Below are 227,250 nucleotides of genomic sequence, written 5' to 3'. Positions count from 1 at the left end.
ACCGGCGAAGATCCACTTGCTGAGGACGACCTTCTGCTGGTTGCCGCCGGACAGCTTGCCGACCGGCTCGAAGACCGTCGGTGCCTTGATGTTCATGGACGTGCGGAAGCCCTCGGAGACCTGACGCTCCTCGTGTTCGTCGACGATCCCCCGCCTGGCGACCTTGCTGAGCGCGGTCAGCGAGATGTTGCGGTTGATGGTGTCGATGAGGTTGAGGCCGTAGTGCTTGCGGTCCTCGGTGACGTACGCGATGCCGTGGTCGACCGCCTCGGCGACGGTCTTCGTGCGGATCTCCTTGCCGTCCTTGAGGACCGTGCCGCCCGCGTACCGGCCGTAGGCGCGCCCGAAGACGTTCATCGCCAGCTCGGTGCGGCCGGCGCCCATCAGCCCCGCGATGCCGACGATCTCCCCGCGCCGCACCTTGATCGACACATCGTCGACGACCTTGCGCTGCTGGTCGATCGGGTGGAGCACGGTCCAGTCGCGGATCTCCAGGGCCGGGGCCGCGTCCGCCTCTCCCTCGTACGACGTGCGCTCGGGGAAGCGGTGGTCGAGGTCGCGGCCGACCATGCCGCTGATGATCCGGTCCTCGGTGGTCTCCGGCGCCTTCACGTCGAGCGTCTCGATGGACTGCCCGTCGCGGATGATCGTCACCGAGTCGGCGACCCGGCGGATCTCGTTCAGCTTGTGGGAGATGATGATCGAGGTGATGCCCTGCTTCTTCAACTCCAGGATGAGATCGAGGAGTTTGCCGCTGTCCTCGTCGTTCAGAGCCGCCGTCGGTTCATCGAGGATGAGCAGCTTCACCTGCTTCGACAGGGCCTTGGCGATCTCCACGAGCTGCTGCTTGCCCACGCCGATGTCGGCGATCCGGGTCTCCGGGTGCTCGTCGAGGCCGACGCGGCGCAGCAGTTCGGTGGCGTGCCTGAGCGTGTCGTTCCAGTTGATGAACCCGCGGGTGGCGTGTTCGTTGCCGAGGAAGATGTTCTCGGCGATGGAGAGATACGGCACCAGTGCCAGTTCCTGGTGGATGATGACGATGCCGTGGTGCTCGCTCGCCCGGATGTCCTTGAAGCGGCAGACCTCTCCCTCGAAGAGGATGTCCCCCTCGTAACTGCCGTGCGGGTGGACGCCGGAGAGGACCTTCATCAGGGTCGACTTGCCGGCGCCGTTCTCCCCGCAGATGGCGTGGACCTCGCCCGGCCGGACGGTCAGATTGACGTCCGACAGCGCCTTGACGCCGGGAAAGGTCTTGACGATCGAGCGCATTTCCAGGACGGGTCCCGCCATGGTCGTGCCTTCCAGTCGTTGCGGTCGGTGGGGGATGCGTCGGCTACTTCAGCTGGGCGTCGGTGTAGTAGCCGCCCTTGACCAGGACGTCCTCGTAGTTGGTCTTGTCGACGCTCACCGGCTGGAGCAGGTAGGCGGGGACGACCTTGGTGCCGTTGTCGTAGGTCTTGGTGTCGTTGGTCTGCGGCGTCTTGCCGTCGAGGGCGTCGTCGACCATGGTCGCGGCGACCTTGGCGAGCTGGCGGGTGTCCTTGTAGACGGTCTGCGTCTGCTCACCGGCGATGATCGACTTCACCGAGGCGAGCTCGGCGTCCTGGCCGGTGATGACCGGCAGCGGCTTGCTCCCCGAGCCGTAGCCGTCCGACTTCAGCGCGGACAGGATGCCGATCGAGATGCCGTCGTAGGGCGAGAGCACCGCGTCGACCCTGCCGCTCTTGTAGGCGGAGGTGAGGACGTCCTCCATGCGCTTCTGCGCGGTGGTGCCGTCCCAGCGCAGGGTGGTGACCTGGTTGAGCTTGGTCTGGCCGGACTTGACCACCAGCTCCTTCTTGTCGATGTACGGCTGCAGCACGCTCATCGCACCGCCGAAGAAGTACTTGGTGTTGTTGTCGTCGTTCGACCCGGCGAACAGCTCGATGTTGAACGGGCCCTTCTTGCCGCTGTCCAGACCGAGCTTGTGCACGATGTACGTGCCCTGGAGCACGCCGACCTTCTCGTTGTCGAACGAGGCGTAGTAGTCGACGTCCTTGGTGCCGAGGATCAGCCGGTCGTAGGCGATGACCGGGATCTTCGCCTGGGCGGCCTGCTGAAGCACGTTGTTCAGCGACTTGTTGTCGATGGCCGCGATGATCAGGCCCTTGACGCCCTGGGTGATCAGGTTCTCGATCTGCGAGACCTGGGTGTCCGGGTCGTCCTCGCCGTAGACCAGCTTGGCCTTGTACCCCTTGGCCTCCAGGTCCTTGACGACGTTGTTGCCGTCGTTGATCCAGCGCTCGGAGGACTTGGTCGGCATCGCGATGCCGATGGTTCCGCCCTTGGCGCTTCCCTTGTCCTCCTTGCTGCCGCCCGAGCTGTTCTGGCCGCAGGCGGTCAGGGTGAGGGCCAGGGAGACGGCGCCGGCTATCGCGGTGAGAGCGGCTCTGCGAGTGCGCATGCTGATCAGTCCTTGTTCTACTCGTCGTTGACAGGGGTGCGGCCGGCGGTTCAGGCGCCGGTGGGGAAGCGGTTGAGCGCACCGGGCAGCCGGGAGCCGAGCGGCGCCATGTCGCCGTCCGCGCCGTGCCGGGCGAGCAGGTCGAGAGCGAGCCGGCCGCGCCGCACCCGCTCCCGGGCGGTGTCCAGGGTCACGTCCCGCAGATGCGTCCCGTACGGGTAGATCCCGGGCGCCTTGGACAGACCGAACTTCAGATACAGCGGTGCGCCGCGCCGGATCAGCTCGGCGACCTCGTACATCCGCACATAGCCGCCGAGGTCGTCGGGGGCCTCGATGTACATGTCCATGGGGGCGGCGGAGACCCGCCGGATCTCCGTCAGGTGGTGCAGCGTCAGATCGCTGGGGACGTTGAGCGAGTCGGCGCCGAGCCGCTCGTACACGGCGTACGAGGCCGGATTGACCGGGCCGACCAGGGCCGAGACCTTCAGGGTGGTGTCGGCCGGGATGATCCCCTGCTGCCGGGCGCGGTGCAGTGTCCACAGCACGCCCTCGTCGGCGACGAGCAGGCACGTGACGCCCAGCTCGGTGGCCCGTACGGCGTCCTCGACGCATCCGGCCACCGCGTCGTGGCCCCGCGCCCGCAGGCCGGCGCCGCGCGAGTCTGAACGGACCGAGCCGCCGATGTCCCAGGTGCCGCGCGGGCCGGTGAACAGGCAGAGCTCGATGTCGCGTTCGCGGGTGGCCTCGACCATCTCGGTGATCTCGGCGTCGGTCAGCATCCATACGCCGCTGCCCTGGCTGATCCGGTGGATCGGCACGTCGAGCCGCGAGGACTCCTTGAGGACCACCGCCAGCGCCTCGGGCCCCTCGCACGAGGGGATCTCGGTGCGCCAGCGGCCGCCTCCCGGGAAGGTGTGCGGCGAGGCGTCGGCGGAAGAGAGGGCGGGCCCGGCCAGGCCGAGCGTGGCGAGGGCCTGCTCACCGGGCCTGCGGGCGGCGGTAGCGGAGTCGGTCACGGGGGTGTCCTTCATGTTCGGGGCATGTTCGGTATTTCGGACAAGGTTCGAGACTTGGGGTGCGGGAGGGGCCGGACCTACGCCGGTACGGAGCCGTCAGGTCACTCCGTACCGGCGTACGCCTCCGGAAGGCGTCAAGGCCGCAGCAGGACCTTGCCGACCTTCGGATCCCCGGCCCCCACCAGCTCGATGGCCGCCGGGAACTCGGTGAGCGGCAGCTCGTGCGTGACCAGCGGCAGCGGATCGAGCAGCCCCGCGCCGAAGACCCGCACCGTGTGCGCCCAGGCGTCCGGCGGCGCCCCGAACACGGTGTGCACCTCCAGTTGCCGTACGACGAGATCGGTGGGGTCGAGCCCCTCGGCGCCCGGCGCCGGGATACCCGTCAGGACGAGGCGTCCGCCGCGCCTGAGCAGACCGGCGGCGGTGCGCGCGGCGGACGCGGACCCGGCGGTCTCGATGACGACGTCGATGTCGTCGGGGAGCTCCTGGTCCCGGGTGCGGAAGTCGGTGGCGCCGAACTGCCGGGACAGGGCCTCGCGGTCCCGTCCGGTGCCGACCACCAGCAGCCGGGCCGGAGAGACGGCCGTCAGGAACTGCACGGCGAACATGCCGAGCGTGCCGGTGCCGACCACCGCGACGCGCTCACCGGGCCGGGCGTTCGCCTTCAGGGCGGCGGCCGCGATGCAGGCGGCGGGCTCCAGAAGAGCGGCGGCCGTGAGATCGGCGTCGTCCGGCAGCATGTGCAGCAGCCGGGCGGGCAGGGTCAGCGTGGCGGCCATCGCGCCGGGCTGGGTGAAGCCGGTCTCCTCGTACCCCGAGGTGCACAGCGTCGTCTCGCCCGCGTGACAGCGGTCGCAGACCTGGCAGTTGCGAAAGCCCTCCCCGACGACCTTGCGGCCGGCCAGCGACCCCGGCACCCCGGCGCCGACCGACCGGACCGTGCCGGACCACTCATGGCCGGGCGTGAGCGGATAACGGACATACCCCTCGGGCCGGTTGCCCTGGTACACCTCGCGGTCGCTGCCGCAGATGCCGACCGCGTGCACGTCGACCAGCGCCTCGCCTGGACCGGGATCGCGCGGCGCGTGCGCCACGAGCCGGTGCTCGCCCGGCGCCTCGACGACGACCGCGGTGCTCACTGGGTGCCCTTCGGCCGGCGCTGCTCCCAGCCGTCGGCCCACAGGTCGAACCGGGCCTGCTGCTGCGGGAACTCGGCCGCCGCGTCGGTGTCCAGCTCGACCCCGAGACCGGGGGCGTCGGAGAGGTGGAAGTAGCCGTCGACGACCTCCGGCGCGCCCTTGACCACCTTCTTGATCTCCGCGTCGGCGAAGTCGTTGAAGTGCTCCAGGATCTTGAAGTTCGGCGAGGTGAAGCCGACCTGGAGGGAGGCCGCGGTGAGCACGGAGCCGCCCACGTTGTGCGGGGCGACCAGCATGTAGTGGGTCTCGGCGGTGGCGGCCAGCTTCCGGGTCTCCCAGATGCCGCCGATATGGCCGACGTCGGGCTGGAGGATGTCGGCGGCCTGGTTCTCGAACAGCTCCCGGAACTCGATCCGGTCGTGGATGCGCTCACCGGTGGCGACCGGCAGGTCCACCTTCTCGGCGACCTTCTTCAGCGCCTTGAGGTTCTCCGGCGGCACCGGCTCCTCCAGCCAGGCCGGCCGGAAGGGCGCCATCTCCTTGGCCAGCCGGACGGCGGTGGCGGGGGAGAAGCGCCCGTGCATCTCCAGCATCAGCTCGGCGTCGGGCCCGATCGCGTCCCGCACCGCCTCGATGAGGGAGACGGAATAGCGGGTCTGCTCGTGGTCCAGTTCGAAGTGCCCGGTGCCGAAGGGGTCGATCTTCAGAGCCCGGTACCCGCGGGCGACGACCTCCGCGGCGGCCTTGTGATACGCCTCCGGGGTCCGCTCGGTGGTGTACCAGCCGTTGGCGTAGGCCTTGACCCGGTCGGTGACCTTGCCGCCGAGGAGCTGCCAGACGGGGACGCCGAGGGCCTTGCCCTTGATGTCCCAGCAGGCCATCTCGACGACCGCGACGCCGGACATCACGATCTCGCCCGCGCGGCCGTAGTCGCCGTACTTCATGCGGCGGACGAGGTCCTCCACGGCGAACGGGTCCGAGCCGAGCAGGTGATTGTCCTCCGCCTCCCGCAGATAGCCGATCAGCGCGTCGGTACGGCCCAGCATCCGGGTCTCGCCGACTCCGGTGAGGCCCTCGTCGGTGTGCACCTGAACGTAGGTCAGGTTGCGCCACGGCGTCCCGACCACGTGTGTGCTGATTCCGGTGATGCGCACGGCAGTTGCCCCTCAGATGTTCGATATTTCGTCACCCGTTCGAAATGCTGGCGTGACAGTAAGGAGGGGGTGTGGGGGGTGTCAATGGGGCGCGCTGGTAACGGTTTCGGCAAGACTTTCGAGAGTTTTTTCGGTTCGCCACAGAACCTTCACCGTGGGGCCTAGGAACGCGACGTCTGCGGAACTTAGTCTTCCGGCGTCATGGACTACTGCCACCCGTGCCGAAGGCACCTCAACGGCGCCCTCGCCTGCCCGGGGTGCGGCACTCCGGTCGAGGAACTGCGTGCGTACGCCGACGACGGTGCCGCGCGCCCCCTTGAGCACACCCCCCACGGTGACGACGGCCCGAGCGGGTCCGACGACGAGGCGTCCGCCGAGGACCGGGCCGCGCGACCCGGGCGGGCCCAGAACCGCAGGCGCGCCCAGGGGCGCGGCGCGGCCGGTGACCGTGACGACGGCCGCGGTACGCGGTCCGGTCGTCGCGACCGCAAGGCCGCCGCGCACCGGCGGCGCCGGCGGCGGGTGCTGTTCGTGGGTGCCGGGCTGCTGCTGGCGGCGGGCGGGCTGAGCCTGGCCGAACTCGGTGTCGAGGCGCCGGGATCCACCCCGAAGACCGCGACCGCCGGGGACGAGACCGTGGACGGCGGGGCCTCCCCGGGGGAGACGACCGGGCCGTCCCGGGGCACCGCGGGCGCGGGGACCGGCGGTGCGGCCTCCGCGTCGGCCTCGCGCTCCGCGTCCCCGTCGGCGTCCGCGTCCGCGAAGGACAAGAAGTCCGACAAGGACAAGGGGAAGGACGGGGTCACCCCGTCGGCGACCCCGACCGGGCTGCCGGGCCGCCCGGACCCGCAGCCCACCGCGACGGCGACCACGGCCCCGAGCGCGACTCCGACGGCGCATCCGACGCCGACGAACCCGCACCCCACCCCGTCGCCGACGAAAACGTGCAACCGGTTCCTCTGGTGGTGCGCCTAGTGCTGCGACCGGAAGGGTTCACCGGCTCGCGACTCCCCCAGCCTGGCGGCTGGGAGGTGCCGTGCCAGGCGTCGCGGGCCAGACGGGGCTTTCGAAACACGCCCTAGTTCCTGGCGCTCGCGCTCGGCGGGCCGACGGCGGTCGTCGGGACGGTCGTCACCGGTCGTTCTCGGTGGTGTCCCCCAGCATCCGGCGCAGGAGATCCCGCAGGGCCAGCTGTTCCTCGTGGGACAGCCCGGCGAGGGGTTCGCGGGCGAAGTCGAGGGACTCCCGCAGGCCGCGGGCCACGCGGAGGCCCTCCTCCGTCACCGCCGCGAGCTTCACCCGGCGGTCCGCCGGGTCCGGGCGCCGCTCCACCAGCCCCCGCGCCTCCAGCCGGTCCACGATGCCGGTGACGTTGGACGGCTCGCACTTCAGCTTCTGCGCCACCCGTCGCATCGGCAGCGGCTCCAGCGACAGCAGGCCCAGCAGCCGCGCCTGCGACCCGGTCAGGGCATGCTCGGCCGCCGCCTCCTCGTACTCCTCGTGGAAGCGGGCCACCACCGATCCGATGAGGTCCAGGACCTCCAGCGTCAGGGGGTCCATCCGGGGTGTCTTCTGCGTGGCCATACCTTCCAGGTTACCTCCTTACTTGACACGCTGAAATATTTAGGAGCATGGTTGTTTCAGGTTCTGAAGTATTCGTGCCGACGTGATCGAGCCGCACCGCGGCACACCGCGCCCGGCACGCGGCGCCCAGGGCGCCGCACATCGCACGTGAGGAAAGGCCCCCATGCCCGAGACCCCCGCCCTCCCCGCCGTCAGCCGTGAATGGCACCTGCGCAGCCGCCCCGTCGGCTGGCCCAAGCCCGAGGACTTCGCCCTCGTCGAGGCGGAGGTGGCACAGCCGGGCGAGGGACAGCTGCTCGTGCGGAACAAGTACGTCTCCGTCGACCCGTACATGCGCGGCCGGATGAGCGCCGCCAAGTCCTACGCCGCCCCGTACGGGCTGAACGAGCCCATGCAGGGCGGTGCGGTCGGCGAGGTCGTCGTCTCCCACGTCGAGGGCATCGAGCCCGGCGACCACGTCCTGCACTTCCTCGGCTGGCGCGAGTACGCGGTCGTGGACGCCAAGGCCGCCGTCAAGGTGGACCCGGAGGCCGCGCCGCTGTCGACGTACCTCGGCGTGCTCGGCATGACCGGCCTCACGGCCTACGCCGGCCTGCTGCGCACCGCCGCCTTCAAGGAGGGCGACTCCGTCTTCGTGTCGGGTGCCGCGGGCGCCGTCGGCAGCCAGGTCGGGCAGATCGCGAAGCTGAAGGGCGCCTCCCGGGTCATCGGCTCCGCGGGTTCGGACGAGAAGGTCAAGCTCCTGATCGAGGAGTACGGCTTCGATGCGGCCTTCAACTACAAGAACGGGCCGGTGAGCGAGCAGCTGCGCGAGGCCGCCCCGGACGGCGTCGACGTCTACTTCGACAACGTCGGCGGCGACCACCTCGAGGCCGCCATCGGCTCCCTCAACCAGGGCGGACGCATCGCGGTCTGCGGCATGATCTCGGTCTACAACAACACCGAGCCCGCGCCCGGCCCGAAGAACCTGTCCCGGCTCATCCAGACCCGCGGCCGTATCGAGGGCTTCCTCGTCGGCGACCACTACGACCTGCAGCCGCAGTTCGTCCAGGAGGTCGGCCCCTGGATCCGCTCCGGCGAGCTGAAGTACCGCGAGACCGTCGTCGAGGGCATCGAGAACAACGTGGAGGCGTTCTTCGGGGTCCTGCGCGGCGACAACATCGGAAAGATGATCGTCAAGCTCTGACCGAGCCCGTGACGTGCGCCGACCAGGGTCGTTGCGTACGACGGAGGCCGCGCCCTTGGACGTGGGGTGCGGCCTCCGCCCCTGTCTCGGGCAGCGGGACGCGGCTCGGTAAAGTCTCCGCCATGCGTGATCTCGGGGCGGGGTTCGGTCATCTTCTCGCGGGCCAGCGATGGGCGGCCCGAAACGGCAGACAGTACGGCTTCGGCCTGCTCCCCGGGCTGATAACCCTGGTGCTCTACGCGGGCGCGCTCATCGCCCTGGCCGTCTGGGGCGAGGACGCCGTCACCTGGGCCACCCCGTTCGCCGACGGCTGGCCGAGCCCCTGGCTCGGCCTCTTCCGCGGTCTGCTCACCGTCGTCCTGTTCGCCCTGGCCCTGCTTCTCGCCGTCCTCACCTTCACCGCCGTCACCCTCCTGGTCGGCCAGCCCTTCTACGAGAGCCTCTCGGAGCGGGTCGACCGTGACGTCTCCCCGGACGGCACCGCCCCCCAGTCGGGTCTGCCCCTCCACCGCGAACTGTGGATATCGGCCCGCGACAGTCTGCGCATCCTCGTCCGCGCCTCGCTCTGGGGCCTGCTGCTCTTCGCCCTAGGTCTGCTGCCGTTCGTCGGCCAGACCGTCGTCCCGGTGATCGGCTTCTTCGTCACCGGCTTCTTCCTCGCCGAGGAACTCACCGCCGTCGCCCTCCAGCGCCGGGGCGTCGAACTCCGCGCCCGCCTGAGGCTGCTGCGCTCCCGCAAGCTGCTCGTGTGGGGCTTCGGCACCCCCCTCGGAATCGCCTTCCTCGTGCCCTTCGTCGCCGTCTTCCTGATGCCGGGCGCGGTCGCGGGCGCCACCCTGCTGGCCCGCGACCTGCTGGGCGAGGAGACGGCCGGGGACGCCGAGGACGCCGACGCCCCCGAGGGCGAGCGGATCAGCGGCTCCTGAGCCCGCCGGACGTCGCGTTCGCCGCCACCGTCACGATCGCCCGCACCTGCGCGATGATGTCGAGCCGGTTCCGTACGAACGCGGGGTCGGTGACGGTCCCGGTCGCCGGGTCCGTGTTCCCCGCCCCGAACTCCAGGACCGGTGTGTGGAGATGCCCGCCCGGCAGCCGGTCGTGCAGCCCGAGCCGGTCCCGCAGCAGCGTCGCCCGGTACGCGATCTCGTTGGAGAGGTAGTCGCCGCCGCCCCCGGCCCGCGCCGACGACCCCGGGGTGGGTCCGTCCGGCCGTACCACGGGATCGCCGCCGCCCGCCGGGACCTCGGTGACCTCCGTGTGGTCGTAGACCGGGAATCGCCCGGTGCCGGCCGGCGTGATCGCCCGGTACGGGAGGGTCGTCGACGTCCACTGCGGCTGGGTGGCCGGGTCGGCCACCGGGATCGTCCCCGTCCGGCCGATGCCGTCGTTGTCGGGGAACCCGCCCCGCCACGCCCCGTTGGTCCGCTCCACGTCGAAGCGGCCCACCCGCCCCTGGCTCACCGTCGTGAAGAGGTCCACCCGCGGCAGCCACCGCCGCAGGGCGCGCTCCACGGTCCGGTCGGCGAAGTCCTGCCAGCGCACGGGGAAGACGACGGTCTCGATGCGCGCCGGCCCGTCCGCCGTACGGATCGTGGTGCCCTCGAGCGCCAGCGCGGTGGCCCCGGACGGGTTGGAGATACGGATGTCCCGGTCCAGTGTGAACGGGTCGAATCCGGTGACCAGGATCCGCCTCACGGCCCGGTCGTGCGGATAGCGGACGGCGTCCTGCCCGCGTGAGGTCACCTCCAACTCGGACAGCAGCCGGGCCCGTTGGGCGTCGGAGAGCCCGAAGCCGGGCTGCCAGGTCCGCACCTCCCGGGTCATCCCGAGGCGGGCCCAGTACAGCGGCCGGTCGTCGTCACGGCTCAGGTCACCGCCGGCGGGGCCCCGCCCCTGCGCCCGGTCCACCGCCCGCCGCCACAGAAGGGACCCCTGGCCCACGACGGCCCGCTCGGCCTGCGCGTACGAGTGGGTCCCCGCGAGCGCCCGCGCCAGCCGCGGTGCCGCCGCGTCGAAGCCGGAGCGTCTGAGGATCTCCTGGGGAACGGCCCCGTCGAGGCGCTGTTCCTCGACGGTCGCCGCGGGGGCCGCCTCCGCCGTCGCGGTGCTCGGGGCCGCGAGGCCCGCCAGCAGGGCCAGTCCGAGGATGCCGATCCGAACGCGTATCGCATGCACGGGAGTTGTCGTCCTTCCGTCGCCGTGGGGAGCGTGGTGCCGGACGCCTCGCAGTATCGCGTGCCGGAAGTGACCCGGGCCATGGTGCGTGGCCTGGGGAAGCGTGCCCCCGCCCCGTCCCGCCCGGCGGCACCGCGTGCCGTTTGTGAAGGGTTCGTACGAGGTCGCGGCCGGACGCCCGATCGACGGCCGTCGCGTCATCACGACGATTAACGTCTGACCTGGGAGGGGCCTCCCATGAGCAGCCCCGGTCCGGGACCTGACCCTGGACCGGGGCTCGCGGCCCCCCGCCGCGCTAGCGCGCCGAGAACCGGTACACCGTCTCCGACCTGTACACCCCGCCCGGCCTGAGTTCCGTGCTCGGGAAGTCCGGGCGGTTCGGGGAGTCCGGGAAGGCCTGGGTCTCCAGGGCGATCCCGGCGCCGGGGGAGAGCGGGGCGCCGAGGTGGTCCGCGGTGTAGAGCTGGAGGCCGGGCTCGGTGGTGGCCACCGTGAGCACCCGCCCGGACGCCGGATCACTGAGCTCGGCGACCTCGACCGGGGCCTCGGTCACGCCCTTGTCGAGGGCGAAGTTGTGGTCGTAGCCCGAGCCGACCGTGCGTGCCGCCCGGAAGTCCAGGCGGGTGCCGTCCACGTCCGCCGGCGGCCCGGCCGGGATCAGCTGCCTGTCCACCGGGGTGTACCGGGACGCGACGATCCGCAGCTCGTGCCCGCCCGCGTGCCCCGCACCGGCCAGGTTCCAGTACGAGTGGTTGGTCAGGTTCACCACCGTCGGCGCGTCCGTGACGGCCTCGTAGGCGATCCGCAGCGCGCCCCGTGCGTCGAGGGTGTAGGTCGCCGAGACCTCCAGCCGGCCGGGGAAGCCCCCCTCGCCGTCCGGGCTCGTGCGGGACAGCCGTACCCCGTGCTCGACCGGGTCCGTGTGCCACACCCGCTTGTCGAAGCCCTCGCGGCCGCCGTGCAGCGTGTTCGGCCCGTCGTTCGCCTCCAAGGTGTGGGTCCGCCCGTCCAGCGTGAAGCGGGCCCCCGCGATGCGGTTGGCGTACCGGCCGACCAACGCCCCCAGATACGGCTGGGGATGGCGCAGATAGCCCTCCAGGTCCGCGAAGCCCAGCACCACGTCAGTCCGGTGCCCGTCACGGTCCGGAACCTCGGCCGACTGCACGATCCCGCCGTACGACAGCACCCGCACCCGCACCCCGCCCCGCTCCAGCGTCCAGCGATGGACCGGGGTGCCGTCGGAAAGTGTGCCGAAAGGTTCGCTCATGGGGAAACCCTAGGTCACAGGATTCTTCGCGGTGATGGCACGGTAGGCGATCTCGGCCAGGCGGGCCTGACCGTCCCGGCTCGGATGGAACCAGTCCCACTGGCTCAACTGCCCCGTCCCGAAGCGGTAGTCGAAGACCGCGTTGCCGTCGAAACGGCACCGCCGGTCCTTCGCGCACACCTCCCGCAGGACCCGGTTGTACGCCTCCACCCGCTCCTGCACCGCGTCGCGCCGCCTGGACGCCCGCGCGTCCAGCGCGTCCGCGTCGCCCAGCATCGACGGGCAGATGCCCAGCTTCCACACCTGCTTGCCGAGCTGGCTGGTGCGGCCCTGCGACCACAGCCGCTTCAGGTTCGGCACGCTGGACACATACACCTGCGTCTTCGGCAGCGACACGCGCAGGGAGTCCATCGCCGTCTGGAACTGCCTGCGGAAGCCGGCCACCGGGGTCATCGCGGAGACGGTGGAACGGCACGCGTCATTGGCGCCCACCATCACCGTCACCAGCTCCGGCCGCTGCGGCACGGCCTGGGCGATCTGCGTGGGCAGATCCGCCATCCGGGCCCCGGTCACCGCGTAGTTCCAGCTGTGCTCCGCGGCCCCGGTCGCCCCGAGCAGCCGTACGGCCAGACTGTCCACGGTGGTGTCGCTGCCCGTCGCCCAGGACACCTCGGGGCAGTCGGACAGCACCGTGCAGGCGTCGAAGCCGCGCGTGATGGAGTCGCCCACGGCGGCGATCGAGCCGGGGGAGCGGTTCCAGACCGGGGTGGGCCTCGGCGAGGGATGCGCCTGTGCGGTGCTGCCCTGCGGAGTGGCCCCGCCGCCCCCGGAGGCGTCGCAGCCGGCGAGCCCCACGACGGCCGCCGCCGCCATCGCGACGACGGCCCGAGAGCCGCGGCCCCGTTTCCGCATCCCCTGGTCCCCTCGTTCGTCGTACCCGGCGGTCGGTCCGTGCACGGTTCCTCCGCGGTCGTTCGGCAGTGCTTCGAACACGCTGGGTCAGTCCCGCGTCCCCTTGGGTGAAACCTTGGAGTTTGGGAGCACCTGGACCGACGGTACGTCACACTCCTTGCGCCGCCGCACGGTAGCCTCGCCCCGTGGCCGCCCTGCCACGCCCGTTCCGTAAAGTTACAAGATGTCGCGGTCTGCCCGGAGGTTCAGGTGACGACACGTGGAGTCCTGTACGTGCACTCCGCGCCACGCGCACTGTGCCCGCACGTCGAGTGGGCAGTCGCGGGCGTGCTGGGCACGCGCGTCAACCTCGACTGGATCCGGCAGCCCGCCGCGCCCGGCACCTGGAGATCCGAGTTCTCCTGGCAGGGGGAGGCCGGTACGGCCTCCAAGCTCGCCTCCGCGCTGCGCGGCTGGCACCTGCTGCGTTTCGAGGTCACCGCGGAACCGTGCCCGACCGCCGAGGGCGAGCGCTACAGCTGCACCCCCGACCTCGGGATCTTCCACGCGGTCACCGGCATCCACGGCGACATCCTGATCCCCGAGGACCGGCTGCGCGCCGCCCTGGTGCGCTCCCAGCGCGGCGAGAGCGAGCTGGAGGCCGAACTCGCCAAGCTGCTCGGCAAGCCCTGGGACGACGAACTGGAGCCCTTCCGCTACGCGGGCGAGGGCGCGCCGGTGCGATGGCTGCACCAGGTCGTCTGACCGCCCGTCACCCGGCCGTGGACCGTGGTGTGTCCTGTCCCTGTCCCCCGTTCGTACGAAAGGGCCCCCACCGGCTGGTGGGGGCCCTTTCGCATGACTGGCCGGGGCGGCCCGGATCAGACCGAGCGGAACGCCAGGACGACGTTGTGGCCGCCGAAGCCGAACGAGTCGTTCAGCGCGGCGATACGGCCCTCGACCGGAAGCTTGCGGGCCTCGCCGCGGACGACATCCGCGTTGGCCTCGGCCTCCGGGTCGATGTTCTCGATGTTGATCGTCGGCGGGGCGATCCGGTGGTACAGCGCGAGGACGGTCGCCACCGACTCGACACCGCCCGCACCGCCGAGCAGATGACCGGTCATCGACTTGGTCGCGGAGACCGCCATGTGGTCGGCGTCGTCGCCGAAGACCTTGCGCAGTGCCTTCAGCTCGGCGACGTCACCGGCCGGCGTGGAGGTGGCGTGCGCGTTCACGTGCACGATCTCCGCCGGGTCCAGGTCGCTGTGGTCCAGCAGGTTCTGCAGGGCGTGCGAGATGCCGCGGCCCTCCGGCTCCGGCTGCACGATGTCGTGGGCGTCGGCGGAGATGCCCTGGCCGACCGCCTCCGCGTAGACGCGGGCGCCGCGCTTGGCGGCGTGCTCGGCCGACTCCAGGACCAGCACGCCCGCGCCCTCGCCGAGGACGAAGCCGTCGCGGGCGACGTCGTAGGGACGCGAGGCGCCCTGCGGGTCGTCGTTGTTCTTGGACATCGCCATCATGTTGCCGAACGCGGCGATCGGCAGCGGGTGGATGGCCGCCTCCGTGCCGCCGGCGACGACGACGTCGGCGCGGCCGGTGCGGATCATCTCGATGGCATAGCCGATGGCCTCGGCGCCCGACGCGCAGGCGGAGACCGGGGTGTGCACACCGGCGCGGGCGCCGACGAGCAGGCCCACGTTGGCCGACGGGCCGTTCGGCATCAGCATCGGGACCGTGTGCGGGGAGACACGGCGGACGCCCTTCTCCTTCAGCACGTCGTACTGGTCCAGCAGGGTCGTCACACCGCCGATGCCGGAGGCGATGACCGCCCCGAGACGGTCGGCGTCGACGTCCGCGCCCTCGCCCGCCTTTTCGGTGAAACCGGCGTCAGCCCAGGCCTCCTTGGCCGCGATCAGCGCGAACTGCGCCGAGCGGTCCAGACGGCGGGCCTGCGGCCGCGGGATGACCTCCGACGGCTCCACGGCGATCTGCGCGGCGATGCGGACCGCCTGCTCGGCGGCCCAGTCCTGCTCGAGAGGACGGACTCCGGACCTGCCGGCGACCAGACCCTCCCAGGTGGAGGCCACGTCGCCACCCAGCGGTGTGGTTGCGCCGATACCGGTGACGACCACGGTGCGATTGGTCGAGCTCACGGGAATTCTTTCTCCAACGGATGCGAGGATGAAGCGGCGCCACCGCCGGGTGGCGGGGCAACGGCCCGAGTCACCGGGCCGACGGCCCGGTGCTGGGCTGTCAGCCCAGGTGATCGGTCGATCAGGCCTGGTGCTTGAGGATGTACTCGGCGGCGTCGCCGACGGTCTTGAGGTTCTTCACGTCGTCGTCGGGGATCTTGACGTCGAAGCGCTCCTCGGCGGCGACGACGACCTCGACCATGGACAGCGAGTCGACGTCCAGGTCGTCGGTGAAGGACTTGTCCAGCTGGACGTCCTCGGTGGGGATCCCGGCGATCTCGTTCACGATCTCGGCGAGACCGGCGACGATCTCTTCCTGAGTGGCGGCCATGTCAGGCGCTCCTTCGTAGATTTTCCAGAGGGTGTGGCGCCCACCGCGTCAGCGGCAGGTGTGTGTTGCTCCCGTGCCGGACCGGATGATCCGGCACGGAGTGCCTAGGGGAGGGTAACGACCGTCGCGGCGTACACGAGACCCGCCCCGAAGCCGATGACGAGCGCGGTGTCGCCGCTCTTCGCCTCGCCGGTCGCCAGGAGCCGCTCCATCGCGAGCGGGATCGAGGCGGCCGAGGTGTTTCCGGTGGTGCGCACGTCACGCGCGACCGTCACGTGCTCCGGCAGCTTGAGAGTCTTCACCATCGAGTCGATGATCCGCACATTGGCCTGGTGCGGGATGAAGACGTCCAGGTCGTCCGCGGTGATCCCGGCCGCGTCCAGCGCCTGCTGGGCGACCTTCGCCATCTCGAACACGGCCCAGCGGAACACCGCCTGGCCCTCCTGCGTGATGGCGGGGAACTTGACGTTGCCCTCGCTGTCCACCGGGAGCTGGGAGACGTCGCCGAGCCGGAACGCGTTCCACGGCACGGTCTGCTTGATGGTCTCGGACTTGTCGCCCTCCGAGCCCCAGACGGTCGGGCCGATGTGCGGCTCCTCGGACGGGCCCACCACGACCGCGCCCGCACCGTCACCGAACAGGAAGGCGGTGGCCCGGTCCTCGAGGTCCGTCAGGTCCGACAGCCGCTCCACGCCGATGACGAGGACGTACTCGGCGGACCCCTCGACGATCATGCCCTTGGCGAGCGTGAGACCGTAGCCGAAGCCCGCGCAGCCGGCCGAGATGTCGAAGGCGGCGGCCTTGTCGGTGCCGAGCTTGTCGGCGATCTCGGTGGCGACGGCCGGGGTCTGGCTGAAGTGAGAGACGGTGGAGACGACGACCGCGCCGATCCGCTCGGCGGTGATCCCGGCGTCGGCGATGGCCTTGCCCGCGGCCTCGACGGACATCGCGGCGACGGTCTCGTCGTCGTTCGCCCAGTGCCGGGTCTCGATGCCGGAGCGGGAGCGGATCCACTCGTCGGAGGAGTCGATCTTCTCCAGGATCACCTCGTTGGGCACCACCCGGACCGGACGGTAGCCGCCGACCCCGAGAATGCGCGCGTACGGAGCACCCTTCCGTGCCTTGATCTTCGACATGCTCTCGGGCTCCTAATCAGGCACTGTGCTCGGCGACGAGGTCGCGAGCGGCATCGAGGTCGTCAGGGGTCTTCAGGGCCAGGGTCTGGACACCCGGCAGCGCGCGCTTGGCGATGCCCGTGAGGGTGCCGCCGGGGCACACCTCGATCAGCGCCGTGACGCCCAGCTTCTCGAAGGTCTCCATGCACAGGTCCCAGCGGACCGGGTTGGCGACCTGGCCGATCAGCCGTTGAAGGACCTCGGTACCGGTGGCGACGGCCTGACCGTCCTTGTTCGAGACGTAGGTGACGCGCGGGTCGGCGGGCGTGAGCGCCTCGGCCGCCTCCGCGAGCCGGTCCACCGCGGGCGCCATGTGGTGGGTGTGGAACGCGCCGGCCACCTTCAGCGGCACCACGCGGCGCACCCCCTCGGGCTTGTCCTCCGCGAGTGCGGCGAGCTGCTCCAGGGTGCCGGCGGCGACGATCTGCCCGGCACCGTTCACGTTCGCCGGGGTCAGGCCCAGCTTCTCCAGGTGCGGGAGCGTCGTCGCGGGCTCGCCGCCGAGCAGTGCCGACATGCCCGTGGGCGTGATGGCGGCGGCCTCGGCCATGGCCAGGCCCCGCTTGCGGACGAGCATCAGCGCGGCCGTGTCGTCGAGGATGCCCGCGAAGGAGGCGGCAGTGATCTCGCCGACGCTGTGGCCGGCGACGGCACCGGGGGTGATGTCACCCAGTGCCGCGGCGGACAGCAGACCCGCGGCGACCAGCAGCGGCTGGGCCACGGCGGTGTCACGGATGGCGTCGGCGTCGGCCTGCGTGCCGTAGTGGGCGAGGTCGAGCCCGATGGCGTCCGACCATGCCGCGACACGGTCGGCGGCGCCGGGGAGGTCGAGCCAGGGAGTCAGGAAGCCGGGCGTCTGGGCGCCCTGGCCGGGAGCGACGAGTACGAGCACTCTCACACTCTCTCTTGGGGACGGCCGCGGCCGCCCGTGGGGACAAGGACGAAGAACAGCAGGGGGTTTTGTGGGCCCTCGACAAAAGGCTAGGTCTGGGGATCTCCGTCGGCCAGACGCCCCAGGATCAGTGCGATCCGCAACGTGAACGCGGAGCGTACATCAGAAGGCGACCATCCGGTGACGTCAGTCACACGTCGGAGCCGGTAGCGCACGGTGTTCGGGTGAACGAAGAGCATTCGGGCGGCACCTTCCAGACTGGACGCCTGTTCCAGATACACGCTGAGGGTCTCCAGGAGTGCGGATCCAGCCTCCTCCAGTGGTCTGTAGATCTCCTCCACCAGTTGCTCGCGTGCGCTCGGATCACCGGCGATCGCGCGTTCCGGCAGCAGATCGTCCGCCAGTACCGGGCGCGGTGCGTCCTGCCAGGCGGAACACGCCTTGAGGCCCGCCGCCGCGGCCTGCGCGGACCGGGTCGCGGCCTGCAGATCGGGCACGATCGGCCCGGCGACGACGGGCCCTGCGGCGAACGGGCCGATCAGCGACTTGGCGACGGCGAGCGGATTGTCGCTGCCGCCCGCGACCACGACGAGCCGGTTGCCGAGCACGCCCGTGAGCACCTGGAGCTTGGCGTGGCGGGCGGCCCGCCGGATGGCCTCGACCGTCAGCTCGCTGTCGCCGTCGGGTGCCGTGCCCAGGACCACGCACACATGCTCGGGCGAGTTCCAGCCGAGCGCGGCGGCCCGGCTGACGGCCCCCTCGTCGGCCTCCCCGCTGAGTACGGCGTTGACCACCAGCGACTCCAGCCGGGCGTCCCAGGCACCGCGTGCCTCGGCGGCCTGGGCGTAGACCTGGGCGGTGGCGAAGGCGATCTCCCGGGCGTAGACGAGGAGCGCCTCGCGCAGCACGGACTCGTCGCCGGGAGCGGCCACCTCGTCGATGGCGGACTCCATGACCTCGATGGTCGTCCGCACCATCTCCACGGTCTGCCGCAGCGTGATGGCCCGGGTCAGCTCGCGCGGCGCGGTGCCGAAGACATCGGTGGAGATGGCCTGCGGGGCGTCCGGGTGCCGGAACCACTCGGTGAACGCGGCGATGCCCGCCTGCGCCACCAGGCCGATCCACGAACGGTTCTCCGGGGGCATCGCCCGGTACCACGGGAGCGTCTCGTCCATGCGCGCGATGGCCTGCGCGGCGAGGCTTCCGGAGGATTTCTCCAGCCGCTTCAGGGTCGCGGCATGCGGATGGACGGAGTGCGCTGCGGGCTCGGGGTGGGTGGCTTCGGGTTCGGGCACGGGGACAAGACTGCCTTATCGGGACGGGGCAGTGCGGCGCCGGGTCCCGGAGGGTGAGACGGGCGGGGCTACGGTGGTGGCTGTGATGGACGTACGGCGCGCCGGTGAGCGCTACCGCGGAGGGGATGCGGCCGCGGGGATCGAGTCCCTGCACGCCTTCAGCTTCGGCCCGCACTACGACCCGGACAACCTCCGGTTCGGTGCGGTGATCGCGTGCAACGAGGAGCGGCTGGCGCCGGGCGCGGGCTTCGACGAGCATCCGCACAGCCACACCGAGATCGTCACATGGGTGGTGGAGGGGGAGCTGACCCACCGCGACTCGACGGGCCACCGGTCGGTGGTCCGCCCCGGCGACGTCCAGCGGCTGAGCGCGGCCGGCGGGGTCCGGCATGTGGAGCGCAACGACGGCGACGGACCCCTGGTCTTCGTCCAGATGTGGCTGGCTCCCGGACAACCGGGCGGCGACCCCTGCTACGAGGTGGTCCACGGCATCGCGGACTCCACGCCCTACGCGGTCCCCGAGGCGGGCGCGATGCTGCATGTCCGCCGGCTGGCACCGGGGGAGCGCACGGCGGTGCCGGACGCGGCGTTCGTGTACGTGCACCTGGTGCGCGGCGGCGTACGGCTGGGCGAGCAGGAGCTGGGCCCGGGGGACTCGGCCCGGATCACGGACACGAAGGACCTGGAGGCGGTGGGGGCACCGGCGGGGGCGGAGCTGCTGCTGTGGGAGATGGCCGGATGACCACGGGAGCGGCCGGACGGCTCAGCCCCGTACCTCCGCCAGCACCGCGTCCGTGAACGGTGTCCACGCCTCGATCGCCCACGGCCCGAACGCCCGGTCCGTCAGTGCGACGCACGCCACACCCGCGTCCGGGTCGACCCACAGGAACGTGCCCGACTGCCCGAAGTGGCCGAAGGTCCTCGGCGAGGACGAACGCCCCGTCCAGTGCGGCGACTTGGCGCCGCGGATCTCGAAGCCGAGACCCCAGTCGTTGGGGTTCTGGTGCCCGTAGCCCGGCAGGACGCCCTTGGTGCCCGGGTACTGCACGGTCATCGCCTCGGCGACCGTGCGGGGGTCCAGCAGCCGGGGCGCCTGGACCTCGGCGACGAAGCGCACGAGATCGGCGACCGTCGAGACGCCGTCCTTGGCCGGGGAGCCGTCGAGGCTCGTGGAGTCCATGCCGAGCGGCTCCGTGACCGCCTGCCGCGCGTACTCGAAGAACCTGATGTCCGTCGCCTTCGCCACATGGTCGCCCAGCACCTCGAACCCGGCGTTCGAGTACAGCCGCCGCTCCCCGGGCGCCGACGTGATCCGGTGCTCGTCGAACGCGAGCCCGGAGGTGTGCGCGAGCAGATGGCGCACCGTCGAGCCGGGCGGCCCGGCGGGCTCGTCCAGTTCGACGGCCCCCTCCTCGTAGGCCACGAGCACCGCGTAGGCGGCAAGCGGCTTGGTGACCGAGGCCAGCCGGAAGCGGTGGTCGACCGGCCCGTGCGTGCCGAGCACGGTGCCGTCCGCGCGGACGACCGCCGCCGCGACGGTGGGGACGGGCCAGTTCTCGATCAGCGCCAGGCTCTGCAGGGACATGTGAACGAGCCTATGCGGCTCACAGCTGAAGTCGCATCGAGGGGTCCGGCTTGCGGACGAAGCCCAGCGCCGCGTACAGCGGCTCGGCCTGCGCGGACGCGTTCAGATCGACCTGCCGGACGTCCCGCTCGCGGAACCAGTCCAGCAGTGTCTCCATGCAGGCGCGGGCGTAGCCCCGGCGGCGGGTGTCCGGATCGGTGGCGACGCTGAAGACATGGCCCACCCGGCCGTGCGGGTTGCCCGCCCGCCCGATCCGGTACTCGACCGTGCCCACCACGACCGCGGCGAGCGCCCCGGACCGCTCGGGATGGTCGATCACGAACGCCGCGAAGCCGTCGTCCGGTCCGCCGAGCCGGCGGCGCAGGGTCGGCAGGGACTTCGTGTGCCACTCGGTGGAGGAAGAATGGGCGGCGAACACGGAATTCAGCATCACCTGGCGCAGGCGCAGCAGTTCTTCGGCATCCTCGGGCACGGCCCGGCGTACGAGACTCATGATGTGCACGCTAATCACGTGAGCCCACGCGGGTCTGGGCGTTTTCACGGGTTCCGCTTGCTTGGAGTGCACTCCAACGTTTTAGCGTGGTGCTCATGACGGTGATGGAGACCATGGCCGAGGCGGCCGACCACGTGACCGACGTCTGCTCCGTACCGCCCGAACGGCATCCCCGTCCCGACGGACAGGACAGCTACACCATCAGTGAGGTCGTGGCCTTCACCGGGCTGACCGCGCACACCCTGCGCTGGTACGAGCGGATCGGGCTGATGCCCCACATCGACCGCTCCCACACCGGACAGCGCCGTTACTGCAACACCGACCTCGACTGGCTCGATCTGGTCGGCAAGCTCAGGCTCACCGGCATGCCCGTCGCCGACATGGTGCGCTACGCCGAGCTGGTGCGTGCCGGGGATCACACCTACGGCGAACGCTACGACCTGTTGGAGACGACCCGCCGGGACGTGCTCGCCCGGATCACGGAACTCCAGGACACGCTCGCGGTGCTCAACCGCAAGATCGATTTCTATGCGGACGCCGGGCGCGCCCTGGCGTCGGAGAGGCCCCGATGACGGACGGCAGGATCGCGAAGGCGCACCTCGGCGGCGACGGCCCCGAGGTGGGTGTGCAGGGTCTCGGCTGCATGGGGATGACCTGGGCGTACGGCCCCTCGGACGCCGGGGAGTCGCGCGCCGCCCTGGAGCGGGCACTCGAACTGGGCGTCACGCTCTACGACACCGCGGACGCCTACGGCGGCGGGGAGAACGAGAAGTTCCTGTCGCCGTTCTTCAAGGCGCACCGGGACGAGGTCGTCATCGCCACCAAGTTCGCGATCTCGACTTCGCCGGACGACCCCATGAAGCGGATCATCCGCAACGACGCGCCCTACATCCGCAGTTGTGTCGAGGCCAGCCTGAAGCGGCTGGACGTCGACGTGATCGACCTCTATTACATGCACCGCCGCGATGTGCGGGTGCCGATCGAGGAGACCGTCGCCACCATGGCGGAGCTGGTGCGCGAGGGCAAGGTGAAGCACCTCGGGCTGAGCGAGGTCACCGCCGGTGAGCTGCGCGCGGCCCGGGCCGTCCACCCGATCGCCGCCGTGCAGTCGGAGTGGTCCCTGTTCAGCCGGGACATCGAGGCGAACGTGGTGCCGGCCGCCAAGGAACTGGGTGTGGCCCTGGTGCCGTACTCGCCGCTGGGCCGGGGATTCCTCACCGGCTCGTTCTCCGACGCCGGCACGGACCTCACCGACCAGGACTTCCGCCGTACGATGCCCCGCTTCACCGGCGAGAACGCGGCCGCCAACGTCAGGCTCCTGGAGCCGGTCCGCACGGTCGCCGAGGCGCACGGGGTCTCCCTGGCCCAGATCGCCCTGGCCTGGGTGCAGCAGCAGACCGCGGTGCACGGCTTCCCGGTGGTCCCGATCCCGGGCACGACCCGGCGCTCGCGTGTCGAGGAGAACGCGGCGGCGACCCGGATCGTCCTGACGGACGAGGAACTGGCGCTCCTGGAGCCGATCGCGGCCCAGGTGGCGGGCGACCGCTACCCGGACATGACGTTCGCGTCGGCGGGTCGGGAGTAGCCGGCGGGGAGTTGAGGGGTGCGGAGCTCTAGAGCTCCGCCAGCAGCTCCGCCTTCTTCGTGGAGAACTCCTCGTCCGTGACGAGCCCCGCCTCGTGCAGCTCCCCGAGGTGGCGGATCCGCTCGGCGATGTCCGCCGGGTCCCGGCGCGCCGCCGGTATCGCGGCGGCCAGGCCGGCCGAGGGCCCGGCGGTCCGCACCGCGGCCAGCACCGCGGCGGCGAACGGCAGCGACTCGTGCACCGGGCCGTAGCCGAGCCCGAAGACGACGGTGCCCGGGTCCTGGTCCGGCTGCACCTGCCGCGCGGCGTCGTCGGCACCGGCATCCCGCCGCAGCAGCCGCAGATGGCCGTCCAGGGCCTCGGGGGAGCGCCACTCGACCCCGCTGAGGGCGCTGACCGGGAAGCTCTGGTCGCCGGCCTTCCACTTGGCGGAGGACGCGCCCGTCCAGGACCACCGGAAGGACACCTTTCGGCCGTCGAAGGACGCCTTCCCGTCGTACGCCTTGAAGTGCAGCGGTGTCTCGGGCGGCGCCACCAGGAACCGCTCGGCCGGGGTGTCGTCCTCGGTGATCAGGGCGCGCAGCTCGTCGGCGTAGTACTCGGCGAGGGTGTGGCGGTCGGCGGGCAGCACCAGCCGGTAGGGGTCCACGGCCTCCTTGAGCTGTCCGGCCGCCGCCTCCATCAGCGGATCCGCACCGGGCCGGGGCACCACGCGCAGGACGACGGTTCCGCGTCTGCCCTGAGTGAGCGTCACCCCCGCGATCGCCTCCAGGGGGACTCGGCGTTCGCCGAGCGCCTGGAACAGCTTCGGTGAACGAATCCCCCGTTCGAAGCGGATGAGCACCGAGTCGGACTCGAACTCCCAGACGGCATGAAATCCGGCCAGTACGTCACCCATGCGGCTCATCGTATGCGGCACGCGCTCCTCCGTCGCCTCCCCGGGCAGACCGCAATTCCTGTTTTTCTACGCGCGTCCGGCCGCCACCGCGCCGGACAAACCCGCCCGGCAGGTGTCGGTGTCGTGGGCGCAGTGCACCGTGTCGTACGCGCCGACGCCGATCTCGGCGAAGTTGCGCAGGCTCTCGGTGCCCGGCTCGAAATAACCGGCATGCCCCTTCGCTCCCTGTGCGGACAGCACTCGCGCCCCGAAGCCGCCCGAGACCGGATCGGCGCCGTGGCCGAGGCCTCCGAGCTCCATGTACGGCACGTCCTGGATCCAGTCGTCGGCGTCGCGCATCGCCCACACCCGGGCCGTGGTGTGCAGCCCGGCGGCCGACTCGGCGCGCATGCCGGGGCTGCCCGCCACGGTGATGTCGGACACCCGCGACGGCAGGGTGTGCGCGGCCACACCGCAGAGCACCGAGCCGTAGCTGTGGCAGTACAGCTGGACGGACGACCGGCCGGGCAGGGCGCGGACCAGGGCGTCGAGCCGTACGGCACCCTCCTCGGCGCGCATCGCGGTGGCCGCCTCCACGCCGATGCCCCCCGGCGAGGTGTAGTCGGCCCAGGCGATCACGGCGGTGGGAGTGCGGGGGCTCGCCGCGCGCTCCGCCGCGTAGAGCGACTGGGCCATGCCGACGGGTGCCGAGTACATGCGGTAGGTGCGCTGGAAGGTGAGCAGGTCGGTGTCCACGCCGGGGACGACGACCGAGACCCGCCGGGCGGTGTCCAGGTCGCCGAAGACCTCGGCGATCCGGCCCGAGCCCTCAGGGTCGAAGGCGAGGATCTGCCGGCCTCGGGCCGTCAGAGCCTCGAAGCGGTGCATGAGACGGCCCGCCTCCTGCTGCCCGACCGACGACAGCCGGTCGTCGTGCATCCGGGCGCGCTCGACCTTGCGCTGCTGGTCCAGGGCGATGCGGTTGGCCTCGTAGCGCAGCTGTACCGGCGCCCCGTTCATGTTGCCGACCGCGAGCGGATAGCGGTGGGCGAGCCGGGAACGCTGGTGGGCGCTGAGCGAGGCGAAGAAGCGGGTCAGCAGCGCGGGGGACCCCTCGGGGTCCGGCAGCTCGTGCCCGGCGATCCTGCCGTGCTCCCACGCCGAGCGCGAGGCCGCGAGGGGCGTGGCGCCGGGGTGGCTGCGCACGGCGGTCCAGCCGGTCGTCGCGAGCATCACGAAGACCACGGCCAGCGCGAGCAGCGCGCGCCAGACGTTGAGTTGCGGGGAGGTATCGAAGGAAGTCACTGGAAGGACACACTAGGAGAACGAGAGTGTCTCGCGTTAACCGAGTGACGCGTCTCACGTTTCGCACCCTTCAATTCCGGCAAAACGGACGCGTATTAAGGTCGATCGTCACACTGCGTCGATGAGATGCACGCCACTTGGTACGCCGTGTCACCATTCCTTCACTCCATCGGCCGTGCCGGCGTCCGGCCTGACGGGAATTCACTTGACGCGTACGGGATCAGCGCGGTGTGAACGGCTCAGTTCGTGTGCCACTTCTCGGCCAATGCCGGACCCACGGCGTCGAGATGCCAGGCGGTCAGCTCGCGGAGCGCGTCCACGGTGATGTCCTGGCCCGCGCACCACAGCCGTTCCGTGACGCGCATCACTCCGCCGAACACCGCCACCGCGACGCGCGGGCGCGGGTCCGCGTCCACGTCGAGGCCCTCGCGCTCGGCGATGATGCGGGCGATGTCCTCCTCCAACTCCGCCGAACGGCGCAGATGGGTGGCGAACAGGGCCGGTGTCGACTCGATCAACCGATAGGCACGCAGGTGGAGTTCGGTGGGGATGATTTCCTCGACGGCCTCGCCGATGCTGTCCCAGCCCTCCAGGATCGCCTGCCGCAGTGCCTTCAGCGGGGCCTCGTGGGCCGGTCGCGCGCGTACCGCCTCGACGAAGTGCGACTCCGCCAGGGACTGGACGAAGAAGACGGCGTCCTCCTTGCCGGCGAAGTAGCGGAAGAAGGTGCGCTGCGACACGTCCGCGGCCTCGGCGATCTCGTCGACGGTCGTGGCCTCGTAGCCCTTGGTGGTGAACAGTTCCAGGGCGGCCCGCAGCAGTGCGTCCCGGGTGCGCTGTTTCTTGCGTTCTCGCAGTCCCGGCCGCGACGCCGTCTCCATCGGTCCTCTTTCCGTTCATCTGCCCTGTTCGGGCTATCGGTACATGACGTGACAGTTACTGACTTGTGAATTGGTTTGTCAACTGTCAGTGGCTGTCACTAGCCTCGAAAACATGACTAGTCAGACCACCGTCGACGCGACGGAACCGGGGGACAGGACAGCCGGTCCGTCGACAGCACCGCAGGAGCGGGCCCCGGACCGCGGCCTGCGCGGACATCCGTGGCTCACCCTCGTCTCGGTCGCCATCGGCGTGATGATGGTCGCGCTGGACGGCACCATCGTGGCCATCGCCAACCCGGCCATCGCCAAGGACCTCGGCGCCAGCTTCTCCGACGTCCAGTGGATCACCAACGCCTACTTCCTCGCCCTCGCGGTCACCCTGATCACCGCGGGCAAGCTCGGAGACCGCTTCGGCCACCGGCAGACGTTCCTGATCGGCGTGGTCGGCTTCGCCAGTGCCTCCGGCGCCATCGGCCTGTCCGACAGCATCGCCCTCGTCGTGACGTTCCGCGTCTTCCAGGGCCTGTTCGGCGCGCTGCTGATGCCGGCCGCGCTCGGCCTGCTGCGGGCCACCTTCCCGGCCGAGAAGCTGAACATGGCGATCGGCATCTGGGGCATGGTCATCGGCGCCTCCACCGCGGGCGGCCCGATCCTCGGCGGCCTGCTCGTCCAGCATGTCAGCTGGCAGTCCGTCTTCTTCATCAACGTGCCGGTCGGCGTGCTCGCACTCGTCCTCGGTCTGTTCATCCTCAGGGACCACCGGGCCGAGAACGCGCCGCGCTCCTTCGACCTGCTCGGCATCGCGCTGCTGTCGGGCGCGATGTTCTGTCTGGTCTGGGCGCTCATCAAGGCGCCGGCCTGGGGTTGGGGCGACGGCAAGACCTGGCTCTTCATCGGCGCGTCCGTGCTGGGCTTCGTCCTCTTCTCCGTCTGGGAGGCGAAGGTCCGGGAGCCGCTGATCCCGCTCGGGCTGTTCCGTTCGGTGCCGCTGTCGGCGGGCGTCGTCCTGATGGTCCTCATGGCGATCGCGTTCATGGGCGGCCTGTTCTTCGTCACCTTCTATCTCCAGAACGTGCACGGGATGAGCCCGGTCGACGCGGGCCTGCACCTGCTGCCCCTGACCGGCATGATGATCGTCGGCTCCCCGATCGCGGGCCTTCTGATCACCAAGGCCGGCCCGCGCATCCCGCTGGCCGGCGGCATGCTCCTCACCGCGATCGCCATGTTCGGCATGTCGAAGCTCGAGGCGGGCACGGGCAGCGGCGTCATGTCCGTCTGGTTCGCGCTGCTGGGGCTCGGTCTCGCCCCCGTGATGGTCGGCGCCACCGAGGTGATCGTCGGCAACGCGCCGATGGAGCTGTCCGGCGTCGCCGGCGGTCTCCAGCAGGCCGCGATGCAGATCGGCGGAAGCCTCGGCACGGCGGTCCTGGGCGCGGTGATGGCCTCCCGTGTGGACAGCGACCTCCCGGGCAACTGGGCCGCGGCCAAGCTGCCGCCGCTCGCCCCCGCCCAGCTCGACCAGGTCTCGCAGCTGGTCCAGCAGGGTGTCGCTCCGGTGCAGAAGGGCACACCGGCCCCGATCGCCGCGAGGATCGCGGGCGTCGCGCACGACACGTTCATCTCCGGCATGAGCCTGGCCTGCCTGGTCGCCGCGGGTGTCGCCGCCGTCGCGGTGCTGGTCGCGCTGCTCACCAAGCGGGGCGACAACGCGGAGACGGGCGCGGGGGCCGCGCACATCTGACACGCCGTTCCGCGGGCGCTTTCGCTCATCAGGGTGAACGCGCTAAAGATCCCTCCACCCGGATGCGCGCCGCAGGTCACAGTGGATCACGTCCTCCGTACGACTGGGGCGTACGGACTGAGGACGGCCGGACTGCGGCGCGCTGCTGGAGGGGGGCAGCGCGCAGGCAGGAATCGGTGGGGGAGACGGGGGTACCCGCACATCAGGCCCGAACGAACCGATGAGTTCAGGGAGTTGATGATGGCGGGCTTCGGACACGGCACGCGCAGGTATCCCCGCTCACGCAGCCGGATGGGGTCCCGGTGGGGGTCCCCCCTGTTCGAGCGAAGCCGAGAAATCGGGGGAGGGCCGGATCGCGCGACGCTCGGAATCGTCGGAGTCGTCTGCGCGATCGCGGGCTTCTTCGCCCTCGGCATCATCCTCGGACCCGTCGCGGTGGTCTGCGGCTGGCTGGCCATGGGCCGCAGCTGGGCGGGCAGCCGCCCGCTGCCGGCCGTGGTCGCCCTGGTCCTGGGCGCGATCGACACGCTTCTGGCGATCGTCTGGCTGGCCGGCCCCGGGAACGGACTGCTCTGACCCGCGGGGAGGATCCGGACGGTCCTCGGCTACGGGCGGGAGCCGAGCCGGACGGGTCCTCGGCTACGGTCGGGGGCCCGTCCCCTGATGCGTCTGTGAGGGCGGCACGGACGCCCCCGACAGCGCGGCGACCTCGGCCCGCAGGGCCCGTACCTCCTCGGTCAGCGCCTCGATCGCCGCCGTCTGCCGCCGCTCCTCCACGCCGTCCTTCTCGAACCGTGCGATGAACCACGCGGCGATATTGGCGGTCACCACACCGAGCAGGGCTATCCCGGACAGCATCAGCCCCACGGCGAGGATCCGCCCGAGCCCGGTGGTCGGCGCGTGATCCCCGTAGCCCACGGTCGTCATCGTCGTGAACGACCACCACACGGCGTCGCCCAGCGTCCTGATGTTCCCGTTCGGCGACTCCCGCTCCACCGACAGCACGGCCAGCGACCCGAACATCAGCAGCCCGGTCACCGCCCCGACGACATACGTCGTCAGCCGGATCTGCGAGGCCATCCGCGCCCGCCGGCCCACGAGTATCAGCGTGGCCACCATCCGCAGCAGCCGCAGCGGCTGGAGCATCGGCATGATCACCGCGCACAGATCGAGCCAGTGGGTCCGGACGAACTCCCGGCGGCGCCGGCTGAGCCCGAGCCGCATCAGATAGTCGACGGCGAACGTGGCCCACACCACCCACTCCACCACCGTGCACCCGGTCGTCAGCGCGGGACTCGCGTCACTGTCCACGATCGGTACGGCATAGGCGGCGGCGAAGGCCACGGCGAGCGCCAGCAGCGGACGCTGGGTGTGACTCTCCCAGCGGACCTGCGCCGATTGCTGCTCCATGCCCGCATCGTAGAAAACGAGCAGGGGCGGCGGGACAGTCGTCCCCGCCGCCCCTGATCCACTCGGGCGCACATGCCTCCCGTGGCGCCTAGGCGTCGCCGCCCGGCGTCCCGGGGCCGGCCGCCGTCACGTCGAGCAGCCGGTACCGGTCGATGGCCTGCTTGAGCACCGAGCGGTCCAGCTTGCCCGCCCCGGCCAGCTCGGTGAGCACCGCGACCACGATCGACTCGGCGTCGATGTGGAAGTAGCGGCGGGCCGCACCGCGCGTGTCCGCGAAACCGAAGCCGTCCGCACCCAGGGACTGGTAGGCGCCCGGCACCCAGCGCGCGATCTGGTCCGGAACCGACCGCATCCAGTCGGACACCGCCACGAACGGGCCCTCCGCGCCGCTCAGCTTCCGCGTCACGTACGGCACCTGCTGCTCCTCCTCCGGATGCAGCAGATTGTGCTCCTCGCACGCCACGGCCTCGCGCCGCAGTTCGTTCCAGGAGGTCGCCGACCAGACGTCCGCCCGGACGTTCCAGTCCTCGGCGAGGATGCGCTGCGCCTCAAGGGCCCACGGCACCGCCACACCCGACGCCATGATCTGCGCCGGCACCGTGCCCGAGGTGCCCTCGCTGATCCGGTGGACGCCCTTGAGGATGCCCTCCACGTCCACGTCCGCGGGCTCGGCCGGCTGCTGGATCGGCTCGTTGTAGACGGTGAGGTAGTAGAAGACGTCCTCGCCGTGCGGGTGCTCCGCCGAGCTGCCGTACATCCGGCGCAGACCGTCCTGCACGATATGGGCGATCTCGTACCCGTACGCCGGGTCGTAGGCCACGCATGCCGGATTGGTCGAGGAGAGCAGCTGGGAGTGCCCGTCCGCGTGCTGCAGGCCCTCGCCGGTCAGGGTCGTACGACCGGCGGTCGCACCCAGGGCGAAACCGCGCGACAGCTGGTCGGCCATCTGCCAGAACTGGTCGCCGGTCCGCTGGAAACCGAACATCGAGTAGAAGACGTACACCGGGATCAGCGGTTCGCCGTGCGTCGCGTACGCCGAACCCGCCGCGATCAGCGAGGCCGTGCAGCCCGCCTCCGAGATGCCGTCGTGCAGCATCTGCCCGGTCGGCGACTCCTTGTAGGCGAGCAGCAGATCGCGGTCCACCGACTCGTACTGCTGGCCGAGCGGGTTGTAGATCTTCGCGGTCGGGAAGAACGAGTCCATGCCGAATGTGCGGTACTCGTCCGGCGCGATCAGCACGAACCGCCTGCCGATCTCCTTGTCCCGCATCAGGTCCTTGAGGAGACGGACAAAGGCCATGGTCGTCGCGATCGACTGCTGGCCCGAGCCCTTCTTCACGGATGCGTACGCGGCGTCGCCCGGCAGCTGCAGCGGCTTGGAGCGCACGACGCGTGTCGGTACATACCCGCCGAGCGACCTGCGCCGGTCGTGCATGTACTGGATCTCCTCCGTGTCCCGCCCCGGGTGGTAGTACGGCGGCAGGCCGGACTCCAGGTCCTTGTCGGAGATCGGCAGGTGCAGACGGTCGCGGAAGTGCTTCAGGTCGTCGACCGTCAGCTTCTTCATCTGGTGCGTCGCGTTGCGGCCCTCGAAGTTCGGGCCGAGCGTCCAGCCCTTGATCGTCTTGGCCAGGATCACCGTCGGCTGGCCCTTGTGCTCCTTGGCCGCCTTGAACGCCGCGTAGATCTTGCGGTGGTCGTGACCGCCACGGCCCAGGTGCAGGATCTGGTCGTCGGTCATGTTCTCGACCATTGCGCGCAGCCGGTGGTCGTCGCCGAAGAAGTGGTCGCGGATGTAGGCGCCGGACTCGGTGGCATACGTCTGGAACTGGCCGTCCGGCGTCGTGTTCATCTTGTTGACCAGGATCCCGTCCCGGTCCTGCGCCAGCAGCGGGTCCCAGGTGCGGTCCCAGATCAGCTTGATCACGTTCCAGCCGGCGCCCCGGAAGACCGACTCCAGCTCCTGGATGATCTTGCCGTTGCCGCGCACCGGGCCGTCCAGGCGCTGCAGATTGCAGTTGACGACGAAGGTCAGGTTGTCCAGGCCCTCACGGGCGGCGATCGACAGCTGGCCGAGCGACTCCGGCTCGTCCATCTCGCCGTCGCCGAGGAACGCCCACACCTGCGACCTGGAGGTGTCCGCGATGCCGCGCGCCTCCATGTAGCGGTTCATCCGGGCCTGGTAGATCGCCGAGATCGGGCCGAGGCCCATGGAGACCGTCGGGAACTCCCAGAAGCCCGGCATCGACCGCGGGTGGGGGTAGCTGGACAGACCGTACGGCGCCTTGGACTTCTCCTGGCGGAACCCGTCCAGGTGCTTCTCGCTCAGCCGGTCCAGCAGATACGCGCGGGCGTAGATGCCCGGCGAGGCATGCCCCTGGAAGAAGACCTGGTCACCGCCGTCGCCCTCGTCCTTGCCGCGGAAGAAGTGATTGAAGCCCACGTCGTACAGCGAGGCGGAGGAGGCGAAGGTCGCGATGTGGCCGCCGACCCCGATGCCGGGCCGCTGGGCACGGGAGACCATCACGGCGGCGTTCCACCGCGTGGCGTTGAGGATCTTGCGCTCGATCTCCTCGTTGCCGGGGAAGAACGGCTCGCTCTTGGTGGGGATGGTGTTGACGTAGTCCGTGCTGCGCATCTCGGGCACGGCCACGCGCTTCTCGCGGGCGCGCTCGATCAGACGGAGCATCAGATAGCGGGCCCGCTCACGGCCGCGCTCGTCCACGGCGGCGTCGAGGGAGTCGAGCCACTCCTGGGTTTCCTCGGGGTCGAAGTCAGGAACCTGACTCGGAAGGCCGCCAATGATGATCGGATTGCGATCGGATCCGGAAGCCACGCTGTTCCTTACCTGTCAGAGGGCCACTTCTGGCATGTGCCTGCGCCGCTCCCCATCGTGTACCTGGGGCGAGTGAAACGTCATCTCTACCACGAGGTAACCACGACGGAGAACGGGGCTTCAGGGGCGGTCCCCACCAAATCGCGACGATACGCTCGGGTCGTGATCTGTACCGCAAAGCCATTCGAGTCTCGTACCCATGGAGGATTCCGGAATGCACAAACCGGGCAGAACGGTGTGGTGTAGATCACCGTCGGGCGCGATACGGTGCCTGGAGTTGCGGCGACACGGCCAGGATCGTCACCGTTTCGGCGGTCTGAACGGCCGGGTACTTGCGCGATCCGTCCCGCCCGTGTGGACTACGGCCAATGCTTCGCGTACGCGCGTGGCTGAGATACTCACCAAGACATGATCAGGAGGCAACCCGTGAGCGCGACCGCGGACCACGCGGAGGAGCGGACGAACCCTGCCGCGAGGCTGGGGTTCCAGCCCGAGCAGGTGGTCCAGGAGATCGGCTACGACGACGACGTCGACCAGGAGCTCCGCGAGTCCATTGAGGAAGTCATCGGCACCCCGCTCGTGGACGAGGAGTACGACGACGTCGCCGACGCCGTGGTGCTGTGGTTCCGCGACGAGGACGGGGACCTGACCGATGTGCTGGTGGACGCCACCACGTACATCGAAGAGGGTGGCTCGATCCTGCTTCTCACGCCGAAGACCGGCCGTACGGGCTACGTGGAGCCGAGCGACATCTCCGAAGCCGCGACGACGGCGGGCCTGTCGGCGTCCAAGAGCGTCAGCGTGGGCAAGGACTGGAGCGGGTCGCGTCTGGTGACGCCGAAGGCGGCCAAGTCCAAGCGCTGACACTCCGCCGGTGACCCACACCGTGGGCGGCCGCGTCCGGGGGCCGTGCCCCCGATCCGTACCGGCCGCCCGAACGGCCTCGTCCGTGCACAACCGGACGGGCTGACATCGCTCAGCCCGTCCGTGGGCCTGCGGTGATCGCTGCGTAGGGTGGTTCCCACCCGAACAGCCCCACCGAAGGGAAGCAGGACCATGGCGATCCAGGTCGGCGACAAGGCCCCCGACTTCGAGCTCAGGGACAACCACGGCGCGACCGTGCGGCTCTCGGACTACCGCGGTCACAAGAACGTGGTGCTGCTCTTCTACCCGTTCGCCTTCACCGGCGTGTGCACCGGCGAGCTGTGCGCGCTGCGCGACAACCTGCCGCAGTTCGTCAACGACGACACCCAGCTGCTCGCCGTCTCCAACGACTCCATCCACACCCTGCGCGTCTTCGGCGAGCAGGAGGGTCTGGAGTACCCCCTGCTGTCCGACTTCTGGCCGCATGGCAACACTTCGCGGGCCTACGGCGTCTTCGACGAGGAGAAGGGTTGCGCGGTGCGAGGGACCTTCATCATCGACAAGGAGGGCGTGGTGCGGTGGACCGTCGTCAACGATCTGCCGGACGCCCGTGACCTGAACGAGTACGTGAAGGCGCTCGACACCCTGTGATTCTTCGGTTCCAAGGCCTGCAGGGCGTGGGAACCCGTCACTAGGATCGACACGTTGATCCGACACCAACGCACGACGGGGCTCCCCGCCCCTGGACACCAATGGGAGGACTCGTGGGAGTCAGCCTCAGCAAGGGCGGCAACGTATCGCTGACCAAGGAGGCCCCCGGCCTGACCGCGGTCCTCGTCGGTCTGGGGTGGGACGTCCGCACCACGACCGGCACCGACTTCGACCTGGACGCCAGCGCGCTGCTGCTGAACCCGTCCGGCAAGGTCGGCAGCGACCAGCACTTCGTGTTCTTCAACAACCTCAAGAGCCCCGACGGCTCGGTGGAGCACACCGGCGACAACCTCACCGGTGAGGGCGAGGGCGACGACGAGGTGATCAAGGTCAACCTCGCCACCGTCCCGGCCGATGTGGAAAAGATCGTCTTCCCGGTCTCGATCTACGACGCCGAGAACCGCCAGCAGTCCTTCGGGCAGGTGCGCAACGCGTTCATCCGCGTCGTCAACCAGGCCAACCAGCAGGAGATCGCACGGTACGACCTGAGCGAGGACGCCTCCACCGAGACTGCCATGGTCTTCGGTGAGCTGTACCGCCACGGCGCGGAGTGGAAGTTCCGCGCCATCGGCCAGGGCTACGCCTCGGGGCTGCGCGGCATCGCGCAGGACTTCGGCGTGAACGTCTGATCCAGGCCGACGACGGACTCGGATCCGGTCCGGGACTCACCCGGTCCGGGACTCGCCGACCTCGACCTCCGACGTCCGGCGCCGTCCCGTCAGGGGCGCGGCGCCGGACGTAGGGGGAGCGCCGTTTCTCCTCCGCCGGGCGGTGCCGCCCGTCTCCGTCGGCGGGAGGCGGCCGTCTCCGCCCCTCCACGGGGCATCGGCCGTCTCGGCGGGCAGGGCCGGGCACCCGGTCCGGCGACAGGACGGGGACGGCTGCTTTCCCACCGACATACGAGAACGACTGCCTCGCCATCGACCGGGACGGCTGCCACCCCGCCGGAGACGGGACACCGCCCGGCGGACGGCGCCCGCGCTCAGCGGAAGGCGTCGGCTCCGCCCCATCGGGCGGTTTGCGTCACCGAGCGTCGTAGGAGAGCCGTCCTGGCTCGTCGGGGGGTTTCCGCCCCCGCTCGTGGGGGGAGCCACCCCCCGACCGCCGAGGGTTTCGCCCTCATGGCGCAGGATGACCACTGGGGGGGACCGGCCCCCGACCGCCGGGGGTCTCCGCCCCCGGGGATGACGCAGTATCTCGGGGAGGACCAGCAACATGGGCGTCACGCTCGCCAAGGGAGGCAATGTCTCCCTCTCCAAGGCCGCGCCGAACCTCACACATGTGATGATCGGGCTCGGCTGGGACGCGCGCTCCACCACCGGAGCCCCCTTCGACCTCGACGCCAGCGCGCTCCTGTGCAGCGGCGGCCGGGTCCTCGGCGACGAATGGTTCGTCTTCTACAACCAGCTCAAGAGCCCCGACGGCTCCGTGGAGCACACCGGCGACAACCTCACGGGCGACGGCGACGGCGACGACGAGACCATCCTGATCGATCTCGCCAAGGTGCCGGCCCAGTGCGACAAGATCGTCTTCCCGGTCTCCATTCATCTGGCGGACGAGCGTGGCCAGACCTTCGGCCAGGTCAGCAATGCCTTCATCCGGGTCGTCAACCAGGCCGACGGCCAGGAACTCGCCCGCTACGACCTGAGCGAGGACGCTTCCTCGGAGACCGCCATGATCTTCGGCGAGGTCTACCGCTACGGCGGCGAATGGAAGTTCCGGGCTGTGGGACAGGGGTACGCGTCCGGTCTTCGCGGGATCGCTCTAGACTTCGGAGTCAACGTTTCGTAAAGCCGGGTACGGCGACGGGGGAGCCCCCTACACATACGGATTGGGTAGCCAGTGCTTCTGAAAACCTTCGGCTGGTCGTTCGTGGTCACCGCGGTCGGCCTCGCCGCAGCGGTCCTCTACGGGGGGTGGACCGCCTTTGGCATTGTGGCGATCCTGTCCATCCTCGAGATCTCGCTGTCCTTCGACAACGCTGTGGTCAACGCCGGAATCCTGAAGAAGATGAATGCCTTCTGGCAGAAGATCTTCCTCACGGTGGGCGTGCTGATCGCGGTCTTCGGCATGCGACTGGTCTTCCCGGTCGTGATCGTCGCCATCACCGCGAAGAAGAGCCCGATAGACGCGGTGAATCTGGCACTGACCGACAAGGACCAGTACCAGCAGCTCGTGACCGACGCGCACCCCGCGATCGCCGCGTTCGGCGGGATGTTCCTTCTGATGATCTTCCTGGACTTCATCTTCGAGGAGCGGGACATCCAGTGGCTGCGCTGGATCGAGCGCCCGCTCGCCAAGCTCGGCAAGGTCGACATGCTGTCGGTCTGCATCTCGCTGATCGTCCTGCTGATCACCTCCTTCACCTTCGCCACCCACGCCCACCAGCACGGCGGCGCGCACGTAGACAAGGCGCAGACGGTCCTGATCTCCGGTATCGCCGGTCTGATCACGTATCTGATCGTCGGTGGCCTGTCCGGCTTCTTCGAGGACCGGCTGGAGGATGAGGAGGAGCGCGAGCATGCGGAGGAGGAAGAGGCCCGGCGCACCGGCAAGGACCGCTCGGCGGTGGTGCTCGCGGGCAAGGCCGCGTTCTTCATGTTCCTCTACCTGGAGGTCCTGGACGCGTCCTTCTCCTTCGACGGTGTGATCGGCGCCTTCGCCATCACCAACGACATCATCCTGATGGCGCTCGGCCTCGGTATCGGCGCGATGTACGTCCGGTCGCTGACCGTCTACCTCGTCCGCCAGGGCACCCTCGACGACTATGTCTACCTGGAGCACGGCGCGCACTACGCGATCGGCGCGCTGGCCGTGATCCTCATGGTCACCATCCAGTACGAGATCAACGAGGTGATCACCGGTCTCGTCGGCGTCGTCCTAATCGGCTGGTCCTTCTGGTCCTCGGTGCGCCGCAACCAGGCGCTCGCCGCGGCCGAGGGAAAAGGCGCGACCTCGGACGAGCGGACTGAGGTCTCGTCCGGGGTGTAGTGCCCCCGGAGCTCGGTCCGCCTCCCCGCGCCCTGTCGGCTCATCCGCCGATCGCGGCTGCCGCGTGGTGTGGACCGGGCCCCGATGAGGAACGCTCTGTTCGGGGCGGCCGTGAGGACTCGTCCTCGGCGGCCGCCCCGCGGCTGTTGGACCATAGGCACTGGGGGGCGGACATGAGCTTCTGGGACGGCGTGTGGCGCGGGCGCGCGAACGACTTCGACTCGGGCAGCGCGGCGACCAACGCGATCGAACTGACCAAACGGCATCACCGGGTCTCGCTCACCAAGCAGGGGGCGGCGACCGGCAATCTGCGCATCAACCTGTCGTGGCGGATGCGGACCTCCGACATCGGCGGCCCCGAGCGGGGCGGTCTGCTGCGCCACCCGCTGCGGCTGTTCACCCCGGAGGTGGTGCAGGCCCACACCCAGAGCATGGTCAACGTGGACCTCGACCTGGGCTGCATGTACGAGATGAGCGACGGCTCCAAGGGCGTGGTGCAGCCGCTGGGCAGCTTCTTCGGGGAACTGAACGAGCCGCCCTACATCAAGCTCAGCGGCGACGACCGGTTCGGCTCCGGCACCGGTGAGACGATCTTCGTCAATCTGGACCACCGGGACGACTTCAAGCGGCTGCTGATCTTCGTCTACATCTACGACCAGACGCCGGCGTTCGACCGTACGCACGCCGTCGTCACGCTCTACCCCAGCAGCGGCCCGCGCATCGAGATCGGCCTCGACGAACGCCACCCGCAGGCCCGCTCCTGCGCTGTCGTCCTGATAGAGAACATCAAGGGCGAGCTGATCGTCCGCCGCGAGGTGAAGTTCGTGTACGGCTTCCAGGCGGAACTGGACCGGCTGTACGGGTGGGGCCTGCAGTGGGGGCGGGGCTACAAGGCCAAGGCGTGACCGGCGGCCGCCCGCCGTCCCGCCTCCGCCGGCGCTACCGCCCGATGAACTGCGGCCCCTGCGGCGGCAGCTCGAAGTCCGGGTCGGGCACGGGCGCCGCCGTGGGGGGATAGCCATAGGCCGGTGCGGACACCGCGGCGGTCTCCGGCTGCGGGTAGCCGTACGCCGGCTGAGCGGTCGGCTGGGGGTAGCCGTAGGCCGGCTGTGTCGCCGGCTCCAGCGGATACCCGTACGAGGGCTGCCGCACCACCGGCTGCTCCGGCGGCAGCGGCATTGAGACCTCGGGCGGCGCGGGGACGGACGCCGTGGCCGCCGCGACGACCGAGGCCGTGGCCGCCGTCGGTAGCTGCCCGGTGACGGCGGGCGGGGTCTCCGACTCGTCGACCGAGATGCCGAAGTCGTTCGCGAGGCCCTTGAGCCCGTTGGAGTAGCCCTCGCCGAGCGCCCGGAACTTCCAGCCGTCGCCCCGCCGGTACAGCTCCCCGCAGATCAGCGCCGTCTCCGCACCCGTCTCGGGCTTGATGTCGAAGTACGCGATCGGTTCGGCGTCGGCGCCGGACGCGTCGTACAGCAGGACGCACAGGGAGCGCACCCGGTCGAAGGGGACGTCGTCCGCGGAGGCGACCAGCAGGATCTGGCCCACCCCGGGCTCGACCCCCGTCAGATCCGTCTGGATCGTGTCGGTCAGCCCCTCCGCCGCCCGCTTCTTGCCCAGCAGCCGGACCGCGCCCGAGGGGTGCCGGGGCTGGTTGTAGAACACGAAGTCCTCGTCGGACCGCACCCGTCCGTCAGGCCCGAGGAGCAGCGCCGAGGCGTCGACGTCCGGAGCGTCCTGTCCCGGCGCCCACCGCAGTACCGCCCGTACCGCGGAGGGCTTGAGCGGTACGTTCGACCCCTTCAGCATCGCGTGCGTCATGGCGTCATCCTGCCTTCTCGGTCCTGGTCACGACAACGCGGGGGTGGTGCCCCGCGGCGTGGCGCCGCACACCCACCCGCATACCACCGACCGGTCCCCGACACAGCCGAGTTACCTGAACTTCATGCCCGACGGGAACCCAGGACATGGAGTTCTACGTACTATTACCGGCCACCTCTTTTCGGGTCGTCCAGCCGCCATTGTCCGGGTCGTCCAGCACCACGGGGGAGTCTCATGCGTCATTTCGGGCATATCGCCCCTGAGGAGCGGCAGCGTCTCTTCCATCGGGAGCCCGCCGTCTTCACCGCCGACTCGCCCGCCCCCGTGCTCGCGGCGGCCCTCGGTGCCACCCTGTACAGCCCGGCGACCCGGCCGCACCTGGCCGACGACGTGCTCAAGCAGGCCGGCCGCGGGGTGGTCTCCATGGTGCTGTGCCTGGAGGACTCCATCGACGACGCGGACGTCGTGGACGCCGAGGAGAACCTGGTCCGCCAGTTCACCCGCCTTGCCGCGCTCCCCGACGCGGAACTGCCGCTGCTGTTCATCCGCGTCCGCGTCCCCGCGCAGATCCCGGATCTGGTGGCCCGGCTCGGTCCGGCCGTGCGGCTGCTCTCCGGCTTCGTCCTCCCGAAGTTCAACGAGGAGCGGGGCGTGCTGTTCCTGGAGGCCCTGACCGCGGCGGAGACGGCGAGCGGGCGCAGGCTGTTCGCCATGCCCGTCCTGGAGTCCCCCGACCTGCTCTACCTGGAGACCCGCCGGGAGGCGCTGAACGGCATCTTCCGCACCGTCGACAAGTGGCGCGACCGGGTCCTCGCGCTGCGCCTCGGCGTCACCGACTTCTGCTCCGCCTACGGTCTGCGCAGAGCGCCCGACATGACGGCGTACGACGTCCAGACCGTGGCCTCCGTGATCGCCGACGTCGTCAATGTGCTCGGGCGCGCCGACGGTACCGGGTTCACGGTGACCGGGCCGGTGTGGGAGTACTTCCGGGTCCAGGAGCGGATGTTCAAACCGCAGCTGCGCCGCAGCCCGTTCCTGGAGGGCGAGGTCGAGGAACTGCGCGAGGCGCTGATCGAGCACGACATGGACGGACTGCTGCGCGAGATCGCCCTCGATCGCGCCAACGGCCTGCTCGGCAAGACCTGCATCCATCCCTCGCATGTGATGCCCGTGCACGCGCTGTCCGTGGTCAGCCACGAGGAGTACAGCGACGCGCAGGACATCCTGCGGCCCGAGCGCCTCGGCGGGGGCGTGCTGCGCTCCGCGTACACGAACAAGATGAACGAGGTGAAGCCGCACCGGGCCTGGGCCGAGCGCACTCTCCAGCGCGCCGAGGTGTTCGGCGTCGCGAACGAGGACATCGGCTTCGTGGAGCTGCTGGCCGCCGGGGTGCCGCGCTGAATGCCGAAGCCGCCGTCCAACCGTCGTACTGACAAGGAACCGAGGAAGAACGTGGTCTGGTCCGGGACCTGGGTCGCCGAGCGGCTCGGGGTGGAACTCGTCGGTGACGAGCAGTTGACCGAGCTGCTGGGGCTCGCGCTCCGGCGCAACCCCAAGCGGGCGCATCTGCTCGTCTCCAACGTGCTGGGCAAGCACGTCCCGCAGTCCCCGTCCCTCGTCCACGGCCATGGGCTGACGCTGGGCCGCCGGGTGCTGGACCTGCTGGGCACCGACGAGGCCGGGCGCGCGATCGTGCTGGGGTACGCGGAGACGGCCACCGGCCTCGGCCACTGTGTGGCGGACGGCCTCGGCCTCGCGCCCTATCTGCACTCCACCCGCCGCCCCGTCGAGGGCGTCGCGCGCGCGGGCGGCTTCGAGGAGTCCCATTCCCATGCCACCTCCCACCTGCTGCTCCCGGAGGATCCGGAGCTGCTGGCGGGCGACGGCCCGCTGGTCCTGGTCGACGACGAGTTCTCCACCGGCAACACCGTCATGAACACGATCCGCGACCTGCACGCGCGCTACCCGAGGAAGCGGTACGTCGTCGTCGCCCTCGTGGACATGCGCTCGCCCGCCGACCTGGGACGGCTCGATGAGCTCGCCCGGGAGATCGGCGCCCGGGTGGACCTGGTCACGGCCGCTGCCGGGACCGTACGAATGCCCGGGGACGTGCTGGAGAGGGGCCGGGAGCTGGTGGCCCGGCACGAGTCGGCCGTGCCCGACCGGCCCGCGCACGGCACGGTCACCCGGGTCGCGCTCGACTGGCCCCGCGGGCTGCCCGACGGCGGACGGCACGGGTTCACCCCCGGGCACCGGGCGCGTCTGGAGAGCGCCCTGCCCGGTATGGCCGCGCGGCTCGCCGCGGCACTGCCCGCCGGAGCCCGCCGGGTGCTCGTGCTCGGCTCCGAGGAGCTGATGTACGCGCCGCTCCGGCTCGCCCACGGACTGGAGCAGCTCCAGACGGCCGAGGTGCGCTACTCCACGACCACCCGCTCGCCCGTCCTCGCGGTCGATGACCCCGGCTACGCGATACGCACCCGGATCGTCTTCCCCGCCCACGACGACCCGGCCGACGGCCCCGGCGAGCGCTACGCCTACAACGTCGCGGACGCCGGCTTCGATGCCGTCGTCGCCGTCGTGGACTCGGCGGCCGACACCCCCGCACTGCACGCGCCCGGCGGCCTCCTCGACCGGCTCGCCGCCCACACCCCGCATGTCCTGCTCGCGGTCGTCCCGAGTTACCTCCCCGCGCCCTCGTACGACCCCGAAAGGACCGCCATGCTGTCCGAGCCCCTCCGCGGCCCCGCCTTCTCCTCGTATGCGCCCGACGAGGTCGGCTGGCTGCTGCAGGACCTCTCGGACGTCACTCTGGAGGCGCCCACCGAGGAGCGCGAGGAGGCCGTCCAGAGCGGCGGCGCGCACTACGCCGAGTCGCTGCCGGTGGAGTACCAGCCGAGCGAGCAGTACCAGGAGCTGTTCCGCACGGCCCTCGACGCCTCGGCCGCACGGCTCGCGCAGGCCGTCGGAGTGGTCACCGAGACCGTGCTCGCCGAGCGGTCCCCGCGGCCGGTCCTCGTCTCGCTCGCCCGGGCCGGCACGCCCGTCGGCGTGCTGATGCGCCGGTGGGCGCAAGCCCGGCACGGCCTCGACCTGCCGCACTACGCCGTGTCGATCGTCCGCGGCCGGGGCATCGACGCCAACGCGCTGCGCTATCTGGCCCGGCACCACGACCCCGGTGACGTCGTGTTCGTCGACGGCTGGACCGGCAAGGGCGCCATCACCCGGGAACTCGCCGAAGCCATACGCCAGTTCGAGGAGTCGGAAGGCGTCACCGGCTTCGACCCGGAGATAGCGGTGCTCGCCGACCCGGGCTCGTGCGTGCGGACCTACGGCACCCGAGAGGACTTCCTCATCCCGTCCGCCTGCCTCAACTCGACGGTGTCCGGCCTGATATCGCGCACCGTGCTGCGCGCCGACCTGGTCGGACCGCACGACTACCACGGCGCCAAGTTCTACCGCGAACTCGCCGCGTCGGACGTCTCCGTCGCCTTCCTGGACGCCGTCTCCGCCCGCTTCGCCGAAGTCGAGGACGCCGTCGACGCACAGGCGAAGGAACTGCTCGCCGCCGACCGCACCCCGGCCTGGGAGGGCTGGGCGGCGGTGGAGCGCATCAGCGAGGAGTACGGCATCCACGATGTGAACCTCGTGAAGCCGGGCGTCGGCGAGACCACGCGCGTACTGCTCCGCCGGGTGCCCTGGAAGATCCTGGCCCGGTCCGGGGCAGGGGCGGACCTGGACCATGTGCGCCTGCTGGCCGAGCAGCGGGGCGTACCTGTGGAGGAGGTCGACGGGCTCGCGTACACCTGTGTGGGCCTGATCCACCCCCGGTACACGCGGGGCGCCACCGGTGCCGACGGCCGGGCGGTGACCGCATGAGCCCCGTGCTGGTCGCCAGCGACCTCGACCGTACGCTGATCTACTCGTCGGCGGCGCTCGCGCTCACCATGCCGGACGCGAGGGCGCCCCGGCTGCTGTGTGTCGAGGTGCACGAGAGCAAGCCGCTGTCGTACATGACCGAGACCGCGGCGCAGCTGCTCACCGAACTCGGTGACCGGGCGGCGTTCGTGCCGACCACGACCCGCACCCGCAAGCAGTACCAGCGCATCAACCTGCCCGGCCCCACCCCGCCGTACGCGATCTGCGCCAACGGCGGGCATCTGCTGGTCGACGGCGTCTCCGATGCCGACTGGCACACGGCGGTGCTCGCCCGGCTCGCGGAGGAGTGCGCGCCGCTGGCCGAGGTGCGGGACCATCTGGCGGCCACCGCGGACCCGGCCTGGGTGCGCAAGCACCGGGTCGCCGAGGACCTGTTCGTCTATCTCGTGGTGGAGCGTGAGCTGCTGCCCGAGGAGTGGGTCAAGGAGCTGGCGGTCTGGGCGGAGAACCGCGGCTGGACGGTGTCGCTCCAGGGCCGGAAGATCTACGCCGTGCCGAAGCCGCTCACCAAGAGCGCGGCGATGCGCGAGGTCGCCCGCCGCACCGGTGCCACGCTGACGCTGGCCGCCGGGGACTCCCTGCTGGACGCGGACCTGCTGCTCGCGGCGGACCTCGGCTGGCGTCCGGGACACGGTGAACTCGCCGACGCCGACTGGACGGCACCGGGGATCAGCGCTCTGCCCGAGCGGGGTGTGGCGGCCGGGGAGCGGATCCTGCGGGAGTTCTTGAAGGCGGCGCGTCAGGAGTAGGGGGCCGCCCGCCGCGGACCGGTTGCCGGGGCGGGCGGAGGCCTATCCACAGTCAGCCGCAGGCGGGGCGTGTTTCGGACAAAGCCCTACGGCTCAGCCGCAGCAGCCTCCGCCGCAGCATCCGCCACCCGAGCCGCCTGCCCGGGGGGCCGGTGCGGGGGTGGCGGCCGTGCCGCCGACCGCCACCGTGGACAGCAGCTTCACCGTGTCGTCGTGGCCCGAGGGGCAGGCCGCGGGGGCCGAGGACTCCGCCATGGGACGGCTGAGTTCGAACGTGTCGCCGCAGGAACGGCAGCGGTACTCGTAGCGAGGCATGCGCACAGACTAACCGGCGGTTCCCGAAGGTCACAGGACGGCGAAGGAGCGAGGCCGCCTGCGTGGCGACGGGAGAATCTCCTTAAGATCTCCTCAATATTTGCGACATGGCCACTTCAGTGCCTCTCCTGACCCGAGACATCACATAGGTCGCTGATAATTTATATGAGCCGCGATGAGCCGCAAGGTCGTGAGGGGGGCTCGCTGCCACATGCGTGGCCGCCGTTTCTACCCGCGCGCGCAACATCGAGTGCGGAGGGAGACGCAGTCGTGACCGAGGCATGGCAGCGAATAGGGGGCCGGTGTCACCGGGCCCGTGTGTACACCGGGGGGCGTCGTGGCTAACGAGGGCGGTGACCGTCCGCACGACCGTCGGGCGACGCCGCGTCAGTCCGGACAGCGCCCCGACCAGGGCGAGTCCCGGGCCGAAGGGTCCTTCGATCCGGACGTCACCATGCAGCTCAAGGCCGGGGTGGACCTGCCGCCGGGCGCGACCGGGCAGTTGAAGGCGGGGGCGGCCCTGCCTCCCGACACCACCATGCAGTTGAAGGCCGGAGCGGCTCTGCCCCCGGACGCCACCATGCAGCTGAAGGCCGTGACGCCACCGGACCGTGACGCCGCGGCGCGCGGGAAGGCGGACGCGGCCACGCCGCCGCCGGACGCCACCATGCAACTGCGCGTCCTCAAGCCGGAGCCGGCCGGCCGGCGCGCCGCCCGCAAAAAGGCCGCACCGCCGCCGGTCCTCACTCGTGTCACCACCGCCCTCGCGCCGATCGCCGCGAAGCTCGCGCCCTACGCCGAGAAGGCCGCACCCTACGCCCGCAAGCTCAAGCCGGTGTATCCGCGGCCGGGCCGCGCCGGCTGGCGGCGCTGGATGCCCTCCTGGCGCCAGTGGCTCGGGGCCGTACTGGCGTCGATCGGACTGAGCAGCGCGTTCCTGGTCATCGCCTACGCCGCCACGGACATACCGAACAACCTCAACTCGTACGCCACACAGCAGGACAACGTCTACTTCTGGTCCGACGGCACTCCCATGGCCCGTACCGGCTGGGTGCAGCGGCAGGCGATGCCGCTGAAGGACATACCGGTGCAGGTCCGTTGGGCGGTGCTCGCGGCGGAGAACGAGAGTTTCTACACCGACCCGGGCATTTCCGTCAAAGGCATCACCCGCGCTCTGTACCGCACGGTCGGCGAGGGTGACACCCAGGGCGGCTCCACCATCACCCAGCAGTACGTCAAGAACGTCTATCTGACCCAGAACCAGACGGTCAGCCGCAAGTTCACCGAGGCGATGATCGCCCTCAAGCTCGACAACCGGATGAGCAAGGACAAGATCCTGGAGGGCTATCTCAACACCAGCTGGTTCGGCCGCGGCACCTACGGCATCCAGCGCGCCTCCCAGGCCTACTACGGCAAGGACGTCAGCCAGCTCAACGCGAGCGAGGCCGCCTTCCTCGCCTCCCTGCTGAAGGGCGCCGGCCTCTACGACCCCACGCTGAACCAGGCGAACCACCACCGGGCCGTGGAGCGCTGGTCCTGGATCCTCGACCGCATGGTCAAGATCGGCCAGCTGTCGCCGGCCGAGCGGGCGAAGTACAAGACGTTCCCCGAGCCGCTCAAGCAGAACCCGCTCTACGACACCGGCAAGCAGAGCGACTATCTGGTGGAACTGGCCTCGCAGTACGCGAAGAAGGCCGCGGGCATCTCGGACCAGCAGTTCGACCTGGGCGGCTACCAGATCTACACGACCTTCGACCGCAAGCGGGAGGACGCGCTCACGGACTCCGTGACCAAGGCCCGCAAGCAGGCCCGGCAGAGCCATGCCGCCCTGGCGAAGAGCGCCCACTACGGCGCCGCCTCGGTGGCCGACGACGGACGGATCCTCGCCGTCTACGGCGGACCCGATCACCGTACACAGGGCTACAACGAGTCCAACGCGGCGACGGTACCGGCCGGTTCGGCGTTCCTGCCGTTCGTCTACGCCGCCGGCCTGGAGCACGGGGTCCACAAGACCCGTGGCGGCCCCGCGACCCCGGTGAGTCCGGAGTCGGTGTACGACGGCAACGACGGCATCCCCGTCACCACGCCCGAGGGACCGTACTGGGACCGCAGCGGCAAGAAGGTCACCTCCCACAACGACGGCAACAAGTCCTATGGGCCGATCACTCTGGGCCAGGCGCTCGCCCGGTCCGTGAACACACCGTTCATGCAGCTCGGGATGGACACCGGGCTGACCCAGGTGCGCGAGACCGCGGAGGCGTCCGGGCTGCTTTCCTCCAGCTTCGGCTCACAGGTGCCCGCGCTGTCCCTCGGCAACTCCACGCCCAGCGCCATCCGTATGGCGAGCGGGTACGCCACCTTCGCCGCGGACGGTCTGCACACCGAGCCCTATTCGGTGCGCCGCGTCACCCGCAACGGTGCCACGGTCGCCATGAAGACGTCGAAGGCCCAGCGGGCGGTCGGCGCCACGGTGGCCCGCCAGGTCACCGAGGCGCTCGACGAGTCCTTCCGGCTGGCCCACCCGGCCGGGGCACCCGCCTCGGTCCAGGTGGCCGGGAAGGCCGGCACGACACAGGACGACACCGCCTCCTGGTACGTCGGAACGACCGCATCCGTGTCCACCGCGGTCGTCCTCTACCGCATGGACCTGTCCAAGAGCCTTGAACCGCTGCCGCTCAAGGGACTCGACGGCATCGCCGCCGCCGTCCCCTACGGCATCTGGTCGAACGCCCTGAGACCGCTCGGCTGACGTCGCCGGCCGACACACCGCACGCGCCCACCCCCCTCCTCGCAGAACGAGCCGCCCATGACCACGAGAAACGCTCGTCGCCGCCGAGCACGCCCGTCCCGCTTCTCCCGGATCAACGACCGGATCAACGGCCGTGTGACCCTGGCGGTCCTCCTCGCCGTCGCCTCCGTCACGATCACCTTCCTCGCGGTGTCCCGGCCGGACAGCACCGCCGCGACCGCCTCGGCCGGTTCCGGGAAGGGTGAGGGCAAGGGTGCCGGTGTCAAGGCCGCCGAGCCCAAATGGGACGGCAAGACGAAGATCATGGGAGACGGCTCCACCTCGTACACCGGCCCGCAGAAGGGCGAGTTGAAGGCGGTGCCGCTCAAGCCCGGTGAGAAACCGCCCCAGTTCGTCGTGTTCTCCTGGGACGGTGCGCTGCAGGGCGACGACCATCTCTTCTCCCACTACCGCGAGATGGCGAAGCAGTACAACGCCCATATGACGTTCTTTCTCACGGGCATCTACCTGCTGCCCAAGGACAAGAAGGACCTCTACCACCCGCCGCAGCACCCGGTGGGCGCCGCCGCGATCGACTACGCCACCGACGAGCACATCCGCACCACGCTGGAGCAGCTCCGCGAGGCGTACAACGAGGGCAACGAGATCGGCACCCACTTCAACGGCCACTTCTGCGGCGCCAAGGGCGGCGGCGACTGGAGCGTCGACGAGTGGAAGAGCGAGATCGACCAGTTCTACTCCTTCGTCGAGAACTGGAAGACCAACACCGGCTACAAGGACATCCCGGCCCTGCCCTTCGACTTCAAGAAGGAGGTCACCGGCGGGCGCGCGCCCTGCCTGGAGGGCCAGCCGAACCTGCTGAAGGCCATCAAGAGCTACGGCTGGCGCTATGACGCCAGCTCCCCGGGCGACTTCCAGATATGGCCGACGAAGAAGAACGGCATCTGGGACTTCCCGCTCCAGTTGCTCCCGTACTCCGACAACGTCCAGGCGCTGTCGATGGACTTCAACTTCCTCTACAACCAGTCCAACGGCGAGGTCCACGGCGACCCCTCGAAGTACTCCCAGTGGGAGCAGATGGCCGTCAACTCGTACATGAACGGCTTCAATCGCGTCTACTACGGCAGCCGCGCGCCGCTGTTCGTCGGCAACCACTTCGAGGACTGGAACGGCGGCATCTATATGAAGGCCGTCGACCAGGTTGTGAAGAACGTGTGTACGAAGAAGGGCGTCAAGTGCGTGTCCTTCAAGGAGCTGGCGGACTGGCTCGACGTACAGAAGCCCGAGACCCTGCAGCGCCTGCGTGCCTTGGATCCGGCGCAGTCGCCGGACTGGTCGACGGTGGTCAAGTGACGCCCGTAACCCCTTGGTTCCACTTGTGCATCCCTCTTCACAACCGACACACACACCATGCGAAGATGCCGTCGTCCGGTAGGTGTACCGGCGTAGAGGGGAAACACCATTGAAATCAAGAAGATTGAGCCGTAAGCGGCGTCGTGCTTCCATAGTCACCGCAGCAGCCGCCTCGGTGGTCGCAGGAGTGGCCCTCCTCCCCAACTGGAGCGCGGGCGCGGCCGTGACCGACGACCCGACGGTGGATCCGGCGACCAAGGCCACCTTCCAGCGACTGGCCGACGCGGTCTTCACCGACCGCACCAACGCTCTGGTGGACGCCAAGAGCGGGCAGGAGAAGGGCCGGCACCAGCTGACGTCCGGCTTCTCCGGCAAGGTGCGCCTGTCCGGTACGCAGTCGCACGAGGAGAACTCCGCGCTGTCCGAGCTGCGCGGTCGCCAGTCCCGCCTCGCAAAGCTGGGCGAGAAGTACAGCGCGGCCAGCACCAGCGTCAAGCTGGACGCGACGCAGGTCAAGGGCCGGCGCGCCACGGTCGACGTCACCGAGACCACGACGCTGACGTACGCGAAGACCAAGGGCAACGAGCCGAAGACCACCGGCTTCCAGGCCCACCACGAGCTGACCTTCAAGGCCGACCGGGGCGGCGACTGGCAGCTGACCGGTATCCGCGACACCGACGACGGCTACCTCGCGGTCAACCAGGTGGCCAAGCCGGCCGTCGCGAAGCCGCAGACCGGCACCGACGACGGTCCGCCGGACGCGCCCCGCGCGGCCGTCACGCTGCCCGCGCCCGCCAAGCCGAAGAGCTTCTCCGGCACCGGCTACGACTACAAGGCCATGGCGGCGTACGCGCAGAAGTACTGGAACCACTACAACCCGGACTACCCCGACTTCAACGGGGAGGCCGACGGCGGCGACTGCACCAACTTCGTCAGCCAGTCCCTGAAGGCGGGCGGCTGGAAGCACGTTCCCGGCGACGGGACGGACTTCCACAAGTGGTTCGGCAACTCCGAGATCCAGTCCGACTCGTTCGTCGGCGTCAACGAGTTCTCGTGGTTCGCCCTGTCCTCCAAGCGAGTCACCAGCCTCGCCAACGTCTACCAGCTGGACGTCGGTGACGTGCTGCAGATGGACTTCAACAAGGACGGGTCGAAGGACCACTCCATGATCGTCACCTACCGCAGCCCGCAGGGCGTGCCCTACGTGACGTATCACTCCACCAACACCTACAACAGGTCGGTGGCGAGCATCATCGCGTCGTACCCGAACGCGGCGTACTACGCCTACCGGACCTGACCGGTGCCCTTCGGAGCGGGGGCCGGACCTGAGCAGTGACGGCCCCCCGCTCCCCCCGGCGGGACGGGCTCAGTGACCGGCTCCCCGCTCCTCCCGGATCCGGGTGACCACCCGGGCCACCGTCTGCCGCACCGCCTCGGTCTCCGTCAGGAAGTGCCAGTAGTCGGGGTGACGGCCCTCCAGCGTGGCGACCGCCTGCTCCAGCCGGGCCACGGAGTCGTCCAGCGGGCGGGCATGGCGCGGATCGGGCGTCGACCGGCCCGCCATGGCCAGCCGCTGCGCGTCCCGGATCGCGAACCGGGTCCGCTCGATCTCCCCCTGCGGATCCTTCTGCACGGCGTTCAGCCTCGTGAGGCGGTCCCCGGCGGCGGACACGGCCTCGTCCGTCGTGTTCAGCAGGGCCCGTACGGTCGACAGCAGCGATGCCGCGTCCGCCCAGCGCTGGGCGTCCCGCGCCGCCTGCGCGTCCTTCAGCTTCTGCTCCGCCTGCCGCACGGCCTCGGTGGCCTGCTCCGGCACCTGCTGGAGGTCCTGCCAGCACGCGGCCGAGAACCGCCGCCGCAACTCGCTCAGCACGGGCTCCACCTGTCCGGCGCGCGTGGTGAGCGCCTGCGCCCGGGTGCGCAGGGACACCAGCCGGTGATCGATCTCGGCGGCCCGCTCCGGCAGCCGCGAGGCCTCCACCCGTACCGCCTCGGCCTCCCGCGTGACCCGCTCGGCGCGCTCCAGGGTCCCCGCCACGCCGTGCTGTCCCGCGCCCTGGTTGAGCTTGGTCAGCTCCGGGGCGAGGGCGGCCAGCCGCGCCGCGAGGTCGTCGGCCCTGAGCCCGGAGGCCCGGGTGCCGTCCAGCGCGTTGCTGGCGGCGAGCAGCGCCTGGCGGGCGCGCTCCACGGCCGGCGCGATCCGGGCGAGCTGGGTCTCGGCCTTGCCGAGCAGCGGCCCGAGGCTCTCGCCGAAACGATCCAGCTCCTGCTTGACCCGGCCGAGTTCGTCCTTGGCGGCGATGAGATCGGCCCGAGCACGGGAGGCCACGGAGGCTTCGAGATCGACCCGGTCGAGATCGTGCGCGTCGACGGCCTCGATGTACCGGTGACTGACCTCGTCGATGCGTCGCCCGAGCGCCTCGAAGTCGGCGAGGACGCGGCGGGCGGCGGGGGAGTCGTCGACGGCGGTGATGGTCTCGATCGAGATCCTCAGATCCCGCTGGGCGGTGTCGAGCTCGTAGAACGCGGCCGCCGCGGCGTCCTTGGCGGCCTGCGCCTCGGCCCGCAGCCCCTCGGCCCGCCCCCCGAACCACCGCCGCGTCCCGCCCCCGGCGAACGCGGAGGGAAGCACCAGGGCGGCGACGAGGGGGAGGGCGAGAAGGGCGAGGACGTCACGGACCGCGGTGGGCGCGGCGACAGGGACAGAGCGGCCGGTGCGTGCCGTGGCCGTGCGGCCGGCGGACGACGAGACGGGGTGCGGCGAGGTGCGCGACGACGAGGCGGTCGACGACGCGGTGTGCTCCGGCGAGGCGCCCGGCGGTGAGGTGTGCTGCGGCGAGGCGCCCGGCGGTGAGGTACCGGGGACGGGACGGCGATGCCCGCCTGGCGCAAAAGGCGTGCACGGCTGCGGTGGTGTGGCCCGTGATGGTGTGGCCGTCACATCCCTCTCCCGTGCTGTCATCCGCCCTGCCCGGAGTCATTCTCCCACCGGATGAGGACGAACACACGGGCCGGTCGGTTCACGGTGTGCCCGAATGCCTGCTCTCTCCCGCCCCGGCTACCCCGCCTCCCGTACGGTGACGGACCCGTCCGACGTCCGCGCCTCGATCACATGCGAGCTGGCCGGATCTCGCGGTACGGAGACACGGACGGAACCGTCCCGGGAGCCGGTGGTCACGCGGTATCTGTCGCGCGGCAGCCCGATGGTGACCGAGCCGTCCTGGCTGCTCGACCGCACCAGGTCGGGCACGGTGCCCAGTTCCAGGTGGACCGAGCCGTCTTGTGTCGTGGCGTACACGCGTCGCGAGCCCACCCCCGTCGCGCTGACCGACCCGTCGCCGCTCTGCAGCGTGAGCGGCCCGGAGGAGTCGGTCACCCGCACCGAACCGTCCCGCGTCCGGATGCTCAGTGCCTCCCGGAAACCCTGCGCCCGCACGCTGCCGTCGCCGTCCTCGACATGGACGGTGACCCTGCGCGGCACCTGTATCCGGTGTCTGGCGGAGCAGTCCGCGATCAGGCCGGAGCACTTCAGCCGCAGAACGAGCCGGTCGTCCCGCATGGCCCAGGTCACCCGGGGGTCTCCACCGGCCACGACGGTGCCCCGGAACCACCGAGTGACCTCGACCTTGTCCACGTCGGCCGGAACGATCTCCAGCGACGAGTCGTCGGAGTCCACCGTGAGCGTACGACCGCGCAGCGCGAAGGAGCGGTGGTCCGGGTGCGGGTCGTCCCCGGCGTTGTTCCCGCACGCGCCCACCGTCGCGACGAGCGTCACCACGAGACCGGTGAGAGCGACCGCCCGAGCACGCCGCGTACGTCCCCTGTGCATCACCGCACGAGCCATGGCACTGTCCCCCTGAGAGCCGAAAACCGAATGCCCTACGACCGTACGTATCCGCGATCGCCGTGAGGATGCGGCAGACCACCGGATCGTTGCTGGGGCTATCCCCCCCGTCGTACCCGGCATTCGGGTTTGCGGGGGATCCCCCAAGGCAAGGTAGGCTGTCGACTCGTCCCGGGCGCGTAGCTCAGCGGTAGAGCGCCGCCCTTACAAGGCGGATGTCGGCGGTTCGAAACCGTCCGCGCCCACCAGTCCCAGGACATGTCGAAGGCCCAGGTCAGCGGGGGAGAACCCGGAGATCTGGGCCTTGATCTTTCCCGGCCGCTCGGGGCCGTCGTGCCACTTGCGTGCCGGATGGGCCACGGAGAACCCCGTCATCGCGCCCGACGGCTCCCCCTCGGTGCGGGCCACCGTGCCGCCGATCTGCACGAGGCAGTGCGCCGTCACGGGAATCGGCATCGCGGACGGCACCGGCGAACCGGCGGCATACGGCACGGCCTTCCACGGCACTCAGCGGGCTGTTGGCGTGTGCCGATTCCGCCATGCGTTGCGAGGAGTCTCCAGTATGCCCACGGCTTCGGCGATCGCTCGGGCGGCGGAGGTGAATACGGCCGCTTCGAAGAATGCCCCGATCGCGAAATGCGAGTAGTGCTCCATTCCGAAGAACACTGCTGTGGCGCAACAGTAGAGGGCTGCCCAGAAGCCACGCCGTCGGTTCAGCGGGTAGACGACCAGTGGAATCACCGGCCATGCGTAGGCTGCACACAAGAATGCTACGGACAGTGCGATGACGAGGATTTTCACCTGTTTCCCCGGCCCCTAGAAGGCACCGGCTTCGTACATTCCGCCGATGGTGAGGATCCCGGCCGGCAGGAAGATGAGAGCCGTCGCGAACAGCAATCCCATTTTCCAAGACGTGTTGTCTGCGATTTTCACGCACAGCAGCACGACCAGTGTCACGTAGAGGAACAGGGGGATGAATATGAATGAGAAGCCGGATCCCATGGAGTCTCTCCGTTGCTGTGACCCAGGGGCCGCACCTGGTCAGGCGCGGCCCCTGGGAATTAAAGCACCCGCCGTCAGGGCGTCAGGTTATCAGTGAAATTCGTGCCCGGGTCGTCGCAGTGAACGACGCTTGTGGGGCGGTTTCCGGGGCCGTCTCCGTACAAGGGGACAGGTGCCTGGACGCCCCAGGGATTCCCGCCGCTTCCTCGGCCCGAGGCGCTACAGGAACCGTAGGCGTTGCCATCTTCGCCCGGTATGGGGGTGTTCGAGAAGTCCTTCCAGTCCCCTCCTCTGATTTTGGTGCTCGAGGACTGGCCGAGATTGTCGGTCATCTTGTCGTCGATATAGAGGTAGAGATCGGGCATGTAGCTCTGGTAGACGATTCCGTTGGAAGGGGTGGCGTCACGGTCGTCCTGCATATGTGTCGGCTTGACGGTGCCGTCGGCGCAGAACGCGGCAGCGATGTCCTGCCAGATCGGCGGGGCGTTGCCGATCATGCTGCCCCACATGTTGTTGTTCCAGTCGCCGGAGTTCTTGAAGAACATCGAGTAGATGTCTCCGGCGAAGTGGCGCACGGCGTAGTTCGTGTCAGGGCTGGAGTTGATCTTGTCGACCCAGGCCTTGACGTTGTCATTGATGTTCTGGTGGCCGATCATCGCCCGGTAGCCGTGCACGCCGCCGCCGACCGCCCGGAAGTCCACGCAGGTGTGATCCGCGTTCAGGCGCGCGCCCCGGAAGTTCGGGAAGTACGCCTGCCCGGGGGTGTCGCCGTCTTCGTACGGGTGCGAGACGATCACATTCCCGTACTCGAGGGCGTCCTGAGTGGTGTAGTCGATGTCCGGTTTCGGGATGCCGTAGTCGGCCTCGATGCCCTTCATGATGTTCGTGACGAAGTAGGGCAGGTGGGCGTTGCCGACCCGGACCTTGTAGTTCGCCCCTTCGCTGCCCGGGATGATCTTCCCGCTGCCGTCGGTGACGAACGTGACGACGACATCACTCTTGATCTTGTAGCTGTCGTCGGTCTTGTACGCCTGGCTCGCGGGCAGCGACGCATCGGGCCGTTGATTGGACATGCCCATCCACACCGGGATCGACATCGATGGTGCCGAGCCGTCGGCATTGGGCGTGTAGCCGCCGGCCTTGATGTCGTCCCCCCACTGCTTGGCCGAGGCCCAGGTCTGCCGGCCGGTGCAGTTCTCGTCCACCCGGTCCGTGCATTGCGGCCAGTAGGTCAGGCCCTGCGTTCGCACCGACGGGTCGTCGTTGTCCCACAGGTGGCCTTCGTCGGCGAGACCGAGGCCCCACTCGTAGAGCGACTTCATGGACCGCACCGGGGTGTCGAACTCGGTGGACACAGGCCAGTTCGAGTTCAGCTCCTGGTTGGGGTCGAAGACCGCGGCCGCGGTCAGGGTGCGGCGGACGAACGTGCCGCTGACGGGCTGGAAGGCGACGGCGCCGAAGGCGATGTCCTGGTCGGCGCTGCCGTCGGGCGTGTAGTTCGTCAGGGTCACGCTCGGGGTCCCGGTGAACTTGTAGGCGCCCAGGGACACCCAGTTGCCGCTGCTGCCGTTCTGGTCGACATAGCGGTCGTAGGGGCCGCCGGACGCGCCGTTGACAACGTAGTGCGCCCGCTTGGTCTGCGCCCCGGTGTCGGGTATGTGCACCCAGACCTGGGCCAGGTCCATGCTCTCGCCGAGCGTCCACGTACCGTCGATGTCCATCAGGCCGCCCTCGCCGCCGAGATGGTCCTCGTCGCGGGTGTGGGTGTACCAGAAGTGGCCGCCGTAGCCGCCGCCGATCTGGTGCAGGTCGGCCTTCGCCCAGTAGTGGGTGCCGAGTGTGTCCGCGTAGAACGCGAACTGGAAGTTGCCCGAGGAGGCGATCTGCCCGCAGTCGCTCCATGTCTCGGTGCCGTTGGGCACGGAGGCGACGACGTGAGAGCCGGCAGGTGCCCCGGAGCAGACCGGCGTACCGTTCTTCAGGCGGTAACCACGCCCCGGCTCCGGGATCAGGGTCTGATATTTGATCAGCTCGTGCCCGCAGTCATTGTCACAGTTCGTCTTCCACGTGGCGTTGGGCTTGTTCCACCAGAACTGCGCATAGCACTCCTCGGTCCCGCAGTCGGGCGGCGAGGCCGGGTCGCAGTTGTTGTCGCTGTTGCAGAAGGCGCTCAACGGCGGCGAGACCTGGCTGCGCTGACCGGTGCTGGTCCACCAGGCGGGCCGGAAGCCGGCCGAGGAGAAACCGGACTCTCCGGGCCAGTCCTGGCGGCCGGAGGTGGCGTAGGAGTAGCCGGTGTCGATGGACCAGGCGGCCCAGCCCATTACCTTCTCCTCGTACGGCCAGTCCTGCGGGTGGGCGGCGTCGTGGTTGGCCGCGGTGCCGTCCACGTCCGTGTCCATGAAGGGGTGTCCCCAGCTCTTCGCGTACAGCGGGTTGGCCGGGTTGTTGTACCAGCCGAGGCCCCAGTGCCCGCCGTGCTGGGATGCGGCAGAGGGCGGGTTGAAGCCGAGGTTGTAGTTCCACACGGCGGTGAACCAGTTCTCGACGCGAGAGGGGTCGTCGTTGTTGACGGTGACCTTCTGGCCGTCGGTGTGGACCTCGTTCCACTTGTCGGCGAGGATCTTCATCGAGGCGGCGACGTTCGTCGCGTAGTCGGTGGCGACGGCCTTCTGCAGGGCCGGCGACAGGCTCGTCTCTCCCGGCTTCTCGTGACCGGGCAGGCGCATGCCGTCGGTGACCTGTCCGACGCCGTATCCGCAGTCCGACTTGTTCCAGTTGATGTTCCAGTAGGAGTCGGGATCGCCCGGGTCGATCTGGTGACCGTAGTAGCCGTCCACCGCGGCGAGGGGGCTGCCCATCTGGCCCGGGATGGAACCGGACTCGGCCTGCCACATGTTGGATTCCTGGGCCATGATGCCGAGCATCACGTTGGCGGGAATCCGCCCGCCGCCGGTCAGCGTGGGGGGCGGGAACAACCCCTGTGGGTCGATGGTGCCGAGGCCCGTCTGGTTGCGGTAGCCGCCCTGGGTGAGGTAGCTGGAGCGCAGATCACCACGTACGGCCATGTCGACGGCCCACTCGACCTGGTTCGGAGTGGGCTGCAGGGCCTGCGCGCCGACGTCGTTGCGGGAGACCGAGCACCAGCGGTCGGGGTCCGTCGGGTCGTGCGACACGATCGACGTCACTGCCGCGGACCGGGTCGGCTGCGCGTGCTGACCAGAGCCTGCGGCCGAGCGCGCCTTGGCGCTGGTGGCCAGGGCGGGCGTGAGCCGGTCCGTTCCCGTGGACGGGCTGGTGCTGGTGCCGGTGATCGTCTGGCTGATCTTCTTACCGGTGCCGGTCGCGGTGGAGGTGACCGTCAGCGACGCGGTGTCCACCGCGCCGGGGGCCTGCGTCCTGCCGCTCTGCGGAGAGGGCTCGGTCGTGGTGAAGCCCTTGCCCGCGTTCTTCACGTGGTCCACGCCCGCCCGCATATCGGGGGTGAGGACCGGGTCGACCGCCAGCCGTCCCTGGCTGGAGACCGTCGTGTCGACCCCCGTCTTGACACGGGTGATCCCGGTGCCCTGGGTGCGGGGGGTGCCCGCCGGGTGCCCCGTGAGGAACACCTTCGCGGACCCGCCGCGCGCGAGGCCGAGGTCGCCGAGCTCGCCGGTGGCGACCGTGGTCGCCTTGCCGCTTCCGGTCCAGACCCGGGCGCGTGCCTTCCGGCTGCCGTTGCGCTCCACGAAGGCGACGTGACCGCCGTTGACCGGGTGGATGTCGAACGGCACCCCGCCCGCCGTGAGCAGGTCCTTGGTCTTGCCGGAGCGGTCGAGGTGGACCAGGTGACGGCCCATGGCGGCGATCGCGCCGTCCTTGACGGGCACGGCGCTGGTCGCCTCGCCCCTGGTCGCCGTCTTGCCGGCAATCTTCCCGGAGGCGTCGACCGTCACGACCCGGGTCCGCGTCTTGGCCGGGTCGTTCATGTCGCGGAAGGCGGTGAAGGCGGCCGTGTGCGTGTCCGGGTTGCACGACGGGTCGAAGTACGCCAGCGACGCCGTGAACGGCAGCTTCGTCACCTTGCCGGTGGTCAGGTCGACGATCGCGGCGAACGCGCCGCCCTGCATCAGGTCCGGCTTGTTCGTGAAGCTGCGCGGCGCGTACACGGCCGCCGCGTGGTCGTGATCGATGGCGCACTCGTTGCCGATCCACGAGTCCGCGGGCAGGCCCGGTTCACTCAGGACGGCGGCGACCTTCCAGGTGTACGCCTGGGCACTGTCGGCGACCAGGATCTTCAGGCCGTCGGTGTCGGCGGCGGAGGTGACGGCCCGGTCCTTGCTGGACTTCCAGTCCTTGCCGAGCCGCAGGTCGGGATTCGGGACCCCGCCGGCCTCTGTCTTCCCGCTGTGGCCGGGTGCGGGCCGGGTGTCGGGTGCGGCGAGGGCGGGACCGGCTTGTAGGAGGCCGCCGGCAAGCGCCGTACAGACCACCACCACGGCCAGTTGCGTGCGTGTTCGTTTCCTGGGTCTCAACAGAGATCTTCCTGTCTCCCGTTGACGTTCCCCGTGCCCTTGTGGGCACGACTGGACCCGCCTGTCTCGATCTCAAGGAGTCGTGGACGCGCGGGAGTTGATGGTGCGTGTCAGCCGACGGTGTCCACGGCCTCGCGCACGCCGGAGCTGGGGATCCGCGACGAGTACGCCTGCCCGGAGCATGACAAATGGAATCGGAAGGCGTCGGGGCGGTGCGTCAACGCCGCCGAAACCGGGGAGGGTTCCCTGGGAGCGCGCGTGGCTGTTGTCGAGGCGGCCGGCGGCGGGACGGGGCTGGGGTCGTCACCTCGCGGTGTCGCGGGCGATGTCTCATGAGACCCGGCCGGCCCGTACGGGCCGGCCCGGCGCATGGAACTGCTCCGTCCTGCCGCGTCCAGGCAGGGCACAGTGACAGACATAATGCGGCACCCCCCCCGTTCATCCGCCGTGGTCGAGGGTGGACGAGGATTGATTTCGGCCCACCCGTTCGACGCAAGATCATGCTAGGCACAACATCCACACGACATGCAAGAGCTGACGCCGACGCACATTACCGAGCCCGGCTTTCCCATAACTTTACGGGTCAGTCTGTTTTGAAGCCGGGGTGTGAATGCAAGGGGCGTCTTCAGCGAAACCCGCCACTCTCGATCAACTTGACGGAATTCTGGACAGGGTGACGCACTCGGCCCGTTGGGCCCACTGTCGCCCACTTGTCCCCAAGCCCGTTTCTTGTCGAGAAGCAGGCTCACTGTCATGGTTCGTCGGTCCGTCGTCATCCCAACGCGTAGGGCGGAGAGCAGACATGAACTTCTGGTTACGCCCTTTTGAATACTCACCCGGAAGTCATGTCCGATGTGCGTCGTCCGGCAGGTATTTGGCCGCGATTGATGCCCGGGCCGAGATTTCACCTCCCCTCGAAGGCCGGTCAATTGCCTGTTGACGCGCCATCAATGCCTGATGCAGTGTCGTGCCGCGCTGCCGTCGGCTTGACGTGTTGCAGCGCGAAGGGGGAGGCGAGCACGATGACGGTTTTCTGCAGCGGCAGGCGATCCATGGCCGCTGGGACTTCGACGGTGCCCGCCGTGCCGCTGGTGCTCGAGTTCGCCGTGTGAGCGAGCCGGAGTTACTGAACGCGACCGCTCAACACTCTCAAGCGAACGCCAGGCCTCAACTCCGAGTGCATGTTTTCCGGATGCGTCTGAAATGTGTACTCGCTCGGATGTTCAGGCCGGACCTCCTCTGTGCCCGGCACGCCTTGCCGACGGAAGAGCGCAAAACGTCCCTCAATGGAGGCACCGTGAAGAAGAGCATTCCTGTAAAAGTGTCCCTACTTGTCAGCGCGGCCATGGCCGCCGTGCTGCTGCCGCTGGCCGGCACCTCGTACGCCGCGGGCTGCTCCGAAGAGGGCTGTGACGGCAAGGGGCCCGTCTCCTACGGCTGCGACGGCGACGGCGCGACCAAGACGTCGGTCACGGACGGGATCATGACGGCGGAACTGCGCTGGTCGGGCACCTGCCATGCCGGCTGGGTCCGCGGCACCGACCCGTACCCCAACGACAACTTCTGGAACCACTATGCCGTGATCGAGAAGCACAGCAGAGCAAGCGGCAATCCGCTGCTCAAGTCGGAGACGGTCACCATTCCTGACGGCGGCTCGGACTGGTCCAACATGGTCGGCGGCATCGGCTATGCCTACCGTGTCTGCCTGCGGGACGGCGGCACGGGCGACGTGGTGTGCAGCGGCTACTGGTAGAAAGCCCTCAGCGGACAGCATCGGGCCCCCGGAACCGATCCGAGGCCCGATGCCCGTCGGTTCCTCTCCGGCCCCGGTCCGGTGGCCTGCTCTTCGGTGCCTGTGAAGAGCAGGCCGCTACCGTTGCCGACCGGGACATTCAGCACGGCAGCCCGCCGACCGTGACCGTGAACCGGCGATCCTCATATGCCCGGCCGCGTGTTGATCTTTCCTGGCCGCTCGCAGCCGACCGCGCCATGCCACCGGCCTCCGATTGGCTCTCGCCCCGGAGCGGCGTGCCGAGGGACACTGTGCGTCCGATGCCGTCCTGGGAGGAGTCGTGATGCAGGTCGCCGTGGTCACCTTCGACGGGTTCAACGAGCTCGACAGTTTCATCGCTTCCGCGCTGATCAACCGGTGCCGCAAGAACGGCCTGGAAGCCTTTGTCACGACACCGACGCCGGTGGTCACGTCGATGAACGGCGTCGAGGTGACCGGGCAGCGCCCGATGGAGTTCGTCACCGAAGCCGATGTCGTGCTGATCGGCAGCGGCGTGAAGGCACGAGACGTGGTCGCCGACGACCGACTGATCTCCAGGCTGCGGCTCGACCCCTCGCGACAGCTGATCGGTGCGCAGTGCTCCGGCGCGCTGGTGCTCGCCCGACTGGGGCTGCTGGACGGCATGCCGGTGTGCACGGACATGAAGAGCCGGCCCTTTGTCGAAGCCTGCGACGTCACCGTGCTGGACGCGCCGTTCCACGCGGAGGGGAACATCGCCACGGCGGGCGGTTGTCTGGCGTCCCAGTATCTCGCCACGTGGGTGATCACCCGCATGCTCGGGGAGGACGCTGCTCGCGATGTCATCGGCTACGTGGCTCCGGTCGGCGAGAACGAGGAGACAGTCGAGCGCGCCCTGCGCGCCGTCCACGCGGGCGAGGCCGTACTGCGCTGACACCACCCGACGCCGAGCGTGATCAGCGGGCGCCCTTCAGCACTTCACCGGGTCCTGACATCACCCAGTGAGCACGGGCTGATGGACGGTGCGCGCGCGAGTCGCGCCGACCATCGGCTCGTCGTGGTCGATGCCGATCACCGTGCCCGTCGCGCCGGGTGCCGGACGCAGTGCGTCTAAGCGAGCGGGTCACGGGTGGGCCGTCGCCTGATGCGGGCATTGGGGATGTTCGCCCAGAGGGTGAGCACCAGTGAGAAAATTCCGATCACGCCAGGGACTACGGAAAAGAGCCGTCCGAACGAGATGGCGAACCCCGCGCTCATCCCTACGGCTCCGACGAATGAGACGACCAGGCCAAGAGTTCGCGCCCTGGCGTCCCGTCGGACTTCTCCAGGAGGGCGTACCACGCTTGGTGTGCCCCGGGAGAATTCTCCCGGGGAGTGAAATGCCAACGTGAGGAATTCCTCGTTCTCTTCCTCTTCCTCGTCGTCTCTCCGTAGTGGCGGGTTCGGGACAACTCCCAGGATTCGCGGGCGTCGCGGGACCGGCGTACTCACGTGGCGATCTCCTCACCTTATCCGATCCGCTGGCCAGCAGATCGGCCAGAACCAGGAGGTGGCGAACGTCAGGGTCGGAAATACCTTGTGCGGTGGGAGGCGGAGATTCCCATGTCGTCATTTTAGCATCCACTGCAAGTACACCCAGTTGATCCTGACCGGCGCGAACGGGAATCAGAACTATCGCGTTGTCCCATTCCGTCGCAAGAGTCGGGGGCCGTCGAGGTAGGATCTGACGTTCTCGGCCTTGAACACGCCTCCCACTCTCAGAGCATGCCGCAGGACGGGGAAGCCGAAGTCTCCTGGGGAAATCTTGGTGGTCATCTTGGGGGCTCCTGCCCACATTCCGACGCACTCAAATCTGCCGGACCTCCAGGCGTAGAAGGCGGCACGTGATCCAGGGTGGATGCGTGCGGCAGCGACGCAGACGGATTGCTCAAGCCGTCCGCGTGCGCCCGTCAAGTCGGCGCTGTGGCCCGTACGAAGGCCCCCGATGCGAGCGAGATGGACGGCTGCGGCGGATACGGCTGCGACGACTTCTTCCTGCGCTCGCGCTTCCCCGACCGCCAGTCTTTCCCGCGCCTGGAGAGAACGCCGGGAGATGCCGGACTCGATATAGGCGATGGCTGTCGTGACGCCCAGGCAGACAACGCCATAGGTTATGTAGGCGGGGCGGCGTGAGTTCTCGTCTTCTCCTCATATCGAGAAAACGAATGCGCCGGCACCGAAGAGGAAGGCGAACACTTTCAGGGCTGCGTCTGCAACTGCTTCCCGTGCCTCGGCAGTCATCCGTCTACCCCTCGTGCCCCCGTGATCTCAGAGAGGCATGTTATCGACTGTTCCGGGGTGCATGCAGGGGAATGCGATGTCGCGCACCATCGCACGGATCCGGCCTCAGCCCTGCTCCTTCAGCAGTCTGCGCAGCCGGTCCGGCGGCCCCGCCCCGGTCTCCGCCCGCAGTCGCCGGGCGTACCGTTCGAACTCCCGGCGGGCCCGGGACGCGTTGCCCTCCTCCAAGTGGGCCCGGATCAGCGCGAGTCGGCTGCTCTCCCGCAGGGGCTCCGCCCGTACGGCCGCGTGCGCGGCAAGGATCGCCTCCGGGTGGCGCCGCGCCCCGAGGAAGTCGGCGGCCAGCCGCTCCAGGGCATGCGTCCGCATCTGCCGCCATGCTTCGGCCTCGTGCAGCGTCCAGTCCTCGTACCAGCCCGGAAGCAGGTCGGCGGAGAGCTGGAGCACGGTGTGCGCGCCGAACCTCGGCCGGTGGCGGGCATGGGCGTGGGAGTCGAGCACACGAGCCGCCAGCGCCCGGCAGCGGTGGAAGTCGACGCTCACCCCGGCGGCCAGGCGAACGGTGGAGGGGCTGATCTCCAGGGCCGCACGGCCGGTGCCGCGCAGCCGGGCGAGGACGGAGCGGAGGTTGGCGTAGGCGCAATGCTCGGGTGCCTCGGGCCAGAGACTGCCGGCGATCAGACCGCGGGGAACGGCGCCCCGGCAGGAGACCGCCACGAAGGCCAGCAGACGCTCCGAGGCCGGCGGCACGGTCACCCGTGTGTCGCCGACAGCCAGGGAGAAGCCGCCGAGAAGTTCGAGGCGCACGCGGTGCGGTGCAGCCTCGTTCACGCTGACCACGCCTTCAGGTTAAGCCGACGCCCGAGTCCTGGCCCGTCGACGGCGGGCCCGTCGTGGTCAGGTGCCCTCCGGGCCTGCGATCCGAGGGGGTCACGAGCACGTCACGCGGCTGCCACGGCGCCGGACCTAGAGTCCTGCCGCAGGCAATCGCCAACCTCTGATTACGAAGGAGGCGAGGTCGTGTGAGTACTCGCAAGCGTCGCGGAGCCCTGGCCGTCATGTCGGTCCTGTTGGCGGGAGCCTTCACGGCACCGGCTGCCGCAGCCGAGGCTCCCGCACCGCAGTCAGGCGATTCGGCTTCCCTGTCCGCGAAACCCGCCGTCCCCCAGGGAGCGCCGAACGACATCGTCATCAGCCACCAGATCACGTTCGGTGGCGGAGTCCCGGTCGGCGGCTGGTACACGCTGAGCGTGTTCCCCAGCGGCACGTACAACTACTCCGGCCACGCGCATGTGTCGGGCCTCCCCAGCTACAACTTCAGTGGTGTGTGCGTCACTCGCTTCACCAACGGCACGGCCTTCGTCTTCCTGACGTCCGGCCGACTGCACGGAACCTGGGAGGACGGATCCCGCGACCACGACTGGAACAGGAGCGGATCCCGTCGCGCCATCGCCGACGCGTGGAAGGCCTCCCGCGGCGGCTGGACCACCTCGTGCAACAACCAGGTCAACCTCAGCGTCGACAGCATGATCGATGCGACGTTCAAGAAGATCGGCTACGCGGCCCAGGTCATCGCGATCCTCGCCTGAGCATGTGGTTCGAGCGCGGGAGAGGGCGGCCGGTGATCCCTCGCGGGGCCGTCCGCCGGCACCTCTCCCGTACGTCGTCCCCGGGCCCTCTCCCGTACGTGGTCCCCGGGCCCCCGGACGCCCTCTCGTGGACGTGGTCCCCGGCCCCTCTCGAACGCCGTCTGAGGTCAGGGCACCACCGCTGACTACGCCAGGGGCCCGAGGTCGCCTACCAGGGTGGTCCGGGTGATCGGGGGGCGGTTCCAGAGGGCGAGGAGTTCGTTGGCGAGGTTCACGATCGGCAGCGGGTGCCGGTAGCCGTGTACGACGATGGCGGCGGCCGACAGGCTGCGCGGGACGGCTCCGGCGTCCAGCAGGACGCGCCACTCCGCCGGCGCGAGCTCCAGGAACTCCAGTCCCGTCAACTCGGCGATCTCCAGCGGGTCGGCGAGCGTACCGGGGTAGGCGCTGAGGGTCCGTAGGCGGGGCAGTCCGGTGACGGGGGCGAGGCTGAGCGGCTCCTCCTCCCAGACGCCGATGCTCAGTGCCTCCAGCCCGGGGTGCGCGGCGGCCTGAACGCTGTTCAGACTTCGGATGTTGACCCTGGCCACGGCCCGTGGCTCGGCTGCGCGGTGGCGGCGCTCGTCCTCGGGCCCGTTCACCACCAGGTCGGTGAGGGAGTCGGCCATCAGATCGGCGCCGACGCTCTCCTCATGGCTGAGGACGATGATCTGCCCCGTGTGGCCGCGCGGGCCCGGTGTCAGGTCGACCGCGATCCGGTCGCCGCCGCCGGTGTCGCCGAAGACGATCCAGCCGGGCGAGCCGACCAGACCCTGGATCACGGCGTCGGGCGGGGTGACGACCGCCTCCATCGCGCCGAACTTCCAAGGGCTGGGACGGGACGACGCGTCGGCGACGGACAACTCGTCCGGGGAGAACAGCTCGAAGCCGACCGCGTCGGCGATACGTTCCCAGCCCTCGTCGTCGTCCCGGAAGTCCTCCCACTTCGCCCGCGTCACCCCGTAGAGCACCTTGAGTTCATCGGGCAACGTCACACCGAGGCGTGCCTCAGCGGCGGCGATCTCCTTCTCGGTCGCGGCGATGGCATCCGGGATCCGCTCCCTGAGCGTCCGTTCCAGCAACGCCAGATCCACCGAGGGGGCCGGTACCGCGCCGGGCACCGGCTCGGGCAGACGACGCCAGGGCTCGGGTACGGAGTCCTCGACCAGGACGAGCGAACCAGGGTGCACACCGATGCCGCGCTCCACGGCGGCGCTGGGCCCGAAGAGGTCGAGTGCGGTGCGCCCGCTCGGCGAGATCTCCGCGACGAACGACATGCCGTCGATGCCGGCGTCCGTGAGCGCGCCCTGTAGTCGCTGCACCGTGTCGAACTCGTCCTGCATGTCTTCCAGTTGGGCGGCCCGGCCGGGCGGGGGAAGCCGTCGCGGCAGGTCCAGGCTCCATGAGTGGATGCCGATCTGCCCCGTCACATAGCCACCCGGGGCGGCAAGGCTGTCCGCGTGGGCGGCGCGCAGGAGCCGCAGCACGGACTCCCAGGTCGCGAAGTCGTCTATCGAGGGCAACGGTGGCCTCCGGTCGTTCCGGTGAACGTAGCGAAGGCGATTATGGGGGGAGGCACCGACACAGCTCCGCGGCAGCACTGCCACAGCCAGGGGGAGGCGCTCGGCGGGGTGGCTCATCCCAGGAACGCCCCCGTGGTCGCGCCGAACCGGTCCCCGTCGTCGAGCCAGGGGAAGTGCCCGGCCCCGGGCTGAACGACCAGGTGCGCCTCCGGGAACAGCGCGGCGAACTCGGCCATGGCGCGGGGCGGGGCCGCCACATCGACCTCCCCGGCGAGCAGCAGCACGGGTGCGACGAACCGGGCCAGTGCCGTGCGGGTGGCGTCCGGGTCGAAGGCGCCGTCGGCGGCGAAGATCCTCGCGGCCTCCGGGTTCCTCTGCTCGTCCTCGGCGGCCCGGTGGGCCTGGGCCGCGCGGTCCCAACTGCCGTAGAAGAAGGGCGCGACGGCCTGCCAGGAGTCGGGGGTCCCCTGCCCGGCGATGATCGCCTCCAAGGCCGCGTACGCGGCGGGGAACCATGGCTCGTGCCGGCGCAGCCGTGCGGTCTCGCGCCGGTCCTCTCCGCTGATCGTCACGCCGACGGCCATGACGCTCGGTGTGATCAGGGCGAGCCTGCCGACGCGTTCCGGGTGGCGGCTCGCATACAGCGCCGCCAGATTCGCGCCGGCCGAGTGCGCGAGCAGGCTCATCCGGTCGAGGCCGAGGTGTTCGCGCAGGGCCTCCACGTCCTCGACGAGCCGGTCGCAGCGGAAGGTGCCAGGATCCTTTGCCGAGGGGGCTGACCTCGGTCCGCCGGGTCCGCCGGCTGGTGGCTGCCCAGCTGGCCGATTGGGCTCTGCGTGGCCTGGCCGACACCGCCGAACTCCTGGTCAGCGAAGTGGTCACCAATGCCCTGCGGTACACGCAGGGTCCTCTGCGGGTCAATCTCCGGGTGTGCGCCGCCCGGCTGCGGTGCGAGGTCGAGGACGCCGAGTTCGCCGCCCCCGTACGCCGGGCCGTCGACGCCGACGCGGAAGGTGGGCGCGGCATCGAACTGCTCGACCTGCTCACCGAGGACTGGGGCGCCGTCCGCACGGCCACCGGCAAGACCATCTGGTTCGAGCTGTCGTGCCGAGGGGCCTGAGCGGCGCCCGTTGGGGCCGCGACCCCCTGGTGTCCGTCATTGCGGCCGGGGCTCGGCGTCGGTGTCGTGTTCCTCGGTGTGCTTCAGGCGCATCCGTGCGTCCACTTTGTTCTCGGCCGTGACCTCCGACCAGAAGCGGTGGCAGGAGACGAAGACCGCGAGCTCCCGTTCCCGGCGGCGGAGCTTTTCCACCTCCGCCTGTTCGTCCGCGGTCCAGCCCGGGGAGGCCGGGCGTTCCCTCTTGCGCCAGCCGTTGTCGTCGCTGAACGCGTCCAGCGGCTCCACTGACCAGGGGAGTCGTTTCAGCAGGGCCAGGAGCTCTGCCCGGACCTGGTGCAGCTCCTCCTGTCCGGCAAGGAGGTCACTCGGAAAGTCATAGCTCGCAGGCACGCCGCAATGCTACGCCTGTTCGATTTTTCGATGCGAGCCGCTTCTCTCGCTTCACTCGAACGGATGTCCGCGTCATCGAGCCTTGACCGTGGCGTCGGTCGCGGGGCCGTCGGGAGGACGCGGCGCGGTGCACCCGGACCTTTTCGACAGGAAAACCTGTTCAGGCGAAACTGGACAGGTTTACCTGAAGGATTTACCGTGGCGGCATGGATCAGAACGCCGAGGGCGTCTCCGAGTCCGCCGCTCGTGCTGCCCGTGATGTGCGGGTGCTGTTCAGCCGGCTGCGACGCCGCCTCCGCGAGGTCGCCGGGGGCGACGGTCTGACGCCCTCCCAGGTGTCCGCACTCACCCTGGTCGGCAAGGGCGGGGCCGCCACCGCCAGCGCCCTGGCGTCCGCCGAGGGCGTACGTCCCCAGTCGATGGCTGCCACGCTCGCCGTCCTCGAACAGCACGGCCTCATCCGGCGCAGCCCCGACCCCGACGACGGCCGTCGCCAGCTGGTCACCCTCACCGACGCCGGGCGCGAGCGCGTCGAGGGCGACCGGCAGGCACGGCAGGAGTGGCTGGCCCGCGCCCTGGAGGACCGCTACACGGAGGACGAGCGGCGCACCGTACTGGAGGCGCTCTCCCTGCTGGAACGGCTCACGCACCCGTGACGTCCCACGTCGAGCGCACGGCCGCCCGGACCCGGCGGCCCGCCCCGCCGGGCTTCGACCGCCGGCTGATCGCCCCGATGATCCTGGGTTCGATACTGAACCCGATCAACTCCTCGATGATCGCCGTGGCGCTCGTCCCGATCGGCGTCGCCTTCGGGGCGCCGCCCGGCGAGACCGCCTGGCTGGTGTCGGCCCTCTACCTCGCCACCGCCGTGGGACAGCCCGTGATCGGGCGGCTCGTCGACATGTACGGGCCGCGCCTGCTGTACCTGGCCGGTACGGCACTGGTGGGCGCCGCCGGGCTGATGGGCGCACTCGCGCCCTCCCTCGGCGTGCTGGTGGCCGCACGGGTGCTGCTCGGCCTCGGGACCTCGGCCGCGTACCCGGCGTCGATGCAGCTGACCCGCAGCGAGGCCGAGCGCACCGGGCAGGACAGCCCGGCCCGGGTGCTCACCGCGCTCTCCATCGCCAACCAGACCGTCGCCGTCGTGGGCCCGGCGCTCGGCGGCTTCCTGATCGGCGTGGGCGGCTGGCGCGCGATCTTCACGGTCAATGTGCCGCTGTCCGCGGCCTGTCTGGTCCTCGGCGCGCTGTGGCTTCCCCGGCGGCACGGGGACCGCGACCGGGCGCGGCGCTCCGTCGACCTCCCCGGCATGGCGCTCTTCGCCGCCATGCTCCTGGCCCTCATGGTCTTCCTGATGAGCCCGCGGCTCGCCCACTGGTGGCTGCCGGTGACCGCCGCCGTCGCCGCCGCCGGGTTCGCCCTGCGGGAGCTGCGGACCGCCGGTCCCTTCATCGACCTACGCGTGCTCGGTGGCAATGTCCCGCTGCTCGCCACGTATCTGCGGCAGTTCCTCGGCTACACCACCTCGTACTCCTTCATGTACGGCTTCTCCCAGTGGCTGGAGCAGGGCCGCGGACTGCACGCGGCCGACGCCGGTCTGGTGCTGCTGCCGCTGTCGCTGAGCGCGCTCACCGTCTCCTGGCTCACGGGGCGCCGCGAGGTGGTCCGCGCCAAGCTGCTGGTGGGCGGTGCCGTGCAGATCGTGGCCTGTGCCGGGCTGCTCCTGCTGCACTCCGGCAGCCCGGTGTGGCTGCTGCTCGCCGTCGGTGCCGTCATGGGCGTACCGCAGGGCCTGATCGGGCTCGCGAACCAGAACGCCCTCTACCGGCAGGCCGCCCCCGAGCGGATCGCCTCCGCCGCCGGGCTGCTGCGCACCTTCATGTACCTCGGCGCGCTGGGCGCCTCCGCAGCCAACGCGGCCTTCTTCGCCCAGGGCGCCGACACGGCCGGGCTGCACGAACTGGCCCTGTTCATGGCGGCCGGATCCGTCCTGCTCCTGCTGGTCGGGCTGCTCGACCGTTCTCTTTCCACCTTCGCCCCCACCTCCCGAAAGGCCTGAGCCATGGCTCTCACCACCTTCGACCCGCGCACCGCTCTGGTCGTGATCGATCTGCAGAACGGCATCGCGGGACTGCCCACGCAGCCCCACAGCGGCCCCGAGGTGGTGGCCCGCACCGTCGAACTCGCGGACGCCTTCCGGGCCCGGGACCTCCCGGTCGTCCTGGTCCGGGTCTCCTTCGCCGCCGACGGATCCGATGTCGTGCCCGGCCGTACCGAGCAGCAGCGCGGCGGCGGCTCCTTCCCCGAGGGCTGGGACCTCATCGTGGACGAACTGTCCGGCCACCCGGGCGACATCCACATCACCAAGCGCAACTGGGGTGCCTTCCACGGCACCGGCCTCGATGTCCAGCTGCGCCGGCGCGGGGTCACGCAGATCGTGCTGACCGGCATCGCCACCAGCATCGGCGTCGAGTCCACGGCGCGGGCCGCCCACGAGCACGGCTACCACGTCACACTCGTCACCGACGCGATGTCCGACGCCGACTCCGAGGCCCACCGGGGCAGCGTCGAGCGGATCTTCCCGCGCCTCGGCGAGACGGGTACGACGGCCGAGGTACTGGAACTGCTGGGCAAGACCCACGCCGTCTGATCCACGTCGGCGACGGCAGGGGGGCGGGCGTGGCGCGCGGACGGGTGCGCGCCTGTCCCCCGGCGTTCGGCGATCGGAGTGCGGCGGCGGTTGGCGTTCGGCGGTCGGCGGACAGCCCCCGGCGGACCGCGTCACACTTGGCCCATGTGTCGCAGTATCAAGACCCTCCGCCCGCCCGCCATCCCCGACGACGCCACGGAGGAGGAGATCCGGGCCGCCGCGCTCCAGTTCGTGCGCAAGGTCTCCGGTTTCCGTGCCCCCGCCGCCCACAACCGTGAGGTGTTCGACCGGGCCGTGGACGCGGTCGCGGCGGCCACCGCGGAGCTGCTGGCGGGACTGGAGATACGGGGGCGCAGCTGAAAGGTTCCGGGTACGCGCCCCCGCCGGGCCCGCTACTCCCGTGCGGCAGGGCGGCGCATGACGCAGGTCGCGGCCACGCCCGCCGCGAACAGGGCCGCCACCGAGACACCTGTCGCCAGCCAGCTCGCGCCCAGCCACTGGGCCCCGAAGTAGCCGAGCGCCACGCTGTACGCGGCCCAGGCGATACCCGCCAGCGCCGACCAGGGCACGAAGTCGCGGGCCCGGCGATGGGCGGCGCCCGCGCCGAGGGAGACGACCGAGCGGCCCGCGGGCGCGAACCGGGCGAGGATCACCAGCGCGCCGCCGCCGCGGGCGAGGGCGGCGCCGAGGCGTTCCTGCGCGCTGGACAGCCGACGGGAACGGGCGATCGCGCGGTCCAGGCGGGCACCGCCGCGCCAGGCCAGGCGGTAGGCCGCCACGTCGCCGAGCACCGAGGCCGCCGCCGCGCACACCATCAGCCAGAAGATGTCCGGTACGTGCGTCACCGCCGAACCCGCGGCCGCCGCGGTCGCCGCCGTGATGACGAGGACACCGCTGGGCAGCAGCGGCAGAAAGACGTCCAGCAGGACCGACGCGGCCACCGCCGGGTAGATCCAGGGGCTGCCGGCCAGCAACCCCACACTCTCCAACACCCCGAACTCCCCGTCCGACTCCCCAGAGGCAACTGCGTGCCGCGATGTCGCGGGGGAGCGGCAGGAGCGGCCTTTCGACAGCCGTACAGCGTACGCGGCGGCTGTGACAGCAGTGGCGGCGGGGGTCCCTGTGGCGTGCGGGGCGGGTCAGCCCGCCACGGGCTGCGAGGCGCGCTCCTGGTCGGCCATGGCCGAGCGGGAGTCGACGAGACGGTCGAGGCCCAACGCGCCGGAGCCGGTGAACCCCAGCAGAAGGAAGGCCCAGCAGAAGAGCACCGACAGTTCGCCGCCGTTCTGTATCGGCCACAGGGCCGCCGACTGGTGGACGTCGAAGTACGCGTACGCCATGGAACCCGACGCGACGAAGGCGGCACCGCGGGTGCCGAGGCCGAGCAGCACCAGGGCGCCGGCCACCAGCTGGATCACGGCGGCGTACCAGACCGGCCAGGTGCCGGTCGGCACGGTTCCGCCGTGGGAGCCGACGGCTCCGCCGAGTACGCCGAACAGCGAGGCGGCGCCGTGGCAGGCGAACAGCAGGCCGATCACGATCCGGAACATTGCGATCGCGTATGGCTGCGTTCTGTTGAGGTGAGCGGTCATGTGGGGGGCTCCTTCGGTTCGGTTCCGGTCCGCGAACAGACCGGTCCTGGGGACGAAAGCCGATTGAGCCGTAAGGTTAGGCGAACCTAATTTGTGCTTGCAAGTTCAACATTCAGCCATGCTTCCGCTTCCCGCCGCGCCCCCTCGTCCGTCGCCCCGCGCGGCACAGGGGCGGCGGGCGAGGGTGGGCAGAGGCCGGGGGGTCAGCAGGCGGAGAGGTAGTTCTGGAGCGCGCTCTTCTCGGCCGAGTCGACGGAGAGGTTGTAGTAGTACTTCACCTGCACCCAGGCGCGGACGTACGTGCAGCGGTACGCCGTACGGGACGGCATCCAGGTGGCCGGGTCCTGGTCGCCCTTGGCCTGGTTCACGTTGTCGGTGACGGCGAGCAGTTGCGGGCGGGTGACGTCGTTGGCGAAGGCCTGGCGCTGGGCCGTCGTCCACTTGCTCGCGCCGGAGTCCCAGGCCTCGGCGAGCGGGACCAGGTGGTCGATGTCGAGGTCGGAGGCGGCGGTCCAGGTCGCGCCGTCGTAGGGGGAGTACCAACTGCCGCTGGTGGCGGCGCAGGAGGAGTCGGTGACGACGTTCGAACCGTCGCGCTTGAGGATGTACTCGCGGGTGTTGCAGGTGCCGCTGATGGTGATCCAGGTCGGGAACAGGTCGCGGCTGTAGCCGGTGCGGTTCTCCGTCGCCACGGTGAGCGAGGCGAGGTAGCTGCGGGCGGTGGCGGCGCTGACCGGTGTAGGGAGGGCGGCTGAGGCGGTCGGACTGTTGAAGAGTCCGACGGAGGCTATGAGGCCGGTGAAGGCCGCGAGTATGCTGAGCCGTCGACGCGCGTAGACCTTGGACATGCGAACTCCCGTGTGGGGTGGGGGTGTTGGAGCGTGAGCCAGGACATGGTCGCGAGGGGTTGTTGCCGGAAGGTGTGCCTTCGGTAAGAAGCTAATGACGTGTACATGACGTGACAAGTGCTGTGACATGACTTACGGGCCCCGTGATGCCGCCGGGCGGTCGCGTAGCATGGGGGGCGCAGAAGGGGAGTAGCTCTTCGCCGGACCGTCGACACACTGCTCAGCACGTCTGAGCCGGCGCCCGGAGGCGGGTCCTCGTCAGAGGACCGGCCAGCGAGACCTTCGGCAAGCAGTGCACGCCCGTGCCTTACGGCATGGGCGATCCGTGCGCTGCCGTGCCGAGGTGTCCGCGCAGATCACGCACTCTCGGCGGGGCGGCCCCGACCGATTGAGGAATCTTGATCAGCATCACCGTCACGGCGCTCGTCTTCGGTGTCATCTTCCTGGCCGAGCTGCCGGACAAGACGGCCCTCGCCGGACTCGTCCTCGGTACGCGCTACCGCGCCTCGTACGTATTCGCCGGTGTCGCCGCCGCCTTCCTGCTCCATGTCGTGCTCGCCGTCGCGGCAGGCAGCCTGCTGACCCTGCTGCCGCAGCAGATCGTGCACGGGATCACCGGTGTGCTCTTCCTCGGCGGCGCCGCCGTGCTGCTGCTGAAGAAGGGCGATGACGACGAGGAGGTCCGCCGGCCCGAGAACCAGAGCTTCTGGAAGGTGGCCTCGGCGGGCTTCATGCTGATCCTCGTCGCCGAGTTCGGTGACCTCACCCAGATCATGACCGCGAACCTCGCGGCGCGTTACGACGACCCGCTGTCCGTGGGTCTCGGCGCGGTGCTCGGCCTGTGGGCGGTCGCGGGGCTCGGCATCGTCGGCGGCAAGGCGTTGATGAAGAGGGTGCCGCTGAAGCTGATCACGAAGATCGCGGCGCTGCTGATGCTCGGGCTCGGGGTGTGGAGCCTGTTCGAGGCCGTGGCGGCGTGACGCCTCACGGCTTCCCCGGGGGCCCGGACTCGGATCCGGACGCGGCTCCGGAGACGGATCCGGGCGCGGATCCGGGCGCGGGGGCGGTGGCCGGGCGGTGAACGGCTGATGGCGGTGTACCGAAGGCTTCGAGGGACCGGTGGCGTGACGGCGACTCGTTTTGTACCGTAGAGAAACAAAGTGGCTCCCGCCCACCTCCCCTGACCGGTGGGCGGGGCCGCCTTGTCCCCTCGGGGCGTACCCGGCCCCCTCCCCGCCCCTTGGAGCCATGCCGATGACGGCCACGACCTTTCTCACCGCCCGCGCCCTGCTGCTGGACATGGACGGCACCCTCGTCAATTCCGATGCCGTGGTGGAGCGGTGCTGGCGGCGGTGGGCCGACCGGCACGGGCTGGACGGCGACGAGGTCATGAAGGTCGTGCACGGCCGCCAGGGGCACGCCTCGATGGCCGTACTGCTGCCCGACCGCCCCAAGGAGCAGAACCACGCCGACAACGCCCGCATGCTCGCCGAGGAGACCGCCGACATGGACGGGGTGGTCGAGGTCCCCGGCGCCGCCGCGTTCCTCGCCTCCCTCGCCGGGCTTCCGCACGCCCTGGTGACGTCGGCGGACGTGGCGCTGTCCACCGCGCGCATGGCCGCCGCGGGGCTGCCGCTGCCGGAGCTGCGGATCACGGCCGAGAGTGTGGGGGCGAGCAAGCCGGACCCCGAGGGGTTCCTCAAGGCGGCCGCCGAACTCGGCGTCGACCCGGCCGACTGTGTGGTCTTCGAGGACTCCGGCGTGGGCATCGCCGCCGGGCGCGCCGCCGGGATGCGGGTGGTCGGCGTCGGTTCCCGGGCCGGGCTGCACGGTCCGGACGCACTGGTCCAGGACCTCACCGAGGCACGCGTGGAGTCCACGCCGGAGGGCGCGATCCGGCTGCACCTCGGCTGACCGGGGGCGACGGCCGCCGGTCAGGGCCTGTCCGTCTCCGACTCCAACTTCGCCCTCGTCCGCGGCCCGTACACCCCCGGATCGTCCTGGGTGACACCACGGGCGATCTGGTACGTGCGGACCGCGTACTCCACCTGGTCGCCGTACACCCCGTCGGCGGGGCCGACGTAGAGGTTCAGCTGCCGCAGCCGCAGTTGCAGTTCCTTCACCCCGGGGCCCTCGTCGCCGGGGCGCAGGGCCTGGGTCTGGTACTGCTGCCCGGCGCCGCCCTGGCTCGGGGAGGCGGTGGTGGTCGTCTGCGCGGTCGTCGTGCCGCTCGGGGCGGGAGAGGCGGACGGGGGCGCCGACGGGCTCGACGGTGGTGAGGGGGAGGGCGCGAGGCTGGTGCTCGGCGGCTCGGTCGTACGCGTCGCCGGTGCCGGTGCGGACGCCGTGGGCGGTGGTGCCGAGGTCCCGCCCTGGGGCGAGTCCTCCGGGACGCTTGCGCGGATGCCGTCGGGCAGTGCGCCGTCCCGATGCGGCGGGTGGTACGAGAACGGCCCGCCGACGAGCGCCGCGGCGGCGACCGCGACGGTCACCGCGCCCCCGGCGGCGAGCAGCACGGCACGCCGCCGCCGACGCGGGGGCGTGCCGTGCTGCGATGCCTCGGGATCCGGTACGGCGCCGAGCCGCACGGTCTCGTCGGACACGGGTGCGGTGCCGCCGTGCGGTAAGTGCGGCACCTTACCGAGCCGCACGGTCTCGTCCGTCCCGCCGGCCGCGGACCCGGCACCGCGCACGGTCCCCTCCGCCGCAGCCGCCATGGGCGCCCTCTCGTCCACGGACCCCGCGCCCCGCTCCGGTACCGCCGGACGGCGCAACGTCCCGTCCGGAGTGCTCGCTCCCGCGTCCTCGGCCGCCTCGGCCCCGGAAGACCCCCCGGCAGCCGCAGCCGCCGGACCCTCCGGTCCCGGCCCGGCTGCCCCCAGCTCCACATACGGCCGAATCAGCAGCGGATCGAAGTCACCCGCCGCTGCCGCCTGTGCCGTACGCGCGTCCCGGAGGGCGTCGGACGCCCGCTGGGTGCATCCGCACGACGGCGTTCCGTCCGGCCTCCGTGGCGCCTCGCACTCCGGGCAGGCCCGTTCGTTCGATCCGCTCACGCGTGGGTCCCCTCCCGCCGAATTCCAGAGATTATGCAGATCTCCCTCACGGAATCTCCCAGGAGCCCCCGGAACCCCCGCTTCCCCTCGGGATTCAACAGGCCATAACCGGTCATACCGCCCAGGATGGGAGTGCACGATGGACGAGAGCCCCACAGGTCGACCACCGTCCACGGGAGGAGGCCTTTCATGACCAGCGACGCGCAGGACAGGACGGGAGAGGCTGCGGAGGTGACGGACGCGGCGGACACAGCCGTGCCGGAGTCACCCGGCGGCGGCCCCGGCGGCCCGTTCGGCGGACGCCGCACCGTGCCCGCCGACGAGAGCGTGCACGGCGGCGTCATCGTCTCCATCGGCGCGCTGCTGCTCGGCATGTTCCTGGCCGCCCTCGACCAGACGATCGTGGCGACCGCGCTGCCCACCATCGTCAGCGACCTCGGCGGCCTGGAGCATCTGTCGTGGGTGGTCACGGCCTATCTGCTGGCCTCGACCGCGGCGACGCCGCTGTGGGGCAAGCTCGGCGACCAGTTCGGCCGCAAGACGCTGTTCCAGGCCGCGATCGTGATCTTCCTGATCGGCTCCGCGCTGTGCGGCATGGCGCAGAACATGCCCGAGCTGATCGCCTGCCGGGCCGTCCAGGGACTGGGCGGCGGCGGGCTCATGGTGCTGTCGATGGCGATCGTGGGCGATATCGTCCCGCCCCGGGAGCGGGGCCGCTACCAGGGGCTCTTCGGCGCCGTCTTCGGCACGACCAGTGTGCTCGGACCGCTCCTCGGCGGACTGTTCACCCAGCATCTGAGCTGGCGCTGGGTGTTCTACGTCAACCTGCCCATCGGGATCATCGCCCTTGCCGTGATCGCGGCCGTCCTGCGCATCCCGAGGAAGTCGGAGCGGCATGTCATCGACTACGTCGGCACCTTCCTCATCGCCGCCGTCGCCACCTGTCTGGTCCTGGTCGCCTCGCTCGGCGGCACCACATGGGCCTGGGGCTCACCGCAGATCATCGGCCTGGCGGTGCTCGGTGCGGTCCTGCTTGTCGCCTTCGTGTCTGTTGAGCGCCGGGCGGCCGAACCCGTACTGCCGCCGAAGCTCTTCCGCGTCCGCACCTTCACGCTCTCCGCCGTCATCAGCTTCATCGTCGGCTTCGCGATGTTCGGCGCGATGACGTACCTGCCGACCTTCCTGCAGGTCGTCCACGGCATCAGTCCCACCCTGTCCGGGGTGCACATGCTGCCGATGGTGGCCGGGATGCTGCTGTCGTCCACCGGTTCCGGCCAGATCGTCAGCCGTACCGGCCGCTGGAAGGTCTTCCCGGTCGTGGGCACCGCGGTCACCATGATCGGCCTGCTGCTGCTGCACCAGCTCAACGAGTTCAGCACCACGGCCGAGATGAGCGTCTACTTCTTCGTCTTCGGTCTGGGGCTCGGCCTGGTCATGCAGGTCCTGGTGCTGATCGTGCAGAACGCCGTCAGCTACGCGGACCTCGGCGTCGCCACCTCCGGTGCCACCTTCTTCCGCTCCATCGGCGCCTCCTTCGGCGTGGCCGTCTTCGGCGCGATCTTCGCGAGCCGTCTGGGCGGCCAACTGACAACCGCGCTCACCGGACGCGCCGTCCCGGCGGGCATCACCCCCGACACCCTGAAGGCCGATCCGCGCGGTATCGCGGCCCTCCCGGCCGACGTGCGGCCCGCGGTCCTGCACGCGTTCGCCTCCTCCATCACCGACGTCTTCCTCTACGCCGCCCCGGTCGCCCTTGTCGGCTTCGTGCTGGCGTGGTTCCTGCGCGAGGACAGGCTGCGCGGTTCGGTGACGGCACCCGACGTGACGGAGACGCTGGCGAGCAACCCGGTGGAGCGTTCGTCGTACGACGAGGTGTGCCGGGCGCTGTCCGTCCTAGGTTCACGCGAGGGACGTCGCGAGATCTACCAGAAGATCACTGCGCGGGCGGGCTACGACCTGTTGCCCGGCGCGAGCTGGCTGCTGCTGCGGATCAAGAAGTACGGCTGGGCCGAGCCGGCGATCCTCGCCGAGCGCAGCATGGTCCCGCTGAACGTCATCCTCCAGGCCTCCCGCCAGGTGGAGGAGCGGGGGCTCGCGCGGCGCGAGGGTCTCGACCTGCTGCTCACCGAGCGGGGCCGCGAGGTCGCCGAGCGGCTGTACGAGGCTCGTGAGGAGTCCCTGGCCGAACTGCTCGGCGACTGGTGGGGGCCGGACCGCCCGACCGACCTGCGCAGCCTGGTCAAGGAGCTGAACGCCGAGATGTGCGGCTGCGACGCGGAACGCCCGCACGACCGTACGGGCACGCGGACGAGGACGCCCGGACGGCCTCTCTAGGTCCCGGACCCGGGCACCGGGACCCCGGACCCGGACACCGGGACCGGTGTCAGCGGCTTGCTGAACCAGTGCTCTGCGTACGGCTCGTCGTTGTGCGGCTCGGTCTCGACGTACCCCAGGCGGGTGTACAGAGCGCGGGCCTCCACCAGGTCATGGCGGGTGTCCAGGACCATCCGCCGTGCGCCGAGCGCCCGCGCGTGGTCCTCCGCGGCGCTCACGAGGAGCCGGGCCCCGCCCTTGCCGCGCAGGTCCCCGCGCAGGAAGACCCGCTTGAGCTCGGCCGTGGCCGGGTCCGTCAGCCGTACCCCCGCGGTCCCTGCCGGTTCGCCCGCGTACCGCGCCACGAGCAGCACCCCGCCGGGCGGCGCCAGCTCGGCGCCGGTCTCGGCGGCGATCTCCCGCTCCAGTTCGTCGGGGTCGGTCGAGCGCCCCTCGTGGAGCCGGTACCAGCGGTCGCTGACCTCTGTGTAGTACGCGCGCCACAGCGCGAGGGCGACGGGTGAGTCGGGGCGTTCGGGGGCGACGGTCCAGTTCACGCGTGCCATTGTCCGGACCTCCGGGAGGCGCCCACAACCGGATATGCGGGCGGGACACGACCCCGCGCGCGGACCCCTGCCCCCGCGCCGTGACGCACGCCCGGTGAGGGCGGCCTCCGGTTGCGCGTGGCTCGTTTGGCGGCCGCCCTGAGGGCAACCCGGCTGGAAGACGGCCCGCCGGGCCGGGAGAACGGAAGGCATCCATGTCCACTGGCCTGATCATCGCTTTGATCGTGATCGTGATCGTGGCGGCCGTCGTCGCGGGCTCGGCCGCCGTCGCCCCGCGTACCCGGGGTGTGTGGGGCGGACGCGGGCTCAGGCGTCGCTTCGGACCCGAGTACGAGCGTGCTGTCACCCGGCACGACGGGGACGCCAAGGCCGCCGAACGGGAACTCGCCGAACGGCTGAAGAAGTACGGTTCGCTGCGGGAGCAGCCGCTGGAACCGGCCGAGCGCGAGCGGTACGCGGCGCGCTGGACCGCCGCCCAGGAGCGCTTCGTCGACTCCCCGAGGGACGCGGTGGCCGAGGCGGACCGGCTGCTCGCCGAGCTGGCGGGCGCACGGGGCTTCCCCGACGGCGGGCGCTACGAGGAGCAGCTGGACGCGCTGTCCGTGCACCACGCCGACCATGTCCAGGGCTACCGCCGACTGCACCGGGCCGCCCAGCCCCCGGCCGCCGGCGACGACGACGGCCGCACGGGCACGGAGGAGATGCGGAAGGTCCTGCTGGAGGCCCGCGCGCTCTTCGAGGACCTCGTCGCCCCCGCGTCCCGGCAGCGGGCCGGGGCCGGAGCGGACGGGCCCGGGCAGACCGCCGGGCGCACCGAGGGACCGTCCCGTCTTCCGTGGGGCTTTCACCGGCAGCATGCGAAGGGGAGTTGAGGGTGATGACTGATCGGACAGCGGGCGGAGGCGACGCACGCCGGGCCGAGGGCGAGCTGCCCCCCGAGCGAACCGAGCGACGGGAGGCCGCCGATGCGCGGTCCGAGGGGATCGCGCGCCGCAGGGAACTGGGGCCGGAAGGGACCGATCCGCGAGATGCCGCCGATGTGCGGCCCGCGGGCGTCGGGTACCGGGAGGAGGCCGACATGCGGTCCGAGGAGACCTATCGCGAGGCCGCCGGACTGCGCCCCGAGGGGGCCCGGTACCGGGAGGCCGCCGGTCCGGGAACGGCCGGGGCCCGGGAGTCCGCGGCGTTCCGGCCGGAGGGCACCTCGGGACAGGCACGGCTGCTGCCGCGGGAGGAGTGCGAGCGGTTCGCACAACGCCTGCAGCACGCCGTCGGCGAGTTCGTCGACGAGCCGCGGGACGCCGTGGAGGAGGCAGACCGAGTGGCGCAGGAGGTCGTCTCACGGCTCTCGGAGGCCGTGGCCTCGCGGCGGCGGACCCTGAAGGCGTCGTGGCAGGACGCGGGCGACGACGCACGCGGCGGCACCGACACCGAACAGCTGCGGCTCGCCCTGCGCGACTACCGCGTGACCGTCGAGCGGCTGCTGAATCTGTGAGGCGGCGGCCGTAGGGCGGAAGGAGGCCGCCGGACGCGGACGGGGCCGGCCCGGGAATCATGTCCCCAGGCCGGCCCCGTCCCGCTATCCGGATGTCCCGGTCTCCCGGCACAGCCCGCTCCCACGCGCCGTCGGGCCTCAGCCCGCTCCCTGCGTGCCCGCCCGGTGTTCGTGCCACTGCCGTACGACCTCCTCGACGTCGTACGGCTTGAGGCCCAGCGGCGGGCCCGGCGGCGGCTTGAACATCATGTCGCGGATCTTCACATTGAGGGCCTCGACCATCCGGCGCACCACCCGCTCGGACGGAGCCGCCGCGACCGCGAGGAGCGTGTCCTCGGCCTCCTTGCGCAGGGCCAGTGTCGGCGGCAGGACCGCGAGGCCCTCGCGGGCCATCTTCCGCTTGATCCACCACAGTTCGTCGTACACCGTCTCGGTGACCGAGGGCGAGGGCTCGCCCGCGCCGGGGAGGTTCGCGAACTCTCCGCGTTCCTGAGCGTCCCGGATCTGTTTGTCGGCGAAGGACTCAAAGCTGACGCCCGGTGGCTTGCGCTCGGTCATGGGTCCATTGTGCAGGACGTCACCCGACGCGGCGATCGGGCGAATTATCATTCGGCCGCGGACACCAACCCGGCTCGCCCGCAGGACACTTGAACCGCTGCCCCCAGGAGGAGCGCACGTGCTCGAACTCACCATGGCCTCGGTCTCCGCGGCGGACGCCGGGGCGACGGCCGGCATGCTGATGGCCGACGCCCCCAGCGACCCGGGAACCATGCTGCGGGTGGGCCGGGACGCGGCCCTGTGCCGGCTCGTGACCCCGGACGACTGGCTGTTCGTCTCGCGGGTCCACCTGGAGTTCCTGTGCGGTCCGGAGGGCGACTGGCAGGTGAGCTGGCTGCGCGGCTCCCTGGCCGAACCCTCCTCCGAGGTGACGCTGGCCCTGACGGGGCAGCCCGCCCAGGCCCTGCCCTACGGCGCCACGGTCCCGCTCCCGCACGGCGGCTCGGGCGAACTGGTCGTGCGCGACCGCACCGCGCCGCGCACCGTGAATGTGGCCTTCTACCACGAGGCATAGGGCCAGGGGGGCGCACACGAGTCCGTCAAGCCACCACCCGTGCCAGTGCGAACCCGTCGTGCCCCTTGCTGCCCACCGTCTGCACCGCCGTCCCGGTCAACTTGGGGTGCCCCGCGATCAGTTCGAGTGCGGCACGGGTGCCCTGCAAGGTCGGGTCGTCGCTGTCGGCCTCGGTGACCCGGCCGGAGCGCACCACGTTGTCGAGGACGATCAGGCTGCCGGGGCGGGTCAGTTCGACGGCCCACTCGACATAGTGCGCGTTGTTGGCCTTGTCCGCGTCGATGAAGACCAGGTCGAACGGGTCCGGGTGCTCCTCGGCCAGCTTCGGCAGCGACTCCAGCGCGGGGCCGACGCGGACCTCGGCGATCCGGTCCAGGCCCGCCCGGGCCAGGTTGCGGCGGGCGACCTCGGCGTGCTTCGCGCTGTACTCCAGGGTGATCAGCCGGCCGTCCGCGGGCAGTGCGCGGCCCAGCCAGATCGTGCTGTACCCGCCGAGCGTGCCGATCTCCAGGATGCGGCGCGCACCCTGGATCTGGGCGAGGAGCTGGAGCAGCTTCCCCTGGTTCGGCGCGACGTTGATGGGCGGGAGTCCGGCCGCCTCGCTGTCCCGCAGGGCCGCGGCGAGCACCTCGTCGGCGGGGGAGAGGAGGGTGGTGAAGTACGCGTCCACGTCGTCCCAGAGCTGTTGCGCTGTGCTCATGCACCGTCCCTTTCCTGAACCTGGTTAGAACATCTAACTAGTCTCGCTAACGAATATAGCCGGGTCGGGGCGCGCTGTCAGCGGATATCCGGCCACGGGCCGGGATGTCAGCCGATCGGGGGAGGCGGCCGGGGCAAACGCGCGACGGCGCCGCGGCCGGCGGTGTGCCGGGCGCGGCGCCGTCCGGGCGCGCGGGGTCGGGGGTCAGTGGGCGACGCGCTCCACTGCCGGGGCCGACCCCGGCAGTGGGCGGCCCGCCGACTCCGCCATGAACCACACCGAGGCACCGCCGATCACGGCCGCCGCCATCATGTAGTACGCGGGCATCATCATGTTCCCGGTCGCGCCGATCAGTGCCGTCACCACCAGCGGGGTCGTGCCGCCGAACAGCGACACGGAGACGTTGAAGCCGATCGAGAGCGAGCCGTAGCGGACCCGGGTCGGGAAGAGGGCGGGCAGCGCCGCCGGCATCGCCGCCGTGAAGCAGACCAGCAGCAGCCCCAGTGCGCCCATGCCGAGCGCGACCGCGAGGAGGCTGCCCTGCCGGATCAGCAGCACCGCCGGGATCGACAGCGCCAGGAAGCCCGCGCAGCCCGCGGCGATCACCGGGCGGCGGCCGACGCGGTCCGTCAGTGCGCCCGCGAACGGCTGCACCACCATCATCAGCGCCATCACGCCGAGCACGACCAGCAGTCCGTGGGTCTCGTCGTACTTCAGCTCACTGGTGAGATAGCTCGGCATGTACGACAGCAGCATGTAGTCGGTGACGTTGAAGACGAGCACCAGGCCCATGCACAGCAGCAGCGCCTTCCACTGGCCGGTGACCATCTCGCGCAGCGGCACCTTGGGGCGGTCCGCCTCGGCCTTAGCCACCTCCGCCGCGAACGCCGGGGTCTCCTCCAGACGCATCCGCAGATACAGGCCGATGATGCCCATCGGGCCCGCGATCAGGAACGGGATGCGCCAGCCCCAGGCCACCAGGTCCTCGGCGGACAGCAGCGCCGTCATCAGGGTGACGAGGCCCGCGCCGCCGATGTACCCGGCCAGCGTGCCGAACTCCAGCCAGCTGCCGAAGAAGCCGCGCTTCTTGTCCGGCGCGTACTCCGCGATGAACGTGGACGCGCCCGCGTACTCACCGCCGGTCGAGAAGCCCTGGACCAGGCGGGACGCCAGCAGCAGGATCGGCGCGCCGACGCCGATCACCGAGTAGGACGGGATCAGACCGATCGCGAACGTGCCGACGGCCATCATGATCATGGTGAGGGCGAGCACCTTCTGGCGTCCGATCCGGTCGCCGAGCGGGCCGAAGACCATGCCGCCGAGCGGGCGGACCAGGAAGGCCGCGGCGAAGGCGCCGAACGTCGACAGCAGCTGCGCGGTGGCGTTGCCGGACGGGAAGAAGACCTTGCCCAGCGTCACGGCGATGTAGCTGTAGACACCGAAGTCGAACCACTCCATCGCGTTGCCGAGCGCGGCGGCCTTGACGGCACGCCTGACCAGCGCGGGGTCGGTGACGGTTGGCCCGGGGTGGGCCGGGGACACGGGGGCGACGGGTGTTGTGGGCGGTGCGACGGTCGGCAAGAGTCCGCTCGCCTGCCTTTCTCCGGGGACAGGGACAGGCGCGCCGACGTGCGGCGGGCCGGTAGCCCCCCACGAGGGCGGGCTCAAAGGACCATAGGGGCACTTGTCCACGTTACGTAAGGTGACGATTTCGCTCCCGAGTGTGGCTAAACGTGGTGTATGCAGGGATGACGGCCCGCTCCCGCGCGGCCTGACGCCGTCACATTTGTGATCCATGTCGCGCACTGTGGAGGGAACCGTTCCGCTCGCACGGCTATCGTCGTGCCGACAACGGCCCGGCGGACCTCAGGTGAAGAGGGGGTGGCTTGCGCGTCATAAGGTCCGGACAGATGCATACGTACGGGACGAACGGGTCGGGAGGGCCGACGGGGCGTGGCGAACGTGGAGCACAGCGGGCAGGTGGCCGGTGCCTTCGGGGCGGGGACCCCCCAGCAGACGAGAGCACGGCTGAGAGCGGCGCGGGTGGGTCTCTGGCTGATCGTCGCGGTCCTCGCGGTGCGGCAGATGGCCGTCGTCCTCGGCTCCCCCCGCGGCGAGCGGCTGACGGACCTGGAGACCTGGGCCGGCCCCAACGGGGTCCTGCATGTCAACGGGTCGCTGTACGACTCGACGCGGTTCACCGGCACGCCGTTCGCCGGGCTCGTCCTCAAGCCCCTCACCCGGGCGGCCGAGCAGGCCCTCGGCTGGGGCTGGACCTTCGGCACCCTGCTCCTGGTCGTCGCGCTCGGTCTGATCGCCGCCCGCGCCCTGCCGCAGCCGGTGACCCGGCGCAGCGCGCTGCCCGCCGCGCCCGTCGCGATCAGCCTGCTGATGCTGTCGCTGCCGGTGCGCAACGCCCTCTATCTCGGCCAGACCAGCATCATCCCGGTGCTCCTGGTCCTGCTCGGCTGCTTCGTCGTGCGCGGCCGGCGGGCCGGGGGCCTGCTGATCGGCCTCGGCGCCGCACTGCAGCCGACCGTGCTGCTGTTCGCGCCCCTGCTGTGGTGCACCGGCCGCCGCCGCGCCGCCGCCACCACCGCGGGCACCTTCGCCGTGTGCACCCTGCTCGCCTGGGCCGCGATGCCGCACGACTCGTACACCTACTGGGTGCACCATCTGGCCGGAACCGGTCTCGGCGGCAAGGCCGACGACCACACCAACCAGTCCCTGCACGGTGCCCTGCTCCGGCTCGGCCTGTCCGGGCCGCTGGAGATCGGCCTGTTCCTTCTTCTGGGAGCCGCCGTCGCGACCGCCGGGCTGCGCCGCGCGATCCGGTACGCGCGGGACGGGCAGCTGCTGCTCGCCGTCGCGGTCACCGGCTGTGTCGCGGTCGCCGTCTCGCCCACGAGCTGGCAGCACCAACTGCTGTGGGTGCTGCTCGCGGTGATCGGCCGGGTCGGCACCCGGGCCTCGGACCGGTATGTCTGGCCGGTCGCCGTCGTCCTGGTGATGACGCTGCCCGCGACGACGATGGTGCCGAACATGACGGTGGTCGAGCCGCTGCGCGACAACCTGGTGCTGCTGGCGGCTCTCGCCGCCGCCACCTTCGTCCCGTTCCTGTCCCGCACCTCCCCTTCCTACCGGGCCCCCGTGCCCACCGAGTACGCGCCGCCCGTCCCCGCCCGCCGGCCTCACGGCCGTCTCCTGCCGTGCCTGCCGTTCCTGCGCCGGGTCCTCACCCGCCCCAACCTGCTGCTGGAACTGCTGCTCATCCGGGTCACCTACGCCGCCTACTCCCGGGTCCGGCTCGCGGCCACCGGCGAGGAGGGCGTGGCGGGCCGGGCCACCGCGGAGCACCACGGCGACCAGATCCTGGGCCTTGAGCGGTTCCTCGGCATCGACATCGAGCGCGGGATCAACCATGCCGTCGTCAAGGCCGGCTGGCTGCGCGGCTTCTTCGACTTCTATTACGAGTCCTTCCACTTCATGATCCCGCTGACGGTGCTCGCCGTGCTCTACTGGCGCCGCCCGGCCGACTACCGCTGGGCGCGCTCGGTGCTCGGCCTCGCGACCTTCATCGCCCTGGCCGGTTTCTGGCTCTACCCGCTGGCCCCGCCGCGTCTGATGCCGCACCTCGGCATCATCGACACCGTGCACGGCGTCCAGGACTTCTCCAAGCCGGACTACGGCACCCTGACCGCGGTGACGAACCAGTACGCCGCGATGCCCTCGCTGCACTTCGGCTGGTCCCTGTGGTGCGGGCTGACCGTCGCGGTCCTCGCACCGAAGTGGTGGATGAAGGTCCTCGGCCTGCTGCACCCCCTCTTCACGGTCTCGGCCATCGTGGCGACCGGCAACCACTGGGTGCTGGACGCGGTCGGCGGCGCGGCCGTCGTCGGCGCGGGCTTCGCCCTCGCCCATCTGCTCCAGGGGCCGCGCGCCCGGTCGGCGGTCGCTCCCACGGCGGTCAGCACCGTCCCCGCCCCGGTGCGGGCCCGTACTCCGAGCTGATCCGGTAGACGCCGGGCGCGGTCACCGTCAGCCGGGTGAACTCCCCGTCCCGGGCGAGGCAGCCGCCGCCGTCGGCGTGCAGCCACGGCGAGTACGCGACGCGCACGGTGACCGGGCCGGGCCGCGGCATCCGTACGTCCACCTCGGCGCCCGTCGTACGCAGGACCGTCGCCGGCGTAGTCACCAGCGGCACCGCGTCCCGCACCCGGTACACCCTCCAGTGCGCGTCCCGCCACACCGGCTCCAGCCAGGCCGGGCGGTGTCCGCGCACGAGCCGCGCCTCGTCCTGGGCGTACCCGTCCGGCTCGGCCGGCGGCAGGACGACGAACCCGACCGCCCAGCGGTCCAGCCAGCGGCGGTAGGAGGCCGCCGAGAACGTGCCGTCGTAGAAGAGCCGGGCGCGCTCCATGTCGAGCTGCCGGTTCCAGCCGCGCGCGAGGTTCAGGTGCGGGGCGAGGACGGCGGCCTCGCGGTGGTTGCGTGCCGGGACGGCCTCGACGCGGGTCCGGTCCGCGCCGAGCTCCTCAAGGGCCCGTACCACTCCGGCGGTGTCCGCCGCCCAGGCCGGCACGGTGGTGGAGACCCTCAGGTCGTTCACGGTCTTGCGGCCCACCCAGGTGACCGAGAAGACCAGCGCCGCGACCAGCAGAACCCGCCGGAGCCCCCGCAGCCGGGGCTCGGCCCGCAGTATCGCGAGCAGCGCGGCCGGCGCGAACAGTTCCGCGAGCCGCTCGACGTTCGTCCCGACCGGCGAGGGGATCAGATACGCGAGCACGGTCCCCGCCGCGTACACGACCCCGCTCCAGCGTGCGACCTTCCAGCCCCGCGGGGCCAGCACCGTCACCGCCAGCCCGCACAGCGCCGGCTGCCAGATGCGGTCCGCCGGCATCAACTGCTCCCCGGTGAAGGGGAACAGCAGGGTGGTCGTGGCGACCACCGCGCACGGCGGCGCCAGCAGCACCAGGGCCCGCCCCCGGTCCCGTACGCACAGGAAACCGGCCCCCAGTACCGCCAGGAACAGACCGGCCACCGGGCTCGCCATGGTCGCGAGCGCCGTGCACGCCGCCGCCGGTACGAGCCGCCGCTGCCCGGTCAGCAGCACACAGCCCGCCAGTCCGAAGGCGACGCCCAGCGCGAACGTGGTGCGGCCGGAGGCCACGTCGCACCACAGCGCCAGCGAGGCGAGCAGCGCCGGACCGAGCGGTCCCCGCACTCCGGTACGCACGAGCAGCACCGCGGCCAGCCAGGAGGAGGCCGTCCCGGAGACCACGGTGACCGTGCGCACACCGAGGGCGGCCATCAGATACGGGGAGACCAGGCTGTAGTTGGCGGTGTGCATCCCGCCGTACCAGAAGAGGTTGTACGCCGACCCGCCGTGCTCGGCCGCGAACCGGGCCCATGCCTCCTGGGCCGCGAGGTCGCCTCCTCCGGTGGCGAGAAACAGCCACCACACCGCGTACAGCGGCAAGGTGGCGAGCGTGGCGAGGAGCGGGATCCGATGCCGGGCCCCGAACGCCCGGAGGGAACGGCCGGTGGGAGCGGTGGTGTCCTCGGGCCGGACCGGCGCGAGTTCGGCAGGGATCAAGGGGGCACGCTTTCCGTTCGACGTCTTCGGCGAGGGCGATCGCGAGGGCAGGGCGACTGTGCCTCGGTGAGGACGCGGAAGGGAAGAGGGACGTTCACCCGTACGGGGACCGGTGGGCCGTACGGGGGGATGTGAGGGAGGCAGGGGCGGGGCGTGGGGGACTGCCCCTGCCTCCCACGGGACGGGCCGGCGGCGCCGGGAGGCCGGCGGCCCGCGTCTGTGGGTCCGCGCCGGTCAGTCCGCGGTCACCCGGAGTTCCTTCACCCCGTTGATCCAGGCGGAGCGCAGCCGTCGCGGATCGCCGGCCATCCGGATGTCCGGCATGGTGTCGGCGATCGCACCGAAGATGAGGTCGATCTCCAGGACGGCCAGGGACTTGCCGAGGCAGTAGTGCGGGCCTCCGCCGCCGAAGCCGAGATGCGGATTGGGGTCCCGGGTGATGTCGAAGGCGTCCGGGTCGGCGAAGACCTCGGAGTCGTGGTTGGCGGAGGAGTAGAAGAGACCGACCCGGTCGCCCTTCCGGATCGGTGTGCCGCCCAGTTCGGTGTCCTGGGTGGCGGTGCGCTGGAAGGCGACCACCGGGGTCGCCCAGCGGACGATCTCCTCCGCGGCGGTCGACGGACGCTCCCGCTTGAACAGCTCCCACTGGCCGGGGTGGGTGAGGAAGGCGTGCATGCCGTGCGTGATGGCGTTGCGGGTCGTCTCGTTGCCCGCGACGGCCAGCATCAGGACGAAGAAGCCGAACTCGTCGGAGGCGAGGTTGCCCTCGTCCTCGGCCGCCACCAGTGTGCTCACGATGTCCTTGGCGGGGCACTGCTTGCGCTCGGCGGCCATGTTCATCGCGTACGCGATGATCTCCGCGGCGGACTGGGCGCCGACCTCCTCGGTGACGGCGTACTCCGGGTCGTCGTACGCGATCATCCGGTTGGACCAGTCGAAGATCTTCGCCCGGTCCTCCTGCGGGACGCCGATCAGTTCGGCGATGGCCTGGAGCGGCAGCTCGCAGGCGACCTGGGTGACGAAGTCGAAGGGGCCCTCGTGGGCGCGGGCCTTGTCCACGATCGCGCGCGCCCGGGCGCGCAGCCGCTCCTCCAGCGCGCGGATGGCGCGCGGGGTGAAGCCGCGCTGGACGATCTGGCGCACCCGGGTGTGCTCGGGCGGGTCCATGTTCAGCAGGATGAGCCGCTGAGCGTCGATCCGGTCGCGCTCCATGTGCTCGTTGAAGCGGATGATCGCGGTGTTCAGGTACGAGGAGAAGATCTCCGGGTGCGTGGAGACGTACTTGACGTCCGCGTGCCGGGTGACGGCCCAGTAGCCGTCGTCCGCGAATCCGGCCACCCCACGCGGCTGGGAGATCCAGCGGACCGGCTCCGCGCGGCGCAGCTCGGCGAACTCCGGCAGGGGCACACGGCGATGCAGCACGTCCGGGTCGGTGAAGTCGAACCCGTCGGGCAGCGCGGGACAGGGCATGGGCCTCCCACCCTTCTGACGGCCCATCAGGAATTGCCGTGAAGGTAGTAACGGGTTCTACAAGCCGCAAGGGGTGTCGCGGGTCCAATTCCGTGCGGAACTCGTGCAGATCACGACTATCGGAGACTGCACGACCCTTGCGGCACGGGAGGCCGGGTCAGCAGACTGCAAGACAGAACTAGAACGCGTACTAGTTCTGCGTGGCGGGTGGGCCGGGACGCCCGCGCCGCGCGGGTGACCGAGGAGAGGACGAACCCCCCATGGCCGCGGAACCCGTGATCGTCGAAGCCGTGCGCACCCCCATCGGCAAGCGCGGCGGCGCGCTCGCCCATCTGCATCCCGCCTACCTGCTGGGCGAGACCTATCGTGAACTCCTCGGCCGCACCGGCATACCCGCCGACTGCGTCGAGCAGATCGTCGGCGGAACGGTGACCCACGCCGGCGAGCAGTCGATGAACCCCGCGCGCACGGCGTGGCTGACCGTGGGGCTGCCGTACGAGACCGCGGCGACGACCGTCGACTGCCAGTGCGGCTCCTCCCAGCAGGCCGCGCACATGGTGGCCAACATGGTGGCGGCGGGCGTCATCGACGTCGGGATCAGCTGCGGTGTCGAGGCGATGTCCCGGGTGCCGCTCGGCTCCGGGTCCAAGCACGGTCCGGGCAAGCCGTTCCCGGACGAGTGGAACGTGGACCTGCCGAACCAGTTCGAGGCCGCCGAGCGGATCGCCCGGCACCGCGGGCTGACCCGGGAGAACGTCGACGCGCTCGGGCTGATCTCCCAGGAGCGCGCGGCGGTCGCCTGGGCCGAGGAGCGGTTCAAGCGGGAGACGTTCGCCGTCCAGGTGCCGACGACCGAGGAGGAGCAGCGCGCCGGTCAGGGCATGTGGCGGCTGGTCGACCGGGACGAGGGGCCCCGCGACACCACGCTCGACGCGCTGGCCGGACTCAAGCCGATCATGCCGACGGCGGTCCACACGGCGGGCAACTCCTCGCAGATCTCGGACGGCGCGGCGGCCCTGATGTGGGCGTCGAAGCGGATGGCGCGCGCCCTGAAACTGCGGCCCCGGGCACGGATCGTGGCGCAGGCGCTGGTGGGCGCGGACCCGCACTTCCACCTCGACGGCCCGATCGACGCGACGAAGGCGGTGCTGGGGAAGGCCGGGATGTCCCTGAGGGACATCGACCTGGTGGAGATCAACGAGGCGTTCGCGTCCGTGGTGTTGAGCTGGGCGCGGGTCTTCGACCAGGACCTGGAGAAGGTGAACGTGAACGGCGGCGCGATCGCCCTGGGCCACCCGGTCGGAGCGACGGGCGCCCGCCTCATCACGACGGCACTCCACGAACTGGAGCGCGCGGACAAGGAGTTCGCCCTGATCACGATGTGCGCGGGCGGCGGCCTGGCCACGGGCACGATCATCCAACGGCTGTAGGGGTGGGCGGATGCGGGCCACGGGTGTCCGTGGCCCGCATCCTCCCTCCAGGTCAGCGTGCGGCTGCGGCCCACCCGACGAACGTGGCGAACGCGGCGGGCGGGAAGGCGAGTACCGGGCCGGCGGGGGTCTTGGAGTCTCGTACGGCTACGGTGGCGTACGGGGTTTCGGCGATCTCTACGCACTCGCCGCCCTGGTCGCTGCTGTACGACGACGTGCGCCAGGCGAGGTCGCCGAGGGGTGCGCATTCGACGCAGGAGCCGCCCTGGTCGCTGCTGTAGCTGGACTTACGCCACTGGATCCCCGTCAGAGTCACGTTGCTCTCCATAGCGTTCCTCCATCACGCGCCGGATCAGCTCCGCCGAGTCTCTCAGGGAGAGTGCGGCGGCCTGAAGATGATCGTAACGGAGCGAGCAGTCCTTGACGGTGTCTGGATTGGCGCTTGGATGCCCGCTTCCGTAGCCCTCCGTGTAGACGATGGTCGGGTCGCTCGCGAAGCGGAAGACGTCGAATGGGCCCGGCGGCCCCGCGTGCGCACCAGCCTCATATGGCAGCACCTGGACGTTGATTCGGGGATTGTGTTCGAAGTGCAAGAGGTGTGCCAGTTGGCCCCGCATGGTCTCCCGACCGCCGATCTCCTGGTGCAGTGCGGCCTCGCTGATCACCGCCCACAGAACCGGCGGCTCTTCCCTTTCGAAGATCCGTTGGCGCGCAAGTCGCACGGCAGTCCGGTCGTCGACGTCGGTTTGATCCAGCGTGCCGAGTACGGCTCGGGCGTACGCTTCGGTCTGAAGGAGGCCGTGCACCAGGTGCGTGTGGAAGGTGAAGATCTCCGCAGCCCGTGCCTCCAACTCCGCCACCTGTTGAAACCACGCCGGAAGCTGACTCCGCATCACCAGCCCGACCAACCGCGAAAGCAACCCACCCGTCCCCCTGTAGCGCAGCGTAGTCGCGGCAGGTCAACCTTGTGCCGTGAACGACTACATTCCCCCCGCGCTGTTAGAGCCCCGCCCCACCCAGTACTGCATGCGTCTCACCGTCGGTGAGCACTCGGCGCGGCACGTCCGGCGTGTCGCCCGCTCGTTCCTGCGTGAATGGGAGATGACGGAGCTGGCCGATGCCGCCGAGCTGGGCGTGTCCGAGCTGGTCGCCAACGTCGTACGCCATGTGCCGGACCGGCGGTGCACGGTGCTGGTGCTGCGGCAGACGGCGGGGGCCAGAGTGGAGGTGACCGACGGTTTCTCCGGGCCTCTGTCGGCCCGGAGAAACCGAGGTGCCGGAGGACGCGGAGGGCGGTCGCGGGCTCCTCCTGCCGGACGCGGTGGTCGACAAGTGAGGCGTGGAGCCGGAACCTTCGGGCGGCAAGACCGTGTGGTTCGAGTGCCGCCGTTGAGCGGGGAGGCGGACGCGCCGAAGGCGGCGACCCCGGTGGGGGTCGCCGCCTTCGCAGTCACTGCGCTCGGCTCTGTCAGTACCAGTGGTGGGTGGACCAGAAGTTCCACGCGGCGGCGGGGCTGCCGTAGCGGGAGTTCATGTAGTTCAGACCCCACCTGATCTGGGTGGCCGGGTTCGTCTTCCAGTCGGAGCCGGCGGACGCCATCTTGGAGCCCGGCAGCGCCTGGACCAGGCCGTAGGCACCGGAGGAGGCGTTGGTGGCGTACATGTTCCAGCCACTCTCGTGGGAGACGATCTTGTTGAACGCGGCGAACTGCGTGGCGTCCGGGATCATCTGGCGCGCGATCGCCTGAGCGTTGGAGGCCGAAGCGGGGGTGGCGGCCTGAGCAGGCGCCGAGGTCATTGCCAGGCCGGCCGCGGCAGCGGCGAGGGCGGTGGCGGCGACGGCCTTCTTCGGGGAGGCGATGCGGCGGATGAAGGAGACGGACACAGAGAACCTCATTCGTTGGGGACAGGGGGTCGCAGACATGCCGGAACCACGCGGAGGCGGTGGAGGTATGCACTGGCGCCGCGACCCGAGTGGGTTCGTGGCGCCCTGCGACGTCATCCAGAGAAGCAGGCGGAAAAGCCGTCCGCAATGCCCCCTTTTACTAGTGGTGGTCGCATCCGCGAAGAGGACCCCCTGTGTGACGTGGCTCTCAATGCGCAGGTCAGGGCCCCGATTGACGAGGGCATGGCGGCGGGTTGGGGCTACGGCCCCGCGTCGTAGGTGACGGTGGTCACGTGGGGCTCGTCACGGTTTGGGTGACGGAATGCGCAGAGCGGCTATACGCGGAGGAAGCGGACGGTGTGAGCCAGGCCGCACGCGCGGGGGCGGGATGTGACCGGCGCCGCACGCGTACGAGTCGCGAGCCCCCTCACAGGGTCAGCGTGATCGCGGCGCCGATGCCGCCGAGGCCGAGGGCGATCGCGGCCGGGCCCCAACCGCCCCTGCCCCAGGGGAAGAGCCGGTCCAGGGCCAGTCGGCCGGGGCCGAGGGCGGCCACGGCGACGGCGACGGCGACGATGCCGATGCTGTACTCCATGCCGCCTTCGGTATCCCACAGGCCATGGGCGGAGGTGACGGTCGCCATCGCGTTGATCAGCACGCCGATCAGGGCGGCGGAGGCGAGCGGGGTGAGCAGTCCGACGGCGAGGCCGAGGCCGCCGAGGAGCTCGGAGAGGCCGCAGACAAGGGCGAAGACCCTGCCCGGATGGAAGCCGAGGGAGGAGAAGTACTCGCCGGTGGCCGTCAGGCCCGCGCCTCCGAAGATCCCGAAGAGCTTCTGGGCGCCGTGCCCCGCCATCAGCAGGCCGAAGACCAGTCTGAGGAGCAGAAGTCCCCAGTCGCCGGCCCACGAGTGCGGCCGGTGCGTGCGGTGTGCCGCCGGTTCTACCGGTTCCATGGGAGCCGACGGCCGGTCCGAGTTCGCCATCTGACCACTCCGGTGGAGGCGCCGTGAGGGGCACTGACTCCAGCCTTTCGCAGACACCCCGGACATGCATCTCGGCCCGGCGACTAGAGCCATGCCGAGCCTACGAGCGGCCAGGGCCACCCCTAGCGCGGGTCGAAGGTCACCGGGCTCTCGAAGGCCGCGCGGCGGGTCGCCCGGCGTAGTGCCTTGAGGACGGCCGGGCCGAGGACGCAGGTCAGCACGACCGTGAGGACGGCCCGGCCCAGGTCCCAGCCCATGGAGGTGGCCAGGCAGTACGCGAGGAAGCGGGCGAGGTTCGCGGCGAGCCCGGCGCGCGGGTCGTAGGCGATGTCCGAGGCGAGCGCCCCCATGAAGGGCCAGCCGGCCAGGTTCATCACCGTGCCGTAGGCGAACGCGGCGAGGAACCCGTACCCGGCGAGCAGCGCCACCTCGCCCCGCCCCCGCAGACCGTCCGGGCCCGGCAGCAGCCCCGCGCCCAGCGTGAACCACCCCATGGCCAGCATCTGGAACGGCAGCCAGGGGCCGACCCCGCCGGTCAGCAGCGCCGACGCGAACATGGTCACGTTGCCGAGCACGAAACCGAAGCCCGGCCCGAGCACCCGCCCGCTCAGCACCATCAGGAAGAACATCGGCTCCAGGCCCGCGGTACCGGCGCCGATCGGCCGCAGCGCGGCGCCGGTCGCGGCGAGCACGCCGAGCATGGCGACGGCCTTCGGTCCGAGCCCCGACTCGGAGACCGCCGCCGCCACGACGCCGACGAGGAGTATGAGCAGTCCGGCGAAGAGCCAGGGGGCGTCCTGGGCGTGCGCGCCGAGGCCCGAGGCGGGATCGGCGAACAGGGGCCAGGTGAAGCCGACGGCGCCGACCGCGCTCACCAGGAGGAGGGCGGCGACGGAACGGGGGCCGAGGCGGACGGGGCGGGCCTGCGGGGTGACCGGGGCGGTGGGGGCGACGGGGGACGCGGCGGTCTGCGGGCCGGAGGAGGTGGCCGGATCCGGGGAACGGTGGCTCATGACGACAGCGCCTCGCGGACCTGGGCGACCGTGAGCCACGGCTGCGGGGCGAGGACCTTGGCCACCTGGGGCGCGTAGGACGGGGAGGCGACCACCACCTCGGCGGCCGGGCCGTCGGCGACGACCTCGCCGTCCGCGAGGATCACCACGCGGTGCGCGAGTTCGGCGGCCAGTTCCACGTCGTGGGTGGCCAGGACGAGGGCATGGCCCTCGGCGACGAGCCCGCGCAGCACGGTCACCAGCCGGACCTTCGCCGCGTAGTCGAGACCGCGCGTCGGCTCGTCCAGGAGCAGCAGCGGGGGGCGCGCGGTGAGCACGACGGCGAGCGCGAGCGCCAGCCGCTGCCCCTCCGACAGGTCCCTCGGGTGGGTGTCGTCCGCTACGCCCGGCAGCAGTTCGGACACCAGGGCCCGGCAGCTGCCCGGGGCGGCGTCCGCGTCCCGGTCGGCCGCCGCGCACTCGGCGGCCACCGTGTCCGCGTACAGCAGATCCCGTGGCTCCTGCGGTACGAGACCCACACGGCGCACCAGGTCGCGCGGGGTGGTGCGGTGCGGCACCGCACCGCCGACCCGCACCCGGCCGCGAGCCGGTTCGACGAGCCCGACGAGCGCGGAGAGCAGCGTGGACTTCCCGGCGCCGTTGCGGCCCATGAGGGCGACGCTCTCGCCGGGGCCGACGGTGAGGTCGACCTGGCGCAGGGCCTCGACGCGGCCACGGCGGACACCGAGCTCCTCGACGACCGCGGCGGGGCCTGGCGTCGTAGGGGCGTGCGCTTCCGCGACGGGCGCCGGGGTGCGTCGGCGCAGGAAGCGGCGCGGGGCGGGTACGGCTGCGGGGGCGGGGCGCACGATCGGGCGCGGACTCCCGGTCCCGCGCGGTGCGGGTGTCGTAGCCGCCAGCCGTTCGCGCAGGCCGGCCGCGCGGCGGCGGGCGTCGCGGACGGTCAGGGGCAGCGGGGACCAGCCCGCCAGCCGGCCGAGGTCCACCACCGGCGGGTACACCGGCGAGACCGCCATCACCTCCGCCGGGGTGCCGAGGACCGGGCGGGCGCCGGGGGCCGGGAGCAGCACGACCCGGTCGGCGTAGTGCACGACCCGTTCCAGACGATGTTCGGCCAGCAGGACCGTGGTGCCGAGATCGTGGACGAGCCGTTGCAGCACGGCGAGGACCTCCTCGGCCGCCGCGGGGTCCAGCGCGGACGTCGGCTCGTCCAGGACGAGGACCTGAGGATGCGGGGTGAGCACCGAGCCGATCGCCACGCGCTGCTGCTGGCCGCCGGAGAGCGTGGCGATCGGCCGGTCCCGCAGGTCCGCGAGGCCGAGCAGGTCGAGCGTCTCCTCGACCCGTCGGCGCATCACGTCCGGGGCCAGCCCCAACGACTCCATCCCGTAGGCGAGTTCGTCCTCGACGGTGTCCGTCACGAAGTGGGACCGCGGGTCCTGCCCCACGGTGCCGACCACGTCGGCGAGTTCGCGCGGCTTGTGGTTGCGGGTGTCGCGACCGGCCACCGTGACCCGGCCGCGCAGGGTGCCGCCCGTGAAGTGCGGGACCAGTCCGCTGACCGCGCCGAGCACCGTCGACTTGCCGACCCCGGACGGCCCGACCAGCAGCGTCAGTTCACCCTCCGGGACCTTGAAGTCGATGTCCCGCACCACGGGTTCGGCCGCCCCGTCGTATGTCACGGAGACCTTCTCGAAGCGGATCACGCGGCCTCCTCGGGGACGGGGGTGACGAACGCGGGCAGCAGGCCGAGCAGTACCGCCGCGGCGGGGAGCAGCGGCAGCGCCGGGGCGGCCAGGGGGACGACACCGGGGTGCAGGGCCGCGGGATCGTAGGCGGACCAGAGGACCGGGAGCGCCGCCGCGGCGATGCCCGAGCCGGCGACCAGCCACGCCCGCGCGTCCCATGCGTCGGGGCGGTAGCGGGTGCGGGGAGAGCGGCGGCCGCCGAGCCGCAGCCCGGCGAGAGCGGCCACGAGACCGGCGAGGAGGACGGGCAGACCATAGACGGTCCCTTCCGCCGTCAGCAGTCCGTACGTACCCGCGCAGACGCCGAGCAGCCCGCCGAGGGTGAGGGCGGTGGTGGTACGGCGGACGGCGGGCGGGACGGTCGCGGTGCGGCCGAAGCCGCGCGCGTCCATCGCGGCGGCGAGCGCCACCGAGCGCTCCAGCGCGCCCTCCAGGACCGGAAGTCCGACCTGGGCGAGGCCCCGCAGCCCCCGGTCGGGCCGGCCGCGCAGTCGACGCGCGGCGCGCAGCCGCCGTACGTCGGCGACGAGATGCGGGGCGAAGGTCAGCGCGACGACGACCGCCACGCCCGCCTCGTACAGCGCGCCCGGCAGCGCCTTCAGCAGCCGGGCGGGGTTCGCGAGGGCGTTCGCGGCGCCCACGCAGATCAGCAGGGTGGCCAGCCGCAGACCGTCGTAGAGGGCGAAGACGAGACTCTCGGCGGTGACCCGGCCGCCGAGGCGGATCCCCTGCGCCCAGTGCGGGAGCGGGACCTCGGGGAGGGTGAACAGGGTGTGGGTGCCGGGGATGGGCGAGCCGAGGACCACGGTGAACAGCAGCCGGATGGCGAGGACGGCGAGGCCGAGCCTGGCGAAGGCCGCGTAGGAGCGGGACCAGGGGGCGGTGGTGCGGCGGGCCGCGACGACGTAGGCGGACACGGCGATCAGGAGGGCCAGCAGCAGCGGGTTGGTGGTGCGGGTGGCGGCGGTGGCGAGCCCGAGGGCCCACAGCCACCAGGCGCCCGGGTGCACGGCCGGCCGGCCGCGGCCGGGACGGGACGCCACCGTCAGCCCCGGCGGCGGCGCGTCTGCCACACCGCCGCCGCGCCCAGCACGGCCACGGCGGCGGCGCCCGCGAGGAGGCCCACCGACGGGCTGTGGTGCGCCGTGCTCTTCGCCGACGCCTGTCCCTTGCGGTCCGTGCCCTTCGCCGGGTTCCGGTCCTGCCCGGACGTCACCTGCTCGCCGCAGCCCTCGGCCGGGTACCCGGCGATCGCGCACAGCAGGGCGTTGGTGTCGTAGCGCAGCGGGCCCGCGACCGCGGCGAGGGCGTCCGCCGTCGTCGCGTCGCCGGGTACACGGGCGCAGGCCGTGCGCCCGGCGGGCGGCCGTTCCCCGGAGGGGGCGTCCGCGGCCGTGCCGAAGTCGAGGACCAGAGCAACACGCTTCTGACCGTCCCGCGCGGGTGTGCCGGCGCATATCTTCGCGAAGTCCGCGCTGCCCCGCGGCTTGGTGGCGTCCGCGGAGTCCTCGCTCACCGCGAACCGGAAGCCCTGGACGTCCCCGTCGGCGGGGCGGCTGGTCGAGGGGCCCTGGGTGGCGTACGTCCAGACGTTGCCGTTGCGCTCCCAGAAGGACCAGTAGCGATAGCCGGCGGCCTGGGCCCGGCCCGCGCCCCCCAGCAGCACGCACACCGCCAGGAGGACGAGGACCGGTGCGGCCAGCAGCCGGGCGCCCGCGGGGACGCGGGTCACGGCTGCTGCCGCTTGCCGCGGCCGCTCAGCAGGAAGCCGATGCCGATACCGGCGACGAGGAAGACGCCGACGATCCACCACACGCCGAAGGCGGAGCCCGAGTCGTCCTTCTTGCCGGGCTTCTCGGTCTTGTCGGTCTTCGGGGTCTGGTCGGCCGCCTGCGGCGCCGGGCCCGTCGCGTTGAGCGCGGTGACCAGGTCGGTTCCGCCGAAGTGGCGGGGGTCGGTGCCGGTCGCGTGCGCGGCGAGGATCAGCTGGGCGTACGCGGCCGGGCCGCTCTGCTTCGCCCACGGCCCGGCGGCGGTCTCCAGCCAGTGCAGGGCGCCGGACGCCCGCTCGCCCTGGCCGACGGTGGCGAGGGCGACCACCGCGTCCGCCGTGTTGCCGTAGTCGGGCTGGTCCTCGGCGCCGGGCAGGGCCGACGTGAGGTGCTGGTCCTTGGCCAGGGCCTTGAGCAGGTACGCGGCGCCGTTGTGCGCGGCCTGGCGCACATCGGCGGGCTTCCCGCACGCCGGGGCCGTGCCCTGAGCCGGAGCCTTCTCCCCGGCGAGCCCCTTGCCGAGCGCGCCGGTCACGGCCGCGGCCGTCGCGTCCGCGTTGGCCGTGAGGGCGCCCTTCTTGTCGGGCTGGTAGGCGAAGGCGCCCGCCCCGTCGCCGTCGCAGGGCAGCGCCAGCTTCAGCAGCGCGTCGTAGGGGGACTTGCCGTCCTTGCGGACGTCCTGCGGCTGCTCGCCCGCCGCCGTGAGCGCCCCGATCACGACGGACGTCGAGTTCGCGTCGCTCGCGCCGCCCGCGGTGTAGCCCCAGCCGCCGTCCTTGTTCTGCACGGACTTCAGCCAGGCCACCGCCTTGCCGCTCTCGGCCCCATGGCCGCCGAGCGCGGCCAGGGCCTGGACGGCCGCCGCGGTGCTGTTCGTGTCGACGGGCGTCTTGGCGTCGCACTTCGTGCCCGGCTGCGCGCGGTAGGGGGCGAAGGCGCCGCTCGCGCACTGCTGGCCCGTCAGCCAGTCCACCGCGACGGTGGCGGGCCGCACACCGGCCGTGTGCTGGGCGAGCAGGGCGAGCGACTGGCGCCAGACGCCGTCGTACGTGGGGTCGCCGGTGCCGTAGAGGCCGGACGGGAGCGAGGGTGAGGCGGACGGCGCGGGGGAGGCGGCGAAGGCCGTGGCGGGGGCCCCGGCGACGGCGGCTATGGCGGCCAGTACCGCGGCGCTGCGGCGAACGATCATGATCGGCGGGTGCCTCTCCCTTGGTGTCCGGGAGCGGGGCGGCACGGGGCATCCCCCGGGCGGCTCGGCTCCGTAGACCTCGACGGTGCCGTACACCGGCGGGCTGCCGGTGCGCGTGAGCCGGTCACGTCCCGTACGCGGTGCTCCGGCTCGCCGCCGCGCGGGCGGCTCACGGTTGCGGGTCAGCGCCGGATTTGCACCGGCTTTCCCCCGTACGGGTGTGAGAACGACCCGGCCACTGTACCCGCCGGTAGAAGCGTCCCCGGACCCTCTGTGACAGGGCCCCGCAGCACTAGCGGGTGAGCAGCCGGGCCGTCTCGCCGCCGAAGGGGCTTCACGCGGCCGTGTAAGCCACCGGGTCCGTCCCCGGTACCGGTTCCGCCCGGCCCGATTTCACCAGGCGGCGCAGATGGGCCTCCGCCTCCGAGACCGCGATGGTGCGGGAGCCGTAGGGGATCTGCGCCCAGGGGCGGTTCCACTCCATGCGTTCGGCGAGCTGCCAGGGGGTGAGCGGGGTGCCGAGGAGGGCGAGCAGGCCGGTCAGCCGCTCCTCGTGGTGGGCCAGCAGCTCCCGGACGCGGGCGGGCGCGTCGGTGAACGGGTGCTGGTGGGCCGGGAGTACCTCGGCGGGCGCGAGGCGGCCGATGCGCTCCAGGGAGTCGAGGTAGTCGCCGAGCGGATCGGCGACCGCGGTGGTGTCGTCCACGTCCTCGTACAGGCCGATGTGCGGGGTGATCTCCGGCAGCAGATGGTCCCCGGAGAACAGCCGGCCGCGCCCCGGGAGCCCGGCGGGGTGCTCCTCCTCCAGATGGAGGCAGACATGGCCGGGTGTGTGCCCCGGCGTCCAGATCGCGCGCAGCCGGCGGCCCGGGAGGTCGAGCAGTTCACCGGGGACGATCTCACGGTCGGGCAGGGCGGGGGAGAGGCCGGGCAGCGAGCGCGGCCTGCGCAGCGGCGCGAGGTGCTCCTCGGGGGCACCGGCCGCCGCGAGCTTGGCGCTCATATAGGTGAACCAGTGCTCGGGCCGGGCCTCGCGGGTGCGGCGTACGACCGCGGTGTCCGCCGCGTGCATCGCGACCCAGGCGCCGGAGGCCGCACGGATCCGGCCCGAGAGGCCGTGGTGGTCGGGGTGGTGATGGGTGATCACCACGCCGTGGATCTCCGCGGCCGAGGTGCCGCACGCCTGAAGTCCCTCGGTGAGGGCGTCCCAGGAGTCCGGGTCGTCCCAGCCCGTGTCCACCAGCACCGGGCCGCGGTCGGTGTCGACGACGTAGACCAGCGTGTGGCCGAGGGGGTTGTCCGGGATGGGAACCCTGAGGGACCGTACGCCCCCGCCGTGATCGGCCGTCTGCGCCATGCGCTCCCCCATCGCCGCCCTCCGGCCCACTATAACTAGAACACGTTTCGACGGTAGCCCGCTCTCACTCACCGATGCGTGGACTCCGTCGGCCGGAACTGGTAACAGTTCTGGTGTCGACGACATCTGATGGATCATCAGCAACTGTCCCGGGGAGGCAGTCGGTCATGACCGAGCTCGTGGAACACGGACAGCTGTTCATCGGCGGGGAGTTGACCGATCCCCTGGGCAAGGACGTCATCGAGGTGGTCTCCCCGCACACCGAGGAGGTCATCGGCCGTGTACCGCATGCCTCGCGTGAGGACGTAGACCGGGCCGTCGCCGTCGCGCGCCGCGCCTTCGACGAGGGACCCTGGCCGAGGGCGACGCTCGACGAGCGGATCGGGGTCGTGACGAGGATCAAGGACGGTATCGCCGCGCGCCACGAGGAGATCGCCCGCGTGATCTCCTCCGAGAACGGCTCCCCGTACTCCTGGAGCGTCCTCGCGCAGGCGCTCGGCGCGATGATGGTGTGGGACGCGGCGATCACGGTCGCACGGGCCTTCCCCCACGAGGAACGGCGCGACGGCGTCCTCGGGAGGATCCTCGTGCGGCGCGAGCCGGTCGGGGTCGTGGCGGCCGTGGTGCCGTGGAACGTCCCCCAGTTCGTCGCCGCAGCCAAGCTCGCGCCCGCGCTGCTCGCCGGCTGCACCGTGCTGCTCAAGCCGTCGCCCGAGTCCCCGCTCGACGCCTACCTCCTCGGCGAGATCGCCCGGGAGGCAGGGCTGCCGGAGGGCGTGCTGTCGATCCTGCCCGCGGACCGCGAGGTGGGCGAGTACCTCGTCGGCCACCCCGGCGTCGACAAGGTGTCCTTCACCGGCTCGGTGGCGGCGGGCAGGCGCGTGATGGAGGTCGCCTCGCGGAACCTGACACGGGTGACCCTGGAGCTGGGCGGCAAGTCGGCGGCGGTGGTGCTGCCCGACGCGGACGTCGCCGCGGCCGTGGCGGGGATCGTCCCGGCCGCCTGGATGAACAACGGCCAGGCGTGTGTGGCCCAGACCCGCATCCTGCTGCCGCGCTCGCGCTACGACGAGTTCGCCGACGCCCTCGCCGTCGCGGCGGGCGCGCTCGTGGTCGGCGACCCGCTGGACGCTGCCACCCAGGTCGGCCCGCTCGTGGCCGGGCGCCAGCGGCAGCGCAGCCTCGACTACATCCGGATCGGCCAGGAGGAGGGCGCCAAGATCCTCACCGGCGGCGGGCGCCCGTCCGGCCTCGACCGCGGCTGGTATGTGGAGCCGACCCTCTTCGGTGACGTCGACAACTCCATGCGCATCGCCCGCGAGGAGATCTTCGGACCCGTGATCTGTCTGCTGCCCTACAGCGACGAGAGCGAGGCCGTGAGGATCGCGAACGACTCCGAGTACGGGCTCAGCGGCAGTGTGTGGACCGCGGACGTCGAGCACGGCATCGAGATCGCCCGGCAGGTGCGGACCGGCACGTACTCGGTGAACACCTTCAGCCTCGACATGCTCGGCCCCTTCGGCGGCTACAAGAACTCCGGGCTGGGCCGGGAGTTCGGGCCCGAGGGCTACGGCGAGTTCCTGGAGCACAAGATGATCCATCTGCCGGCCGGTTACGGAGAGGCGTAGCGCATGGGCGACCGCTGGCACATCGAGGTCGACCGCACCCTCTGTATCGGCTCCATGCAGTGCGTCCACCGGGCACCCGGCGCCTTCCGCCTCGACTCCGCCCGGCAGTCCCACCCCGTGGCACCGGACACCGACGCGGGTGAGCCGGTCCTTCAGGCGGCGGAGAACTGCCCGGTGGAGGCGATCCTGATCACGCTGGCCGAGAGCGGGGAACCCGTGTTCCCCCAAGAGGACTAGATGTCCGAAATATTCAAAAAATCTTGATTTGGGGTCTTCCATCCTGGATGGCGGCGATTACACTGAGAAGTGCCTACGGGATGAGTGAAGACACTCAACCGGAGTAGCCGACTTCGGCGTGAAGTTTCGATTTCCGCTTGGGCCGACATCGACGGTCGAGTAACGCGTTGGAAGATCGAGAGATCGGAAGACGGTCAGAACTTGTCTCGTAGGTCTTTTCGTGGGCCTTTCCCGCCCCGGCCCGCCGGATCCTCCAGCTCATGCCCGTCCGGCCGGATCCGTGAGGTCGATCAGCCGGCACACCGTCTCGATGTCGATCCTGACCTGGGCGATGGAGGCGCGGCCGGAGAGCCAGGTGATCAGCGCCGAGTGCCAGGTGTGCTCGATCACGCGGACCGCGGCCAGCTGCTCCGGGGTCGGATCCTCCAGACCCATCGCGTCCAGGATGATCGCCGTCGTCTGCCGGGACACCTGGTCCACCTCCGGCGAGACACTGCGGTCCGCGAAGGTCAGCGCACGGACCATCGCGTCGGCGAGATGAGGCTCGCGCTGGAGCGCCCGGAAGGCGCGCATCAGCGTCTCCGCCACCCGCTCCGCCGCCGTCTCCCCGGCCGGCGGCTTCTTCCTGAGCGTGCGGTGCAGATGCTCCAGCTGGTCCTGCATGGTCGCGACCAGCAGATGCACCTTCGACGGGAAGTAGCGGTACAGCGTGCCGAGCGCCACCTGCGAGGACTCCGCGACCTCGCGCATCTGCACCGCGTCGAAACCACCCCGGCCGGCCAGCTGCGCGCTCGCGTGCAGGATCCGGCGGCGGCGCGCCTCCTGCCGCTCGGTGAGCGGAGGTGAGGCCGGCTCCGCCGGTCGCGCGGTACTGGATGGCACCTTGGCTTCCGCTGGCATGGGTCCCGTTCCGTGTTCCGTGACAGTCGGTGAGGGTGAGTGATCAGACAGCATGGCAGGGGTCGTGCCGTGGCGCGAATCACCTGATCCACCGCTCACACTGCCCTTACCTGCCGGTAGATTCAGAGCCTCTTCAACGATCAAGTCTGAAACTTGTTCTAGATTACCGTCCCGTCGTAGTCTCGCGGGAAATGGCAGGGAGAAGGGGCCACGAGTGACCGCTGAGGCCAGGGAGGCAGGGCCCGAGGAGGACTCGGCCGCGGACGGCGACCGCCCGCTGCGCATCGCGCTCCTGACGTACAAGGGAAACCCGTTCTGCGGCGGCCAGGGCGTGTACGTACGGCACCTCTCACGCGAGCTGGCCCGGCTCGGCCACCGGGTCGAGGTCATCGGCGCCCAGCCGTACCCCGTACTGGACGAGGGCGAGGACCTTCAGGGCCTGTCCCTCACCGAACTGCCGAGCCTCGACCTGTACCGCCAGCCCGACCCCTTCCGCACCCCGCGGCGCGAGGAGTACCGGAACTGGATCGATGCCGTCGAGGTCGCGACGATGTGGACCGGCGGCTTCCCCGAGCCGCTGACGTTCTCGCTGCGTGCCGGCCGCCATCTGCGCGCCCGGCGCGGCGACTTCGACGTCGTGCACGACAACCAGACGCTCGGCTACGGGCTGTTGGGCGACGTGGGCGCACCGCTGGTCACCACGATCCATCACCCCATCACCGTGGACCGGCAGCTGGAGCTGGACGCGGCCGAGGGCTGGAAGCGGCGGGCGTCCGTCCGGCGCTGGTACGCGTTCACCCGTATGCAGAAGCGGGTAGCGCGCCGGCTGCCGTCGGTGCTCACCGTCTCCGGCACCTCCCAGCAGGAGATCGTGGACCACCTGGGTGTCTCCCGGGACCGCATCCACGTCGTGCACATCGGCGCCGACACCGACCTCTTCTCGCCGAATCCCTCGGTACCGCAGGTGCCGGGCCGGATCGTGACCACGTCCAGCGCGGACGTGCCGCTCAAGGGACTCGTCTTCCTGATCGAGGCGCTCGCCAAGGTGCGGACCGAGCACCCCGGGGCCCATCTCGTCGTCGTCGGCAAGCGTGCGGAGGACGGCCCGGTCGCGCAGGCGATCGAGCGCTACGGGCTCGAAGGCGCCGTCGAGTTCGTCAAGGGCATCTCGGACGCCGAACTGGTCGACCTGGTGCGCTCGGCCGAGGTGGCGTGCGTGCCGTCGCTGTACGAGGGCTTCTCGCTGCCGGCGGCCGAGGCGATGGCGACCGGTACGCCGCTGGTGGCCACGACCGGTGGCGCGATACCGGAGGTCGCCGGACCCGACGGCGAGACCTGCCTGGCGGTGCCGCCCGGGGACGCCGGCGCACTGGCCGCGGGCCTGAGCCGGCTGCTCGGGGACCCGGAGCTGCGGGCGCGCCTCGGCGCGGCGGGCCGTCAGCGGGTGCTGCGCCACTTCACCTGGGCCAAGGCGGCCCAGGGCACGGTGACGCGCTACCGCGAGGCGATCGCCGCCTCCACCGGTGCGGGCGTCGGTGACTTGCTCGCCACGCCTCCCAGCCGTATCGCGGCCGTGGTGAGGACGGCGGGCGCGCCTTCCGCCGTCTCCGCAGGCAGTGAGGCCGCCGTCGGGGCGACTGCCGCTTCGGTGTCCGACGTCGATTCCAACCGTGAAAGCAGGGCCACGTGCTGACCGTCGACTTCTCCCGGTTCCCGCTCGCCCCGGGCGACCGTGTCCTGGACCTCGGCTGCGGTGCCGGACGGCACGCGTTCGAGTGCTACCGGCGCGGCGCCCAGGTCGTGGCCCTGGACCAGAACGGCGAGGAGATCCGCGAGGTCGCCAAGTGGTTCGCGGCGATGAAGGAGGCCGGCGAGGCCCCCGAGGGCGCCACCGCGACCGCCATGGAGGGCGACGCCCTCGCGCTCCCCTTCCCGGACGAGTCCTTCGACGTCGTGATCATCTCCGAGGTCATGGAGCACATCCCGGACGACAAGGGCGTCCTCGCCGAGATGGTCCGGGTGCTCAAGCCGGGCGGCCGTATCGCGATCACCGTGCCGCGCTACGGCCCCGAGAAGGTCTGCTGGGCCCTGTCAGACGCCTATCACGAGGTCGAGGGCGGCCACATCCGCATCTACAAGGCGGACGAACTCCTCGCGAAGATACGGGAGGCGGGCCTTCGGCCGTACGGCACGCACCACGCGCACGCGCTGCACTCGCCGTACTGGTGGCTGAAGTGCGCGTTCGGCGTCGACAACGACAAGGCGCTGCCGGTACGCGCGTACCACAAGCTCCTCGTCTGGGACATCATGAAGAAGCCGCTCGCCACCCGGGTCGCGGAACAGACCCTGAACCCGTTGATCGGCAAGAGCTTCGTGGCCTACGCGACCAAGCCGCACCTGCCGCGGGTCGCCGAACCGGCAGCGTCCACCGCCGCGTCCTCCGGGCGCTCCGAGGCGGCCGCCAAGTGACGACTCCCCGGACGGAGCACCTCGTCCTGCCCGGGGTCCTCACCGCCGAGCAGGCCGCCGCGACCGTCGGCGGGATCCTCGCCGTGCAGCGGGGGGACGGAGCCATACCGTGGTTCCGCGGGCACCATCTCGACCCGTGGGACCACGTCGAGGCGGCCATGGCACTCGACGCGGCCGGCGAACACACGGCGGCCGAGCGGGCGTACGACTGGCTGGCCCGGCACCAGAACGAGGACGGCTCCTGGTACGCGGCGTACGCCGACGGAGACCCGGAGCACATCACCGACCGCGGCCGGGAGACGAACTTCGTCGCGTACGTGGCCGTCGGCGTCTGGCACCACTACCTGGCCACCGGCGACGACATGTTCCTGGACCGGATGTGGCCGACGGTCTACGCGGCCGTCGAGTTCGTGCTCCGGTTGCAGCAGCCCGGCGGGCAGATCGGCTGGAAGCGCGAGGACGACGGCACGGCCGTCCCGGACGCGCTGCTCACCGGGTGCTCGTCCGTCCACCACGCGCTGCGCTGCGCCCTCGCGATCGCCGAGCAGCGGGAGGAGCCGCAGCCGGACTGGGAGCTGGCGGTGGGCGCGCTGCGGCACGCCATCGGCCGGCACCCCGAACGGTTCCTGGACAAGGGCCGCTACTCGATGGACTGGTACTACCCGGTCCTCGGCGGCGCGGTGGCCGGCGCGGAGGCGAAGGAGCGCATCGAGGCGGACTGGGAGCGCTTCGTGGTGCCCGGACTCGGGGTGCGCTGCGTCGTCCCCAACCCGTGGGTGACCGGGGGCGAGTCGGCCGAACTCGCCCTGGCGCTGTGGGTGATGGGCGAGTCCGACCGCGCGCTGGAGATCCTCCAGTCGATCCAGCACCTGAGGGACCCGGAGACGGGCCTGTACTGGACCGGCTATGTCTTCGAGGACCGGGCGATCTGGCCGCGCGAACTCACCACCTGGACCGCGGGTTCGCTGCTGCTGGCCGTGGCGGCGCTCGGCGGCCACGAGCCGACCTGCGCGGTCTTCGGCGGCGAACGCCTGCCGCGGGGCCTGGACCCGGACTGCTGCGCGTAGTCGGCCCGGGCCCGGACTGCTGCGCCCAGTCGGCCCGGGCCCGGACCTCGGCAGGGAGTGCGGTGGCGCTGAGCGGCGCTTGGGGGGCGTGGCTCAGTGGCGCTGGATGCGGTTGGCGATGGTGTGGCCGATGAAGAGGTAGACCACGGCGGCCAGACCGTACCCGGCGACCACCCGGGCCCAGGCCTTGTTGAACGTGAACAGGTCACGCGACCAGCCCGCCAGCCACTGGGCGGTGTCGTGGACGAACCGCACCAGGGCGTTGCCCGGGTTCGCGTCCAGCAGATACATCAGGATCCACAGGCCCAGGATGAGGGCCATGACATCGGCGACGACCGCTATGACCGTCCCGGCTTGATTGGCACCGTTGCGATATCGAGGGGACATGCTCTCCGGATTGCCCGTCGGCCTGTGTTGAAACGTACTGGGGGTCCTGGAGGCCTTGTGGGACAAGGGTTTCACCCGATCAGCCGCGCCGGGGCGGCGCTCCGCGGCGGGGCGGGTGAGGCTGCCGGTGGAGCCGTTCGCCCTGGTTGACCCGGAGGACCCCTGTGCCCGTGCCGATACGCGCCCTCGCCCCCCTTCTCGCGCTGTGCAGCACCCTGTTCGTCGGCGCCGCCGCCTGCGGGAGCGGCAGCGCCACCCGGCAGGTGGCCGCCTACATCACGGTCCCCTCGCCGGCCCCGAGCACCCAGGCGCAGCGGCAGAAACTCGCCAAGTCCCGGTTCGCGCTGAGCGCGGGGCTCGCGGCCGGGGCGATCCAGCAGTGGATCGTGAAGCCGTGGAAGGCCGGTGCGTTCGCCGACGGCGCGCAGGGACGCACGGCCACGCTGCTCAAGGCGGGCCTCGCGGGCACCTTCGCCTACGACCGGCTCAAAGGCGCGCGGTACAACGCCCAGGGCGACCCCGCGCTGGCCCGGGCCCTCGCCCCGGTCAGCGCGTCCGTCGACGCCCTCAAGCATCTGCCGGGCAAGCTCCGCCGGGGCGACGCCTCGGCCGTCGCCGCCTTCGACGCCGTCATCCGCAAGGTGAAGGCCGCGGGCAAGAGCGCGGGCGCCCCCGTACACAACCAGGTGCCGTCGGGGCCCCAGCTCGCACGGGGCTGACCATCTCGACGGGACGGGCAGTCCCACCGGGATGAAGCGGACCGGTCGACGGTTGGGACGCAGGCCAGGGCCGTAGCGAGACTGCCGGTCTCGGGGGAAACCGATGCGACTACCCGGTCGCTTCCGTCGTTGCGTGCATCCACGTCAGCCTCGCCGCCTCGTCATCGCGAAAGGCCGCCACCTCGCGGCAGCGCTGGCTCATCACGAATTCGCCGAGCGGCAGGCACAGGTCCATGCGCTGAATGCACACGCCGACCATGAACGGGCCGTCGGCAGCCCGGTACAGGCGGACGCCGTAGTACCCCTCCTGGCAGTCGTCGGGGTTGTTGAACCGGCAGTCGGCGCACGTCTCGGGCAGGCGCACGGGACGGATGCTCTTCGCGTACAGGGTTCGCCCGTCCGGCAGGCGATACCGCACCCGCTGGTCTGAGGCACCCGCGGTCAGGATCCGCCGAACCGGTACAGCACCGAGGTGATCCACCACAGCCTGCATGGCTTCGAGGGAGGCACCGTCGTCCTCCAGCGAGACAAGCATGCGGACCACAACAGCACGGCCGTGTCGCTCGATGATGCGGAGCACGCGGTCCACGTGACGGCGGTCGGGCACCACGATGTTCGCCGAGACCTTGATCCCGTTGGTGGCCGCGGCCTCGATCGTCGCGTCGAGGGCGGCGAGCTTGCGCTCCGCGAGCTTCGGGGAGGCGAGCCGCGGAGCCTGCACGGCGACGAGTTCGGCCGGAGTGGTGCCGAACACGGACAGGTTGATGCGGTCAAGGCCAGCCGTGGCGCAGTCAGTCATGACTGCGGCGCCGTTCTCCCCGTTCGAGGTGAGTCCGACCGTGAGTCCGAGGCGCCTGGCGATGGCGATCAGGTGGGGCAGGTTGGGGTGCAACGTCGGTTCGCCGCCGGTGAAGTGAACTTCTTCGTCGGCAGGCTGCCGCGCACGGCGGCGAGGGCCAGGGCGAAGTCGGCGTCGGCGGCGATCCGGGCCGGCAGGAAGTCGGCGCCGTTGGTGCGGAGGTAGATGGAGACGCATCCGGAGCGGCCCGGCGCAGCGACGGGGGGTTCCCTCGTTGTGGCAGAACGAGCAGGCGAGGCCGCAGGCGTCGATGATCTTCACGCGCAGGGTGCGGTCCGGTTTCACCTCCACCGGCAGATTCCTCAGTTCATGCATGGTGCCCCCTCTCCGGGCCGGCCGGGACACCGCGCCCCGGCCGGAGTAGCGGGCGCCGGCCTACTCGAAGCGCAGGTCAGCGATGGAGTCCAGGTCAATGCCGTACAGGCTGTAGACCTTCGTGGTGTCGATGGAGGTGAGGTGGTCGCGGTCAATGCCCAACGCTGCGGCGGACGCCCATACCGGTCGTGCGAGTGCCGTCGGCCTCGGTGATGAGCAGTGCGATTTTCGCAGGGTCGACGTCGAGGGCTTTCGCTTCGAACTCAATGCCTGCCATGGGGCCTCCGATCGTTGGACGTCGCTGATGCCTCAACGACCGTGCAGCGTAGGGGGCCGCACAGCGTTGCCTGATCGCGATGTCCTCGCGGGCGGGGTGACCGGTTGCCGTTCGGCGTCGGCTGCTGCCGCTGGCCTCGCTGCTTGTTACGGATGCGGTTTGAGTGCCTGCATGGTGGTGACGAGTGCGGTTTCGGTGGCGAGCCAGTGCTCTCCCGTCGCTATGAGGGCGAGCTTGTCCAACTCCCATGCGTTGCGTACAAGGTCTGGGTGTGCGGAGCAGTCGGCGAGCCACGCGTCCCCGGCCTCGTACACCTCGGCGAAGCGCATCCGTGTGGCCATGACCGGGACGTTAGGGAAGCAGGCAGCATGTTGCGCGTTGCGCGCGACCACACCCTCAAGTGTTCAGCTCGGCCAGCACGCGGAGGGTGTGCGGGTCGGGGGACAGGGCCAGCAGATCCGTGACCGGGCCCTTGCGCCACAGCTCCAGGCGTTCGGCGATCCGCCGGCGCGGTCCGACGAGGGAGATCTCGTCCGCGAAGGCGTCGGGCACGGCGAGCACCGCCTCCTCCCGCCGGCCCTCCAGGAACAGCCGCTGGATCCGGTGCGCCTCCTCCTCGTAGCCCATGCGCGCCATGAGGTCGGCATGGAAGTTGCGCCCGCCCGTCGCCCGGCCGCCGCCCCCGATGGAGTGCTCCGTGCGTCCCTGCATCGGGCCCATCCCGCCGATGTAGAAGCCGAGCATCGCCTTCACCGGCAGCAGTCCCTCGGCCACGTCGTCGCAGACCTTGACCCGGGCCATCGGCGCGACGAGGAAGCGGCTAGGTCCTGTCGTCGAACTCCCGTCGTCCGCCCGGAGGGCGGGCCCTGCGGCGTCAGGTGCGTGCTCTCGGCGTGCCGCGCGCGGGCCCTCGTACTGGATGCACTCGGGACTGTGCGGGGTGCGGCAGTGGGGGCACCGCCCGCGCGAGCGAGGCCGAGCGTGGAGGAGCGTGCATGGCGTCGCGGGGCAGTCGGGAGTTTGACGACAGGGCCCAGGCCTCCCCTCCCCGCCGGTCTCCCGCAGCAGCCCGGCCAGCGACGCCTCGTACACCTCCGGACGGGTCGGCGACCAGTACAGCGGCAGCCAGCCGTCCGCGATCCGTACCGTCTGCGCTACGTTCCTCGGGCCCTCCGCGCCCAGCAGGACGGGAAGGCCCGCCCGCAGCGGATGCGTGATCGGCTTCAGCGGTTTCCCGAGCCCGGTGCCGTCCGCGCCCCGGTACGGCAGCGCGTGGAAGCGGCCGTCCAACGTCACCGGGCCCTCGCGCCGCAGCACTTGGCGGACCACGTCGACGTACTCCCTGGTCGCGGTCAGCGGGGAGGCGGGGAACGGCCGTCCGTACCATCCCTCGACGACCTGCGGCCCCGACAGACCGAGGCCGAGCATCATCCGGCCGCCGGAGAGGTGGTCGAGGGTGAGTGCGTGCATCGCCGTGGCGGTGGGGGAGCGGGCCGCCATCTGGGCGACCGCCGTCCCCAGCTTGATCCTCGACGTCCGCGCGGCGATCCAGGTCAGCGGGGTGAAGGCGTCCGAGCCCCAGGACTCGGCGGTCCACACGGAGTCATAGCCGAGCCGTTCGGCCTCCCGCGCCAGCGTGAGATGGTCCGCCGCGGGGCCGCGGCCCCAGTAGCCGAGCGCGAGTCCGAGCCGCATCACGCCTCCAGACGTCCATGGCTGACGGTACGTCAGCACCCTGTCGGAGGTGCGACTGTACGACGACGGCCCCCCGCCCGGAAGGGCGAGGGGCCGTGCGGAAGCGGTCGGAACTCTCAGCCGCGCTGGATGCCGCTCGTGTCCTGGAGCACGCCGCGTCGGCCGTCCTGCGTCTGCGCGACCAGGCCCGGGCCCCGCTGCTCGACGGCCAAGTACCAGGTGCCGGGCGCCAGTTCGGCGATCGGCGTGGGCGAGCCGTCCTCCGCGTACAGCGGACGCGGCACCGGGACGGCGAACCAGAACGGGGAGAACTCCGCGGCGGGCGCCGGCTGCGGCTGGCCGCCGTAGGCCTGCGTCTGCTGGGGCGGGCCGCCGTAAGGCTGCTGCTGCTGGGCGCCCGGGTAGCCGTAGCCGACCGACGGCTGTGTGCCGTAGGGCTGGGGTGCGGCGGGCTTGGGGGCGGGGATCAGGGCGGCCTGCAGGGCCGGGAGAAGCGGGGTGGCGATGGCCGCGGCGGCCAGGACGAGGGCGGCGATGAAGCCGAGGATGAGACCGGCGCCCGCGTCGGTGGCGTCGATCAGCGTCCACAGCAGCACCCACGCGGCGGCGACGGTGAGCGCGGTCCCGAAGGCTCCCAGCTCCAGGCCCGCGACCTTGCGCGGGGCGGGAAGCAGACGGGCGAACACGACGAGCCCGCCGCCGATCACCCCGGCCATGTAGATGCCGAGCCCGAGCCCGAGGTCGTCCCAGGCGTTGGGAATGTCGAGCCGGGAGCAGATCGCGCCGACGTTGCCGCAGCCGGTGAGATCGAGGAACGACGCGATGAACAGCAATACCGCTGCTCCGATCACCACGCCGTCGCCTCTAGTGAGGGAGCGGATATTCACTTCGGGTCCTTCGTCTGTCGTCTCGTCATCGGTGGAGGCGTCGCTGTCACCATGTCGCCCTCGGGCCGCGGTGTGAAGCGCGCGGGCGGCCCCTCATCGTAGGGACGACACTATCGTCCGCCCGGCCGGGGTGTCCGCCGGGCCCGGGCAGGTGAGAGCTACCCCCGCAGGAAACTCACGATTCCCTCAGAGATCCCCTGCGCCGCCTTCTGCCGCCACGCGCCGCTCGTCAGCAGTGCGGAGTCCTTGCTGTCGCGCATGTTGCCGCACTCGATGAACACCTTCGGAACGGTGGACAGGTTGAGGCCCCCGAGATCGCTGCGTACGACCAGACCGGTGCCCTTGCCCAGGTAGTTGGAGAGGGGGCTGCCGGTGACGTGGTTGAAACCGTCCCTGATGCGGGTGCCCAGGTCGCGCGAGGGGCCCACGATGGGGCGGGTGTCCGCGGAACCCTGGTGCAGCGAGGCCGGCAGGATGACGTGGAAGCCGCGGTCGCCCTGCGGTGCACCGTCCGCGTGGATGGAGACGGCCGCGTCCGCGTGCGCCGTGTTGCCGATGTACGCCCGCTCGTCCACGCACGGCCCCCACGCGCGGTCGCCGTCCTGGGTGAACTTCACGGTCGCGCCCTGCTGTTCGAGGATCGTGCGCAGTCTGCGCGCCACGTCCAGCGTGAACCGGGCCTCGGTGTAACCGGAGTTGGTGGACGTGCCGGTGGTGTCGCACTCTTTGCGGTTGGTACCGATGTCCACCTTGCGATTGATCTCGGTGGTGTGCCGGAAGTTGCCGGGGTTGTGGCCCGGGTCGATGAGGACGACCTTGCCCTTGAGCGAGCCGGACCCGGCGGTCGCGGGAGGGCCGGTGAGCTTGCCGTCGTCCGCCGGCGAGTCCGCGGCGGCGGGCGGACCCGTCCGGGGCGCCGCACCGGCCGGTGTGCCGCCGCTGTCCGCGACCGCCTCGTAGACCAGCCAGCCGAGCAGCGCGGCCGGTACCAGCGCGGCGGCGGCGATCATCAGCGGTCCGCGTCGGGGGCGGCGGGGCTCGGGGGCATCGAAGTCCGGTCCAACGTACGACATGCCCGCCACTTTATGGTCTGCCGTCGGGCCGGGCCTTCTTTCGGGCTCGATACGAGGCCACATTGGTCCTGTTGCCGCAGGTGGCGTACGAGTGCCAGCGCTGGGTGCGGCTGCGCGTGGTGTCGTAGAACACGCGTTGGCAGCCCTCGTTGTCGCAGACGCGGAGGCGGGACCATGTGCCGTCGGCCATGAGGTCGGCCACCGCGCGGGTGATGCCACCGACAACGGGATCACCGCTCACCTGCCGCAGCTGCACCTTGCCGGGCACCGAGAAGTCCTGGCTCAGTGCGACCGAGGATGCGCGTTCGGTGAGCTCTGCCCGACGGGCTGCCGCCTCCGCGCTGTCCGGCGCGGACAAGAGGCCCATGAGGATCGTGCGCAGGCTGCGGACCTCGGCGATGCGCTCCGGCGTCGGCGCCACCGTGTCGGGCAGGCCGAGCGGGCGCAAGGCCGCGCTTGCCTCCTCGGTGGTGTGCAGCGTCTCCGGAAACAGATGGTCGGCGCCGTGCGGCCGGGTGTTGAGCAGGGCCACGATCGCCGCGGCGGCCGGGGGGATCTGCCGCGCAGGGTCTGTTTCTTCGTTCCTGGCCACACGGGCACCCTAGCACATGGTCTATTTCTTGAAGGCCATTACATCTCGATGGTCGGCGTGCTAGAACGTAATGGTCTACATGTGAATGAGTATTACGTCCTGAGAGGACAAGGAAATGAGCGAGATCAAGCCCCGATTCCGCACGATCGACGGACTGTCCGTCCGGTACGCCGAGAGCGACGGGCCCCGCGAGCGCGACGCGCTGCTGCTGAGCCCGTGGCCGGAAAGCCTGTACTCCTACGACGCGACCTGGTCGAAGCTCGCCGGGCACGCGCACCTGATCGCGGTGGACCTGCCGGGATTCGGGCATTCCGAGCTCCGGCAGGACCTGCTGTCCCCCACGGCGATGGGCGACTTCATCGTGCGGATCATCGACGCGTTCGGGCTGACGAAGCCGCATGTCGTGGGCCCGGACATCGGCACGGCCGCGTCACTGTTCGCCGCGGCCCGGCACCCGGACCGGCTCCGGAGCCTGGTCGTGGGCACCGGCGGGGCGGCGGTTCCCCTGAAGCTGGGGAGTCCCCTGAACGAATGGGTGCACGACGAGGACCTGGCCCCGTACCGGGCCCTGGCCCCCAAGGCCGCCGTGACAGCCGCGATCGGCAACATCCACGGCTACGAGCTGCCGGAGGTCGTACGCGAGGACTACCTGGCGTCCTACGCGGGCGGGCGATTCGTCGACCAGCTGCCCTACGTCCGTGCGTATCCGGCCGAGTTGCCGATCCTCGGCGACCTGCTGCACACCGTCGAGACGCCGGTCCAGATCATCGCCGGCCGCAACGACCCGGTGGTGCCGGTGGAGAACGCCGAGTACCTCCACGAGCGCCTGCCCCACAGCAAGCTCCACATCCTCGACGCGGGCCACTTCGTCTGGGAGGAAGGCGCGGACGCCTACGCCGAGGTCGTCACCGACTGGTGGCAGGCGAACTGATCTCCGGTCGCAGCACTAGCCGCGCGCAGCGCTCGCGGCCCGCGTTCGCCGCAGGACGCGCAGCGAGTCGGTCGCGGAGACCTCCGTGAAGTCGCCGGAGCCGAGGGCCCTGAGGTAGACGCGGTAGGGGGCCTGGCCGGTGAACTCGTCCTCCGGCTCCGGGAAGACGTCGTGGATGACGAGCAGACCGTCCTGGACCACATGGCGGGCCCAGCCCTCGTAGTCGGCGCTCGCGTGCTCGTCCGTGTGGCCGCCGTCGATGAAGACGAGGCCGAGCGGGCTGTTCCAGACCGCGGCCACCTGCGGCGAACGGCCGACGAGCGCGACCACGTGGTCCTCCAGGCCCGCCTTGTGCAGGGTGCGCCGGAAGGTGGGCAGGGTGTCCATCAGGCCGACCTCGGCATCGACCGTCTCCGGGTCGTGGTAGTCCCAGCCGGGCTGCTGCTCCTCGCTGCCGCGGTGGTGGTCGACCGTGAGGGCGGTGACCCCGGCGGCGCGGGCCGCGTCCGCGAGCAGGATCGTGGAGCGCCCGCAGTAGGTGCCGACCTCCAGCAGGGGCAGCCCCAGCCGCCCGGCCTCGACGGCGGCCGAGTACAGCGCGAGCCCCTCGCGCAGCGGCATGAACCCCTTCGCGGCCTCGAACGAGGCCAGGATCTCGGGGGAGGGCGCCGCGGGCATGGGGGTCCTTTCGGTCGTACGTGCGGGCAGGCGCGTACCGCGACGAAGGCGCCGCACGGACCTGTAGGCGCCCCATGCTGCCGCACCCCCCGTCGCGCCGGCGACGGGGGGTGCGGACGGGCGCTGCGGTCAGGCCGAGACGGTCTCGGCCGGCAGGGACAGATCCAGGTCCACCGGGCGCTCCTCGCCCGGGTGGGTGGCCGACGAGGCGTGCGGGGCGTGGCCCACGGCCCGCGCGGCCACGACATAGGGGCCCCGCGCCGGCACGGCCAGCACATAGCTGCCGTCCTCCGCGGAGAGCGTGGCACCCGCCTGGCGGCCCCGGCGGTCGATCAGGGTGACCTTGGCGCGGGCGACCGGGGAGCCCCCGGCGTCCAGCACCCGGCCGCGGAAGCCCCGCAGGATCTCCTCGGCCCGCTCCAGGTTGGCGTCCTCCTCGCTGCTCGCGCGCAGCTGCGTCCTGGTCGAGGGGCGCTGCCCGGGCAGGAACAGGGCGAGCACCAGGCCGAGCGTCACCGCACCGGTCGCGATCAGGAAGGAGAGGCGGAAGCCGTGCATGGTCGGGATCGCCAGGCCGCCCACATGCTGCGCGGTGTTGGCGAGCACCATGCCGATGACGGCGCTGGAGACCGAGGTGCCGATGGAACGCATCAGGGTGTTCAGACCGTTGGCCGCGCCCGTCTCCGAGGCCGGGACCGCGCCGACGATCAGCGCGGGCAGCGAGGAGTAGGCGAGACCGATGCCCGCGCCGAGGATCACCGAGGTGATGACGGTCTGCCAGGGGGCGTCCATCAGGCCGAGGCCGCCGCCGTAGCCGATCGCGATGATGAGCAGGCCCATGATCAGGGTGACCTTGGGGCCGAAGCGGGCGGAGAGACGGGCGTAGACCGGCGCGGTGAACATCATCGTCAGGCCGAGCGGGGCCGCGCACAGGCCCGCGACGACCATCGACTGGCCGAGGCCGTAGCCGGTGGCGGCGGGCAGCTGGAGCAGCTGCGGCAGGACGAGCGAGACGACGTAGAACGAGACGCCGACCATGATCGAGGCGAGGTTGGTGAGCAGCACCTCGCGGCGGGCGGTGGTGCGCAGATCGACCAGCGGGGCGGCCACGCGCAGCTCGAACACGCCCCACAGCAGGAGGACCACGACGGACGCGGCGAACAGGCCGAGCGTGGTGCCGGACGACCAGCCCCAGTCGCTGCCCTTGGTGATCGGCAGCAGGAGCAGCACCAGACCGACGGACAGGCCGATGGCGCCCGGCAGGTCGAAGGAGCCCTCGGCGCGGGCCGGGGACTCCGGCACGACGAGCAGGGTGAGAACGATCGAGAGGGCGCCCAGTCCGGCGGCGCCGAAGAACAGGGCGTGCCAGTCGGCGTGCTCGGCGACCAGGGCCGCCGCGGGCAGCGCGAGTCCGCCGCCGACGCCGATCGAGGAGCTCATCAGGGCCATCGCCGAGCCGAGCCGCTCGCGGGGCAGCATGTCGCGCATCAGGCCGATGCCCAGCGGTATCGCGCCCATCGCGAAGCCCTGGAGCGCACGGCCGACGATCATCGGCAGCAGGGCGTCGGTGAACCCGCTGACCAGGGCGCCGATCACCATCACGGCCAGGCTGGCGAGCAGCATCCGCCGCTTGCCGTAGAGATCGCCGAGGCGGCCCATGATCGGGGTGGCCACGGCGCCCGCCAGGAGGGTGGAGGTCAGGACCCACGTGGCGTTGCTGGGCGAGGTGCCCAGCAACTGGGGCAGATCCTTGATGACAGGGACCAACAGGGTCTGCATCACCGCGACCACGATGCCCGCGAAGGCGAGTACCGGCACAAGCGCGCCGGAGGGCCCCCGGGTGGGCTGGTCGGTCGTCGTGTGCGTCATGGGGTGGGGCCTCCAGGCCGGAAGTGAAGAGGTACGGACGAGGTCGGTTCGACGGGATCCGCGTGCCATAAGTGCCGGGTAAACCTCGTATGCACAGGCAACTATTCCGTTGCTTTGGCCCGCTAACGAATTCTTGACCATCTCGTGATGACCTGACCCATCGTCAGGCAATCCGCACCGCCGCGGCTCTCACAGCCACCCCTGCTGACGGGCCTCCCGCATCGCCTCCATGCGGTTGCGGGTGCCCGTCTTGCCGATGGCGGAGGAGAGGTAGTTGCGCACGGTGGACTCGGAGAGGTGGAGCTTCGCGGCGATGTCGGCGACCGTCGCCCCGTCCACGGACGCCTTCAGGACATCGCACTCGCGCGCGGTCAGCGGATTCGGCTTGGCGCTCAGCGCCGCCACGGCCAGCGCCGGATCGATGACGGTCTCACCGGCGAGTACCCGCCGGATCGCGGCTGCCAACTCCTCCACCGGGCCGTCCTTCACCAGGAACCCCGCGGCCCCCGCCTCCATGGCGCGGCGCAGATAGCCGGGCCGGCCGAAGGTGGTGAGGATCAGCACCCGGCAGCCCGGGGCCTGTTCGCGCAGCACGGCCGCCGCGTCCAGGCCGCTCATGCCCGGCAGTTCGATGTCCAGCAGGGCCACATCGGGGCGATGGGTCAGCACGGCGTCCACGATCGCGTCGCCCGCCGCGACCTGTGCGACGACCTCGATGTCCGCCTCCATGCCGAGCAGCAGGGCGAGGGCGCCGCGCATCATGCCCTGGTCCTCGGCGAGCAGGACACGGACGGACGGGGCGGACCGGTGGTCCCGTGGCATCTCGTTCACGGCCCAATCCTAGGGAAACACCGCACCGTTGTGATCCCTGCATCTTGACGGACCGTAAAGCCGGGAAAACAATCGGCTCGGCATTCGGCGCCTGTCTTTGTCGTTCCTGTGCCGATCCCGCCTCCCCGTTTTGTTCGGCATTTCAGATCCGGGAATCGTTCGGTATCTCGTCCGAACAATGTCCGGTATTTCGACCACGCATCTGTGCCGCGCCACCCAGAACACCCCGCACCGCCCTGCACGCAACGAAAGGAAAACACCGTGTTCTTACGACTCCGCAGTGCCGTGATGGCCGCGCTCGCGGCAGTGGCAGCCGTCGTCATGCTCGCCGCCGGCGCGCCCGGGGCCGCCGCCGGCGGCTCGCTCCCGTGCGACATCTACGCCGCCGCTGGCACACCCTGCGTCGCCGCGCACAGCCTCGTCCGGGCGCTGTACTCGGCGTACGACGGCCCGCTCTACCAGGTGCAGCGCGCCGCGGACGGCGCGACGGCGAACATCGGCCTGCTGTCGGCCGACGGCTACGCCGACGCGGCCGCCCAGGACTCCTTCTGCGCCGGGACGACCTGCCTCATCACCAAGATCTACGACCAGTCCGCCCGCCACAACGACCTCACCGTCGAGGGCGCCGGCGGCGCGGGCGCGGCCGATGTCGGCGCGCCCGCGGACGCGCTGCCGGTGACCGTCGGCGGCCACCAGGTCTACGGCCTGGAGATCTCGGCCGGCATGGGCTACCGGGACAACTCGACCTCGGGGGTCGCGGTCGACGGGCAGGCCGAGGGGATGTACATGGTGACCTCCGGCACCCATGTGAACGGCAGATGCTGCTTCGACTACGGCAACGCCGAGACCAACAACCTGGACACCGGCAACGGCCACATGGACGCCATCAACTTCGGCACCGAGTGCTGGTTCGCGCCCTGCTACGGCCAGGGCCCCTGGGTACAGGCCGATCTGGAGAACGGGCTGTTCCAGTCGGATTCCGGCTACAGCAAGAACATGGCGAACACCGGCACGGGTCCGTTGCCGTTCGTGACCGCACTGCTCAAGAACAACGGCCAGGACCATTTCGCGCTGAAATACGGTAATTCCCAGACCGGTGCGCTCACGACGACGTATTCCGGCCCCGAACCGAGCGTCAACGGCGGCGGCTACTCACCCATGAGGCAGGAGGGCGCGATCGTCCTGGGCACGGGCGGCGACAACAGCAACGGCTCCATCGGGTCCTTCTTCGAGGGCGTGATGACCGCCGGCATCCCGACGGACGCGGCCGACAACGCCGTGCAGGCGAACATCGTCTCCGTCGGCTACGGCGGCCCGACCGGCTCCACCGGCTCGCTGACCCCGGGCTCGGAGATCTCGCTGCGCGCGACCACCTCCTGCTGCACCGGTGACTACATCCGCCACCAGGACGACGCGGCGGTCATCTCCTCGGTGACGTCGAGCAGCTCGGCCCTCGACAAGAACGACGCCACCTGGATCGTCCGCCGCGGCCTCGCCGACAGCTCCTGTGTGTCCTTCGAGTCCAGGAACTACCCGGGCGACTTCCTCCGGCACCAGAACTTCCGGCTCTACCGGCAGCCCATGAACGGCACCGCGCTGTTCCGGGCCGACGCCACGTTCTGCCCGGTGACCGGGAAGAGCGGCACCGGGACGTCGTTCGCGTCCTACAACTACCCGGGCAGGTATCTGCGCCACTACGACCACGGCCTCTACCTCGCCAGTGACGGCGGCTCCAACACCTGGGACAGCGCCACCTCGTGGACGGACGACGTGAGCTGGGCGGTCACGTCGCCCTGGGCGCCGTAGACAGCGACGCCTCCACCGGCTCCGCGGGACGCTCGCCGTCCACGGGGAGCTCGGCGGTGACCGTGAAGCCGCCGCGCGGCGACGGGCCGGCCCGCAGGGAGCCGCCCGCCGTCGCGAGGCGTTCGGTCAGGCCCTGCAGACCGGTGCCGCCGACACCCTCCGGGGCGGGCTGCGCGGGCGCCCCGGCCCCGTCGTCGTCGACCGTCAGAAGCACGCGTTCGGGGGTGCCCTCGATGGTGATCCGGCAGTGGCCGGCACCGCTGTGGCGCACCGCGTTGGTGACCGCCTCGCGCACCACCCAGCCGAGCAGGGCCTCCGCCTGGGGGGCCAGCGGAGGGCCCGACCGGCGTACGCGGGGTTCGATGCCGGCGGCGGTGAGGGCCGAGCGGGCCCGGTCCAGTTCCGTGGCCAGGCTGCCCTGGCGGTAGCCCGTCACCGCCTCACGGATCTCGGTGAGCGCCTGACGGCCGACCGACTCGATGTCCGTGACCTGCGCGAGCGCCGCATCCAGGTCCCTGGAAGCCAGCCGGCGGGCCGCCTCCGACTTCACGACGATCACTGAGAGGGTGTGGCCGAGCAGGTCGTGCAGATCGCGGGAGAAGCGCAGCCGCTCCTCCTCGACCGCGCGCCGGGCCAGCTCCTCGCGGGCGGCGCGCAGGTCCCGTACCGCCTCGGACAGGGAGAGGATCGCGGCCGTCACCATGGTCGAGATCCAGGTGGCGTAGCCGATGTTCACGCCGTTCCAGCCGTCGCGGAAGCAGCTGACGACCCCCGCCAGCACGGCGACCGCCGTGCCGTAGGCACGCAGGTGCCCGCGCAGGACCGCACCCGTCGCGAGCCCGAGGAGCGGGAAGAACAGCAGCCAGGTACCGCCGTAACCGATGGCGAGTCCGCAGGTCACCACGGCCATCAGGCCGAGGGCCACCCGGGTGGAGCGGGCCTCGCGCGCCTCCTTCGAGAAGGCGCGGAACGCCACGTAGATGTAGAGCGAGTTGAAGGTGAACAGGCCGAGGCCGCCGATCCACGGGTTCGGGGTCTTGCCCTGGAAGATGTTCGAGAAGGCCCCCATCCCCATCAGCAGCCAGGGCAGCAGGGTGAAGCCGCTGGGCGGCGGGCCCGGGTTCTCCGGGAGCTTCCCGGCCTTGCGTGCCGCCCGGTACTCGGCCTTCAGACGGGTCTTGTCCGCCTGGTAGCACCGCTGGAGCTCCCGGCCCTCCCGCGCAGCCGACCGCCACGCGTCCCATCCCCGCGAGACCTTGCGCATCCAGGACATCTCTCTCCCCGTTCAGCTGGTCGCCGCGCTCCGGCGGTACGACAGCACAGCGTACGAACCGAAGGCTCCCAGCCAAACGGTCAGGATCAGGACCGCGGTGAGCGCCGGGGCGTGCCCGTCGGCGACCGCCGTGCCGAGCTGCGCGAAACGATGGGTCGGGGTGTACGCGGACAGGGTGCGCAGCCAGTCGGGAAACAGGGTGACCGGGAACCACAGACCGCCGAGCACCGCGAGCCCCAGATTGCACACCATGTTGGTCACGCCCGTGGTCTGCGCGGTCATCCGGTAGCCGTTGCCGAGCCCGAGCAGGGTGAAGGGCAGCGAGCCGAGCCACAGCAGCAGCGCGATCGCCGCCCACTGCCAGGCGGCCAGCCGCACCCCGTTGACCAGGCCGCCCGCCACGAGCACCGCGACGATCGCGGGCAGGACCGTCACCGCACCGGTCAGGGCCCGGCCGACGACGACCTGGCGCGGGGTCATCGGGGTCACCCTCAGCTGCCGCAGCCAGCCGATGGCCCGGTCCTCGGCGACCCCGCCGCCGGTGTTCAGCGCCGAGCCGACCGCGCCGTAGGCCGCCATGCCCACCATGGACGTCGTCTTCCAGGCGCCGTCGCTGGCACCGATGTTGGTGAACAGCAGGTACATCATCACCGGCATCGCGACCCCGCCGATCACAAAGCCCACGTCGCGCAGGGTCCGGTGCACCTCAAGCCGCAGGTAGTCCCACATCACACCGTCTCCCTCTCGCGTGCCGTCAGGGCCAGGAACGCGTCGTCCAGCGACGCCGGGGCGACCTCCAGGCCGCGTATCGCGCCCAGCTGGGCGAGGGCGATCACCGTCGCGTCGGAGTCGTCGGTGCGCAGCAGCGCCCGGTCCCCGCGCACCTGAACCGACCGCACGCCGGGCAGCAGGTCCAGCCCGTCGGTGGCACGGCCCGCCAGGTCGATCGAGACCAGGTTGCCGCCCGCGGACCGCCGCAGGTCCTCGCCCGTGCCGTCCGCCACGATCCGGCCGCCGTCGATGACGAGGATCCGGTCGGCGTACGCGTCCGCCTCCTCCAGATAGTGCGTGGAGAACAGAACGGTGCGACCGCCCCGGGCGTAGGCCCGCATCGAGTCCCAGAAGGCGTGCCGCGCCTCCACGTCCAGGGCCGCCGTCGGCTCGTCCAGCACGAGCAGCGACGGGTTCCCGGCGAGCGCCACCGCGAACCGCACCCGCTGTGTCTGCCCGCCGGAGAGCCGGTCCACGCGCCGACCCGCCAGCTCGGTGATCCCGGCCAGCTCCAGCGCCCGGTTCACGGGCAGCGGGTCGGGGTAGCGTCCGGCCACGAAGGACACCAGCTCGCGGACGGTGACACGGGGCACGGCCCGCGCCTCCTGGAGCATGGCGCCCACCCGGCCCGCGCGCACCGCCCGTTCCGGGGAGGTGCCGAACAGCTCCACCGTGCCCGTGTCGGGCCCGTTCAGGCCCAGCAGCAGCGAGATCGTGGTCGACTTGCCGGCGCCGTTGCGGCCGAGGAGGGCGACCGTCTCGCCCGTCCCGATCTCCAGGTCGACACCGTCGACGGCGCGTACGGTGCCGTAGGTCTTGACCGCCCCCGTGAAGGACACGGCAGGCGGTGTCCCGGTCTTCTTCGTCATGTCCCCGACGCTACGGGCTGCCCAGGTGCGACCGGCAGATGCTGTTGTACGGACCCGGGCAGGACAAATGTCACGGCCGACGGGGCCGACGCGGTGCCGCCGACCGAGCTGACACTGCGTCAGGAGGCTTCACAAGCACGGGGCCCTGGGCTATACAGAGGTCTGCCGTACTGGAACGCGTTCTAGAACGGACGGGTTCCCTCGGCCCCGTGACGACCCCGGTGCGGCCGACGGTGCGGACGGCCGCACCGGGGTCATCCCCGCGACTGTCAGGAGCCCCATGCCCATCGACGCAGCCAAGGCCCTCGCCGCAGAACCGCGCTCCGGCGAGATCACCTGGGACCACAAGGACGTCCAGCTGTACCACCTGGGCATCGGCGCGGGCGCCCGCCCCGACAAGGACAGCCCGGCCACCGACCCCGACGAGCTGCGCTACACCCTGGAGTCCCGGCTGCACGTCCTGCCGAGCTTCGCCACCGTCGCCGGCGCCGGCTCGCCCGCCGTGATCCGCGGGCTGTCCCTGCCCGGCATCGAGGTCGACCTCGCCCGCGTCCTGCACGGCGGCCAGTCCCTGACCGTGCACCGCCCCCTGCCCGTCGCGGGCACCGCCACCGCCACCAGCCGCATCACCGCCGTGTACGACAAGGGCAAGGCGGCCGTCCTAGTGATGCGCACCGAGGTCGCCGACTCCGACGGCCCGCTGTGGACCAACGACTCCCAGATCTTCGTACGAGGAGAGGGCGGCTGGGGCGGCGACCGCGGCCCCTCCGCCGGACTCGGCACACCCACCGGCGAGCCCGACCGGACCGTCGAACGGCCGCTGCGCGAGGACCAGGCCCTTCTCTACCGCCTCTCCGGCGACTGGAACCCGCTGCACGCCGACCCCGAGTTCGCGAAGCTCGCCGGATTCGAACGGCCCATCCTGCACGGCCTGTGCACCTACGGCGTCACGCTCAAGGCCGTCGTCGACACCCTGCTCGACGGCGATGTGACCCGGGTGCGCTCCTACGCCACGCGCTTCGCCGGGGTCGTGTACCCCGGCGAGACCCTGCGCATCCGTATGTGGCGGCGGGACGGCGCGGTGCGGGTGGCCGTGAGCGCCGTCGAGCGGGACGACGCGCCCGTCCTCGCCGACACCGTTGTCGAGCACGTCTGAGTGGAGCACGTCCGAGTGCCGGCGTCGTCGTTGAGCGCGCCTGAGTACCGGCGTCGTCGTTCAGCACGCCGGGGTGCCGGCCCGGCCGGCACTCCCGACCTTGTGAGTTCCGTAGTCCGAGGGGAGCCGCACCATGCGCGCAGCCGTACTGCACGAGATCGGCCAGGACAAGCTGGAGGTGCTCGACGGCATCGAGGCGGCGGGGTTCGGGCCCGGCAAGGTGAGGATCCGGGTGCGCGCCACGGGGCTGTGCCACTCGGACCTGTCCGCGATGAACGGCGTACTGCCGCAGCCGGCCCCCTTCGTCCCGGGACACGAGGGCGCGGGCGAGGTCCTCGAAGTCGGCGAGGGCGTGATCCGGGTGAAGCCCGGTGACCGGGTCGTGGTGTGCTGGCTGCCCGCCTGCGGTGCCTGTCCCTCCTGCAAGCGGGGGCAGACCGAGCTGTGCCTGGCCGGGTTCATGAACGCGGGCACCCCCAACTTCCGGCGTGCCACGGGCGGTTCCGCCGACCTGTTCGGCTTCGCGGGCACCGGCACCTTCGCCGAGGAGGTCGTCGTCGACGCCGGCTGCGCGGTGCCCATCCCCGGCGACGTGCCCTTCGACATCGCGGCCCTGATCGGCTGCGGGGTGACCACCGGGCTCGGCGCCGCCCTCAACACCGCCGACATGGCGGCCGGTTCGTCCGTCGCCGTCATCGGCTGCGGGGGGGTCGGCATCTCCGTGATCCAGGGCGCCCGGCTCAGGGGAGCCGCCGAGATCGTGGCCGTCGACCCGGTCGCCTCCCGTCGTGATGCGGCGCTGAGGTTCGGCGCCACCAGGGCCGTCGCCCCGGACGGGCTGCCCGACGTCAAGCAGCAGGTGACCGGCGGCGAGGGCTTCGACCATGTCTTCGAGGTCGTCGGAAAGTCGGCCACCGCCCGGACCGCATACGAGAACACCCGGCGCGGCGGCACCCTGGTCGTCGTCGGCGCGGGCGCGCTGGACGACTTCCTGCAGCTCAACATGTTCGAGCTGTTCTTCGACGAGAAGCGGATCCTGCCGTCGCTGTACGGCGGCGGGGACGTCCTGCGCTCCTACGAGCGGACGATCGCGCTGTGGCGGGCGGGCCGGATCGACCTGGCGGGCCTGATCACCCACCGGGTGCCGCTGGCCGGGATCAACGAGGCGCTCGAACAGATGCGGACCGGTACCGCGCTGCGTACGTGCATCGAGATCTGAACCTCCGCGAAGGGACGGGAAGGGAACCGAACGTGATGACACCGCCATCACTGCCGTCACGGCCCCTTGAGGGACGGACCGCGATCGTCACGGGCGCCGGGCGGGGCCTCGGCCGGGCCGAGGCGCTGGAACTGGCCCGGCTCGGCGCGTCGGTCGTCGTCAACGACTACGGACAGTCCGGACGCGACGGTTCCGGCGCGGCCTCCGCCGCGCCCGCCGAGGAGGTCGTCGCCGAGATCCGCGCGGCCGGCGGCCGGGCCGCCGCCCACAACGGGGACGTCGGCGAACATGAACAGGCCCGCGCACTGGTGGAGTTCGCCGTCGAGGAGTTCGGTCCCCTGGACATCCTCGTCAACAACGCGGGCATCCTGCGCGACCGCATGGTCTTCTCGATGTCCGAGGCCGAGTGGGACTCGGTGATCCGAGTCCATCTCAAGGGACACTTCAACACCACCCGTTTCGCCGCCGCGCACTGGCGGGCACGGGCCAAGGGGGGCGGTCGGCCCGTGTACGGGCGGATCGTGAACACGTCCTCGGAGGCGTTCCTGGCCGGTTCCGCCGGGCAGCCCAACTACGCGGCGGCCAAGGGCGGGATCGTCGGACTCACCACCTCCACCGCCCTTGCCCTCGCCCGGTACGGGGTGACGGCGAACGCGATCTGCCCGCGCGCCCGCACCCGGATGACCGAAGACGTCTTCGCCGGTGTTCAGCGGCCGGGCGAGGGCCTCGACCCGCTGGCCCCCGAGCATGTCGCCCCGCTCGTCGGCTATCTCGCCTCACCGGCCGCCGCACAGGTGAACGGGCAGCTCCTCGTGGTGCACGGCGGTATGGTCGCGATCGTCGAACGACCCCGAGTACAGGCCAGGTTCGACACCGAACGGGACGTCTTCACCTACGACGAACTCGACGCGCTGCTCACCCCGCACTACGCCCAGCGGCCCCCGGGCGAGACGTTCGCGGCCGCCGAGGTGCTCGGGCTCAGCCACACGGGGGCTACGGCGGACCGCTGAGCCGTCGGCCGTCCATGCGACGACCCCGCCCGTCGTGGGACGGGCGGGGTCGTGTCCGGTGCGTCGACCGGCGCGCTCACCGTGTGCCGGCGCGCCCACCGTGGTGGACGCCGACGGTTCGCGCTCCCTCGTGCCGGTCAGGCCGCGGTGTCGGATTCCTCCGGCTGCCCGGACGGCCTGCGGTGCCGGCCGTGCGGGGCCGCGTCGTGGTCCTCGGCCGAGACCGGGCCACGGTGCCGGCCGTGGCCCAGGGGGTCCTGGGCCTCGGCGGACAGCGGCGATGCGGTGCTGGTGTCGCTCATGAGAAGTGTTCACCCCGTCAACATGATCCTTCGTACAGCCGGGCGAGTCTAACGGGCTGCGGTGACAGTTGTGACAGGGGTTGTCACGACGGTCGTGTCGGGGGTGGTGACGGCAGCTGGACCGGGGAGCGCGGAGGGCGCCTCGGCCGTGGGCAGGGGAGCTGCCGGGGGGCGTGACCGTCCGGTGTCGGTGGTGTCGCCGGGGTCGGGGCGGGGCCAGGTGAGCGTGCGGCGGAGGGTGATTCCGGCCGATGCGGGGGTCTTGCGGGGGCGTGGGGGCGGTGTCGGCTGGTGGGGCGCCGGCTGGTGCGGCACTGACGGGTGCGGCGCGGGCTCTGTGGTCGGGGGCTGTGCTGTCGGCGGGTGGTGCGGGGGTGTCTGCCGGGAGGGCGCCTGTTGGGACGGTGTCCGTTGCAGTGGTGCCTGTTGCGGTGACGCCTGCCGGGAGGACGTCCGTTGCAGTGGCGCCTGTTGCAGCGGCACCGGCCGTACCGGGCCCTGCTCCCGCGCCGGGAGCTCGACCGCCGGCACCGGTGCCTCCAGCCGAGCCACTCCGCAGCGCACCGCATCCGTGGTGAACGGCAGCCGCAGTTCTCCCTCCCGGGTCCACAACCCTGCCCCTGCCAACCAGCCCTGGGGCGCGGCGAGATACAGGATCCGGCGGTGCGCGGGGCGCCAGACCCCGATCCAGTTGCCCGCCGCCCCGTCGACCCTGAGCGCCACCGCGCAGCTCTCCGGCGTGAGCACCTGTCCCGGCTGGATCGCGAACGGGGTCACCGGACCGTCAAGACGCAGACAGTCGGGGAAGCGCACCGGCAGCGTGCTCCCCAACACCCCCCAGCCGAGCCGCTCCCGGCCCGGCGAGGGCGCGTCGGAACGGATCAGCAGCAGTCCGCTGTCCGGATCCGCGAGCAGCAGCCTGTCGTTGCTCCCGTCCGCGATCTGCAGCAGCGGCGACACCTCCCCGCCCCGCGCCAGATCCACCACCACCGTCTTGGTGGGACCCCCGTCCTGGGTGCGGTCCAGGGCCAGCATCCGGCCGGCCCGGTCCAGCCAGACCCCGCCCGTGCAGTGGCCGGGCAGCTCCGCCAGGCGCTCGGGCCCGGCCGTCCCGCCCGCCACCAGCCACACCGCGGTGGACCGCGGGCCCACCGCGAGCGCGAACGCCCGGTCCCCCGTCGGCGCGGGCGGCAGCAGCTCCAGCCGGGCCCCCTCCCCGGGGTCGTCCACCGCGCCCAGCGGCAGCTCGCCGGTCCCCGGTCCGGCCGGGTACAGCAGCGAGAACAGATGGCGCCCCGTCACGAGGCGGTGGATCAGCACCCGGCCGTCGGCCAGCGGCTGGACCTCGGTGCCGGGTTCCTCCGGCTGACCGCCGGGCAGCGGTACGGCGTAGGGTTCGGGGCCGTCCAGGGTCCAGCGCTCCGGGTACCAGGACTCACCGCTCAGGGCGAGACGGGCCGCGTAGGACCCGTCCGCGGTGATCGCGCATCCAGGGCGGGTCGCCCACTTGTTCCCGTCCGCCGTGGCGGACTCGAAGGCACAGGCGGTCATCGTTCGGTCACCTCCGGCGACGAAGCTAGTTTTCGTACGCACGGACGTGACCTGCGCGGACGGTCGCTTCACACATAAGGGTGTTCGTGCGGCCAATCGCCTGAGGAAACAGGGGCGGCTGTGCTGCACAAGAGGGCGCGCGCCGTACTCGTACACAACCCCCGTCGCTGTGGACCGCACTCGGTACAGGCCCGCCCCAGGCGCGTCCGGCCTGGGGGAGTCGCCCGTGACCGGCCGGGCACGGACCTGGGGCAGGTAGCCTTTCCCCGTGCCCCGTCTGTCTGAAGTCATCGCCGCGCTGGAGACTCTGTGGCCCGCCGAGCGGGCCGAGTCCTGGGACGCGGTCGGCACCGTCGTCGGCGACCCCGACCAGGAGGTCTCCCGGGTCCTGTTCGCGGTCGACCCCGTCCGGGAGATCGTGGACGAGGCGGTGAAGCTGGGCGCGGACCTGCTGGTCACGCACCACCCGCTCTATCTGCGCGGTACGACGACGGTGGCGGCCTCCACCTTCAAGGGCCGCGTGGTGCACACCCTCATCAAGAACGACATCGCACTGCACGTCGCGCACACCAACGCCGACCGGGCCGACCCCGGCGTCAGCGACGCCCTCGCCGGCGCGCTCGACCTGCGGGTCGTACGCCCCCTGGTCCCGGACACGACCGACCCGGCGGGGCGCCGCGGCCTCGGCCGGGTCTGCGAGCTGGAGCACCCCGTGACCGTGCGCGAGCTGGCCGCCCGCGCGGCCGAGCGGCTGCCCGCCACCGCGCAGGGCATCCGGGTGGCCGGCGACCCCGAGGCGCTGGTGCGCACGGTCGCCGTCAGCGGCGGCTCCGGCGACAGCCTCTTCGACGATGTCCGCGCGGCCGGTGTCGACGCCTTCCTCACCGCGGACCTGCGCCATCACCCCGCGTCGGAGTTCATGGCCGCCGACGCCCACCGTCCTCTCGCGCTGCTCGACGCGGCGCACTGGGCCACCGAATGGCCCTGGTGCGAGCTGGCTGCCGCCCAGCTCGACGAGATCTCCGACCGCCACGGATGGGACCTGCGCGTCCACGTCTCGAAGACGGTCACCGACCCCTGGACCGCCCACGCGGCGTCGTCCAACCCGACGAAGACCCCTGGAGCCCCCAACTGAACGCCGCGCCCGCCGACCAGATCCGACTTCTCGACGTACAGGCCCTGGACGTACGCCTGCAGCAGCTCGCGCACAAGCGGAAGTCCCTGCCCGAGCACACCGAGATCGAGTCGCTGACCAAGGACCTCACGCAGCTGCGCGACCTGCTGGTGGCCGCGCAGACCGAGGAGAGCGACACCGCCCGCGAGCAGACCAAGGCGGAGCAGGACGTGGACCAGGTGCGTCAGCGCGCCGCCCGTGATCAGCAGCGCCTCGACTCGGGTGCGGTCACCTCCCCGAAGGACCTGGCGAACCTCCAGCACGAGATCGCCTCGCTCGCCAAGCGCCAGGGCGACCTGGAGGACGTCGTCCTCGAGGTCATGGAGCGCCGTGAGTCCGCGCAGGAGCGGGTATCCGAGCTGACCGAGCGGGTCGCGTCGGTGCAGTCGAAGATCGACGACGCGACCGCGCGCCGGGGCAGGGCCTTCGAGGAGATCGACGGCGAGGCCGCGACAGTGACGAAGGAGCGCGAGGTCGTCGCGGGCTCGGTGCCCGCCGACCTGCTGAAGCTGTACGACAAGCTGCGCGAGCAGCAGGGCGGCATCGGTGCGGCCAGGCTGTACCAGCGCACCTGCCAGGGCTGCCGCCAGGAGCTGGCGATCACCGAGCTGAACGAGATCCGCTTGGCCGCCCCCGACACGGTCGTCCGCTGCGAGAACTGCCGCCGCATCCTGGTGCGTACGTCCGAGTCCGGTCTGTAAGAGGCGTTGGGCGTGCGGGAGTTCATCGTCGAGGCCGACGGCGGTTCCCGGGGCAACCCGGGGCCCGCGGGCTACGGCAGCGTGGTGCTGGACGCGGCGACGGGCGAAACGCTCGTGGAGCGGGCCGAGTTCATCGGGACCGCCACCAACAACGTCGCCGAGTACCGGGGGCTGCTGGCCGGTCTGAGCGCGGCCCACGAGCTGGACCCGGCCGCTCGGGTGCACGTCCGCATGGACTCCAAGCTGGTCGTGGAGCAGATGTCGGGCCGCTGGAAGATCAAGCACCCGGCGATGCGGCCGCTGGCGATGCAGGCTGCCGCCCTCTTCCCGGCCGGGCAGGTCACCTACGAGTGGATCCCGCGCGAGCAGAACAAGCACGCGGACCGGCTCGCCAACGAGGCGATGGACGCGGGGAGCCGGGGGGAGCGGTGGGAACCGTCCCGGTCCACCGCGGACTTGGACGCGCACGGCGTCAGGGCCCCCGAGCCGGCCGGCCCGCCGGGCGACGCGGCCGCGGGCGCGGCCCGGGCCCGTGCGGCCCTGGCCACCGCCACCGCCCCGGGGGACGTCCGTACCGGTGGCTCCGCGACGGCCGATGCACGGGCCGCCCGCAACGTCGCCTCCGTCCCGCCCGACCTCGGCGCCCCGACCACCTTCGTGCTGCTGCGGCACGGCGAGACGCCGCTCACCCCGCTGAAGCGGTTCTCGGGCAGCGGCGGCAGCGATCCGTCGCTGTCCGACATCGGCCGGCGCCAGGCGGAACTGGCTGCCGGTGTGCTCGCCGCGCGGGGGACCGTCCAGGCCGTCGTCTCCTCGCCCCTCGCCCGTTGCCGCGAGACGGCCGAGGCCGTCGCCGCCCGCCTCGGGTGCGAGGTGGGCATCGAGGAGGGGCTGCGGGAGACCGACTTCGGCGCCTGGGAGGGCCTCACCTTCGGCGAGGTGCGGGAGCGCTACCCGGACGACATGGACGCCTGGCTGCGCGACCCGGAGGCCGAACCCACCGGCGGCGGCGAGAGCTTCGCGGCGGTCGCCCGCCGGGTCGCCGCGGCGCGGGACCGGCTCGTCGCCTCGTACACGGGCCGCACGGTCCTGCTCGTCTCACATGTCACGCCGATCAAGACCCTGGTCCGCCTCGCCCTGGAGGCGCCCCCGCAGGCGCTGTTCCGCATGGAGCTGTCGGCGGCCTCCCTGACCGCGGTGGCGTACTACGCGGACGGCAACGCGAGCGTCCGCCTCCTCAACGACACGTCCCACCTGCGCTGAACGGCCGTCGGAGGGCGCGCCGCAGACACTCTCCAACGACGTCCCTCTGGCGCTGAACGGCCGCCGGGGGCGCCCCAGTCGCTCTCCCGGGGAGCCATGGGAGCTCTCCCCGCAGCGCCGCCGCCTCCCGCGCCAGCCCCTCGATCCGTGCCCAGTCCCGAGCCGCGATCGCGTCCGGGGGCACCATCCAAGTCCCGCCCACGCAACCGACGTTGGGCAGCGCCAGATAGTCCGGGGCGTTCGCCGGGCCGATCCCGCCCGTCGGGCAGAAGCGCGCCCGGGGGAGCGGTCCGGCCAGCGACTTCAGATACGCCGTGCCGCCCGCGGCCTGCGCCGGGAAGAACTTCATCTCCGTGACGCCCCGTTCCAAGAGCGCGACGACCTCCGACGTCGTCGAGACGCCCGGCAGGAACGGCACCCCGGACGCCTGCATCGCCGTCAGCAGCGCGTCTGTCCACCCCGGACTGACGAGGAAGCGCGCGCCCGCCGCCACACAGTCGCCGACCTGCCCCGGCGTGAGGACCGTGCCCGCCCCCACCACCGCGTCCGGGACCTCGGCCGAGGCCGCCCGGATCGCCTCCAAGGCGGCCGGGGTCCGCAGTGTCACCTCGATTGCCGGGAGCCCGCCCGCCGCGAGTGCGCGCGCCAGCGGCACGGCGTCGGCCGCGTCCGTCACCACGACCACGGGGAGGACGGGCGCGACGTCGAGGACGGAGAGCGCGGACGCCGACGGGGGCAGCGGTGAGGTCATGGCCTCATCCTGTCCATGGAAAGCAACATGCGCAAAGGTCGTTGCACATACTGCAATGAAGGTTCGTCCGGGGTGCCGCGCCTCAGTGGATCTCGGTCACCACCACGTCCAGCGTCCACGCCTTGCCCGCCCGGCCCGGCGCCTCTGCCTCCACCACGTAGCCGAGGTCCCGCAACGCCTCCACCAGCTCCGCCGGGTCCTTCGGCATGGTCCCCGCCGTCAGCAGACTGCGGACGATCCGCCCCTTCGTCGCCTTGTTGAAGTGGCTGACGACCGACCGCTTCTCCACCCCGCCCACCATCCGGGAGTGCAGCACCCGCACGGTCGCCGTCCGCCCGGCGACCTCCCCCTTGGGCTTCCACGCGGCCGCGTACGCGGAGGAGCGCAGATCGAGCATCGGTCCGTCACCGGCCGCCGCCGGCAGGGCCCCGGCCAGCGGTGTGCGCCAGTACGCGCCGAGCGCGCCCAGACCGGGCAGCTTCACCCCCATCGAGCAGCGGTACGAGGGAATGCGGTCCGTCACGCGGACCGCGCCCCACAGCCCGGAGAAGACGAGCAGAGACCCGGCCGCGCGCCGGGTGGCCGCCGCGTCCAGCGAGCCGAGGTCGAGGGCGTCGTAGAGCACACCGGTGTAGATCTCCCCGGCGGGCCGCGCGCCCGCCGTCCGCAGCCCGGCGTTCTTGGCGACCTCCGCGCGCAGTCCCTCGCCGATTCCCAGCACCTCGCGCGCCTTGTCCTCGTCCGCCGAGCACAGCTCCACCAGCTCACCGAGCACGGCGTCCCGCGCGGCGGTCAGCCCGGGCAGCGACAGCGACTCCAGCGCCAACGGGGCACCGCTCCCTGAGGGGGCCTTGCCTTCGGAGGGCGGCAGCAGGACGAGCACGAATTCTCCTCGATACCGAACAGCGGGACTCGCGCCAGGTTACGGGGTACGGCGGGGGAGGAGCCCCGGCGCCCGGGCCCCCGACCCCGGGACCGGCGCCGGTGCGGCCCCGCCGCCCCGCACATCCCTGACGGAGCCTGTGCCCCTGTGCCACGATCGAGGGAACGGTTCCCGATCCCTTGGACAGCAGGTGATCCGTCGCTCCCGGGCCGACCTGGACTTCTCCGGGAACAAGGGCCTGAAACCACAGAGCGGCGGCGGCTGCCCGCGGGACCACGTGATCCCCGACGGCACATTCGCTCCCCGGGAACTGCGGATCTTCCCGGGCGCCGACTCCTGGACGCCCTGCGACGGTGTCGCGATGGTCCTGGAGGTGACGTCCACCAAACCCGGGATCGACCGCGAGGCCAAACGGCGCTGCTACGCCCGCAGCGGCATCCCGCTCCACCTGCTGGTCGACCGAGACGACTCCTCGGTCACGCTGTTCAGCGATCCGGAAGCCGACGACTACGTCAGCACTGCACGATCCCCTTCGCGAAGCCGCTGACCCTCCCGGAGCCCTTCGCCTTCGAGCTGGAGACGGCGGCGTTCTGCTGACCGCCGGACCGGGAGGTCCTGTGCGCCCGGTACCATGGTCGTTACGGCAGACGAGCCGGGCGGACGGCCGCGTGGAGGTTCTTGTGGACCTTCCCGAGGAACGTCCGGGCTCCACAGGGCAGGGTGGTGGCTAACGGCCACCCGGGGTGACCCGCGGGACAGTGCCACAGAAAACAGACCGCCGGGGACCTCGGTCCTCGGTAAGGGTGAAACGGTGGTGTAAGAGACCACCAGTGCCCAGGGTGACCTGGGCAGCTAGGTAAACCCCACCCGGAGCAAGGTCAAAAGGGGCCGCTGTAAAAGGCGCCCTGCGCGGACGTCGGAGGGCTGCTCGCCCGAGTCCGCGGGTAGACCGCACGAGGCCGGCGGCAACGTCGGCCCTAGATGGATGGCCGTCACCGAGGGGCCCGCGAGGACCCCCCGGTACAGAACCCGGCGTACAGCCCGACTCGTCTGCCGCTCTCTATTTCCGCAAGTCAGCGGTCATGTTTACTCGTTGAACAAACTGGCCGGGTCGAATCCGGGTCGAATTTGGGCCGCCACGCGAACCGTCACCAGATCCTCGACTCCAGCGCAGCGGGTTGAGTCCGCGGGCTCATCCATATCGAACATGGGCAGCGTAGCCCCAGCGTGCTCACTCTTCTGGATATCGCTGCCGGACTCGATGTGGAGCCGGGGGACTCGTCAACCACATCACCCGGGGGAATCCGGCAAGCCTGGGTCTCAGTAGCCCAGAGAGGCGATCGAGGGTCCGCGATTTTCCACGGTGTGGTGAGCTCGTAGGGGCTGCTGTTGTCGAGATTCCTCCGGAGATCTGCCCAGCCGGTCCGACGCGCCGCCCAGGCGGAGTTGGCCGGACACCGCCGTCTGCTCCGGCAAGGTCACCCTCGCAGGCGCGCAGCAGGCCATCGTCACCGACTGGACGACCGCACTCAGCCGGCTCCACTGACACGCCGATCGGGTCTGCCGACCGGCTGTGCGTCGCAGCTGCCGCGCTGGAGCCGAAGCGATCCATGCATCGGCTGCGGCCGCAGCCGGCTCCGCCGTTGATGGCAGGTCGCCGACGCGAGCGGCGCTGCTCATCGCTCACGAAGCGGCAACGATTCCCGGTGATCTGCCCGCTGTTTTCCACCGAGCACCCATGGGCCGACGCCTCTGTGCGCGGGCTTTCCGACGGCACCCGCAGAGCGCCAGGAGCTCCCGCTCAAGGAGTCAGAATCGTCCGGCCGGAGAACGCGGCCCGATACTCGGACGGCGACACGTCGAGGATTCTCCGAAAATGCAGGCGAAGGTTGGATCCGGTTCCCAATCCGACCCGCTCGGCGATCTGGTCGACCGGGAGCTTCGTGGTCTCCAGGAGCGCTCGGGCAGCGTCGACTCGAGCGCGGAGGACCCACTGCAGCGGCGTCTCGCCGGTCTCCTCGGCAAAGCGGCGCATGAAGGTGCGCAGCGACATCCGCGCGTGTGTCGCGAGATCGGTGACTGCGAGCGGTTCGTGGAGGCGCGTCAGCGCCCATTCTCGGGTCGCCGCGAGCGTATCGCCATGCGGTGCCGGGCTGCTTCGGGGAAGGTACTGGGCCTGGCCGCCGCTCCGATAGGGCGCCGTCACCAGACGGCGGGCGATGTCGTTCGCCACGCTCACGCCGAGGTCGCGCCGGACGATATGAAGGCACAGGTCGATGCCTGCCGCGACACCGGCTGATGTGAGGACCGAACCCTCATCGACGAACAGCACATTGGGCTCCACCACGATGTCCGGATGGCGCAGCGCCAGCATCTCCGCTGCGTCCCAATGCGTTGTCGCGCGCCGCCCTTCCAGCAGACCTGCGTCGGCCAGGGCGAACGCGCCGTAGCAGATCGACGCGATGCGGGCTCCCCTTGAATGCGCCCTCCGAAGGGCTTCGTGCACTGCGGCCGGGATCGGTCGGCCGACCGGCGCGTAGCCGGGGACGATGATGGTGTCCGCCCCGCTCAGCGCGTCCAGGCCCTGCGGCACCGTGTACCCGAAACCCTCACTGGATGGCACCGTTCCCGCAGCGACGCCGCACACTGTCAGCTCGTACGGGAGTCCGTTACGCGGATGGAACACCTGGGTCGGGATGCCGACGTCGAGCGGGAGCGCCCCATCCAGCACCAGCACCATGACCTGGTGTGAACTCATCATCGTCCATCTCCTCAGCTCACGGTGCTCAATCCCCTGCGGCAGAATCCTCGCACATATTGGCATTCATGCCACTGGAGGGTGTCGTCCAATCGCTCGACACTGAGTGGACCGTCCAGTCGGGTTCGGTTCTATGTCGAGTGGATAGAGGTCAGTTCCATGCCGCGTCCAACGGTCCCGCAGGTCGTTGCCTTCGTCTCGTCGGCTATCGCGTTCATGACAGTGATGGCTGCCGCGGGAGCACCGAGCGCCCTGCTGGTCGTCTACCAGCAGCACTGGCATTTTTCCGACAGCGAGCTGACGGTCGCGTTCGCGATCTACGCCCTCGCGCTCCTCCTCGCGCTCCTCGGCATCGGTTCCCTGTCGGATCGAATCGGTCGCCGTCCGGTACTCATCGCGGCCCTCGCAGTTCAGGCGGTTGCGATGGTGGTGTTCCTGTTCGCCCCGAACATCGGCGTCATCATCGTCGCGAGGGCGTTGCAGGGCTTCGCGACGGGAGCGGCCACGAGCGCGTTCAGCGCCTACATCCCCGAGGTCGCACCGGCGGCGCAGAAGAAGGTCGCAGCTCTGGTCGTGAGCATCGCATCCGTCGCCGGTCTCGGCATCGGTGTCGTCCTCACCGGCGTCGCCATCCAGTTCGCGGCAGCACCCGCCGCGGTCGTGTTCGGAGCCGCACTCGCCATTATCGTCATCGCCATCGTCGTCACAGCGGCCTCGCCTGAGACGGTCGGCGAGCGTCAAATCGGCGATGCCCTCGTGCCACGCATCGGCGTTCCATCCGCGGCCCGGACCGCGTTCGCTCGGACTGCCCCAGGAATGATCGGGATCTGGATGTCGGCCGGGCTGGTCCTCGGCCTCGGGGCGTCGATCGTCCATCAAGCCCTGCACATCACCAGTGGAGCCGCCCTCGGCCTGGTCGTTTCCGCTCAGCCCCTGGCCGCGGCCGTCTCCGCGCTCGTACTTGGCCCGCTGATGCCGCCCCGGCGGTTCATGCTCGCCGGATACGCAGCCGTCCTCGTCGGTGTGTCGCTGGAGGCGTGCTCGTTCGCGGCGGGCCTCGCATCACTGATCATCTGCGGCGCGATCATCACCGGCCTTGGCTTCGGCGCCGTCTTTTCCAGTACGCTCGGGTTCCTTGTTCCGCTGACGCGTGCACAGGAGCGCGCGAAGCTGTTCTCCGCCGTCTACGTCGTCGCTTATCTCGCGTATGGCATCCCTACCATCGTGGCTGGCTTCCTCAGTGACGCCATCGGTTTGGTGCCCGCAGCAATCATCTACGCCGTCGCAACACTCGCCATAACAGCCGCTGGACTGATCGTCTCGCTCACCCGGACGGAACCGATGTCGAGGGACGCTCTGTCCGGCGGCACGCAAGAAGCACGAGCGCACGACGTGCGAGCGTCCACATCAAGCGCGGCCTAGCAGGAGTCCGTCAAGTCTGTCTGCCTGCGGTGTTCGGGGGCACCCCTTGGCCGCCCGAGTGCTTCGTCTCCACCGCAAAGAGTCTGGTCAACGGCTCGCCGCCTGTCGTGCGCGAAGGTCAGACAGCGCGAGCGGAGAGCGCCTGGAGCAGCAAGCCGGTGAGATGGCGGCAGGCATCAGGGCCGAGTGCGCTCTGCAGGCCTGCGTCGGCCGCCGCGTAGGCATCCTGGCCGGCGGCCAGCAGGCGCATGCCGCCTTCGGTGATGTGGAGCTGGGCGGTGCGGCCGCGACCTGCTTCGGTGCGCCGCTCGACGGCCCCCCGTTCCTCAAGCTGGCGGACGGTGGCCTGGGCGCTCTGCGCGGTGATCCCTGCCCGGCGGCCCAACTCGCTGTAGGAAAGGCCGGGTTCGCGGCGCAGATGTCCGAGGGCCGCGAGGTGGCGCAGGGTGTAGCCGGTCGGTTTCAGCGCGTGTTCGATGTCGCTGCGCACGTGCCTGCCGAGGGCTGCGAGGAGGAAGGCGGTACTGGTGGGCTGCGGCGGGACGGTCACGGCACCTCACTGGGTCGTTAGGTTTCAGTTTGACTGTAACTCGCGGATGAGGCAGTCTCCACTCCTGTCGGTGGACGGCGCGGTGGAGTACCCGCCTCCCGCGTTTCAGTACGGCAGGAACATTACAAGCGTTTCAATCCAGGAAGTTCCGAAAAATGACGGATCAAATCACGAAGTGGCCCGATCACCTGACAGGCGATGCACAGCCACTGGAAGTCGGCATCCTTCTCTACGAGGGACACACCGCACTCGACCTTGTTGGTCCATACACCACGTTTGCACTGGCGGGCATGAAGGTCCACCTCGTGGCCGAGACCCTCGACCCTGTCGTCTCGGACGACGGCGGCATGACCATCGCTCCCACCACCACCTTCGATGACTGCCCCGAGCGGCTCGACATCCTGTTCGTTCCTGGTGGCGGGATGGTGTACAAGCCGATGCTCGACCCGGCCACCATCGCCTTCCTGGCAGACCGGGGTGCGACAGCCTCCTACATCACCGCGGTCTGCAACGGTCCGCTCGTCCTTGCGGCAGCCGGACTGCTCGAGGGTTACCGCGTAGCCACGCACTGGGCGTCCCGGGACCAGCTGGCACGGCTGGGCGTCGAGGTATCGACGGAACGTGTGTGCATCGACCGCAACAGGTTTACCGGGGGCGGCGTGACCGCGGGAATCGATTTCGGGCTCACCGTCGTCGCGCACACCCTGGGCGAGAAGGCCGCAAAGTTCTCGCAGCTCGTCATGGAGTACGACCCGGAGCCGCCGTTCAACGCCGGGTCGCCTGAGAGCGCAGGTCCCGAAATTGTGGCACTACGCACGCGGTTCATGGCCGAGCCCGACACCGCCCTCCGAAACGCTGTGTCCCACCTGTTGGAACAGCGTGCAGCAACAAGCTCGCACCCTGTATCAGGCGAGAACGCCGACCCCGCCGCCGGCATCGTCAACAACTGAGCATGACGCCGAACCGGTGACCAGATCTACCACCTGGGCGAGGTCGTGGCGGCGTCCGTGTTGTCCTCGTGCGGTGGCCGCACGAGGACAACACGGACGTCAGGGCCATCGCTTTCCTTCGCTGCATGACGGATGCAGCGGCATCTGATAGGGCGCCTGGCCGTAGGCCTGGTGGCCGTCCACGCCATCTTGGGCGGCCCAGGATCATCCACGTGTTCCGCAGCCGTGCACCGTCCCGCCCTCCATCCGACGGGCGGAGGACGTGACTCCGTTTCACACGCGCCGGCCCAAGCTCCACCCCGAGCGTGGCCCGTCGGTGTTCTTCACCAACGCCGAGGTCGACCAGGCCGGCCAGTTCGGCGGCACACCGAAGATGCAGGGCCTGCACGACTTCATCGGCGACTGACCGACCCGCTCGCCGCAGGCCGTTGGCCCTGTGTCACCGGCCCACGTTTCCCGGCCCGTGTGCTCCGAGCTGTTGTGTGCGCCCCTGTGAACGCGCGCCGCGGCTCACGCCGCCGTGCCGAACGACTTCCGGTACGCCAGCGGCGCCACCCGCGTGGCCCGCTTGAAGTGGATGCGGAAGTTCGCGGGGGAGCCCAGCCCCGAGCGGGCCGCGACCTCGTCCACCGGCAGATCCGTCGACTCCAGCAACTGCTTCGCGTACTCGACGCGCTGGGAGTGCAGCCAGCGCAGGGGCGGAAGACCCGTCTGGGCCGTGAAGTGGCGGGTGAAGCCGCGCTCCGACATACGCGCGTGCTCCGCCATCCGGGCCACCGTCAGCGGCTCGTGCAGCACAGACAGCATCCACGCGCGGGTCGCCGATAGGGCGTCCTCGCCGGACGGCGCGTCCGTGTACTCGATGAACTGGCGCTGCTCGCCCTCCCGTCGGGGCGCCGCGACGATGGACCGCGCCATGGCGTTCGCTACGGACGAGCCGTGGTCGCGGCGTAGGAGGTGCAGGCACAGGTCGATGCCGGCCGCCACGCCCGCCGAGGTCAGTACGCGGCCCTCGTCCACGTACAGCACGTCCGGATCGACGGTCACCCGCGGGTACTTCTCGGCGAGTTCGGCGCACTTCGCCCAGTGCGTGGTGGCCCGCAGCCCGTCGAGCACCCCGGCCTGGGCGAGCGCGAACGCCCCGCTGCAGATCGAGACCATGCGGGCAGCGCGGGCGTCCGCCGCGCGCAAGGCGCCGAACACCTCTGGCTCGAGCGGGGCGTCGGCGCGCGCGTAGCCCGGCACTATCACAGTGTCGGCGTCCCGGAGGGCGCCGAGATCATGGTCGGGGGTTACCGTCAGGCCGCCCACCGCGCGGACCGGCCGCCCGCCGAGCGACGCGGTGGTCACCTCGTACTCGGGCAGGGTGGCCTGCCCGAACACCTGGAGCGGAATCCCCGCGTCCAGCGGCAGTACGGGGTCGAGGAGCAGGACGGCGATGCGGTGTGGTCGTACCGACGTGGCTGTCATGGCGGAATGCTAGCGAATGATGGCATTCCCGCCTCTAGTGGGGGCGGACCCGCTCGGCCAGGGTGGAACACATCCCCTCCCGCCCGTTCGAGGAGAGCATCCGCATGTCCCCCCGCCCCCCGCGCTCGGCCGCCGACCTGACCCGGCTGGTCGCGTCGCAGACGATCTACTACGGAGCGGTGAGTGTCGACCTGACCCTCACCTCTCTCGCCGGACTCCGCCTGGCGCCCACCCCGCTCCTGGCCACCCTGCCGCTCACCCTGATCACCGGCTTCGGCCTGCTCGCCTCGGTCGCGGCGGGGCTGCTGACGGCCCGCTACGGCTACCGCGCGGTGATGGCGATGGGCGGCGGCTGTGCGGTCGTCGGCGGTCTGCTGTCGATGATTGCCGTGTACGCGGACGCCTTCTGGCTGCTGTGCCTCGCCACGTCGCTGCTCGGCGCGTACCGCTCCACAGGTGGCTACATCCGCTACCTGGCCGCCGACCTCGCGCCCGACGGCCGCAAGGAGCGCTCGCTGGCGATCGTCATGTACGGCGGCCTCATCGCGGCGTTCCTCGGACCGTTCGCCGCGCTGGCAGCCTCGCGTGCCTTCGCGGTCGAGTTCATCGGGTCGTACGCGCTGGTCGCGCTCCTCGGCCTGGCGGCGGTGCCGCTGGCACTCACCGTCTCACGCGAGCCCAGGGCCGCGGCCCCGCCGGCCGGTGCGAACGCCGGCGAAGAGGACGACGCAGCCGGGCCGGCCACCTTCCGCGAGGGCCGGGGCAACCCGAACTTCGTGGCGGCGCTGGTCCTGCTGCCGCTTTCGGGCGCCCTGATGACGCTGGTCATGGCGATCGGGCCGCTGGCCAACGTCCACGCCCACCACTCGGCGGAGCTGGGGGCCGCACTGATCCAGTGGCACCTGGTCGGGATGTTCGCCCCGGCACTGATCAGTGGCGAGCTGATGCGCAGGATCGGCCCCTGGCACACCGCGCTCACTGGCATCGGGATCACGCTGCTCGGCGGGGTCGCGGGGGCTTCCGGCGACGGCGCGGCCGCCATGATGACGGCGATGATCTGTGCGGGGGTGGGCTGGAACTTCACGTACCTGGCCGGCACGGCGTTCCTGGTGCGCAGCTACGCGACCGGCCGGGGCTCGCGCCTCCAGGCGGTCGTGGAGGGCGCCACCGGCGCCGTGTCCGTCGTCGCGTCCCTGCTGTCGGCCACCGCGTTCGACACCCTGGGGTGGCGGATGTCGAGCGTGCTGGTGCTCGCCGTCGCCGGGCCGCTGCTGGTGTGGCAGTGGCGATACGGGAGGCGGAACGCGATGGCGGCGGACGCGCTCGACCTGTCCGTGGCGTCCGCGCGCCCGGCGGCCGAGGCCTGAGGACCCGGACCGTCGCAGGGGAGGCCCTCGGAGCGGGCGCGTCTCACGCCCGCTCCCGGTGAGACGTTGACACCTTTGGCCTGGGTAGAGGCGAACGCGTCTGGCAGCGTCCTCACGCGCAGCCCAGGTTACTCAGGGACCGCGTAGCCGCGCTGTGCGAGCAGTCTCTGCTTGTCGGCCGTGGCAGCACGGATCATCGACCCCCGTTCAAGACGCCTCGAACTTACAGCTAGGCTGCAAGTGGCGCGGATCGAGAGTCGATGCGGGAGCAGCCGCGAGGCTTGCCGCCCTACGCCGGAAAGGTAGGCCGTTGTGAGCAGCGGAGACGCTCGACAAAACAGCGTGCGCACTAAGAATCGAAACTCAGAAGAGCGGAGTGAACAACTCGCATCCCATCTCACGCGCGACCCGTCAGGCTCAATTGCATATGGAAGATTTCTACGCGTTCGCGCCTACGTTGTTATGACAAAGCCGCGAGTCATGGAACTTCTGCTTGTCACGACTGTGCCGACCATGGTTTTGGCTCATGGCGGCTTGCCGAATTTGCTGCTCATCTTGGTGACACTCATTGGTGGAGCGGCAAGCTCGGGCAGCGCATCGGCTTTCAACATGTACCTAGACCGAGACATGGATGCCCGGATGAGACGCACATCTGGTCGCCCTTTGGTGACCGGAGAGGTGACACCGCGGTCCGGATTGATCTTCGCCTGGCTCCTGGCCATCTCCTCGACGGTTTGGTTCTGGTGCCTTGTGAATTACCTTGCCGCTGTACTGTCTGTCTGCGCGATTCTATGGTATGTCGTCGTGTACACAATTCTCCTCAAGCGTCGCACTGAGCAAAACATAGTGTGGGGCGGCATCGCGGGCTGCTTCCCTGTATTCATCGGCTGGGCATCAGGGACAGGGACCGTGTCATGGCCGGCGGTAATGCTCTTTCTGGTGATTTTCTTTTGGACCCCGGCTCATTATTGGCCTCTGTCCGTCAAGTACGGCGAGGACTACCGCCGTGTCAGCGTCCCCATGCTCGGCGCAATCCACGGAATCGAGCACGTGGCCAAGAGGGTGATTGCATATGCCGTCATGACTGCCATGACCTCCATTCTCCTCATTCCTATTGCAGGAATGAGTTGGACCTATGCAATGGTGGCTGTAGTCGGAGGAGCGTGGTTCGTATGGGAAGCTCTTCGACTCCAAGCCGCTGCCCGACGAGCGGAAGCCGCCGCGCGACCAATGCGGATGTTTGCGGTATCGAATGCGTATCTTGCATTGTTGTTCGCCGCAGTGGCCATCGATACACTCGTGCAATACTGAATCGCGCTGAACATCCCGGCGAAGAGATGCTCCGTCGGTCCTATTCCTACTCGATCGGACAGGAAAGTGGCGCCTCAGACGACGAAGACGCCGGTCTAGCGCCCTGTTCGCGATCCTGCCCGGCGTCGCTGGGAAACATGACTGGTATGGGCGATCGCTTCTAAGCTAATCGCGACGTGGTGATTCGATATCGCGTCACCCCTCTCAAGGCGAGCGTACCGCAGGAATTCTTTAGCGTCCTCGGTTGAAATGGCTATAGGCCTCGCCGCCACACTCGTCGGCTGCACAGCCGGTGGCTCAGCAAAAGTTGGTGCTCGAACATCGGCCATAGCAGTACTGGACTCCAAAGATCTTGGCGACATACTCGTCGATGGCAAGGGTAACGTTCTCTATGTCTTTAAGCCGGACAACGCCTCGACGGTTAGCTGCACATTCGGCTGTGCGACGATCTGGCCCCCGCTCTCGGTCGTCGATAATGCGTCCACCGCAGCCGGTGACGGTCTTGCGGTGATCGCGTGGTGCTCGAGGTGTGTCTCGGCCTGCTGTAGCCGGGTCTGCAGGTCGTCGATCTGCGCACGAAGGTCGTCGGTCAGGGCCCGGGGGCTGTTTCAAAGTTCCGGTGACGCTGCGAAGTCGGAGGCCGCGGTGGCGTGACGACTGCTCGTCGGCCCGTCTCGTACACAACGAAGCCCCGGTTGGAGCGGGTGCCTCTCAGTGGCTGTTCTGCGGGTGTTCGGTGGTTCTCGTCGCGCTTGAGGGCGGGTTGTCCGGTTCTGGGGCTTCACGGTCGGCCCGGGGCACGGTCCGCTGGAAAGCATGGGCGGGCACGAGTCGTACCCGAGTGATCTGCCGGATGAGGCATGGGATCCGGGCAGAAGGAAGCGGAGTTGATCGGCTCCGAGAGGGGGCCCGCCGGGGCCATGAATGCCAGGGTTGACGGGTCTACGCCGGGGCGCCGGACGCTCCCGGGCGGAGGATCTCCGACGGGTTGCGGCCGGCGAGGGTTCGCGCCGTGCGGGTGAGGTGCGCCTGGTCGGCGAAGCCCGCGAAAGCAGCCGCGGCGGCCGCGGACTCGGCCGGTAGTTCGGTCATGGCGGTGCGCAGCATGGCCCACAGGCGTAGCCGCGGGAGCGGGATACCCACCCCGTCGCGGACGAGGGTGCGCAACCGCGGGTGGGAGAGCCCGACCTGAGCGGCGAGCGCGCCGATCGTGGCGGTGGACCCGGGGCGGGTGATCTCCCGCACCGCGTGGGCGACCCTGGAATCGAGCGGGGCGCCCGCTCCGGCGAGGGTCGCGAGCTCGGCACGGGCCGCGTCCAGGTCGGCGCCGGGGCCGGGATGGTCGAGGGCCGCGAGTACGCGGTGGGTCGCGGTCTGGCTCAGGCGGGTCGGGCCGGTGCCGAGCGCCAGCTCCCACGGGTCCAGGAAGAGGGCGACGTAGGCCGACGAGACGGCGCAGGTGTGTGCCAGCTGCGGCGGCACGATCACGCCGACCGCGGTGACGGTGCGGTTGCCGCCGTAGCCGACCTCGACACCGCCGCCGAGCGTGAGCACGATCTTCCACGCTGGGTGCCGGTGGGGGCGTACCCGAAAGGCGCCGGACTCGGCGAACATCGTCGCCGCCGGGCCGGAGGCGAAGTGGAGGGCGCGATCGTTTCGTTCAAGCGTCCAGGCCCGGGTCGGTGGCACTGTCATGGCATGAATTCTATTGCGGCCGTCGCCTTGGCGGCCTTCCTGATTGGCAACGGCGTCGCGCACTTCGTGCGCCCGGACTACGTCCGCCGGTTGGTCCCTTCTTGGCTGGGGCGCGCACGACTGCTCGTCGCTGCGGGCGGGGTTGCGCTGATCATCGACAGCGTTCTCCTCCTCGCGCCGCGGAGCCGAGCGGCGGGCGGGTGGATCGCCGCGGCGTTGATCTCGGTCTTCGTCGTCGCGCATCTCGATGGGCTGGCCCGGGTCGTGGCTGAGCGGCCGCGCCGTGCTCGCGGGTTGGCGAGCGCAACCGTCAAGGTGCTTCTCAACTTTGCCTACGTCGGTTGGGCCGTCGCTGTTGCGACGACGGTTTGAGCCCGGCCACCAAGGCCTGGCCGAACACTCGCAGAACAGCCACTCAAGTCGCCCTGCCGAACCGGAGCTTCGTTGTGCCGTCAGTCCGCCAGTGTCTGCCTGATCAAGTCGCCCTTGCGTCAGCACCGCGCACTGCCGGGACTGCCGCAGCGACTGGCCACACTGGCGGATCCGCGGCACCCGCGCGGGAAGCGTCACCCGTTCGTGAGCGTACTGCTCATCGCGTGCTCAGCCGTGCCGGCCGGAGCGCGTTCGTTCGCCGCGATCGGCGTGGGCCAGGAACGCTCCGCAGGAGGCTCTCACCCGGCTCGGTGCCCGCACCACCAGCGTGTTCGCCATCCGTGTCGCGCCGAGCACGGCGACCGTCCGCCGGATCATCAACGCCACCTGCCCCAGCGGGCTTGCCGACCTGCTCGGCGCCGACCCGGCCAGGTCCGACACCCTGGCCGTGGACGGCAAGAGCGCCCGCGGCTCGCGCAGCGGCGACAGCCCGGCCGCCCATCTGCTGGCCGCGATGACCGGTGCCGGGACGGCCGTCACCCAGCTGCGGGTGCCGGACAAGACCAACGAAATCACCTGCTTCGCCGCCCTGTTGGAGCCCTACGACCTGGCCGATGTGACAGTGACCGCCGACGCCCTGCACACCCAACGCGCACACGCCCACTTCCTCGTCGAGCAGAAGGACGCGCACTACGCCTTCACCGTCAAGAACCAGCCGATCCTGTACGCGCAGCTCAAGACCTGCCCTGGGACAAGGCGACGGCGAAGTTCTACGACCGATCCCACGGCCACGGGCGGTTGGAGACCCGGGTGGTACAGGTCCTGACCGTCACCGCCCTCGGCATCGACTTCCCGCACGCCGCGCAGGTCGCGAAGATCGTCCGGCACCGGACCCGCGTGAAGACCGGTAAACGTATCCGCGAGACCGTCTGCGTGATCACCGACCTCACCAGTCGCCAGGCATCCCCCGAGGTCTCGCGGTGATCGCGCGCTCGCAGTGGACCATCGAGAACCGGCACCACTTTGTCCGCGACACCACCTTCGCCGAGGACGCCTCGAAAGTCCGCACCGGCCACGGACCCGGGAACATGGCCACCCTGCGCAGCTTCGCGATCAACCAGCTCCGCGCGGCGGGCCACGCGAACATCTCAGCCGGCCTCCGCGAGATGTCCTGCGAACCCTTCCGCCGCCCGCGGGACCTCCTCGACCTCACCTGATCAGCAATGATTCAAGACCACGCAACTTTGCAACAGCCCTGGCCATCCGTCTCGTGCGCTTCTGTGCCCGGAAGTCCGTCTGGTGTGAAGGTGCCGCGGAATCACCGCCGCCGGCCTCTCGGAGAACGCCCTGGGAATACGCCTCCTCGACCAGGCGAAGGAGAAGTACCCGACCATCTCCGAGAGCTGGGTCGACACCGGCTTCAAGAACGCCGTCATTGAGCACGGCGCCCGCCTCGGAATCGATGTCGAAGTCGTCAGCAGAAACCCGGGCACTCGTGGGTTTCACGTCGTGAAAAGGCGCTGGGTGGTCGAGCGGAGTATCGGTTGGATCATGATGCACCGCCGCCTCGCCCGCGACTACGAGACCCTCACCGCCAGCTCCGAAGCCGTGATCCACATCGCGTCGATCGACCACCTCGCGAGGCGCATAACGGACGAGTCGACCCCCACCTGGCGAGGAACTTACTGGGGCAAGGGCAATTTGCCTGCTTCAAACGCCCTCTCAGGGCATGGCCGAACAACCACTCCCAAGCAAAGGAAGCTCCCACGGACCCAGAGAAGACGTCAGCCTCGGGAAGGACGCCCGGCAACGGGGGTCGCCGCCGGAGCGGTCACTCCACCGGATGAGGCCATACGCTCGCGCCACAACGCCTCCCCCAAACGAGTAAGCGCTGTACCCAGGTCCTTCCACTCGTCCTCGGCGAACACCTCATGGTCGTAGTCCGCGATCAACTGGGTTGCCCGCTCGAGCACCTTCACGCCACGGTCCGTCAGCTCTATCACCGCTGCGCGGCCCTGCCCCCCGCTCCCGACGGTGGCGACGTATCCGTCAGAGATCAGCGCGTCGATGATCGGATGCAGGCTCTGCACTTTGATCCCCGCTCGCCGCGCCAGTGCGCTGAACGAGATGCCTGGATCATGTCGCAGGTGCCCCAAGAGGCCCAGGCGTCGCAGGGACAGGCCGATGCCCTTCAGTGAGTCCTCTACCCGTCCTTCCAAAAAACGCCCCTGGAGGATCATGATCATCGTTGGGCCCAGTGGGTATTGTGCCGAGCTGGCGTCCCCTGCGTCTGCCATTCGCGTCTTCCTTCCCGGGCCATGTCGGAGCACTCCCACCGTATCGGAACGAGCAGATCGACCGTATGGCCTCGTCTCCTCAGGGACGCTTTCCAACGTCCCGCCCACCTGGGCCCCTCTCCGTGTCACCGCGCACGCCCACACGGCGCTATCAAACCTAAGCTCAGAGTGTTGCCATCACGAGTACAGGTCTCATCTCATGGCACGTCCATCCCGCTACCCGATGGTGTCCCGCGAAGTGGTGTAGCCGGTCGAGGGTCGTGAACGCGCGGGTGTCTGCCCGGGGCGTGCATCCGCAGTCGCTGAATGCTCCCTGGACAAGGGCAGGCCACCGCGTGTCCCTCCCCTCGTAGCGTGGAGACCGTGACTGCAGGGGAAGTTGGGAGTCATGGCAGACAAGCGGCGGAAGTTCGATGCGGAGTTCCGCGAGGGGCCGTACGGATCGTCACCGAGACCGGCAAGGCCGTCGCCGAGGTCGCGAAGGATCTGGGGATCAACGAGATCACGCTGGCCAGTTGGGTATCGCGGGCCCGTCGCGCGGGTACCGCGCCGGGCGGCGGGAGTGACGTTCAACAGCGTGCTCAAGGTCGAGTACGTCCACCGGCACACTTTCGCCACCCGTGCCAGGGCCGGATCAGGATCGCCACCTGGATCACCGACTTCTGCACCGCGCGGCGGCTTCACAGCGTGTGCGGCTTCAAGAGCCCGATCGACTACGAACACGACCACCGAGCCACCCTCACCGAGGGGCTGGTTGCATAGGAAGGTCTCCACAGTCGGAGGGGATTGACAGTGGCGGGGTCTCGGCTGATTGATCGGGAACGGTATCTGCCTGAGTGCTGGACTGGTGGTCGAGCCGGCTGCGAGGTTGCGCATGTCCCGGCCGAGCGAAGGCCAGTCCGCCGGTCATGCGCCGGTGGCGGCCAGCAGCAGGTCGAAGGCGTCATTCGCTTCGCGGAGCACCGCCGTCGCGTCGTGGCTGCCGAGGCGCCACGCCGCCTGGTAGCAGGCGACGGTCAACTGGGCGGCGAGGACGGCGGTGGCCGGCGGGGTGCCGTGGTCGATCAGGTGTTTCTCGAGGAGGTCGGCGTAGTGCCGGGTCTTGCGGGTGTGGCGGTCTTCGAGCTCGGGGTGCTGCTTGACCAGACGGTGGTAAACCGCGTAGTGGCCGGGGTTGCGGGCGGCCTCGGTGCAGATCGCGAGCAGCAGCCGCCGAGATCTGGTCAGTGCCTGCGCGAGATCCTGGAGCGGCTCGGTGGGCGCATCGTGCATGGCCGTGGTGAGCGCGCGCAGGAAGTCGTCCTCGGTGGAGAAGACGACTTCCTGCTTGTCGCCGAAGTAGCGGAAGAAGGTGGTGCGGCCGATCTCGGCCCGCTGGGCGATCTCGTCCACGGTGACGACGTCGAACCCCCGTTCCATGAAGAGCGCGAAGGCCGTCTCGATGATCCGTTCCCGGGTCTGGCGGCGTTTGCGGTCCCGCAATGACTCCACCGGAACCTTGTTCGCGCTCATTCGGCCAGGATATCCGCCCGTCCCGTCCGCCGGTCAGCGTCGACGAGGCGAGCGGCCTCGCGCCACAGCTCCTCCTCGCGGGCCTCGTCGTGCGACTCAGGCGACGACGGCACGTTGCGGCCGCGATCGAGGTAGGACCCGGTCCGGGCGGTCAGTCCGGTCAGGATCGTCTCAGTGAGCCGCGCGCCCGCCTGCTGCGGCGTCATGCCCCGGCCGAGGAATCGCTGAAGCTGGAAGTAGCCGTTGAGCACGCCCCGCACGGGCCCCGGGGCGTGGCGGAAGAAGTCGGTGCCCGCGACGAGCGCCGGGTTGTAGGAGTAGACACCGACGCTCTCGGGCAGGCGGCGGGCCAGCGCGTGGGTCAGGTAGATGACGCCGAGTTTGCTGGTCGCGTACGCCCGCCCGGCCTCCCGCGCGCCACCGGCACGAGGCGTGGCCAGTCGTTCCGGCGTCTCCCAGCGCGGCGGCGGCGTGGCGCCGAGCGTGTAGCGGAACTGCCCGAAGTGGCAGTCGCTCGAGGTAAGCACGATCCAGCCCGGACCGGTAAACCGGGGCAGCAGCTCCCTGACGAGCAGGTAGTGGGACAGCACATTGACCCCGAAGGTCATCTCGTACCCGTCCGTGGTGCGTTTCCCGGTCGTCGTGACCGTCAGGCCGGCGTTGCCGAGATAGCCACCGAGCGGCGGCAGGTACCCGGTGTCGAGCCCACGCAGAATCTCCTCCACCGCCCGCCTGATCTCGGCGAGCGAAGCGAGGTCACAGTCCAAGCCGGTGACCCCGGAAGCGCCGGTGGCCTCGGCGAGATCCGCAGCGAGGCGTTCGCCGCCGCGGCGAGCCAGTACGACGTAGTGGTCCTGCGGCCGTTCCCGGATCAGCAACTCGACGGACTCGCGGCCGAAACCGCGGGTCACTCCGGTCAACACGATGGTCCGGCTATCCATGGCAGTCTCCTCGGTATCGAGTTCCAAGTGGTACTCAGTACCGTAACATGCCGTGGTTCACCTCCGCATCGAGCGACGAAACCGCAGCTGACACGCCGGCCCGCATTCCCAGGCTCGAACGGATCTCCATCCGCGGCGTGTACTCCCCGGCCACGAGGCGTGTGCGGGACCCCGCGAACTGGTACCCGAGCTGCAAGGCGGCGGTCGACGGCCTGACCGACAAGAAGCGCAAGGGCCAGGTCCTCACGGTGGGTGTGCTGTCGGACGACTCCGACGAGCACGTGGTCGGCCCGGACATGCGGCTCGGCGACGTTGTGACGCGGCCGCACGTCACGATGCTGATCCGGGTGACCCGCCAGGCCGGGGCGGCTGCGGGGGAGGCGCCGATGCCCGGTGCCCGCCCACCGCCCGCCCCCGCGAAGGGCTGCCCGCGCGGTTGGGGCGGCTGCGGCGGCCGTTTCGAGGGGCGGCTGTGGTCCAAGCCGCTCCGCCGCGGCGACTACGTGCCGGACCGGACCGTGGTCGAACGTCCGGGCGGGGTCGGGTGACCGCTGGTGATTCCCATCCCGCGCGAGCTGCGCCCCTGCCCCGACTGCCACAAGGACGTCCTGTGGAGGGTGGCTCCTGGTCGACGGCACGCCGGACGACCAGAGCAACCAGGCGTGCTACCGGGACGACCCCGCACGTGGAAGTCGCGCTCGGGACGTGCGCATCACGCGCGATTTGCTCTGCATCTCACCGCCGAAGACGGTCTTATCATCCGGCGCCATGCCTACGAGGACAGCCTGACTGTCGCCCAGGCATTCGAGGCGGAGAACCGTCGAAAGGCCGCCAGGCCATCGCATCCTCGGAGATCTGTGGTGGTCCCAGGCCCGCATGGACCAGGCCGCCGCCTACGCCGCCGCCCGCCAGGAGGCCGAGCAGCACGGCGTCGCCGGCCGCCGCCTGCACGACGATGAACAAGTCAGGGCACGGCTTGCTGCCTTACTGAGCTGAGGAAACAGAGAGCAGGGTAAGGCTTTAGAAAGCCGTCCCTCAACCGAACGTAATTGTTGATTCTCGCTGGTCGCCGTAGTGGGCTGCTGCTGCACAGTCAGCCGCAGGCGGACACAATTGTCTTCTCGGCAGAGGAGAGCTGCCTCAGGGCGAGAGTAGCTCCTACGCCAGGAATGGAAGCCAGGACGACGATTGCACCTCGCTTCAGTGGATTGCGCAACACGCAGCCGATTGCAACCGAACACCCGCATCCGTGGATTGGGTCAGTCAAGGATGCAATGGAAGCATTCTGCACCGTGGCGAGATTTATCAGGAGAAGTGCCGGGGAGGTGAGTTCACACTCCCGTGGTGGAGCCGGGACGGACGACCATCAACACAGTGACTACTGCCCACAGCAGGTTGAAAAGGCCGGTATACATGGCTAGTTGAGCAGTGTGTGATCGCTCGATGGCGCCGTGGGTGGTGATGTGCGCAAGGAGCTTGTCTTGGCTGGGCAGCACGAGGGCGACGAGGATACCAGCCGCCGCCGCGGTCAAGATGATCGATGCGATCAGCCATGCACTCCCGAGAATGCCCATGTACGAGGCAGTGGCGAACCCCAGTACCGGGACAGCCAGACCGATGCCGGCGTAGACCCGGCAGATTCGGTGGAGGAGTTGGATCGTAGCCGCCGTGGAGGTGTCCGACTCGCTTGCCCCGGCACGGCGGGCAGCCGGCGGGAACATACTGGCCGCAACGGAAACGGGGCCGATCGCGATGATGGCAGCCAGGACATGGAGAGAAAGAAGGATCTTGGTCATGATTCAGTGCGCTTCGCCGATCGTGAATTACGTATGAAGAACATTGCCGTTCCTATTGCTCAGACACCCGAAATCGAGCGCCATGTGAAAGACGTTTTGGCTGGCAGACTTATGACTGCCGTTGCGATTACTTCCTCGCCTACATTGGCATGCCTCCGTTCCTTGGCTGGGCCCGTGAACGGCCCTTTCATCGGCGCATGCGCTGGCCTACCTCGCCCAGGTCGGTCTCCCACCAGGGGCGGAACCGCTCCGGAGCCTGGGGGGTCCCGGCTGCGACGGAGGCCGGCGCGGGTTCCGGCGCCGCCGGGTCCGCCGGAGCGGATCCGGCAACGGGGGTGAGCTCGCGGTCGAGGCGCGCGTCCAGCTCGGCGGTCTTGTCCCGCTCCGCGCGCCACCACTGGACGAACACCGCGATCAAGAAGGGGAAGGCGACCAGTTCAGCCAGCGTCAGCATCAGGCCGCCGCCGAGCATCTGGTCGAACTCCGGGGTGGGACCCCAGGTTCGGGGGTGGGCGCGGTACCAGTTCCCTGCGACAAGGGTGCCGGTGGTCATGACGGCGATGCCTGGAATCGAGTCGAAGAGTCCGTCGAAGAAGACCAGCGCCGCCCTGACCGGGTAGGTGCACCAGCGTGGGAGCATCTCCTGGCGGGTGAGTATTGGCAGGATGAACAGGCAGCCGGTCAGGAGCAGTTGGGCATGCATCAGCTGCAGCACCAGACCACCCTGCAGCGCCGCAGGGAAGTATGGCGTGAAGTAGATCGTCAGCTCGGACGCAAGCACGAACACCGAACTGACCAGCGGGAACGTCAGGATCCTCACCGGCCGCGAGGTCACCGCCCGCTGCACGGGACCGTCCGGGTCGGCGAGGCCCAGGGGGTCGCCGAGCGCAAGGCCCAGCGGGACCAGCAGGTCGAGCAGGATGTTCTGCACCGCGGCCGGCCAGAACAGCACCCGGTCGTAGACGGCGAGCGACGACATGGTGGCCACCACGAGCATGCCGAGCCCGAGCAGCGCGAAAGCCAGGGTCCTGGTCGCCGACCAGCGCTGCCCGGACCTCACCCGTCGGACCACTCCCGCGGCGTACAGCCCGCCGAGTACGACCACGGCGGCCAGAGCCACCGGGTCGAGCGTCCAGGACGAGAACCCCCGGGCAACGTCGAGTTCCGGCAGCACGCCGCACCTTCCTTCCCGTCATCCCGCGATGCACCCGCAGGCGTCTACTTGCAGTTAGACTGCAGGCTACGCTAGCCCATCGGAAAGGGGAACTCGGCACCAGGGGCACCGCGCTGGCGCCGCCTCGTCAGGGAGTGGTCCCGAACATCGAAGGCGGCCGGAAGGCAAGCGCCCGTAGAGCCCCCCCCGGTTCCGCTCGGAGGCTTTGAACGCGGCTCCGGTGGCCCTGAGTTCGGGTGTGTCGGGGGCCTTCGTGCGTGCCGGCACCGGCGGGAGGCGGGCGTCCCCATCGTTGCTCGACGGGAGGCGAACCGGTGACTCGTCAGAAGCTTCACCCTTGATCCACGCCGGCCAACTCGGGCCGCTCAGAGGGCAGATCCTGAGGCGACTGCCTCTGATTTCCATTGAGCGACCCGGGTCGAACCGGGGTCGAATCAGAGCGGGTTCCTCTGGCTGCCTCCGATCGCCTCTGCAACCCGACCTAGCAGCTCACAGCCGATCCGGTCCGAGAAGGCGCAGGTCAGAAAGGTGTTCCAGGAATACCCGGCGTACAGCCCGACTCGTCTGCCACTCGATCTGCGGCCCGGCCGGATCTCCTGCCCTCCGTGCAACGACCCTCGGCCCACGGGGACTTGGGAGCTTCGAGCGTCTCACCGTCTCACCCGACAGCACCATCCACTCCGGAGTGACCGGCCCCTACCGGACCACCGGACAGACCGGCCCCTACCGGACCACCGGACAGACCGGCCCCTACCGGACCACCGGACAGACCGGCCCCTACCGGACCACCGGACAGACCGCCCCCGCCCAGATCGTAGTTCCGGTGGTCGACGGCAAGGTCGTACTCCCCAACAACAGCAGTTCCTCGGCACACCTCGTCGCCGACCTTGTCGGCTGGTACGGCTCCACCACGGGCGGCCCGGTGTTCCGGCCCGTCAGCCCGACACGGATCCTCAACACCCGTACCGGCACCGGCGGGAAGATCGCCAAGCTCGGCGCTCACGCCACGCTCAGACTCAAGGTCACCGGCGCGCACGGGGCCCCCGCGAGCGCAGTGAGTGCAGTCGATCTCCATCTCACGGTGCCCTCGCCGGCCGGCAGCGGCTACCTCGTCGCCTACGCCGACGGCACCACCGGGCCGGACGTCGGCATCAGCCTCGGCGAGTCACCGGCCTGCCATCGACTGCAAAGTCTGTCGATATCGAGTATCTTGACGTCGAGATTATTCTGATGGGAGAACCGGGGGCCAGTCATGTCATGGGCCGGGGACGGACTGATAGCGCAGCTGCGGCGGCCGCCGGGCGGGCGGGACGCGCGGACCATGCTGCTCGCGCAGTGCGTGGACCGGACCGGGACCGGGGTGTGGGCCGCGGCCTCGGTGCTGTACTTCACCTTCGTCAGCGGACTGGACGCGCGCCGGCTCGGACTGCTGCTGGGGGCGGGGGCGGTTGCGGGGATAGCCGGGTCACCGTTGGCGGGTCGCGCCGCCGAACGGTTCCCGGTGCGTGGGCTGCTGATCGGCTGTCATCTGCTGCGGCTGGGCACGATGGGCCTGCTGCTGGTGGCCGACGACTTCGCCACCCTGCTGCCCGTGGTCGCCCTCACCTGCCTGGGAGAGCGAGCGGCCAAGACGCTGGAGATGCTCTTCGCCACCCGGGCCGCGGGTGAGCAACGGGCCACCTACCAGGCGCTGTCGCGCAGTGTGGCCAACGCCGGATACGCGGTCGGTGCGGGCATCGCCGCAATCGGTCTCGGCGTGGGCACCACGAACGCCTACCGCGCGCTGATCCTGGCCGACGCGCTCTCCTTCGTCCTGGCCGCCGCACTGGTCTGGCGGACCCGGGAGCCGGCCGGCCACGGACTGGTCGTGGCACAGGGTCAAGGCAGAGCCCCTGACGCACCTGACGTACCTGACGCACCGTCATACGCCCCCAGTCCTTGGCGAGACCGCGGCTACCTGCTCTTCGTCCTGCTCGACATCCCGATGAACCTGGACGACTCGGTTCTCAACGTCGGTCTGCCGCTGTGGCTGGTGCACCACACGAGCGCGCCGCACGCGGTTGTTCCCGCCTTCCTGGTGGTCAACACCGTGCTCGTGGTGGTCCTGCAACTACGGATCTCGGCACGGGTCGAAGGGCCGCGCGGGGCAGCCGCGGCAGTGGGCTGGTACGGCGTCACCTTCTCCGCGTGCTGTCTGGTGCCGGCGACCGCCACCGGCGGTGGGGCCTGGCCGGCCTCGCTCGCCATGCTGGCGGCCGCGATGCTGGTCACCCTGGCCGAGCTGATGCGCTCGGTGAGCTCGTGGGAGCTGGCGGTCAGCCTGGCACCGCCACGGGCCCGTGCCTCCTATCTGGGAGTGGCCGGAATGGCCCAGTCGGTACAGAAGTCGGTGGGCCCCCTGCTGCTGACCGGCGCGGTGATGACGGCCGGTCCGGCGGGCTGGCTGGTGCTCGGCGCGGGGGTCACCGGGCTGAGCCTGGTGCAGCGACGGGCCGGCCTACGACGGCTGGCGACCCTCTCCGCACCCCGAGAGTCCGTCACCGCCGCCGGCGGTCCGACTGGCCGACGATAGGCCGGGCGGGCGGGCCGGGCAGGCGGAGCGGGCCCAGGTTCACGTGTCCATGGTGCGCGGTGTTCGCCCGGTGAGGCCGTGCAGTTCGCACGCGGGGCAGCCCCGTGGGTGGTCGGTGAGCGGGTAGCGGGTCGCGCACCGGATGCACTCCAGGGCGCGCAGCGCCGGTGACCGTACCGGGGTGCTCGTCGTCGGGATGTCAGCCCCCAGTCAGGTCTGCGGGAGAGCGCCTCACCAGGTCACTGGCAGTTCGAACAGCCCGTAGACGTTCATCCGGTGGCGGAAGCCGAGCTCCTCCAAGGGCTTGGTGACCCGCAGCCCGGGGAGGCGGCGCACCAGGCCCTCCAGGGCCGACTGGAGTTCCATGCGGGCGAGCGGCAGTCCCAGGCACTGGTGCACGCCGAAGCCGAACGCCAGATGCTGGCGCGCCGGGTGCCGGACGTCCAGCCGGTCCGGGGCGTCGAAGACGCGGGGGTCACGATTGGCGGCGGCCAGCTGGATCAGGACGCCCTCGCCGGCCCGCACGGTGACACCGCCGATCTCCATGTCCTCCGTGGCCACCCGCGGCAGCCCGGTGTGGATGACGGTCTGATACCGCAGAAGCTCCTCCACGGCCCCCGGAATCAGGTCGGGATCCTCGCACAGTGCCGCCCACTGGCCGGGTGCCTCCAACAGGTTCAGCACGCCGATGCCGATCATGTTGGCGGTGGTCTCGTGCCCTGCGACGAGAAGCACGGCAGCCATGCCGACGACCTCGTCATGGCTGAGGCGTCCCGGTGCCTCCTGCTCGGCGACCAGCCTGCTGAGCAGGTCGTCGTCCGGATGACTGGCCTTGTGGGTGGCCAGCCGGTCGAAGTAGGCGCGCAACTCCTCACGGGCGGCAAGGACCTTCTCGACCCCGGCGGTCTGATCGATCATCAGACGGCTCTGTTCCTGGAAGAACTCGTGGTCCTGGTAGGGCACACCGAGCAGCTTGCAGATCACGAGCGAGGGCAGGGGCAGCGCGAACGCGTCCACCAGGTCCGCGGGGGAGCCGGCGGCGATCATGTCGTCGAGCAGCGACTCCACCAGGGCATCGACCTCCGGGCGCATCCGCTGCATCCGCTTGACGATGAACTCCGCGGTGAGCATGCGGCGTTGCCTGGTGTGCTCCGGCGGATCCATGCGCAGAAAGCCGACCGGGAGATCCTCGTTCTGCTGGACCTTCTGGACCGGGGAGATGAACGGAAATCCAGGGCGGTGGAGATCCGCGCTCAGCCGGGGATCGCGCAGCGCCTGCCGCGCGTCGGAGTACCGGGTCACTACCCAGGGGCGGCTGCCGTCCCAGAGCGTCACCCGGGAGACGGGACGTTCCTCCCGCATCTCGCCCACGAGCGGTGGCAGATCGAGCGGACACCCGGTACGGACCGTGGGATACGCGGGTGCGGCATCGGTGCCGGCCGAGTCGGTGGTGGTGGTCATGCGTGCGCCCTCCAGGTCATGAGGTGTCGGGACGACGATGGATCGCCCGAGCCAGCCGCTTGACACACGCAGCAGGCGGGCCGTGGGTGATTCCCGGCGGTTGCTCGGGGCGCCGGGAGCAGGCGACCGTATGCGACAAGCACTTCCTCCACCTTTCCCAGCTTCTCTGCAATACCATTCGCTCGAACTTCAGAAGTTCTGCGTACGCCATATCGCCGGAAGCGGGAAGATTGACGAGTCGCGGCCATTCACAGGCCCCAGCGGCCGCCTTTCGGCCGACCTCTTTTCTTGCGACTCCTCAGACCCCCGTCCGAGCCACCGCAAGACGCTAGGCAGCAGCCATTCGGTCTGTCAAGGCAGTTGATTATGGGCGCGTTGCGCGCCTATGCCCCACTTGCCTCGCTTATCAAGAACTTGTGAATGTGCGGGGGTTCGAGATTTCGGCCAACTTTTTACGCATGGATTTGCGACACCCTGGGAACGCGGGCGCGAAATGATCGGATCGGCCGACGGGACCGGCCGCTTCAAGCCACCTGGAAGCGAGGGGTTCACGCCGTTCGGGCGTGTCGTCGCGCCGACTGTCGAATCATCGGCATGTTCCGGCCAATGGAAAGGTGGAGGCGTGCCGCGTCCCGTGCTGCGCGGCTGGTCGCCCCTGGTCGGTCGAGGCTGTGCAGCGAGTTCCGAATGGGCCGGGGTCGTAAGGATTCAGCCAATCTGGCCGGCCATGAGTCGGAAATGCGGTGGAACCGATCCCGCGATGACCGCACAACCCCGGCCACCGTTTAACTATTGACGGCAATCGAGGCGCTCGGTTAGGTTCGCCTTGGCTCGATCTTGGCGAACGAGTCGGCCGACGAGGCCGGCGGTGCCGAGGGAGGGCGGGCACGAGGTCCGTAGACGGAGCAACAAGACAAGCAAGCCGTAGTTTTCCCTTGCACGCGACTCCGGCGGAGTCCGCTCTTGTGCGGGGATACTTGAAACATCAGGCTCGCAGCCCTTTCCCTTCTTGTGGAGCGGGAACTTGTCGGCCGCTTGCACCATGCAGTCACCTCGGCTGTGCTGTAAAGCAAAGTGCGATATCTCCTGCTTCCGCGCATCCGAAGGCTGTATAGATCAGATCTCACGATCCACACGGGGGTATTGAAGTGGAATCCGTTCCGGAACCAAGGGGAGCCGGCGGATGACGGCGCAGAGCGCGACCGCCCTGCCGAACCGCACGCTCCTGCTGGCGCTCAGTCTGGGCGCATTCAGCATCGGTACCGACAGTTTCGTCATCAACGGCCTGCTCGAACGCATCGCGGCGGACCTTCATGTCACACAGTCCGGTGCCGGCCAGCTCGTCAGTGTCTTCGCTCTTGTCTACGCGCTGAGCGCACCGGTCCTCGCCGCGGTCACCGGCGCGTTACGCCGGAAGCAGTTACTGCTGACAGCGATGGTCGCCTTCGTGGCGGCCAACGCGCTCGGGGCCGTCGCCCCCGACTACCCGGTCCTCATGCTCTCCAGGCTGATCGCGGCCCTGGGGGCCGGCCTGTACATCCCCTGCGGCATGGCCATCACCGTCAGCATCACCCCGCAAGAGCGGCGCGGCCGCGCGATCGCCCTGGTCGCGGGCGGTATGTCCGCCGCCACCGCACTGGGCGTGCCGATCGGAACCCTGGTCGGCGCGGTGGGCAGTTGGCGTACGACGCTGGTCCTGGTCGCCGCTCTGGCGGCGCTGGCGGCGATCGTCCTGGCCGTGGCCCTCCCCCAGGTGCCGACCCCGCCGTCCGTCACGGTCCGCGAACGGCTCAGGGTCGTGGCCCACCCCGGTGTCCTGGCGGCCCTGGTGTCCAACTCCCTCGCCTGCGCCGGTGTGTTCACCGTCTTCACCTACATCGCCCCCCTCACCACGACGACCACGAAGGCGGACTCCAGCGGGGTGAGCGCCTATCTGCTGGTGTGGGGTGTCGCCGCCGTGCTGGGCAGCGTCGTCGGCGGCCGTGCCGCCGACGCCTTCGGCGGCCACCGCGCCTATCTCGCGGCCACGGGCGTCCTGTTGGCCGGTCTGCTGGGCATGGTGATGCTCACCCTGCCGGAACCGAGCGGCTCGCTGTCGAACCGCGCCCTGTTCGGGATGGTCCTCGCCGTGGTCAGCGTCGCCTGCTGGGCCCTGCCCACGGCACAGAACCACCGCATCGCGGGTCTGGACAGCCCGGCTCCGACCGTCGCGCTGTCCCTGAACAGCTCCTCCTCGTATCTGGGGGCGGCGATCGGCGGCGCCGTCGGCGGGCTCGCCGTCCAAGGCGGCTCGATGACCAGCCTGACGCTGACCGGAAGCGGCATCACGGTGCTGGCCCTGCTCGTGCTGGCCGCCACGGCCCGGCTGGTCGGGAGCGGACGCTCCGCCGCCCCCAAGGACGCGCCGACGGTCCGGCCGGACCTGCCGTCCACCGACTGATCCACCTCCCGGCAGTCACTCGCACCCTCACTCACCCGAGCACCGCGTGCTGGACAGGGCGGAAACGCCCAGATCACGGAGATTTGCGTGCATCCGACCGAAGACGAGACCGCGCAGCAGCCGACGACCACCGCCGAGGACGATCTGAACGAGATCTGGCGGGAAGTGCTGAACCTGGAGTCGGTCGACAAAGACGACAGCTTCTTCGAGCTGGGAGGCGACTCCCTGCTGGCCGCTCAGATCGTCACCCGTGTCCGGGAACGGCTGGGCGTCGACCTTCCGGTGCGCGACATCTTCGTCCACCCCACCCTGCGTGAGCTGACGGAAGCCGTCCGACGAGGCGCCACCGCGGGCGAACCGGGGGACGCGGCACCGACGAACCTGTCGGAGACAGCACCGTCCGACGGCGCGGGAACGACAGTGACGGCCGGCACTCCCTCGCCGGGCGACCCGGTGCCCGCCCACCCCCTGTCGGTCAATCAGGAACAGATGTGGTTCCTGCACAAACTCTCCCCGCGGGACCCCGTGTACAACAGCTCCCGCGCCATCCGGGTGCGCGGCGACCTCGATCTCGACCTGCTGGAACGGACGTTGACCGAGGTCCACGCCCGGCACGAGATCCTGCGCACCACGTATCGCGAGGAGCACGGCCGCGTCACGACGGTCGTCCATCAGCCCGGCCCGGTGACGATCAACCGGGTGGACCTCTCCGATGTGCCGGCCGAGGACCGCGACGGTGAACTCCTCCGGCTGATCGGCGAGGAGCTCGACCGGCCCTTCGTGCTCTCGGAACTGCCGCTGGAACGGTGGACGGCGTTCACGCTGGACCCGCAGGAGCACGAACTGCTCGCCGTGGGGCACCACATCGTGCACGACAGCTGGTCCTTCTCCCTGCTGTTGCGTCAGGTCGAGGAGCTCTACAACGCCCGTCTGCACGGTGAACAGCTCCCGCCCCGGCCTCCGGTGCCGCAGTACGGCGCGTACGCCCGAAGCCAGCGGCAGGCGCTGGAGTCCTCCGCCATGCGCGCACACCGCGCCTACTGGCGCGAGCACCTGTCCGGTGTGCCCGGCCTGCTCAACCTCCCCACGGACAGGCCCCGGCCGCCCGTACAGTCGCATCGTGGCGGCCGGGTGGCGAGCGAGGTGCCGGCCGCCTTGATGCCCGGTCTGGACGCGCTCTGCCGGGGGCACGGCGTCAGCAACTTCATGGTGCTGTACGCGTGCTTCGTCGGGATGCTGCACCGTTACAGCGGCGACACCGACCTCTGCGTCGGCAGTCCGCTCGCCAACCGGCAGACCGGGGAAGAGGAGCAACTGGTCGGGCTGGTCATGAACACGGCCGCCCTGCGCACCACGCTCTCCGCCGACACGACCTTCGAGGAACTGCTCCGGCAGGCGAGGGACACGGTGCTGGACGCCGCGGCGCACCAGGCGTGCCCGCTGCCTCTCGTCATCGACGACCTCGGCATCTCCAGAACGGCCGCTCACACGCCGCTCTTCCAGAGCATGATCACCGTTCATGACGACAGCAGCCAGGGACCGCGGTTCGGGGACGCGGATTCGGTCATCGCCGAACCGTTCAACGGGACGACGAAGTCGGATCTCGGTCTCATCGTGGCGCCCCGGACCAAGGGGCGCGGCGACGGCGGCTCGGCGGACGGTATCGGGCTGATCTGGGAGTACAACGCGGATCTGTTCGACGCGGCGACCGTCGACGCCATGGCGTCGGCCTTCCTCCGGATGCTGTCGCACGCCGTTGCCGAACCGGGCGCCCCGGTGGGCCGGCTCCGGCTGGCCGACGACGAGCGTGTCGAGCGGATCCTGCGGGAGTGGAGTGTCCGCGCGGCCGCCGGAACCCGCACGGGGGAGACGCCCGAGGAGGCGTTCGTCCCGGTCCACCGGCGTGTCGAGCTGCGCGCCCGGCAGGAGCCCGGCAAGGTCGCGCTGGTCCAGGCGGGCCGGTCGGTGACCTACGGGGAGATGGAGCGCGACGCCGCCCGACTCGCCCGTAGGCTGCACGCCTCGGGAGCGTCCGCCGGAACCGTGGTCGCCGTCTGTCTCCCGCGCGGACCCGAGCTGGTGATCTCCGAGCTCGCGGTACTCAAGACCGGCGCCGCGTTCCTCCCGATCGACCCGGGACATCCGCAGGCCCGGGTGGAGGCGATGGCGGAAGACGCCGATGTCCTCGCGGTGGTCACCGACGACGAGGGGCGCACCCGGTTCCCGGGCCGGACCTGTCTTGCGGTCCACCCGGCAGAGGACGACGACACCGCTGTGGACACCGCCCTGGACGCGGTAGATGTCTCCGCCGACGACATCGCTTACATCATGTTCACCTCCGGCTCGACCGGACGCCCGAAGGGAGTCGAGGTACCCCATCGCGGACTGGGCAACCTCGTCTCCTGGTATGTACGGGAGTACGGGCTCACGGCGGACGACAACGCCACCTGCGTCTTCTCCCCCGGGTTCGACGCCACGCAGCTGGAGATCTGGCCGTCCCTGGCCGTCGGCGCCACCCTGCACTTCCCCGAGCGGGCCGTCCTGCTCGTCGCCGACGACTACCGCGGTTGGATCCGGGAGAACTCCGTCACGGTCACCTGTCTGCCCGTCACCCTCGCCACACCGCTGCTGGGCCAGGACTGGGACCCGGACACCCCACTGCGGCTCATGGTCACCGGCGGGGAGCGGCTGACCGCGCGCCCGCGTCCGGGAACTCCGTTCCGCCTGATCAACGTGTACGGCCCCACCGAGACGACGGTGCTCACCACCGTCGGGTCGGTCACCGCCGAGGGCGAGGCGCACGGAGCGCCGACGATCGGCCGACCGGTCGACGGAGTAGCCGCCTATGTGCTGGACGCGGGGCTCAGGCCGGTGCCCGCCGGTGTGGTCGGTGAGGTGTACATCGGTGGCGCCGGTGTGGCCAAGGGCTACCTCGGACGCCCCGAGCTGACCCGGGAACGCTTCGTGCCGGACCCGTTCTCCGCCGTCCCCGGTGCCCGGATGTACCGGACCGGTGACCTCGCCCGGTTCCGCCGCGACGGCGAGATCGAGTTCATCGGGCGGGCCGACGAGCAGGTGAAGGTACGGGGGTACCGGATCGAGCTCGGCGAGATCGCCTCCGTGCTGCGCGCCCACGACCGGGTGCGCGACGCCCACGTCGTCGTCCGTACGCCGGCGCAGTCACCGTCGTCCGCGCCCGGCTCGGCCCACGACCGGCTCGTCGCCTACGTCGTCCCGCGGGACCCGTCGGCTGCGCTCGACCACGACTCCCTGCGCCGCCATGCCGCCCGCAGCCTGCCCGCGTACATGGTGCCCACCTCGTTCGTGCTGCTGCCCGAACTGCCGCTCACCCTCAACGGCAAGGTCGACGCCGCCCGGCTGCCCGAACCCGGCGAGCAGCCGGGCAGCCCGGCGGCCGCGGCCGGGGTGCCCGCCGACGCCCTTGCCCGCCGGATCGCCGCCATCTGGAGCGATGTCCTGCAACTGTCCCGCGTCGGGGCCGACCAGAGCTTCTTCGACCTGGGCGGGCACTCCCTGCTGCTGGCTCAGGTGCACCAGCGGCTGGATTCTGAACTCGGTATCTCGGTCCCGCTGATGACTCTCTTCGAGTTCCCGACGGTGAGTTCCCTCGTCGCCCACCTCAGCGGTGTACCGTCCGCGGCCCCGCGCGTCGAGGTCCGTGGCCCGAGCGGGGGCGGGACGGCCGGGCCCGAGCCGATCGCGGTGGTCGGCATGGCCGGGCGGTTCCCGGGCGCCGCGAACGTCAGCGAGTTCTGGGAGAACCTGCGCGCGGGCGTCGAGTCCATCACCCCCCTGGGCCCGGTCGGCCCGGACGGGGAAGGCCTCACCGCCTTCGGACTGCTGGAGTCCGCAGCCGAGTTCGACGCCGAGTTCTTCGGCTACTCCCCGCGCGAGGCACTCCTGATCGACCCGCAGCAGCGGGTGTTCCTGGAGGTCGTGCACACGGCGCTGGAGGACGCCGGGCTGGTCCCGCGCCCGGACGGGCCGTCCGTCGGCATCTTCGCCGGCGGCAGCATGACGACGTACTACTCCGTCCTCCGCTCCCAGCGCGCCCGGCTGCCCTTCGCCGACGACTGGGAGTTCCGGCTCGCCGCCGGCCCGGACCATCTCACCACCCGGCCCGCGCACAAGCTGGGGCTGAGGGGGCCCGCGGTGACGGTCGCCACGGCCTGTTCCACGTCACTGACCGCCATCCACATGGCCTCGGGGGCTCTCCGGTCCGGCGACTGCGACGTGGCCCTCGCCGGCGGGGCGGGCATCCGGCTGCCGCTGCTTCCCGTGCGGTACAGCGAGGGCGGCCCCTTCGCGGTGGAGGGGCACGTCCGGGCGTTCGACGCCGACGCCTCGGGGATCGTGGGCGGCAGCGCCGCCGCCGTCGTCGTGCTGAAGCGGCTGTCGGACGCCGTGGCCGCCGGTGACCACATCCACGCGGTGCTGCGGGGCTCGGCCATCAACAACGACGCCGGAGCGAAGATCGGCTTCACGGCTCCGAGCATCGAGGGCCAGGCGGCCGTCGTACGGGCCGCGCATCTGGCGGCCGGGATCGAGCCCGACTCGGTCGGCTATGTCGAGACCCACGGCACCGGTACGCCCCTGGGCGACCCCATCGAGGTGGCCGGACTCACCCGGGCCTTCCGGGCCGGCACCGACAGACGCGGGTTCTGCTACCTCGGATCGGTCAAGACCAACGTCGGGCACACCGACTCGGCCGCCGGTGTCGTCGGGTTCATCAAGGCCGTCCTCGCCGTGGAGAAGGGCGAGATACCGCCCAGCCTCAACTTCGAGAAGCCGAACCCGCAGATCGACTTCGACGACAGCCCGTTCATGGTCAACACGGAGCTGCGCGAGTGGAAAGAGCCCGGGGGCGCCCGGCGGGCCGGGGTCACCGCGCTGGGTATCGGCGGCACCAACGTCCATGTCGTCGTGGAGGAGCCGCCCGCCGTGGCGCCGCCCGCCTCCGCGCCGTCGCTGCCCGAGGTGCTGCCGCTGTCGGCCCGGTCCGAAGCCGCCCTGGACGACCTGACGACGGCCACCGCCGAGCGGCTGGGCCACGCTTCAGGGCTGCAACTGGCGGACGTGGCCTTCACGTTGCAGCAGGGCCGCCGCGAGGGTCCGTACCGGCGGTTCCTGGTCGCCCGGGACACCGCCGACGCCGCCCGGACCCTTGCGGCGCGCACCCCGCGACGGGTGGTGACCTCCTCCGGGGAGTCCAAGGACCGCGCGGTGGCCTTCATGTTCCCGGGGCAGGGCGGCCAGCACATCGGTATGGCCCGGGACCTGTACGAGCACCAGCCCGCGTTCCGCCGCCACCTCGACGAGGCCTGCGAGGCCGCGCTCAGCCGGCTGGGCCTGGATCTGCGTGCCCTCATGCACCCCGACCCCGGCAACCCGGAGGCCGTCGCGGAGGCGCAGCGGCGGATCAACTCCATCACGGTCGCGCAACCGGCGGTGTTCGTCGTGGAGTATGCGCTGGCCCGGCTCTGGCGCCACTGGGGCATCGAGCCCGGCGCCGTCGTGGGCCACAGCCTCGGCGCCTACGCCGCCGCGTGTGCTGCCGGGATCTTCTCCCTGGAGGACGGGGTGGGCCTGGTCGGTATGCGGGGCAGGCTGCTGCAGACCGTGGAGCCCGGCGCCATGCTCGCCGTACGACGGCCGGAACAGGAGGTGCTGCCCCTGCTGCCGGACACCGTCACGGTGGCGGCGGTGAACGGCCCCGGGCAGGTGACGGTGTCCGGACGCGAGGCCGACATCGACCTGTTCGCCGAAACCCTGACGGCCCATCAGATCGACTTCCGCAAGCTGCGTATCTCGGGCGCGGGCCACTCGCCGCTGGTGGAGTCGATCCTGGACGAGTTCCACGCGACCGTGGCCGGGATCAGGCTCTCCGAGCCGACGGTGCCCTTCGTGTCCGACATGACCGGGACCTGGGTGGAGCCGGGGCAACTGACCGATCCGGCGTACTGGACGGCCCATATGCGCAGGGCGGTCCGCTTCGGCGACGCCGTGTCCACCCTGCTGAAGGATCCCGACCGGATCCTGCTGGAGGTCGGCCCGGGCATGACGCTGACCACGCTGTCCCGTCAGCACCCCGAGCTGACCGAGCACCAGCTCGTCCTGCAGTCCCAGCCGCATCCGACCGACCCCAGCTCCTCGCTGGCGGTCGCGCTGGACGCGCTCGGCAGGATCTGGCTGACCGGCGCCCGCGTCGACTGGGACCGGGTGCAGCCGGTACGGCCGGGACGGCGGCGGGTCAAGCTGCCCGGGCATCCGCTGTACCGGCGGCACTACCTGGTGGAACCCCCCGAGTCCGACCCGGACGGGGAGGCGCCCGCGCCCGCGACCGCCGCGTCGATCCCCGAGGCATGGATGGGCCGCGCACCGCGGGCCGACGAGGACGTGAGGACGGCGCGGGCCGGCGGGGACGGCACACCGGCCGCCACGCCGACCGAGTCGCGTATCGCGCAGACCTTCCGGGACCTGCTCGGCATGGACGATGTCGAGCCGTCCGACAGCCTCTTCGACCTGGGCGGTGACTCCGTCCTGGCCACCCGGCTCGCGGCGTGGCTGCGGGACACCTTCCGGATCGGCCTGGAGACCCGCGAGGTCTTCACCCACCCCACCGTCGCCGCCCTGGCCGAGCTGACGGACCGACGTATCGCGGAGAGTGATCGATAGTGGCTGCCCGCTCACCCTGGCTGGTCTGCCGACGCAGGCGGCCCGAGGCACGGCTGCGCCTGTACTGCTTCCCGCACAGCGGCGGCTCCCCGGGGGAGTACGTGCGCTGGGCGGACGACCTGCCCGACGTGGAGGTCTGGGGCATCCAGGCACCCGGCCGCGGATCCCGGATCACGGAGACACCCGCCACCTCGGTCCAGGAGTTCGTGGACGGGCTCCTCGCGAGCACCGAGTTCGTCGCCCCCTTCGTGTTCTTCGGGCACAGCCTGGGCGGACTGACCTCCTTCGAGACGGCGCGGGCCCTGCGTGCCGCGGGCCGCCCGCTGCCCGAGCGGCTGGTGCTGTCCGCGTACCCGGCACCCCATCTGTCCCATCCGCGCACTCCGCTGCACACGCTGGACGACGACGAGTTGCTCGCCGCGATCGACGAGCGCTACGGCGGACTGCCGGACACCCTGCGCCAGGACCCGGAGCTCGTACGTCTCGTGGTGCCGGCCTACCGCGCCGACTTCACGATCTTCGAGACCTACAAGCACGACCCCCGACCGCCCCTGGACATCCCCCTGTCCGTGCTGGGCGGCGAGAGCGACCTCACCACTCCGCTGCTGCCCGAGTGGCACCGGCACACCACCGCGGACTGCACCGTGCAGCTGCTGCCGGGCGGCCATTTCTACCTGCGGGAACAAGCGGAGGACTTCATGAACGTGCTGCGGAGGCTGATATGACGTCGAACATCCTGCGGGAGATCATCCACGGCCGGCTTCCGTGGGACGAACTGCGCTCCGTCCCCCGGCAGGCCGCGGAGGACCGACGGGCGGGCGACGAGGCCGTCGCCGTACTGGAGAAGGTGCTCGACGAGCATCTCGACGTCGCCGCCCTGGAAAGCGGCGGCCGGATGTCCGACGACCTGGTCCGCGGTCTCGTCGACGCGGGGTTCCTGGCGATGTCGCTGCCCCGCGAGGACGGCGGGCTCGGCCTGTCCGACTACAGCGCCTTCCGGGTCTACGAGGCGGCCGCCCACCGTTCGCCCGCCGTCGGCATGCTGCTCTCGGCGCACAACTCGATGGGCCCGGCCACCTATCTGCGTGCCCTGCCCGAGGGCCCGTTGCGCGATCTGCTCGCCAAGCACCTGGCCGCCGGATCGCTGTCCTCGATCGCCAGCACCGAACCCGAGGGCGCCGCGAACGCGGACCGGTCCGCCACCGCGCGCCGCACGGAGGACGGCACCGGCTATCTGCTCAACGGCGAGAAGGTCTTCATCAGCAACGGTCCCCTCGCGCGGCTGGTCGCCGTGACCGCGACCGTCGAGGACAGCGACGGCCAGGTCGGCCTGTTCTTCGTCGAGGTGCCCGCGCCCGGCTTCGAGGTGCTCGCCGAGCACGAGTACATGGGGCTGCGCGGCGCCCCGTCCGCCCATCTGCGGATGACAGACGTGTTCGTCCCGGTGGGCCACACGGTGGCCGCCCACGCCGAGTGGCGCACCGCGTCACCCTTCGCGGAACTGCACACCCTGGCACGGATCTACCTGATCAGCGCCCCTTCGACGGCCATCGCCCGGCGCAGCCTCGACTGGTCCCGGTCCTTCGTGGCCGGACGCCGGGTCGACGGACGGTCGCTGGCCGAGTACGAGGCCGTGCAGCGGATGATCGCCGCGTCGGCCGCGGACGTCTTCGCCATGGACAGCGCGGTGCGCCGGGCGCTGATCGGGACCGAGGCGACCGAGTCCCAGTGGGAACGGGACGCGCTGAAGAACATCACCACGCTGGCCGGGTGGCGGGTGGCGGACCGCGCGGTGTCGCTGATGGGTGCCCAGGGGATCGAGACCGCGCGCAGCAAGGCGGCACGGGGCGTCGCGGCCTACCCCGCTGAGCAGGCCCAGCGGGATCTGCGCGGGCTGCGGATCGGCGGCGGCGTGGACTTCAACCTCGACCGTGTGCTGGCCGCACGTATGCTCGCCACCTACTACCGGGGCGCCCCGAAGGCGCAGCCGGGCGCCGAACGGACCGCGTCCGACGCCCTCGGCACAGGGGCTCTGTCGGAGGCCAACCGCGGCTGTCTGACCGCGCTCGTGGAGGACGTACGACGCCTCGGCGACATCTGCGCCGACCTCACCGGCAGCACGCCGGCCCCCGAGCTGCTCGCCCGCCAGGAGACGCTGATCGCCGTCAACCGCATCGTGACCGAGCTGTTCACGATGGCCGTGGTGCTGGCCCGCGCCGCGTGGAGCGGCGATGACGAACCGCAGGCCCAGGATCTCGCGACGGTCTACTGCCATGGCTCCCGGCGTCGGCTGACGAGCCTGTGGGAGCAGGTCTCGCAGCAGCTCCCGGACGCCTACCGACGGCTCTCCCAGGCCTGGACGAGCGGGGAGCCGACCGGTCTTCTGCACCCCTGACCGATGCCCTCGCCCCGTTTGCGCACAGGACTCATCCGCCACTCGTAAAGGACTCAGATGACCAGCCTGACCGAAGCCGTGGTAGCCGGAGCCGACGGCCGGGAACTCCAGCAGCACCCCGTCCCCGACGAGTTCCGCGCCGCCTACCTCCGGGTCGAGGACACCGGGATGTTCGCCGGTGTGCGGGACAAGGACGTACGCAAGTCGCTGCACGTCGGCCCGGTCCCGACGCCGGAGATCGCCCCGGACGAGGTGCTGATCGCCGTCATGGCCAGTGCCATCAACTACAACACGGTCTGGTCGGCCACCTTCGAGCCGATGCCGACCTTCGGGTTCCTGAAGCACCTCGCCGCCAAGGGCGGCTGGCACACCCGGCACGACCAGCCTTATCACGTGCTCGGATCGGACGCCGCGGGCGTCATCGTGCGGACCGGATCGGCCGTCGTCGGATGGCAGGCGGGCGACCATGTGGTGGTCGCCACCGGGCACGTCAACGACCAGGAGCCGGCCAGCCACGCCGACAGCATGCTCAGCGACCATCCCCGCGCCTGGGGGTTCGAGACCAACTTCGGCGGCCTCGCGGACTACTGCGTGGCCCGGGCCAGCCAGCTGCTGCCCAAGGCCGCGCATCTGACCTGGGAGGAGGCGGCGAGCAACCCGCTGTGCGCGGCCACCGCCTACCGCATGCTGGTCAGCGACAAGGGCGCCCGGATGAAGCAGGGCGACATCGTGCTCATCTGGGGTGCCAGCGGCGGACTGGGGGCGTACGCCGTGCAGTTCGTGCGCAACGGCGGCGGCACGTCCATCGGTGTGGTCAGTTCCCCCGAGAAGGCGGAGATCGTCCGCAAGCTCGGCTGTGACGTCGTCATCGACCGCACGGAGATCGAGGGGGACGCCCCCGGCTCACTGGGGACCCCGGAGGGGTGGAAACGGATGGGCAAGGCCATCCGCAAGGCGGTGGGGGAGGACCCGCACATCGTCTTCGAGCACGTCGGCCAGGCCACCTTCCCCGCCTCCGTCTATCTGGCCCGGCGCGGTGGCACCGTGGTCACCTGCGGTTCGAGCACCGGGTACCACCACCAGTTCGACAACCGCTATCTGTGGATGAACCTGAAGCGGATCGTCGGCAGCCATGGCGCCAATCTCCAGGAGCAGTGGGAGACCAACCGCCTGATCAGCCAGGGCAGGATCCTGCCCGCGCTGTCCACGGTCTACGGCCTCGACGAGGTGGGCGAGGCCGCGCGCAGTGTTCAGCGCAACCAGCACGTCGGCAAGGTCGGCGTCCTGTGTCTGGCCTCCGAGCCAGGGCTCGGCATCACCGACCCCGCCACCCGGGAACGCGTCGGAACCGACCGGCTGAACCTCTTCCGGACCACAGCGGGCAGCCATTGATGGAGCCGATCCTGCAGGCGGTCCTGGACTCCTCGAAACCGGGAGCGGGCCGGCTGTCCCCCGGCGACCTCGCCGGTCTGCCGCTGCCCGAGTCCTACCGGGCCGCGACGCTCCACCGCGACGACGTGTCCATGTTCGAGGGCCTGGACAGCGCGGAGAAGGATCCGCGCACGTCGATCCACATCGAGGAGGTGCCGCTCCCGGATCTCGGTCCGGGGGAGGCCCTCGTCGCGGTGATGGCCAGTTCCGTCAACTACAACACCGTGTGGTCGTCGATCTTCGAGCCGGTGCCGACCTTCGCCTTCCTGGAGCGGTACGCCAAGCTCTCCCCGTCGACGGCCCACCACGATCTGCCGTACCACGTCATCGGCTCCGACCTCGCGGGCGTCGTCCTGCGCACCGGTCCTGGCGTCCATGTCTGGCAGCCCGGTGACGAGGTGGTCGCGCACTGTCTGTCCGTCGAACTGGAGTCCCCGGAGGGACACGACGACACGATGCTCGACCCACAGCAGCGCATCTGGGGCTTCGAGACCAACTTCGGCGGTCTCGCCGAGATCGCGCTGGTGAAGTCGAACCAGCTGATGCCCAAGCCGCAGCATCTGAGCTGGGAGGAGGCCGCGGCGCCCGGCCTGGTCAACTCCACCGCCTACCGGCAGCTGGTCTCCCGCAACGGCGCCCAGCTGAAGCAGGGCGACAACGTGCTGATCTGGGGCGCGAGCGGCGGTCTCGGCTCCTGTGCCACCCAGTTCGCCCTCGGCGGCGGCGCCACCCCGGTCTGTGTCGTCTCCAGCGAGCGGAAGGCCGAGATCTGCCGTGCGATGGGTGCCGAGCTGATCATCGACCGCACCGCCGAGGACTACCGGTTCTGGAAGGACGAGCACACCCAGGACCCCAAGGAGTGGAAGCGTTTCGGCAAGCGCATCCGCGAGCTGACCGGCGGCGAGGACGTCGACATCGTCTTCGAGCACCCGGGCCGTGAGACCTTCGGCGCCTCGGTGTACGTCACCCGCAAGGGCGGCACGATCGTCACCTGCGCCTCCACCTCGGGCTACCGCCACGAGTACGACAACCGCTACCTGTGGATGTCCCTGAAGCGCATCGTCGGCTCCCACTTCGCCAACTACCGCGAGGCCTGGGAGGCCAACCGCCTCATCGCGAAGGGCCGGATCCACCCGACGCTGTCCAAGGTCTACCCGCTCCAGCAGACCGGCCAGGCCGCCTACGACGTGCACCGCAACCTCCACCAGGGCAAGGTCGGCGTCCTGTGCCTCGCCCCCGAGGAAGGTCTCGGCGTGCGCGACCCCGAGCTGCGCGCCCGGCACCTCGGCGCCATCAACCGTTTCCGCACCGACGGGTGAGACCCCACCGCCCGGTCGCGGCCACTCAGCAGGAGAGCAAGCACCCTCCCCCACACGAGAGAACCCGGAGACCACCGTGAGCGGAACGAAGGACGAGTACACGACACCCACAGGGGACGTGTGGTTCACCTGGAACGACGCCAGGGTGGAGGAATCCGCCCCCGAACCGACGTACTCCGGAACGCTGTTCGACGAGACGCTGCGGGACGGCCTGCAGGCCCCGCACATCCGCAATCCGACCCTGGAGCAGAAGCTCGCCATCGTGGACCACATGGCCCGCTCCGGAGTGCGCTCCGCGGATCTCGGCTTCCCGGGCTCGGACGCGGCCGCCCTCCGGGAGTGCACGGAGCTCGCACGGCACATCGCCGTCGGCGGCCTGGACCTGACACCCGCCTACGCGGGCCGTACGCACCCGTCGGACATCAACGCGATCTGCGAGGTGGGGCAGCGGGCCGGAACGGCGGTCGAGGCCTACATCTTCATCGGTGTCAGTCCCATCCGGCAGTATGTGGAGGACTGGGACATCGAGTTGATCAGATCCGCCATCCGCACATCGGCAGCGGACTGCCGGCGTGAGAACGTGGAATTCGTCCTGGTGCTGGAGGACGCGGTCCGGTGCACCCCACAGGTGCTGGACAGTGTCTACGACATGGCCGTGGAGACGGGCACGACACGGCTGACCCTCTGCGACACGGTCGGTGCCGCGGTGCCGCGCGGCACCGAAGCCCTGATCCGCTGGACCCGGCGGTACTTCGCCGACCGCGGTCATCCCATGGCGCTCGAATGGCACGGGCACAACGACCGGGGCCTGGCCCTCGTCAACTCGCTCTGCGCGCTCGCCCTGGGCTGCGTACGCGTCCACGGCACCGTCCTCGGCATCGGCGAGCGGGCGGGCAACGCCTCTCTGGACCAGCTCATGGTCAACAGTCACCTGGACGGGCACCACACCTACGACCTGACGGCGCTCCGCGAGTACTGCGAGTACGCGGCGCCCGTGCTCGGCGTCGACATCCCGCAGAACTACCCCGCGATGGGCCGGGACGTCTTCAAGACCAGTGCCGGCGTCCACGCCTCCGCGATCCTCAAGGCCCATGAGAAGGGCAGCACGGCGCTCAAGGACAGCGTCTACGCCGGGGTTCCGGCCGGACTGCTCGGCCGTGAGCAGGAGGTTCTCGTCGACGCGGCCTCGGGCGCGAACAACGTCAAGTACTGGCTGACCGTGCACGGGCATCCCACCGACGACACCTCCCTGATCAAGCGGGTCCTGGAGCGGGCGAAGACCAGCCGGGCACCCCTGACCGACGAAGAGATAGGGCAGATCATTGCGACCGCCGGGTGAATCGACGGGGCAGGGCCCCGACCGCACGATCAGGCTCCGCGGCAACGTCCTCGTGCTCACCGAGGATCCCGGCCTGATCGCCGCGCAACTGGACGGCAGCAGCGCCCTCACCCCGGCGCAGCTGCTGCGCGAACCGCTGAGGAACAACATCTCGACGGACGAGATCATCCCCGGCTGGTGCTGCTACTGGTACGACGAGAAGCTGGGCGACTACGCCTACCTCGGACTGCGCGAACGGCGGTTCGGCGAGGGCGCGGTGAAGGCGTTCGCCCCGCAGATCGTCGTCAGCGGTGAGGCGAAGGGCAGCGGTTCCTCCCGGGAGCACGCCGTGTACGCGGAGAAGTACTCCGGGGTCGAGCTGGTCTTCGCCCGCTCCTTCGAGCGGATCTACCAGCAGAACTGCCGCAACGTCGGCATCGTCACCTGCGACGACTTCGACGTCCTCGGGGCCCTGCTGGACGGCGAGACGCTTCCGCTGGAGGCGTTCACCCGCAGCGCGAACGACATCGAGCGGGCCATCATCGACCTCGGTGGCCTGTTCGGCTTCAACCGCGAGCACCGGGAACGCGGCGAGCACGGCGAGCCCCGCGACGGAGCGCAGTTCGGCGGGAGCAGGCCGCTCAACGTCGTGGAGAAGATCATCCAGAGCCGGCTCTCGCCCCGGAACCTGCTCCCCGCCGACGCCGGTGTACGGGTCGGCGAGTCCTACTTCGTCCAGGCCGACGTCCGGTTCTCGCACGAGTACGTCACGCCCATGGCGGCCGGCATGTTCACCCAGCAGTTCGGCGCGGACGCCACGCTCGCCGACCCGGACTCCTGCTACTTCTTCCAGGACCACCTCTCGCTGGCCGAGCAGGTCCTCACCCGGCGCCCGCGCGGCCCCGAACTGATCGAACGGGTCCACAACCTCGGCCGCCGGCAGCAGGAGTTCGCCGCGCTCGGCGGAGGCCACTTCATCGGCCCGTCCGACACCGGCGGCAGCCGCGCCATCTGCCACAACTACATCGTGGAACACGTCGCCCGGCCCGGTGACGTCATCATCGGCACCGACAGCCACACCTGCACGGCCGGCGCCGTCGGCGCCGTCGCGTTCGGCGTGGGCGCGACCGACATCGCGAACGCCTGGTACAACCGCGAGATCCTGGTGAAGGTCCCCGCGGTCATCCGGGTCGACCTGCTGGGACGGCTCCGGCAGGGCGTGTGCGCGAAGGACCTCATGCTGACGCTGCTGACGCACCCGATGATCGAGGGCAGTCAGACGCTGGGCAGGGTGCTGCTGTTCACCGGTGAGGGCTGTGCCACGCTGAACATGGACGAGCGCGCCACGCTGTGCAACATGGCGGTGGAGGCGGGGGCCATGACCGCCCTGTTCGAACCGGACCGGGTGACGCGTGCCTATCTGGCCGAGCGCCCCGGCGCGGCGGCCCCGGTCCCGGCCGCGGACTCCGCGGACGACACCGCACTGACCTCGGACGCGGATGCCTCCTACAGCGCGGTCGTCGCCATCACCCTGGCCGAGGTCGACGCCATGGTGGCCCTCCCCGGAGACCCCAGGAACGCCGTGCCCCTCGCCTCCGTCCACGACGACGTCGAGGTCGACAAGGTCTACGGCGGCTCCTGCACGGGCGGCAAGGCGTACGACATGGACATGTACGCGAGCGTCTTCGAGCTGGCGCGCTCCCGGGGCATGTCGGTGCCCGAGGGTGTGCAGGCGTACATCCAGGTCGGCAGCGAGTCCGTGATGAAGTACGCGGACGAGCGCGGCTATCTCACGCTGTTCGAGCAGGTCGGGGTGCAGGTGCTGCCGCCCTCCTGCGGAGCGTGCATCAATGCCGGCCCGGGTGTCTCCGAGAGCCCGGACGAGGTCACCGTCAGTGCGCAGAACCGCAACTTCCCGGGGCGTTCCGGGCCCGGCCAGGTGTATCTGGCCTCGCCCTACGTCGTGGCCGCCACGGCGATCGCCGGACGCCTCAGCTCGGTCGAGGCCATGCTCATGGCGCCGGGGCAGCGGGCGTCCGCGTCCGCTGCCGTCCCCACGGAGGTGCGCCCGTGAGAATCGCGGTGGTTCCCGGAGACGGGATCGGCAAGGAGGTCGTCCCGGCGACCCTGCCCGCCCTGACGGCGCTCAGCGAGGCGTTCGGCCTCGGCATCGACTACGACGTCTTCGACTGGGGAGCCGACCAGTGGCTCGCCACGGGCGTCGGACTGCCCCCGGGGGCGATCGACCGCCTCGCCCGCGACTACCGGGCGGTCTTCCTGGGGGCGCTCGGCGATCCCCGCATCCCGGACATGGCGCACGGCCGTGACATCCTGCTCGGCCTGCGCCGGGGGCTCGACCTCTATGTCAACTACCGTCCGATCGTGCTGGAGCACGGTGTCATCGACCTCTACCGAGAGAACACACAGGGGCTCTACGCGGGTGTCGGCGGCTCGATCAGCCGGCACGGGGCGGTCACGGTGGCGATCGACGAATGCGTGTACACGCGGGAGATCGTCGAGCACTTCGTCCGCCACTGCCTCGGCCGCCTCCGCGAGCAGGGCCGTCGCAAGGTGACCCTGGTGCACAAGTCCAACGCCGTGCCGAACACGGGCAGGCTCTGGCAGGACGTGTTCCGGCGGGAACTGGCGGCGTTCCCCGAACTGACCGGCTCCGAGGAGTACGTGGACTCGTTCTGCTACAACCTGGTCCGCGATCCGACGCCGTACGAAGGCATCCTCGCGTCCAATCTCTTCGGCGACATCATCAGCGACATCGGTGCGGCCCTGATGGGCGGCCTCGGACTCGCGTCGAGCGCGAGCATCTGCCCGGAGACGAACTTCGCGCTGTTCGAACCCGTGCACGGAAGCGCCCCCGACATCGCCGGGAAGGGTACGGCCAACCCGTATGCCGCGGCGATGTCGCTCGCGCTGATGCTCGACCACTTCGGCCATGGCGCGGCGGCCGGGCTGCTCCGTGCCTGTGTGACGGGCGCAGCCGGCAGTGAGGCGGCGACACCCGATCTCGGCGGGAAGGGAACCACACAGCAGTTCATGGACCAGGTGATGGCCCAGCTGGAGCGCGAGCTCCCGAACCGTCGCCGGGTGGACGTCGACGGCCGTCCGGCCGCGGCGGGAGAGCTGTGACCTCCATGGACGCACGTGTTCCCGCTCCCGGCCTCGCGGCCCGGGCGGTCTCGGCGAGCGGTTCGGTCATCCGGGAAGCGCTCGCCCTGACCGCCCGGCCCGAGGTGATCTCCTTCGCCGGCGGACTCCCCGCCTCGGATCTTCTCGACACCGAGGGGATCCGGGCCGCCTACGACCAGGTGCTGAGCGAGTCCCCGCATCGCGTCCTGCAGTACTCCACCACGGAAGGCGACCCGGAGCTGCGGGACGCGATCGCGTCCCGTCTGTCCCGGCAGAATCTGCACAGCCGTCCGGACGACCTGGTCGTCACCACCGGCGCGCAGCAGGCCCTCGCGCTGCTGACCACCACGCTGCTGGACCCGGGTGACGTGGTGGTGGTCGAGAACCCCACCTATCTCGCGGCCCTCCAGTGCTTCCGCTACGCCGACGCACGCGTCGTCCCCGCGCCGACGGACGACCAGGGGATCGTGATCGAGGCCCTGGCGGACATCGCCGCCAGGGAACGTCCTCGGCTGCTCTATCTGGTCCCCACCTTTCAGAACCCCACCGGGCACACCCTGCCGGCGGAGCGCCGCCGTGCCGTGGCACGCCTCGCCGCGGAACACGGGTTCTGGATCGTCGAGGACGACCCTTACGGTGAACTGCGGTTCCGCGGCGCACCCGTGCCGTGGATCGCGGCCCACCCGGAGGCCGCGGACCGGACCGTCCTTCTGGGAAGTCTGTCCAAGGTCCTCGCGCCCGGGATGCGACTGGGATGGCTGCGCGCTCCGCAGGAGCTGTGCCGCTCCTGTGTGCTGGCCAAGCAGGCACTCGATCTGCACTCCTCGACCGTCGACCAGGCCGCTGCCGCACGGTACCTGCGGGAACACGACCTGGACGCACGTCTGGTGTCCGCCAGGGCCGCCTATCGGGAACGCTGCGAGACGCTGCTCGGTGCGCTGCCGCACGTCCTGCCGCGGGGCAGCACCTGGAGCGTCCCCGACGGGGGCATGTTCGTATGGGTGCGGCTGCCCGACGGGTACGACGCGGGCGCCCTGCTGCCCGAGGCCGTCGACCGGGGCGTCGCCTACGTTCCGGGTGCCCCGTTCTTCGCCGGTGCGGCGGACCCCGCCACCCTGCGGCTGTCGTTCGCCACGCACCAGCCGAGCGAGATCGAACGGGGGGTGAAGAGGCTCGCCGGTGTGTTCCACCCGGACCGCCGCCCCACAGACCGGAGTTGACCGCGGAGGCAGTCCGCGGGGAAGCACGGCGGCGCGATGATCGCGCCGCCGTGACGTATGACCGCTCAGACCAGATGCCCGGTGCGCCGCCGTCCCCGGGTGTACTCGGCCTCGGCGAGCACCGCTGCCATCAGCTCGGAGTCGAGGGTGGACGCGTCGGCCAGCCGTGAGCTCGCGGCGTGGGCGTTGAGCAGGAGCTTGTTGACCCGCAGAGCGGCGGGGGAGCGGCGCAGGATCGGCTTGTACCAGGCCGTCACCGCCGCGTCGAGGTCTTCCTCGGGTACGACGTTCTGCAGTACGGAGAGGGTCAGGGCCTCCTGGGCGGTGAAAACACGGCTGGTGAGGATGAGTTCGCGGACGCGGGCCGCGCCGACCTCGGCAAGGAGCCGGGGAAGCAGGCCGCCCCAGGCGGTGGGCAGGCCGAGGGCGAGTTCCGGGAGCCGGAAGGTCGCGGTGTCGGCCGCGACCCTGAGGTCGCAGGCGAGCGCGAGCGCGAGGCCCGCGCCGATGGCCTTGCCCTGGATGCGTGCGATGGTGACGGCCGGGTTGTCGGTCAGGGCCGCGCAGACGCGGCGCGCCTTGGCGCCCGAGGCGCGGATGCCGCTGCCCGCCGGGTCCTCGGCCAGGTGCTCGGCGTACTCGGTGCGGTCGCCCCCGAGGCTGAAGTCGGGGCCGGCACCGGAGAGCACGATGACCCGGGTGCCGGCGTCCTGGGCGTCGAGGACGGCGAGAAGCTCGTCGAGCAGGGTCTCGGTGACCGCGTTGCCCTGGTCGGCAGCGTTCAGCTCGACGGAGAGCACGGGCCCCTGCCGGTCGGTCCGCAGCGTCTTGAGGGACTGGCTCGTGGGGCTGGGCAGGGCACTCATGTCGTCACTTTCAGGGAGGTCACACGCCGGAAGACCATACGGGGCGCGTAGGAGGGTCCGGCGGTGAGTCGAAGGGTCGGGAATCGATTCAGCAGACGGGTCAGCAGGGTCTGGGCCTCGAGCCGGGCCAATGCCGCGCCGAGGCAGTAGTGGGCTCCACCGCCGAAGGTGAGATGGCCGCGGTCGCGGCGGAGGATGTCGAAGGCGTGGGGGTCCTCGTTGCGGCGCGGGTCGTGGTTGGCGGCGCCGTACAGGACGTGGACCATCGTGTCCCTGGCGATGGGCACGCCCCCGAGGACGGTGTCGTCGGCGGCGACCCGCGAGTTGAGGTGGATGGGCGGGTCGTAGCGCAGGGCCTCGTCGATGGCGTCGTCGATGTGCTCGGGGTGGCGGCGCAGCCAGGCCCAGCGGGCCGGGTCCTCCAGAAGGAGCCGGACGGCGACGGAGAGCAGGGTCGCGGACGTCTCCAGGGAGGCGATGGTGATGAACATCGTCAGGTAGTAGAGGAGGCGGTCCGCGGCTTCCCGGTCGTCGGGCATCTCGGCGTCCCAGTGGCGGATCCACCCGGAGACGACATCGTTGCCAGGACGGGCGCGGCGCTGCCGGACGAGGTCGGTGAAGTACGTCCGAAGCTGGAGGGTGGCCTCGGCGGAGAGGTCGAGCTGGGTCTTGGTGGGCAGGAGTTCCTGGGCGTGCACCTGCCGGTGGGTGATGTCCAGGACGTGCGCGTAGTCCTCGGGGGGGATGCCGAGCCAGCGTCCGACCGTGCGGACCGGCAGCTGCTCGCTGACGGCGGCGACGAAGTCGGCCTCGCCGTGGGCGCGCAGCCGTGCGTCGAGGTCGTCGAGGAGCTGGTCGACGTGTTCTTCGATGTCGGGCCGCATGCCGTCGAGGGTGTGACGGTCGAAGAGGTTGCCGAGCGCACGGCGCTGGCGGGTGTGGACGGGAGCGTTGAGCCGGGACAGGACGTGGCTCATCTCCTGGGTGGCCAGTGCCTGCCAGCGCTCCGGATCGGGCTGGCGCTCCTGCCACGCGATGTCGGGCACCAGCCAGTTCCTGCCGCGCAGGACCTGGCTGCATGCCTCGAAACCGGTGATGAAGTAGCCGCCCCAGGGGGCGGGTACGACGTCTCCCAGCGCGCGTAGCTCTGCCCAGACGGGGAGGGGGGTGTGTTGGCCGTCGGTGGAGCGAAGACGCCGGAGGACTGAGATGACGGCGCGGCGGTCGATGGTTGTGCCATCTATGCCACTTATGTCGTCAACAGCGGTCACGCGGGGCTCCTTTGGCGGGGCGTTACCGAAGCGATTCCGGCGGAATCTACCCTTCCATGACCTTGGGTCATGCCCCGCTGAGTGTTGCCCCTGTCACATTCCGTGCCTCACACGCGGAACACGTCGAGGAAGGTGCTCCAGAATCCCTTCCTGGCCGGCCTGGTCTCCTGACGGGGGACCGGTGCGGTGCGCGCCCGGGGCGGCTCCGCCGTCGCCGTCCGCGCGGCCTGCGCGGGGGCGTGGAGCGCGGCCACCCGGGTGCCGGGGGTCGGGGTGAACCGGACGGGCAGGGCGGCCAGGGCACGGTGGAAGGGACCAGGACGCCACTGCAGATGGTCCGCCGGAACATCGAGGGCGAGGTCGGGCAGCGCGTTGAGGATCGCCTCGATCGCCGTCAGGGCGATCACCGTGGCCGGGGACTTCGCCGGGCAGGCGTGCGGCCCGGCGCCCCAGGCCAGGTGCGCCCCCTTGCTGAGGGACTGGCGGGCCTCCCGGAGCGAGGGGTCGTTGTTGGCGGCCCCGAAGCTGATGACCAGGGGGGCGTTGGCCTCGACGGGAACGCCGCCCAGGTCCACGTCGTGGACGGGGTAGTGGGTGGCGTAGTTGGCGATGGGCGGGTTGTTCCACAGGACGTGGTCCAGCGCCTCTTCGGTCAGCATGCCCGCGCCGCGGGCGGAGGAGCCGCTCGACAGCAGCAGGAGCAGGGCGCTGCCGATGAGGTTGCGCTCGGGCTCGACGCCGGCGCCCATCAGCATGACCAGCTGGTCCTTGAGCTCCTCGTCGTTCAGCCCGGCGGGGTGCTGGATGAGCCAGGAGGTGACGTCGTCCCCGGGCTCACGCCGCTTGAGCGTGATCAGCTCCATGAGACAGGAGGTCAGCTCCTCGTTGGCCTTGAGGGCGTCCTTGCCGTCGAAGATCGCGGACATGGAGCTGGTGAGCCGGTCGCCGATGCCGGCGGGGCAGCCGAAGAGCCGGTTGAACAGCAGCAGCGGCAGCAGCTTGGCGTAGTCGTTGAGGAGGTCGGCGCGCCCGCGCTCGCTGAACTGGTCGATCAGGAACGCCGCGATGGGCTCGACGTCACGGCGGATCCTGCCGATGTTGAGCTGGTCGAGGCTGTCCGTGACGGCCTTGCGCAGCCGCAGATGGACGGCGCCGTCGGTGAACAGGCAGTTGGGACGGTACGCCATCATCGGCAGTACCGGGTTGTCCAGGGATATTCGGCCCTCGTTGAGGGCCTTCCAGCGGCGGGGGTCCCGGCTGAAGTCCGTGGTGTTCTGCAGAACGGTCCGCGCGGCCTGGTAGTCCGTGACGAGGGTTGCGTCCACGCCCGGGGCGAGTTCGACCGGGGCCGCGGGCCCGAACGCACGCAGGGAGTCGTACACGCCGTGGGGGTCGTCGGCGAAGTCCTGGCCGTGCATGGGGCATCTAGCAGGGACGCCCGAGACGGCGGCCGAATGCTGAAGGTCCATGAGGTGTTCCTTTGAGTTCCCGGAGCGCTGTGCGCCCCGGGCCGTGGTGGCGAGAGGCGGTCGGTTCAGGCCGACCGGGCAAGGAGATGCTGGACGAGGGTGATCAGCGCCAGGGCCGACGAATCCCGCTTGCGGGCGTCGCAGTACGAGACGGGCGTGTCGGGCAGGAGATCGAGCGCTTCACGGATCTCGTCCTCCTCGTACTGCTCCGGCGTGAAGCTGTTCACGGCGATGGAGTATTCGAGGCCGTACTTCTCGACCAGCTCGATCACCGGGAACGAGTCGGCGAGCCGGACGGGATCGACCAGGATCAGCGCTCCCATCGCGCCCCGGGCCATGTCCTCCCACAGCTGCATGAACCGCTGCTGACCGGGCGTGCCGAAGAGATACAGCACCACCTCGTCGCTGAGGGTGAGCCGGCCGAAGTCCAGGGCCACGGTGGTCGTCATCTTGTCCGGCGCGCCGCGCAGATCGTCCACGTGCAGGGACGCCTGCGTCATCTTCTCCTCGGTGCGCAGGGGAGCGATCTCGGACAGCGAGCCGATGAACGTTGTCTTGCCCACGGCGAAGTGCCCCACCACGAGAATCTTCGCCGTGGTGGTCACCGCGCCCGAGACGTAACGGGTCTCAGGCGAAACGGGATTGGAGTCCATACAGCACCTTTTCGATCAGGTCTCTGTCGACGGCCTGGGCAGGGGGAGGCGCGGCGCGGCGCAACAGGTGTCCCTGTTCGGCTAAGTCGCTCAGCAGCAGACGGGCGACACCCACCGGCAGGCCCAGATGTGCGGCCACCTCGGCCACGGCCAGATAGCCTCCGCCGCACAGCTCCCAGATCGCCCGCACCTCCGGGCCGGCCCCCAGGGGCAGTTCGCGGTCGGGAGCCAGGGTGACCAGGGTGTGCAGCGACAGGTCGTCAGCGGAGGGCAGCCGCCGGCCGCCGGTGATGACGTAGGAGCGGACGAGTTCGCTGGAGACCGGAGCTTCCTCGCCGGGCGTGGTCATGCCTCGGCACCGGCGCTCTGGCGCTCGGGTGTACTCAGAGCGACACCCAGTGCCTTCACCTGCTGCTGCATACGGATCGACATGAGTTCCATGTCGACGTCCAGGGCGGCGGAGACCGCCATGTAGGACCCGCTGCCCGCAGCGATCAGGAAGATCCAGCCGCCGTCGTACTCCATGAGGGTCTGCTTCCAGACTCCCTTGCCGCTCGCCACGAAGGGGGCGACCGCTCGGCTGAGGGACTGCATCGAGCTCATCGCGGCGGCGTTCTTCTCGGCGTCGTCCCGGGAGATGCCGCTGGAGCGTTCCAGCAGCAGACCGTCGGCCGAGACGAGAATCGCATGGCGGGCGCCGCTCACCGTCAGCACGTCGTCGAGCACCCACGACAGATCCGGCTTCACTGTTCTTGAGTTCCTTCCGTGGTGGTCGTGTCCCGTCCGCGGAACGTTCCGCGTGCGAAGGCACCGATGCGCGACGCGGTCACCTCGCTGTTGTGCTCCGGCACCGGCTCCGGGTCCGGCTCGGTGACGGCCGGCTGCGGAACCACCGTGACCGCCCGACGGCGCTTGGGCAGCCCGCCCGCCGTCGTCCCGATGATCGGCACCGGGGCGGGGATCCGGGCCACGCGCGCTGCGGCCGCCGGGGCCTCGGTGTCGACGGACAGGCCGGTCTCGGCCACGGGTTCGGGCGCTTCGTTGGTCAAGAGGCTCTCCGGCAGAAGGATGACCGCGCGTACGCCGCCGTACGGCGACACGGAATCGACGGAGACCTTGAAGCCGTACCGGTCGGAGAGCACTCCGGCGACAGCGAATCCGACCCGCGGCGGGTTGCCGAGGCTGGTGATGGAGATGGGCGCCGCCGGGCTCAGCAGAGCGGCCGCACGGTCCTTCTCCTCCTGGCTGATCCCGAGACCGGCGTCGTCGACGATCAGACAGATACCGGTCGGGACGGCCTGGATGTTGATCTCGACGGGGGTGCCGGGCGCACTGTAGTTGGTGGCGTTGTCCAGCAGCTCCGCCAGTACGACGGCCACGGGTTCCACCGCCGTGGCGGCGACGTGGACATTGACCCGGCTGTGGATCCTCACCCGGTCGAAGTGCTTGATACGACCCGTGGCGCTGCGGGCGACGTCGTACACCGACGCGGCGGTCTCGCGGCGCCCCAGCCAGCCGCCGCACAGCGCGGCGATGCCCTGGGCGCGTCGGCCGAACTGGCTGTTGGTGTGGTCGATCGTCATCAGGTCGGCGAGGATCTGCGGATCATCGCCGTACTTCAGTCGGGCCAGATCGCTGATGGAGCGCTGCTGCTGGTCGGCCAGCACCTGCAAGCTGCGCATCCACGCCTTGAGAACGTCCTTCGTCTCCGTTTCCGCGTCGCCGCGCACCTCTGCCAGGGCTCGCTCCTGGTCGGCCCGCAGCGCCGCGTACTCGCCGTGCAGCCGCTGGGTCTCCGTGTGGAGTCCGTCCCGGACGGTGCGCAGGTCGGTGTTCTGTTTCCGGAGCGCCATGTTGGTTCTCCGGGCTCGATTCACTGCGATGACCGCAGCGATCAGTACTACCAGCAGGATCCACAGGAGCGGATCCTTGATCAGTGACGTCATGAGACTCTCTTCAAGTCGCCTCGCGGAAGTGAGTAACTGCCGGCCACACGACCGAGGCCCCCGAATCGCGGGCCGCGGGCCTTATCGGCGGACCAACGGCTACTCCTTCGCGATGGGGCCTGCGAGACTGTCCCCCGTTTGCGCGTACTTGACGCGATACCAGCCTGCTGAAAGTCCGACGATCTTATCAGTCAGGTAAGTGCCAACGGCCGCTCAGGACCGCTTACTTGCCCACATGGACACGAAGCTTTCACGGTCGTTCATCCCCCGGCCGTGGGGACGGCCCCGCTGAAACGATCCTTCGGTGCGGGGTGCCCCGGGCACCCCTGAGGGCGGGGAACGGGGGCAAGCCTGGGAAGGCGGGCCGCATGCGACGCTGTGGGGATGGACGAGCACGGCGCATCCGGGGATCTCTGGGACTCGATCGGTCGGCTACAGGCCTGGTTGGACGCTCACCGCGCGCACGGCGGCGCCGACGGGCTGCTGCTGCGGGTTCTGAAACTGTCGGAGGAGGTCGGCGAGGTCGCCCAGGCGGTGATCGGCGCGACGGGGCAGAACCCCCGTAAGGGCACCACGCACACCTGGGAGGACGTCCAGGCGGAGCTGTGCGACGTGGTGATCACGGCTCTGGTGGCGCTGCGCACGATGACCCCGGACGCGCGCGAGGTGTTCACGGCGCATCTGGAACGGGTGACGGCACGCTCGCTGGGCGGTCCGGAGGCGGCCGCCGACCCGGCCGCCGGCTCGTAGGAGAGGCGGCGGGGTCGGTGAGCCGTCGTCCCGCCCCGCCCGCTACTCCTCGAACAGGGCCTCCTGCGTCCCTTCCGACTTTCTCCGCAGCCGCTTGTTCCGGGCTCCGATCACCAGGGCCGTCGCCGCCGCCGTCACCGCGAACGCCGCCGGGACCATCCACTCGCGGTTCAGGGCCTGGCCGGACAACGCGTCCACGGAGAGCCGACCGGGTCCCGCGACCGCCAGGGCCGCCGCCGTGAGGCCGAGGGCCGCCGGGTACTCGTAGCCGCCGCTCTGAGCGAAGAAGCCGTTCGGTGCGTGCACCGCCGTCGCCCCCGCCATCCCACCGGCCGCCGCGGCGCCCGCCGCCGGTGTCGCGAGGCCGAGCGCCAGCAGCACACCGCTGCCCGTCTCCGTGAGCCCGGACGCCATCGCGCACGCCTTGCCCGGGTAGTAGCCCACCGACTCCATGAACTGCCCGGTCCCCTCGATACCGCCGCCGCCGAACCAGCCGAACAGCTTCTGCGTGCCGTGCGCGGCGAGCACCCCGCCGGTGCCCAGCCGGAGCAGCAGCAGCCCCACGTCACGTCGGTCGACACAGTTCACGATCTCTCCAGGGCCGGACAGCAGGAACGGTTCCGCCTTCCCACCGTCCCACCGGCCCCGTCCGTCCGGCCTGTCCACGGCGCCGTTCGGGTGGCGCGGCAGGCTCCACCACAGCTCTGAGGGACGGGCCGTCCTGGATCACCGCTCCCCGGCTCTTGCCCTGAAGTGCGCTCCAACTTCTAGCGTCGTCGGGCATGGAGACCATGGCGCACGACAGGACATTGGGGCGCACCTCGATCGAGGTGAGTGCTCTCGGCTTCGGCTGCTGGGCCATCGGCGGCGAGTGGAGTACCCCGGACGGGCAGCCCCTCGGCTGGGGCGAGGTCGACGACGAGGAGTCCGTACGGGCCGTCAGGCGGGCCCTCGACCTCGGCGTCACCTTCTTCGACACGGCCGACGCCTACGGGACCGGGCACAGCGAGCGCGTCCTCGCCCGCGCTCTCGGCAAGCGGCGGGCCGACGTGGTCATCGCCACCAAGTGGGGCAATGTCGTCGACGAGGAACGCCGGCTGCTCCTCGGCAGCGACGACTCCCCGGCGTACGCCCGGCGTGCGCTGGACGCCTCCCTCCGACGGCTCGGCACCGACCACATCGACCTCTACCAGTTGCACCTGTCCGACGCCGACCCCGGGCGTGCAGCCGAACTCCGCGACATCTGCGAGGAGTTCGTCAGCGCGGGGCTCGTACGGGCCTACGCCTGGAGCACCGACGACCCCGCACGGGCCGCAGTCTTCGCCGAGGGCCCGCACTGCGCGGCCGTTCAGCACCGCCTCAACGTCCTTCAGGACGCGCCCGAACTGCTCGCCGTGTGCGAGGAGTTCGACCTCGCGAGCATCAACCGCAGTCCCCTCGCCATGGGGCTGCTGTCCGGCAGGCACACCACGGGCCGCGCCCTCGGAGCCGGCGACATCCGCAACACCCCGCCCGCGTGGCTGCCGGGCTTCCGGCGGGGTGAGGGCGCCGACGCCGAGTGGCTGCGGCGGGTCGAGGCCCTCAGGGACGTCCTCACCAGCGACGGCCGTACGCCCGCCCAGGGCGCCCTGGCCTGGATCTGGGCCCGCAGCCCGCGCACCGTCCCGATCCCCGGCTTCCGTTCCGTGGCCCAGGCGGAGGAGAACGCGGGCGCGCTCGCGAAGGGACCGCTCACTCCCGGGCAACTGGCCGAGGCCGAGCGGATTCTCGGCAGGGGAACGGTCCCGGAGAGCACGGATCAGTAGCTCTGGCCGTCGGTGTCGAGGCCGTCGATCAGGCGGTTGAGGAACCGGGTGAAGGTGGCCTCGGGGGTGAGGGGGTGTCCGGGGGCCGAGAGGGCCTCGGCGAGTTCCGGGTGGCGGCCGTCCGCGGCGACAGCGGCGAGGTAGCGGGCCTCGGCCGCGCCCCGGCCGGGGGATCGTACGGCCGCCGCCTGGGCGATCTCGTAGCCGACGTGCCCGGCCACGAAACCGGTGAGCTGGGCGAAGACCTCCAGCTTCGCCGCACCGTCCAGCCCGGAGGGCCGCAGGGCGGCGAGGACGCGTTCCAGGAAGGCCAGGGCGTTGGGGCCGAGGGTGCGGCGGGTGGACATCAGGACGGCCGGGAGCCAGGGGTGCCGCAGCAGCAGAGCGCGCTGGAGACGGGCCACGCCCTTGAGGTCGGCTCGCCAGTCGCCGGTGAGGGGATCCGTGGTCGGCAGTTCCCCGCTGACGTGGTCGACCATCAGCTCCAGCAGGGTCTCCTTGTCGGGGGCGTAACTGTAGAGCGACATGACGCCGGCTCCGACCTGGGCGGCGACCCGCCGCATGGTGACCGCCTCGATTCCCTCCGCGTCCGCCAGGGCGACGGCTGCCGCCGTGATCGCCTCACGGCTGAAGGAGGGCCTGCGGCCCCTGCGGGGTTCGGCCGGAGGCAGCCAGAGCTGTTCGGGGTCGACGCCCCCGGTGCCGGGTCCTCCGTCCTGGGGCACGGTCTCGCGCTCCCTTCCCTGGTTGTCGTGGCGGCACTTGCCAAGGCCATCCAAGCATCCCCTATTCTCGTACGTAGTACGGAATGAGGGAGGGGAACGATGTCATCACGCATGCCCGGCACCGTGGCCGGATCGTCCTGGACGCCACCGGCCGGAAAGCCGCCGCTGTCCTCACGGCTGATGAGGGCGACCTGGCGAGGCCTCCCGGCGAAACGGCACGAGGCCGGACGGGAGTCGGGGCTGGTGGTGCCGGCCGCCGACGGCAGCCCGCTGATCACCGACCACTACTTTCCGCGCGCGGAGGGCGACTTCCCCACCCTTCTGGTCCGCTCGCCCTACGGCCGAGGCCTGCCGTGGTCTCCCATGTACGGCCTGCTCTTCGCCGAACAGGGCTTTCACGTGGTCCTGCAGAGCTGCCGCGGCACCGGCGGCTCGGGGGGTGTGTTCGACCTGTGGCGCAACGAGGCCGCCGACGGCCGGGCCACCGTGTCCTGGCTGCGCGAACAGCCCTGGTTCGACGGAACGCTGGGGACCGTCGGCCCCAGCTACCTGGGCTATGTGCAATGGGCCCTCGCCCTGGACCCGCCGCCGGAACTGAAGGCCATGGTGGTGCAGGTGGGCCTGCACGACCCCCACGCCCTGTTCTACGCGGACGGTGTGCTGCGCTTGGAGAACGCCCTCGCCGTCGGCGTGGGCATGACCTACCAGCACCAGGGTGCGGGCCCGTTCCTGAAGGCGACCCTGCGTCTGCAGCGCCGCCTGCGTGACGTCACCACCGCGCGGCCACTGCGCGGGGCCTATGCGTCCGCCCTCGGGGGCGAGGTGCCCTGGCTGGACGAGGTGATGACCCATCCGGACGCCCAGGACGCGTACTGGCGCGGCGCGTGGTTGGCGGAGCCGGCGGAGCGGCTCCGCGTGCCCACGAGCCTGATCACCGGTTGGTACGACGGGCTGGCCGACCAGACCTTCGAGCAGTACGACCGGCTGCGCCGGGCCGGATGCGAGACCGCCCTGCTCGTCGGTCCCTGGACCCACACCTCAGCCCTCCAGCAGGGATGGCCCGACGTGTTCGCCGAGAGCCTCGCGTGGCTGCGCGCCCATCTGTGCGCCGACCCCTCCGGCCTGCGCCCCACCCCGGTGCGCGTGCACATGGGCGGTGAACACGCCTGGCGGGACCTCGACGACTGGCCGCCGGCACCGGCCGCCGCCTCGTGGTACCCCACCCCGGACGGCCACCTCACCCGGCAGGCCCCCACGGACTCCGCACCGCTGACGACGTTTCGCCACGACCCGGCCGACCCCACCCCGTCCCTCGGCGGCCCGCTGCTCTCCCGCACCGCCGGCCCCCGCGACAACCGCACCCTGGAAGCCCGGAGCGACGTCGTCACGTTCACCGGCCCGCCGCTGACCGAGCCCGTGGACATCCTGGGACCGGTCACCGCACGGCTGAGCATCTCCACGGACACCGGCCACGCCCACGTCTTCGCCCGCCTGTGCGACGTGGACGAAGAGGGCCGATCCGTCAATGTCTGCGACGGGCTGGGCCGGGTTGGGACGACCGTCGATACGCCCTCGCGGGTGACCGTACCGATGAGCGCCGCCGCCCATCGCTTCGCCGTCGGTCACCGCATCCGCTGGCAGATCAGCGGGGGCGCCCACCCGCGCTTCGTCCGCAGTACCGGCACCGGGGAGTCGCCGGTGGACGCCACCGCCTTCGTACCGGTGCGCATCACGCTCCACGCGGACTCGGCGTTGACGCTTCCGCACAGCTGAGGGCGCAGGGAGCGGGCGGGAGTGACTCCGTCATGACCCTGGCTTTGCCGCCCTTTTGGGGACCCGCTGTCTGCTGTTGAAGGCTGCCTTGTACGGTCCCGGGGTGCGTGATTCCTCTTCGCCCTCCCCTCCCGAAGCGCGGATGTCCCGGCGTGCCGTTCTCGGGCTCGCCGCCGCCGCACCGCTGACCGTCGCCGCGCCCGCCTCCGCGAGTCCCGGACGCGCGGCGATCATCGGCGGCACACGTCTGGGCGTCTCCGGCGTCCAGGTGCAGGGGCCCGTGACCACCCTGCCGAAGAAACTCACCGCACGCTCCTGGCTCGTCGCCGACCACGACAGCGGCGAGGTGCTGGCCTCGTACAACGCGCACCAGCGGCTAGCGCCCGCCTCCACGCTGAAGATGCTGTTCGCGGACACCGTGCTGGGCAAGTTCGACCGCCGCCTCACCCACAAGGTGACCGACGCCGAAGTCGCGGACGTCCCGGCGGGGTCCAGCCTGGTCGGCATCAAGCCCGGAATCACCTACACCGTCCAGCAGTTGTGGCTCGGTGTCTTCCTGCGGTCCGGCAACGACGCGGTGCACGTCCTCAGTCACATGAACGGCGGGCTCGCGAAGACCGTCGCCGAGATGCAGGCCAGGGCCGAGGACCTACAGGCCCTCGACACCCATGTGATCAGCCCCGACGGCTTCGACCACAAGGGACAGCTGTCCTCCGCGTACGACCTCACACTGTTCGCCCGCCACGGTCTGAAGAACGCCGACTTCCGCGGCTACTGCGCCACCAGGACCGCCGACTTCCCGGCGGGCGGGAGGAAGACCTTCCAGATCCAGAACACCGACCGCCTGCTCACCGGTGCGTGGGGCCTCGGCGTCTACCGGGGGATCATCGGCGTCAAGAACGGCTACACCACCAACGCAGGCAACACCTTCACGGGCGCCGCCACCCGTGGGGGCCGCACCCTCCTCGTGACCGTGATGCACCCCGAGCCGGGCGGCAACGGTGTCTACGAGGAGACCGCCGCCCTCCTCGACTGGGGCTTCGGGCATGGCGGGACCGCCCGGGCCGTGGGCGCGCTGGTGCAGCCGCTCAGCGAGGGCGGGGCGAAGGCGACGCCCTCGCCGCAGGGGGCCGTGCGCGCCGAGGCGGCCGGGTCCGCCACCGCGCGCGACCGTTCCTCGTGGGGCCTGGCAGGCGGGGCCTCGGGCGTGGTGGCGCTGCTGGCCGGCGGGGCGTACGCGCTGCGGGGGCGCAGGCGGCGGGCGACGGCGGAGGGGAACCACAGGCGGCGGGCGGCGACGGAGGAGGGCCGCCACCGGCGGTGACGAGCCGGGCGAGCCGTCGTCGGCGGTGACGTGGCACCCGCCGGCAGGTGGGCAGCCGTTCCGCGATCCGTGCGCACCCCGCGGTCCCAAGCGGGGTCCACCCCCTGCCGGTCCGCGGAACGGCTGCCGCCTCCCCCCTGGTGCGGTCTCCGGAACCTCGCCGCTCCAACTGTGAAGTTCTGATGGAGGAGTGTTGAGCATAAGCCCGCCATATGCTCGTACGTCGGGGAGGTTCATATTCCGCTTGTGTAGGTTCGCGCGGGCCCCGGAGCGTCGGCAGTGCGTCGGCGGCGCCCACCGGCCGCCCGTTTTCTCCCGCCGCTCCCAAGGAGCTGAGACCATGGGGGCGGACCGCGAGGAGAGGGAGGGGCTCATGCCCGAGCGTGGCCGCACCACGCGTCATCAGGACGAGCCGGAAGACCACATACCCGGGGCGGAGACGACCGCCCCCGTCCCGCCGCCCACCGCCACCGCGCCGACGGCCCCGCCCGCGTCCCCCGCCCAGGGCGGTGCCGCGCTCCGCCGTACCGGGCTCCTCGTCACCTTCCTCCTCGGCGGACTCACCGCCACACCCCCGCTCGCCATGGACATGTACCTCCCGTCCCTGCCGGAGGTCACCACGTCCCTGCACGCGCCCGCCGCGACCGTGCAGCTCACCCTCACCGGCTGCCTCGCGGGCATGGCGGTCGGGCAGCTGGTGGTCGGTCCGATGAGCGACAGGTGGGGGCGGCGGCGCCCGCTGCTCGTGGGGCTGGCCGTGTATGTCGTCGCCACCGCGCTGTGCGCGCTCGCCCCCTCGATCGCGGCGCTCGTCGCCTTCCGGCTGGTGCAGGGGCTCGCGGGCGCGGCCGGAATCGTGATCGCGCGCGCCGTCGTCCGTGATCTGTACGACGGCGTGGCCATGGCCCGGTTCTTCTCCACCCTCATGCTGATCTCCGGGGTCGCGCCGATCGCCGCGCCGCTGATCGGCGGCCAGATTCTGCGCTTCACGGACTGGCGGGGCGTCTTCGTCGTCCTCACGGCCGTGGGGATCGCGCTCGCCGCGCTCGTCTGGACGAGGCTGCCCGAGACGCTTCCGCGGGACCGCAGACACAGCGGGGGAGCGAGCGCGGCCCTGGACTCCCTGCGGGGCCTGCTCGCCGACCGGGCGTTCACCGGCTACACCCTCGCGGGCGGCTGTGCCTTCGCCGCGCTCTTCGCCTACGTCAGCGCCTCCCCGTTCGTGATCCAGGAGATCTACGGCGCCTCCCCGCAGACCTTCAGCCTGCTGTTCGGCCTCAACTCCGTCGGTCTCATGGCCGCCGGGCAGATCAACGGCAAGGTCCTGGTCGGCCGGGTCGCTCTCGACAAGGTGCTGGCGACGGGCCTCACCGTCGTCACCCTCGCCGCGGCCGCGCTGCTGCTGCTGACGACGGGCGCCCTCGGCCCCGTCGGACTGGTGCCGGTCGCGACGGCCCTCTTCGTCCTCATGTCGGCGATGGGCTTCACCCTCCCCAACACCCAGGCGCTGGCCCTGATGCGCACCCGGCAGCACGCCGGCTCCGCCTCCGCGCTGCTCGGCACCACCTCCTTCCTCATCGCGGCGGGCGCCTCGCCGCTCGTCGGGATCGCCGGTGAGCACACCGCCGTCCCGATGGCCGTCGTCCAACTGGCGGCCGCACTGGTGGCCCTCGCCTGCTTCGTGGCACTGTGCCGTCCCTGGCACACTCGCAGCCGCGCGGGCGTGGAGAGCTGGGGGGAGGAGAGCTGAGCGCACCGAGACTGCGGATCGACACACCGCAGAAGGCCGGGCTCGATCCGCAGGAACTGCGTCTGGCCGTACGGGACCTCCACGCCGCCGTCGGCGGGGAGCGCCCCTGGGCGGCGGGTGCCGTGGTGCTCGCCGGGCGCGGCCCGGTGATCGCCCTGGAGGAGGCGGCGGGCTGGGCGGTCCGGTACGCCGCCTACGACACGGAGACGGACCGGGGCGTCGGACTGCCGCCCGAGGCACGGGTGCCGATGACCGTGCACACACCCTTCGACCTGGCCTCGCTCACCAAGCTGTTCACCGCGGTGGCCGCGATGCAGCAGCTGGAGCGCGGCACGCTCGGCATCGACGCACGGGTGGCGGCGTATCTGCCGGACTTCCGCGCGGCGGCCGAACACGGCATCACCGTACGGCAGTTGCTCACCCACACGTCCGGGCTGCGGCCCGAACTCCCGCTGTACGACTGCCCGTCGGATGCGGCCCGGCTCGATCTGCTGCGCGCGGAGGCCCCGGTCGGCGCGCCCGGCACCTACCGCTACTCGGACCTGAACCTGCTGCTCCTGCAGTACGTCCTGGAGCGCGTCACCGGGCACCCGCTCGACGTGCTCGTCCACGACGGCATCACCCGCCCGCTCGGCATGACGTCGACCGGCTTCGGGCCGAGCCCGGACGCGGCGGCGACGGAGGACCAGCGGCGACCGTGGGCCAAGACGGACCGGGGCATGCTGCGCGGGGTGGTCCACGACGAGAACGCCTGGGCGCTCGGCGGGGTGGCCGGGCACGCGGGCCTCTTCTCGACGGCACGGGATCTGGCCGTCTTCTGCCGCACCCTGTTGTCCGGCGGCTCCTACGGGACCGCGCGCATCCTGGGCCCCGACCTCGTCGACCTGATGCTGACCCCGCCGGGCCTGGGCTTCGCGGTCGACCAGCCGTGGTTCATGGGCGCGCTGGCGGGCCGGGGCGCGGCGGGCCACACGGGCTTCACGGGCACGTCCCTGGTCCTGGACCCGGCGACGGACACCTTCCTCGTCCTCCTCGCGAACACGATCCATCCCCGCCGCCGGGACCCGGACCACCGGGTGCGCGTGGCGATGGGGGATCGGCTGGCGCGGGCGGTCCGGGGCACCTGAGAGAATCTGCGGGTGAACGCCCCCGTCTCCCCATCCGACACCCTGCGCGCCGCCCTCGCCGGACTGCTCGACGGGCTGCCGCCCAAGCAGGCCGCGCAGGCCGTGGAGCGGCTGATCGCCAACTATCGCGGGCGCACGCCGACGGACGCGCCCGTGCTGCGGGACCGTTCGGACGTGGTCGCGTATGCCGCGTACCGGATGCCCGCGACGTTCGAGGCGGTGTCGGCGGCGCTGGCGGCGTTCGCCGACGCCGTGCCCGGATGGACGCCGGGGAGCCATGTCGACATCGGCGGCGGCACCGGGGCGGCGACCTGGGCCGTCAGCGCCACCTGGGACGGGGAGCGCTCGGTCACCGTGCTCGACTGGGCCGAGCCCGCGCTCGCGCTGGGCCGGGAGATCGCCGCCGTGAACCCGGCGCTGAAGGCCGCCGAGTGGCGCCGCTCTCGTATCGGATCGGCGCTCACTTTTGAGAGCGCTGATCTCGTCACGGTCTCCTACGTCCTCGGCGAGCTGACCGAGGGCGACCGTGCCGCGGTCGTCGACACCGCCGCCCGTGCCGCGCAGGCCGTCGTGGTCGTCGAGCCCGGCACCCCGGAGGGCTACGCCCGGGTCATCGAGGCCCGTGACCGGCTGATCGGCGCCGGGTTCCAGGTCGCCGCCCCCTGCCCGCACAGCGCGGCCTGCCCCATCGTGCCCGGCGAGGACTGGTGCCACTTCTCGGCCCGGGTCAGCCGTTCTTCGCTGCACCGGCAGGTCAAGGGTGGCTCATTGGCGTACGAGGACGAGAAGTTCAGCTATGTCGCCGCGGCCCGTTTCCCGGTGCACCCGGCCGCCTCCCGGGTCGTCCGCCGGCCGCAGATCCGCAAGGGCCAGGTGCTCCTCGACCTGTGCGGCCCGGACGAGTCCCTGCACCGCGAGACGGTCACCAAACGCCATGGCCCGCTCTACCGGGCGGCCCGCGACACCGACTGGGGCGACCCCTGGCCCCCGCCGCCCGAGGACTGACGACCCGACTCGCACGGCCCCGGTCGAGGAGACCGCCCCGGCCCCCGCCCGCACCGGGCCGACGCCCCCGCAGACCACGGAACCCCCGCTCGTACGCGAGTGCGGTCGGGCACCCGTGTCGGTTTCCCTGCCGCAGAGCGCATACGGACAAATCCCGTAATGCCCCCTGATACCGGCCCGCGGTTGGCATCGCCCCACCTACCCCGGATGCGGGCTCCGGTCACCCGGGGCGCAGGATGGTGGGAGCATGGAGCATGCGTCCCGACCACGGCAGTGAGACGAGGGGATAGATGAGCGCAGAGTTCGGCCGCCGCCCGGGCCGGCAGGGCAGGATCTCCCAGTGGCTGCGCGGACGCCGCCCCGCCCGTCTCCAGGAGGACGCCGGCGACGGCGGCCGTGAGGCGATGCTGCTGGCTGCCGTCGCCGCGGGGCTGCCGCTCGCGCCCGCCGCGCACCCCGTCGGCTACCGCTGCTCCTGCGACCGCATCGGCTGTCCCACGCCCGCCCGGCACCCCGTCTCCTTCGCCTGGCAGACCCAGTCCACGACGGACCGGGCGCAGGTCGAGCGCTGGGTCCGGCACCAGCCCGAGGCGAACTTCATCACCGCGACCGGGATGGTGCACGACGTGCTGGACGTCCCGCGGGAGGCCGGCCAGGAGGCCCTCGACGCGCTGCTCGCCTCCGGCGTGGAGGTGGGACCGGTCGCCGCGACCGATGACGGCCGCATGCTGTTCTTCACACTGACGCGCGGCACCCCCGAGGACGAGGACGAGTGGTGGCCGTGCGTGCTGGACTGCCGGCCGGAAACGATGGACGAGCATCCGGGCCTGCGCTGGCACTGCCGGGGTTCGTACGTCCTCCTGCCGCCCGCCCGGCTGCCCGGTGAGCTGACGGTCGAGTGGGTACGCGGGCCGGAGCACGCGCTGCCGGATCCGCTGAGCCTGCTGGAGCATCTGACGGACGCCTGCGCCCGCCACGTCGGAAACACCGCCGAGGACCAGCTCGCGAGCTGGCCGCACGGGGGCTGAGAACTCACTCGCCCTTCGCGCCCGTCAGCCCCTCCACCCGGCTGAGGAACCTCACCTGACCCTGCTTGGGGTCCACCACCGCCTGGTTGGAGACGAACTCCTGGGTCAGGGACTGCTTGACCTCCCCGGTCAGCAGGGCCTTGACGCTCGGGTCGGTGACGTTGATGTTCACGCCCGGCGCGGCCGTCTGCTTCTCGTAGCGGCGCGTGGCGAAGAACACCAGCGCGCCACCGTCGGTGGTGCGCAGCCCCAGCGGGGCGTAGGCGGCGCCGTCCGTCAGCGGCTGGTCGAGATACTGCCGGGCCAGCCCGGGCCGCTTCGCACTCGCCAGCCGGCCGGCCCGGAACTGCGAGGTGTGCGGGCCGGGTGCGAACACGTTCCCGCCGCTCTTCAGATACGACGCGTACGCCGCCCCGAGTCCGCTCGGCCGCACGGCGAGCGTCGTGTCGTTCGCGGCGACGGGCTCGGCCCAACCGTCCTTGTCCTTCGCGAAGGTCGGGACGTCGTTCGGCGCGAGGATGGTCAGATACGACACCGCCCACACCTTGTCCGGGTCGGTGCGGGTGAAGACCAGCAGCCAATGGGCGCTTGCGCTGCCCTTGTTGGCGTGGGTGTCGGCGACGAACCAGCGGGGCCAGCCCGCCTTCTTCGGGATCGTGAACGTGGCGTCGGTCAGCTGCAGCGGGACATGGCCGGGATTGCCGTCCGGATAGGTTTTGTGTCCCGCCTGGAGCTTGCCGCCGTCGATGTCGGCGAGGGCACCGGTGACACGTCTCGCGTCCTGGGCGCGGTCGTAGGTCTTGTCCGCCTTGTTGTAGGCGGCGAGGAAGTCCTTGAGCGCGCGGGCCGCCTCGGGCCTGGTCGCCGACGGCACGACCTCGCGTTCGCCGTGGACGACGACGCAGCCGCTCGCCGTCATGGAGACGACGGCGGCCGCCGCTGTCGCCAGGGCGAACCGGCTGCGACGACGAGACGTCCGAGGCGCGCCGCCACGAAGCGTCCGAAGGCTGCGACTACGAAGCGTCCGAGGGCTGCGATCCCCGCCGACCCCGCGATCCCTGCTCATGACTGGCCTTCACCTTCCCCTTCCCGGAGGCGAACCCTACCGGGGCGGGGCGAACGGCGGGCGGCCGGTTCCCCTACCGCGTCCGCACCGTGACACCGCCGACGGCGACCGGCGCCCCGTCAGACCTTGTCCTGCACCGGGGGAGGCGTGGCCTGCTGCCTGCCCCTGCCCAGGACGAACCCGGCCGGGGAGAGGAAGATCGCCAGCGTGGGCACCAGGTACAGGGCCCACACCGTGAGTTGGAGGACCGTCGGGTCGGGCTGGAAGTTGAACACGCCCTTCAGCAGTGTGCCGTACCAGCTGTCCGGCGGGATGACGCCGCTGATGTCGAAGGCGAGGCGGGTCAGCCCCGGGAGCCAGTCGGCCTCCTGCAGATCGTGGAAGCCGTAGGCGAGCACGCCCGCGGCGACCACGACCAGCATGCCGCCGGTCCACGTGAAGAACTTGGCGAGGTTGATCTTCAGGGCGCCGCGGTAGAACAGCCAGCCCAGAAGGATCGCCGTGGCGAGGCCCAGTGCGACGCCGATGAGCGGGCGCGGGGTGCCGTCGCTGGCCGCGTGCACCGACGCCCACACGAACAGCGCGGTCTCCAGGCCCTCCCGGCCGACGGCCAGGAACGCGGTGGCGACCAGCGCGCCCGTGCCCATGGCGAGGGCCGCGTCCAGCTTGCCGTGCAGCTCCGACCTCAGATGCCGGGCGGTGCGCCGCATCCAGAAGACCATCCAGGTCACCAGGCCGACCGCGATGATCGACAGGGAGCCGCCGAGCGCCTCCTGTGCCTGGAACGTCAGCTCCTGGGAGCCGAATTCGAGGACACAGCCGAAGCCCAGCGCGATGGCGACCGCGATGGCGATGCCGGTCCAGATCGGCTTCAGGGCGTCCCTGCGGCCGGTCTTGACCAGATAGGCGATCAGGATGCAGACGACGAGGCTGGCCTCCAGCCCTTCCCGCAGGCCGATCAGGTAGTTGGAGAACACGGATTACGCCTCCTCGGCCAGCAGGGTCCGGCCCCACCAGTCGTCCTTGTCACGCACGCCCGGCGGGACCGCGAAGACGGCCGAACCCACGTGCTGGATGTACTCGTTGAGCGCGTCGGACGCCGACAGCTTGCGCTGCAGCGGGACGAACCCCTTGCGGGGGTCGCGCTGGTAGGCGAGGAAGAACAGGCCCGCGTCCAGGCGGCCCAGTCCGTCCGTGCCGTCGGTGAAGGAGTAGCCGCGGCGCAGGATCGTGATCCCGCTGTTGGAGTCGGGGTGGGCGAGCCGCACATGCGCGTCGGGCTTCATCGCCTTCAGGAACGGCTCGTCGTGCTCCTTCGCCTTGCCGACGGGGGCGCCCTCGCCCTTGTCGCGGCCGAAGACGTCCTCCTGCTCCTGCAGCGAGGTGCGGTCCCAGGTCTCGATGTTCATGCGGATGCGCCGGGCGACGAGGTACGAACCGCCGGTCATCCAGGCCGCGTTCCGGTCGCCGTCGCCGTCTTGGACCCACACGAACTTCTTCAGCCGGTCCGGCTCCGTGCCCGCGATGTTGCGGGTGCCGTCCTTGAACCCCATGAGGTTGCGGGGGGTCTGGGCGTCCGGGGTGGTCGACGAGGTCTTGCCGAAGCCGAGCTGGGACCAGCGGATGGCGACCTTGCCGAAGCCGATACGGGCCAGGTTGCGGATCGCGTGCACGGCGACCTGCGGGTCGTCCGCGCAGGCCTGGACACACAGATCGCCGCCGGTGCGGGAGCTGTCGAGATTGTCGCCCGGGAACGGGGGCAGATCGACCAGCGCCTCCGGGCGCTGGTCCCGCAGCCCGAACTTCTCGAAGAACGACGGCCCGAAGCCGATCGTCAGCGTCAGCCGTGACGGCTTGAGGCCCAGTGCCTCGCCGGTGTCGTCCGGCGGGGCCTCGGCGAGCCCGCCGTAGGCGCCCTCACCGACCGTCCGGCCCGCGGTCATCCGCCGCGCCGCCGCCGTCCAGTCCTTGAGCAGCTGGACGAACTCGGCGCGGTCGTCGGTCTTCACGTCGAACGCGGCGAAGTGCAACCGGTCCTGTACAGGGGTGGCGATGCCGGCTTGGTGGGCGCCGTGGAACTGCACCGCGCCGCCCGCCTCGGCGGCCGCCGGATCCACGTCGTTGCCCGCCTTGACCGCCGCCACCGCACCGCCGGCCGCGGCGGCACCGAGCGCGAGCCCGGCGCCGCCCCAGCCGATCAGAGCGCGGCGGGAGGGGGACGAACTGCCCTGGGTCTCGGTCATGTCCGTCTCCTACTTCACGACCGCGGCGGCGAGCTTGGACAGCGGCTCCGCGAGGGCGTTGACCGCGTCCGACAGTTCCTTGCGCTGGCCCTTGGTGACCTTGTCGTAGGAGACGAAGTCGTACCCGTTCTTGTCGGCGCGGTACTTGTCGAGCAGCGTGTTCAGCGCGGTGAACTGCTTGTCGAGTTCGGTGGTGAGCGCGGAGTCGTTCTTCGACGCGACCGGCTTCAGCAGCTCGTACGCCTTCTGGGCGCCCTCGACATTGGCCTTGAAGTCGACCAGGTCGGTGTGCGAGTAGCGGTCCTCCTCACCGGTGACCTTGCCGGTGGCGACCTCGTCCAGCAGCTCCTTGGCGCCGTTGGCCATGGAGGTCGGGGTGATCGCGGCCTTGCCGACCCGCGTCTGCCAGTCCTTCAGGTCGGTCACCAGCTGGTCGGCGAGGGTCTTCTCCTCGGCGCCGATCTTCTTGTCCTGCCAGAGGGCCTTCTCCAGCCGGTGCCAGCCGGTCCACTTCTGGCCCTGCTCCAGGCCGTCGGCGCGCGTGTCGGTCTTGGGGTCGATGTCACCGAAGGACTCCGCGACCGGCTCGGTGCGCTCCCAGCCGATGCGCGAGGGCGCGTAGGCCTTCTTGGCGGCGTCGAGGTCGCCGGCCTTGATGGCCTTCGCGAAGGTCTCGGCGAGCGGCACGGTGGCGTCGGCCTGCTCCTGGGCGTACTCGCGGTAGTCGGCGACGGCCTTGTCCAGCTTCGGGTTCCGCTGGGCGACCGAGCCGCCGGTGACGGTCAGCTTCTGCCGTACGCCGCGGCCCTTCATGCCCGGGCGGCAGGCGATCTCGTAGGAACCGGCCTTGACCTCGGCGGTCAGCGTGTACTTGGTGCCCGGGCCGATGTTCTCCTTCTCGGAGACGATCCGGTCGTCCGGGAAGAGGATCTCGACCTCGGTGGCCTTCGACCCCTTGTTCTCGATCTTCAGCGTGACCTGGCCGGCAGGCACGGAGACGGTCGAGGTGTCGCACTTGGAGTCGGCGGCCGTCACCTGGATCGCGTCGCCGTCCTTGGCGTCGCTCTTGGCGGTGCAGGCCGTGACGGCGGTCAGGGCGGCCGCGGTGGCGACGGCGGTGACGACGGAGAGTCGGGCGGCTCGCATGCATGCTCCAAGGGGCGAACGAAGGACGCACCGCACGGAGGGAGCCCGTGCGGTGTGGTGAGGCTTGCCTAAGTTACCTGAGCCTTACCTCAGCCATACCCCCTGGGTCGCGATTCTGTTCTCACGGAAAGATCACAGGTACGGCTTGATCACGTCGTCTCAAAACGAACCCCATGGAATGGTCAAGGGGAAGTCAAGCGATGGTTGGGGGCCCGGACACCCACGCCGGCGCTCCCGCCTGCCGGTGTGATGTTTGAATGCCCGCGTGACTGACTACGACGTGCTCCGTGTCTTCTGCGGACCCGGCGGCGGCTACGGCAACGAACTCGGTGTCGTCCGCGACGGCTCGACGGTTCCCGAGCGGAGCGACCGCCAGGCGCTGGCCGCCAAGCTCGGCTTCAGCGAGACCGTGTTCGTCGACGACCCCGAGCGCGGCGTCATCGACATCTACACCCCCACGCTGCGGCTGCCGTTCGCCGGACACCCCTGCGTGGGCACGGCCTGGCTGCTCGACGTGCCCGAGATCGTCACCCCGGCCGGGGTGGCGGGCACGCGCCTGGACGGCGAGTTCAGCTGGATCGAGGCCCTCCCGAAGTGGGCGCCGCCGCGCACGCTGCGGCAGTACGCGACGGCCGCCGAGGTGAACGCCCTGGACGTGCCGCCTCCCGGGGAGTGGGTCTACGCCTGGGCGTGGGAGGACGAGGCGGCGGGCCGCATCCGGGCCCGCGCCTTCCCCGGCCGCGACGACGGCATCGACGAGGACGAGGCGACGGGCGCGGCGGCGCTGCTGCTGACCGCACGACTGGGCCGCGCGCTGAACATCACCCAGGGGGCGGGCTCGCAGATCCTGACGGCACCGCAGCCCGAGGGGTGGGTGGAGATCGGCGGACGGGTGTTCCTGGAGCGCTGAAGGGAGTTTCCGGAGTGCTGACGCCGCCCTAGGCGCTCAGCGGGAACTCCTCGCCCAAGGCCTGGAGGACCGCCGTGTTGAGCGTGTACGCCCGCCGGCACTCGGCGACGACCCGCTGCTTCTCCACGTCGTCCGCCCGGATCCCGTCCAGCAACGCCCGGTACGTCTTCCTGAACGCCGCCGGGTTGGGTATCCCCTCGAACACATAGAACCGCACCCCATCACCCTTCCGGGTGAATCCCCAGGTCCGCTCCGCCGTGTCGCGAATGATCTGGCCGCCGGCCAGGTCGCCGAGATAGCGGGTGTAGTGGTGGGCCACATAGCCGCCGGGCCATCCCTCGGCGCACTCCCGCACCCGGGCCGCGTACGTCCGGGTCGCGGGCAGGGGAGTGAGGTCCGCCCGCCAGCCGGGGCCGCGCAGATGCGCGAGGTCCCGCTCCAGCTCGGCCAGCCGGAACAGCTCCGGCCGCACGAAGGGGCCCGCCACCGGGTCGTCCGCCAGCCGTTCGGCCCCGGCCTCCAGGGCCTCGTAGACGAACCAGAGCTGCTCGGTGTAGCGCGCGTACGCCTCGACCTCGAAGCTGCCGCCGAGCAGACCGGTGATGAAGGCGGAGCCGTTCGCCTCCCGGTGGTGGTCGTGCGACGCGGTGCGCAGCAGCGTCGAGAACTCCGTGCGGGACGGGTCCGGCGCGATCATGGGGCCTCCTCGGTCTTACCGACAGGCTGTCGGTAAGACCGTACCCAGGATTCCGGGGCCTCTCCACATGACGGAGCCCGCTCCGTGGCGGGAGCGGGCTCCGGGGTGCGAGTGGCGCGGGCGGGGGGGGCTTACGGCAGGGTCAGGATGTCCGCGCCCGTCTCCGTGACGACCAGCGTGTGCTCGAACTGGGCCGTGCGCTTGCGGTCCTTCGTCACCACCGTCCAGCCGTCGTCCCACATGTCGTACTCGTGGCTGCCGAGGGTGAGCATGGGCTCGATGGTGAAGGTCATGCCGGGCTGCATCACGGTGGTCGCGTGCGGGCTGTCGTAGTGCGGGACGATCAGGCCGGAGTGGAACGACGAGTTGATCCCGTGCCCGGTGAAGTCCCGCACCACGCCGTAGCCGAACCGCTTGGCGTACGACTCGATGACCCGGCCGATGACGTTGATCTGCCGGCCCGGCCGGACGGCCTTGATCGCGCGGTTGAGGGACTCGCGGGTGCGCTCGACCAGCAGCCGGGACTCCTCGTCCACGTCGCCGACCAGGTACGTGGCGTTGTTGTCGCCGTGGACGCCGCCGATGTACGCCGTCACGTCCAGATTGATGATGTCGCCGTCGCGCAGGACCGTGGAGTCCGGGATGCCGTGGCAAATGACCTCGTTGACCGAGGTGCACAGCGACTTGGGGAAGCCGCGGTAGCCGAGCGTCGACGGGTAGGCGCCGTGGTCGCACATATAGGCGTGCGCGACCCGGTCCAGCTCGTCCGTGGTGACGCCCGGGGCGATCAGCTTCGCGGCCTCCGCCATCGCCCGGGCCGCGATCCGCCCGGCGACGCGCATCGCCTCGATGGTCTCGGGCGTCTGCACCTCGGCTCCGGTGTACGGGGCCGGCGCGGGCTTGCCGACGTATTCGGGACGCCGGATGTTTCCGGGTACGGAACGGGTGGGAGACAGCTCTCCTGGTACGAGCAGCGACTGGCCAGACATGCCAGCGAGTCTATCCAGCGTGTGTACGGGAACATGGGCCCTGGGGAAAGGAGCTCCTGTCATGGCGCTGTTCAAGAAGCGGACGGCCGGGAAGCCGGGCGAGTGGTACTACTGCCTGGTCCACGGGAAGGTCGAGGAGGGCCCCGAGTGCCCGGCGAAGGACCGCTTCGGTCCCTACGCGTCCCGCGAGGAGGCGCAGCACGCGATGGACATCGCGCGCGAGCGCAACGAGGAGTGGGAGACGGACCCCCGGTGGCACGACGCGCCCGCGGGGGAGCGGGAGGAGGACTGAGCGGGGCCGGACGGCCGGGCGGCCCGCCCGCCCGGCCTCAGGCAGCCCCTCCGGCCCGCTGGGCCCTCAGTCGTACCGCATGCTCGTTCGTCCGGGCGTCGTAGCGCATCAGGCCGGGCAGGCACAGGGCCAGCAGGGCCACCGCACCGGTGCACAGCACCCCGCCCGACCAGACCGAGGTACGCACACCTCGCCACGCCGCCATGCCGCCCGAGCGGACCTGACCGAGCTGCGGGCCGACGGAGTACGACAGCAGCTCGATGCCGGCCAGGCGGCCGCGGAGTTCGTCCGGGATCGTCTGGTTCCACATCGCGCCCCGGAAGATCCCGCTCACCATGTCGAAGGCGCCGCCGCCCAGGGTCAGGAGAAGCAGCACCAGCCAGACGTTCCCCGCGACGCCCGCCGCCGCGACCGCCAGCCCCCAGGCGGCGGCCGAGAGGACCACCATCCGTCCGTGGCGGTGGATCCGCGACGTCCATCCGCTGGTCAGCGACACGACCAGCGCACCGGCGGGAAAGGACGCGTACATCAGCCCCAGCGACCAGGGGGCGCGCAGTTCGTCGGCGAGGAACGGCAGCACCGCGAGCGGCATCGCGAAGAGCATCGCGGCGGTGTCGACGACGTACGTGCCCAGGAGTTCCTTGCGGCTCCACGCGTACCGCGCGCCCTCCGCGATCGACCGCAGCGACGGTTTCGCGGCCTCGTGCGCCGCGGGCGACGCCGCGAGCCCCAGACACAGCAGCACCGACACCACGAAGGTCACCAGGTCGGTGCCGTAGGCCGCGCCCAGCCCGGCGTACGCGACGACCACGCCCGCCACCGCCGGGCCCGCGACCCCGCCGACCGTCCAGCGCAGCGAGTTGAGCGAGGCGGCGGCCGGGAGCTGGTCGTGCGCGACGATCCGCGGGACGAGGGAGTCCAGGGCGGGACGCTGGAGGGCACCGAGGGCCGAGGACAGGGCCGCGACGGCATACAGAGGCCAGACGGCGGGCCGGGGCAGCAGCGCGTTCAGCAGGAGCACGGCGGACAGCAGCCCCTGCCCGGCCTCCGTGGACAGGATCAGCTTCCGTTTGTCGTACGCGTCCGCGAGCGCACCGCCGTACAGACCGAAGACGATCAGCGGCAGGAGTTCGACGGCACCGATCGCGCCCACGGCCGCCGCCGAACCGGTGAGGTCCTTCAGCTGCACGGGGAGCGCGACGAAGGTGAGGAAGGTTCCGAAGTTGCTGACCACCCCGGCCAGCCAGAGCCTGCGGAAGTCCGCCGACGCGTGCCAGGGCGCGAGGTCGGGGAGCAGGGCGCGCAGCCCGGAGCCGTTGGCGGGGGAGGCGCCGGGGGACTCGTCCGGGCGTGCCGTAGCCGGTGCGGGGGCGCGGGGGGAGCGGGGGCGTCGTCGGTCACGACGGGCCATGCTCAGCCGACCCGGCACCCCGGGCAACAGGTTTTCCGGTCCTCACCAGCGCGACGGCGGAGGTGACGTCAGCAGATCGGCCAGGCGGGAGAGCCGGTCCCGGAAGCGACGGTGTGCCCGCGGGGCGGGCAGCACGTTCTCCCCCGCCGCCGCGCTCACCAGATGCTGCACCGTGTCCAGATCCAGGTCCGGGTCCGCCGGCACCGTCAGCGCCTCGTGCGCCAGGGCCACGAGGTCGCGGTCCCCGGACTCCAGCGCCAGCACGGTCGCCCCGGCCCGGCGCGCGTCATGGACCCGTTCCAGCAGCCCGGCCTCCGGCGCGGCGGGCGACACCACCAGCAGCGTCTCCCCGCGCCGCGCCGCCGACAGCCGTCCGAGCCCCACCGCCAGATGCGCCGGGTCCGAGGTCCGCGCCGCGTGCCGGACCAGTGTCGGGGACAGCTCCGGCGTACCCGACCAGGCCGCCTCGTCGACCAGATGCGCGGCCAGGTGCCAGGGCTCGTACTCCTCGGTGCCGACCAGCAGCAGCCCGCCCCCGTGCGACACCACGGAACCGCGCAGGGTCCCCGCGAACCGCCGCGTGGCGTCCAGCCACTCGGTCCCGGCGAGCACTTCCCGCAGCAGCGCGACCCGTACGGCGTCCATGCGACGGCATCCTGCCGCAACCGGCCACTCGTGACCCGGAGTTCACCCCGAATTCGCCCGACCCGGGCATGGAGCCGAACCACGGTTCACGACCGTCGCGCCACGCTCCACCGCCGCTTTGTCCGAGGAGCCGCATGAACGAGAAGAGCGCAGCAGGAGCCGGGAAGGCCGAAGCAGCTGAGACGTCCGAAGCAGCTGAGACGTCCGAAGCAGCAGCCGGGAGGACGGAGTCCCCCGAGCTCCCCGGGTCCGCCGGGCCCGCCGGGTCCCCCGAGCTCCCCGAGCCCGCCGCGCCCGTCGCCGGATCCGTCCCCTTCCGTGCGGGCCGTGAGGGATACGCCAGTTACCGGATCCCCGCCGTCGTCGCGACCCGGGCCGGCACGCTTCTCGCCTTCTGCGAAGGGCGGGTGACCTCCGCCGCCGACCACGGGCACATCGACATCGTGCTCAAGCGGTCCTCGGACGGCGGCCGCACCTGGGGCCTGCTCCAGGCCGTCGCCCGCAACGGGACCGGCCTGGCCGGCAACCCCGCGCCGGTCGTCCTGGACACCGGCCGCATCCTGCTCGTCCATGTCCGCGCGGCGGCCGGCGCGACGGAGGACGCCATCCTGCGCGGGAAGGTCAAGCCCGCCGACGGGCGCCGCGTCTGGGTGCAGCACAGCGACGACGACGGGCTGACCTGGTCCGGCCCGAGAGAGATCACCGGGCAGGTCAAGAAGCAGGGCTGGCGCTGGTACGCCACCACCCCCGGGCACGCCCTCCAGCTCACCTCGGGCCGCGTCCTCGTCCCCGGCAACCACACCCTGACGCCCACCGGCGGCGACACCGGCGCCGAGGCCAAGTACAACAGCGGCCACTGCCTGCTCAGCGACGACCGCGGCGAGAGCTGGTACCTCGGCTACCTCGACGAGAACACGAACGGCTACATCAACGTCAACGAGACCACGGCGGCCGAACTCCCCGACGGACGCGTCTACCTCAACACCCGCAACGACTCCCCGTCCCCCGGCAACCGCGCCGACGCCCACTCCGCCGACGGCGGCCGTACCCTCGTCCGGCCCTTCCGCCCGCAGGCGGGTCTCGTCGCGCCCGTCTGCCAGGCCTGCGTGCTGCAACTGCGCGACCCCGACGTGCTGTTGTACTCCGGCCCCGGGGACCCCGCCTTCCGCGCCCTGATGACCGTGCGCGTCTCCGCCGACGCCGGGACCACCTGGCACGCCGCGTACACCGTCGACGGACTGCCCGCCGCGTACTCCGATCTGGTCCGTGTCGACGCCGCGACCGTCGGCCTGCTCTACGAGACCGGCGACTTCGGCGCCTACGAGACGATCACCTTCCGCCGGATCCCCGTGACGGCTCTCACCTGAGCGGCGGGCGGGACCGCGGCGCACGTAGAGTCGGCCCATGACCTCTAGCGACAGTGCACCCAAGGCCCCCGCCAAGGACCCCTGGGACCTCCCCGACGTCTCCGGGCTCGTCGTCGGCGTGCTCGGCGGTACCGGACCGCAGGGCAAGGGCCTCGCCTACCGGCTCGCCAGGGCCGGCCAGAAGGTGATCATCGGCTCCCGTGCCACGGAACGCGCCGAGGCCGCCGCCGGACAGCTCGGCCACGGCATCGAGGGCGCCGACAACGCCGAGACCGCGCGCCGCAGCGACCTCGTGATCGTCGCCGTGCCCTGGGAGGGCCACGGCACGCTCCTCGCGTCCCTGCGCGAGGAACTGGCCGGCAAGCTCGTCGTCGACTGCGTCAACCCGCTCGGCTTCGACAAGAAGGGCTCGTTCGCGCTCAAGCCCGAGGAGGGCAGCGCCGCCGAGCAGGCCGCGGCGCTGCTGCCGGACTCGCGTGTCACCGCCGCCTTCCACCATCTGTCCGCCGTCCTCCTGGAGGACCCGGACATCGAGCGGATCGACACCGACGTCATGGTCCTCGGCGAGGAACGCGCCGATGTCGAGATCGTGCAGGCACTGGCCGGCCGCATCCCCGGGATGCGCGGCATCTTCGCCGGACGGCTGCGCAACGCCCACCAGGTCGAGGCGCTCACGGCGAACCTGATCTCCGTCAACCGGCGGTACAAGGCGCACGCGGGGCTGAGGGTCACCGACGTCTAGCGGGCCCCGGGGCATGGGGGACACTGGACGCCGTACCACCACGTACGACCACACACCGTCCGTCCGTCAGGAGCCGCTTCCCATGCCCCGCCTAGCCTTCTACGCCCTCGCCGTGTGCGTCCTGTCCGTCGTCGCGGCCGTCGTCTCCTTCGTCCAGGGCAGCTGGCTGGGGATCGTCTGGGTGCTGCTCGCCGGTGTGTCGTCCAACATGACCTGGTACTACGTGCGCCGGGGCCGCAGCGGGGGCCGGTCGGTCACGGGCTGACGCAGCCGTCGGGAACGGGCTTCCAGAAGCGGTACAGCTCCCAGCCGCAGGCGCTGTGCAAGTTGTCGATGCCCAGCGCGTTCAGGACCGAGTTGATCGCGTCGAAGAACGCGCCGCCCACCGACGGGATCCCCAGTATCGCGAACACCGCGAGCAGGCCGAACGGCGCGAAGGGCGCCACCTGGCGCTTGACGTCGTACGGCAGCCACGGCTCGATCACCCCGTAGCCGTCCAGGCCCGGCACCGGCAGGAAGTTCAGGATCGCGGCCGTCACCTGGAGCAGGGCCAGCAGGGCCAGGGCGAACTGGAACTCGGCGGGCACCCCGTCCAGCACATGCAGCCAGAACGGGGCCGTGCACACCACCGCGAACACGACGTTGGTCAGCGGGCCCGCCGCCGAGATCAGGCTCTGCCGCCAGCGGCCCCGGATCCGGCCCCGCTCGATGAAGACCGCGCCGCCCGGCAGCCCGATCCCGCCCATGATCAGGAAGATCACCGGCAGCACGACGCTCAGCAGCGCGTGGGTGTACTTCAGCGGGTTCAGCGTGAGATAGCCCTTCGCGCCGACCGAGATGTCCCCGCTGTGCAGGGCGGTGCGCGCGTGCGCGTACTCGTGCAGACACAGCGAGACGATCCAGGCGGCCGTCACGAACAGGAACACGGCGACACCCGGCTGCGCGGCGAAGCCGCTCCAGGTGGCCCAGCCGGTGACCGCCGTCACGGTCAGCAGCCCCATGAAGACGGGGCTGATCCTCCGGTCGCTGCGCCGGGTGGCGGCGGTGGTCATGGGGCTCCCTGGACTCGACAAGGGTACGGACGGCCCGACCGTACCCGCCACGCCGGGAAAACGTCTCGCCCTGCGGTCCGAGTTCCGCAAAGGTGGGAGCGTGGGGATGCGGCAGGTGTTCTACGCGGACTGGCGGATGGAGTGCTGCGGCACGCCGTTCTCCGTGGGGGAGGAGGTGAGCTGGCCGTTGCTGCTCATGGACGCCGAGGACGTGCTCGGCGGAGGCTGGGAGGACCCGCTCAGCACTCTGGACGGCCCGACTGAGGAAGTGCACGACGTGGCAGGCGCGCTCCGGCTGGTGCGGGCGGCGGACGGGCTGGTCGCCGCGGTGTCCGGGGACACCGCGGAGGCCGACGGCCGCCGGCGCGGACTGCTCTGTGTCGAGCGTCACAGCGACCGTTGGGCCGAGACCACCGGCCATGTGCGCGCCATCCGGCTGGTGCACCAGGTCTGGGCCCCCGTCTCGCCCGGCTCGCGCACACATGTGCCCGTGCCCGGCGGGCGCTCGCTGGAGGTCGTGTACCGCTGTCCGCGCTGGTTCGGCGAGGGGCGGTCGGGCGTCCTCGTCGACCTCGACGTGTCCGGCGGCGCCCCGCCGGGACCGTGACCGGCTCGCCCGCGCTCCCGACCTCTCTCCCGCCCTCGTCCCGGCTCCCGGCTCCGCCGGGTCCGGGGGTCCCCCCGGGGGTCCCCCCGGGGGCGGGCGGTCCTCCCTTCGCTGCCACCGGAGACAATGAACCTCGTGCGCTATCGCATTCTCGGCACCACCCAGGCACTCCGCACCGACGGCACGCCCGTCCCGGTCGGCGGGGCCCGGCTGCGTGCCCTGCTGACCGTGCTCGCGCTGAGGGCCGGCCGGCCGGTCCCCGTCGCCCTGCTCGTCGACGAGGTGTGGGACGGCGACCCGCCCGTCGACGCCACCGGCGCCCTCCAGGCGCTGGTCGGGCGGCTGCGCCGGACGCTCGGGCCGGACGCGGTGGAGTCGGCGGACGGCAGCTACCGGCTGGCGGCGGCTCCGGACGACGTCGATCTGCACCGTTTCGAGCGGCTCACCGGCGAGGGGCAGCGCGCGCTGGCCGACGGCGACCCCGGGAAGGCGGCGGTCGTGCTCGACGACGCCCTCGCCCTGTGGCACGGTCCCGCCCTCGCCGACCTCCCGGACCGGGCCGTCGAGGTGTCCCGCTGGGAGACCCGCCGCCTCGACGCGCGGCGCGCCCGTCTCGCGGCGGCCCTCGCCCTCGGCGAGGGGGAACAGTACCTGCCCGAGCTGACCGCCCTGTGCGACCTCCACCCGCTCGACGAGTCCCTCCAGACGCTGCGGCTGCGCGCGCTGCGCGACGCGGGCCGTCCGGCGGAGGCCCTGGCCGCCTACGAGGCCGTACGACGGCTGCTGGCTGACCGCCTCGGGTCCGACCCGGGTCCTGAACTACGGGAGCTCCAGGGGGAGTTGCTGCGCGGACAGGCGCCGTACACCCCGGCACCCGCACCGTCCGCCGCCCCGCTGGGGACCGCCGCCTCGCCTATGGCCGTCCCGCACATGGCCGTCCCGCACATGGCCGGCTCGCACACGGCCGCCTCGCACGCCGGTCTCCCGGGGACCGCCGCCGCGCCCGCCGTCGCGCCCCTCGGCGAGGCGAGCCCCGCAGCAGCGCCCCGCCCCGGCAACCTCCGGGCCCGCCTCACCTCCTTCGTCGGGCGGGACACCGACATAGAGACCCTGCGCGGCGACCTCGCGGCCGCACGGCTCGTCACCCTGCTCGGCCCCGGCGGCGCCGGGAAGACACGGCTGTCGCAGGAGGCCGCCGAGGCCGTGGCGCAGGAGACACCGGACGGAGTGTGGCTGGCCGAGCTGGCGCCCGTCGACGACCCCGAGGCGGTGCCCGAGGCCGTGCTGACCGCCGTCGGGGCGCGTGAGACCGTGCTGCGCGGCGCGGGCGCCGAGGAGATGCGCGCCGTCACCGACCGCCACGACGACCCGATCCAGCGGCTCGCCGAGCACTGCGCGCGCCGCCGTATGCTGCTCATCCTCGACAATTGCGAACACGTCGTGGACGCCGCCGCCCGCCTTGTCGAGCACCTTCTCCAGCACTGCCCCGGGCTGACGGTCCTCGCCACCAGCCGCGAACCCCTCGGCGTACCGGGGGAGTTGCTGCGCCCCCTCGAACCGCTGCCGCAGCCGCACGCGCTGAAGCTGCTCGCCGACCGCGGCGCCGCCGCCCGGCCCGGCTTCCGGGTCGACGCCGACGAGGACACCGCCGCTGCCGCCGCGGAGATCTGCCGCCGCCTGGACGGACTGCCGCTCGCCATCGAACTGGCGGCGGCCCGGCTGCGGATGCTGTCGCCGCGGCAGATCGCCGACCGGCTCGACGACCGCTTCCGGCTGCTCACCTCGGGCAGCCGTACCCTGCTGCCCCGGCAGCAGACCCTGCGGGCCGTGGTCGACTGGTCCTGGGACCTCCTCGACGCGGACGAGCGCGCGGTGCTGTGCCGGCTGTCGGTCTTCGCCGGCGGCTGCGACCTCACCGCCGCCGAGGCCGTGTGCGGTTCCGTCGCACTGGAGGTGCTCGGTTCGCTCGTCGACAAGTCCCTCGTGGTGGCGGCCCCTTCGGGCGACGGGGAGATGCGCTACCGGCTGCTGGAGACCGTCGCCGAGTACGCGGGTGAACAGCTCGACGGGTCGGGCGACCGGCCCGCCGCCGAGCGCGCCCACCTCACGTACTACCGTGAACTGGCCCGCACCACGGACCCGTTGCTGCGTTCGACCGCCCAGCGCGCGGCGGTGGAACGGTTCCAGGTGGAGTACGAGAACCTGCGCACCGCCCTGCGCCATGCCGTCGCCGGCCGCGACGAGCAGGAGGCGCTGTGCCTGCTGCACTCGCTGTGCTGGTACTGGCAGATGCGGGATCTGCGCGCCGAGTCCCGTATCTGGGCCACCGAGGTCGTCGCGCTCGGCCCCGATCCCTTCACGGCGCCCGCCCGGCCGGTGCCTGACCTCCGCGAGAGTTGCACCGACGCCCCGCCGCCGATGCGCCCGGAGATCCTCGACGAGGCCCGCCGCGGCGCCCATCTCGTCCGTCTGGCCAGCATGGACCTGGACGTCCAGGAGTGGGACACGCCGGCGGCGAAGGAGAAGCTGCAGGTCGTCAGCGAGACCTACCGCCCCGGCCAGCCGCAGACCTGCCGGTTTCCCGGCTTCCTGTGGTTCTACGCCGTAGTGCTCAGCGGTGACCTCGACCGGATGCGCGAGCTTCTCGACGAGTCCGTTCGCACCTGCCGCGAGCTGGGCTACACCTGGGAGCTCGCCCAGGTCCTGCAGATACGCGCCAATATCCTCGCCAACCGTACCCACTGGGCGGGGGACGCGACCCGGGACGCGGACGAGGCACTGGAGATCTTCCGCCGGCTCGGGGACGCCTGGGGCGCGGCCGAGGCCCTGTCCGCCCGCGGCGAGGCCCATGAACGCCGTGGCGAGTATCTGGCCGCCGCCGCCGACTACGAGGCCGCCGGCGCGTACGCCGAACAGCTCGGTGCCCGGTCCCAGATGGCCGTGCTCGGAGCCCGGCTCGGCAGTGTGCTGCTGGAGGCCGGGCAGGGCGAGCAGGGAGAGCGGCTGCTGCGCCAGGTCATCGAGGAGGTCCACGACACGGCGCACGACGCCAATCCGTTCGCCCGGCTCTCCTTGGCGTGGTGGCTCAGCCGCACCGGCCGGGTACCGGAGGCACGCGAGCAGGTGCGCCTGCTGCGCAGCGAGTTCAGGGCCCTCGCCTTCCCGGTCTTCGAGGGCATCGTGCTCGGTCTGGACGCCTGGCTGGATGTGCTGGAGGAGCGGTACCCCGAGGCCCTGGCCCTGGCGCGGCAGGCGCTGGAGCGGGCCGGGGACAGGATGTCGATGGTGATCGCGCCGCATCTGACCTCGATTCACCTGACGACCGCCGCGACCGCGCTCGCCGGTGCGGACGGCGGGAGCCGCGCCCGGGACGCGGCGCTCTGCCTGGGAGCCGCCGACGCGCTGCTGCCGCTCGGCCACTTCCAGGCAACGATGGAGCGCGAGACCCGGGCCAGAGCGGAGGCGGCCGTGCGGGCCGTGCTGGGCGACGCGGTGTACGAGGCCGCGTACGCCGAGGGCGGCGGCCTCTCCGTGGAGGAGGCCACCGCCCTCGTCTGACGCGGACCGGTGTACCGCGGGGCAGATCAGCTCTTGTTCGTGAACTTGCGGATGGCGATGGGGGCCATGACCGCCGTGAGGGCGGCCGACCAGCCCAGGGTCATCAGCACGTCGTGGGTGACCGACGCGTGGCCGTTCATCAGGCCGCGGGCCGCGTCCGCGAGCGACGACAGCGGGTTGTAGTCGGTGAAGGCCTGGAGCCAGCCCGGCATGGTCTTGGTCGGGGCGAAGATCGACGAACCGAACTGCAGCGGCATCAGCACGAGAAACCCCATTCCCTGCACGGCCTGGGCGCTCTTCATCACCACGCCCAGGGTCAGAAAGATCCACATGACCCCGAAGCCGAAGACCATCGACAGGCCGATGGCCGCGAACAGGCCGGGTACGTTCGACACCGACAGGCCCAGCAGGAAGCCCACCACGAGCAGGACCGCCGTGGCGACCAGCATCCGCCCGATCTCCACGGTGATCTTGGCGATCAGGACGGAACCCCGGCTGATGGGCAGGGACCGGAAGCGGTCCATCACGCCCTTCTGGAAGTCCTCGTTGAATCCGGTGCCGACGCCCTGGGCGATGTTCATGCCCATCATCGCCATCAGTCCGGGGACCACGTAGTTCACGTACGCGTGCCGGTTGCCGGATCCGGCGATCGCGCCGCCGAAGACGAACACGAACAGCAGGCAGAAGACGATCGGGAACAGGATCGCGTCGAACATCGACTCGGGGTCCTGGCGGATCCACAGCAGATTGCGGCGGACCAGGGCGCCGATGTGGCGCAGATTGCCGCGCAGCCCGATGCGGCCGTCGGCGATCGGTGCGGGGGATGCGGTGACGGTGGCCGTGCTCATGCGGCGACCTCCTCTCGGGCGGGGGACGCGTCCTGCGGGGCACTGGCCTTGTGGCCGGTGAGGGACAGGAACACCTCGTCCAGGCTGGGCAGTTCGGTGGCGATGTCGGCGAGCGTGATGCCGCGGGCGGTGAGCGCGCCGACCACCGCGGTCAGCTGCCCGTCGCTGAGGATCGGTACGAGGACGGTGCCGCTCTCGGTGTCCACGGTCGCGTTGCCGGGACCGGTGAGGCCGAACTCGTCGAGCGCGGCGGCCGTCGGGTGCAGCTCCAGGGGGTCCGCCGGACGGATGCGCAGCGTACGGCCGCCGACCCTGGCCTTCAGCTCGTCGATGCGGCCGCCGGCGATGACCTTGCCGCGGTCGATGACGGTCAGTTCGGAGGCCAGTTGCTCGGCCTCCTCCATGTACTGGGTGGTGAGCAGCACGGTCGCGCCCTCGGCGACCATGCGCTTGACCTCGGTCCACACCTCGTTCCGGGTGCGGGGATCGAGACCCGTGGTGGGCTCGTCCAGGTACAGGACGGCCGGGTGCCCGATCATCGAGGCGGCGAGGTCCAGACGTCGCCGCATACCGCCGGAGTAGGTGCGCGCCGGGCGCTTGGCGGCCTCGGTGAGCGAGAACCGCTCCAGGAGCCCGTCGGCCCGGGCCCGCGCCTCCTTGCGGGGCAGGTCGAGGAGTCGGCCGATCATGTACAGGTTCTCGAAGCCGGAGAGCTTCTCGTCGACCGAGGCGTACTGGCCGGTGAGGCCGATCACGCGCCGGGTCTGGCGGGGCTGGCGGACGACGTCGTAGCCGGCGACCACGGCGTGGCCGGCGTCGGGGGTGATGAGGGTGGACAGGCAGCGGACCAGGGTGGTCTTGCCGGCGCCGTTCGGCCCGAGCACGCCGAGGACGGTGCCTTCGCGCACGTCGAGGTCGACGCCGTCCAGCGCCCTGGTCTCGCCGTAGTGCTTGACCAGCCCCCGTACGGTGACAGCCGCGTCCGGGGCGGCGTCGATGGGGTTCTTGTCGATTCGCGTCATGCCGACCAAGGTGCCAGCCGCCACCGACAAACCGCCTACAGGCCGCCGACAGGATCGCCTACATCCGCCGACACCTTCCCGACAACCACCGTGACTCCGCGAAAGCGGTGCCGGCTCAGGCGCAAAGAGGCGCGCACCGGCTTGGGCGCACAACGCGACAGCCCGCCGACGGGGGAAGATCGGCGGGCTGTCGGGGCGCCCCGTCAGGGAGGCGCCGGGAACTGCGCGGCCGGCCTGAAACGGCCCGCAGTGGGTCGGTCAGTGCACCCGGGAGCCGCTCAGTGCACCGAGTGCTCGTCGAGCGGGAACGTTCCGCCCACGACGTCCTCGGCGAACGCCTTCGCCGCGTCGCCCATGACCTGGCGCAGATCGGCGTACTTCTTCACGAACTTCGGCACCCGGCCCCCGGTCAGACCCAGCATGTCGGTCCACACGAGCACCTGCGCGTCCGTCTCCGGACCCGCCCCGATGCCGACGGTCGGGATGTGCAGCGCCCGCGTCACCTCCGCCGCGAGCTCCGCCGGGACCAGCTCCAGGACCACCGCGAACGCGCCCGCGTCCTGCACCGCCTTGGCGTCCCGCATCAGCTGGGCGGCGGCCTCCTCGCCGCGGCCCTGCACCCGATAGCCCATCGCGTTGACGGACTGCGGGGTCAGGCCGATGTGCGCCATGACCGGGATGCCGGACTCCACCAGCAGCTCGATCTGGCCGTGCGAGCGCTCGCCGCCCTCCAGCTTGACCGCGCCGACCCCGGCCTCCTTCACCAGGCGGGTGGCCGAGCGCAGCGCCTGCACCGGGCCCTCCTGGTAGGAGCCGAAGGGCAGGTCGCCGACGATCAGGGCGCGCTGGGTGCCCCGTACGACCGCGGCGGAGAGCATGGTCATCTCGTCGAGGGTGACGGGTACGGTCGTCTCGTACCCGAGGTGGCAGTTGCCCGCCGAGTCGCCGACCAGCATGACCGGGATGCCGGCCTCGTCGAACACCGACGCGGTCATCGCGTCGTAGGCGGTGAGCATGGGCCACTTCTCGCCGCGCTCCTTGGCGGCGGCGATGTCGCGGACGGTGATGCGGCGGGTGCTCTTGCCTCCGTACAGCGCCTTGCTGCTGTCGGAGGGTTTGAGGGCACCCTGTGCGGGCTGCTCCTGGGCAGCGGAAAGCTGCGTCATCGCAACGGCTCCTTCGGTCATCTCGAGGCGCCCTGACGGCGTCCCCGGATCACTCCCATGGTGGCACCTCGTGCCACGCGCGGCTAGTGGGGGTACGCGCCATGCGTCACCCCGGGACACCGGGTCCGCGAGCCCCGCACGCTCGACCCGTTTCCCCGCGCCACCCCGGGGAACTCAAGGTCTCGTAAAGGATTTCGATACGAGACGGTTCCGTTTCATAAATGCCCTACGCTCATGCGCATGACTACTCCAGCTGCCTCTGTCGAACGGCGGGTGCCGGAGGCGGTGCATCGGCGTCGATGGGCCATCCTCGGCGTACTGATGCTCAGCCTGCTCATCGTGGTGCTCGACAACTCCATCCTGAACGTCGCCATCAAGACGATCTCCACCCCGGCGCCGACCGGTCTCGGTGCCACCCAGAGCGAGCTGGAGTGGGCCATCAACGCCTACACCCTCGTGTTCGCCGGGTTGCTGTTCACCGCGGGCCTTCTCGGTGACCGACTGGGCCGGAAGAAGGCGCTGCTGGCCGGTCTCGTCGTGTTCGGCGCGGGCTCGGCGCTCGCGGCCGAGTCCGGTTCCCCGGCCCAGCTCATCGCGTTCCGGGCGCTCATGGGCCTCGGCGCGGCCTTCGTGATGCCTGCGACGCTCGCGGTCCTCATGAACGTCTTCGAGCGCGACGAGCAGCCCAAGGCCATCGGCATCTGGGCCGGCGGCGTCGGCCTCGCCATCGCGATAGGCCCGATCACCGGCGGTGTGCTCCTCGCGCACTTCTGGTGGGGCTCGGTCTTCCTGATCAACGTGCCGATCGTGATCATCGCGCTGGCCCTGATGGTCTGGCTGGTCCCCGACTCCCGCGACCCCCGCCCCGGCCGGGTCGACATCGTCGGCGTCGTCCTGTCGGTCGTGGGCCTGGTCCTGCTCGTCTACGGCATCATCAAGGGCGGCCAGCTCGCCGACTTCGGCGACGCCAAGGTGCTGGCGACGATCGCCGCCGGTCTCGCCGTCCTCGCGTTCTTCGTGGTGTACGAGAAGCGCAGCGACCATCCGTCCATCGACGTCACGTACTTCCGGAACAAGGTCTTCTCCGCCGCCATCGCCGCGATCGCGCTGGTCTTCTTCGCGCTGATGGGCGTGACCTTCTTCTCCGTCTTCTACACCCAGAGCGTCCGGGGCTACTCGGCGCTCCAGACGGGTCTGCTGATGCTGCCGCTGGCCGCCGCGCAGATGATCTTCGCGCCGCGCGCCCGGCTGCTGGTGGACCGGTTCGGCAACCGGGCCACGACCACCGCCGGCATGGTCGTCATCGCCACGATGCTCGCCGCGTTCGCCACCCTGAAGGCGGACACGCCCATCTGGATCCTGGAAGTCGTCTTCTTCCTCATGGGCACCGGCATGGCCCACATCATGACCCCGACCAGCGTCGTCATCATGCAGGCGCTGCCGCGCGAGAAGGCGGGCTCCGCGTCCGCGCTCAGCAACACCTTCCGCCAGGTCGGCGGTGCGCTCGGCATCGCCGTGCTCGGTTCCGTGCTGTCCACGACGTACCGCGACCGCATCGAGGACAAGCTCCCCCTCCTCCCGGCGGGCGTCCGGCACACCGCGGGCGAGTCGATCGAGGCGACGCTCGGCGTGGCCGCGAAGCTCGGCCCGAACGGCAAGGCCCTCGTCGCCCCGGCCAACGACGCCTTCCTGCACGCGATGCATGTGACGGCGCTGTGGGGCTCGGGCGTGGCGGTGATCGGCGCGATCGTGGTGGCGCTGTTCCTGCCCGGGAAGGCGCCCGCGGGACAGAGCGGCAAGGAGGAGGAGCAACTGGTCGCAGCGGACCACTGACGAACGCTGACGGCACGTCATCGACCGGGCACCGGCAGGGTGCCGGTGCCCGGCACGGCGCGCACCGGGGACAATGATCCTCAGCGAGCATGGACGGAGTGGAATGTGAGCCTCGCCGGCAGCCGGCCCCACCGAGACCTCCCCGCACGCGGACGCCCCCGCAGCGAGGCCGTCGAAGGGGCCATCATCGAGGGTGTGATGAAGCTCATCGAGGAGGGGGTGCCCCTCGCGGATCTCTCCATAGAGCGCATCGCCCGGACCGCCGGTGTCGGCAAGGCGACCATCTACCGCCGGTGGGACAACAAGGAGGACCTCTTCGTCGACGTGCTGCGCGCCGCCGAGCCCGAGGGGCCCGTACTGCCCGGCACCTCCCTGCGCGAGGACCTCGTCGTGCTCCTGGAGTCGCTGCGGCAGCGCGGCGTGGCCACCCGCTCCTCGGCGATCCTGCGCAATGTGTACGCCCAGATAAAGAGCAGTCCCAAGATCTGGGCCGCCTATCACTCCACCGTCGTCGCCCCCCGCCGCCGGCTCGGGCTGGAAGTCCTGCGCCGTGCACAGGAGAACGGCGAACTGCGCGCGGACGTGGACATCGAGCTGATGAACGACATCTTCGTCGGTCCCCTGCTGGTGCGTTCCATGCTGCGTCCCGACGCCGAGCTGGAGGAGGGCCTCGCCGAGCGGGTCGTCGACACGGTCCTCGAAGGGCTACGGCCCGTCAGTTCCTAGTGCTGTGGCCGGATGCGGGGAAGCTGCCGGGCGTCGCGAGCCGGTGAACCTTTCCGGTCGCAGCACTGGTGTCCCGGAGGCGCAGGGACACCAGCCGGTATGTGCAGGTTTTGTCACAGAAGGCCCTTCTGGTGCCCGCGGCCGGAACTCCCGCGGCCGCCTTGCCCGTCCTCGTCCGCGAACGGCCGTCATGGGACGGCGGGAACCGAGCCGATCATCCCCTAGGGTCATATCCGGGGGGACGACGGTGTGCACGGCAGGGTGTGAGGCGACATATGGCGCAGGCGTACATGACGGAGACGGGTAGCGGCGGCACGGATCCCCACCGCCCAGGATCCCGGCTCCGGCGCCTTCGCCAGAGCCTGCGCGACGACCGCGGCATCTGGCGCCGCGGCATCGTGCCGGCCGCTCTCGCGGTCCTGCTCGCGCTGGTGATGCTGCTGCACGCGCAGATCCCCAACGACATCGGCAACCTCGGCAGTCTCACCGAGACGTTTCTGCCCTGGCTCGGTGTCGTGGGCGTCCCGCTGCTGCTGATCCTCGCGCTGGTGCGGAAGTCGGCCACCGCGCTGATCGCCGTGCTGCTGCCCGCGGCGGTCTGGTTCAACCTCTTCGGCGGGCTGCTCGGCGACAAGACCGGCAGCGGCGGTGACCTGACCGTCGCCACCCACAACGTCAACGCCGAGAACCCCGACCCCTCCGGCACCGCCCGCGCGGTCGCCGACTCCGGTGCGGACGTGCTGGCGCTGGAGGAGCTGAAGGCCTCCGCGGTCCCGGTCTACGAGCATGCGCTGGCGTCGACGTACAAGTACCACTCGGTGCAGGGCACGGTCGGCCTGTGGAGCAAGTACCCGCTCGCCCACGTGAGGTCCGTGGACATCAAACTGGGCTGGACCCGCGCTATGCGGGCCACCGTCGAGACGCCCGAGGGGGAGGTCGCCGTCTATGTCGCCCATATGCCCTCGGTGCGGGTCAAGCTGGCGGCCGGGTTCACCGCACGCCAGCGCGACACCAGCGCGGACGCGCTCGGCGAGGCCATCGCCGACGAGAGCCTGAGCCGGGTGATCCTGCTCGGCGACCTCAACGGCACCATGAACGACCGCGCCCTGAACGCCGTCACCTCGCAGCTGCGCTCCACCCAGGGCGCGGTGGGCAGCGGCTTCGGATTCAGCTGGCCGGCTTCGTTCCCGATGGCGCGGATCGACCAGATCATGGTCCGGGGCCTGGACCCGGTGAGTTCGTGGACCCTGCCGCGCACGGGGAGCGACCACCTTCCGGTCGCGGCCCGGGTGAAGGTCGACGGAGGGTCCTGAGTCGCCGGGGGAGTCCTGAGTCGGCGGGGGCGGAGTCCCGAGCCGCTGCGGGCGGAATCGTGAGCCACCGGAATACCGGGCGTGAGACCCTTTGTTCCGTAGGTGAACTTACGAACCGTGTCCGGCACGGAACTCCGCTCTGAAAGGTCCCTCATGCCCCTGGCCCTGCTCGCCCTCGCCGTGGGCGCCTTCGGCATCGGCACGACCGAGTTCGTGATGATGGGCCTGCTGCCCAACGTCGCGGACGACCTGCACATATCCATCCCCACCGCCGGGCACCTGGTCTCGGCCTATGCGCTGGGCGTGGTGATCGGCGCGCCGCTGCTCGCCGCCGTCACCTCCCGGCTCGCCCGCCGTACGGTCCTCATCGGACTGATGGTCCTGTTCGTGGTGGGCAACGCGCTCTCGGCCCTTGCGCCCGGCTATGACGCGCTGCTCGCCGCCCGCTTCCTGAGCGGACTGCCGCACGGCGCCTTCTTCGGCGTCGGCGCGGTCGTCGCGACGGGACTGGTCGCCCCCGAGCGCAAGGCCCGCTCGGTCTCGCTGATGTTCATGGGCCTCACCGTCGCCAACATCGCCGGCGTCCCCGTCGCCACCCTGATGGGCCAGCACCTGGGGTGGCGGGCGACGTTCCTCGGGGTCAGCGTGATCGGTGTGGCGGCGATCGCGTCGCTCTTCCTGCTGATCCCGCACGACCACACCCACGCCCCGGCCGGCGGTCTGCGGGGCGAACTCGCCGCCCTGCGCTCCCTGCCGGTCTGGCTGGCACTGGGCACGACGGTGGCGGGCTTCGGCGCGCTGTTCTCGGCGTACAGCTACATCACGCCGATGCTCACCGACGCGGCGGGCTACGCGGACGCCAGCGTGACCCTGCTGCTGGCCCTGTTCGGCGTGGGCGCGACGATCGGCAACCTGGTGGGCGGCCGGCTCGCGGACCACTCGCTGCGCGGCACCCTCTTCGGCGGACTGCTCGCGCTGGCGGTGGTGCTGGGAGTGTTCCCGCTGTTCATGCACGCCGAGTGGAGCGCGGCGGTGGCTGTGGCGCTGCTCGGTACGGCGGCGTTCGTCACCGGCTCCCCGCTGCAGCTCATGGTGATGGAGAAGGCGTCCGCCGCCCCCTCCCTCGCCTCCTCGGCCAACCAGGCGGCCTTCAACCTGGCCAACGCGGGCGGTGCCTGGATCGGCGGCCTCGCCCTGGCCGCGGGTCTCGGCGCCACCTCCCCGGCGCTCGCGGGCGCGGCCCTGGCGGTGCTGGGCGTCGCGGTGGCCGGGGTCGCCTACACGGTGGACCGCCGCCGGAGCGCTCCGGCCACCGCGCGGGAACGCCTGGTGGCGACGCACGTACCGGAGCAGCCGCAGAACGTGCGCGGCTGACGGACGGGACGGCGCGCGAACGCCGGGGGCGCCGTGGAGACCACGGCGCCCCCGGCGGCCATGTCACGCGTGTTCGCGCCAGCGGTTGGTGATCGGCAGCCGGCGGTCCTTGCCGAAGCCCTTCGCCGAGATCTTCGTGCCCGGCGGGTACTGCCGGCGCTTGTACTCGGCCGTGTCGACCATCCGCAGCGTCCTCACCACCAGATCCCGGTCGAAGCCCGCCGCCACGATGGCGTCCGCGCCCTGGTCCCGGTCCACATACAGATCCAGGACCGCGTCCAGGACCGGATAGTCGGGCAGCGAGTCGGTGTCGACCTGGTCCGGGCGCAGCTCCGCGCTCGGCGGCTTGGTGATCGAGTTCTCCGGGATCGGCGGCGTCTGGCCCCGCTCGGCCGCCGCACGGTTGCGCCACCGCGCCAGCTGGAAGACCGACGTCTTGTACACGTCCTTGATCGGGCCGTACGCACCCACCGAGTCGCCGTACAGCGTCGAGTAGCCCACCGCGAGCTCCGACTTGTTGCCGGGCGCCAGCACGATGTGGCCCTCCTGGTTGGAGACGGCCATCAGCAGCGTGCCGCGCAGCCGAGACTGGAGGTTCTCCTCCGCCAGCCCCGTCAGCCCGAGGGCGTCCATGTAGGCGGTGAACATCGGCTCGATGGGGACGGTACGGAAGTGCAGGCCCGTGCGCCGCGCCAGCTCCGCCGCGTCGTCCCGGGAGTGCCCGGAGGAGTACTTCGACGGCATCGAGACCCCGTACACGTTCTCCGCGCCCACCGCGTCGCAGGCGATCGCCGCGACCAGCGCCGAGTCGATACCGCCGGAGAGGCCGATGAGCACGGACCGGAAGCCGTTCTTCCGCACATACGCCCGCAGGCCCGTCACCAGCGCCGAGTACACTTCCTCGTCGTCCTCCAGGCGCTGGGCGTAGCCGCCCGTCAGTTCGGGCTCGTAGGACGGCAGGGGCTCCTCGGACAGCACCAGGCGGTCGATGCGCAGCCCGTCGTCGACGACGCCCTCCGGGGCGTCCGGCCGCGCCGCGGGCAGGTCGAGGTCCAGGACCACACAGCCCTCGACGAACTGAGGTGCCCGCGCGATCACCTCGCCGTCCGGGCCGACCACGATCGAGTCCCCGTCGAAGACCAGCTCGTCCTGGCCACCCATCATGGCGACGTAGGCGGTGGTGCAGCCGGCCTCCTGCGCCCGCTTGCGTACCAGCTCCAGACGCGTGTCGTCCTTCTCGCGCTCGTAGGGCGAGGCGTTGATCGACAGCAGCAGCCCGGCCTTCGCGCTGCGCGCCGCCGGCACCCGGCCGCCGTCCTGCCACAGGTCCTCGCAGATGGCGAGCGCGATGTCGATGCCGTGCAGCCGCACCACGGGCATCGTGTCGCCGGGCACGAAGTAGCGGAACTCGTCGAAAACGCCGTAGTTGGGCAGATGGTGCTTGGCGAAGGCCAGGGCGACCTCGCCGCGGTGCAGCACCGCCGCCGCGTCCTGCGGGGCGCCGGCCGGCTGGCCGTACTTCGGCTGGGCGGTCTCGGAGCGGTCCAGGTAGCCGACGACCACCGGCAGCTCCCCGAGGCCCTCGCCGGCCAGACGCGCGGCGAGGTCCTTCAGGGCCGCGCGCGAGGCCTCCACGAACGACGACCGCAGGGCCAGGTCCTCGACGGGATACCCGGTCAGCACCATCTCAGGGAACGCCACCAGATGCGCTCCCTGGTCGGCGGAGTGCCGGGTCCAGCGGACGATCGCCTCGGCGTTCGCGGCGATGTCTCCGACGGTCGAGTCGATCTGATTCAGGGCGAGGCGAAGTTGAGGCACCCGCCCAGTGTAATCGTCAGAGCGACGCAATGTGGTGTGGGCCGCCCCACGCGGCGGCCCCCGCCCCGTCCTGGTCGCGGGGCACACACGCACGTGCGCCCGCCCCCCTCCGGGAGGGGGACGGGCGCGACGCGGTCACCTCAAGGCGACGCCGGTCAGTGGCGGCGCCACGAGTCGACGTAGCCCGGGGCGGGCGAGCCCACGCCGGTCACGTCGTCGTAGCCCTTCACGGCCTGCAGGGAGCTGTCCTTGCCGAGGCTGCGGACGGAGGTGCTCAGACCGCCGCTCGCGTCGAGGCCGTTGACGAAGTCGATGCGCGCCACGGCGAGGCCGGAGCCCGTCGGGGCGTCCGTGACGTCGTGGAACGACTTCGAACCGTACTTGGCGTAGATCGCCGGGTTGGCGAAGCCGATCGCCTGGCCGCCGTGTGCCTCCTGCGCCAGGGCCTGGACGGCCGCGATCACCGGCGCGGCGAGCGAGGTGCCGCCGATCCGGTACTCGCTGTACTGCTGCGACCCGTCGGGGAAGGTCTGCGTCTGGCCGACCTTGAAGCCCGTGTTGGGGTCGGCGATCGCCGCGATGTCCGGGACGACGCGGTTGCCCGCGGCGTTGTTCGCCGTGGCGAGCGCGTTCGGGACGACGCCCTTCTGGTAGTACGGCTGCGGCACGGTCTTGCTGGTGCCGCCGCCCGCGCCCGAGGTGAAGGCGCCGGGGAAGTTGTCCCAGCTCTTGCCGTCCGCGGACAGCGTGGCCTTCTCGGTGCCCCAGCCGGTCTCCCACAGGTACTTGTCGCCCTTGCCGACGGCCAGCGAGGTGCCGCCGACCGCGGTCACCCACGCCGAGTTGGCCGGGGTGTCGACCTGCTTCGTCCCGGTGTGGGCGACCTCGTCGCCGTTGTCACCGGAGGAGAAGTAGAAGCCGATGCCCTCGACCGCGCCGAACTGGAAGACCTGGTCGTAGGCGGCCGCGAGGTCCGGCGTCTGGCTGGCCTCGATGTCGCCCCAGGAGTTGGAGACGATGTCGGCCAGGTGGTTGTCGACGACCTTGCTGAGCGAGTCGAGCAGGTCGTCGTCGTAGCAGGACGCGGCGCCGACGTACGTGATGCTCGCACCGGGGGCGACCGCGTGCGCGGCCTCGACGTCGAGGGTCTCCTCGCCGTACCAGCCGGCGGCCCCGCACTCCTCGGTCTTCGTGTAGCTGCCCGGCAGCACCTGGCGCAGCTGGCTGGTGCTGATCGCGGCGTCGCCGTGCTTCTTCGCGTAGGTGGCCGCGTCGAAGGCGATGGTCGGCGAGGCGTAGGCGTCGGTGATGGCGATCCGGACGCCCTTGCCCGTGTACTTGCCGGCGCCGTAGGCGGCCCGCAGCTGCTTGCCGGTGTAGCCCTGGACGGCGTACGGGATCTTGGTGCCGTACGCGTCCGGCAGCGTGGTGGCGACCTTGGAGCCGTAGTACGAGGAGAACGGTCCCGCGTTCTTGAACACGGCGTCCGGCGGCGGCAGCTGGTCGCTGTGGTTCGCCTTGTGCGGGGCGTTGTCCAGACCGGTGACGGTCAGGACGGCACCCTTGAGGCCCTGGGGCGCGGAGGCCGCCTGCGAGGGCGCGTGGTAGGTCTTCGAGCCCTTGGTGTAGTTGTGCAGCTGGGTGCCGAACGCCTTCTCGGCGGCGGCCACGTCACCCGTGACGGCGACGTAGTGCTGCGTGACCGCGGTGACCTTGAGGCCCGACGACTTCAGCCACGACGTGACCGCGGCCACCTGGGCCTTGGTCGCGCCGAAGCGCGCCTGCGACTGCTTGGCGTCCAGGTACTTGCCGTAGAGGGGCGAGCGCGGGTCGGAGACAGCCTTCGCGTAGGCGGCGAGACCGGCGGAGTTGCGGCCGGCGAGGTAGACGCGGGCCGAGAGCTGGGCGCCGTTCGCGGTCGCGCCCTTGTCCGCCTTGGCCGTGGCCCACGCGGGCTTGGTGCCCGCGAGCAGAGCCCGGCCGGGGTTGTCCGCGGCGTGCGCCGCGGGTATGCCGAGCGCCAGTGCACCGGTGAGCAGCGGCAGTGCGGCTGCCAGGCTCACCCCGGCGCGCGCCTTGGCGCGGTTGGATCTCATAAAACCCCCTGCTATGCGATGCGTCGCATGGTGTGGTCGAGATGATCCGCGTAGACAACCGCGCGGTGACGGCGCGGTGAATGGATCACGCGATGGGGGCCACTCTGGCGATGAACTGTTCATGCCAGGGGAATGAAATGGCCAAGAAGACCCCAAGTGACCGTCGGTAGGGAGCGTTTGTCCCGGTTTCGGGGAACTGCCGTTGATTGCGGGGAGGTTGCGATCGTCGTGGATCCCTTGCGGAGACGCGCGACCCCCTCGCGACAGCGCCCCAACCCCCGTCCACCCCCTAGTCGCGCGGCTTGGCGCCCCGTTCCTTGAGCATCGTCGCCATCAGCTCGATCTCCGACTGCTGGGCGTCGACCATGCCCTGGGCGAGCTTCTTCTCCACGCCCACGGTGCACTTGGCGACACAGCCCTCGGCCATGTGGATGCCGCCCTTGTGATGGTCGGTCATCAGCTGCAGATAGAGGATCTCGGCCTGCTTGCCCCGCAGCGTGTTCAGCTTCCGCAGCTCGGTGTTGGTGGCCATGCCCGGCATCAGCGCGCCGTCCTTGCCGGAGGCCATGTCACCCATGCCCATCCAGGTCATCGGCGGATCGGCGGAGACCTTCGGCAGCCCCCACAGATCGAGCCAGCCCAGCAGCATGCCGCGCTGGTTGGCCTGCGTCTGCGCGATGTCGTACGCGAGCCGGCGCACCTCGTCGTCGTTCGTGCGGTCGCGCACGATGTACGACATCTCCACGGCCTGCTGGTGATGGACCGCCATGTCCCGTGCGAAGCCCGCGTCCGCGGAGCCGACGGTGGGCACCTTCGTCGTGGGCGGGGTGCCCTCGGCCGCGGCGTAGGTGATCGCCCCGGCCGCGACGAGCGCCGCCGCCGCGGCCCCCGCGATCCAGCCGATGTGCCTCACTGGCCCAGCCCGCCCGTGCAGGCGGCGCCCGGCTCGGGCGTCTGGGCGCCCTGGACGAACGTGGCGAAGAACGTGTCGACGGCCGGGTCGTTCGCGCTCTTGACCGTGCGCTGGTGGGCCCAGGCGCTGAGCATGATCGGGTCCTTCTGGTCCTCGACGGGGCTCATCAGCGTGTACGGCGTCCTCTTCACCTTGGCGGCGAGCGCCTCGACGTCGCTCTTGGCCGCCTTGCCGTTGTACGTCACCCAGACCGCGCCGTGCTCCAGGGAGTGCACGGCGTTCATGTTGTCGACCGGCTTGGTGTAGACGTCGCCGTTGCAGTTCTGCCACACCGGGTTGTGGTCGCCGCCGACCGGGGGCTCCATGGGGTAGGTCACGGTACTGGTGGTGTGGGTGCGGCCCAGGGTGCCCTTCCAGGTCTTCACCCCGTCCGCGCCGGTGACGAAGTGGCCCTTCTCGCCCTTCGTGGTGCCCTTCGCACCGCCCTTCCCGTCGCCCTTCGTGCTGCTCGCCGCGACGGCCTTGTCGCCGGTCTGCGACTGGACGAGGACGACCCCGCCGACGACGAGGCCACCGACGACGACCACGCTCGCCGCGATCGTGAGGATCCGGTTGCGCCGCTCGCGGGCGCGCTCTGCGCGACGCATCTCCTCTATCCGGGCCTTGCGCTCGGCGGAGACGGTCTTGTTGGCGGAACCCATGGCCAGTCCTTTGGAAGGAGGGACGTTCGGGACCGCTGATGCTAATGGGGTCGGGAGACCGGAACGTAGGCCGGACACGCGAATGACCGAAGAAGCGGCTTTCGTTCCGATAATTTGAAGACGAGATGCGCATTATTTACGCTGGCGGTATGCGGCTGTTGCGATCCACCGACCTCGCGTTGCGCGTCCTGATGCGGCTCGCCGTCACCGACGAGTCCAGCCCCACGACCCGCGAGGTCGCGGAGGCCATGGACGTGCCCTACACCCATGCCGCCAAGGTCGTCGCCGAACTCCAGCACATGGGCCTGCTCGTGGCCCGTCGCGGCCGGGGCGGCGGGCTCGCGCTCACCGAGGCGGGACGCAAGGCGTCCGTCGGCGCGATCGTCCGCTCCTTCGAGGGGGAGGGCGACGTCGTCGACTGCGAGGGAGCCACACCGTGCCCTCTGCACACCGGCTGTCGGCTCCGCGGAGCGCTGCGCCGGGCCCAGGAGGCGTTCTTCGCCGCGCTGGATCCGGTGACGGTGGAGGACGTGGTGGCGGCGCCGACGGGACCGCTCCTGCTGAACATCTCCCGCAGGCCTTGACCGAGGGCCCTGACCGGATGTGGAGCACCCCGGGCGTTCGGCCCGGGGTGCTCTGTCACTGGAGGTGCGGGCCGGTCAGCCCTGGGCCAGCCAGAGGTCCGGCCCGAACACCTCGTAGTGGATGTCGGCGGGCGCCACTCCCTTCTCCAGGAGCTGGGTGCGCACCGTCCGCATGAAGGGCATCGGACCGCACAGGTACGCGCGCGTGCCCGAGGCGACCGGGACCGTGGAGAGGTCGACGAGACCGGTGCGCGCGGTCTCGGGGGCGTCCTGCTGGTACCAGAAGTGCACGGCGGTGTCCGGCAGCTTCGCGGCGAAGGCCTCGTGATCACCGCGCAGGGCGTGTGTGAGGGGGGAGCGGTCCGCGTGCACGACCGTGACGGGGGCGGTGTGGCCGGTGCGGGCCAGCTGCTCCAGCATGGCGATCATCGGGGTCACGCCGATACCGGCGGAGGCGAGCACCAGCGGCCGGTCCGTGTCCTTGAGGACGAGGTCGCCGTACGGGGCGGACAGCTCCACGGTGTAGCCCTCGTGCACCCGCGCGTGGAGGTGGCCGGAGACCTCGCCGTCGGGGCCCGCGTCGCCCTGCACCCGCTTGACGCTGATCTGGCGCAGTGGAGAGCCGGGGGCGGCGGAGAGGCTGTACTGGCGTATCTGCCGGGCGCCGTCGGGGAGTTCGACGCGGACCGAGACGTACTGGCCGGGAGGGAAGTCCGGGACGGGGCCGTCGTCGGCCGGGCGGAGCTGGAAGGTGGCGACGTCCGCGGTCTCCTCGACGCGTCCGGCGACCTTCCAGGTCCGCCAGCCGGTCTGCCCGCTCTGCGCGTACAGCCGCTTCTCGATCGCGATCAGCGCGTTCGCCATCAGCCGGTAGATCTCGTCCCAGGCGGCCGCGACCTCGGCGGTGACCGCGTCGCCGAGGACCTCCGCGATGGCCGCGAACAGGTGCTCGTGGACGACCTTGTACTGCTCGGGCTTCACACCCAGCGAGGCGTGTTTGTGGGCGATGCGGTCGAGCATCACGTCGGGCCGCTCGTCCGGGCGGTCCACCAAGTACGAGGCGAAGGCGGCGATCGAGCCCGCCAGCGCCTGGCGCTGGGTCCCGGCCGCCTGATTACCGCGGTTGAAGAGGTCGCGCAGCAGCTCCGGGTGGGCGGCGAACAGCCCGTCGTAGAAGCGCTCGGTGATCTCGCCGAGAGCGGCGCCGACGGCGGGAAGGGTGGCCCGCACGGTGGCGGCGGACTGTTCGGACAGCATCGGGACTCCTTTGCGTGGGGATGGGGCGGCCCGTCGGGCGTCTCCCACGGTAATTAAATTTGCATCTCAGATGCAAGTTTTAAATCCGAGGGGAGCCTGATGGGGGCGGCCGTTACGAATGGGCCGACGAACAGGCAAGATGGGCGGCAGAGCGGAACACCTGCCGTGTGTGGGCGTTCAGTGCGCGGTCGGCCGGCCGATCAAGGTCCGCAACGCGCACGAAACGGTGGTGTGGTGGGATGCTCAGGTGCCCGACCGTCTCTCCCGCGGCATCGGGCAGCAGGCGGCCTGACCAGCAAGGATGGGGAAGCGGAAGATGGACAAGCAGCAGGAGTTCGTGCTCCGGACGTTGGAGGAGCGCGACATCCGTTTCGTACGCCTGTGGTTCACGGACGTGCTGGGCTTCCTCAAGTCCGTGGCCGTGGCGCCCGCCGAACTGGAGCAGGCCTTCGACGAGGGCATCGGCTTCGACGGCTCCGCCATCGAGGGCTTCGCGCGGGTCTACGAGTCCGACATGATCGCCAAGCCGGACCCGTCCACCTTCCAGGTCCTGCCCTGGCGTGCCGAGGCCCCGGGCACGGCCCGTATGTTCTGCGACATCCTCATGCCGGACGGCTCCCCGTCGTTCGCGGACCCGCGCTATGTCCTCAAGCGCGCTCTGGCCCGCGCCTCCGACCTCGGCTTCACCTTCTACACCCACCCGGAGATCGAGTTCTTCCTGCTGAAGGACCGTCCCCTCGACGGCAGCCGCCCCACCCCGGCCGACAACTCCGGCTACTTCGACCACACCCCGCAGAACGTCGGCATGGACTTCCGCCGCCAGGCGATCACGATGCTGGAGTCGATGGGCATCTCGGTCGAGTTCTCCCACCACGAGGGCGCGCCGGGCCAGCAGGAGATCGACCTGCGCTACGCGGACGCGCTCTCCACGGCGGACAACGTCATGACGTTCCGCCTGGTCATGAAGCAGGTGGCGCTGGAGCAGGGCGTGCAGGCGACGTTCATGCCCAAGCCCTTCTCGGAGCACCCCGGCTCCGGTATGCACACGCATCTGTCCCTCTTCGAGGGCGACCGCAACGCGTTCTACGAGTCGGGCTCCGAGTTCCAGCTCTCCAAGGTCGGCCGCTCCTTCATCGCGGGTCTGCTGCGGCACGCGGCGGAGACCTCGGCGGTCACCAACCAGTGGGTGAACTCCTACAAGCGCATCTGGGGCGGCTCCGAGCGCACGGCGGGTGCCGGCGGCGAGGCCCCCTCCTACATCTGCTGGGGCCACAACAACCGCTCCGCCCTCGTCCGCGTCCCGATGTACAAGCCGGGCAAGACCGGATCGGCGCGGGTCGAGGTGCGCTCGCTCGACGCGGGCACCAACCCGTATCTGGCCTACGCGGTCCTGCTGGCCGCCGGCCTGAAGGGCATCGAGGAGGGCTACGAGCTGCCGCCGGGCGCCGAGGACGACGTCTGGGCCCTCACGGACGCCGAACGCCGGGCGATGGGCATCGAACCCCTCCCGCAGAACCTCGGCGAGGCGCTCGCCCTCATGCAGCGCAGCGATCTCGTCGCCGAGACCCTGGGCGAGCACGTATTCGACTTCTTCCTGCGCAACAAGAAGCAGGAGTGGGAGGAGTACCGCTCCGAGGTCACCGCGTTCGAGCTGCGGAAGAATCTGCCGGTTCTGTAGCCGCAGCTCAGCGGCCATGGAGCAACAAAAAGGCCGTGGGGCCCACGACGACTGGTCGTAGGCCCCACGGGCATTCGTCTGACTCTGGGCAGTCCCCGGGTCGTCCGAGGTCACCGCGTTCGAGCTGCGGAAGAATCTTCCCGCTCTGTAGAGTCGACGCAGGATGCCGCGCTCAGGTGCGGCGCTCTCTCGTCTTCCGGTGGTCGCGACACCATGCGCCGGCGGGAACGGTGGCTGCTTTCGGCAATTTATTCTCATGGCCGTTCGAAGGGGTGTACCGGGGGGACGAGGACGGGGCGCGCCATCTCGCAGCGATTCGGGCGCTTCGGTCGCAGCGTGACGACGCATTCGAGCACGAATATCTGTATTCGTGTCTGAGCGTTCTCGATTCCAAGGCCCAGGCGCTTCTTTCCTGCGACGGAATTTTGATGGCCGCCAGCTCGATCACGCCCTGTGTCTGACTGTCGTACGGGTGCACTGGACCGACACGGGCGAGCTGGAGAGCCTCCGTGCGTATGCTGCCGGGCGTGACTCTCACAACAGTGGACAGGGAATGCTTCGAAGCCGCGCTGGCAGAGGCGCGGATAGGGCTGGAGGCCGGTGGGGTTCCCGTCGGCGCCGCCCTCCAACGGGACGGCGGTCTCGTCGCCGTAGGCCACAACGAGCGAGTTCAGCACAACGATCCCATTGCACACGGCGAGATGGCGTGCCTGCGCAACGCGGGCCGATTGACGTCGTACGAGGGCACCACGCTGTACACGACTCTTTCTCCGTGCGAAATGTGCACCGGAGCGATTCTTCTCTTCGGCATCAAGCGACTGGTGATCGGCGAGGCGACGACCTTCGCGGGAGATCTGGACGCTTTCACGAACCGCGGCGTGGAAGTGATCCTCCTCGACGACGCGCGCTGCAAGGACCTCATGGCGGAATTCCAGAAGCGCTATCCCGACGTCTGGGCCGAGGACATCGGCGAGGCGTCGTCGGCCGAAGCCGGACGCGTCATCCGACGTACGCCGGGGACACGGCCGCCGTGCTGATACGCCGCGGCTTTCCCGTGCCGTCCGCCGGGAGCGTGTACAGGTCCGCTCCGTAGTCGCCGGGGAGGGCGTAGACCAGGGTGCGGTCGTCCCGCCAGACGACCTGGTCGTCCACGCTGCGGGGCTCCGCCAGCGGTGTCTCGCGGAGCGTGCGCAGATCCAGGACGTACAACTGCCAGGGGGCGTCCTCGGGCAGACCCGGCACGCGCTTCTTGAACGCGATCCGGGTGCCGTCGGGCGACAGGGACGGGCACTCCACATTGGTGTGGAGGGTGGTCACCGTGCGGCCGCGCAGATCGCCGCGGACCAGATAGGTCCTCCCCTGCGTGGCGAGCGTCGCGTAGAAGGTGCGGTCGTCGGACGCGAAGGTCACGCCCCAGAAGTTCGCGTCCGCCGCGTGATAGGTCCGGCCGTCCTTGACGATCCGGTACGCCTCCAGGGACGGGGTGAGCATGCCGGTACGGGTGTCCACGATCGCCGCGCGGGTCGAGAAGTTCGTCCCGGCGTACGAGTCCCCGCCCACGAAGGCCGTCCAGGCGGCAAAGCGGCCGCTCGGGGAGACCCGGGCCCGGGACGGGATGCCCGGGACGTCGTAGCGCGCCCTGATGCGCAGGGAGGCATCGAGGATCACCGCGCGGTAGGTGTCCGAGACCGGGCCGTGCACCGCCTGGAGACAGACCCCGGTGCCTGCGGCGGCGTAGAAGCGCAGGCACTTCACGCGGGACGCCGTGCGCGGCCCCGAGGGGTCGGTGGCGGGGGCCGACACCAGCTCGTCGCGGTACGGGCCCCACGCCATGTTGCGGAACACCATGCGGCCGGGCTCCGTCAGGGTGACCGCGCCGGAGGTGATCCGCGGGCCGCCCGCCTGGGGCTGGTTTCTGCGCTCGGCCCGCGCCGACGCGTGCAGCACCGAGGCCGTGGCGACCCCGGTGAGCACCACGAGCGCCGAGAGCAGGACCAGGATGCGGGTGCGTACCGTCATGCCGTGCCTTCCGGGCGGTTCGTCGCCGCGGCGTCCGGGTGCCCGACCGCCGGGGCCTGCGGTCGAAGGGTCAGGGCGAAGACCGCGCACACCGCCAGCGCCGCCGTCGACACAAGGAGCGCGCTGCGGTCGCCCCACACGGTCCACAGCGCCCCGAACCCCAGCGAGCAGGCGAACCGGGCCAGCGCCTGACCCGTCTGC

General features: G+C 70.8%; 203 protein-coding genes, 1 tRNA gene, 1 other RNA gene, 7 pseudogenes and 1 riboswitch (2 of these 213 running past the window's edge). Of the genes and pseudogenes, 102 read left to right on the top strand and 110 right to left on the bottom strand.

From position 1 onward, the window contains the following. The 5 genes from mmsA to AB0L95_RS13810 form a co-directional block, all read right to left on the bottom strand. Positions 1-1,290: the 5' portion of a multiple monosaccharide ABC transporter ATP-binding protein gene (gene mmsA / locus AB0L95_RS13830; protein WP_365161465.1), read on the bottom strand. Its footprint begins 261 nt before the window's first position; only the first 1,290 of its 1,551 coding nucleotides appear in the window; its start codon is at positions 1,288-1,290; the stop codon falls past the left edge of the window. Between the two features lie 43 nt (positions 1,291-1,333). Then, entirely contained in the window at positions 1,334-2,443 is a 1,110-nt protein-coding gene (gene chvE, locus AB0L95_RS13825; protein WP_365161463.1) for a multiple monosaccharide ABC transporter substrate-binding protein, read from the bottom strand. A 50-nt stretch (positions 2,444-2,493) separates the two neighbouring features. Further along, entirely contained in the window at positions 2,494-3,459 is a 966-nt protein-coding gene (locus AB0L95_RS13820) for a hypothetical protein (protein ID WP_365161462.1), read from the bottom strand. Positions 3,460-3,593: 134 nt separating this feature from the next. Further along, entirely contained in the window at positions 3,594-4,598 is a 1,005-nt protein-coding gene (locus tag AB0L95_RS13815) for an alcohol dehydrogenase catalytic domain-containing protein (RefSeq protein WP_365161460.1), read from the bottom strand. Beyond that, the gene (locus tag AB0L95_RS13810) at positions 4,595-5,752 is read right to left on the bottom strand and encodes a mandelate racemase/muconate lactonizing enzyme family protein (protein WP_365161459.1); all 1,158 of its coding nucleotides are present in this window, start codon (positions 5,750-5,752) and stop codon (positions 4,595-4,597) included. Before AB0L95_RS13810 ends, AB0L95_RS13815 begins: the two co-directional genes overlap by 4 nt. Positions 5,753-5,953: 201 nt before the next feature. On the opposite strand from AB0L95_RS13810, the gene AB0L95_RS13805 reads away from it, so the two are divergent. After that, entirely contained in the window at positions 5,954-6,727 is a 774-nt protein-coding gene (locus tag AB0L95_RS13805) for a hypothetical protein (protein ID WP_365161457.1), read from the top strand. A gap of 156 nt (positions 6,728-6,883) precedes the next feature. On the opposite strand, the gene AB0L95_RS13800 is transcribed toward AB0L95_RS13805, so the two are convergent. Beyond that, positions 6,884-7,336: a MarR family transcriptional regulator gene (locus AB0L95_RS13800; protein ID WP_365161455.1), complete on the bottom strand. Its 453-nt coding sequence runs from the start codon at positions 7,334-7,336 to the stop codon at positions 6,884-6,886. Positions 7,337-7,499: 163 nt separating this feature from the next. On the opposite strand from AB0L95_RS13800, the gene AB0L95_RS13795 reads away from it, so the two are divergent. Continuing rightward, on the top strand, positions 7,500-8,522 hold the full coding sequence (locus tag AB0L95_RS13795; RefSeq protein ID WP_365161453.1) for an NADP-dependent oxidoreductase: 1,023 nt from the start codon (positions 7,500-7,502) through the stop codon (positions 8,520-8,522). A gap of 122 nt (positions 8,523-8,644) precedes the next feature. Further along, positions 8,645-9,448, top strand: a complete 804-nt coding sequence (locus AB0L95_RS13790) for an EI24 domain-containing protein (RefSeq protein ID WP_365161451.1) — start codon at positions 8,645-8,647, stop codon at positions 9,446-9,448. Here AB0L95_RS13790 and AB0L95_RS13785 read toward each other — a convergent pair. From AB0L95_RS13785 to AB0L95_RS13775, 3 genes are all read right to left on the bottom strand, one after another. After that, positions 9,435-10,697 carry a pyroglutamyl peptidase gene (locus tag AB0L95_RS13785; protein WP_365161449.1) on the bottom strand — a complete coding sequence of 421 codons (1,263 nt, stop codon included), beginning with the start codon at positions 10,695-10,697 and terminating at the stop codon, positions 9,435-9,437. The two genes, AB0L95_RS13790 and AB0L95_RS13785, sit on opposite strands and share 14 nt — an antisense overlap. 295 nt (positions 10,698-10,992) lie before the next feature. Continuing rightward, positions 10,993-11,964: an aldose epimerase family protein gene (locus AB0L95_RS13780; protein ID WP_365161447.1), complete on the bottom strand. Its 972-nt coding sequence runs from the start codon at positions 11,962-11,964 to the stop codon at positions 10,993-10,995. 9 nt (positions 11,965-11,973) lie between these two features. Continuing rightward, positions 11,974-12,876 carry an SGNH/GDSL hydrolase family protein gene (locus AB0L95_RS13775; RefSeq protein ID WP_365161498.1) on the bottom strand — a complete coding sequence of 301 codons (903 nt, stop codon included), beginning with the start codon at positions 12,874-12,876 and terminating at the stop codon, positions 11,974-11,976. 249 nt (positions 12,877-13,125) lie between these two features. Here AB0L95_RS13775 and AB0L95_RS13770 point away from each other — a divergent pair, with 249 nt between their 5' ends. Then, positions 13,126-13,620 carry a DUF3145 domain-containing protein gene (locus tag AB0L95_RS13770; RefSeq protein WP_311698275.1) on the top strand — a complete coding sequence of 165 codons (495 nt, stop codon included), beginning with the start codon at positions 13,126-13,128 and terminating at the stop codon, positions 13,618-13,620. Between the two features lie 116 nt (positions 13,621-13,736). On the opposite strand, the gene fabF is transcribed toward AB0L95_RS13770, so the two are convergent. The 5 genes from fabF to fasR all read right to left on the bottom strand — a co-directional run bounded on the left by fabF (position 13,737) and on the right by fasR (position 18,740). Beyond that, entirely contained in the window at positions 13,737-15,008 is a 1,272-nt protein-coding gene (gene fabF / locus AB0L95_RS13765) for a beta-ketoacyl-ACP synthase II (RefSeq protein WP_365161445.1), read from the bottom strand. Between the two features lie 121 nt (positions 15,009-15,129). After that, positions 15,130-15,378 carry an acyl carrier protein gene (locus tag AB0L95_RS13760; protein WP_043440034.1) on the bottom strand — a complete coding sequence of 83 codons (249 nt, stop codon included), beginning with the start codon at positions 15,376-15,378 and terminating at the stop codon, positions 15,130-15,132. Positions 15,379-15,482: 104 nt separating this feature from the next. Next, on the bottom strand, positions 15,483-16,514 hold the full coding sequence (locus AB0L95_RS13755; protein ID WP_365161443.1) for a ketoacyl-ACP synthase III: 1,032 nt from the start codon (positions 16,512-16,514) through the stop codon (positions 15,483-15,485). Between the two features lie 16 nt (positions 16,515-16,530). Continuing rightward, complete coding sequence (locus AB0L95_RS13750) at positions 16,531-17,445, bottom strand: ACP S-malonyltransferase (protein WP_365161441.1); 915 nt, start codon at positions 17,443-17,445, stop codon at positions 16,531-16,533. 89 nt (positions 17,446-17,534) lie between these two features. Continuing rightward, complete coding sequence (fasR, locus tag AB0L95_RS13745) at positions 17,535-18,740, bottom strand: fatty acid biosynthesis transcriptional regulator FasR (RefSeq protein ID WP_365161439.1); 1,206 nt, start codon at positions 18,738-18,740, stop codon at positions 17,535-17,537. Between the two features lie 82 nt (positions 18,741-18,822). Between fasR and AB0L95_RS13740 the strand changes: the two genes are divergently transcribed. Then, positions 18,823-19,482: a pirin family protein gene (locus AB0L95_RS13740; protein WP_365161437.1), complete on the top strand. Its 660-nt coding sequence runs from the start codon at positions 18,823-18,825 to the stop codon at positions 19,480-19,482. Positions 19,483-19,503: 21 nt separating this feature from the next. Here the strand turns inward: AB0L95_RS13740 and AB0L95_RS13735 are convergent, their stop codons facing one another. Continuing rightward, positions 19,504-20,325 carry a serine hydrolase domain-containing protein gene (locus AB0L95_RS13735; RefSeq protein WP_365161435.1) on the bottom strand — a complete coding sequence of 274 codons (822 nt, stop codon included), beginning with the start codon at positions 20,323-20,325 and terminating at the stop codon, positions 19,504-19,506. A gap of 19 nt (positions 20,326-20,344) precedes the next feature. Continuing rightward, entirely contained in the window at positions 20,345-20,818 is a 474-nt protein-coding gene (locus tag AB0L95_RS13730; RefSeq protein WP_365161433.1) for a GNAT family N-acetyltransferase, read from the bottom strand. A 95-nt stretch (positions 20,819-20,913) separates the two neighbouring features. On the opposite strand from AB0L95_RS13730, the gene AB0L95_RS13725 reads away from it, so the two are divergent. Beyond that, entirely contained in the window at positions 20,914-21,390 is a 477-nt protein-coding gene (locus AB0L95_RS13725) for a MerR family transcriptional regulator (protein WP_365161431.1), read from the top strand. Beyond that, positions 21,387-22,403 carry an aldo/keto reductase gene (locus tag AB0L95_RS13720; RefSeq protein WP_365161429.1) on the top strand — a complete coding sequence of 339 codons (1,017 nt, stop codon included), beginning with the start codon at positions 21,387-21,389 and terminating at the stop codon, positions 22,401-22,403. Before AB0L95_RS13725 ends, AB0L95_RS13720 begins: the two co-directional genes overlap by 4 nt. Positions 22,404-22,431: 28 nt before the next feature. Here AB0L95_RS13720 and AB0L95_RS13715 read toward each other — a convergent pair whose 3' ends face one another. From AB0L95_RS13715 to AB0L95_RS13705, 3 genes are all read right to left on the bottom strand, one after another. Continuing rightward, positions 22,432-23,301: a DUF4429 domain-containing protein gene (locus AB0L95_RS13715; protein ID WP_365161428.1), complete on the bottom strand. Its 870-nt coding sequence runs from the start codon at positions 23,299-23,301 to the stop codon at positions 22,432-22,434. Between the two features lie 66 nt (positions 23,302-23,367). Continuing rightward, positions 23,368-24,585, bottom strand: a complete 1,218-nt coding sequence (locus AB0L95_RS13710) for an alpha/beta hydrolase (protein ID WP_365161426.1) — start codon at positions 24,583-24,585, stop codon at positions 23,368-23,370. A gap of 239 nt (positions 24,586-24,824) precedes the next feature. Next, positions 24,825-25,466: a TetR family transcriptional regulator gene (locus AB0L95_RS13705; protein WP_365161424.1), complete on the bottom strand. Its 642-nt coding sequence runs from the start codon at positions 25,464-25,466 to the stop codon at positions 24,825-24,827. A gap of 112 nt (positions 25,467-25,578) precedes the next feature. Here AB0L95_RS13705 and AB0L95_RS13700 point away from each other — a divergent pair, with 112 nt between their 5' ends. Together AB0L95_RS13700 and AB0L95_RS13695 are read left to right on the top strand one after the other, a co-directional pair. Beyond that, positions 25,579-27,207: an MFS transporter gene (locus AB0L95_RS13700; RefSeq protein WP_365161422.1), complete on the top strand. Its 1,629-nt coding sequence runs from the start codon at positions 25,579-25,581 to the stop codon at positions 27,205-27,207. A 237-nt stretch (positions 27,208-27,444) separates the two neighbouring features. After that, positions 27,445-27,783 carry a small hydrophobic protein gene (locus AB0L95_RS13695; RefSeq protein WP_365161421.1) on the top strand — a complete coding sequence of 113 codons (339 nt, stop codon included), beginning with the start codon at positions 27,445-27,447 and terminating at the stop codon, positions 27,781-27,783. Between the two features lie 63 nt (positions 27,784-27,846). Here AB0L95_RS13695 and AB0L95_RS13690 read toward each other — a convergent pair whose 3' ends face one another. Both AB0L95_RS13690 and aceE read right to left on the bottom strand, forming a co-directional pair. Further along, a complete protein-coding gene (locus AB0L95_RS13690; RefSeq protein ID WP_365161419.1) occupies positions 27,847-28,617 on the bottom strand; it encodes a potassium channel family protein in 771 nt (256 codons plus the stop codon). An 88-nt stretch (positions 28,618-28,705) separates the two neighbouring features. Continuing rightward, complete coding sequence (aceE, locus tag AB0L95_RS13685; protein WP_365161417.1) at positions 28,706-31,453, bottom strand: pyruvate dehydrogenase (acetyl-transferring), homodimeric type; 2,748 nt, start codon at positions 31,451-31,453, stop codon at positions 28,706-28,708. Between the two features lie 426 nt (positions 31,454-31,879). Here aceE and AB0L95_RS13680 point away from each other — a divergent pair, with 426 nt between their 5' ends. The 6 genes from AB0L95_RS13680 (at position 31,880) to AB0L95_RS13655 (ending at position 36,924) form a co-directional block, all read left to right on the top strand. Next, on the top strand, positions 31,880-32,317 hold the full coding sequence (locus tag AB0L95_RS13680) for a DUF3052 domain-containing protein (RefSeq protein WP_365161415.1): 438 nt from the start codon (positions 31,880-31,882) through the stop codon (positions 32,315-32,317). 192 nt (positions 32,318-32,509) lie between these two features. Beyond that, complete coding sequence (locus AB0L95_RS13675) at positions 32,510-32,968, top strand: peroxiredoxin (protein ID WP_311698293.1); 459 nt, start codon at positions 32,510-32,512, stop codon at positions 32,966-32,968. A gap of 113 nt (positions 32,969-33,081) precedes the next feature. Continuing rightward, positions 33,082-33,657 (top strand): TerD family protein, encoded by a 576-nt coding sequence (locus AB0L95_RS13670; RefSeq protein WP_365161413.1) that lies wholly within the window; start codon positions 33,082-33,084, stop codon positions 33,655-33,657. 586 nt (positions 33,658-34,243) lie between these two features. After that, on the top strand, positions 34,244-34,819 hold the full coding sequence (locus AB0L95_RS13665; protein WP_365161411.1) for a TerD family protein: 576 nt from the start codon (positions 34,244-34,246) through the stop codon (positions 34,817-34,819). 51 nt (positions 34,820-34,870) lie between these two features. Further along, positions 34,871-36,019 carry a DUF475 domain-containing protein gene (locus tag AB0L95_RS13660; RefSeq protein WP_365161409.1) on the top strand — a complete coding sequence of 383 codons (1,149 nt, stop codon included), beginning with the start codon at positions 34,871-34,873 and terminating at the stop codon, positions 36,017-36,019. 173 nt (positions 36,020-36,192) lie between these two features. Continuing rightward, positions 36,193-36,924 carry a Tellurium resistance gene (locus AB0L95_RS13655; RefSeq protein WP_365161407.1) on the top strand — a complete coding sequence of 244 codons (732 nt, stop codon included), beginning with the start codon at positions 36,193-36,195 and terminating at the stop codon, positions 36,922-36,924. A 34-nt stretch (positions 36,925-36,958) separates the two neighbouring features. Here the strand turns inward: AB0L95_RS13655 and AB0L95_RS13650 are convergent, their stop codons facing one another. Continuing rightward, positions 36,959-37,840, bottom strand: coding sequence for a TerD family protein (locus tag AB0L95_RS13650; protein ID WP_365161405.1), 882 nt, complete (start codon positions 37,838-37,840; stop codon positions 36,959-36,961). Between the two features lie 234 nt (positions 37,841-38,074). Here AB0L95_RS13650 and AB0L95_RS13645 point away from each other — a divergent pair, with 234 nt between their 5' ends. From AB0L95_RS13645 to AB0L95_RS13635, 3 genes are read left to right on the top strand one after another with little or no spacing between them, the layout of a single operon-like run. Next, a complete protein-coding gene (locus AB0L95_RS13645) occupies positions 38,075-39,241 on the top strand; it encodes an HpcH/HpaI aldolase/citrate lyase family protein (RefSeq protein WP_365161403.1) in 1,167 nt (388 codons plus the stop codon). After that, positions 39,242-41,716 (top strand): phosphoribosyltransferase, encoded by a 2,475-nt coding sequence (locus AB0L95_RS13640; RefSeq protein WP_365161401.1) that lies wholly within the window; start codon positions 39,242-39,244, stop codon positions 41,714-41,716. It begins immediately after the preceding gene. Beyond that, positions 41,713-42,525, top strand: coding sequence for an HAD family hydrolase (locus tag AB0L95_RS13635; protein WP_365161399.1), 813 nt, complete (start codon positions 41,713-41,715; stop codon positions 42,523-42,525). The genes AB0L95_RS13640 and AB0L95_RS13635 overlap by 4 nt, the downstream gene beginning before the upstream one ends. Before the next feature lie 93 nt (positions 42,526-42,618). Here AB0L95_RS13635 and AB0L95_RS13630 read toward each other — a convergent pair whose 3' ends face one another. Further along, complete coding sequence (locus AB0L95_RS13630) at positions 42,619-42,840, bottom strand: zinc ribbon domain-containing protein (RefSeq protein ID WP_365161397.1); 222 nt, start codon at positions 42,838-42,840, stop codon at positions 42,619-42,621. Between the two features lie 538 nt (positions 42,841-43,378). On the opposite strand from AB0L95_RS13630, the gene AB0L95_RS13625 reads away from it, so the two are divergent. From AB0L95_RS13625 to AB0L95_RS13615, 3 genes are all read left to right on the top strand, one after another. Beyond that, positions 43,379-45,589, top strand: coding sequence for a transglycosylase domain-containing protein (locus AB0L95_RS13625; RefSeq protein WP_365161496.1), 2,211 nt, complete (start codon positions 43,379-43,381; stop codon positions 45,587-45,589). 57 nt (positions 45,590-45,646) lie between these two features. Continuing rightward, positions 45,647-46,942, top strand: a complete 1,296-nt coding sequence (locus AB0L95_RS13620) for a hypothetical protein (protein ID WP_365161396.1) — start codon at positions 45,647-45,649, stop codon at positions 46,940-46,942. A gap of 175 nt (positions 46,943-47,117) precedes the next feature. Next, positions 47,118-48,239, top strand: coding sequence for an amidase domain-containing protein (locus AB0L95_RS13615; protein WP_365161394.1), 1,122 nt, complete (start codon positions 47,118-47,120; stop codon positions 48,237-48,239). A gap of 69 nt (positions 48,240-48,308) precedes the next feature. Here the strand turns inward: AB0L95_RS13615 and AB0L95_RS13610 are convergent, their stop codons facing one another. Next, positions 48,309-49,574: a hypothetical protein gene (locus AB0L95_RS13610; RefSeq protein ID WP_365161494.1), complete on the bottom strand. Its 1,266-nt coding sequence runs from the start codon at positions 49,572-49,574 to the stop codon at positions 48,309-48,311. Positions 49,575-50,000: 426 nt separating this feature from the next. Next, positions 50,001-50,786 carry a DUF4097 family beta strand repeat-containing protein gene (locus tag AB0L95_RS13605; RefSeq protein WP_365161392.1) on the bottom strand — a complete coding sequence of 262 codons (786 nt, stop codon included), beginning with the start codon at positions 50,784-50,786 and terminating at the stop codon, positions 50,001-50,003. A gap of 173 nt (positions 50,787-50,959) precedes the next feature. Here AB0L95_RS13605 and AB0L95_RS13600 point away from each other — a divergent pair. Then, positions 50,960-51,034 (top strand) — tRNA-Val (locus tag AB0L95_RS13600). 568 nt (positions 51,035-51,602) lie between these two features. On the opposite strand, the gene AB0L95_RS13595 is transcribed toward AB0L95_RS13600, so the two are convergent. From AB0L95_RS13595 to AB0L95_RS13585, 3 genes are all read right to left on the bottom strand, one after another. Continuing rightward, positions 51,603-51,788: a hypothetical protein gene (locus AB0L95_RS13595; RefSeq protein WP_365161391.1), complete on the bottom strand. Its 186-nt coding sequence runs from the start codon at positions 51,786-51,788 to the stop codon at positions 51,603-51,605. Positions 51,789-51,862: 74 nt separating this feature from the next. Continuing rightward, positions 51,863-56,302, bottom strand: coding sequence for a hypothetical protein (locus tag AB0L95_RS13590; protein ID WP_365161389.1), 4,440 nt, complete (start codon positions 56,300-56,302; stop codon positions 51,863-51,865). A gap of 925 nt (positions 56,303-57,227) precedes the next feature. Continuing rightward, entirely contained in the window at positions 57,228-57,356 is a 129-nt protein-coding gene (locus tag AB0L95_RS13585) for a hypothetical protein (RefSeq protein ID WP_365161388.1), read from the bottom strand. A gap of 267 nt (positions 57,357-57,623) precedes the next feature. On the opposite strand from AB0L95_RS13585, the gene AB0L95_RS13580 reads away from it, so the two are divergent. Continuing rightward, a complete protein-coding gene (locus AB0L95_RS13580; protein WP_365161386.1) occupies positions 57,624-58,055 on the top strand; it encodes a DUF2690 domain-containing protein in 432 nt (143 codons plus the stop codon). A gap of 322 nt (positions 58,056-58,377) precedes the next feature. Further along, positions 58,378-58,986: a DJ-1/PfpI family protein gene (locus AB0L95_RS13575; protein WP_365161384.1), complete on the top strand. Its 609-nt coding sequence runs from the start codon at positions 58,378-58,380 to the stop codon at positions 58,984-58,986. A gap of 1,451 nt (positions 58,987-60,437) precedes the next feature. Here the strand turns inward: AB0L95_RS13575 and AB0L95_RS13570 are convergent. Continuing rightward, on the bottom strand, positions 60,438-61,172 hold the full coding sequence (locus AB0L95_RS13570) for a BTAD domain-containing putative transcriptional regulator (protein ID WP_365161382.1): 735 nt from the start codon (positions 61,170-61,172) through the stop codon (positions 60,438-60,440). 182 nt (positions 61,173-61,354) lie between these two features. Here AB0L95_RS13570 and AB0L95_RS13565 point away from each other — a divergent pair, with 182 nt between their 5' ends. After that, complete coding sequence (locus AB0L95_RS13565; protein WP_365161380.1) at positions 61,355-61,921, top strand: hypothetical protein; 567 nt, start codon at positions 61,355-61,357, stop codon at positions 61,919-61,921. A gap of 185 nt (positions 61,922-62,106) precedes the next feature. Here the strand turns inward: AB0L95_RS13565 and AB0L95_RS13560 are convergent, their stop codons facing one another. Then, positions 62,107-63,483: an SMI1/KNR4 family protein gene (locus tag AB0L95_RS13560; RefSeq protein ID WP_365161379.1), complete on the bottom strand. Its 1,377-nt coding sequence runs from the start codon at positions 63,481-63,483 to the stop codon at positions 62,107-62,109. Positions 63,484-63,596: 113 nt separating this feature from the next. After that, positions 63,597-64,211: pseudogene (locus AB0L95_RS13555) on the bottom strand (alpha/beta hydrolase); the annotation flags it as partial. A 32-nt stretch (positions 64,212-64,243) separates the two neighbouring features. Here AB0L95_RS13555 and AB0L95_RS13550 point away from each other — a divergent pair. Then, positions 64,244-64,603 (top strand): annotated as a pseudogene (locus tag AB0L95_RS13550) (ATP-binding protein); the annotation flags it as partial. A gap of 36 nt (positions 64,604-64,639) precedes the next feature. Here the strand turns inward: AB0L95_RS13550 and AB0L95_RS13545 are convergent. Further along, on the bottom strand, positions 64,640-64,993 hold the full coding sequence (locus AB0L95_RS13545) for a hypothetical protein (protein WP_365161377.1): 354 nt from the start codon (positions 64,991-64,993) through the stop codon (positions 64,640-64,642). 206 nt (positions 64,994-65,199) lie between these two features. Between AB0L95_RS13545 and AB0L95_RS13540 the strand changes: the two genes are divergently transcribed. The 4 genes from AB0L95_RS13540 to AB0L95_RS13525 all read left to right on the top strand — a co-directional run bounded on the left by AB0L95_RS13540 (position 65,200) and on the right by AB0L95_RS13525 (position 68,003). Next, on the top strand, positions 65,200-65,649 hold the full coding sequence (locus AB0L95_RS13540; RefSeq protein WP_365161375.1) for a MarR family transcriptional regulator: 450 nt from the start codon (positions 65,200-65,202) through the stop codon (positions 65,647-65,649). Then, positions 65,646-67,052, top strand: a complete 1,407-nt coding sequence (locus tag AB0L95_RS13535) for an MFS transporter (protein WP_365161373.1) — start codon at positions 65,646-65,648, stop codon at positions 67,050-67,052. The genes AB0L95_RS13540 and AB0L95_RS13535 overlap by 4 nt, the downstream gene beginning before the upstream one ends. A gap of 3 nt (positions 67,053-67,055) precedes the next feature. Further along, positions 67,056-67,643: a hydrolase gene (locus tag AB0L95_RS13530; RefSeq protein WP_365161371.1), complete on the top strand. Its 588-nt coding sequence runs from the start codon at positions 67,056-67,058 to the stop codon at positions 67,641-67,643. Positions 67,644-67,787: 144 nt separating this feature from the next. Beyond that, positions 67,788-68,003: a DUF2277 domain-containing protein gene (locus AB0L95_RS13525; protein ID WP_365161369.1), complete on the top strand. Its 216-nt coding sequence runs from the start codon at positions 67,788-67,790 to the stop codon at positions 68,001-68,003. A gap of 32 nt (positions 68,004-68,035) precedes the next feature. Here the strand turns inward: AB0L95_RS13525 and AB0L95_RS13520 are convergent, their stop codons facing one another. From AB0L95_RS13520 to AB0L95_RS13510, 3 genes are all read right to left on the bottom strand, one after another. After that, positions 68,036-68,635, bottom strand: a complete 600-nt coding sequence (locus tag AB0L95_RS13520; RefSeq protein ID WP_365161367.1) for a VTT domain-containing protein — start codon at positions 68,633-68,635, stop codon at positions 68,036-68,038. Positions 68,636-68,782: 147 nt separating this feature from the next. Continuing rightward, positions 68,783-69,235: a DoxX family protein gene (locus AB0L95_RS13515; protein WP_365161365.1), complete on the bottom strand. Its 453-nt coding sequence runs from the start codon at positions 69,233-69,235 to the stop codon at positions 68,783-68,785. A 203-nt stretch (positions 69,236-69,438) separates the two neighbouring features. Continuing rightward, positions 69,439-70,083, bottom strand: coding sequence for an HNH endonuclease family protein (locus AB0L95_RS13510; protein ID WP_365161363.1), 645 nt, complete (start codon positions 70,081-70,083; stop codon positions 69,439-69,441). Between the two features lie 398 nt (positions 70,084-70,481). On the opposite strand from AB0L95_RS13510, the gene AB0L95_RS13505 reads away from it, so the two are divergent. Both AB0L95_RS13505 and AB0L95_RS13500 read left to right on the top strand, forming a co-directional pair. Further along, entirely contained in the window at positions 70,482-71,063 is a 582-nt protein-coding gene (locus tag AB0L95_RS13505; protein ID WP_365161361.1) for a TMEM165/GDT1 family protein, read from the top strand. A 268-nt stretch (positions 71,064-71,331) separates the two neighbouring features. Next, positions 71,332-71,997 carry an HAD family hydrolase gene (locus tag AB0L95_RS13500; protein ID WP_365161359.1) on the top strand — a complete coding sequence of 222 codons (666 nt, stop codon included), beginning with the start codon at positions 71,332-71,334 and terminating at the stop codon, positions 71,995-71,997. 20 nt (positions 71,998-72,017) lie between these two features. On the opposite strand, the gene AB0L95_RS13495 is transcribed toward AB0L95_RS13500, so the two are convergent. Continuing rightward, the gene (locus tag AB0L95_RS13495) at positions 72,018-73,139 is read right to left on the bottom strand and encodes a peptidoglycan-binding domain-containing protein (RefSeq protein WP_365161357.1); all 1,122 of its coding nucleotides are present in this window, start codon (positions 73,137-73,139) and stop codon (positions 72,018-72,020) included. Positions 73,140-73,328: 189 nt separating this feature from the next. On the opposite strand from AB0L95_RS13495, the gene AB0L95_RS13490 reads away from it, so the two are divergent. After that, positions 73,329-75,473, top strand: a complete 2,145-nt coding sequence (locus tag AB0L95_RS13490) for an MDR family MFS transporter (protein ID WP_365161355.1) — start codon at positions 73,329-73,331, stop codon at positions 75,471-75,473. Here the strand turns inward: AB0L95_RS13490 and AB0L95_RS13485 are convergent. Beyond that, positions 75,470-76,009, bottom strand: a complete 540-nt coding sequence (locus AB0L95_RS13485; RefSeq protein WP_365161353.1) for a GNAT family N-acetyltransferase — start codon at positions 76,007-76,009, stop codon at positions 75,470-75,472. The two genes, AB0L95_RS13490 and AB0L95_RS13485, sit on opposite strands and share 4 nt — an antisense overlap. A 203-nt stretch (positions 76,010-76,212) precedes the next feature. Between AB0L95_RS13485 and AB0L95_RS13480 the strand changes: the two genes are divergently transcribed. Together AB0L95_RS13480 and AB0L95_RS13475 are read left to right on the top strand one after the other, a co-directional pair. Continuing rightward, positions 76,213-76,890, top strand: a complete 678-nt coding sequence (locus AB0L95_RS13480; protein ID WP_365161351.1) for a hypothetical protein — start codon at positions 76,213-76,215, stop codon at positions 76,888-76,890. Between the two features lie 5 nt (positions 76,891-76,895). Continuing rightward, positions 76,896-77,513, top strand: a complete 618-nt coding sequence (locus AB0L95_RS13475) for a hypothetical protein (protein ID WP_365161349.1) — start codon at positions 76,896-76,898, stop codon at positions 77,511-77,513. Positions 77,514-77,651: 138 nt separating this feature from the next. Here the strand turns inward: AB0L95_RS13475 and AB0L95_RS13470 are convergent, their stop codons facing one another. Next, on the bottom strand, positions 77,652-78,071 hold the full coding sequence (locus AB0L95_RS13470; RefSeq protein ID WP_365161347.1) for a DUF1992 domain-containing protein: 420 nt from the start codon (positions 78,069-78,071) through the stop codon (positions 77,652-77,654). A gap of 118 nt (positions 78,072-78,189) precedes the next feature. Between AB0L95_RS13470 and AB0L95_RS13465 the strand changes: the two genes are divergently transcribed. Beyond that, positions 78,190-78,585, top strand: a complete 396-nt coding sequence (locus AB0L95_RS13465) for a hypothetical protein (protein ID WP_365161345.1) — start codon at positions 78,190-78,192, stop codon at positions 78,583-78,585. A gap of 25 nt (positions 78,586-78,610) precedes the next feature. On the opposite strand, the gene AB0L95_RS13460 is transcribed toward AB0L95_RS13465, so the two are convergent. Both AB0L95_RS13460 and AB0L95_RS13455 read right to left on the bottom strand, forming a co-directional pair. Further along, positions 78,611-79,285, bottom strand: coding sequence for an O-methyltransferase (locus AB0L95_RS13460; RefSeq protein WP_365161343.1), 675 nt, complete (start codon positions 79,283-79,285; stop codon positions 78,611-78,613). A gap of 204 nt (positions 79,286-79,489) precedes the next feature. Continuing rightward, positions 79,490-80,827, bottom strand: coding sequence for an MFS transporter (locus AB0L95_RS13455; protein ID WP_365161341.1), 1,338 nt, complete (start codon positions 80,825-80,827; stop codon positions 79,490-79,492). Between the two features lie 411 nt (positions 80,828-81,238). Here AB0L95_RS13455 and AB0L95_RS13450 point away from each other — a divergent pair, with 411 nt between their 5' ends. Further along, a complete protein-coding gene (locus AB0L95_RS13450) occupies positions 81,239-83,296 on the top strand; it encodes a bifunctional glycosyltransferase 87/phosphatase PAP2 family protein (RefSeq protein WP_365161339.1) in 2,058 nt (685 codons plus the stop codon). Here AB0L95_RS13450 and AB0L95_RS13445 read toward each other — a convergent pair. Together AB0L95_RS13445 and AB0L95_RS13440 are read right to left on the bottom strand one after the other, a co-directional pair. Next, positions 83,253-84,881 (bottom strand): hypothetical protein, encoded by a 1,629-nt coding sequence (locus tag AB0L95_RS13445; protein ID WP_365161338.1) that lies wholly within the window; start codon positions 84,879-84,881, stop codon positions 83,253-83,255. The two genes, AB0L95_RS13450 and AB0L95_RS13445, sit on opposite strands and share 44 nt — an antisense overlap. Positions 84,882-85,115: 234 nt before the next feature. Then, positions 85,116-86,351, bottom strand: a complete 1,236-nt coding sequence (locus AB0L95_RS13440) for a cytochrome P450 (protein WP_365161336.1) — start codon at positions 86,349-86,351, stop codon at positions 85,116-85,118. Between the two features lie 260 nt (positions 86,352-86,611). Here AB0L95_RS13440 and AB0L95_RS13435 point away from each other — a divergent pair, with 260 nt between their 5' ends. Further along, on the top strand, positions 86,612-87,781 hold the full coding sequence (locus tag AB0L95_RS13435) for a steroid 3-ketoacyl-CoA thiolase (RefSeq protein WP_365161334.1): 1,170 nt from the start codon (positions 86,612-86,614) through the stop codon (positions 87,779-87,781). Between the two features lie 52 nt (positions 87,782-87,833). Here the strand turns inward: AB0L95_RS13435 and AB0L95_RS13430 are convergent, their stop codons facing one another. From AB0L95_RS13430 to AB0L95_RS13380, 11 genes and pseudogenes are all read right to left on the bottom strand, one after another. Next, entirely contained in the window at positions 87,834-88,109 is a 276-nt protein-coding gene (locus tag AB0L95_RS13430) for a DUF397 domain-containing protein (protein WP_365161332.1), read from the bottom strand. Next, a pseudogene (locus AB0L95_RS13425) lies at positions 88,069-88,713 on the bottom strand (DUF5753 domain-containing protein); the annotation flags it as partial. The gene AB0L95_RS13430 and the pseudogene AB0L95_RS13425, both read right to left, overlap by 41 nt. Positions 88,714-88,780: 67 nt before the next feature. After that, entirely contained in the window at positions 88,781-88,948 is a 168-nt protein-coding gene (locus tag AB0L95_RS13420; RefSeq protein ID WP_365161330.1) for a hypothetical protein, read from the bottom strand. A gap of 301 nt (positions 88,949-89,249) precedes the next feature. Beyond that, positions 89,250-89,666, bottom strand: a complete 417-nt coding sequence (locus tag AB0L95_RS13415; protein ID WP_365161328.1) for a transglycosylase SLT domain-containing protein — start codon at positions 89,664-89,666, stop codon at positions 89,250-89,252. A 427-nt stretch (positions 89,667-90,093) separates the two neighbouring features. Beyond that, positions 90,094-90,621, bottom strand: a complete 528-nt coding sequence (locus tag AB0L95_RS13410) for a DoxX family protein (protein ID WP_365161492.1) — start codon at positions 90,619-90,621, stop codon at positions 90,094-90,096. 152 nt (positions 90,622-90,773) lie between these two features. Then, positions 90,774-91,664 carry an ECF transporter S component gene (locus tag AB0L95_RS13405; RefSeq protein WP_365161326.1) on the bottom strand — a complete coding sequence of 297 codons (891 nt, stop codon included), beginning with the start codon at positions 91,662-91,664 and terminating at the stop codon, positions 90,774-90,776. Further along, on the bottom strand, positions 91,661-93,370 hold the full coding sequence (locus tag AB0L95_RS13400) for an ATP-binding cassette domain-containing protein (protein WP_365161324.1): 1,710 nt from the start codon (positions 93,368-93,370) through the stop codon (positions 91,661-91,663). Before AB0L95_RS13400 ends, AB0L95_RS13405 begins: the two co-directional genes overlap by 4 nt. Beyond that, positions 93,367-94,461: an energy-coupling factor transporter transmembrane component T gene (locus AB0L95_RS13395; protein WP_365161490.1), complete on the bottom strand. Its 1,095-nt coding sequence runs from the start codon at positions 94,459-94,461 to the stop codon at positions 93,367-93,369. Before AB0L95_RS13395 ends, AB0L95_RS13400 begins: the two co-directional genes overlap by 4 nt. Continuing rightward, positions 94,458-95,144: an SCO2322 family protein gene (locus tag AB0L95_RS13390; RefSeq protein WP_365161322.1), complete on the bottom strand. Its 687-nt coding sequence runs from the start codon at positions 95,142-95,144 to the stop codon at positions 94,458-94,460. Before AB0L95_RS13390 ends, AB0L95_RS13395 begins: the two co-directional genes overlap by 4 nt. Beyond that, positions 95,141-96,373, bottom strand: a complete 1,233-nt coding sequence (locus AB0L95_RS13385; RefSeq protein ID WP_365161320.1) for a prenyltransferase/squalene oxidase repeat-containing protein — start codon at positions 96,371-96,373, stop codon at positions 95,141-95,143. The genes AB0L95_RS13390 and AB0L95_RS13385 overlap by 4 nt, the downstream gene beginning before the upstream one ends. Before the next feature lie 139 nt (positions 96,374-96,512). Further along, positions 96,513-96,582: riboswitch (cobalamin riboswitch) on the bottom strand. Between the two features lie 125 nt (positions 96,583-96,707). Continuing rightward, the gene (locus AB0L95_RS13380) at positions 96,708-97,730 is read right to left on the bottom strand and encodes an MBL fold metallo-hydrolase (RefSeq protein ID WP_365161318.1); all 1,023 of its coding nucleotides are present in this window, start codon (positions 97,728-97,730) and stop codon (positions 96,708-96,710) included. A gap of 167 nt (positions 97,731-97,897) precedes the next feature. Here AB0L95_RS13380 and AB0L95_RS13375 point away from each other — a divergent pair, with 167 nt between their 5' ends. Beyond that, positions 97,898-99,358, top strand: coding sequence for an aldehyde dehydrogenase (locus AB0L95_RS13375; RefSeq protein WP_365161316.1), 1,461 nt, complete (start codon positions 97,898-97,900; stop codon positions 99,356-99,358). 3 nt (positions 99,359-99,361) lie between these two features. Further along, the gene (locus AB0L95_RS13370) at positions 99,362-99,595 is read left to right on the top strand and encodes a ferredoxin (protein WP_365161314.1); all 234 of its coding nucleotides are present in this window, start codon (positions 99,362-99,364) and stop codon (positions 99,593-99,595) included. A 258-nt stretch (positions 99,596-99,853) separates the two neighbouring features. Here the strand turns inward: AB0L95_RS13370 and AB0L95_RS13365 are convergent, their stop codons facing one another. Next, positions 99,854-100,495, bottom strand: coding sequence for a TetR family transcriptional regulator (locus tag AB0L95_RS13365; protein WP_365161312.1), 642 nt, complete (start codon positions 100,493-100,495; stop codon positions 99,854-99,856). Between the two features lie 214 nt (positions 100,496-100,709). On the opposite strand from AB0L95_RS13365, the gene AB0L95_RS13360 reads away from it, so the two are divergent. From AB0L95_RS13360 to AB0L95_RS13350, 3 genes are read left to right on the top strand one after another with little or no spacing between them, the layout of a single operon-like run. Beyond that, positions 100,710-102,188: a glycosyltransferase family 4 protein gene (locus tag AB0L95_RS13360; protein ID WP_365161310.1), complete on the top strand. Its 1,479-nt coding sequence runs from the start codon at positions 100,710-100,712 to the stop codon at positions 102,186-102,188. Continuing rightward, positions 102,182-102,964, top strand: a complete 783-nt coding sequence (locus tag AB0L95_RS13355; protein WP_365161308.1) for a class I SAM-dependent methyltransferase — start codon at positions 102,182-102,184, stop codon at positions 102,962-102,964. Before AB0L95_RS13360 ends, AB0L95_RS13355 begins: the two co-directional genes overlap by 7 nt. Continuing rightward, positions 102,961-104,031, top strand: a complete 1,071-nt coding sequence (locus AB0L95_RS13350; protein WP_365161306.1) for a prenyltransferase/squalene oxidase repeat-containing protein — start codon at positions 102,961-102,963, stop codon at positions 104,029-104,031. Before AB0L95_RS13355 ends, AB0L95_RS13350 begins: the two co-directional genes overlap by 4 nt. A 93-nt stretch (positions 104,032-104,124) precedes the next feature. On the opposite strand, the gene AB0L95_RS13345 is transcribed toward AB0L95_RS13350, so the two are convergent. Next, a complete protein-coding gene (locus AB0L95_RS13345; RefSeq protein WP_365161305.1) occupies positions 104,125-104,418 on the bottom strand; it encodes a hypothetical protein in 294 nt (97 codons plus the stop codon). A 170-nt stretch (positions 104,419-104,588) separates the two neighbouring features. Between AB0L95_RS13345 and AB0L95_RS13340 the strand changes: the two genes are divergently transcribed. Beyond that, positions 104,589-105,137, top strand: coding sequence for a hypothetical protein (locus AB0L95_RS13340; protein WP_365161303.1), 549 nt, complete (start codon positions 104,589-104,591; stop codon positions 105,135-105,137). Positions 105,138-105,246: 109 nt separating this feature from the next. On the opposite strand, the gene AB0L95_RS13335 is transcribed toward AB0L95_RS13340, so the two are convergent. The 7 genes from AB0L95_RS13335 to AB0L95_RS13305 all read right to left on the bottom strand — a co-directional run bounded on the left by AB0L95_RS13335 (position 105,247) and on the right by AB0L95_RS13305 (position 110,835). Next, entirely contained in the window at positions 105,247-106,257 is a 1,011-nt protein-coding gene (locus AB0L95_RS13335; RefSeq protein WP_365161301.1) for a radical SAM protein, read from the bottom strand. A 205-nt stretch (positions 106,258-106,462) separates the two neighbouring features. Next, positions 106,463-106,588, bottom strand: a complete 126-nt coding sequence (locus tag AB0L95_RS13330; protein ID WP_365161300.1) for a hypothetical protein — start codon at positions 106,586-106,588, stop codon at positions 106,463-106,465. A 146-nt stretch (positions 106,589-106,734) separates the two neighbouring features. Beyond that, positions 106,735-106,929: a hypothetical protein gene (locus AB0L95_RS13325; RefSeq protein ID WP_365161298.1), complete on the bottom strand. Its 195-nt coding sequence runs from the start codon at positions 106,927-106,929 to the stop codon at positions 106,735-106,737. A gap of 55 nt (positions 106,930-106,984) precedes the next feature. Continuing rightward, positions 106,985-108,283: an LLM class flavin-dependent oxidoreductase gene (locus AB0L95_RS13320; protein ID WP_365161296.1), complete on the bottom strand. Its 1,299-nt coding sequence runs from the start codon at positions 108,281-108,283 to the stop codon at positions 106,985-106,987. Between the two features lie 116 nt (positions 108,284-108,399). After that, positions 108,400-109,170 carry a DUF5336 domain-containing protein gene (locus AB0L95_RS13315; RefSeq protein WP_365161294.1) on the bottom strand — a complete coding sequence of 257 codons (771 nt, stop codon included), beginning with the start codon at positions 109,168-109,170 and terminating at the stop codon, positions 108,400-108,402. A 158-nt stretch (positions 109,171-109,328) separates the two neighbouring features. Continuing rightward, positions 109,329-110,243 (bottom strand): N-acetylmuramoyl-L-alanine amidase, encoded by a 915-nt coding sequence (locus AB0L95_RS13310; protein WP_365161292.1) that lies wholly within the window; start codon positions 110,241-110,243, stop codon positions 109,329-109,331. Between the two features lie 10 nt (positions 110,244-110,253). Continuing rightward, complete coding sequence (locus AB0L95_RS13305; RefSeq protein WP_365161290.1) at positions 110,254-110,835, bottom strand: CGNR zinc finger domain-containing protein; 582 nt, start codon at positions 110,833-110,835, stop codon at positions 110,254-110,256. Positions 110,836-110,950: 115 nt separating this feature from the next. On the opposite strand from AB0L95_RS13305, the gene AB0L95_RS13300 reads away from it, so the two are divergent. Then, complete coding sequence (locus AB0L95_RS13300) at positions 110,951-111,766, top strand: alpha/beta hydrolase (protein WP_365161288.1); 816 nt, start codon at positions 110,951-110,953, stop codon at positions 111,764-111,766. A 15-nt stretch (positions 111,767-111,781) separates the two neighbouring features. Here AB0L95_RS13300 and AB0L95_RS13295 read toward each other — a convergent pair whose 3' ends face one another. From AB0L95_RS13295 to AB0L95_RS13285, 3 genes are all read right to left on the bottom strand, one after another. Beyond that, positions 111,782-112,444 (bottom strand): class I SAM-dependent methyltransferase, encoded by a 663-nt coding sequence (locus AB0L95_RS13295; protein WP_365161286.1) that lies wholly within the window; start codon positions 112,442-112,444, stop codon positions 111,782-111,784. A 129-nt stretch (positions 112,445-112,573) separates the two neighbouring features. Beyond that, the gene (locus AB0L95_RS13290) at positions 112,574-114,313 is read right to left on the bottom strand and encodes an MFS transporter (RefSeq protein WP_365161285.1); all 1,740 of its coding nucleotides are present in this window, start codon (positions 114,311-114,313) and stop codon (positions 112,574-112,576) included. A 189-nt stretch (positions 114,314-114,502) separates the two neighbouring features. After that, positions 114,503-115,135, bottom strand: a complete 633-nt coding sequence (locus tag AB0L95_RS13285) for a response regulator transcription factor (protein ID WP_365161488.1) — start codon at positions 115,133-115,135, stop codon at positions 114,503-114,505. A gap of 330 nt (positions 115,136-115,465) precedes the next feature. On the opposite strand from AB0L95_RS13285, the gene AB0L95_RS13280 reads away from it, so the two are divergent. After that, the gene (locus AB0L95_RS13280) at positions 115,466-116,950 is read left to right on the top strand and encodes an alpha-L-arabinofuranosidase B (protein WP_365161487.1); all 1,485 of its coding nucleotides are present in this window, start codon (positions 115,466-115,468) and stop codon (positions 116,948-116,950) included. On the opposite strand, the gene AB0L95_RS13275 is transcribed toward AB0L95_RS13280, so the two are convergent. From AB0L95_RS13275 to AB0L95_RS13265, 3 genes are read right to left on the bottom strand one after another with little or no spacing between them, the layout of a single operon-like run. Beyond that, positions 116,928-118,223 (bottom strand): sensor histidine kinase, encoded by a 1,296-nt coding sequence (locus AB0L95_RS13275; RefSeq protein WP_365161284.1) that lies wholly within the window; start codon positions 118,221-118,223, stop codon positions 116,928-116,930. The two genes, AB0L95_RS13280 and AB0L95_RS13275, sit on opposite strands and share 23 nt — an antisense overlap. Positions 118,224-118,235: 12 nt before the next feature. Then, positions 118,236-118,952: an ABC transporter permease gene (locus tag AB0L95_RS13270; protein WP_365161282.1), complete on the bottom strand. Its 717-nt coding sequence runs from the start codon at positions 118,950-118,952 to the stop codon at positions 118,236-118,238. Next, a complete protein-coding gene (locus AB0L95_RS13265; protein ID WP_365161280.1) occupies positions 118,952-119,863 on the bottom strand; it encodes an ABC transporter ATP-binding protein in 912 nt (303 codons plus the stop codon). The genes AB0L95_RS13270 and AB0L95_RS13265 overlap by 1 nt, the downstream gene beginning before the upstream one ends. Positions 119,864-120,143: 280 nt before the next feature. Between AB0L95_RS13265 and AB0L95_RS13260 the strand changes: the two genes are divergently transcribed. From AB0L95_RS13260 to AB0L95_RS13250, 3 genes are all read left to right on the top strand, one after another. After that, the gene (locus AB0L95_RS13260; RefSeq protein WP_365161278.1) at positions 120,144-121,019 is read left to right on the top strand and encodes a MaoC/PaaZ C-terminal domain-containing protein; all 876 of its coding nucleotides are present in this window, start codon (positions 120,144-120,146) and stop codon (positions 121,017-121,019) included. A gap of 133 nt (positions 121,020-121,152) precedes the next feature. Further along, positions 121,153-122,238, top strand: a complete 1,086-nt coding sequence (locus tag AB0L95_RS13255) for a Zn-dependent alcohol dehydrogenase (protein ID WP_365161276.1) — start codon at positions 121,153-121,155, stop codon at positions 122,236-122,238. Between the two features lie 35 nt (positions 122,239-122,273). After that, a complete protein-coding gene (locus AB0L95_RS13250; protein ID WP_365161274.1) occupies positions 122,274-123,248 on the top strand; it encodes a 3-oxoacyl-ACP reductase in 975 nt (324 codons plus the stop codon). 137 nt (positions 123,249-123,385) lie between these two features. Here the strand turns inward: AB0L95_RS13250 and AB0L95_RS13245 are convergent, their stop codons facing one another. Then, positions 123,386-123,550, bottom strand: coding sequence for a hypothetical protein (locus AB0L95_RS13245; RefSeq protein ID WP_365161272.1), 165 nt, complete (start codon positions 123,548-123,550; stop codon positions 123,386-123,388). Positions 123,551-123,598: 48 nt separating this feature from the next. Further along, positions 123,599-125,101, bottom strand: a complete 1,503-nt coding sequence (locus AB0L95_RS13240) for a hypothetical protein (protein ID WP_365161270.1) — start codon at positions 125,099-125,101, stop codon at positions 123,599-123,601. A gap of 268 nt (positions 125,102-125,369) precedes the next feature. On the opposite strand from AB0L95_RS13240, the gene AB0L95_RS13235 reads away from it, so the two are divergent. The 3 genes from AB0L95_RS13235 to AB0L95_RS13225 are packed head-to-tail and all read left to right on the top strand — an operon-like array spanning position 125,370 to position 128,239. Continuing rightward, positions 125,370-126,236, top strand: a complete 867-nt coding sequence (locus tag AB0L95_RS13235) for a Nif3-like dinuclear metal center hexameric protein (RefSeq protein WP_365161269.1) — start codon at positions 125,370-125,372, stop codon at positions 126,234-126,236. Next, positions 126,233-126,976, top strand: coding sequence for a C4-type zinc ribbon domain-containing protein (locus AB0L95_RS13230; protein WP_365161485.1), 744 nt, complete (start codon positions 126,233-126,235; stop codon positions 126,974-126,976). The genes AB0L95_RS13235 and AB0L95_RS13230 overlap by 4 nt, the downstream gene beginning before the upstream one ends. Positions 126,977-126,988: 12 nt before the next feature. After that, a complete protein-coding gene (locus tag AB0L95_RS13225; protein WP_365161267.1) occupies positions 126,989-128,239 on the top strand; it encodes a bifunctional RNase H/acid phosphatase in 1,251 nt (416 codons plus the stop codon). A gap of 112 nt (positions 128,240-128,351) precedes the next feature. Here AB0L95_RS13225 and eda read toward each other — a convergent pair. Both eda and yaaA read right to left on the bottom strand, forming a co-directional pair. Next, positions 128,352-128,990: pseudogene (gene eda / locus AB0L95_RS13220) on the bottom strand (bifunctional 4-hydroxy-2-oxoglutarate aldolase/2-dehydro-3-deoxy-phosphogluconate aldolase); the annotation flags it as partial. An 82-nt stretch (positions 128,991-129,072) separates the two neighbouring features. Further along, positions 129,073-129,873, bottom strand: coding sequence for a peroxide stress protein YaaA (yaaA, locus tag AB0L95_RS13215; protein ID WP_365161265.1), 801 nt, complete (start codon positions 129,871-129,873; stop codon positions 129,073-129,075). A 178-nt stretch (positions 129,874-130,051) separates the two neighbouring features. Between yaaA and AB0L95_RS13210 the strand changes: the two are divergent. Next, positions 130,052-130,470, top strand: a pseudogene (locus AB0L95_RS13210) (Uma2 family endonuclease); the annotation flags it as partial. A 51-nt stretch (positions 130,471-130,521) separates the two neighbouring features. Continuing rightward, an RNA gene (gene rnpB, locus AB0L95_RS13205) (RNase P RNA component class A) lies at positions 130,522-130,926 on the top strand. A 748-nt stretch (positions 130,927-131,674) separates the two neighbouring features. On the opposite strand, the gene AB0L95_RS13200 is transcribed toward rnpB, so the two are convergent. Further along, on the bottom strand, positions 131,675-132,631 hold the full coding sequence (locus AB0L95_RS13200; protein WP_365161483.1) for a helix-turn-helix domain-containing protein: 957 nt from the start codon (positions 132,629-132,631) through the stop codon (positions 131,675-131,677). A 159-nt stretch (positions 132,632-132,790) separates the two neighbouring features. Here AB0L95_RS13200 and AB0L95_RS13195 point away from each other — a divergent pair, with 159 nt between their 5' ends. Beyond that, the gene (locus tag AB0L95_RS13195) at positions 132,791-134,053 is read left to right on the top strand and encodes an MFS transporter (RefSeq protein WP_365161263.1); all 1,263 of its coding nucleotides are present in this window, start codon (positions 132,791-132,793) and stop codon (positions 134,051-134,053) included. Between the two features lie 118 nt (positions 134,054-134,171). On the opposite strand, the gene AB0L95_RS13190 is transcribed toward AB0L95_RS13195, so the two are convergent. Beyond that, complete coding sequence (locus AB0L95_RS13190; RefSeq protein ID WP_365161261.1) at positions 134,172-134,603, bottom strand: MarR family transcriptional regulator; 432 nt, start codon at positions 134,601-134,603, stop codon at positions 134,172-134,174. A gap of 155 nt (positions 134,604-134,758) precedes the next feature. On the opposite strand from AB0L95_RS13190, the gene AB0L95_RS13185 reads away from it, so the two are divergent. Further along, complete coding sequence (locus tag AB0L95_RS13185; RefSeq protein ID WP_365161259.1) at positions 134,759-135,553, top strand: DJ-1/PfpI family protein; 795 nt, start codon at positions 134,759-134,761, stop codon at positions 135,551-135,553. Positions 135,554-135,815: 262 nt separating this feature from the next. Beyond that, on the top strand, positions 135,816-135,959 hold the full coding sequence (locus tag AB0L95_RS13180) for a hypothetical protein (protein ID WP_365161257.1): 144 nt from the start codon (positions 135,816-135,818) through the stop codon (positions 135,957-135,959). Between the two features lie 104 nt (positions 135,960-136,063). Here the strand turns inward: AB0L95_RS13180 and AB0L95_RS13175 are convergent, their stop codons facing one another. Then, positions 136,064-137,023: a helix-turn-helix domain-containing protein gene (locus AB0L95_RS13175; protein WP_365161255.1), complete on the bottom strand. Its 960-nt coding sequence runs from the start codon at positions 137,021-137,023 to the stop codon at positions 136,064-136,066. Positions 137,024-137,127: 104 nt separating this feature from the next. On the opposite strand from AB0L95_RS13175, the gene AB0L95_RS13170 reads away from it, so the two are divergent. From AB0L95_RS13170 to AB0L95_RS13160, 3 genes are all read left to right on the top strand, one after another. Further along, positions 137,128-138,390 (top strand): MFS transporter, encoded by a 1,263-nt coding sequence (locus AB0L95_RS13170; RefSeq protein WP_365161253.1) that lies wholly within the window; start codon positions 137,128-137,130, stop codon positions 138,388-138,390. Between the two features lie 420 nt (positions 138,391-138,810). Continuing rightward, positions 138,811-139,701: a heme o synthase gene (locus AB0L95_RS13165; protein WP_365161482.1), complete on the top strand. Its 891-nt coding sequence runs from the start codon at positions 138,811-138,813 to the stop codon at positions 139,699-139,701. A 249-nt stretch (positions 139,702-139,950) separates the two neighbouring features. Then, positions 139,951-140,355 (top strand): hypothetical protein, encoded by a 405-nt coding sequence (locus tag AB0L95_RS13160; protein ID WP_365161251.1) that lies wholly within the window; start codon positions 139,951-139,953, stop codon positions 140,353-140,355. A gap of 288 nt (positions 140,356-140,643) precedes the next feature. On the opposite strand, the gene AB0L95_RS13155 is transcribed toward AB0L95_RS13160, so the two are convergent. Continuing rightward, on the bottom strand, positions 140,644-141,396 hold the full coding sequence (locus AB0L95_RS13155) for a helix-turn-helix domain-containing protein (RefSeq protein WP_365161249.1): 753 nt from the start codon (positions 141,394-141,396) through the stop codon (positions 140,644-140,646). A 3-nt stretch (positions 141,397-141,399) separates the two neighbouring features. On the opposite strand from AB0L95_RS13155, the gene AB0L95_RS13150 reads away from it, so the two are divergent. From AB0L95_RS13150 to AB0L95_RS13130, 5 genes and pseudogenes are all read left to right on the top strand, one after another. After that, positions 141,400-141,768, top strand: a complete 369-nt coding sequence (locus AB0L95_RS13150; RefSeq protein WP_365161247.1) for a hypothetical protein — start codon at positions 141,400-141,402, stop codon at positions 141,766-141,768. A 328-nt stretch (positions 141,769-142,096) separates the two neighbouring features. Continuing rightward, positions 142,097-142,594, top strand: coding sequence for a transposase (locus AB0L95_RS13145; RefSeq protein WP_365161245.1), 498 nt, complete (start codon positions 142,097-142,099; stop codon positions 142,592-142,594). Then, a complete protein-coding gene (locus AB0L95_RS13140) occupies positions 142,579-142,752 on the top strand; it encodes a hypothetical protein (protein ID WP_365161500.1) in 174 nt (57 codons plus the stop codon). The genes AB0L95_RS13145 and AB0L95_RS13140 overlap by 16 nt, the downstream gene beginning before the upstream one ends. Beyond that, a complete protein-coding gene (locus tag AB0L95_RS13135) occupies positions 142,749-142,985 on the top strand; it encodes a hypothetical protein (RefSeq protein WP_365161243.1) in 237 nt (78 codons plus the stop codon). The genes AB0L95_RS13140 and AB0L95_RS13135 overlap by 4 nt, the downstream gene beginning before the upstream one ends. Before the next feature lie 100 nt (positions 142,986-143,085). Then, positions 143,086-143,454, top strand: a pseudogene (locus tag AB0L95_RS13130) (transposase); the annotation flags it as partial. A gap of 98 nt (positions 143,455-143,552) precedes the next feature. Here AB0L95_RS13130 and AB0L95_RS13125 read toward each other — a convergent pair. After that, a complete protein-coding gene (locus AB0L95_RS13125) occupies positions 143,553-144,014 on the bottom strand; it encodes a MarR family transcriptional regulator (RefSeq protein ID WP_365161241.1) in 462 nt (153 codons plus the stop codon). Between the two features lie 405 nt (positions 144,015-144,419). Between AB0L95_RS13125 and AB0L95_RS13120 the strand changes: the two genes are divergently transcribed. Then, positions 144,420-144,827, top strand: a complete 408-nt coding sequence (locus AB0L95_RS13120) for a transposase (RefSeq protein ID WP_365161239.1) — start codon at positions 144,420-144,422, stop codon at positions 144,825-144,827. A 144-nt stretch (positions 144,828-144,971) separates the two neighbouring features. Here the strand turns inward: AB0L95_RS13120 and AB0L95_RS13115 are convergent, their stop codons facing one another. Together AB0L95_RS13115 and AB0L95_RS13110 are read right to left on the bottom strand one after the other, a co-directional pair. Then, on the bottom strand, positions 144,972-145,577 hold the full coding sequence (locus tag AB0L95_RS13115; protein ID WP_365161237.1) for a TetR/AcrR family transcriptional regulator: 606 nt from the start codon (positions 145,575-145,577) through the stop codon (positions 144,972-144,974). Continuing rightward, positions 145,574-146,518 (bottom strand): SDR family NAD(P)-dependent oxidoreductase, encoded by a 945-nt coding sequence (locus AB0L95_RS13110; protein ID WP_365161235.1) that lies wholly within the window; start codon positions 146,516-146,518, stop codon positions 145,574-145,576. Before AB0L95_RS13110 ends, AB0L95_RS13115 begins: the two co-directional genes overlap by 4 nt. A 47-nt stretch (positions 146,519-146,565) precedes the next feature. Here AB0L95_RS13110 and AB0L95_RS13105 point away from each other — a divergent pair, with 47 nt between their 5' ends. Further along, positions 146,566-147,066: a hypothetical protein gene (locus tag AB0L95_RS13105; protein ID WP_365161233.1), complete on the top strand. Its 501-nt coding sequence runs from the start codon at positions 146,566-146,568 to the stop codon at positions 147,064-147,066. Between the two features lie 150 nt (positions 147,067-147,216). Then, a pseudogene (locus AB0L95_RS13100) lies at positions 147,217-147,333 on the top strand (ketosteroid isomerase); the annotation flags it as partial. Between the two features lie 516 nt (positions 147,334-147,849). On the opposite strand, the gene AB0L95_RS13095 reads toward AB0L95_RS13100, so the two are convergent. Beyond that, positions 147,850-148,314, bottom strand: coding sequence for a hypothetical protein (locus tag AB0L95_RS13095; RefSeq protein WP_365161231.1), 465 nt, complete (start codon positions 148,312-148,314; stop codon positions 147,850-147,852). Positions 148,315-148,501: 187 nt separating this feature from the next. After that, positions 148,502-149,488, bottom strand: coding sequence for a cytochrome c oxidase assembly protein (locus AB0L95_RS13090; RefSeq protein WP_365161229.1), 987 nt, complete (start codon positions 149,486-149,488; stop codon positions 148,502-148,504). Between the two features lie 685 nt (positions 149,489-150,173). On the opposite strand from AB0L95_RS13090, the gene AB0L95_RS13085 reads away from it, so the two are divergent. Then, positions 150,174-150,719: a hypothetical protein gene (locus AB0L95_RS13085; RefSeq protein ID WP_365161228.1), complete on the top strand. Its 546-nt coding sequence runs from the start codon at positions 150,174-150,176 to the stop codon at positions 150,717-150,719. A 21-nt stretch (positions 150,720-150,740) separates the two neighbouring features. Further along, a complete protein-coding gene (locus tag AB0L95_RS13080) occupies positions 150,741-152,060 on the top strand; it encodes an MFS transporter (protein ID WP_365161226.1) in 1,320 nt (439 codons plus the stop codon). Between the two features lie 231 nt (positions 152,061-152,291). Here the strand turns inward: AB0L95_RS13080 and AB0L95_RS13075 are convergent, their stop codons facing one another. Then, a complete protein-coding gene (locus AB0L95_RS13075) occupies positions 152,292-153,521 on the bottom strand; it encodes a cytochrome P450 (RefSeq protein WP_365161224.1) in 1,230 nt (409 codons plus the stop codon). A 1,183-nt stretch (positions 153,522-154,704) separates the two neighbouring features. On the opposite strand from AB0L95_RS13075, the gene AB0L95_RS13070 reads away from it, so the two are divergent. The 10 genes from AB0L95_RS13070 (at position 154,705) to AB0L95_RS13025 (ending at position 173,484) form a co-directional block, all read left to right on the top strand. Then, positions 154,705-155,961, top strand: a complete 1,257-nt coding sequence (locus AB0L95_RS13070; protein WP_365161222.1) for an MFS transporter — start codon at positions 154,705-154,707, stop codon at positions 155,959-155,961. An 87-nt stretch (positions 155,962-156,048) separates the two neighbouring features. After that, positions 156,049-162,657 (top strand): amino acid adenylation domain-containing protein, encoded by a 6,609-nt coding sequence (locus tag AB0L95_RS13065; protein WP_365161220.1) that lies wholly within the window; start codon positions 156,049-156,051, stop codon positions 162,655-162,657. Beyond that, entirely contained in the window at positions 162,657-163,382 is a 726-nt protein-coding gene (locus AB0L95_RS13060) for an alpha/beta fold hydrolase (RefSeq protein WP_365161219.1), read from the top strand. The genes AB0L95_RS13065 and AB0L95_RS13060 overlap by 1 nt, the downstream gene beginning before the upstream one ends. Then, positions 163,379-165,052 carry an acyl-CoA dehydrogenase family protein gene (locus AB0L95_RS13055; RefSeq protein WP_365161217.1) on the top strand — a complete coding sequence of 558 codons (1,674 nt, stop codon included), beginning with the start codon at positions 163,379-163,381 and terminating at the stop codon, positions 165,050-165,052. The genes AB0L95_RS13060 and AB0L95_RS13055 overlap by 4 nt, the downstream gene beginning before the upstream one ends. Positions 165,053-165,109: 57 nt before the next feature. Then, complete coding sequence (ccrA, locus tag AB0L95_RS13050) at positions 165,110-166,444, top strand: crotonyl-CoA carboxylase/reductase (protein ID WP_365161215.1); 1,335 nt, start codon at positions 165,110-165,112, stop codon at positions 166,442-166,444. Next, positions 166,444-167,802, top strand: coding sequence for a crotonyl-CoA carboxylase/reductase (ccrA, locus tag AB0L95_RS13045; RefSeq protein WP_365161213.1), 1,359 nt, complete (start codon positions 166,444-166,446; stop codon positions 167,800-167,802). The genes ccrA (AB0L95_RS13050) and ccrA (AB0L95_RS13045) overlap by 1 nt, the downstream gene beginning before the upstream one ends. Positions 167,803-167,878: 76 nt before the next feature. Then, positions 167,879-169,141 (top strand): LeuA family protein, encoded by a 1,263-nt coding sequence (locus AB0L95_RS13040; RefSeq protein ID WP_365161211.1) that lies wholly within the window; start codon positions 167,879-167,881, stop codon positions 169,139-169,141. After that, positions 169,125-171,194, top strand: coding sequence for an aconitase family protein (locus AB0L95_RS13035; protein ID WP_365161209.1), 2,070 nt, complete (start codon positions 169,125-169,127; stop codon positions 171,192-171,194). The genes AB0L95_RS13040 and AB0L95_RS13035 overlap by 17 nt, the downstream gene beginning before the upstream one ends. Continuing rightward, positions 171,191-172,264, top strand: coding sequence for an isocitrate/isopropylmalate family dehydrogenase (locus tag AB0L95_RS13030; protein ID WP_365161207.1), 1,074 nt, complete (start codon positions 171,191-171,193; stop codon positions 172,262-172,264). Before AB0L95_RS13035 ends, AB0L95_RS13030 begins: the two co-directional genes overlap by 4 nt. 5 nt (positions 172,265-172,269) lie before the next feature. Next, complete coding sequence (locus AB0L95_RS13025; RefSeq protein WP_365161205.1) at positions 172,270-173,484, top strand: PLP-dependent aminotransferase family protein; 1,215 nt, start codon at positions 172,270-172,272, stop codon at positions 173,482-173,484. 65 nt (positions 173,485-173,549) lie between these two features. Here AB0L95_RS13025 and AB0L95_RS13020 read toward each other — a convergent pair whose 3' ends face one another. The 7 genes from AB0L95_RS13020 to AB0L95_RS12990 all read right to left on the bottom strand — a co-directional run bounded on the left by AB0L95_RS13020 (position 173,550) and on the right by AB0L95_RS12990 (position 179,689). Further along, positions 173,550-174,350, bottom strand: a complete 801-nt coding sequence (locus AB0L95_RS13020; RefSeq protein ID WP_365161203.1) for an enoyl-CoA hydratase/isomerase family protein — start codon at positions 174,348-174,350, stop codon at positions 173,550-173,552. After that, a complete protein-coding gene (locus AB0L95_RS13015) occupies positions 174,347-175,621 on the bottom strand; it encodes a cytochrome P450 (protein WP_365161201.1) in 1,275 nt (424 codons plus the stop codon). Before AB0L95_RS13015 ends, AB0L95_RS13020 begins: the two co-directional genes overlap by 4 nt. 107 nt (positions 175,622-175,728) lie before the next feature. Beyond that, the gene (locus AB0L95_RS13010) at positions 175,729-177,039 is read right to left on the bottom strand and encodes a cytochrome P450 (RefSeq protein WP_365161199.1); all 1,311 of its coding nucleotides are present in this window, start codon (positions 177,037-177,039) and stop codon (positions 175,729-175,731) included. 116 nt (positions 177,040-177,155) lie between these two features. Then, positions 177,156-177,743 carry an ATP/GTP-binding protein gene (locus AB0L95_RS13005; protein WP_365161197.1) on the bottom strand — a complete coding sequence of 196 codons (588 nt, stop codon included), beginning with the start codon at positions 177,741-177,743 and terminating at the stop codon, positions 177,156-177,158. Continuing rightward, positions 177,718-178,092 (bottom strand): DUF742 domain-containing protein, encoded by a 375-nt coding sequence (locus AB0L95_RS13000; protein WP_365161195.1) that lies wholly within the window; start codon positions 178,090-178,092, stop codon positions 177,718-177,720. Before AB0L95_RS13000 ends, AB0L95_RS13005 begins: the two co-directional genes overlap by 26 nt. After that, entirely contained in the window at positions 178,089-178,490 is a 402-nt protein-coding gene (locus AB0L95_RS12995) for a roadblock/LC7 domain-containing protein (protein WP_365161193.1), read from the bottom strand. Before AB0L95_RS12995 ends, AB0L95_RS13000 begins: the two co-directional genes overlap by 4 nt. Then, a complete protein-coding gene (locus AB0L95_RS12990; RefSeq protein WP_365161191.1) occupies positions 178,487-179,689 on the bottom strand; it encodes an ATP-binding protein in 1,203 nt (400 codons plus the stop codon). The genes AB0L95_RS12995 and AB0L95_RS12990 overlap by 4 nt, the downstream gene beginning before the upstream one ends. Positions 179,690-180,073: 384 nt before the next feature. On the opposite strand from AB0L95_RS12990, the gene AB0L95_RS12985 reads away from it, so the two are divergent. Beyond that, entirely contained in the window at positions 180,074-180,439 is a 366-nt protein-coding gene (locus tag AB0L95_RS12985; protein WP_365161189.1) for a MazG-like family protein, read from the top strand. Between the two features lie 42 nt (positions 180,440-180,481). On the opposite strand, the gene AB0L95_RS12980 is transcribed toward AB0L95_RS12985, so the two are convergent. Further along, the gene (locus tag AB0L95_RS12980; protein ID WP_365161187.1) at positions 180,482-181,027 is read right to left on the bottom strand and encodes a DoxX family protein; all 546 of its coding nucleotides are present in this window, start codon (positions 181,025-181,027) and stop codon (positions 180,482-180,484) included. A 194-nt stretch (positions 181,028-181,221) separates the two neighbouring features. On the opposite strand from AB0L95_RS12980, the gene AB0L95_RS12975 reads away from it, so the two are divergent. Continuing rightward, positions 181,222-182,244: an aldo/keto reductase gene (locus AB0L95_RS12975; protein WP_365161186.1), complete on the top strand. Its 1,023-nt coding sequence runs from the start codon at positions 181,222-181,224 to the stop codon at positions 182,242-182,244. On the opposite strand, the gene AB0L95_RS12970 is transcribed toward AB0L95_RS12975, so the two are convergent. Next, on the bottom strand, positions 182,238-182,969 hold the full coding sequence (locus tag AB0L95_RS12970; RefSeq protein ID WP_365161184.1) for a TetR/AcrR family transcriptional regulator C-terminal domain-containing protein: 732 nt from the start codon (positions 182,967-182,969) through the stop codon (positions 182,238-182,240). The two genes, AB0L95_RS12975 and AB0L95_RS12970, sit on opposite strands and share 7 nt — an antisense overlap. Before the next feature lie 180 nt (positions 182,970-183,149). Here AB0L95_RS12970 and AB0L95_RS12965 point away from each other — a divergent pair, with 180 nt between their 5' ends. The 6 genes from AB0L95_RS12965 (at position 183,150) to AB0L95_RS12940 (ending at position 190,976) form a co-directional block, all read left to right on the top strand. After that, entirely contained in the window at positions 183,150-184,742 is a 1,593-nt protein-coding gene (locus AB0L95_RS12965) for a CocE/NonD family hydrolase (RefSeq protein WP_365161481.1), read from the top strand. Positions 184,743-184,884: 142 nt separating this feature from the next. Beyond that, the gene (locus tag AB0L95_RS12960; protein ID WP_365161479.1) at positions 184,885-186,066 is read left to right on the top strand and encodes a serine hydrolase; all 1,182 of its coding nucleotides are present in this window, start codon (positions 184,885-184,887) and stop codon (positions 186,064-186,066) included. Positions 186,067-186,406: 340 nt separating this feature from the next. Continuing rightward, positions 186,407-187,816, top strand: coding sequence for a multidrug effflux MFS transporter (locus tag AB0L95_RS12955; RefSeq protein WP_365161182.1), 1,410 nt, complete (start codon positions 186,407-186,409; stop codon positions 187,814-187,816). Beyond that, complete coding sequence (locus AB0L95_RS12950) at positions 187,756-188,943, top strand: serine hydrolase domain-containing protein (protein ID WP_365161180.1); 1,188 nt, start codon at positions 187,756-187,758, stop codon at positions 188,941-188,943. Before AB0L95_RS12955 ends, AB0L95_RS12950 begins: the two co-directional genes overlap by 61 nt. 12 nt (positions 188,944-188,955) lie before the next feature. Then, on the top strand, positions 188,956-189,948 hold the full coding sequence (locus AB0L95_RS12945; protein ID WP_365161178.1) for a small ribosomal subunit Rsm22 family protein: 993 nt from the start codon (positions 188,956-188,958) through the stop codon (positions 189,946-189,948). Between the two features lie 290 nt (positions 189,949-190,238). Continuing rightward, the gene (locus tag AB0L95_RS12940; protein ID WP_365161176.1) at positions 190,239-190,976 is read left to right on the top strand and encodes a bifunctional DNA primase/polymerase; all 738 of its coding nucleotides are present in this window, start codon (positions 190,239-190,241) and stop codon (positions 190,974-190,976) included. 4 nt (positions 190,977-190,980) lie between these two features. Here AB0L95_RS12940 and AB0L95_RS12935 read toward each other — a convergent pair whose 3' ends face one another. From AB0L95_RS12935 to efeO, 4 genes are all read right to left on the bottom strand, one after another. Next, on the bottom strand, positions 190,981-191,895 hold the full coding sequence (locus AB0L95_RS12935) for a hypothetical protein (protein WP_365161174.1): 915 nt from the start codon (positions 191,893-191,895) through the stop codon (positions 190,981-190,983). 266 nt (positions 191,896-192,161) lie between these two features. Then, on the bottom strand, positions 192,162-193,019 hold the full coding sequence (efeU, locus tag AB0L95_RS12930) for an iron uptake transporter permease EfeU (RefSeq protein ID WP_365161172.1): 858 nt from the start codon (positions 193,017-193,019) through the stop codon (positions 192,162-192,164). Positions 193,020-193,022: 3 nt separating this feature from the next. Further along, a complete protein-coding gene (gene efeB, locus AB0L95_RS12925) occupies positions 193,023-194,285 on the bottom strand; it encodes an iron uptake transporter deferrochelatase/peroxidase subunit (protein WP_365161170.1) in 1,263 nt (420 codons plus the stop codon). 9 nt (positions 194,286-194,294) lie between these two features. Next, positions 194,295-195,431: an iron uptake system protein EfeO gene (gene efeO / locus AB0L95_RS12920; RefSeq protein ID WP_365161168.1), complete on the bottom strand. Its 1,137-nt coding sequence runs from the start codon at positions 195,429-195,431 to the stop codon at positions 194,295-194,297. Positions 195,432-195,696: 265 nt separating this feature from the next. On the opposite strand from efeO, the gene AB0L95_RS12915 reads away from it, so the two are divergent. After that, positions 195,697-196,341, top strand: a complete 645-nt coding sequence (locus tag AB0L95_RS12915; RefSeq protein WP_365161166.1) for a PhzF family phenazine biosynthesis protein — start codon at positions 195,697-195,699, stop codon at positions 196,339-196,341. 28 nt (positions 196,342-196,369) lie between these two features. On the opposite strand, the gene AB0L95_RS12910 is transcribed toward AB0L95_RS12915, so the two are convergent. Both AB0L95_RS12910 and map read right to left on the bottom strand, forming a co-directional pair. Beyond that, positions 196,370-197,038, bottom strand: a complete 669-nt coding sequence (locus AB0L95_RS12910) for a biliverdin-producing heme oxygenase (protein WP_365161164.1) — start codon at positions 197,036-197,038, stop codon at positions 196,370-196,372. 131 nt (positions 197,039-197,169) lie between these two features. Next, entirely contained in the window at positions 197,170-198,027 is an 858-nt protein-coding gene (map, locus tag AB0L95_RS12905) for a type I methionyl aminopeptidase (protein WP_365161162.1), read from the bottom strand. A gap of 61 nt (positions 198,028-198,088) precedes the next feature. Between map and AB0L95_RS12900 the strand changes: the two genes are divergently transcribed. Further along, complete coding sequence (locus AB0L95_RS12900; protein ID WP_365161160.1) at positions 198,089-198,319, top strand: hypothetical protein; 231 nt, start codon at positions 198,089-198,091, stop codon at positions 198,317-198,319. A gap of 37 nt (positions 198,320-198,356) precedes the next feature. On the opposite strand, the gene AB0L95_RS12895 is transcribed toward AB0L95_RS12900, so the two are convergent. Both AB0L95_RS12895 and AB0L95_RS12890 read right to left on the bottom strand, forming a co-directional pair. After that, positions 198,357-199,730 carry an MFS transporter gene (locus AB0L95_RS12895; RefSeq protein ID WP_365161159.1) on the bottom strand — a complete coding sequence of 458 codons (1,374 nt, stop codon included), beginning with the start codon at positions 199,728-199,730 and terminating at the stop codon, positions 198,357-198,359. A gap of 42 nt (positions 199,731-199,772) precedes the next feature. After that, positions 199,773-200,375, bottom strand: coding sequence for a hypothetical protein (locus AB0L95_RS12890; protein WP_365161158.1), 603 nt, complete (start codon positions 200,373-200,375; stop codon positions 199,773-199,775). Positions 200,376-200,509: 134 nt separating this feature from the next. Here AB0L95_RS12890 and AB0L95_RS12885 point away from each other — a divergent pair, with 134 nt between their 5' ends. The 3 genes from AB0L95_RS12885 to AB0L95_RS12875 are packed head-to-tail and all read left to right on the top strand — an operon-like array spanning position 200,510 to position 202,749. After that, the gene (locus AB0L95_RS12885; protein WP_365161156.1) at positions 200,510-201,742 is read left to right on the top strand and encodes a sialidase family protein; all 1,233 of its coding nucleotides are present in this window, start codon (positions 200,510-200,512) and stop codon (positions 201,740-201,742) included. 37 nt (positions 201,743-201,779) lie between these two features. Then, positions 201,780-202,484: an NADPH-dependent F420 reductase gene (npdG, locus tag AB0L95_RS12880; protein WP_365161154.1), complete on the top strand. Its 705-nt coding sequence runs from the start codon at positions 201,780-201,782 to the stop codon at positions 202,482-202,484. Between the two features lie 13 nt (positions 202,485-202,497). Further along, positions 202,498-202,749, top strand: a complete 252-nt coding sequence (locus tag AB0L95_RS12875; RefSeq protein WP_365161152.1) for a hypothetical protein — start codon at positions 202,498-202,500, stop codon at positions 202,747-202,749. On the opposite strand, the gene AB0L95_RS12870 is transcribed toward AB0L95_RS12875, so the two are convergent. Beyond that, complete coding sequence (locus tag AB0L95_RS12870) at positions 202,739-203,536, bottom strand: site-2 protease family protein (RefSeq protein WP_365161151.1); 798 nt, start codon at positions 203,534-203,536, stop codon at positions 202,739-202,741. The genes AB0L95_RS12875 and AB0L95_RS12870 overlap by 11 nt on opposite strands. 106 nt (positions 203,537-203,642) lie before the next feature. On the opposite strand from AB0L95_RS12870, the gene AB0L95_RS12865 reads away from it, so the two are divergent. Together AB0L95_RS12865 and AB0L95_RS12860 are read left to right on the top strand one after the other, a co-directional pair. Then, positions 203,643-204,143, top strand: a complete 501-nt coding sequence (locus AB0L95_RS12865) for a DUF6578 domain-containing protein (RefSeq protein WP_365161477.1) — start codon at positions 203,643-203,645, stop codon at positions 204,141-204,143. 126 nt (positions 204,144-204,269) lie between these two features. After that, a complete protein-coding gene (locus AB0L95_RS12860) occupies positions 204,270-207,701 on the top strand; it encodes a BTAD domain-containing putative transcriptional regulator (protein ID WP_365161149.1) in 3,432 nt (1,143 codons plus the stop codon). Between the two features lie 26 nt (positions 207,702-207,727). Here AB0L95_RS12860 and AB0L95_RS12855 read toward each other — a convergent pair whose 3' ends face one another. The 3 genes from AB0L95_RS12855 to panB all read right to left on the bottom strand — a co-directional run bounded on the left by AB0L95_RS12855 (position 207,728) and on the right by panB (position 210,737). Continuing rightward, positions 207,728-208,549, bottom strand: coding sequence for an ABC transporter permease (locus tag AB0L95_RS12855; protein ID WP_365161147.1), 822 nt, complete (start codon positions 208,547-208,549; stop codon positions 207,728-207,730). After that, positions 208,546-209,571: an ATP-binding cassette domain-containing protein gene (locus AB0L95_RS12850; protein ID WP_365161145.1), complete on the bottom strand. Its 1,026-nt coding sequence runs from the start codon at positions 209,569-209,571 to the stop codon at positions 208,546-208,548. The genes AB0L95_RS12855 and AB0L95_RS12850 overlap by 4 nt, the downstream gene beginning before the upstream one ends. A 278-nt stretch (positions 209,572-209,849) precedes the next feature. Continuing rightward, on the bottom strand, positions 209,850-210,737 hold the full coding sequence (gene panB / locus AB0L95_RS12845) for a 3-methyl-2-oxobutanoate hydroxymethyltransferase (protein ID WP_365161143.1): 888 nt from the start codon (positions 210,735-210,737) through the stop codon (positions 209,850-209,852). Positions 210,738-210,977: 240 nt separating this feature from the next. Between panB and AB0L95_RS12840 the strand changes: the two genes are divergently transcribed. The 4 genes from AB0L95_RS12840 to AB0L95_RS12825 all read left to right on the top strand — a co-directional run bounded on the left by AB0L95_RS12840 (position 210,978) and on the right by AB0L95_RS12825 (position 215,983). Further along, the gene (locus AB0L95_RS12840; protein WP_365161141.1) at positions 210,978-212,570 is read left to right on the top strand and encodes an MFS transporter; all 1,593 of its coding nucleotides are present in this window, start codon (positions 210,978-210,980) and stop codon (positions 212,568-212,570) included. 105 nt (positions 212,571-212,675) lie between these two features. Further along, a complete protein-coding gene (locus AB0L95_RS12835) occupies positions 212,676-213,296 on the top strand; it encodes a TetR/AcrR family transcriptional regulator (RefSeq protein ID WP_365161140.1) in 621 nt (206 codons plus the stop codon). Between the two features lie 275 nt (positions 213,297-213,571). Further along, a complete protein-coding gene (locus AB0L95_RS12830; RefSeq protein ID WP_365161138.1) occupies positions 213,572-214,609 on the top strand; it encodes an endonuclease/exonuclease/phosphatase family protein in 1,038 nt (345 codons plus the stop codon). A gap of 153 nt (positions 214,610-214,762) precedes the next feature. Continuing rightward, positions 214,763-215,983 carry an MFS transporter gene (locus AB0L95_RS12825; RefSeq protein WP_365161136.1) on the top strand — a complete coding sequence of 407 codons (1,221 nt, stop codon included), beginning with the start codon at positions 214,763-214,765 and terminating at the stop codon, positions 215,981-215,983. A 63-nt stretch (positions 215,984-216,046) separates the two neighbouring features. Here AB0L95_RS12825 and AB0L95_RS12820 read toward each other — a convergent pair whose 3' ends face one another. The 4 genes from AB0L95_RS12820 to AB0L95_RS12805 form a co-directional block, all read right to left on the bottom strand. Next, positions 216,047-217,801, bottom strand: coding sequence for an NAD+ synthase (locus tag AB0L95_RS12820; protein ID WP_365161134.1), 1,755 nt, complete (start codon positions 217,799-217,801; stop codon positions 216,047-216,049). Between the two features lie 155 nt (positions 217,802-217,956). Continuing rightward, positions 217,957-219,897, bottom strand: coding sequence for a S53 family peptidase (locus AB0L95_RS12815; RefSeq protein WP_365161132.1), 1,941 nt, complete (start codon positions 219,895-219,897; stop codon positions 217,957-217,959). A 289-nt stretch (positions 219,898-220,186) separates the two neighbouring features. Continuing rightward, positions 220,187-220,810: a DUF305 domain-containing protein gene (locus AB0L95_RS12810; protein WP_365161130.1), complete on the bottom strand. Its 624-nt coding sequence runs from the start codon at positions 220,808-220,810 to the stop codon at positions 220,187-220,189. Beyond that, the gene (locus AB0L95_RS12805) at positions 220,807-221,511 is read right to left on the bottom strand and encodes a DUF3105 domain-containing protein (protein WP_365161128.1); all 705 of its coding nucleotides are present in this window, start codon (positions 221,509-221,511) and stop codon (positions 220,807-220,809) included. Before AB0L95_RS12805 ends, AB0L95_RS12810 begins: the two co-directional genes overlap by 4 nt. Positions 221,512-221,660: 149 nt before the next feature. Between AB0L95_RS12805 and AB0L95_RS12800 the strand changes: the two genes are divergently transcribed. Then, positions 221,661-222,095 carry an Rrf2 family transcriptional regulator gene (locus AB0L95_RS12800; protein WP_365161126.1) on the top strand — a complete coding sequence of 145 codons (435 nt, stop codon included), beginning with the start codon at positions 221,661-221,663 and terminating at the stop codon, positions 222,093-222,095. Positions 222,096-222,170: 75 nt separating this feature from the next. Here the strand turns inward: AB0L95_RS12800 and AB0L95_RS12795 are convergent, their stop codons facing one another. Continuing rightward, a complete protein-coding gene (locus AB0L95_RS12795) occupies positions 222,171-223,352 on the bottom strand; it encodes a globin domain-containing protein (protein ID WP_365161124.1) in 1,182 nt (393 codons plus the stop codon). 316 nt (positions 223,353-223,668) lie between these two features. Here AB0L95_RS12795 and AB0L95_RS12790 point away from each other — a divergent pair, with 316 nt between their 5' ends. Next, entirely contained in the window at positions 223,669-225,030 is a 1,362-nt protein-coding gene (locus AB0L95_RS12790; RefSeq protein ID WP_365161122.1) for a glutamine synthetase family protein, read from the top strand. Between the two features lie 515 nt (positions 225,031-225,545). Then, on the top strand, positions 225,546-226,067 hold the full coding sequence (locus AB0L95_RS12785; RefSeq protein ID WP_365161475.1) for a nucleoside deaminase: 522 nt from the start codon (positions 225,546-225,548) through the stop codon (positions 226,065-226,067). On the opposite strand, the gene AB0L95_RS12780 is transcribed toward AB0L95_RS12785, so the two are convergent. Next, positions 226,030-227,049: a TolB-like translocation protein gene (locus tag AB0L95_RS12780; RefSeq protein WP_365161120.1), complete on the bottom strand. Its 1,020-nt coding sequence runs from the start codon at positions 227,047-227,049 to the stop codon at positions 226,030-226,032. The genes AB0L95_RS12785 and AB0L95_RS12780 overlap by 38 nt on opposite strands. After that, positions 227,046-227,250, bottom strand: the 3' end of a protein-coding gene (locus tag AB0L95_RS12775) for an MFS transporter (RefSeq protein WP_365161118.1). 1,184 nt of this gene lie beyond the right edge of the window; the window shows 205 of its 1,389 coding nt (coding positions 1,185-1,389); its start codon lies off the right edge, out of view; its stop codon occupies positions 227,046-227,048. Before AB0L95_RS12775 ends, AB0L95_RS12780 begins: the two co-directional genes overlap by 4 nt.

Source organism: Streptomyces sp. NPDC052036, from assembly GCF_040680495.1.
GTDB lineage: Bacteria > Actinomycetota > Actinomycetes > Streptomycetales > Streptomycetaceae > Streptomyces.
The sequence above is the reverse complement of the archived record's forward strand: the minus strand, read 5'-3'. Positions and strand labels throughout refer to the sequence as shown.

Excerpts from the sequence above, each read along its gene's own strand:
- chvE (WP_365161463.1), bottom strand. The coding sequence starts at position 2,443 with ATGCGCACTCGCAGAGCCGCTCTCACCGCGATAGCCGGCGCCGTCTCC.
- AB0L95_RS13805 (WP_365161457.1), top strand. The coding sequence starts at position 5,954 with ATGGACTACTGCCACCCGTGCCGAAGGCACCTCAACGGCGCCCTCGCC.
- AB0L95_RS13800 (WP_365161455.1), bottom strand. The coding sequence starts at position 7,336 with ATGGCCACGCAGAAGACACCCCGGATGGACCCCCTGACGCTGGAGGTC.
- AB0L95_RS13795 (WP_365161453.1), top strand. The coding sequence starts at position 7,500 with ATGCCCGAGACCCCCGCCCTCCCCGCCGTCAGCCGTGAATGGCACCTG.
- AB0L95_RS13790 (WP_365161451.1), top strand. The coding sequence starts at position 8,645 with ATGCGTGATCTCGGGGCGGGGTTCGGTCATCTTCTCGCGGGCCAGCGA.
- AB0L95_RS13780 (WP_365161447.1), bottom strand. The coding sequence starts at position 11,964 with ATGAGCGAACCTTTCGGCACACTTTCCGACGGCACCCCGGTCCATCGC.
- AB0L95_RS13775 (WP_365161498.1), bottom strand. The coding sequence starts at position 12,876 with ATGCGGAAACGGGGCCGCGGCTCTCGGGCCGTCGTCGCGATGGCGGCG.
- AB0L95_RS13760 (WP_043440034.1), bottom strand. The coding sequence starts at position 15,378 with ATGGCCGCCACTCAGGAAGAGATCGTCGCCGGTCTCGCCGAGATCGTG.
- AB0L95_RS13755 (WP_365161443.1), bottom strand. The coding sequence starts at position 16,514 with ATGTCGAAGATCAAGGCACGGAAGGGTGCTCCGTACGCGCGCATTCTC.
- AB0L95_RS13735 (WP_365161435.1), bottom strand. The coding sequence starts at position 20,325 with ATGTCCCTGCAGAGCCTGGCGCTGATCGAGAACTGGCCCGTCCCCACC.
- AB0L95_RS13730 (WP_365161433.1), bottom strand. The coding sequence starts at position 20,818 with ATGAGTCTCGTACGCCGGGCCGTGCCCGAGGATGCCGAAGAACTGCTG.
- AB0L95_RS13725 (WP_365161431.1), top strand. The coding sequence starts at position 20,914 with ATGACGGTGATGGAGACCATGGCCGAGGCGGCCGACCACGTGACCGAC.
- AB0L95_RS13720 (WP_365161429.1), top strand. The coding sequence starts at position 21,387 with ATGACGGACGGCAGGATCGCGAAGGCGCACCTCGGCGGCGACGGCCCC.
- AB0L95_RS13715 (WP_365161428.1), bottom strand. The coding sequence starts at position 23,301 with ATGGGTGACGTACTGGCCGGATTTCATGCCGTCTGGGAGTTCGAGTCC.
- AB0L95_RS13705 (WP_365161424.1), bottom strand. The coding sequence starts at position 25,466 with ATGGAGACGGCGTCGCGGCCGGGACTGCGAGAACGCAAGAAACAGCGC.
- AB0L95_RS13700 (WP_365161422.1), top strand. The coding sequence starts at position 25,579 with ATGACTAGTCAGACCACCGTCGACGCGACGGAACCGGGGGACAGGACA.
- AB0L95_RS13695 (WP_365161421.1), top strand. The coding sequence starts at position 27,445 with ATGATGGCGGGCTTCGGACACGGCACGCGCAGGTATCCCCGCTCACGC.
- AB0L95_RS13690 (WP_365161419.1), bottom strand. The coding sequence starts at position 28,617 with ATGGAGCAGCAATCGGCGCAGGTCCGCTGGGAGAGTCACACCCAGCGT.
- AB0L95_RS13675 (WP_311698293.1), top strand. The coding sequence starts at position 32,510 with ATGGCGATCCAGGTCGGCGACAAGGCCCCCGACTTCGAGCTCAGGGAC.
- AB0L95_RS13665 (WP_365161411.1), top strand. The coding sequence starts at position 34,244 with ATGGGCGTCACGCTCGCCAAGGGAGGCAATGTCTCCCTCTCCAAGGCC.
- AB0L95_RS13655 (WP_365161407.1), top strand. The coding sequence starts at position 36,193 with ATGAGCTTCTGGGACGGCGTGTGGCGCGGGCGCGCGAACGACTTCGAC.
- AB0L95_RS13650 (WP_365161405.1), bottom strand. The coding sequence starts at position 37,840 with ATGACGCACGCGATGCTGAAGGGGTCGAACGTACCGCTCAAGCCCTCC.
- AB0L95_RS13645 (WP_365161403.1), top strand. The coding sequence starts at position 38,075 with ATGCGTCATTTCGGGCATATCGCCCCTGAGGAGCGGCAGCGTCTCTTC.
- AB0L95_RS13640 (WP_365161401.1), top strand. The coding sequence starts at position 39,242 with ATGCCGAAGCCGCCGTCCAACCGTCGTACTGACAAGGAACCGAGGAAG.
- AB0L95_RS13635 (WP_365161399.1), top strand. The coding sequence starts at position 41,713 with ATGAGCCCCGTGCTGGTCGCCAGCGACCTCGACCGTACGCTGATCTAC.
- AB0L95_RS13630 (WP_365161397.1), bottom strand. The coding sequence starts at position 42,840 with ATGCCTCGCTACGAGTACCGCTGCCGTTCCTGCGGCGACACGTTCGAA.
- AB0L95_RS13625 (WP_365161496.1), top strand. The coding sequence starts at position 43,379 with ATGCAGTTGAAGGCCGGAGCGGCTCTGCCCCCGGACGCCACCATGCAG.
- AB0L95_RS13620 (WP_365161396.1), top strand. The coding sequence starts at position 45,647 with ATGACCACGAGAAACGCTCGTCGCCGCCGAGCACGCCCGTCCCGCTTC.
- AB0L95_RS13605 (WP_365161392.1), bottom strand. The coding sequence starts at position 50,786 with ATGGCTCGTGCGGTGATGCACAGGGGACGTACGCGGCGTGCTCGGGCG.
- AB0L95_RS13595 (WP_365161391.1), bottom strand. The coding sequence starts at position 51,788 with ATGGGATCCGGCTTCTCATTCATATTCATCCCCCTGTTCCTCTACGTG.
- AB0L95_RS13585 (WP_365161388.1), bottom strand. The coding sequence starts at position 57,356 with ATGGATCGCCTGCCGCTGCAGAAAACCGTCATCGTGCTCGCCTCCCCC.
- AB0L95_RS13575 (WP_365161384.1), top strand. The coding sequence starts at position 58,378 with ATGCAGGTCGCCGTGGTCACCTTCGACGGGTTCAACGAGCTCGACAGT.
- AB0L95_RS13540 (WP_365161375.1), top strand. The coding sequence starts at position 65,200 with ATGGATCAGAACGCCGAGGGCGTCTCCGAGTCCGCCGCTCGTGCTGCC.
- AB0L95_RS13530 (WP_365161371.1), top strand. The coding sequence starts at position 67,056 with ATGGCTCTCACCACCTTCGACCCGCGCACCGCTCTGGTCGTGATCGAT.
- AB0L95_RS13525 (WP_365161369.1), top strand. The coding sequence starts at position 67,788 with ATGTGTCGCAGTATCAAGACCCTCCGCCCGCCCGCCATCCCCGACGAC.
- AB0L95_RS13515 (WP_365161365.1), bottom strand. The coding sequence starts at position 69,235 with ATGACCGCTCACCTCAACAGAACGCAGCCATACGCGATCGCAATGTTC.
- AB0L95_RS13510 (WP_365161363.1), bottom strand. The coding sequence starts at position 70,083 with ATGTCCAAGGTCTACGCGCGTCGACGGCTCAGCATACTCGCGGCCTTC.
- AB0L95_RS13500 (WP_365161359.1), top strand. The coding sequence starts at position 71,332 with ATGCCGATGACGGCCACGACCTTTCTCACCGCCCGCGCCCTGCTGCTG.
- AB0L95_RS13490 (WP_365161355.1), top strand. The coding sequence starts at position 73,329 with ATGACCAGCGACGCGCAGGACAGGACGGGAGAGGCTGCGGAGGTGACG.
- AB0L95_RS13480 (WP_365161351.1), top strand. The coding sequence starts at position 76,213 with ATGTCCACTGGCCTGATCATCGCTTTGATCGTGATCGTGATCGTGGCG.
- AB0L95_RS13475 (WP_365161349.1), top strand. The coding sequence starts at position 76,896 with ATGACTGATCGGACAGCGGGCGGAGGCGACGCACGCCGGGCCGAGGGC.
- AB0L95_RS13470 (WP_365161347.1), bottom strand. The coding sequence starts at position 78,071 with ATGACCGAGCGCAAGCCACCGGGCGTCAGCTTTGAGTCCTTCGCCGAC.
- AB0L95_RS13460 (WP_365161343.1), bottom strand. The coding sequence starts at position 79,285 with ATGAGCACAGCGCAACAGCTCTGGGACGACGTGGACGCGTACTTCACC.
- AB0L95_RS13440 (WP_365161336.1), bottom strand. The coding sequence starts at position 86,351 with ATGCCCTGTCCCGCGCTGCCCGACGGGTTCGACTTCACCGACCCGGAC.
- AB0L95_RS13435 (WP_365161334.1), top strand. The coding sequence starts at position 86,612 with ATGGCCGCGGAACCCGTGATCGTCGAAGCCGTGCGCACCCCCATCGGC.
- AB0L95_RS13430 (WP_365161332.1), bottom strand. The coding sequence starts at position 88,109 with ATGGAGAGCAACGTGACTCTGACGGGGATCCAGTGGCGTAAGTCCAGC.
- AB0L95_RS13420 (WP_365161330.1), bottom strand. The coding sequence starts at position 88,948 with ATGGCGTACGACGTTGGCGACCAGCTCGGACACGCCCAGCTCGGCGGC.
- AB0L95_RS13410 (WP_365161492.1), bottom strand. The coding sequence starts at position 90,621 with ATGGAACCGGTAGAACCGGCGGCACACCGCACGCACCGGCCGCACTCG.
- AB0L95_RS13405 (WP_365161326.1), bottom strand. The coding sequence starts at position 91,664 with ATGAGCCACCGTTCCCCGGATCCGGCCACCTCCTCCGGCCCGCAGACC.
- AB0L95_RS13385 (WP_365161320.1), bottom strand. The coding sequence starts at position 96,373 with ATGATCGTTCGCCGCAGCGCCGCGGTACTGGCCGCCATAGCCGCCGTC.
- AB0L95_RS13380 (WP_365161318.1), bottom strand. The coding sequence starts at position 97,730 with ATGGCGCAGACGGCCGATCACGGCGGGGGCGTACGGTCCCTCAGGGTT.
- AB0L95_RS13375 (WP_365161316.1), top strand. The coding sequence starts at position 97,898 with ATGACCGAGCTCGTGGAACACGGACAGCTGTTCATCGGCGGGGAGTTG.
- AB0L95_RS13370 (WP_365161314.1), top strand. The coding sequence starts at position 99,362 with ATGGGCGACCGCTGGCACATCGAGGTCGACCGCACCCTCTGTATCGGC.
- AB0L95_RS13365 (WP_365161312.1), bottom strand. The coding sequence starts at position 100,495 with ATGCCAGCGGAAGCCAAGGTGCCATCCAGTACCGCGCGACCGGCGGAG.
- AB0L95_RS13345 (WP_365161305.1), bottom strand. The coding sequence starts at position 104,418 with ATGTCCCCTCGATATCGCAACGGTGCCAATCAAGCCGGGACGGTCATA.
- AB0L95_RS13330 (WP_365161300.1), bottom strand. The coding sequence starts at position 106,588 with ATGGCAGGCATTGAGTTCGAAGCGAAAGCCCTCGACGTCGACCCTGCG.
- AB0L95_RS13325 (WP_365161298.1), bottom strand. The coding sequence starts at position 106,929 with ATGGCCACACGGATGCGCTTCGCCGAGGTGTACGAGGCCGGGGACGCG.
- AB0L95_RS13320 (WP_365161296.1), bottom strand. The coding sequence starts at position 108,283 with ATGCGGCTCGGACTCGCGCTCGGCTACTGGGGCCGCGGCCCCGCGGCG.
- AB0L95_RS13310 (WP_365161292.1), bottom strand. The coding sequence starts at position 110,243 with ATGTCGTACGTTGGACCGGACTTCGATGCCCCCGAGCCCCGCCGCCCC.
- AB0L95_RS13300 (WP_365161288.1), top strand. The coding sequence starts at position 110,951 with ATGAGCGAGATCAAGCCCCGATTCCGCACGATCGACGGACTGTCCGTC.
- AB0L95_RS13295 (WP_365161286.1), bottom strand. The coding sequence starts at position 112,444 with ATGCCCGCGGCGCCCTCCCCCGAGATCCTGGCCTCGTTCGAGGCCGCG.
- AB0L95_RS13290 (WP_365161285.1), bottom strand. The coding sequence starts at position 114,313 with ATGACGCACACGACGACCGACCAGCCCACCCGGGGGCCCTCCGGCGCG.
- AB0L95_RS13285 (WP_365161488.1), bottom strand. The coding sequence starts at position 115,135 with ATGCCACGGGACCACCGGTCCGCCCCGTCCGTCCGTGTCCTGCTCGCC.
- AB0L95_RS13280 (WP_365161487.1), top strand. The coding sequence starts at position 115,466 with ATGCTCGCCGCCGGCGCGCCCGGGGCCGCCGCCGGCGGCTCGCTCCCG.
- AB0L95_RS13275 (WP_365161284.1), bottom strand. The coding sequence starts at position 118,223 with ATGTCCTGGATGCGCAAGGTCTCGCGGGGATGGGACGCGTGGCGGTCG.
- AB0L95_RS13270 (WP_365161282.1), bottom strand. The coding sequence starts at position 118,952 with ATGTGGGACTACCTGCGGCTTGAGGTGCACCGGACCCTGCGCGACGTG.
- AB0L95_RS13265 (WP_365161280.1), bottom strand. The coding sequence starts at position 119,863 with ATGACGAAGAAGACCGGGACACCGCCTGCCGTGTCCTTCACGGGGGCG.
- AB0L95_RS13260 (WP_365161278.1), top strand. The coding sequence starts at position 120,144 with ATGCCCATCGACGCAGCCAAGGCCCTCGCCGCAGAACCGCGCTCCGGC.
- AB0L95_RS13255 (WP_365161276.1), top strand. The coding sequence starts at position 121,153 with ATGCGCGCAGCCGTACTGCACGAGATCGGCCAGGACAAGCTGGAGGTG.
- AB0L95_RS13250 (WP_365161274.1), top strand. The coding sequence starts at position 122,274 with ATGACACCGCCATCACTGCCGTCACGGCCCCTTGAGGGACGGACCGCG.
- AB0L95_RS13245 (WP_365161272.1), bottom strand. The coding sequence starts at position 123,550 with ATGAGCGACACCAGCACCGCATCGCCGCTGTCCGCCGAGGCCCAGGAC.
- AB0L95_RS13240 (WP_365161270.1), bottom strand. The coding sequence starts at position 125,101 with ATGACCGCCTGTGCCTTCGAGTCCGCCACGGCGGACGGGAACAAGTGG.
- AB0L95_RS13200 (WP_365161483.1), bottom strand. The coding sequence starts at position 132,631 with ATGAGTTCACACCAGGTCATGGTGCTGGTGCTGGATGGGGCGCTCCCG.
- AB0L95_RS13195 (WP_365161263.1), top strand. The coding sequence starts at position 132,791 with ATGCCGCGTCCAACGGTCCCGCAGGTCGTTGCCTTCGTCTCGTCGGCT.
- AB0L95_RS13185 (WP_365161259.1), top strand. The coding sequence starts at position 134,759 with ATGACGGATCAAATCACGAAGTGGCCCGATCACCTGACAGGCGATGCA.
- AB0L95_RS13175 (WP_365161255.1), bottom strand. The coding sequence starts at position 137,023 with ATGACAGCCACGTCGGTACGACCACACCGCATCGCCGTCCTGCTCCTC.
- AB0L95_RS13170 (WP_365161253.1), top strand. The coding sequence starts at position 137,128 with ATGTCCCCCCGCCCCCCGCGCTCGGCCGCCGACCTGACCCGGCTGGTC.
- AB0L95_RS13160 (WP_365161251.1), top strand. The coding sequence starts at position 139,951 with ATGGCTATAGGCCTCGCCGCCACACTCGTCGGCTGCACAGCCGGTGGC.
- AB0L95_RS13155 (WP_365161249.1), bottom strand. The coding sequence starts at position 141,396 with ATGACAGTGCCACCGACCCGGGCCTGGACGCTTGAACGAAACGATCGC.
- AB0L95_RS13150 (WP_365161247.1), top strand. The coding sequence starts at position 141,400 with ATGAATTCTATTGCGGCCGTCGCCTTGGCGGCCTTCCTGATTGGCAAC.
- AB0L95_RS13125 (WP_365161241.1), bottom strand. The coding sequence starts at position 144,014 with ATGATCATGATCCTCCAGGGGCGTTTTTTGGAAGGACGGGTAGAGGAC.
- AB0L95_RS13115 (WP_365161237.1), bottom strand. The coding sequence starts at position 145,577 with ATGAGCGCGAACAAGGTTCCGGTGGAGTCATTGCGGGACCGCAAACGC.
- AB0L95_RS13110 (WP_365161235.1), bottom strand. The coding sequence starts at position 146,518 with ATGGATAGCCGGACCATCGTGTTGACCGGAGTGACCCGCGGTTTCGGC.
- AB0L95_RS13105 (WP_365161233.1), top strand. The coding sequence starts at position 146,566 with ATGCCGTGGTTCACCTCCGCATCGAGCGACGAAACCGCAGCTGACACG.
- AB0L95_RS13095 (WP_365161231.1), bottom strand. The coding sequence starts at position 148,314 with ATGACCAAGATCCTTCTTTCTCTCCATGTCCTGGCTGCCATCATCGCG.
- AB0L95_RS13080 (WP_365161226.1), top strand. The coding sequence starts at position 150,741 with ATGTCATGGGCCGGGGACGGACTGATAGCGCAGCTGCGGCGGCCGCCG.
- AB0L95_RS13075 (WP_365161224.1), bottom strand. The coding sequence starts at position 153,521 with ATGACCACCACCACCGACTCGGCCGGCACCGATGCCGCACCCGCGTAT.
- AB0L95_RS13070 (WP_365161222.1), top strand. The coding sequence starts at position 154,705 with ATGACGGCGCAGAGCGCGACCGCCCTGCCGAACCGCACGCTCCTGCTG.
- AB0L95_RS13055 (WP_365161217.1), top strand. The coding sequence starts at position 163,379 with ATGACGTCGAACATCCTGCGGGAGATCATCCACGGCCGGCTTCCGTGG.
- ccrA (WP_365161215.1), top strand. The coding sequence starts at position 165,110 with ATGACCAGCCTGACCGAAGCCGTGGTAGCCGGAGCCGACGGCCGGGAA.
- ccrA (WP_365161213.1), top strand. The coding sequence starts at position 166,444 with ATGGAGCCGATCCTGCAGGCGGTCCTGGACTCCTCGAAACCGGGAGCG.
- AB0L95_RS13025 (WP_365161205.1), top strand. The coding sequence starts at position 172,270 with ATGGACGCACGTGTTCCCGCTCCCGGCCTCGCGGCCCGGGCGGTCTCG.
- AB0L95_RS13020 (WP_365161203.1), bottom strand. The coding sequence starts at position 174,350 with ATGAGTGCCCTGCCCAGCCCCACGAGCCAGTCCCTCAAGACGCTGCGG.
- AB0L95_RS13010 (WP_365161199.1), bottom strand. The coding sequence starts at position 177,039 with ATGCACGGCCAGGACTTCGCCGACGACCCCCACGGCGTGTACGACTCC.
- AB0L95_RS13005 (WP_365161197.1), bottom strand. The coding sequence starts at position 177,743 with ATGGACTCCAATCCCGTTTCGCCTGAGACCCGTTACGTCTCGGGCGCG.
- AB0L95_RS13000 (WP_365161195.1), bottom strand. The coding sequence starts at position 178,092 with ATGACCACGCCCGGCGAGGAAGCTCCGGTCTCCAGCGAACTCGTCCGC.
- AB0L95_RS12990 (WP_365161191.1), bottom strand. The coding sequence starts at position 179,689 with ATGACGTCACTGATCAAGGATCCGCTCCTGTGGATCCTGCTGGTAGTA.
- AB0L95_RS12985 (WP_365161189.1), top strand. The coding sequence starts at position 180,074 with ATGGACGAGCACGGCGCATCCGGGGATCTCTGGGACTCGATCGGTCGG.
- AB0L95_RS12975 (WP_365161186.1), top strand. The coding sequence starts at position 181,222 with ATGGAGACCATGGCGCACGACAGGACATTGGGGCGCACCTCGATCGAG.
- AB0L95_RS12965 (WP_365161481.1), top strand. The coding sequence starts at position 183,150 with ATGAGGGCGACCTGGCGAGGCCTCCCGGCGAAACGGCACGAGGCCGGA.
- AB0L95_RS12960 (WP_365161479.1), top strand. The coding sequence starts at position 184,885 with ATGTCCCGGCGTGCCGTTCTCGGGCTCGCCGCCGCCGCACCGCTGACC.
- AB0L95_RS12955 (WP_365161182.1), top strand. The coding sequence starts at position 186,407 with ATGGGGGCGGACCGCGAGGAGAGGGAGGGGCTCATGCCCGAGCGTGGC.
- AB0L95_RS12940 (WP_365161176.1), top strand. The coding sequence starts at position 190,239 with ATGAGCGCAGAGTTCGGCCGCCGCCCGGGCCGGCAGGGCAGGATCTCC.
- AB0L95_RS12935 (WP_365161174.1), bottom strand. The coding sequence starts at position 191,895 with ATGACGGCGAGCGGCTGCGTCGTCGTCCACGGCGAACGCGAGGTCGTG.
- efeB (WP_365161170.1), bottom strand. The coding sequence starts at position 194,285 with ATGACCGAGACCCAGGGCAGTTCGTCCCCCTCCCGCCGCGCTCTGATC.
- efeO (WP_365161168.1), bottom strand. The coding sequence starts at position 195,431 with ATGCGAGCCGCCCGACTCTCCGTCGTCACCGCCGTCGCCACCGCGGCC.
- AB0L95_RS12910 (WP_365161164.1), bottom strand. The coding sequence starts at position 197,038 with ATGATCGCGCCGGACCCGTCCCGCACGGAGTTCTCGACGCTGCTGCGC.
- map (WP_365161162.1), bottom strand. The coding sequence starts at position 198,027 with ATGTCTGGCCAGTCGCTGCTCGTACCAGGAGAGCTGTCTCCCACCCGT.
- AB0L95_RS12900 (WP_365161160.1), top strand. The coding sequence starts at position 198,089 with ATGGCGCTGTTCAAGAAGCGGACGGCCGGGAAGCCGGGCGAGTGGTAC.
- AB0L95_RS12895 (WP_365161159.1), bottom strand. The coding sequence starts at position 199,730 with ATGGCCCGTCGTGACCGACGACGCCCCCGCTCCCCCCGCGCCCCCGCA.
- AB0L95_RS12890 (WP_365161158.1), bottom strand. The coding sequence starts at position 200,375 with ATGGACGCCGTACGGGTCGCGCTGCTGCGGGAAGTGCTCGCCGGGACC.
- AB0L95_RS12885 (WP_365161156.1), top strand. The coding sequence starts at position 200,510 with ATGAACGAGAAGAGCGCAGCAGGAGCCGGGAAGGCCGAAGCAGCTGAG.
- npdG (WP_365161154.1), top strand. The coding sequence starts at position 201,780 with ATGACCTCTAGCGACAGTGCACCCAAGGCCCCCGCCAAGGACCCCTGG.
- AB0L95_RS12875 (WP_365161152.1), top strand. The coding sequence starts at position 202,498 with ATGGGGGACACTGGACGCCGTACCACCACGTACGACCACACACCGTCC.
- AB0L95_RS12870 (WP_365161151.1), bottom strand. The coding sequence starts at position 203,536 with ATGACCACCGCCGCCACCCGGCGCAGCGACCGGAGGATCAGCCCCGTC.
- AB0L95_RS12865 (WP_365161477.1), top strand. The coding sequence starts at position 203,643 with ATGCGGCAGGTGTTCTACGCGGACTGGCGGATGGAGTGCTGCGGCACG.
- AB0L95_RS12860 (WP_365161149.1), top strand. The coding sequence starts at position 204,270 with ATGAACCTCGTGCGCTATCGCATTCTCGGCACCACCCAGGCACTCCGC.
- AB0L95_RS12855 (WP_365161147.1), bottom strand. The coding sequence starts at position 208,549 with ATGAGCACGGCCACCGTCACCGCATCCCCCGCACCGATCGCCGACGGC.
- AB0L95_RS12850 (WP_365161145.1), bottom strand. The coding sequence starts at position 209,571 with ATGACGCGAATCGACAAGAACCCCATCGACGCCGCCCCGGACGCGGCT.
- panB (WP_365161143.1), bottom strand. The coding sequence starts at position 210,737 with ATGACGCAGCTTTCCGCTGCCCAGGAGCAGCCCGCACAGGGTGCCCTC.
- AB0L95_RS12840 (WP_365161141.1), top strand. The coding sequence starts at position 210,978 with ATGACTACTCCAGCTGCCTCTGTCGAACGGCGGGTGCCGGAGGCGGTG.
- AB0L95_RS12830 (WP_365161138.1), top strand. The coding sequence starts at position 213,572 with ATGGCGCAGGCGTACATGACGGAGACGGGTAGCGGCGGCACGGATCCC.
- AB0L95_RS12825 (WP_365161136.1), top strand. The coding sequence starts at position 214,763 with ATGCCCCTGGCCCTGCTCGCCCTCGCCGTGGGCGCCTTCGGCATCGGC.
- AB0L95_RS12815 (WP_365161132.1), bottom strand. The coding sequence starts at position 219,897 with ATGAGATCCAACCGCGCCAAGGCGCGCGCCGGGGTGAGCCTGGCAGCC.
- AB0L95_RS12805 (WP_365161128.1), bottom strand. The coding sequence starts at position 221,511 with ATGGGTTCCGCCAACAAGACCGTCTCCGCCGAGCGCAAGGCCCGGATA.
- AB0L95_RS12800 (WP_365161126.1), top strand. The coding sequence starts at position 221,661 with ATGCGGCTGTTGCGATCCACCGACCTCGCGTTGCGCGTCCTGATGCGG.
- AB0L95_RS12795 (WP_365161124.1), bottom strand. The coding sequence starts at position 223,352 with ATGCTGTCCGAACAGTCCGCCGCCACCGTGCGGGCCACCCTTCCCGCC.
- AB0L95_RS12790 (WP_365161122.1), top strand. The coding sequence starts at position 223,669 with ATGGACAAGCAGCAGGAGTTCGTGCTCCGGACGTTGGAGGAGCGCGAC.
- AB0L95_RS12785 (WP_365161475.1), top strand. The coding sequence starts at position 225,546 with ATGCTGCCGGGCGTGACTCTCACAACAGTGGACAGGGAATGCTTCGAA.
- AB0L95_RS12780 (WP_365161120.1), bottom strand. The coding sequence starts at position 227,049 with ATGACGGTACGCACCCGCATCCTGGTCCTGCTCTCGGCGCTCGTGGTG.